The organism is Humibacter antri (assembly GCF_054777235.1).
Genome location: NZ_BAAHAW010000030.1, coordinates 1 through 169,623, shown reverse-complemented (window position 1 = coordinate 169,623; position 169,623 = coordinate 1). Strand labels below are relative to the sequence as shown.

Genomic DNA, 169,623 nt, shown 5'->3' with positions numbered 1-169,623 from the left:
ACGCGAGCTGCGCGACAGCATCTACCCCCCACCAGGAACGTGCGCCGCACCGGCGCACGGGGCCGCTCAGTCGCCTCTAGAATCGTCCTCGTGTCTTCCCCCGTTGCCGAGACCCGGTCCCGCACGCGTGGCGTCCCTGTCTGGACAGCCGTCGTGTTCGACATCGTTCTGGTTCTGGTTTTCGTGCTGATCGGTCGTGGAAGTCACGGTGAGAACGTCCTCGCCGGTGCTTTCGCGACATTCTGGCCGTTCCTCGTCGGTCTTCTCGTCGGCTGGATCGCCTGCCTCGCCTGGCGGCGACCCGCCGCACTCTGGCCGACCGGGGTGGTCGTGTGGGCGGCGACCCTCGCACTCGGCATGCTGCTGCGCGTCGTCAGCGGCCAGGGCGTCGCTGTGCCGTTCATCATCGTGGCCGGAGTCGTGCTCGCCCTCTTCCTGATCGGTTGGCGGGCGATCGCCCTGGGCCTCGTCGTCGCTCGTGCACGCCGCAGGGCCTGAGCCGAGCGGCCTGATCGGTGTCGCGTGCGATCCTGTCCAGCCTGACCGAACCGCTGCGCGCCCGCCTGCAGGAGACGCTGAGTGGGCAGAGGACCGGTGTGCCGGCTTGGGTGACCGAGTTCGAGTCGGGTGAGGATGCCGGGTTCTTCGGCCCGGACTCCGCGGTATGGGCCGTGCACGGTGGTATGCCGACGCTCGTCGCCGGCATCCGTGCGCTGCTCATGCAGGCGCTGCACCCCGGAGCTCTCGCCGGTGTCTATGACCGTTCGCGTTTCCGTGAAGACCCGCTCGGAAGGCTGAACGGGACCATCCGCTGGATCTTCACCGTCAGCTACGGCGATACCGCGCAGGCCGTCGCGGGCTCCGCGTGGGTGAAGCGGTTGCACGAGCACGTGGTCGGTGACTACGTCGACGGCCACGGGCGCGTGGCCCATTACTCCGCCAACGACCCGCACCTGTCCACGTGGGTGCACCTCGCGTTCACCGATGCGTTCCTCGCGGCGCACGAGTGCTGGGGCGGGGCGATCCCTGGTGGCTCGGATGCCTACGTCGACCAATGGGCGATGGCCGGCGAACTGATGGGTGTGCCCGACCCGCCGCACTCCAGGCACGAACTCGAGGCCGCTCTGCACGCATTCGCAGACGCGGGCGAGTTGCGGTGCGATGACCGCACACGCGAGGTGGTCGAATTCGTGCGTCGGGCCCCGGTGCGTCGGAGCCTGAGGCCGTCGTACGCCATGCTGTTCGCCGGAGCGGTCGCGTCGCTCGAGCCCCGCTTCCGTGACCTGCTGGGCTTGCGGATGCCGCTACTCGGCCCCCTGCCGTTGCCGGCGACATCCGCAACCCGGCTGGTACTCCGCGGTGCCGGTGCTCTGCTTGGTCCGCAGACAGCCGGCGAGCGCGCCGCACGCGTGCGCCTGGCACGTCTGGAGGGGCGCGGGCCAGGCGTCGGGTCAGGGCATGAGCCCGGCCACGAGGTTGACGGTCGTGGCGAGTATCACCGTGCCGAAGACGTATGACAGCAGGGTGTGCCGAAGGATCACGGCGCGCAGCTGCGTCGAGCGGATGCTCGTGTCCGACACCTGGAACGTCATTCCCAGATCGAAAGCCAGGTAGGCGAAGTCGACGTAGCGCGGGTCCTCGTCGTCGTTGAAGTCGATGCCGCCGACGGGTTCCTGGTAGTAGATGCGCGCGTATCTCAACGCGTACAGCGTGTGCAGGAGCGTCCACGACAGTGCGACGCTGACGACGGCCATCAACGCTCCGACGACCTGAGCGCCACCGTGAGCTTTGCTCGTGTGCAAGAGCAGTATGGCCACGGCCCCGAGGCTCGCCACGGTGACGCAGACCACCAGCAGATCGCTGGCGGCCCGTCCAGGGTCTTCTCTGGTGGCATGCGTCCAGGTCGTGGCGCCGTCGAACCGTCCCACGACGAGCCAGACCCAGAGGATGTACACCGCACACGCCGCAGCCCAGCCGCCGACCGCTGCGTACCACCACGACGCGGTCAGGCCGATCGTCACCGCAACGAGCACGCCGACGACGAGCATCGAGATCAGGCGGAGGCGCGATCGGTTCCGGCCGTCAGGATCGAGGGTGAATGTCACGGCATGATGCTGACACGCACTGGCCTTCGCGTCCGGCGGGCGCGCCGCAGCACGGCCGGCGCCGAAGGCATCGCTCGCGTCGAGCGTTTCACGCCTCGCCGGAATCGTCGTCTCGGACCCGCGTCGTCAACAGATCCACGACCTGCCTGCGCAGCACCTTGCCGACGATCGACCTGGGCAGCTCGTCCACCTCGAACACGCGGCGCGGAACCTTGTACGGTGTCATCGTCGACCTCGCGAATGCACGGATGGCTTCCTCATCGAACGGCGTGCCGGGTTTCATGATCACGGCCGCCACTACGTCCTCGCCGCCTCGGGAGTGCGGCAGTCCGACGACCGAGACATCGGCGATGCCCTCGTACGCGCGCAGCTCCTCCTCCACCTCGGTAGGCGACACGTTGAATCCGCCGGTGATGATGAGCTCCTTGATGCGGTCGACGATGCTCACGAAGCCTTGCTCGTCCATGGTGACGACGTCTCCGGTGCGGAGCCAGCCGTCGGCATCCAGCACCTTCGCCGTCTCCTCGGGCTTATGCCAGTAGCCGCCGAACACCTGTGGACCGCGAGCCTGCAGCTCACCGGGCTCGCCGTACCCGAGAACGCGGTCCGGATCGTCGGGATCGACGACGCGCAGCTGTGTGCTGGGAAGCGGGAGCCCGACGGTTCCGGCCTTACGGGTGCTGCCCACCGGGTTGGCGATGAGCACGGGGGATGCCTCGCTCAGCCCGTACCCCTCCACGAGGTATCCGCCGGTCTCGTTCTCCCACAGGTCGACGATCGTCGACGGCAGGCTCATCGCACCCGAGATCGCGATCTGGATGCCCGCCAGAGACACGCCCCTGGCTTCCGCGGCCGTCACGAGGCGTTCGTAGATCGGCGGAACAGCAGGCAGGAACGTCGCTGGGCGCTTCTTCACGACCTGCAGCACCATGTCGGCGTCGAACGAAGGGAAGAGCACGAGCCTGGCCCCCATGCTCATTGCGAACGTGAGACACAGTGTGAGCCCGTACGCGTGAAACAGCGGGAGCACCGCATAGACGACGGATGTACCGCGCGGCACGGTCGGCACCCACGCCCTCGCCTGCGCCGCGTTCGCCGCCAGGTTGGCGTGGCTGAGCATCACACCCTTCGGCGCCCCCGTCGTGCCGCTCGTGTACTGGATGAGCGCGAGGTCGCCGACCTCGGGCCGCGGAACGGATGCGTCGAGCGGTTCCGCCTTCATCAGTGAGCCCCAGCCGACCGCACCGGTGACGCGTGAACGCAGCCTCTCTCTGGACTCCCGCGCCTTCTTCACCGGCAGCCCCAGGGCGAAGCGCATGCGCGCGGGCATGGCATCCACGATGTCGACGGCCACGATGGTCTTCAGTCCGATATCGGCCGGCATGTCCTGCAACGTCGCGACGACCTTGGTCCATGCGATGGCGATCGTGGCACCGTGATCCTCGAACTGGTGTCGCATCTCCCGCGGCGTGTAGAGCGGATTGTGCTCGACGACCACGGCGCCCAGACGCAGGGCGGCATAGAACGCGATCACGTGCTGCGGACAGTTGGGCAGCACGATCGCCACCCGGTCGCCGGCGCCCACGCCGAGCGCCGCGAGCCCGCCCGCGACGCGCTGGATGGCATCGCCGAGCTGCCGGTACGTTGTGGTGGCACCGAAGAACTCGAGCGCGACGTGTTCCCCATAGGCAGAGACGGAGTCCTCGATGAGGCGCGGCAGCGATCCGGCCGGCGGCTCTATGTCGGCGGGAACGCCGTCCGCGTAACTCGACAACCAGGGGCGCTCGACGGATTCGGTCATGTGCCCAGCGTAGGGCGGGAGCCGAGGACTCAGGCGGCGATGCGGTCGTCCCGGCCGGTCAGGGCGAGCAGACGGGACTGCAGCGAGGCGTCCTGGGCGATCGGCACCGGCGAGGCGAACAGGCCGCTTGCCTCCAATGTGTCCTTCTGCGGCTCGAACACGGTCCAGGCGGCCGCCACGAGCGCCTCGTCGAGGTTCTCGTCGGCGCCGACGGCACGGGACAGGTCCCAGGTGTGCACGATCACATCAGAGGCCTGCTCGCGCAGATAGGCGCTCGCCGGCACGGTGTCGTACGAGAGGTTCACCATGGCATCAGGGTCGACGGATGCCCACGCCAGCGTCGCCTCCGCCGAGTACCGCTCCCACTCCAGCGCGAGATCGTCGCCCAGCGGCTCCAGCCGCGACCGCGCCTCGCCGACAGTGCGCCCGGCAAGCAGCAGCGGAACCCACTGCTGCTCCTCGATCACGTGGCGCACCAGCGCACTCACGTCCCAGCCATCGTCGGGCGTCGGTGCGCTCCAGTCGGTGACCAGTGTGAGGCGTTCGCCGAAGTCGAGGTGCGCCCGCTGCTGCACGTGGAGCCAGTCGGCGAATGACATGTGGTGGCCCTTCTCGATGGCGGTCGTCGCTGCATCGCCGTCGCGCAGAGCGTCGTCGTGCGTGTTCCAGAACCGGGGAACGCGTTGGTTCATTCCTTCATTCGCTCACATTCGCGTCGTTCGCGTTTCGCCGCCCGCTTGTGCCGAGCGGATCAGTCGCCCGCGGCGACCCTCGCGATCGCCTCGTCGATCGGAGTCGACCCGGAGACGAGCTCGAACTGGGTTCTCACGGTACCGGGATTCCGCAGCGTCGCGGTGATCGCGCGCGCGACGTCCTCACGAGGAATCGAGCCGCGTTCCACCCGAGGCGCCGCCTCGACGAGGCCCGTACCCTCATCCAGTGTGAGCGAGCCCGGGCGCACGATCGTCCAGTCGAGCGAGCTCCCCCTCAGCTCGGCATCCGCATCGCGTTTGGCGGCGACGTACGCGCGCCACGACTCGTCGGCATCGTCCGAGACGGCGTCGTCGGCGCCCCACGCTGAGACCTGGACGAACCGGCGGATGCCCGCCAGCTCGGCCGCGCGCTGCGACTTCACCGAACCGCCGAAGTCGACGGTGGCCTTGCGCTCAGGACCGGAGCCCGGTCCCGCACCGGCGGCGAACACGATCGCGTCGGCTCCTTCGACGGCATGGGCGAGCGCCTCAGCGTCCGCGAGCTCGATATCGAGCAGCACGCCCTCGCCCCCGAATCGATAGATGTCGTCGGCGTGATCCTCGTTCCGCACGATCCCTATGAAGTCATCGCCCTCGTCGTACAGCACCCGCATGAGCTGCTGCGCGACCTTGCCGTGTGCACCGATGATCGCCACGCGTGTCATGCCTCCATCATGCTCGCCCGAGCGACTCCCTGCAGGTGGGCCGTGTCGTCGCCGACCGACTCGGCGGTTGACCCGGCGCGGGCTCCACGGCGCAGATGGGACAATGACACTCGTGTGGAGACGACGCGAACCACGTGAGCGGGTGAGAACCGAGGACTCGTTCGGCGTCGGAGTTCAGGTGCACGTGATCGACGACGAGCGGCAGGGCCCCAAGGGATGGGTGGGCGATCCCACAGGGGTCATCGTGGCCAGTGCGTCGCGGGTCGCGGGAGGCGCGTTCCAGGTGGAACGCCTCTCCGGCCGGGTCTGGGTCGTGGCCTTCGACGAACCGCAGTTCAGGGCTGACGGCGCGGGCCCGTACGAGCGGGCCGAGGTGCCGGAGTACCTCTTGCTGACGGCCCCGGGTGTCGACGGCACGGCCCCCGACGCCCCGGATGCCGACGCGAACCGGGGCACCGAATCGTGAACCATCTCCTGTTCTCCTACGGCACCCTGCAGTTCGCGTCGGTGCAGGCGGCCACCTTCGGCAGACCGATGCCCATGCGTGCCGCCGCGCTCTCCGGCTACGTGCTCGACACCGTCGCAATCTCCGACCAGCACGTCGTCGAACTGAGCGGGAGCGCCGAGCATCCGTTCGCGCGTGCGACGGGCGATCCCGCCGACATTGTGGAGGGCGTCGTGCTCGAACTGACCGACGACGATCTGGCGGCCGCAGACGACTACGAAGTGGACGATTACACGCGCGTCGCGGTCACTCTCTCCACAGGAGAGACCGCGTGGCTGTACGTCGATGCCGAAACCTCAGGACGTGACGTCAGCCCTCTGGGGTGATCTGATGACAATCCGGTGCCGGTGTCGGCGCGGGATTCTATTCTGAGATCATGCTCGTGGAGGGCACGCTGCGGTGGCGGGTGACGGAGGACTGCCCGCTCGACCTGCTGATCGGACTCTGTCTTCGCGACCTCGCAGGGCTTGCGAGCGTCGGCGATCCCGTGCTGCCTGCTGTCGTGCCGGCCGTGCAGCGTCGTCCGGTTCCGGATCGCGTCCTCGCGGCTGCTGCGCCGACTTCGTCGCTCGCCTCCAGAGCGGACCCGTACGCACAGCTCGGCGACGAGTGGATGCACTGGTGGCGGCGAGCGGTGCTGCGCGCGAACGCGATCGGATCGTGGAGCACCGTGTTTCTGCCGCCGCATTTCGCCGCATTCGATCGCGAACTGGCGCTGCAGGATCTCGTCATCGAGCGCTTTCAAGATGCCGTCGCGTGGGCACGAGATCGACGCGTGGAGTATGTCGCTGACGACGTGGCCCACCATCCGCAGTATTCGGCCGATATCGTCGACATCGTGCGAGAGCGTGAACACGAGCTGCGCAGGCAAGCCGGTTCGTTTCGGCTCGACATCGAGGCGCTGCCTCTGGCGGAGCCCGGCGCCTGGGTCGTCGGGCCCGACACGATCGTCGTCAGCTGGAGCCTGCGCGACGACCATGCTGCATTCCGCCGTTGGTTCGAGCCGCTCGTCGCCGCGCTGGTGTGAGCGAGCGTCTGTGCGCACCTGCCACTCGTCGAGCGCACCTACCGCTGGTTGAGCGCGTCGAAACCGTGCCAGAGCCGCGATTTCGACGCGCTCGACCAGCGAGGTTCAGACGACGCGCGACTCCGGCGACTTCGTGTGCGATGGGTCCGTCACCGCGACGGGAAGGATCGCCTCGTCGATGCGTGCGAGCAGCGCTTCGTCGAGCTCGACGCCCGCCGCCTCGGCGTTCGACTCCACCTGCTCCGGACGGGACGCACCCACGATGGCACCGGCCACGTTCGGGTTCTGCAGCACCCAGGCGACGGCGAGCTGGGCGAGGGTCAGCCCCGCCTCGTCCGCGATCGGCTGAAGCTTCTGCACCGCCGTGAGCACTTCATCGGTCAGGAATCGCTTGATCGCGCTCGCACCGCCTTTGTCGTCGGTTGCGCGGCTGCCCTCTGGCCACTCTGCTCCCGGCTTGTACTTGCCCGTCAGCACGCCCTGTGCGACCGGCGACCACACGATCTGCGAGATTCCCAGCTCTTCCGAGGCAGGAACGACCTTCTCCTCGATCACGCGCCACAGCATGGAGTACTGCGGCTGGTTGGAGATGAGTTGGAATCCGAGGTCCTTCGCCAGAGAATGGCCTGCGCGCAACTGCTCGGCCGTCCACTCGCTGACGCCGACGTAGAGCACCTTGCCAGCGTGCACCAGGTCGGCGAACGCCTGCATGGTCTCCTCGAGCGGGGTCTCGTAGTCGTACCGGTGCGCCTGGTAGAGGTCGACGTAGTCGGTGCCGAGGCGCTCGAGCGAGCCGTGCAGGGACTCCATGATGTGCTTGCGGCTCAGACCGGTGTCGTTGTGCCCTCCGGGTCCGGTCGGCCAGTACACCTTGGTGAAGATTTCGAGCGACTGTCGGCGCTGGCCCTTCAGTGCGTCGCCGAGTACCTTCTCCGCCGCGGTGTTCGCATACGCATCCGCCGTGTCGAAGGTGGTGATACCGGCGTCGAGCGCGGCGTGCACTGACGCCGTCGCCGTGTCGTTCTCCACTTGAGAACCGTGAGTGAGCCAATTGCCGTAGATGATCTCGGAGATCTTGAGTCCGCTGTTTCCCAGGTATCTGAAATGCATGAGATAACGCTATCCGGCATGTGCCGGGTGCGGGTGGATGCCTTGGTCGCGTGTGATCACGACTGTGACCCTGTTCGCGACTTCGCTGCTCGACAGGCACTGTGACGCACCGAGGCGTTCACGACTTTCGCCTCAATCGCGTGTGTGTTCCCGGCTTCGCCGCTCAACAGGCTCGATCGCTGTGGCGGAGAATGCTGGCATTCTCCGCCACAGCTCGATCGCCTGTCAGACGCCGGTGCGAAACTGAAACGCGTGGGACGCGGCGACGGGCGAGACAGGCAGGTGACTGTCGGGCCCGTCGATGATGTGGGTGCGACGAAGCTGCACGTCGACATGGATGCCTTCTACGCCTCCGTCGAGTTGCTGGACCGTCCGGAACTGCGCGGGCGTCCGGCGATCGTGGGGCACGCATCCGGTCGATCGGTCGTCTCAAGCGCCACCTACGAAGCGCGACGGGCCGGCGTGCGCAGCGCGATGCCGGTTGCGCAGGCGCTTCGGCTGTGCCCAGACGCGGTCGTGCTGGAGCCGCATTTCGACAAGTACGCCCACTACTCGGCGCAGGTGGTGGCCATCCTGGGCGACGTGACGCCGTTGGTGGAACAGGTCAGCATCGACGAGGCCTTCCTCGATGTCGCGGGCGCTGCACGGCTGCTGGGAGCGCCTTCCAGTATCGGCGCGAGCATCCGTCGCCGCGTTCTCGCCGAAACGGGCTTGACGTGTTCGGTCGGCGTCGCCGGCACGAAGTTCATGGCGAAGCTGGCCTCGACCAGGGCGAAGCCCGACGGGATGCTCGTCATCCCGGTGGCCGAGACGCTCGCATTCCTGCATCCACTGCCGATCGGCGCGCTGTGGGGCGTCGGTCCGTCGACGCAAGAGACCCTGCATCGCTACGGTCTCCGCACTGTCGGCGACGTCGCGGCGACGCCGCCCGGCGTACTACGCCGGTGGGTGGGTGACGCCTCGGGAATGCGGCTGCACGAACTCGCGAACGGCGTCGATCCGCGCGGCGTAGAACCCGAGTCCCGGGAGAAGAGCATCGGACACGAGCAAACGTTCGAGCATGACGTGATTGATGCCTCGGTGCTGCGGCGTGAGCTGCTCCGGCTTTCCGGACAGGTTGCCGCGCGTTTGCGCGCACACCGTCTCACGGCGAGAACTGTGGCGCTCAAACTGCGCTACGGGGACTTCCGCACCATCTCCCGCTCGCGCACGTTGGCCGAGCCTACAAACGTCGGACGTCGCCTCTACGAGGAGGCGGCATCCCTGCTGGATGCCGTACTGCAGGCGGGCGACGCCGTCCGGCTCCTCGGCGTACGAGCCGAGCAGCTCGTGCCGGACGGATCGAATGCGCCCCTGCTCTGGGATCCCGATGAGGACTGGCGAGACGCCGAACACGCCATCGACCGCGTCGCGGCGCGCTTCGGGGCAGGAACGGTCACGTCGGCCGCCTTGGTCGGAACGCAGCCGCGCCGTGTCGGCGACACTGCGAACGCGAAGGTGCTGCGCGAGCGGGAAACGCCCGGGTAGCGTGAACCCATGGCTGACTTCGTGCTCAAGCTCGCCGACTCCGTCAAGTCCACTGCTGGTGTTCGCACCGCATACGGCGAACCGGTGAAACTCGACGACGTGACCGTCATACCGGTGGCGCTCGCCTGGTTCGGGTTCGGCGGAGGGGAGGGAACGCAGGATCCGGCGTCGGGCTCGGGTGGTGGAGGCGGAGGTGCCAGTGTTCCGATCGGCGCCTACATCAAAGACAAGACCGGCGTGCGGTTCGAGCCGAACCCGATCGCGCTGCTCGCTGTCGCGATCCCGTTCGCCTGGGTCGCCACCCGTGGTGTCGCGTTGATCTTCCGCGCCCTGCGTCGTCGACGTCGCTGAGTCGCTCGGCCGATTCGCGGCCGATTCGCTCGGCCCTGCGCCGTCCGGGGGTGCGCCGTCCCGGGATGCGAACGCGTCCCCGGGAACCCCGGCCACGCCTCACCTCACTCCGTGCTCGCCCGTCCCTCGGCCTCTTCCAATTCGCGCGCGCGGCGGGCTGCGGCGTCCCGGGCCGCACGAGCGGCGGCGAGCCGTACCGCTTCCGCCCTGCGCTCGGCGACGATGCGTTCGAACTTGCGCATCCGCATGACGTAGATGCGCAGCAGAATGACGAATGCCAGTGCTACGACGAGGAGCACCCACATGATGACCATGGCTGCCTCCTCGTGAAGACCCGCGAACGGGCGCGGGCCTGCGCTCCAGACTACGCGCTCGTCTCCTGGGGCTTCGCCGGGGAATCGGCCGACACCTGTGAGCCGTCCTCAGAACTGTGACGCTGACTATAATCGGCACTCGAACACGGGAGTCCGGTGAGCCGGGCTGAGAGGAAGGTACTCCAACCTTCGACCGTCGAACCTGATCTGGGTCATGCCAGCGCAGGGAGGCCGTCTCTGGGGCGCTCCGCACGTGCGGGGCATCCACCCGTGCCCACGTTTGATCGAACGAAAGGGCACGAATCGTGCACACAACCATCGCAGCCGCCCCCGGGCGGACCCGCAGAGTTCTCCGCTGGCGCGTCGTTGACATCGTCGTCGCCGCCGTCCTCGCCGTCGTCGCCGGGCTGGTCTTCTGGGTCTGGGATCAGGCATCCAACCCGGTCGGCGCCCCGATCACCGCAGCGCTTCCCGGGCTCCAGGGCATCATCAACGGACCGTGGCTCTTCGCTGGTGTGCTCGGCGGGCTCGTCGTGCGCAAGCCGGGTGCCGCGCTGTTCACCGAGCTGGTGGCGGCGACCGTCTCGGCGCTCATCGGTACGCAGTGGGGTCCGCTCACGCTGCTCTCCGGGCTCGTGCAGGGCGCAGGTGCCGAGCTCGTGTTCCTGATCGTGCTGTATGCACGGTGGAACTGGTTCGTGGCCCTGCTCGCCGGCGCAGGTGCAGGGGTCGGAGAGTCGGTGCTCGACCTGCTGGTCTGGTACCCGGGAGCCAAGGCATCGTTCGCCGTCGTGTATGCGGCGGGCACGATCCTCTCCGGCGCGGTCATCGGCGGTCTCGGCTCCTGGGCGATCGTGAAGGGGCTCGCCAAGACCGGAGCCCTGAGCAGGTTCGGCTCGGGTCGTGAGGTGACGGAGCGAGTATGAGCCGCTCTCAGGTCTCGATGCTGGACCCGCACCCGGCCGCGATCCATGCGGCCGGGTGGGGCTGGCGGCATGCCGGCCGTGCTGCCTGGGCCCTACGTGATCTCGACCTCGTCGTGGAGCCGGGGGAGCGCATCCTGCTCCTCGGCGGGTCCGGGTCGGGCAAGAGCACCTTGCTGGCCGGCATCGCGGGGGTTCTCGGCGGCGACGACGACGGAGAGGCCGAGGGACGGCTGCTCGTCGACCGTTCGGACCCTGCGAGCGTACGCGGCAGAGCCGGACTGCTGTTGCAGGACCCGGAATCGCAGGCCGTGCTGGCACGGGTGGGCGACGACGTGGCGTTCGCGTGCGAGAACATCGGTGTGCCCCGCAACGAGATCTGGCCGCGGGTGCACGCCGCCCTTCATGCCGTCGGCCTCGACGTCGACGCAAGGCATTCGACGTCGGCGCTCAGCGGGGGACAGAAGCAGAGGCTCGCACTTGCCGGATTGCTCGCGATGCGGCCGGGCGCGCTGCTGCTGGACGAGCCGACCGCGAACCTCGATCCGGACGGCGTCGTCGAGGTTCGTGACGCCGTCCGCGCGGCGCTCGACGTCACGGGTGCGACGCTGATCGTCGTGGAACACCGGGTCGACGTGTGGCTCGATCTCGTGGACCGGGTGGTCGTACTCGACGGCGGTGGGGGTCTCCTCGCGGACGGCCATCCGAGAGCGGTGTTCGAGAGAAGGCGCGCGGAGCTGACCGAGGCGGGCGTCTGGCTGCCTCGGGAGCAGAGGCCGCCGGCCGAGAATGGTCTCCGACCGGCTGGTGCGCCCGGGGGCGTGATCCTCTCCGGAAACGACCTCACAGTAGGCAGATCGCGGGGTCCGCGAATCCCGGTCGGTGACCTAGCGGTACGTGCCGGGTCCGCGCTGGCGCTGACGGGGCCGAACGGTGCGGGAAAGAGCACCATCGCGCTGACGCTCGGTGGGCTCCTGCCGCCGATCTCCGGGAGTGTCACTGCGGGAGACGATGTGCGGAGTGGGCTCGCGGCATCGCCGTTCCGCTGGAAGCCGGCAGCCCTGGTCACGAGAATCGGGTCGGTTTTCCAGAACCCCGAGCACCAGTTCGTCGCAGCCACGGTACGGGAGGAGCTCGCGATCGGCCCGCGAGCCGCGGGCATCCATGGCCAGGAGGCGGACACCGTGATCGACGACGTGATGGTGAGGCTGCGACTGGATGCGTTCGCCCGTGCCAACCCGTTCACGCTCTCCGGCGGTCAGAAACGTCGGCTCTCGGTGGCGACCGCGATCGTGACAGCACCCCGGATGCTCGTGCTCGACGAACCGACATTCGGCCAGGATGCCGTCACCTGGAGCGAACTCGTCGCTCTCCTCGCAGAGGTGCGTGACGCGGGAAGTGCTTTGGTGCTCGCCACTCACGACCTTGAACTGGTCGGCGCGCTCGGCGCGAATCGCCGTGAGTTGGCGGTCGTCGGCGGGCTGGTGGAGGCGTCGTGACGTTCACGGAGCCTCTGCGTGCGACCCGCCTCGCTTCGGTGAACCCGGTGGCGAAGCTCGGCGCGTCCTTCGCGATAGCGCTGGCGCTCCTTGCCAGCATCGACTGGGTGTCGGCAGCGGTGGCCCTGGTAGCAGAGTGCGCGCTGCTGGCGTGCCTGCGATTCCCGGTCCGCGCGGCGCTGCTGCGATTGAGCCCGATCGTGGTGGCCGCGGCATTGGCTGGAGCGACCACCCTGCTCTACGGGCGGTCATCGGGTCGAATACTCCTGCACTGGTGGCTGATCGAGATCAGCGACGGGTCCATCGGCCTCGCGATCGCCACGGCGCTGCGCATCCTCGCAGTCGGCGTGCCCGCCGTGCTGCTCTTCATCACGGTCGACCCGACCGACCTTGCGGACAGCCTCGCCCAGGTGCTGCACCTGCCGTCGCGGTTCGTGCTCGGCGCTCTTGCCGCATTCCGGCTACTGGGCCTCTTCGCCGACGATTGGCGCGCGCTGGGCTTGGCCAGACGAGCGCGGGGGATCGCCGGGCGCGGCGTGGTGAAGCGCGCGCTCGGTCAGGCGTTCACGCTGTTCGTGCTCTCGATCCGGCGCGCCAGTTCACTGGCCACGGCGATGGAGGCGCGCGGTTTCGGCAGCTCGGCCGTCCGCACCTGGGCGCGTCCTTCGCGGTTCGGTGCGCGTGACTGGATCGTGGTCGGTGTCGGCGTGGTCGTCGCGGCACTCGCGGTCACGGTGTCTGTGATCACCGGAAGCTGGCGTTTTGTCATCGGCTGAGGCGACTGGATCGGTGCGCGCCGCCGAGTCGGTAGAGGTGCGAGACGTGGTCGGGCGTGCGTTGGCTCGAGCCGAGCATCCGATCGTACTCATCGACGGCCCCAGCGGTGCGGGCAAATCGACGTTCGCGGATGCGGTCGTGGCCGCATGGCCCGTGTCCCCGCCACGGCTCGTTCGTATGGACGACCTCTATCCCGGGTGGGATGGCCTCGACGCGGCATCCGTGCAGGTGACCGACGAACTGTTGGGGCCGCTTCGAACGACGGGCACCGGTCGGTGGCGGCGATGGGACTGGGCGGCGTCGGAGCCTGCCGAGTGGAACCGCGTGACTACTGACCATGCGCTCATCGTCGAGGGTTGTGGATGCCTCACCCGCCGCGCTGCATCGCTCGCCGACCTGCGTGTCTGGCTCACGGCCGCCGACGACGTGCGCAAGCGCAGGGCGTTGGCCCGCGACGCGGGCGGCTTCGACACGCACTGGGACAGCTGGCAGCAACAGTGGGAGCGCTTCGTCGAGCGTGAGGAGCCGGTGTCGATGGCCGATGCGGCCATCGATACGACCGAGTGATCCCGGCGGGCCGCGACCGGCGCACGTCCTCGCGGTACCGTGGTGTCATGAGCGACACGGCAATCGAGTACATCGTCGAATACGTTGATGGGCCGCTCGCCGGCACGGCCGACCGCCGCTACCTCATCGGCGGCAAGTATGACGAGAAGGTGAGTGCGTACGCTGCCATCGATGGCATCGAGTCGCAGTTCGAGTACACGGCGCTCGACGGTCGTGAGGTGCATGGTCAACTGCACGTGCGGTACTCGTTCAACGCGCCTGACAGCGATCCCTACGAGAGCGACCCCGAGGACAACCCGGCGCGCTGAACGGCGCCGCGGTCCGCCCCAGTGCGCCGCGGGTTGGGTTCGTCGAATCCTCCCGAGGGATGGTGCTACGCCCAGCCGAGCTCGTGCAAATGGTCGTCGTCGATCCCATAGAAGTGCGCGATCTCGTGCACCAGCGTGATGTGCACCTCGTCTCGTAATTGCTGCTCGTCGGAACTGATCGCGAGCAGCGGCTCGCGGTAGAGCACGATGCGATCGGGAACCTCGCCGAACCCGTACCTGTCACGCTCGGTGATGGCGATGCCGTCGTACTCGCCGAGCAGGTCCAGCGAACCGTCGGACGGGCGGTCCTCCACAAGGAAGACGACATTCTCGAGCCCGTCGACCATCTCGTCGGGGAGCGCATCCAGCTCATCGACGACGAGACGCTCGAAGACCTCCGCATCCATGTTCATCACACCACACAGCGTGCCATGAACGACCGTGGGCCCCGGCGCGTGCCGACCCGACGTCATCTCATGCAATCTCCGACGAGGACGGGCGGTGCAGAGGGTACACTCGTTCGACCGGTGGCCCCCGCCAGACCGTCTCCGAAAGCATTTCGGACCAGCCCCCCGAGGACCCGATGACCGACCCTCAGTCCATTCCGCGCTTCGGCGGCGCCGCGGCGACCGATCCCGCCAGTGCGCGAACCGGCGGTGCTCACTCAGGTGACGGCTTCATGGCGACGATCACCGACCCGGCAACCGACGGTGGCCTCCAGTCGGTGCCTGGCGAGACGGGCGGGCGGCCACCCTCCAGGTACACGATCATCGGCACCCTCGGCGAAGGCGGGATGTCGGTCGTCTACTCGGCGATCGACGAGCATCTCGGTCGCGAGGTCGCCGTGAAGGTTTTCAAGCACGCGATCTCCGGGGAGGACTCCACGCGGCAAGAGGCGGAGATCGACGTGCTCGCCGGCCTCAGCCATCACGCGATCGTCAGCCTCATCGATGCCGGAATCGCCCCCGACCCGCAGGGCGTTCCGCACCGCTATCTCGTGCTCGAACGTGTCGATGGCCTCGATCTGCGCAGACATCTCGAACGTACGCAGCTTTCCTTGCGTCACATCGCCGAAATCGGATGCGATCTCGCCGAAGCGCTGGAGTATGTGCACGCGCGCGGCGTGATCCACCGCGACCTGACACCGGGGAACGTGCTGGTCGTCTCGGACGAGAACGGACGCACCCGGGCGCGCCTCACCGACTTCGGCATCGCTCTGGCCACTGGCGCCGAGCGCGCAACCATGGAAGGCATCACCACGGGCACGGCGGCGTACCTCAGCCCCGAGCAGGCGCGTGGCGACGAGCTCACGGGCGCCAGCGACGTGTACGCACTCGGCCTCGTTCTACTCGAATGCCATACCCGCACGCTGACTTTCCCCGGCACTCCGGTGCAGTCTGCGCTTGCCCGTCTCACGTCAGATCCGGTGATCCCCGACGGTCTGCCGGACGCATGGCGGATGCTGTTGGTCGCGATGACGAGTCGTGATCCCGGTGATCGTCCAGTCGGCCGCGAGCTCGTGCAGGCGCTGCGTGCGCTGGAGCTTGCCGAGAGCAGCAGGCACCGTGCGACGCCCGGGGATACCCTGCCCGCGCCGTCGCTCGCCCACGCGTTCGATCGCATCACAGGCATTGCGGCGCGCACGTTCGGTGTTCCGGTCGCTGTGCTGAGCATGGTCCGCGGCGGCTCCGTGCGGTTCCTCTCGCACCGCGGTGTGAGTGCCGAGCGGGCGAGCGAGTGGGAGGGGGTGTGCACCAGCGAGGCATATCTCGGCGAGACCCTCCTGATCGAAGACACTGCCCTCGACTCAAGGGTGCACGATCACCTCCTGGTCACCGGAGAAGCACGGCTGCGGTTCTACGCCGCGGTGCCCATTCACTCACCGGACGGCGATCCGGTCGGCACGTTGTGCGTGGCCGACTCTGCGGCGCACCCGATAGAGCCGACCCACGTAGACACTCTGCGCGATCTGGCAGCCCTCGCCGCGTTCGTCCTCGGCTGGGACGCCGGTGCCCGGCAGGCTCCTGCCGCAGTCTGACCGGCCCCGGCATTCGACTGTGGAGGTCCGAGCAAACTCGCATCGCTCTCGGCTCTCCTTGGGGTGATCGGCGCTGACGCGCCTCAACCCCTGCGTCGGCCTCGGCAATCCGAGCAAACTCGCATTGCTCTCGGCTCTCCTTGGGGTGAGTGACGGGGCTTGAACCCGCGACCTCCTGGACCACAACCAGGCGCTCTACCAACTGAGCTACACCCACCATGCCGCCCGCGCGCAGGCAACCACACGATTGTATTACATGCGGGGGGTCCAGATTTTCACCACATCCGCGGCGATCTTCTGGCATTGATCCGAGTTGAGCCCGGGCTCGGGGGTGAAGACCGCACGCCGGTAGTAGTCGAGCTCTCGGATCGACTCACGGATATCGGCCAGGGCCCGGTGCCCGCCGTTCTTCTCCGGTGCGCTGAAGTACACGCGCGGGAACCAGCGCCTGGCGAGCTCCTTGATGGACGAGACATCCACATTGCGGTAGTGCAGGTGCGCATCGAGACGCGGCATGAACTTGGCGAGGAACATCCGGTCGGTCCCGATCGAATTGCCGGCCAGGGGCGCCTTCTGCTCTCCGGGCACGTACTTGAGGATGTACTCCATCACCTCGTACTCGGCCTCGGCCAGGCTCTTGCCGCTCGGAATCTCCTCGATCAGTCCACTCGTCGTGTGCATCTTGCGCACGAAGTCGCCCATGTTCTCCAGCGCGCTCTGGTCGGGCTTGATCACGATGTCGATGCCGGGATCGAGAGGCACCAGGTCGAAATCAGTGATCACTACCGCGATCTCGACGAGCTCATCCTTCTCCAGGTCGAGCCCGGTCATTTCGCAGTCGATCCAGACGAGGGCGTCATTCGCAGCCGGCATGCGGTGAAGTCTATCGGCGCCCGCCGACTCTCCAGCTGTGACCGGTGCGGGCACGCTGCCTTCTCGGCGCACGATGGAAGTGCCATACGACTTACAATCGCGATCGTGGAGTTGCACCTGTACACGTCGGCGTTCTGCGAGCCGTGCCTGCAGACGAGGGGCGTTCTCGCGGAGGCCGAGCGGCTGGTACCGGATGCCCGGGTGACGGTCTTCGACGTCGTGGTTCACGAGGAGCGTGCGCAGGCAGCCGGCATCCGCGCCACACCCACCGTGATCGTGCTGAACGCTGAGGGAGCCGAGGTGTTCAGGGCAGAAGGTGTGCCCAATCTCGCACAGGTGCTCGTGGCGGCTGCCAAAGCGGTCTGAGTGCCGCCCTGCGGTAGCCTGATTGTCGCATTGAGCCCCCGTAGCTCAGCGGATAGAGCAGGAGCCTTCTAATCTCTTGGTCGCAGGTTCGATTCCTGCCGGGGGCACCAACCGCATCCCATCCCGAGTAGCCGAGGTAGCTACCAACCTCTCTGGATGGGACATGCGGCAACCGCGCTGGGGCGATACCAACCCCGCCTGCCGCAAAGTGAAGCGACCGACCGTCTACGCGACAATAGGGATCCGACGGTTCCTAGGAGGCCGCAGTGTCCACACCGCTAGATGGCACAGGTGCGTGGCGATCGCGTCCCCACGGCAGAGGCCTTGCTGGAAATGATCGAGACCAACGTCGGGGACCAGCCCGTATGACCCAGCTTGAGCATCACCACATCGAACGGTTTCGAGGTACTCGCCCCATCGACCTGAATCTCGGAGCCAAGTCGTTCCCAGGCAGAGCGCTTTGCGGCAACAAAGTCGGACAGTGTGGCGGCGCGACTGGCGCTCTAAGGTGCGAGGTAGGCCATGGCTAAGTCTGATCACGCGGAGGAGCCAGCATCCGCTGGTGATGCAATGAGCCCCTACGCCACGGGCGGTGGAGGCGTCACATTCGAACGCAAGGTTGCGGTTCGCTATCTCGTGCAGTTGCTGACGGGCCTTGGGTCGAGCGACCTCGGCGACGGGCGATCGGTCGTGAGCGTCGCCTTCCAACAGTCCCCGGAGCACACCGCCGACGACCTAATCGTCCGCGCCAAGCGGCCGACTGAAGCCGCGCCGTCCCTTGTGTTGGCGCTCGCGGTTCGCCGTGCGCCATCGATCGTTAAGGGGGATGAGAAGACTCGCAAGCTGATCGGATCGCTCCTGGGTGAGCTTGCGAAAGACGTAGGTCCAGACGTCGAGCATGAGATTGGGCTCGTGGTTGCCGGCCACCGGGCTCATGCGTCGCAACTGGCAGAACTTGCCGGGCTCGCTCGTGGGCAGTCCGACGCCGCATCATTCGTTGCCTTGGTCCAAAAGCCGAACCGCTTCGAGCGAGTGATCCGTGAACGTCTTGACCATCTCCAAGGCTTGGTGAAACTGGCGCTCGAAGATGCAACCGGTGCGGCTCCAACCGACGAACTGGTCACGCAGCGCACCTGGCTGCTGCTGTCGCGCCTTCAGGTCATGATGCCCCGGTTGGAATCGCCGGACGAGTCGGACTGGGCCGACATCGCGAACGACCTGATCACGGTCTCTCGAAACCATGACGTCGCTGGTGGGGCGCTAGTCCGCGATCGTCTCGATGTGCTCGCCTCGGAGTATGCGCCCAAGGCGGCCGTCGTCGACTTGAACCTCCTCCGACGGGACTCCCACCACGTCATCGCGCCGACGGCACTTCGACACCACGAAGCCTGGCAGCTATTGGAGGGCCTCCACCAGCGGGCAGTTGCCGCTGTCGGGAACCAGGTCACCTCGGCTGACGGCAGCCACCAGGCGCATATCGATCGCAGCGCAGCGGTCACCGAACTGCGCGCGCTGGCCACATCCAACGCTGCGGTGGTGGTTCACGGCGAGTCCGGCGTGGGGAAGAGCGCAGCCCTTGTCGAGGTGGCAACTGCTGCCAACGAGGATGACGACGAATGTCAGGCGCTCGTCGTCAATCTGCGTCACCTCCCGGCGACGGCGATCGAGCTTGAACAGGCGCTTGGCGCTCCCCTCTCGACCGTCCTGGGTGAGCTGAGCGCTCCCGAACGGCTGCTGGTCATCGACGGCGCGGACGCTATGGCAGAAGGCAAAGCAGAGCAGCTCCAACATCTAGTGGACGCCGCCTTCCGAAGCGACGTTCGCGTATTGGCAGTGACATCGAACGACGTGCGAAAGGTGGTCTACGACGCTATCGCTGACCTTCACCATGACCGCGTTGCTACGTTCGAAATCCAGGCACTCACGGACGAGCAGGTCGACCAACTCGTTGTGACATTCCCCGAAGTCTCGGTGCTGGCCGCTAATGCTCACGCTCGAGAATTGCTCCGTCGGCTGGTGGTTGTAGACCTCCTGGTCCGTGGTGGCCTATCCGGTGTGCCGCTGACAGACGCCGATGCGATGCAACAAGTGTGGTCTGGCCTTGTCCGGCGCCACGAGCAAGTCGATCGCGGCATGCCCGACGCCCGTGACGCGGTGATGCTGCGTCTGGCGGAACTCGCGATCACCGGCGGAGATCCACTTCCCGTCGTCACGACTCTCGACGGTCCGGCGCTCGATGGACTTCGGCGCGATGGCGTCCTGCGAACCACAACTGATGAGCCATTCAAGATTGGCCCGGAGTTCGCTCACGACGAGGTGCGGCGCTATGCCGTGGCCCGGCTACTCCTCGGCTCAGGCGACCTCACGGCCAGACTGTTGGCAGCGGGAATGCCGCGCTGGTCACTCGGGGCATCACGTCTCGCATGTCAGCTGTATCTCGCCGCACCTGATAGCTCCGCGAACCCTGTTGCCGGGAGATTCGCGCGGTTGCAGCATGCGTTCGACGCGGTCGTTACGGCCGGCCACGGAGAGCGATGGGCCGATGTGCCTAGCGAAGCGCTCCTCACGCTGGCTGAGCAGGTGCCACTCTTGGTCGATGCGTGGGCCGAACTGTGCGCGAACAACAAGACGGGTCTTCATCGTCTCTGCCGGCTGATCGATCAGCGCTTTCGGGACTCCTCACACCTGGTCCGCGTCACCGCCGTTGAGCCGTTGATCAAGCAGCTGCTCGGAAGCGCCACGGCGTGGCGTGGCGATGAAAAGCTCGAGGATTTGATTCGTGACTGGCTTCGATCCCTCATCGTGGCCGACCTTCCGGCGGGCGATGCACTGCGAGAGCAGCTCCGTGCGCAACTGGTTTCCTGGTGTGTAGCAGCGGACCAGCGTCAGCAAGAGGCCAGAGCGGCAGCTGAAGCGGCACGCGCGGCGCGGACTCCTGAAGAGATCGAACGCGACGAACGCTTTGCCGCGCAGAGTGCGATGTTCCACGAGATCGGCTACCCACGAAGCCGACGCCGCCGAAGTCGGGATGTGCCGCGTGAGATCACCGACAAGGTAACGGTTGAATTGCTGGCGCTCCTTGGTCCAGATCTGGGCGATGAGGGTGAAGCCATCCTGCGCCGGATTGCGAGCGACGCACCGTGGGATCTCGGTCCTGCGGTCGAAGGGGCCTTGGCTGACCGTGCTCTGGCCCATCGCTCGCGGGGCTTCTTGGCCGAGATGACGGAGTCGTACTACCTGGATGAGGACGAAGACGGGTCTGGGTTTCACGAGGACGGCATCCGTGATCATGACTTCCTTGGGCTCGGGGTACCGCATGCGGCGTGGTACCGCGGCCCGTTTATGCCCTTGCTTCAGACCGACTTTCGCGGTGGGGTCGGGGTGATCAATCGGATGCTGAACCATGCTGCGCGTGCCCGAGTGCGCACGCTGGCCAGTATTGGGCACTACGGCGCTGTCTCCGATGAGGAGTTGGAGAGCTACCGCACGGAGTTGCAGGTCACCGGAGCCGTTCGCAGCTACGTTGGGGACTCGAATGTCTGGATCTGGTACCGAGGCACTGGAGTCGGTCCCTATCCGTGTATGAGTGCGCTGCAGGCTCTGGAGCGGGTCTGCGACCAGCTGATCGAGCTGGACATACCTCTCACCAACATCGTGTCCGTGCTGCTCGACGGGTGCGAGAGCCTAGCGATGGTCGGATTCGTTGTCGGGCTGTTGGTTCGTCACATCGAGAAGAGCGACGGACTCCTTGACTCGTATCTGTCGGAGCCGATGATCTGGCACTTGGAGTTCGGCCGAGTTGTAAACGAGGCGAGTGGGTTGGCCGCGTCCTCGGACGGCGTTGTTGGCGGGGATCGTCGAGGCTGGTCGCTACGTGAGGTGGCGATGATGCTTGTCCTACGCGCCGACGAGAGCCGAGCCGAGGACCTGCGTCAAGTGGCCCAGCTGCTTGTCGAGCGAGCCGAGCAAGAGATCCGATCTGCCGTGCCGCGCATTGATGACGCTGAGGTTGAGCGGCAGCTCGTGAGTGTTCGCGGTTGGGCGAGCGGAATGGACCGTGACACCTACAGCGCCGAGGCAACCGAGGACGGACAAGTCATGATTCAGAGCACTCCGCCCGAGCCGCTTCTGAATGCGCTCCAGAGTGGAAGCGTTGATATCCAGCGCGGACAGGAAGCGACGCGGCTCTTCGTGGACTACCACATCAATCCGCAGAAGGGCCTTGCTGAGCCACGGTCTGCTGAGACGCTCATCGCGGACTTGAAGAGCGCCGAGCAACTCCTCGCAGAGCCACCGGCTTTTGGCGCTGGGGGTATGTGGGATGCGCCGTCCGCAGTTGCTGCCGCTGCGCTCGGAGCGTACCTGGTCGAGGGGATGGACCTGCCGGACGAGTCGCTTCGATTCGCTTCCGAGACCGTCATTGCCGCTGCGGGAGTCGCTGGCCAGGAGCGCCAGTTCGAGTCCGAGGAGTCGTATTTCGAGCAAGGCGCGGATCGGGTGGCTGCCCGAGTCTTGCCGCTTCTCTTGTCGCCGGCCGCAAGCGACGTGCGTACTGTCCTTGATGGTGGCGACGGGTCGGAGACCTACACGCGGGTCATTGCAGCGGCGACCGGCCTGGCTTCGGCGCTGCCGAATGAAGTCCGTGTTCACCTTGCTCGCGGCCTCGACCACTTGTGGCAAGTGCCCTGCGCGAATTGTGGGCGATGCCACCATGAGGATGCACTTGACCTCATGATCGAGACGATGCGTGACTGCGCTCTTGGAGGCTGGGATGCGGAGGCGGGCCAACGAGCCACTGTCTTCCTAGACGATCCGATCGCCGAGTCGCTGCAGCAAGTAACCGACGACGCTCTCTACGTCCATCGGCTTGATGCTGCCCTTCGGGCGCTCGCGTCCGCCGTGGTGGCCGATGTTTGCGTCTCGGAGCGTGCCAAGGAATTGTTCACGGTTGTGCTTGCTGCGCAACGTCGGGCGCTCGTGGCCCACGAGCGTGATATGGATGACCGGGGCACGCACGCTCTCATTTCGGCACGCGCTCTGCTGACTCTCATCGAGAACGGGGACGACGAGCTGCTGTTTGAGCACCTCGATGCGTTCGCTGACCGGTCGGACCTGCTCGGTGCGTTCGTCCGCGCGCTCTCGGCCACGGCGGAAGAGTCATCACGCCGAGCGGCTACGACCGCGCGGCTCTGGCCGGAACTCGTAAGCCGAGTCCTCAGCTACCAGAAGGACCACCAGCCGTTCGACGGACGGCACTACGGCGAATACGCCCGTGCGTCGCTGATGCCGAATCTGGCTGGTGAGGTCACCTACCTTTATCGCGAACTTGCTGGCCCGTCGATTGTTTGGTGGGACCCCCGCGCCCTGGTGTCAACGGTCGAGGAGTGGCTACCCGGCGCTAGGGGCGATGCGACGTGCGTCGATCATCTGATCAGCTTCGTACGGGCGCTCGATGCTGCGGACCAGGTTCGTCTTGGTTTGCCGTGGGTCGCGGATCTCGTGCTCGCCAAGCCGGACCAGGTAGCCCGGCGGAGCTACCTGCTCTCGACGTGGCTGATCGAAGTTCGGCCGGCGGTGACCGACGCGGCACTACTCGCCACCTGGCAGCGGGTTGTCGACGCTCTGGTCGTCGCAGGCGACTCGCAGCTGGCGCCCTACTCGGAGTAGCCCGGCACGCTCCGCCGCGCGGTACGGCAGCCACATCGCCATCCTTCACATGCGGGGATAGTGGAAGTTCCCGGCTGCCGATCTGCTCTGCGCGATTCCCTCGATCTCTCTGACGCGTGCCGGAACGCTACGCGAGTGGTGCCTGACGTACACCCGTCTTGGCTCGTTGGGTTTGGAGGAGCCGAACAGCGCCTGCCCAGTGTTCACGATCAGCTCGATGACGACCCTCTCGGTGCCCTCGACCGGCAAGACCTCGAACGAAAAGGTGGGTGTCGGCTCCACCCACGCATCCACGAGGTCTGACAGCGTGTCCTGGTGCTTGCTTGCCTTTGCAGCAGGCAATCCGATGACCTCGTAGTCGTCCGTAATGCCGAACAGCAGAGACCCGCCGCTCCCGTTCGCGAACGCGCAGACGGTCTTCATGACCTTCGCCTTCGTAGTCTCTGCCTCCGGAATCTCCTGTTTGAACTCCACGGTGTCGCTTTCACGGGCTGCGAGGAATGCTTCGATCTTGGTCTTGGCAGGTACTTCGACGGTGACGCCGACTTCTTGTCCGCGTGCCCAGGGCCATGCCAGGAACCGGCGATCGAACCACTCTGACCCGGCCCTGACGACAACCCATGCGCCGGGCGGAAGCCCCTTGGGCAGAGGGAAGGTGACAGTGACGATGGCCTCGCTGGACTTGAGCGTTTCGGCGGTGCCGGGTGCGTCGCCGGCAAGCTCGACGGTCAGACCGTCAAGAGCGGTTCCCTCGACCTCAACCAGCAACTCATCCTCGGAGATCTCCACCCGGTTGATCCGCGCTCGGGTGTCGACGCGCCGGAACACCGCGAACGACGGGGCAGCTCCACCAAGCTGGCTTGGTCCCAGACCGAAGAAGGCTGCGACGGCGTTGTAGAAGCTGGCGAAGCTCGGCGCACCACTGTCCGATAGGAGCGGTCTCTGCGGCTCATTTGCCTGGAGGCGACCGAGCTGAACCTCGTAGGAGGGCCACGCAAACACCTCGTAGCCGCTCTGCGCATAGCTCTCGCGGCGCTCCCAGTTGAGCGGATCGGTCGGCTGGGAGAGAGCAGATTCCCAGCCGTCGTCGCTGGTCACTTTGCCTTCGCGGAGCCAGCTGCCGACACGTTCTCCAGGTAGCTCCTGGGCACGGAGGGAGACACCGGCGTACTCCCACTCACCGTCGAGATCGCCCACCGGCAGGGGGCCGTCGATGATCTCCAGCAAGCGGAGGCGCCAAGTGGAGCCTGCCTCGCGACACCACGCCGAGCGAACCCAGAGACCACCGGCAGCGGTGAGGTCGTCGCCGAGTTCGGCGACGACCGTCGGGAGCGCCTCTGAGAACGTCATGGGACCTATCCTGGCGCGCGGCTCTGACACTTCACGACGCGTGACCCCAACCGACCGCCTCATCACATCACATCTCAACGGCAGGCGATCGCGATAGCTCAGCGGATCGAACGGCGCGCTTGCGGCCGGAGCTTCACCTCCGCGTCTTGCAAGCACCTCCAGATCGTGCTCGCCGACGACTTCACCGTCATGGTCGTCTCCGGTCCAGCAGAGCTTTTGCGCGCCTCAAGCACTCAACCGGTGGTCTGAGGGCGGCGGCCGCGGGGGCGAATCTCCACGCCTTCCGCGGCCACCGCTCTTCTTACTGCCTGCTGGCTGACGCCGAACCGCAGCCCGACTTCGATGAGCGTCCGCCCGCTCTCGTACAGACGCACGGCTTCGGGTGTGTCCACCGCTGCGAGCCCGCGCTGACGAAGCCGCACCGAGCGACGAACCAGGTGCCCAGCCGTCCTGGTGTAGATGCCGAACTTCCGGCTGACCTCGGCAATGCTCAGTCCCTCCCCGTACAGGGCAACGAGCTTGTCCACCTGGGGGCAGCGCTCAGAAAAGTTTGAGTCTTCCCAACTGAACGGATCAGCCGGCCCCGGTCATCCGTGATCGAGGGCTCTGAGGGCCGCTCGTTCCGCTTGTACGCGCCGCGAGACAGGCGGGAAACCACGGTCTTCAGCGCCGGGGAAAAGTTCTCAAACTCTCTACGAAGGTGCACCAACTCAAGGATCTCGGACGTTTTGGGTGCCCAACCCCGGACATTGAATCCAGTGCCGTGGCGGCCTTTGCGGACTGCGTCGTGCGACGCATGCAGACGTCCTGCGTCATCGATGGGCGCTTGTGTCCGGCACGACGACCAGGCGCGCGGCGCCGTCGTGATCCCGCGGGCACGGATGGGGACCGGCTTGCGGGCGTCTGCGCGGAGCGCGTTACAACTGTCGATGAGTTGCACCTCACGTATGCGGGATGCAAGAGGGATCCGAATCCTCATCTGCGAAGAGCGCTTGGTGGCGCGGTCAGGTGTCGAGCGACAGCGCGCGCACTGTCGCCTCTGCGAGCCCGTGCCAGTGCGTTCCGGGGAGAGTGCTTGATGCATGATCAAGCAGCGCCGCGGTGCTCGTTGTCGACGGGAAGCTCATCTTGAGGAGCGCGAAGCAGGCGAGGCTGGTGTCGCAGTACAACCCCCAGAACACTACGAACGCGTCGAAGCGGTAGACGGGGCCGTTGCTCCGCCAGATGTCGCCGTTAGTGGATCCCGGGTGGGCATGGGAGAAGCCCGATAACGAGGCGTAGAGGTCGCGCATCACACCATCGGGGTTGACCCCGAAGAGGCCTGCGCCCCCGAGTCGTGTGTCGATCCGCCTTCCCTCGGGCGTCTGCCCGAGTATGTCGATGCAATTGCCGAACCGTGGGGGAGCGCCGATTCTCCCGCGCCAGGCCCTATAGCCAGGTTCCTCGAGGCGCACGGCGAACCGTGCTGCGCGGGCCATGATTTCCAGAGCGTTGCGAAGGCCCGCGCCGGCCTGCCGGTAGAAGCCGTGAGCGGCTATGAATGGTGCCGCTTGAAACTCGTCGAGGACGTCCGTGTACGCGTCATGGAAGAACGGCCAGACCCTTTCGTCGAGTGGCACAGCGTCGAGCCAGGCGGCCCACTGGTTGTGCATGTCATCGATCATCAGACCGTTGCTGTCAGTCGTGCGAAGTAGTACGTCGGTCGGCGGATCAATGACACTGCGCCACACCTCCGCGTCGATGAGATCGTGGGCATCGTCGTTGGCTGGTCCGTCCCGTAGAAGGACATCGTCGCTGAGGTACGCGCGCGCTTGGCGAAAGAGACCTTCGGTCAGCTCTCGACGATTTCGATCCTCGTCCATACCTTGATTGTTGCCCGGGGCCCTGCACGTCCGGAGGAGCATCCGGCGATCTCGAGTGTGGCGGGGCTCGCTGAAGGGTCCCATTGCATTCGCGTTAACGCTATAATTCTGTACATGACCACGCTTTCGGTTGCTAATGCTCGCGCGAATCTCTCGAAGCTCATCGAGTCTGCTGTGACGACGCACGAGCGGTTCGAGGTCACCCGCAACGGTTCCAGGGCGGCAGTGCTCCTCAGCGCCGATGACTATGACTCCCTGCTGGAGACCGTCGACATCCTGAGTCATCCGGACGAGGTCGAAGCGATTCGCGAAGGCCTCGCCGATCTGGCACTCGGGCAGGTATCGACCGCCGATGAGGTACGTGCCGCGATGGCAGCCCGCGGCAGGCTCACGGCGTGAGCGCACCATACGAGGTCGTTTTCACCCGCACTGCTCGCCGCGCACTCGAACGTGACCTGCCCGAGAAGGTTGCCGCTGCAGCGTTCGAGTTCATCACGGGTACCCTGCGCGAAAATCCCCGCCGGCTCGGCAAGCCGTTACGTGAGCCCCTGGCGCCTCTGTACTCGGCCCGCCGAGGCGAGTACCGCATCCTTTATCGCATCATCGACGAGCGGCTCGTCATCGAAGTCGTCTCGATCACCCACCGCCGCGACCCGTACCACCGCTGACAAGGCCACGCCCTGGCGTCGGTGTCTCCTTGCCGTGAACGAGAAGCTGGACTGTCTGAGTAGTGCGGGTACGATATGTCGTGCAAAACATATTTGTGGAGGCTGTCGTGGTTGCAGTTGCATCGACTCTGGTTCGCGCTGCCCGTAAAAGCCGACGGCTCACCCAGGAGCAACTGGCCGATCGCGTGCGCATCGACCAAGCCACGGTTTCGCGTTCGGAGCGTGGCCGCGAGGCCCAGTTCGCCACAGTCGATCGTTTGCTTGCCGGCGCAGGTCATCGTCTCTACTCGGCACCGACTCGTCGGGATGACGCGGCGACGGTTGCGGCAGAGATCCGCCATCGGCTCCGCGCCGGGGACAAGGATCGGGCCCTGCGCTCGCTCATCCAGTTGAACGATGATCTGCTTGCCGAGCGGGGGCTGGTCCGCGGTGTGCTTGGCCTCGCCGAGCCGGAGACGACCACGGATCCCGTATGGGATGCAGCGCTTGCAGCTCTGGTGGCGTGGCGATTGGGCGAAGAGAAGCTACCTTCGCCTGATTGGGTCAACGCACCGGACCGGTTCGTGCGGAAGCCCCGTGGCCTCGAGATCGATCCTGCCGATCCTGTTCCGTCCGCTTCCGAGGTGCCCTCAGAGTTCGTCAAGCGTGGCGTTCTCCTGTGGCGTGACACGTTCGCGAGTATCTGAATATGGCGACCTCGCTAGACAGAGATGACATCATCGCGGGCCTTCGTGATCTCATCGCCGAACTTCGCAGCGCCGAGGAGGTAACTGGCATCCGGCTCGTCGGCGGCGCGGCGCTGGCCTTGCGGTCCTTCGATCGTGGCACCACCAAGGACCTCGACACGTTGCACATCCGGCCCGGAAGCGACGCCGCGGTCGCGGCCGCCGCCAGGGTCGAGCAGCAACACGATCGGGCTCGGAGGTGGCTGAGCTTCGAGGTAGCCAGCGCTGCGCCGTGCCGTCCCTCGGACGAGCTGTCGAATGGTAATCCATCTACGACCACGACGGCATCGTCATCGAGGTTGCGTCCCAAGAAGCGCTCCTCGCGATGCAGCTGCGCGCCAACCATCCGGGGCATGGCACCAGGGACATCCGTCTGCTCATGGGCATTTGCCGAATCGGCACTCGCCCGGAGGCGTAGGCGCTTTATGAAGAGTTCTATCCGGGTGATGCTCTGAGCGATAGAGCGATAGAGCGATTCAGATGGTAGATGGGATCCTCAGCGGCGGGACACCGCCTGCGCCGGATGCGCTGCCGCCTCTCGTGCTCTGAACCGAGTGAGACGCCACCCAATTCTCTCGAACCCCGAACTTGCCCCGAACGTTCACGGCCGTTTCGTGTGATTCTGCAAGAACGACTGAAACTTGAAAAGACCTGATCAGGAGCACTGCTCAGATCCATCGTGATTGAGCAATATCGGCGGACTTCTAGTCTGAAAGCGGACGTTTCGCGTTCCGCGTGGAGTCGAGGCGTCTGATGCGTGCCGGCGCGGTGGGGTTGGGCATCGGGTCGTCGCCGAAGAGGACTCCGACTTTCACACCGAAGTGGTCTGCGAGGATGCGAACTTCGTGGGCTTGCCACGGGTTGATGCCGTTGAGTTTTAGGCTGGCGGCGGATTCGCCGACGCCGATGAGTGCACCGACTTGTTTCAACGTCATTTTGTTGCGGCGGCGTAGGGTTGCCACGTTGTCGCCGATGGCGTAGTTGGTCTGGTCGGCCACTTCGCGCGTTGCTTCTGACTTCGCCATACCGTCACGATACGTCACGACACGCCAGTTTGGAAGTGATGCGTGATATGCCGTTGCGGTGCTTGATGAGTGGTCAAGACGTGGTGCTATGGTCTCTACGACTCGTAAAGAAGCGCCACCGTTGACGAAGATCGAGACATCCATCCGGCTCTGACTCTCGCTCCACACCGTTGACCGGCTCATGAGGTTCGGCACCCTTCCGTACTCGAAGATCGGCCGTTCCGTTTCACCGGTGCCGAAGAGTCGGCTAGGAAATCTCTTGGTCGCAGGTTCGATTCCTGCCGGGGCACCAACCAGCCGATGTCGGTATCCGGGCGCATCATCGTATCGACGAAAGGGTGCGCATGCCGGAACGCAATCGGGTGACACCGCTGGGAGACATCGTGGCTGCCCCGCTGCGGGGTGCGTGGACGGGCAACCGCGGCAAGATCCATGAAGGTCACCGGATCGTGCGTTTCCACTCCGGGGATCTGTGGCTGATCTGCGAGCTGGAGTTCCGCGGAATCAAGCAACCGCAGTGGGGGCCGCATCACTACACGTTCCTGTTCTTCCACGACGAGGCGGTCGCCTTCGCCGCCGGGCACCGTCCGTGTGCAGAATGCCGTCGTAGCTCCTATCTCGCCTATGTCGACGCGTGGACGGATGCCCTCGGCGGCCCGCGACCGACAGCAGGTGCCGTGAACGCGCAACTCCATACCGAGCGGCTGTATCCCCGCACGCATCGCCGACGGCTGCACGAGTCGCCGTACCGTGGGTTGCCCGACGGTGCGTTCGTGCTCGAGCAGGGCACGCCGCGGTTGATGCTCGGCGATGCACTTGTGGAGTGGTCGCCGAACGGATACGGCAGTTCGATCGTCCGTCCCCGCTCGGGGTCCGCAACTGTGATCACTCCTCCGTCGACACTGGCCGTGCTCAAGGGCGGATACCCGCTGCAGATCGACGCATCGGCATGTCGCTGAGCGCTCCGGCTCGCGTTGCGCGCGCGAAACATGGGGGCCCTAAAGTGCAACGTATGCGCGAACTTCAGGCGGAGATCATCCGCGAGCTCAACGTGAGACCGACGATCGATCCGGCCGCCGAGGTGGAGGCGCGCGTCGCCTTCCTGATCGACTATGCACGGGCCTCACGCGCTCGCGGCTACGTGCTCGGCATCAGTGGAGGGCAGGACTCGACACTCGCCGGCAAGCTCTGTCAGCTCGCGGCGCAGCGCCTGCAGGCGTCAGGGGTCGACGCCGAGTTCGTCGCGGTGCGGCTGCCGTACGCGGTGCAGGCCGACGAGGCGGATGCCCGGCTCGCGCTCGACTTCATCGCGCCTCAGCGCGTCGTCACGTTCAATGTGCAGCCAGGCGTCGACGGCGTCGCCGACGAATTCTGCGACGCGCTGCAGGAGCCGATCCTCGACTTCACAAAAGGGAACGTCAAGGCACGGATGCGGATGGTCGCTCAATACGCGATCGCCGGCCAGCGCGAGCTGCTCGTTGTCGGCACAGACCACGCCGCCGAAGCCGTGACCGGCTTCTTCACGAAGTACGGCGACGGGGGAGTGGACCTCACTCCGCTCACCGGGCTCACGAAGAGCCAGGGGCGACTGCTCCTGGAGCACTTGGGTGCGCCCGCAAGGCTCTCCGAGAAGTCACCGACCGCTGACCTGCTCGATGACTCTCCCGGCCAGACCGACGAGGACAACCTCGGTATCAGCTATCGCGACATCGACGCGTACCTGCAGGGCCAGGATGTTCCGGATGAGGTCGCCCAGGCGATCGGGACCAGGTATCTCGCCACCGAGCACAAGCGACACCTCCCGGCCTCCCCGTTCGACATGTGGTGGCGCACGCCGGCCTTCCAGGCATAGTTCGGCACTTCTCGGCCTCGCCTGCCGGCTGCGACGATGCGCGTGCGCTGCCGAACGCGGTGAGGGGCCGCCACTTCGTGTGGCGACCCCTCACTCCTCGATCGCGGTCGGGCGATCAGTCTTCGACGGTTCAGTCCTCCGGAAGGCCGGTCGGCTTCCGCGACGCGTAGGCGCCGACCGGAGTTGTGACGGTGTCGTACTCGTCGAGCGCCGCCGTGTCGTCGGGGGAGGCACCCGTCGTAGTGTCCGACGTGCCACGTGCCGCCGACGGCGCCGTCATCGTCACGCTGTCGGAACGTGGCGTGTTCCGTTCGTGATGCTCGCGCGCTACCCAGGCATCCTGTTCTGCGTATGCTGTGTCCTCAGTTGTGGTGCGCTCGAACCGCCAGCGCTCCAGGTCTTCGAGAAACAGCCTGCGGGAGCGTCGTGGCCTGTTCTGCCACTCGACGAGCCGGTCGCGGAATTCGATGATCGCCGGCTCCAGGTTGTAGCCGTACGTGGCCGAGTTGCGCTTCAGCTCACCGAGCTGATGAGTTGCCCAGTCCGCCGCTGCTGCCGCGCCTTTGACCGGAAGGAGTCGAACGAGGATATCCGCCTGTCCGACGGAGCGATCGGAGAGCACCTGCTCGCCCGGGGTCAGCGAATTCCAGACGGATGCCTCCACTGCTGCATCCACGAGGGCTGCGACGGCTGCGGCCTTCTGCTCGCGTTCAGCACGCGAGAGCACACCACGGATCGCTCCGCGAGCGATCCACGCCGATAACAACCCGGCAACGACGATGGACACGAGGAGCACGACTGCGGTGAAGATCACCGGCTGCGCGTCCTGCGACGTGAGCCACCCCCAGAAGTCATTCCACCACTGCATGATCCGGAGACTACCTGTGCTCGAATCGAACGCGCGGAAGGCGTGCCGGGTATCGGCGACGGCGCGGGATGTCCGATCTATCGGCGACCCGTGCCGTCGACGGCGAACGGCTCGATGGCGGCGATCTCGTCCGGCGTCAGCGGTGCCGCGTGCACGGCGGCCACGTTCTGCTCCAATTGGGCGACGCTCGACGCGCCGATCAACGCGCTCGTGACCTGCGGATGCCGCAGCACCCACGTCAGCGCCAGTTGCGCCAGCGACTGCCCGCGTCCGGCGGCGATCTCGTTCAAGGCTCTGGCGCGTGCGAGGTAGTCGACAGTGATGCTCTCGGGGTGCAGGAAGACGCTGGTGGCCGCACGCGAGTCATCCGGAACCTCACCTGCCAGGTAGCGGTCGGTGAGCAGTCCCTGCTGCAGCGGCGAGAACACGATCGAGCCGATCTCCAGCTCGCTCAGAACGTCGAGAAGACCGTTCTCGACATGACGATTGAACATCGAGTAGCTGGGCTGGTGAATCAACAAGCGGACGCCCTCTGACTTGAGCGCGGCCGCGGCCGTTCTGGTCTGTTCAGCGCTGTAGTTCGACACGCCGACATAGAGTGCTTTGCCCTGCCGCACGGCCGTGGCGAGCGCACCCATGGTCTCCTCGATCGGCGTGTCGGGGTCAGGGCGGTGGGAGTAATAGATGTCGACGTAGTCGAGTCCTAGCCGCTGCAGCGAGGCATCCAGCGAGGAGAGCATGTATTTGCGGGAGCCCCATTCGCCATATGGCCCGCCGTGCATGTGGTACCCGGCCTTGGTGGAGACGACGATCTCGTCACGGTACGCAGCGAAGTCCTCGGCGAGGATGCGTCCCACGTTCCGTTCAGCGGAACCGGCGGGAGGCCCGTAGTTGTTGGCCAGGTCGAAGTGCGTGATCCCTAGGTCGAAGGCGCGTCGAACGATGGCGCGCTGGGTGTCGATCGGCCGCGTGTCGCCGAAATTGTGCCAGAAGCCGAGTGAGACGGCCGGAAGGTCGAGGCCGCTTCTACCGGTGCGGCGGTAGGTCATGGAGTCGTAGCGATGATCGGCGGCAACGTAGGGCATCCCTGAATGCTATTCAGTTCGCCGCGCTCGCTTCGGCGCTCTCCGTCCACAGGCACTCGACCGGACTGCCTTCCCACCGTTCGGTCGGCTGGACCCCGGTGCCGGGATCGGCACGCGCAGTGTGGAGATGCGGTCCCGTGCATCGGGACCGCATCCACTGAAGAGGAAATCGAAATGAGGAGGCACGGGCATGCCTGACACCATCACTGCGATCGGACACGTGGGAACGGAGCCGTTGCTCAACATCGTGAGCAACGGATTGGCGATGCTGACGTTCCGGCTCGGCTCGACCCAGCGCAAGTACAACCGCGGGGCCGGCAACTGGGAGAACGGAGAGACGAATTGGTACACGATCGTGGCGTTCCGTCGGCTGGCAGAGAATTCGGCGAAGTCGCTCGTCAAGGGCGATCGCGTCGTCGTCACTGGACGCCTGCGGGTGAGCCACTGGGAGAAGGAGGAGAAGCACGGCACCACGGTGGAGATCGTGGCCGAAGGCATCGGGCATGACCTGGCGTTCGGAACCAGTTCGTTCGCGAAGACGACCGTAGGCTCTTCGAACCAGGAAGCCGGTGCCGTGTCAACCCCTGGCGGTGAGGCCGCTTCGGCCGATCCGCTGACTGTCGACGCGGACGGCTGGGCATTGCCAGGAGGTGCGCCCGGTTCAGCAGAAGCTTCCACGAGTGGAGCGGAGGCCGCGACACACGCTCCTTCCGGAGGTCCCGGCAGCGCGGCCGAGCCCGTGCAGGCGGAACTCGAGTTCGCGGGCGCGGAACCGCCGTTCTGATCTGCGCACCCTAGACTTCTCGGGCGCTTGCGCTTCGAAACGATGCAGGTGCGAGAGGGGAGTCGGATCGGTGGCTGGTCGCACGATGCTTCAGCGGGCACCGCGCGCGTTCGCTGCAGTCTCCGCCGCGCTCGCGCTAGGAGCGGCGATGGCACTCGCGGGATGTACCGCTACCCCGGTCGCGCCGACGCACGCGCCGACGGCATCCGCTTCGGCGTCGCCGACACCGACCCCCAGCGCTCTCCCCGCTCTTGACCCGAAGGGCAGCGCGAAGCAGAACCTCGCGTTCTTCGACTACGTGAACAACCGCACGATCGCGGTCGCCAAGAACCCGACGGCGCAGCAGTTCGTCGACGGGCTGGCGGCCGCTGGATTCGCGAAGCCCGACATGCAGATGACGGCGGACAAGACGACGGTGAACCTCACGCCCGGGTCCGTGCAGTTCTCGGTCCTGGTCAACGGCGGCTGCCTGATCGGGCAGTTCGGCAACGATATCGGCGGCTACCACAGCACTGTCGCTCCCGTGCTCGGAACGGGCAAATGTCTGATCGGCGACACGGTTCCCATCCAGTGAGGTGAGGGGTTCCGAGTCACCGCTCGACGGGTATGCGGCCGACCGAAACACGGCGCACCCGCCCATAGACTGGAGCGCATGGCCGAATATATCTACTCGATGGTCCGCGCCCGAAAGGCGGTGGGCGACAAGCTCATCCTCGACGACGTCACCATGGCATTCCTGCCCGGTGCGAAGATCGGCGTGGTCGGCCCGAACGGTGCTGGCAAGTCCACGATCCTGAAGATCATGGCGGGGCTGGACATCCCCTCGAACGGCGAGGCCAAGCTGACGCCGGGTTACAGCGTGGGCATCCTGATGCAGGAGCCCGAACTCGATGAATCCAAGACTGTGCTCGAGAACGTGCAGGAGGGTGTCGGCGAGGTCAAGGGCAAGGTCGACAGATTCAACGAGATCTCCGCAGCCATGGCCGATCCTGACGCCGATTTCGATGCTCTGCTGGCCGAGATGGGCATCCTTCAGGAGCAGATCGACGCGGCGGATGCCTGGGACCTCGACTCCCAGCTCGAACAGGCGATGGACGCGCTGCGTTGCCCTCCATCGGACACGCCGGTCTCCGTGCTCTCCGGTGGCGAGAAGCGCCGAGTGGCGCTGTGCAAGCTTCTGCTCCAGAAGCCCGATCTCCTGCTGCTCGACGAGCCCACCAACCACCTCGACGCGGAGAGCGTGCTGTGGCTGGAGCAGCACTTGAAGCAGTATCACGGAGCCGTGCTCGCCGTCACTCACGATCGGTACTTCCTCGACCACGTCGCCGAGTGGATCGCCGAGGTCGACCGTGGTCACCTCTACCCGTACGAGGGCAACTACTCGACCTATCTCGAAAAGAAGCGCGAGCGGCTCCAGGTGCAGGGCAAGAAGGATGCCAAGCTCGCCAAGCGCCTTGGCGAGGAACTGGATTGGGTACGCAGCAACTCGAAGGGACGGCAGGCCAAGTCGAAGGCACGTCTGGCCAGATATGAGGAGATGGCGGCCGAGGCGGAGCGCACGCGCAAGCTCGACTTCGAGGAGATCCAGATCCCGCCGGGGCCGCGTCTCGGCCAGGTCGTCATCGACGCGAAGAACCTGCAGAAGGCATTCGGAGAGCGTCAACTCATCGACGGTCTCAGCTTCACGCTCCCGCGCAACGGCATCGTCGGCGTGATCGGCCCGAACTGCGTCGGCAAGACGACACTGTTCAAGACCATCGTCGGACTCGAGCCGCTGGATGGCGGCGACCTCAAGATCGGTGAGACCGTGGAGATCTCCTACGTCGACCAGTCCCGCGGCGGCATCGACCCCGACAAGTCGCTGTGGGAGGTCGTCTCCGATGGTCTCGACTACATTCAGGTCGGAAAGATGGAGGTGCCTAGCCGCGCCTACGTCTCCACCTTCGGATTCAAGGGACCCGATCAGCAGAAGAGGGCCGGGGTGCTCTCCGGCGGCGAGCGCAACCGCCTCAACCTCGCGCTCACCCTCAAGCAGGGCGGTAATCTCCTACTGCTGGACGAGCCGACGAACGACCTCGACGTCGAGACCCTGTCCAGCCTGGAGAACGCTTTGCTGGAGTTCCCCGGATGCGCGGTCGTCATCACCCACGACCGGTGGTTCCTCGACCGCATCGCCACGCACATCCTGGCTTATGAGGGCACCGACGAGAGCCCGGCCGACTGGTACTGGTTCGAGGGCAACTTCGAGGCGTACGAGCAGAACAAGATCGAGCGCCTTGGTCCTGACGCGGCGAAGCCGCATCGTTCGGCCTACCGCAAGCTGACGCGAGGCTGATCGTGCGGCTGAACGTGCCGATCCGGCTGCGCTGGAGTGATCTTGACGCCTACGGTCATGTGAACAACGCCGAGATGCTGCGCCTGCTCGAAGAGGCGCGCATCGTCGCGTTCTGGGCCCCGGATGAGCCGCACGCCGGGATGGATGCCGGCGAGGCGTTCGGTGCATCCACCGCGGTGCTCGACAGTAGGCCGGGCGCCGACACGCTGAGTCTGCTGGCGCGGCAGGAGATCGAATACCTGGTACCCATTCCGTACCAGCGGCAGCCGTTGAACGTGCAGTTGTGGGTGGCGAGGCTCGGCGGAGCCAGCATGGAACTCTGTTACGAGGTCTGGTCGCCGGACGGGGTCCAACCGTCGGCGCTGTATGCGCGAGCGGCCACGACCCTCGTGCTCGTCGACCGGGAGTCCGGCCGCCCTCGCCGCATCAACGACCGGGAGCGGGCGGTCTGGTCTCCGTACGAGGAGTCGCCGATCAGCTTCCATCGCCGCTGAAGCCGGCGTGCAGTCCGACCGGCCGCAAGATCGCAGTCCTCAGTCACGCGATGCTGACCTTGCCGCCGGAGACCGTCGCATCGAGCTTCGGCAGCGGCCGGGTGGCGGGCCCCCTGATGACGTCGCCGGTGCTCGCGCTGAACTCGGATCCGTGACAAGGGCAGTCGAACTGCTTGCCCGACGGCGCTACGACGCAGCCCATGTGGGTGCAGATCGCGGAGAACGCCACCGCCGTTCCGGCCTCCGGTTGAGCGACCACGATGGGGCCGCCCTTGTACGTGGCGGAGATCGCCCCACCGACGGGAATGTCACTGAGCGCTATCCCGTCGGCAGCGTTGGGACTGGACGTGCTGCTCGTGCCGGATCCACCCGTGCCGGGGCCGTTGCCTGAGCCGCCGGACCCCGAGCCGGATGCGGTGCACGCGGCGAGCACGCAGACTCCGGCGGCGCCGACGGCCGTGCCGAGTGCGGCTCGGCGTGTGATCACGGCGGGGGAGGAGTCGTGCGGGATTCCGGACATCCGAAGTCTCCTTGTCGAAAGTGTCAGTCGGGCGTGACTTCCACCATGCCCCGTGTTCCTCTGACTCACCCGGACGATCGCTATGAGCGGTGACCCGACCCTATGTCTGGGGCACCCGCAGCATGCCTTCCTGTGTGACGTTGGCCACGAGCATCCCCTCGCGGTTGTAGACGCGGCCGAGCGCGAGCCCACGACCGCCGGTCGCGCTCGGCGACTCCTGCACGTAGAGCAGCCACTCGTCGACCCTGCTGAACCGATGCCACCACATCGCGTGATCGAGGCTCGCGATCTTCAGCCCGGGTGTTCCCCAGGCCACGCCGTGACGTCGCATGATGGGCTCGAGTATCGAATAGTCGCTGGCGTAGGCGAGCGCCGCTCGGTGCAGGTTCGGGTCGTCGGGAAGCGTGCCGAACGTCTTGAACCACACGGCCTGGTGTGCGACGTGCTCGCCCTCGACGGCGAAGTACACAGGGGAAGGGATGTGCCGCATATCGAACGGGCGTTCCTCGCGCCAGTAGCGTCCCACCGGATGCTCGAAGCCGGCGAGCAATTCCGTGTCGCTCTTGAGCTCCTCCGGGCCTGGGATATCGGTCGGCATCTCCACTTGGTGATCGAGGCCGCCGCCCGGCGCTTGGAACGAGGCGATCATCGAGAGGATGGGAAGGCCGTTCTGGTAGGCCTGTGTACGGCGAGTGGAGAATGAGCGGCCGTCGTGGATGCGATCGACCGAGAACGTGATCTGCTGGTTCACGTCGCCGGGACGCAGGAAGTAGCCGTGCATCGAGTGCACGGCTCGCTCGTCGGGCGTTGTGCGCATGGCGGCCATGATGGACTGCGCGAGCACCTGGCCGCCGAACACCCTGCCGTGCGGCATCCACTGGCTGGTGGCCGTGAAGATGTCCTCGTCCGTGCGCGCGCCGGTATCGGACAGATCGAGGGCGGCGAGCAGGCCGTCGAGGGGTTTCGTCATGGTGCCTCTCGTCATCGGGCCGGATGCGCGTCTCGCGTGCGGCGCGCCTGTGCCGGCGGTCGTAGTCGTACGTCGCGCGGCCAGTGGACGAACGCAATGTGCCCTAGTTTAGACAGCACATGAGTGAGTTCTTCTCCCTGGTCGACCCCCTCGCGGTCTCCGACCTCCAGGTGTACTTGTCGCGCGCCGGACGCGTCGAAGACGGCTCGGTCCGGCTGGTCGCCGGGTCGGGCGTCCTTGCCGCGTACACGGCGATCCTGTACCCGCGTAGCCTGCTCGATCACATCCCGACGGTGCTCGGCCTGCGCACGTTCGCCACCGACAAGGAGGCCACGTTCGACGCGGTCGTCCCGACCCGGTCTCTGCTGGACAGGCTGGCCAGGGCTGCGGATGCCCCGCAGCAGCCCGACGGGGACCGCACGCCGATCGGCATCCGGCTTCCGTTGCAGGTGAGCACTGTCACGTGGGCGGGCATCACGCCGCCGCGCGGCGGGTGGCGCCGGGTCGGAGCGACGTCTGCCGGTGTGCTGCAGCGTGCCGCAGTGGACGGCGTTGCCGAGGTGGCGGAGGCGATCCCGCACGAGGCGGGTGAGCAGCTGGTGCAGCGGGTTCGAGGCGAAGTCTGGGGCAGGCCCATGCCGGAACTGGAATATGTCGCGGCGGGAGCGGGTTTCGCCGCTCATTCTCTCGGCTTCATCGTGGAGCAGGACGAATCCGTGACCGTGCACGAGACGGGTCCGTGGACGAGGCTGACGCTGCGGCGCGGGCATGTGCTCGTGAAGCGTCCGGCCTGGTCGCTGCGCGGCTGAGTCGGCTCAGCCGCGATCGACGAGAACGCCGCGGGCTGCCTGCCTGCCGGAGAACAGGCAACCGCCGAGAAAGGTGCCCTCCAGCGACCGGTAACCGTGCACGCCGCCGCCGCCGAAGCCGCTGACCTCGCCGGCCGCGTACAACCCGGGCACCGCTCGGCCGTCTTCATCTTGTGCCCGCCCCTCCAGATCCGTCTCGATCCCGCCCAGCGTCTTACGGGTGAGGATGTGCAGTTTGACGGCGATCAGCGGACCCGACCGGGGGTCCAGGAACTTGTGCGGAGACGCCACGCGAATGAGCTTGTCGCCGCGATAGCGCCGGGCGGCCGTGATCGCGGTGAGCTGCGCATCCTTCGAGAAGGTGTTGTCGAGTTCTCGGTCGTGCTCCAGCACGGTGCGCTCGATTGCGCTCTCGTCGAAGGGCACGTCCGCCATCGCGCGCATGCCGGCGAAGAGCTCGGGCAGGGTCGACGCCACCACGAAGTCGGCACCATGTTGCTTGAACGCCTCGACCGGCCCAGGTGCTCCCGGCCTGACACGTTGGAGCAGGAGCCGCACGTCCTTGCCGGTCAGATCGGGGTTCTGCTCGCTTCCGGAGAGCGTGAACTCCTTCTCCAGGATCTTCTGAGTCAGAACGAACCAGGTGTAATCGTGGCCGGTCCGCTGAATGTGTTCCAGCGTGCCGAGTGTGTCGAATCCGGGGAAGAGCGGGGCGGGCAGCCGATTCCCCTCCGCGTCGAACCACAGCGATGACGGCCCGGGAAGGATGCGGATGCCGTGGTTCTTCCAGACCGGGCTCCAGTTCTGGATGCCCTCCGTGTAGTGCCACATGCGGTCGCCGTTGATGACGCGCGCGCCGGCATCCTGTGCGATCGGGATCATGCGCCCGTCCACGTGCGCGGGCACACCGGCCAGCATGTGCGCCGGGGGAGTGCCGAGCCGCTCCGGCCAGTTCTGCCGCACGAGTTCGTGGTTGCCGCCGATGCCGCCGGATGTGATCACGACCGCGGGCGCGTGCAACTCGAAGTCGCCGACGGCCTCGCGGTTGCTGGCGATGCCACGTTCGACGTCGTCCGTGGCCAGAAGGGTGCCGCGCACTCCGACCACGGCGCCGCCTTCGACGATGAGCCCGTCGACGCGGTGCCGGTGCGCCAGAACGGCGTCGCCCTCTTCTACACCCTTTCGCACGCGTTCGACGAACGGGCGCAACAGTCCTGGGCCGGTGCCCCACGTGATGTGGAAGCGCGGCACCGAGTTGCCGTGTCCGCCGGCGGTGCCGCTGCCGCGTTCGGCCCAGCCGACGACGGGGAAGAGCTTCACGCCCTTCGAGCGCAGCCACGACCGTTTCTCGCCTGCCGCGAACTGGAGGTAGGCCTCTGCCCACCTGCGCGGCCAGGCATCCTCTTCGCGATCGAATCCGGCGGTGCCGTACCAGTCCTGTCGAGCCAGCTCGAGAGAGTCGTGGATGCCCATGCGCCGCTGCTCGGGGGAGTCTACGAGGAACAGCCCGCCGAACGACCAGTACGCCTGACCTCCGAGCGATTGCGGTGGCTCCTGTTCGAGGATGACCACGCGCTTGCCGTGATCCAGCAGTTCGGAAGCGGTCACGAGGCCCGCCAAGCCGGCGCCGACGACGATGGCATCGAGATCGCCAGGTCGGGCAGAGGTGGGTTCGGGCATCCGGGTCTCCTTCGATCCGATCGCGAGGTCACTCCTCGAACGTGTTCACCATCGCGTGAGCGGCGCGCTCGAGGTAGGCCCAGAGGGTGGCATCCTGCAGCGGGGGAAGCGCGAGCTCGTCGAGCGCCGCCCGCATGTGCGAGAGCCACCGATCGCGTGCGTCGGGATTCACCTTGAACGGCACATGGCGTTGACGCAGCCGTGGGTGACCGCGCTGCTGACTGTACGTCGTCGGGCCGCCCCAGTACTGCTCCAGGAACATGCGGAGCCGGTCGGATGCCGGCCCGAGATCCTGTTCCGGGTACATTGGTCGCAGCACGGGGTCGTCTGCGATACCTCGGTAGAACGTGTCGACGAGCCGGCGGAACGTCTCGTGGCCGCCCACCTGCTGGTAGAAGTTGTCCGCTACGGTCTCGCTCACAGGTGTCCCTCGTCGTGGTGGTCGCTCTGCAGCCCGTGCTCACCTGGCGACGGATGGCGGGGAGCGGGAGTGCCGTCACGCGGTGGTGCCGGTTGCGGCTTCGTGATGGCCTGCGGATGCCTCGCGGTCGCAGGTGCACCGGTCGCCCCGGCCCGTGCACTGCGAGGAGCCGCGTTCGAACCGGCCGCCGCAGCTGCGGCCTCGTCCGCGGCGCCGCGCCTGCCACGACGCTTCTTCAGCTTGGGGTCCTGGGTCGTCACCACCGGGTTCGGACGCGTGCGGGGCGGGTGTGCACCGGTGATGCTGGCGGCGCCGTCGAAACCGGTCAGCACGACACTGGAGAGCGACGGCAGGGTCACGTCCATCGCGTCGAGGGCAGCCTTGAGCCGCTTGCGCAACTCCCGTGCGACGTCGTCCTTCGCGGTGGTGCGTGTCTTGATGACGACGCGAAGCACGATGGCATCGGTCGACACCGATTCGATGCCCCACAGCTCGGGCTTCTCGACGATGCGTGAGCGCCAGCGCGGCGCCGTGGCAAGCTCGGTGGCGACCTGCAGCATTCGCTCCTCGATCGCGTCGACATCCGCGTCGTATGGCACGGCGAGGTCGGTGATCACGCGGGCCCAGCCCTGCGACATGTTGCCGACCCGGAGTATTTCGCCGTTGCGCACGAACCACAGCGTGCCGTTGACATCGCGAATCTGGGTGACCCGAATGCCCACCACCTCGACGATCCCGGTCGCGGGACCGAGATCGACGATGTCGCCGACCCCGAGCTGGTCCTCGATGACCATGAAGAGACCGTTCAACACGTCTTTGACGATGTTCTGAGCGCCGAAGCCCAGCCCCGCGCCGACAGCGGCGGTGAGGAGTGCGAACGAGCTCAGAATGTCTTTGTTGATCGTGAAGACGATCCAGATGATCGCGATGATCACGATCACGACGTTGACGATGTTGCTGAGCACGGTGCCGAGAGTGCGCGTGCGCTGCACGAGCCGTACCGCGGCTATCGGTGATGCGGTCAGTGCTTGGGTGTCTTCGACGTTCTGCTTCTTCTTGACCCCGGTGACGATGCGACGCACGATCTTGCGGATGATCACCCGCAGGATCCACGACACGACGATCGCGATCACGATGATGATCGCGACCCTCGCCAGGGTCCAGCCGATGTCGATGAGCGTCGACAGCACGGAGGCCCAGAAGCTCGGGTCGGTGATGTCGTTCGCGAGGGGGAGAGCGGCGGTGAGGATCATCGCGACCGAGTCTAATGAGACGACCTGGCGCATCCTGGGCGGCGCCTCGGTGAACGGCGGATGCCCGCGAGCAGTGCGAAGATCGCTGCTCGCGGGCATCCGCGTGCCGGGGTGGTGTCGCACCCGGCTGCCCCCGGTTGGTGCTCAACTCCGAATGAAGCCGTGCACGCTTTGGATGGCGTCCCGGCGAAGGACGCCGGCCGAATGGAGCGCCGTGCTACACGTCGCGTTTCTTGGTGAGGATGGCGCCGACCACGGCGGCGACCGCGACCCATGCCAGCAGCACGAGCCCGCCCTGCCAAGCGTTGAGCGAGACCACGCCGTTCGCGACGACTGTGTGAGCGTTCGGTGGAACAAAGGTGTAGAGGTGCCGTCCCGCCTCGGATGGCAGGAACGACGCTGCGTTCCCCACCCACTTCGCCTGAGTGAGCTGAGCGAGGAGCGATGCCACCACGGGCAGAACGAGCAGCGCACCGAGGATGGTCGCGATGCCGCCGGCGGAGCTCCGCAAGATCGAGCCGAGCGCGAAGGCGAGCAGCGCGATCAGAGCGAGGTACGCCGCACCGCCCATGAGCGGAAGCAGCACGCTCGACGAGAGCAGGTCGGGGTGCAGGCCGCGTCCCTGGAAGATCAACGTGCCGACGATCGCCGAGACGCCGACCGAGATGACGCCGACCACGAACACCACGACGGCGAGCACGATGAACTTGGCGAAGTAGGCGCCGAGCCGTCGCGGATCGGCCGTGTAGGTCGAGCGGATCATGCCGGTCGCATATTCCCCGCTGATGACGAGCACGCCCAGCACCGCTACCGCCAGCTGCGTGAACGACAGTCCGATGGTGGCAGCAGAGACCACGAATCCGTTCGCCACGTCCTTCGGTAACGCGGAGACGTTCTCCAGGTGGTACAGCCCGGCGGATGCGGCGGCCACACCGACGGCGAGCACGATGACGATGCCGAGGCACCACACAGTGGAGCGCAGGCTGCGCAGCTTGATCCATTCCGAGCGCAGTAGTCCGCTGAAGCTCAAGTGGATACCATCCAGCGGACTCGCCGCCGGAGCCGGCCGGTTCAGGGTGTCGGTCGCCGCGGTCATCGGGTCACCTCCGAGTGGTATTCGACCTCGTCCTGCGTGAGTTCGAGGTAGGCCTCTTCCAATGACGCGTCGATCGGGGTCAGTTCGTGCAGCGCGACCCCGCGTGCCGCTGCGGCATCGCCGATCTGTGCCGCGTTCAGGCCGGCGACCTCGAGCGCACCGTCGTCGAACGACGTGACGGTCACATCCGGACCGGCCAGCGCCGCGGTGAGGGAACGAACATCGGGAGTGCGCACGCGCACGACTCGCCGGGTGGCGCCGGCGATCACATCTGCGATCGGGGCGTCGGCCAGTACCCGCCCGCGGCCCAGCACGATCAGATGGTCGGCGGTCTGCGCCATCTCGCTCATCAGATGCGAGGAGATGAAGACGGTGCGGCCTTCGGAAGCGAGGTGGCGCGAGAACTCTCGAACCCAGCGCACGCCCTCGGGGTCGAGGCCGTTTACCGGCTCGTCCAGAATGAGCGTGTGCGGGTCGCCGAGCAGGGCAGCGGCGATGCCGAGGCGCTGCCCCATGCCGAGAGAGAACCCGCCGACACGCTTGCCGGCCACGGACTCGAGGCCGGTCAGATGGATGACCTCGTGCACCCGCTTCTTCGGGATGCCGTGGGTCGCCGCCAGAGCGAGCAGATGGTTGAACGCGGTGCGGCCGGTGTGCACCGCCTTGGCCTCCAGCAGCGCTCCCACCTCGTGAAGCGGTGACGGATGCTGTGCGTACGGCTTTCCGGAGACGAGCGCGTGTCCCGCGGTCGGTTTGTCCAATCCCATGATCATGCGCATGGTGGTGGACTTGCCTGCGCCGTTGGGGCCGAGGAATCCGGTGACGATGCCGGGACGCACCGTGAAGCTGACGTGGTCGACCGCCAACTTGGGGCCATACCTCTTGGTGAGGCCATCGATTTCGATCATGGCCTCAACGCTACGGACGATCGTCCCACGTGTCGTCCACCCACAGGATGATCGGGGTGCAACCGGCGGTCGATTCCACGACCGTCGGTCGAGTTGCGCGCGCCGCGGCGCGCTGCTCAACCGACGGCCGGCGTCAGCTACTGGGCATCGAGCTCCTGGGCTCGTAGCGCGCGCTCCACCGACGCCAGGTTCTCGGATACGAGGCGACGCAGGGCAGCCGGCTCCTGATTCGCCTCGAGCCAGGAACGTGTGGCATCTGCGAGATGCTGGTCGGCGAGAGGGAACGGATACATGCCCGCGACGAGGTACTCCGCGATCTTGTACGTGCGGGACGCCCACACCGACTGCAACGTCTCGAAGTACTTCGCAACGTACGGTTCGAGCACCGCTGTGTCGTGCACGCGCTGGAAGCCGAGCCCGGTCATCCGCACGATGGTGTTCGGCAGCTCGTCGGAGTCGAACACGCTGGCCCAGGCCGCCGCCTTGCCCGCTGTGGTGGGAATGGCCGCACGAGCTTGCGCGGCCGCCTGGGCTCCGGTGGCTGTGTTGTCGGCGGCGAGCGCCTCATCGATCTCCGTGGCACCCGCCTGCCCGCCGGCGACCAGAGAGGTGAGAAGCTCCCAGGACAGGTCGGTGTCGATGGTGAGGCCGTCCAGCACGATGGAGCCATCCCGCAGGCCGGCGACGTCGGCCGCCTGGCCCGGTGTCGAGGCGAGCGCCGCGAAGAACTTGACGAACTGGAACTGCGCGTCACTGCCGGGCAGGGCGCTCGAGGCGAGTTGCCACAGGGCGTCGGCCGCCTCCCGTGCCATGGTCTCGCGACGTCGAGGCGCCACGTACGAGTGCACGCTCAGCACGAGCTGGTTCAGTGTCGTGCGCAATGTCGTCGACTCGGTCTCGGTCCCGATGTTGCCCAGCACGAGGCGCACGTAGTCGCTCGCCGGGGTCTCGGCATCGCGCGTTGCATCCCATGCGGAACCCCAGACCAGCGATCGCGCCAGCGGCGACTCGATCTCCGAGAGGTGTTCGATCGCGAACTTCAGCGACTGCTCGTCGAGGCGGACCTTGGCGTAGGCGAGGTCGTCGTCGTTGATCAGAATGAGATCGGGGCGCTTCTTGCCGACCAGCTCGGGCACGTCGGTGCTTGCACCGTCGACATCCAGCTCCAACCGTCCATCGCGCACGAGCTTGCCCTCGCGCAGGTTGTACAGGCCGATCGCGAGGCGGTGCGGGCGCAGCGTCGGGTAGTCGGCATGAGCGGACTGCAGCACGGCGAACTCCGTGACGGTTCCGTGGGCATCCGTCTCGATCCCCGGGCGCAGCGTGTTCACGCCTGCGGTCTCCAGCCACAGCTTCGACCACGACGTGAGATCGCGACCGCTGGTGGCCTCCAGCTCCACGAGCAGGTCGCGCAGCTCCGTGTTCGAGTGGGCGTGCTTCTTGAAGTAGTTCGAGACGCCGGCGAGGAAGTCGTCCTGACCCACCCACGCGACGAGCTGCTTGAGCACCGATGCACCTTTGGCGTACGTGATGCCGTCGAAGTTGACCTGCACGTCTTCCAGGTCGTTGATGGTGGCGACGATCGGATGCGTCGACGGCAGCTGGTCCTGCCGGTACGCCCAGCTCTTCTCCATCGCTGCGAACGTCGTCCAGGCCTCGCGCCACTCGGTCGCCTCGGCAGTGGCCAAGGTCGACGCGTACTCGGCGAACGATTCGTTGAGCCAGAGGTCGTTCCACCACTTCATCGTGACCAGATCGCCGAACCACATATGAGCCAGCTCGTGCAGGATCGTGACGACTCGACGCTCCCTGATGGCATCCGTCACCTTCGAGCGGAACACGTAGGTCTCGGTGAATGTGATGGCGCCGGCGTTCTCCATGGCGCCCGCGTTGAACTCCGGCACGAACAGCTGGTCGTACTTCGCGAAGGGGTACGGAACGTCGAACCGCTCCTCGTAGAACGCGAAGCCCTCACGGGTCTTGTCGAAGATGTAGTCGGCGTCCATGTACTCCGCCAGGGACGCGCGCGCGTAGACGCCGAGCGGAATGATGCGACCGTCGCTGCTGGTGAGTTCCGAGTGCCAGCTCGAGTAGGGGCCGGCGATGAGCGCCGTGATGTATGAGGAGATCACGGGTGTCGGCTCGAAGACCGTGGTCTTGTTCTCACCGGAGGGTTCGACGGATGCCACCGGCGAATTGCTCACGACGACCCACTTCTCGGGTGCGGTCACGGTGAACGTGAATACCGCCTTCAGGTCGGGCTGCTCGAACACCGCGAACATGCGGCGGGAGTCCGGTACCTCGAACTGGGTATACAGGTACACCTCGCCGTCGACCGGGTCGACGAATCGGTGCAGGCCCTCTCCGGTGTTCGTGTATCGCGGGTGCGAGACGACGGTCAGCTCGTTCTCGGCCTTGAGATCCGCCAGTTGGATGCGCACCCCGTCGCTCGTGCTCGCCACGTCCAGCGGCTCACCGTTGAGCACTATCGAGTCGACCGACGCCGTGATCGCGTCGATGAAGGTGGATTCGCCATCCTTCGCGGCGAACTTCACCGTGGTGGTGCTGAGGAAGGTCTCGTCCGCCGAGGTCAGGTCGAGCGCGACGTCATAGCTGTGGGTGTCGACGATGGCGCGGCGCTCGGCCGCCTCGATGCGCGTGAGGTTCTCTCCTGGCATGGTTCTCCTTCTTCTTCTGGCGAAAGGTGTCTGACGCAAGCGCGGGTGCTGAGCGCATCGTGTGCGCGTCCCGACTGTCAAGCCTATGCGGCGGGGCATCTGGCGCACGAGCCCGAAGGCCTCTGCGCCCGCACGGTGTCGGGGCGCGGCCGCTTAGATGGTGCTCATGACCGACGTTGACTTCTGGTTCGATCCGTCATGCCCGTGGGCGTGGATGACCTCACGCTGGGTCGACGAGGTCGCCCCGCACCGCGAACTGAACGTGAGGTGGCACATCATGAGCCTCTACGTGCTCAACGAGGACAAGGACGTGTCCGACTCCTACCGCGCGAAGCTCCCGCGCACGCTCCGATATGCCCGACTCGTCACGGCCGTGGGGGAGTTGCGCGGGCAACAGGCGGTGAAGCGGCTGTACGACGCGCTGGGCGCGCGCATCCACCCGGGACACCGCAAGGATGCCGACGCCGTCATCGCCGAGGCGCTCGCCGAAGTCGGGCTTCCTCTGGAGTACGCCAAGTACGCCGACTCCGAGGAGTACGACGCCCAGCTACGGGCCAGTCATGCCGACGGGATCGACCGAGTCGGTCAGGATGTCGGCACGCCGGTGATCGCCGTGAACGGCACCGCGTTCTTCGGCCCCGTCATCTCGCCGACGCCGCGCGGGCAGGAGGCGCTCACACTGTGGGACGGAATCGTGGCGGCCGCCTCGTACGACGGATTCTTCGAGCTCAAGCGCAGCAGAACCCGCGATCCGATCTTCGACTGAAACCCGTCCCTAGACTGGTGCCCATGCGCATCCACATCGGCACCGACCATGCCGGACTCGAGTTCTCGCAGACCCTGCAAAAGCACTTGCGCGACGCCGCACACGAGGTCATCGACCACGGGCCGCAGGAGTTCGATCCGCTCGATGACTATCCTGCGTTCTGCATCAATGCTGCCAAAGGCGTCATCGCGGATCAACAGGCAGGCGTGCAGGCACTCGGTGTGGTGTTCGGCGGTTCGGGCAACGGCGAGCAGATCGCGGCGAACAAGGTGCTGGGCGTCCGTGCCGCTCTGGTCTGGAACGACAGCACAGCGCTGCTGGCACGCCAGCACAACGATGCCAACGTGATCGCGATCGGCGCCAGGCAGCACACGGTCGAGGAGGCGATCTCGTTCATCGACACGTTCATCGCCGAGCCGTTCTCGTTCGAGGAACGCCACGTGCGCCGCATCGCACAGCTGGCGGAGTTCGAGGCGACCGGCGACATCGCCGGCAAGAACGTCGATAAGTAGCGCGGATGCCAGAAGGTCATTCCGTTCACCGCATCGCCCTGCAGTTCAAGCGCAACTTCGTCGGCAAGCCGTTGGCCGTCAGCTCGCCGCAGGGCCGATTCAGTGCCGATGCTGCGCTTATAGACGGGCAGACGATGGTGGATGCCCGTGCCATCGGCAAGCAGCTCTTCCTCGAGTTCGAGAACGGACTGTGGCTGCGGGTGCATCTGGGCATCTACGGCGCGTGGGATTTCGCCGGTGAGATCACCGTGGACGACACGATCCGATCGGCCCGGGGCCGCATCGGTCAGACGAACCAACGCGGGACGGTGCCGGCCGAAGCCGTGTCGGATGCGGTGATGGACACACCAGTGCTGGATTCACGGGGAGAGGACTCGATCGCCAGCATGGGCGCGCCGCGCCGAGCTCGCCTCCGCATGTCCGAGTCCGAAAAGGAGGACGACGCCGTGTTCGCCTTCCCGCCCGAGCCCGTTGGTGCCGTTCGGGCTCGGTTGCTCAGCGGCACCGCTGTGGCCGACCTGCGTGGACCCACCGCGTGCGAGGTGATCGACGAGCAGGCCGTGGCCAGAGTGGTCGCCGGGCTCGGCCCCGATCCTCTCGTGGACGACGGTCCCGAGGTCGAGGAACGCGTGGCCCAGGCGATCACGTCGAAACAGACGCCGGTAGGACGGCTGCTGATGGATCAGTCCGTAATGAGCGGTGTCGGCAACGTCTATCGGGCCGAAATGCTGTTCCGGGCTCGGCTGAACCCGCACACGCCTGGCAAGAGGGTTCCCAAGGCCGCGGCCCGCGCGCTCTGGCGGGATTGGGCCCACTTGCTCGATACCGGCGTGCGCACCGGTCAGATGATGACCATGGACGGCCTCGGTCCGGAGGGTTGGGCGAAGGCGATGGCGAGCCGGGAGGATCGGCATTGGGTGTACCGGCGGGAGGGGCTTCCGTGCCGGGTGTGCGGAACGAACATCGTCATGGAACTGATGGCGGCGCGCAAGCTCTATTGGTGCCCGGTCTGCCAGGCATAGCAAAGAGGGCCGCAGTCTCACGACCGCGACCCTCTTACCGTGGATCCCGCTACTTCGCGATGTGCGCGAACAGCAGCCAGCGGTCCTTGTCGAGGCCGCGTGCGATCTCGATCGCGACGTCCTGGCTCGTCTGGTCCAGTTCGTCGAGCTCGTGCACTGCCGTGTTGACGGCGTCGAGTGCGACGTCGATCTGACCGATCACCTCGGCGATCGACTTGTCTGACTGCACGAATCCGTCGCTCAGCGGTGCCGCTTTCGTGTTCGCGGCGACCGTAGCGATGCGAGCATCGATCGGAAGACCCAGCGCGACGATGCGCTCGGCGGCGAGGTCCGCCCATTCCTGTGCGTCGGCGACGAGCGTGTCGAGCAGTTCGTGCACGCCGATGAAGTTCGCCCCGCGCAGGTTCCAGTGCGCCTGCTTGCCGTTGACCACGAGCGCTTCGAGTTCGATGACCACCGGTGTCAGGAACTGTGCCGTGCCCGCCGCGACGTCGGGGTTGGTGGTGGCTTTGGGGGTGGTCTCGGTGGTGCTCATGGATGCGTCGTCCCTTCGCTTGTTGTCGGAATCAACGGTACGCGGCTGCCCGTATTCCGCAAGGAAGCAGAGGCTGGGCTAACTTCGCGGGCGCTGACTTCGGCAGGGCCGACTTCAACCCTTCGCGGTGTTGAGCCCGTTCACGAACAGCAGGATGTTGCCGATCAGCGCCAGCACACCGAGCACCAGCGCGAACCAGGCGACGACTCGCGTTCCGGTGTACATCCCGCTGCCGTAACCGCGTACCCGCACCATCGACCAGATCGCCAGGCCCATGCCGAACAGTGAGATCGGCTCGAGCAGCCACCACACCCACGCGGTCAGTGAGAGAACGAGCCCGATCACTGCGATCACGAATGATCGCTGCTTGCGGATCTGCTCCTCTTCTGCCGTGCGCACCTTGCCCTTCGCGGGAGTGTCATCCGGCCACACCGGGGCCTCGGTGCGTTCGCCATACTCCGGTGCGCCGCCCGCGGATTCCTTTCCGGAGGCGCGCTGAGCAACTGCAGCGCGCTGCTGCGTGCCCTGCATCTTCTGCCGATGTGTCATCAGCGTGACCCGGGCCTCGCCGAGCATTTGCACCTCGGCCTTCTCTGCCGCGACGTCGCCGGAGTGCGCGCCACCTGCCGCCTGCGCTTTTGTCGAGTACGCGGCGAGGATGTCGGATGCCGAGGCATCCTTCGCGACCTCGAGGATGGCGGCTGCTTCGTCTGGTGTCATGTTCGGGCCTTTACGTGGGCGGTAGTGGTGCACGGCGGAGACCTCGACATTCTCCCAAAGACCGGCGTCGTTCGTTGGCGTCTCGCCCGATGCCTCGCTACTCGACCGTCAACGTGTCGTCCTGGCCGATCACGCGATAGTCGCTGGGCTTGAGGTGCGTCTTCACTGCATTGTGATCGCCCTGCACCATGACCGAACCGAGCGCCGGCACGATGATGGAGTTGCTCTGTCCGGTGATTTGAACCGATCCGATGGAGTCCGCCGTGAGCGAGATGCCGTTGCCCTTGATCAATGCCGAGCCGATGCGCTCCTCGACGGTGATCGACGCCGACTGACCATCCACCTCGAGCGATGCCGCGCGTTGGAGCCGAACCGTGATGCCGTTGCCGTGCACGGTGACCACGCCGCAGCTGCCCGAGATGACGAAGGAACGGGACTGGCCGTCGAGTTGCACGGATGATCCTCGCGCGCAGGAGTGCCACCCTCCTTCGGACAGATGGGTCGCGTTGTCGGACGGAGGCACGACGGCGGTGCAGCCGGTCACTCCGGCGGAAAGGATGCCCGCGCCCGCCACGAGCATCGCGAGAAGTACTGCAGGCTTGCGCGTCGGCATCCGCCCATCCTGGCAGATCGACTAGACGCTCGTCGATCCTCCAAAGGCATGGTGCGGGGCCCTCGAGCGTTCGATCCGCTGCTCTCACGAAAGGCGCTGTCGCCTCCAGACGGCGGCGTCAGAGCCTTTGGAGGGGATGACGGGAATCGTCCCCACCGCCCCTCCACCCGCCGCTTCGCGGCGCGCGGAGCCTCCGGCGGCGTGGGCCCACCCGAGGGTTCGATTCACTGCTCACACGAAAGGCTCTGCCACCGCCAGAAGGCGGCGTCAGAGCCTTTGGAGGGGATGACGGGAATCGAACCCGCACCATCAGTTTGGAAGACTGAGGCTCTGCCATTGAGCTACATCCCCGGGCGGTCGGAACCGCGCTGTGCAAGTGTAGTGCATGCCCGCTGAGGGTCACGGAACCGGCCGGAACGGGGATCCGTCATTCTTCGGTAGACTGTGCGAGGTCATTTCGGCTTGCTGAACGCCCAGGCGCGTGCCCGGCCGGTCATCTAGCGGGTCACCACGATCCGGGGCGTAGCTCAGCTTGGCTAGAGCGCCCGCTTTGGGAGCGGGAGGTCGCAGGTTCGAATCCTGTCGCCCCGACAACGTCGAGAATGACCGAACCACTTTCGAACACAGGAGATCTCCCACGTGAAGACCACGGTCGAGAAGCTGAGCCCGACACGCGCGAAGCTCACCATCGCAGTGACGCCGGAAGAGCTGCAGCCCAGCATCAAGCACGCTTATGAGCACATCGCCGGGGAGGTGAGCATCCCCGGCTTCCGCAAGGGCAAGGTTCCGCCGCCCATCATCGATCAGCGCGTGGGCAAGGCCGCCGTTCTCGAGCACGCCGTCAACGAGGGGCTCGAAGGCTTCTACCGCAACGCGGTCGACGAGAACGACGTCAAGCCGGTCGGCCGTCCCGAGGCCGACATCACCGAATGGCCCAGCGACAAGGACTACTCGGGCGACCTCGTCGTCGCCATCGAGGTCGACGTGCGTCCCGAGATCACCCTTCCGGAGTACGACGGCGTCGAGCTGACGGTTGACGCAGCGGAGGTCACCGACGACGACGTCGAGGCCGAGCTCGAGCGACTCCGCAGCCGCTTCGGCACGCTCGTCACCGTCGACCGCCCCACCAAGACCGGGGACTTCGCCCAGCTCGACCTGGTGGCGACGATCGGCGAGGAGCAGGTCGACACAGCGAGCAACGTCTCGTACGAGGTGGGATCAGGGGAACTCGTCGAGGGCATCGACGAGGCACTCGACGCACTGTCCGCCGGTGAGACCACGACCTTCACGTCAAAGCTGCTCGGCGGCGACCACGAGGGCGAAGACGCCGAGATCACAGTCACGCTGAACGCCGTCAAGGAGCGCGAGCTCCCGGATGCCGACGACGACTTCGCGCAGATCTCCAGCGAGTTCGACACCATCGACGAGCTTCGCGAGAGCCTTCGCGGTGAAGCTGCACGTGGCAAGGCTTTCGAGCAAGGCAACGCGGCGCGCACCCTGCTCGTCGACCACCTGCTCGAACTCACCGAGATCCCAGTCCCTGAGGGCCTCGTCGAAGACGAGGTGCACCGCCACCTCGAGTCCGAGAACCGGCTCGAAGACGACGAGCACCGCGCCGAAGTGAAGGACGCCAGCGAGAAAGCCTTCCGCACGCAGGTGCTGCTCGACGAGATCGCACAGAAGGAGAACATCCAGGTCGGCCAGGACGAGCTGAGCAGCTACCTCGTTCAGGCCGCCGCGCAATACGGCATGGACCCGAACGAGTTCGTGCAGTTGCTCGGCGAGAACGGCCAGCTCCCACAGATGTTCGGCGAAGTGGCCCGCAACAAGACGGTTGCCGTGTTGCTCGGCCGCGCAGTCGTGAAGGACACCAACGGCCAGCAGGTCGACCTTTCCGAGTTCGCCGCGGTCAACGCGCCGGCCGAAGATGCGCAGGCGTCCGACGAGTCTCAGGTCGTCGACGACGAAGCGGATGCTGCCGAGGAAGCGCCCGAGGCCGAGGGGAAGCCGTAATGGAGCCCGCCAAAGCACTGGAGGCTTAACAGCCGATAGGGTTTGTGCAACGGGGGTGGATGCGTCGCATCCACCCCCGTTTCACGTTCGCCCCTTCTTCAACGCGGAGGAATGCAATGACCGACTGGGACAAGCAGTTCGATGCGGTGTGGGCGGATGAGGAGCTGAGCGATCTCGAACGCATCGAACGCATCGACCGGTTGGCCGCCGTCTGGGGCGACAACGCGGTCGCACTCTTCCACCGCGCAGGTGCCAGGGACTCCGCCGGACGCGAGGAAGAGGCCGAGCCGCTCTACCGCCGCGCATTGCAGTTGGGGCTGGACGACGATCACCGGGTGCGTGCCGTGATCCAGTTGGCGAGCACCCTGCGCAATCTTGGGCGCGTGCACGAGGCGGTGTGGATGCTCGGCGACGAACACGCGAATCACCGCACGTCCCCCTACCGTGACGCCGTCGCTGCGTTCTATGCGCTCGCCCTCGCGAGCAGCGGAGAGGCGCGCCGCGCAGCATCCATCGCGCTCAGCGCACTCGCACCGCACCTGCCGCTCTACACCAGATCCGTCACCGCTTATGCGAAGGAGATCGCCTTCTGACGTGAACCGGCCTCCCTGGGGTCGGCCCTGCCGACGGGGAGCTGCGCTTGCGATGAGCTCTACCTATTGGTTCGCGCCGGCTCTGCCGACGGCACGCTGCGCTCGCGGCGACCTCCACCTATTGGTTCACCGCCGGCTCTGCCGACGGCGAACAGGGCCGTGCCCTCGCGACCGCTTCGATAGATTCGAGAGCACGTACGAAAGAGGGAGCACGTTCATGGCCGAACCGACACTGCAACCCAGTGTTTTTGACCGACTGCTGAAGGACCGCATCATCTGGCTCGGCTCGGAGGTGCGCGACGACAATGCCAACGAGATCGCAGCGAAGCTGTTGCTGCTCGCTGCCGAGGACCCCAAGCGCGACATCTACCTGTACATCAACTCGCCCGGTGGCTCGATCACCGCGGGCATGGCCATCTACGACACCATGCAGTTCGTTCCCAACGACATTGTGACGGTCGGTATCGGCATGGCCGCGTCCATGGGGCAACTGCTGCTCACCGCCGGCACGAAGGGCAAGCGCTACATCACGCCGAACGCGCGCGTGCTGCTGCACCAGCCGCACGGCGGATTCGGCGGAACGGCCAGTGACATCCAGACGCAGGCGCAACTCATTCTCGACATGAAGAAGCGCCTGGCGGAGATCACGGCCGCGCAGACCGGCAAGACCGTCGAGCAGATCAACTCCGACGGCGATCGTGACCGTTGGTTCACGGCTCAGGAGGCGCTCGACTACGGCTTCGTCGACCACATCCGCGAGTCGGCGACCGATGTCATCGGCGGCGGCGGAACCCAGGAGTAGGCGAGAGAGAACAAGGAAACGACACATGGAAACCCCGAATTTCTCAGGTCTGGCAGGCGCCCCGCGCGTCGCCATGCCTTCTTCCCGCTACATCCTGCCCAGCTTCGAAGAGCGCACGGCCTACGGCTACAAGCGGCAGGATCCGTACGCGAAACTCTTCGAGGACCGCATCATCTTCCTCGGCGTACAGGTCGACGACGCTTCGGCCGATGACATCATGGCGCAGTTGCTGGTACTGGAGAGCCAGGACCCGGATCGAGACATCGTGATGTACATCAACTCGCCCGGTGGCTCGTTCACCGCCATGACGGCGATCTACGACACGATGCAGTACATCCGCCCCCAGATCCAGACCGTGGTGCTCGGCCAGGCGGCGTCGGCCGCCGCGGTGCTCACCGCAGCAGGCACACCTGGCAAACGCCTCGCCTTGCCGAATGCGCGCATCCTGATCCATCAGCCCGCCGTCGGCGAGGCCGGCCAGGGGCAGGCGTCCGACATCGAGATCCAGGCGAACGAGATCATGCGCATGCGCACGTGGCTCGAGGAGACGCTCTCGCAGCACACCGGCAAAGATGTCGCGCAGGTGAACAAGGACATCGACCGCGACAAGATCCTCTCTGCCGAAGAGGCCCGCGAATACGGACTGATCGACCAGGTGCTGAGCAGTCGCAAGAGCCTGCCGGCACTGACTGCGAAATAGTCGCGCGAACACGAGGGAGCGGCGGAGGAACGTGCCAGTCCTCCGCCGCTTTTCGCACCCGGCACGAGATTGCCACACCCGACAGACGCCTACCGGTCATTGTCTGCACCACAGGTTAGGCTCGTACGAAGCGGCCCCAATCGGGAGGTTCCATGGCTCGCATCGGAGAAAGCGCCGATCTGCTCAAGTGCTCGTTCTGCGGAAAGAGCCAGAAGCAGGTCCAGCAGCTCATCGCGGGCCCCGGCGTGTACATCTGCGACGAGTGCGTCGAGTTGTGCAACGAGATCATCGAAGAACGCATGGCGGAGTCCGGTGAGGAGAACGCCGGACAGTTCGACCTTCCGAAGCCCAAGGAGATCTTCGCCTTCCTCGAGGAGTACGTCATCGGCCAGGAACCGGCGAAGAAGGCGCTCTCCGTGGCGGTGTACAACCACTACAAACGGGTGCGCGCCCGCACGACGCTCGGACCGGCCGAATCGGTCGGTGACGACATCGAGATCTCGAAGTCGAACATCCTGCTCATCGGACCGACAGGGTGCGGCAAGACCTACCTCGCACAGACCCTCGCCAAGCGATTGAACGTGCCGTTCGCGTTCGCCGACGCAACAGCGCTGACCGAGGCGGGTTACGTCGGCGAAGACGTCGAGAACATCCTGCTCAAGCTGATCCAGGCAGCCGATTACGACGTCAAGCGTGCCGAGACCGGCATCATCTACATCGACGAGGTCGACAAGATCGCGCGCAAGGCCGAGAATCCGTCGATCACGCGCGATGTGTCGGGGGAGGGCGTGCAGCAGGCTCTGCTGAAGATCCTGGAGGGCACGGTCGCCTCCGTTCCTCCGCAGGGTGGACGCAAGCATCCGCACCAGGAGTTCATCCAGATCGACACCACCAACGTGCTGTTCATCGTCGCCGGCGCCTTTGCCGGGCTGGAAGACATCATCTCGTCGCGCGCCGGCAAGAAGGGCATCGGCTTCGGTGCCCCGCTGCACAGCAAGGGCGACGACATCAACCTGTTCAGCGAAGTGCTGCCGGAAGACCTGCACAAGTTCGGTCTGATCCCGGAGTTCATCGGCCGGCTGCCGGTGGTGAGCACGGTGACGCAACTCGACCGCGAAGCCCTCATCCAGATCCTCACCGTGCCGAAGAACGCCCTGGTCAAGCAGTACCAGCGCATGTTCGAACTCGACGGCGTGGAGCTCGACTTCGACTCGGCGGCGCTCGACGCCATCGCTGACCTCGCTGTGCTGCGCCAGACCGGTGCCCGCGGACTGCGGGCGATCATGGAAGAGGTGCTCGGGCCGATCATGTTCGAGGTGCCCTCCAGCGACGAGGTCGCACGCGTCGTGGTGACGCGGGAGGCGGTGCTCGACAACGCGGCGCCCACGATCGTTCCGCATCGTCGAACACGTCGCGAAGAGAAGTCCGCCTGAGCGCCAGGAAGCCGTAGCAGTCCGTCCCCACCGCGCGTAGCATCGCAACCGTCACGATCACCTAACGGGGGCTCCGATGGACACGAAGATGACGGCCGAGATGATGCAGAGCATGTCGATGGATGCGATAGGCATGCCGGCCATGGACGCGATGACGATGCAAGAGTGCATGGAGGCGTGTTCGGCGTGCGAGCAGGCCTGCACAATGTGCGCCGACAACGCCATGGCAGACGGCATGATCAAGTGCGCGTCGATGTGCATGGACTGCGCGGATGTCTGCAACACGATGATGCGCATGATGATGCGTCCGAGCGGCTTCGACATGGTTGCGATGCAGTCGATGCTGCAGGCGTGCATGGCGATGTGCTCAGTATGTTCCGACGAGTGCGGCAATCACGCCGAGATGAGCGAGACCTGCCGCATGTGCGCGCTGGCGTGCGACGCGTGCATGAAGTGCTGCCAGGCCATGCTCGACATGGTGCGTCAGGCAGAAGCGGTCTGAAACACCGGTGGTTGAGCTCGAACACCGGTGGTTGAGCTCGAACACCGGTGGTTGAGTTCGTCGAAACCACGCACGGCGACCCGGTTTCGACAAGCTCAACCGGCTGATACGCCTCAGTTGCCGTCGTGCACGAGTACGTTGAAGCGCCGTGGGCCGGCCGAGAGCACGTTGTAGACGGCGTGCAGTGCGACGGGCTCGCCCGCGGTGACCGTGTCGGCCAGATCGCCATGGTTCCAGAGCGCGACGCGGGCCCCGTCGAGTGTTACGGCGTCCACCCAACGATCGTCGCGAATCTCCACGACCACCGCGTCCTGCCACTGCGATGGTGTCGCGGCGGCCAGGCGAAGCTGCACAGCGTGCAACCCGTGACCAGGCCGGTTGTCCGCGCACATGCCGTCCCGCTCCCACGCGCATGGAGCGGTGGTGTGCTGGTCGGCTCGGACGGACATGATTCGCTCCCGGTGTCGAAGGCTGGCAGATCTCGCGATCGGTCCGTTCAGGGTATGCAGCGCGCAGCGACGGGCGCATCCGCAGCCGTCACACGACGAAATACGGCCGGGTCGAGGCCGCGTCGGTAGGGTCGAGACATGAGCAATGGACTGGGCCCGGGCTCGATGGGCCCGGTGACGATGAAGAGCGGCGGCGGCGGCGTCCCTGGCCTCCCGCCGGCACCCGAGCGAGTCGGCGGAAGGCTGCGGTGGTTCTGCATCGGCCTGACGACGGGCGTCGTCGCCACCCTCGTAGCGGTCGTCACCATCGTCTCGCTGACGCGCTGACCGCGCCGGCGTCATTCGCGCTGACGCGGCGCGACACTCACCTCGCCGCGTTGAGACCGCGACGTTGCAGCAGCGGCTCGATGACGGCATCCCGGCCTCGGAAATCGCGATACGCCTCCAATGGGTCCTTCGAGCCGCCCACGCCGAGAAGCCGACGGCGGAATCGTTCGCCCGCCTCGCGACAGAGCCCCCCGTTCTCCTTGAACCACTCGACGGTATCGGCGTCGAGCACTTCGCTCCAGATGTAGGAGTAGTAGCCGGCGTCGTAGCCGCCCGAGAAGGTGTGCGCGAAATACGTGCTCGCGTACCGCGGCGGTACTGCCACGTCATCGAGGGCCGCCTCAGCGAGCGCCGCGGCCTCGAACTCCTCGACGGAGTTGACCCGCGCGCCTGCATCGATGCGGTGCCAGGCCTGGTCGAGCATCGCTGCCGCCAGGTACTCGCTGGTAGCGAAACCCTGGTTGAACGCTTCGGACTCGCGGATGCGTTGCACGAGCTCCGCAGGCATCCGCTCGCCTGTCTCGTAATGGCGCGCGTAATTCTCGAGCACGTCCGGCCACAGCAGCCACATCTCGTTGACCTGGCTGGGGAACTCCACGAAATCGCGGAAGACGCTCGTGCCCGCGAACTTCGGATACGTCGTCACGGCGAACAATCCGTGCAGCGCGTGGCCGAACTCGTGGAACAACGTGCCGACCTCGTCGTAGGTAAGGAGGGTCGGCTCGCCCTTTGCCGGCTTCGGAATGTTGAGGTTGTTGACCACGATGGTGGATCCGCCCAGCAGGTGGGTGCGCTCGCCCAGCTCGTTCATCCATGCGCCGCCGCGCTTGGAGTCTCGGGTGTAGAGGTCGTTGATGTACAGGCCGATGGCTGTGCCGTCTTCGTCGAAGACCTCGAAAACACGGGCGTCCGGGTGGTAGGCGGTCAGATCTGGACGCTCTTCGAACCGGATGCCGTACAGCCGGTTCGCTGCGAAGAACACGCCGTCGCGCAGCACCCGCTCCGCCTCGAAGTACGGGCGCATTGCAGCGGTGTCTACGTCGTACTTGGCGGCGCGCACCCTCTCGGAGAAATACGCCCAGTCCCACGGCTCGATGTCGAATCCGGCGGATGCCCGCAGGTCGGCCTTCTCGGCAGCGGCATTCCGGGCTGCGGCGGGCGCGAGTCGGCCGAGCATGTCTGCGACTGCTTCGGGTGTGCGCGCCGTCTGCGAAGCCGTGACGTAAGCCGCATGGTTCTCGAACCCGAGCAGGCGGGCGCGCTCGGCGCGCAGCGCGGTGATGCGCAGCACGAGGTCGCGCGTGTCATGGTCGCCGCCGTGGATGCCGCGGGAGCGGGATGCCCGCATCACCCACTCGCGCACGGTGCGGTCGGTAAGCCGCGCGAGGTACGGGTGTCCGGTGGGCAGCACCAGCGTGATCAGGAACCCGTCGAGTCCGCGCTCGTGGGCGGCCTGCTCCGCAGCGGAGATCTCGGTGGGGGAGAGGCCGTCGAGTTGCGCAGCATCGTGCACGTGCACCGCGAGGGCGTTGGTATCGGCGAGGAGGCTCTTCTCGAATCGGGTGGAGAGCGTGGACAACTCTCCGTTCAGTTGCTTGAGGCGTTCCTTGTCGGCTTGCCCGAGCGCGGCGCCGGCCAGCGTGAACTCCTCGTGGTAACGCTCCACGAGGTAGCGGGACTCCGGGTCGAGGTCGAGTTCGTCCAGACGAGCGCGCACGGCGTTGATGCGGTCGTAGAGGGCGGAATCGAGCCGGATTGCGTCGTCGTGCGCGGCGAGCTCGGGCGCGAGCTTCTCCTCGATGGTGCTGATGTCGTCGTTCGAGTCGGCCGAGCTCTTGTTGTAGAAGACCTCGGAGACACGGCGTAGCAGCCGGCCGGCGCGCTCGAGGGGGATGAACGTGTTCTCGAAGGTGGGCTCCGCGGGGTCGGCGACGACCGCAGCGACCTCGTCTCGATGGTCGGCCATGGCCCGCTCGAACGCGGGGAGGTAGTGCTCGTCGTGGATCTCGGCGAACGGGGGAAGACCGTGGGGAAGCGTGCTGTCGCTGAGGAGCGGGTTCGTCATGCGCCCAGCTTAGGGACCGAGGCGATCGCGTACAAAGAAAACCTTGCAAACAAGTAGCTGCAAACAGTCGGCTGCAAAGATATGCTTGCAAAGCTTGCGTTGCACACGTACGCTGATGGAATGGACGACGAACGGCCGACCGAGGAACCGACTGAAGTGCGCAGGGGTGCGACCGATGGACGAGGCGAGCCTCCGCTGCGTGCCACGGACCGGCACATCGACCTCGCCGCGCTGAAGGTGATGGCCCACCCGTTGCGGGTGCGCATCCTCGATGAACTTTCGAAGTTCGGGCCGTTGACGGCAAGCGGTCTGGGGGAGCGTCTCGGCGAGTCCAGCGGCGCGACCAGCTACCACCTGAGGCAGTTGGCGAAGCACGACTTCGTTCTCGAGGTCGAGGGGAAGGGAAGCGGGAGAGAGCGCTGGTGGCGGCGTGCTCCGGTCGGGCTCTCCATGGATCCGACCGAACTCGGGGGCACGACTGCCGGCCGCGAGGCGTACGACCTGGTCAACCGTGAGTTCCGGCGCAACCAGGAGAACGCCCTCAACGACTTCATGGTTCGGGCCGCCGACGTCTTTCCCGATGCCTGGCTGAAGGCCAGCACCATCTCGACGTCGAACCTGAGGATGACCGTTGAAGAACTCGCCGAACTCTCGGCGAAGATCTATGTCGCGCTCGACGAGGCGGTCGTCGCTTTCCGAGACCGCGAAGCACCGCCCGGCGCGAGGCCTGTGCAGGTGCAGTTCAACGCATTCCCGATCATCGGCGGAGTGGAGCAGACATCATGAGTGCCATCGGAGCGGTTCCCACTCGCGGTTTCGTCCGGGAGCGCGCGGCGATCAGTATCGGCAGGGCGCTGGTCTCATGGGGCGAGCGGCGCCAACGGCTCGAGACGGAGCGACAGGCGCTCTACCGCCGCCAGTACGCCGCAGACCAGCAGACCGCTGTTCGCGCAGGGGCAGTACGGGGCCAGCTGCTTCCGTGAGGATCCTCGCCACCGCCGGGTCAGTCCGGTACAACGGTTTGCGTCCAGCGCCGCGGGCTGAGTCCCGTACCGCGGATCGAACTCCCGTACCGCGGGCTCAGTCCCGTACCGCGGGTTGAGCTCCCGTTACCGTGGGTTGAGCTTGTCGAAACCCGGAGCCGGTTCTTCGGTCGGCTCAGCCGGCGCTATCGGCCTCGTCGTCCGGCTGGGAGACCGTCGCCGTGTCCTCACCGGCGTGGTAGTGGATGACGGTCCCGTCGTCGAGCTCCACCACGGGCCTGCCCTCGAGCCAGGTCAACGTCCACCGCCATGTCGAGGCGTCGACGTCGAGCGCCTCGAGCTCGTCCTCCACAGCACCCACCGCGGAGACGACGACAGAGGGCAGACGGTCCGGCGCCGTTCCGCCGACTGGCCAGCGTGTGCCGAGTTGCACGATCAAGACTCCTGCGGACGCAGACGGTAGACGACCACCTCGGAGGCGTCGGCGATCTCGTCGTAGAAGCCACGGGCATCCGAGTCCTCGGGCTTGGCGAGCCACTGCACGACCTGAGTGCCCGAACCCGCGCCCAGCGCAGCGACGGCTTCGATGAGCGTGCGTCCGAAGCCCTGCTCCCTGTGCTCCTCGAGCACGAACAGGTCGTCGATGTGCGTCGCGTGGTCACCCTCGAGCGGGCGCGGCACGTCATGGAAGTGCACGAGACCGACGAGGGCGCCTTCGTCATCGACCCCGACCAGCCCGCGCTCGCTGAGCGCGGCATCCGTGAGCCAACTCCATACCAGGAGAGCACCCTGATCGGTGAGCTGACGCCCGTAGAACGCGGCGTATTCCTCATAAAGGGCGAGCCAGGAGAAGAAGTCTCCCTCTGCCGGCTCGCGGATCGTGATTCCCATTCAGTCCCCCTCTGGGCACGCCCTCGCGGTACGCGGTGACATGTCTACAACCTATTGTCAGGCGGAACGCCGCGCCTAGAGGCAATTGGGGCGAGAGCCGGGCGAGTTCACTCGCGGGGCCAAGCCGATCGAGCCTCTGAGGGAGCCGTCGGATAGACGACTTCTACGCGGCAGACGCGTCCGCGAGTTCCACGGCAACCGTCAGTTCGTCGCCAGGAACGAATTCCAGTTCGGCGATGCGGCCGACCGCGCGGATGTCCGCACCCGCCTGCTCGATGGCGCTCAGCTCCTCGTCCGGAGCCGTGATGACCGCGCGGGCGACAAGCGCCTTCTGCGAGGCCTTCGCAGTCGTCTTCGCTCCGCGGATTCCAGTCAGCACACCTGAGGTGGCCTCGAGCACCTGCGATGTCGCCTCGCCTGCGACTGTTCGCACCTCGTCGGCGGACGGCCATTCCGCTGCGTGCACAGAGCTGGTCTGGAACCACGACCAGGCTTCCTCCGTGGCGAACGGGATGACGGGGGCGAACAGTCGGAGCATGGTGGAGAGCGCGAGGCGCAGGGCCGCCACCGCCGAACCCGCACCCGGTCCATCGCCGTACGCGCGCTCCTTCACCAGTTCCAGATAGTCGTCGCAGAACGTCCAGAAGAAGGACTCGGTCACCTCCAGCGCTCGAGCGTGCTCGTAGGAGTCCAGAGCTCTGGTGGCCTCGGCGACGACATCAGCGAGACCTGCGAGCATGCTGCGGTCCAACGGCTCGGTGACGGCCGAATCGCCCTCAGGGAAGCCGAGGATGAACTTGGCGGCGTTCAGCACCTTGATGGCCAGGCGCCTGCCGATCTTCATCTGCGTCGGGTTCTGCGGGTCGAAGGCCGAGTCGGTGCCGAGCCGGCTCGACGCAGCCCAATAGCGCACGGCGTCGGAGCCGTGCTGCTCGAGGATGTCGGCGGGAGTGATGACGTTGCCCTTCGACTTCGACATCTTCTTGCGGTCCGGATCGACGATGAAGCCGGAGAGTGCGGCGTGCTTCCACGGCGCGACGCCCTCCTCGAGTTGCGCGCGCAAGAGTGTGGAGAACAGCCAGGTGCGGATGATGTCCTGCCCCTGCGGTCGAAGGTCGTACGGAAATACGGACTCGAACAGTTCAGGGTCGCGTTCCCAGCCGCCCACGAGCTGGGGCGTGAGCGACGACGTCGCCCACGTGTCGAGAATGTCCGCCTCGCCGACGAACCCGCCAGGCACGCCACGCTGTGACTCGTCGAATCCTGGCGCGGTGTCGATCGTCGGATCGACCGGCAGCTGGTGGCGAGCAGGCACGATCGGGTGGTCGAAGTCGGTCTCGCCCTCTGCATCGACCGGGTACCAGACGGGGATCGGCACGCCGAAGAACCGCTGACGCGACACGAGCCAGTCTCCGGAGAGCCCGCCGATCCAGTTCTCGTAGCGCACGCGCATGAAGTCGGGGTGCCACTCGATCTCTCGTCCGAGTTCGATCAGCCGCTCGGAGAGCTTCGCGTCGCGGGCGCCGTTGGTGAGGTACCACTGGCGGGTAGAGACGATCTCGAGCGGCCGATCGCCCTTCTCGTAGAACTTCACCGGGTGCGTGATCGGCCTCGGATCCTCCAGCAGGTCGCCGGATGCCTTCAGCAGCTCGACCATCACCTGCTTCGCCGAGAAGACGGTCTTGCCCGAAAGCTGCGCGTAGGCATCCTTCGCCTCCTGGGTTGCGATCGCCTCGGGCGGGTCGGCGAGCACCCGGCCGTCGAAGCCGATGATCGGACGCGTGGGCAGGTCGAGCTCGCGCCACCAGGTGACGTCGGTGATGTCACCGAACGTGCAGACCATCGCGACGCCGGTTCCTTTGTCAGGCTCTGCAAGATGGTGCGCGAGCACCGGGACCTCGACGCCGAAGACAGGCGTGCGCACGGTCTTTCCGAAGAGCGGCTTGTAGCGCTCATCGCTCGGATGCGCGACCAGGGCGACGCACGCCGCGATGAGCTCGGGACGCGTCGTCGCGATGACCACCGGGCCGTCATCGCCGTGGAAGGAGACGCTGTGGAACGCTCCCGGCTGGTCGCGGTCTTCCAGTTCGGCCTGTGCGACGGCGCTGCGGAAGGTGACGTCCCAGAGCGTGGGGGCCATCGCCTGGTACGCCTCGCCGCGCTCGACGTTGCGCAGAAAAGCGAGCTGCGAGACGAACATCGATTCGTCGCTGATCGTGCGATAGGTCTGGTTCCAGTCGACGGAAAGCCCCAGATTGCGCCAGACCGCCTCGAACTGCTTCTCGTCTTCCACCGTGAGCTTCGCGCACAGCTCGATGAAGTTGCGGCGCGAGATCGGCTTCTGGTCGGCCGCCCGTGAACTCTTGTTGTCGCCGCCCTCGTAAGGCGGCACGAAGTCGCTGTCGTACGGCAGCGACGGATCGCACCGCACGCCGTAGTAGTTCTGCACGCGGCGCTCGGTGGGCAGCCCGTTGTCGTCCCACCCCATCGGGTAGAACACCTGCTTGCCGCGCATGCGCTGGTAGCGAGCGGCGATATCGGTGTGCGTATAGCTGAAGACGTGGCCGATGTGCAGCGATCCGGACGCGGTGGGAGGCGGCGTGTCGATGGAGTAGATCGCGGACCGGTCGGCGCCCAGGGCGGCATCTCGGTCGAAGTGGTAGGTGCGCCCGGCGCGCCACCGTTCGTCCCACACCTGCTCGAGCCCCTCGAGCGCCGGCTTGTCGGGGATCCTGTTGTTGCGGTTCTGACCGAAAGCGGTCGTGGCGGATGCGTCGTGGTTCGCGGCGTCGGTCATGGCGGGTCTTTCGTCGTCAGTATGTACGGCACCGCGTCAACTGGTGCCTGAGTGTGGGAATCCCGCCATTCTACCGTGCGGGGTATCGAGCGCCTCGCGGACGATACGGGCCACACCTACCGCGAGACCGCACGCACGCCCCGAGACTGCGGTTGTTTCCCGCTCTCTCGGCGTGGGCATGCAGTCTCGCGGCGCGCTACTGTGCTGCCGGCACCGCCTCCGTCGTCTGCTCGAACTCGAGCACGTCGTCGGCATCCGCGAGGCCTTCCCGGCGACGCCGCGCGATGGATACCGCTGCCAGCGCCGCGACCAGCGTGATGGCCGACAGGGCGGCGAGCACGATGCCGGGATGCCACCAGGCGTTGTGCGTCGCGGCACCGAGCACCTCGGTCAGAATCGGGATCAGTCCGGAGAGTGCCGCCGCCACGGCGTACGCGATGGACAACGCGCTGTAGCGGATGGACTGACCGAAGATGTCGGCCATCAGTCCGCCGAGCCCCGCCCAGCTCAGGGTCGGGAAGATGCCGCCGATGATCATCGTGCCGACGAGGATCGGGAAGGTCGCGAACTGCAGCAGGAAGTACATCGGGAACGCGATGAGCAGCGTGGTGAGAGCGCCGATCCACACCACTCGTGCGGAGCCGATGCGGGTGGCGAGAACCCCGAAGAGCGGGATCGTCACGAGCTGCAGCAGGCTTCCTATCGTGGTCGCGATGAACAACTGGGTGTAATCGAAGTGCAGCGCGGAGACGCCGTAGCTGATGGTGTAGGTGTTCATCAGTGCGTACGAGCCGATGCCGAGCAGGGCCGCACCGATCGCGACCACGAGAGCGACAGGCTGGCGTCGGAACACATCGAGCACGGGCATCCTGGTGCGTCGCTTCTGCTGCACAAGGTGCGAGAACACCGGGGTCTCGTCGATGGAGAGCCTCAGGTACAGCGAGACCGCCAGCAGCGGAAGTGCGAGGAGGAAGGGGATGCGCCAGCCCCAGGCCCCGAGTGCTTCAGGCGACATATTGAAGCTCAGCACCAGGAACAGCACTGCCGTGACGATGGTGCCGATCGGCGAACCGAGCTGGGGGAGTGCAGCGTAGAAGCCGCGACGTCGTTCGGTGGAGTGCTCGACACCCACGAGGATGGAGCCGCCCCACTCACCACCGAGTGAGATGCCTTGGATGATGCGCAACAGGACGAGCAGGATCGGTGCCGCGATCCCGATGGTGGCGTACCCGGGCAGCACGCCGATCAGCGCGGTGGAGACACCCATGATGCCGATCGTCCAGATCAGCGTCGCTCGGCGACCGAGACGATCGCCGAGATGGCCGAAGACGATAGCCCCGATGGGGCGAACGAAGTACGAGGTCGCGAGCACCAGGAAGGAGAGCAGGGTTCCCGCCACCTTGTCCTGGGCGGGGAAGAATACCGTGGCGCTGAACAGGGCGCTGAAGTAGCTGAAGACGTAGAAGTCGTAGCTCTCGAGCGAGGTGCCAACGAGAGAGGCGAGGGTCACCCGCCAGGCGTTGCGGTCGGCGTTTCGTGCGGCGATGGCTGTGGAATCGGTCACGGCCTTCAAGTGTGGTGCTTTCGGCGCCGTTCGGGGCGAATGTTTCCTCCAGCGTTACGCGGAGCGGATTGTGTGCTCATTCCAATGAGTGCAGCAGCATCGGCTCGGTTCGGCATCCCGGTCAGCTCGCTGCCTCGAGCCAGGTCAGAACGGCGAGCACCCTGCGGTGGTCGGCGCCCGAGTCCTCTAGCCCGAGTTTGGCGAAGATGGATGACACGTTCTTCTCCACTGCGCCCACGCCGACATGAAGCCGTGCGGCAACCGCTGCGTTGGTGCGACCCTCCGCCATCAACTCGAGGGTCTCGCGTTCGCGCGGGGTGAGGGCGGAGAGGGGATCCGAGCGTCGGCCGACCAGCTGCGCCACCACCTCCGGGTCGAGAACGGTGCCACCGCCGGCGACGCGGGTGACGGCATCCGCCAGGTCGTCCAGCGACGCGACTCGGTCCTTCAGCAGATAGCCCATGCCGCCCGCACCGGCACCGAGCAGTTCGCGGGCATACGTCGTCTCGACGTACTGGCTCAGCAGCAGCACGCCGCACGAGGGATGCCTGCGATGCAATTGCAGTGCCGCACGCACGCCCTCGTCACGAAACGTCGGGGGCATCCGCACGTCCAGAACCGCGACATCGAAAGGCACCGACTCCGCAGCCTCGAGCAGACTGCCCGCGTCGCCGAACGCTCCCACCGTGAGGAAGCCGGCCTCATCCAGCACGCGGGCGAGCCCTTCGCGCAGCAACACGGAATCGTCCGCGATGAGCACGCGAAGGGCATCGGTCATCCGTTCACGATAACGGCACCGCGACCGAGACTGTCGTGCCCGCCGGACCGGACGCGATGCTCGTCGTGCCGCGCATCGCGGTCATGCGTTCCCGGATGCCTGCCAGCCCGTGCCCGGGCGCCTCACCTGCGCCGCCGCTCCCGTCGTCGGACACGGTGAGCACGAGCGCCCCGCCGTTCAGGGCGAGATCGAGGGTTGCGTGCACCGCGCCGGAGTGCTTCGCCACGTTCGTCAGCAGCTCAGCGGCGACGAAGTACACATTGCGCTCCACCTCGGGCGGGAGCGCGACGGCGGCGGGCACGGCATTCCTGATCGTCACGGGAACCATACTGCGCGAGCCGAGCGACTCCAACGCGGCGGCCAGTCCCCGGTCTTGAAGGATCGGCGGGGCGAATCCGCGGGAGAGGGCCCTCAACTCGTCGAGGGCGTCCTGTGCGCGGAGGCCGGCCTCGTCGATGAGGCGCGCGGAGGCATCCGGGTCGTCGGTCATGCGTCTTCCAGCGGCCGCGAGGTCCATGCGCAACCGGATGAGCTGCTGCTGCGGGCCGTCGTGGATGTCGCGCTCGAGTTGCCGGAGCGTGCGATCCTCCGCGGCGACGGCCGCGGCCCGTGACGTGGACAGATCGCTCACCTCACGCCTCAGCTCGTCAGTGGGCAGCGCGCCGAGTAGCGCCTTGGCGACGCTCCAGTGCACGGCGATGAGACCGCGCATGACCCAGGGAAGGGTGAACAGGAAGATCACGCCCGCGACGCCGAAGAGCAGCATGTCTCCGCGCAGCGGATCGAACGTCGCCGCCGTGCCCGTCGCCCACTCCCATACGACCTGGGACACCCACACGCTCTTGCCGCCGGTCGGGATGAAGCCGCCCCACAGCCAATATGTGGCCCCGCCGATCGAGGTGGAGACCCACGCGATCATGATCCCCCAGGTCACCGTCGACACCGCGATCTGCACGAGCATCGCATCTAGCAGGTACAGCCAGTAATGGGGGTCGGCGAGGGGAAAGAACACCCTGCCGATGAAGCCGGTTCCCACCCGGCCCCGCCATCGCGGGCGCGGGATGCGCGGCATTCCCGTGATCTCGAGCAGCGTCAGCGTCAACGCGCCGTAGCCGCGTGCGATGAAGAGCGCGGCGAGCACGAGGAAGAACCCGACGATCAGGATCGCCATGCCGACGCCCGTGAAGAACAGCGGCGACAGCAGGCTGATGCCGATGACCGCGAGCGGAAACGAGACGAACAGCACAGCCACCGTCGTGGGCGTTCGTTTCCAGAGCTCGCCGTAGTGCGCCCAGAATCCGGGGCGACTCCCGCTTGCGACGGTGGCTGTGCTGTGCGTCGTCATCGTGTCGCTCTGCGTGCTCATGATGGTCAGGTCTCCTCCTGGTCGTGGGTCGAGCCGGGTCGTCCGGATCGGCGTGTCCAGTCTGCCGGGGCGACGAAGCAGGACCCATCCGGTGCATCCCCGATCGCCTGCGGGGGTTATCCCCACCAATTGCCCGAGACACGCCCTGCCCGCCCTACCCCGGCACCAGCCGTCTCTTTCGCGAGCCGCCAGCTCGGGCCGCGCGCCTGTAGACTTCTCTGCAACGACTGCGATCCGGTTATCACCGGGGAGTCTCCGGAAGAACAGCAGATCGGCCGCACCCGCAAGGGTCCGCCGGCCGCTCAGTAGAGCCGGACGGGCGGGCCCGTCACAGCCCGTAACGAGTGGTCGTGCTCCGCCGACGGATGTCGGAGCACGGCAAACGGGGTGGTACCGCGTTTCCGGCCCGGTGCATTCTGCACCGGCGGCAGCGTCCTCGCGCAGTTGTCCTCGACCTGCCCAGGAGAAGCATGCCGTACCCGAAGCCCGACGACTCTTCTCGTCCCGATGCGCAGTCCGACTCCTTCACTGACTCCATCACGCCCTCTCCGCGGTTTCCGCAGATCGAGGAGGACGTGCTCGCATTCTGGAAGCGCGACGACACCTTCCGGGCATCCGTCGACCAGCGGGAGGGCGCACCGGAGTGGGTGTTCTACGACGGCCCCCCGTTCGCGAACGGGCTTCCGCACTACGGCCACCTGCTCACCGGGTATGCGAAGGACGTCTTCCCGCGGTTCCAGACGATGCGCGGCAAGCAGGTGCACCGCCGATTCGGCTGGGACACGCACGGCCTGCCGGCCGAGCTAGAAGCCGAACGTCAGCTCGGCATCACCGACAAGAGCCAGATCGAAGAGATGGGCATTGCGGCGTTCAATGCTGCGGCGCGGGCATCCGTTCTGAAGTACACCCGGGAGTGGCGTGAATACGTCACCCGCCAAGCGCGCTGGGTGGACTTCGACAACGACTACAAGACGCTCGACATCACGTTCATGGAGTCGGTGCTCTGGGCCTTCAAGCAGCTGCATGAGAAGGAACTGGCCTACGAGGGCTATCGCGTGCTGCCGTACTGCTGGCGCGACCAGACGCCGCTGTCGAACCACGAACTGCGCATGGACGACGACGTCTACAAGATGCGTCAGGACCAGACCGTCACCGTCACATTCCCGCTGGTGGGGGAGAAGGCGGAGGCTCTGGGCCTGACCGCGGTCCGTGCACTGGCCTGGACGACGACGCCGTGGACGCTTCCCACGAACGAGGCGCTGGCGGTCGGCCCGCAGATCGAGTATGCGGTCGTTCCTGCCGGCCCGAACGGCACGCCTGATGCGGAGGTGGAGCGGGAGGGCACAGCGCCCGGTCTTGGCGACGTCACCGTGCTCGGGGCGGAGTACCTGCTGGCTTTCGACCTGATCGGCTCCTACGCGAAAGACCTCGGCTACGAGACGGCAGAGGATGCCCGTGCCGCCGTCACGCGTACTGTCACCGGCTCCGAGCTGGCCGGCGTGCAGTACGACCGGTTGTGGGACTACTACGCGGATGCCGAGAAGTACGGCACGCAGAACGCCTGGCAGTTCCTGGTGGACGACTACGTCAGCACCGATGAGGGAACCGGCGTCGTGCATCAGGCGCCGGCATACGGCGAGGATGACCAGCGCGTCTGCGCCACTGCGGATATCCCCGTCGTCGTCTCCGTCGACGAGGGCGGCCGATTCCTGCCGGAGGTGACCGAGGTCGCGGGACTGCAGGTCTTCGACGCGAACAAGCCGTTGACCCACGCGCTGAAGGCGATGGGACGGCTGCTGCGGCAGGCGTCCTACGAGCACAGCTACCCACACTGCTGGCGCTGCCGAAACCCGCTGATCTACAAGGCTGTGTCGAGTTGGTTCGTGCGGGTTCCAGCGTTCCGGGACCGCATGCTGCAGCTCAACCAGCAGATCGAGTGGGTGCCGGAGAACGTCAAAGACGGCCAGTTCGGCAAATGGCTCTCCGGCGCACGCGATTGGTCGGTGAGCCGCAACCGGTACTTCGGGTCGCCCATCCCGGTGTGGAAGAGCGACGACCCCGCGTACCCGCGGATCGACGTCTACGGGTCGCTGGCCGACCTGGAACGCGACTTCGGCCGACTGCCGTTGAACGCACACGGCGAGCCGGACCTGCACCGCCCGTACATCGACGAGCTGACGCGGCCGAACCCGGACGATCCGACCGGTCGATCGACGATGCGGCGCATCCCGGACGTGTTCGATGTGTGGTTCGACTCCGGCTCGATGCCCTACGCGCAGGTGCACTATCCGTTCGAGAACCAGGACTGGTTCCAAGCGCACAGCCCAGCGGACTTCATCGTCGAGTACATCGGGCAGACCCGTGGCTGGTTCTACCTCATGCACGTGCTGAGCACGGCCCTTTTCGATCGGCCGGCGTTCAAGCGGGTCGTCAGCCACGGGATCGTGCTGGGCAGCGACGGACAGAAGATGTCGAAGTCGCTCCGCAACTACCCCGACGTCGCCGAGGTGTTCGACCGTGATGGCTCGGATGCGATGCGCTGGTTCCTGATGTCGTCGTCCGTGTTGCGCGGCGGCAACCTGGTCGTCACGGAGGAGGGCATCCGGCAGGGAGTGCGCGAGGCGCTGCTCCCGCTGTGGAGCACCTGGTACTTCTTCTCGCTCTATGCCAACGCTTCGACACCGCTCAGCGGGACCGCTTCGACATCGCTCAGCGGGACCGCTTCGACACCGCTCAGCGGGACCGCCAAAGGCTATGAGGCGAGCCGGCGCACGGACTCGCCCGACGTTCTCGACCGTTACCTGCTCGCCAAGACGCGGGAGCTGGTGGATGCCGTCACGCGCGACCTCGAGAACTTCGACTCGACGCTCGCTGCGGCCAAGATCCGCGACTTCGCCGACGTGCTGACGAACTGGTACGTGCGGCGCTCGCGGGACAGGTTCTGGGAGGGTGTCACTCCCGATGGTGGCAACGCTGAGGCGTTCGACACGCTGTACACCGTGCTCGAGACGCTGACCCGGGTCGCCGCCCCGTTGCTTCCCCTCGTCACGGAGCGCATCTGGAAGGGGCTCACCGGCGGACGAAGCGTGCATCTCGCCGACTGGCCGGATGCCGCGGAGTTCCCTGCCGATCAGGCGCTCGTGACCGCTATGGACCGGGTACGGCAGGTGAGCTCGGTCGCGTTGTCGCTGCGGAAGGCCGCCGGACTCCGCGTGCGATTGCCGCTGGCCGACCTGACGGTCGTGACCGACGCCGCCGGTTCGCTCGAGCCGTTCGAGGGAATCCTGCGGGACGAGCTCAACGTGAAACGCGTGCGACTCGTCGAGTTGACGGAGCAGAGCCCCGCGGAGTATGGCGTGAGCAAGCGCCTCACTGTGAACGCGCGGGCGGCGGGGCCGCGGCTCGGCAAGAACGTGCAGGCGGCGATCCGCGCGGCCCGTGAGGGCGACTGGACCGAAGCCGATGGCGTCGTGACAGTGGGCGGCATTGGGTTGCAGGACGGCGAGTACGAGCTCGTGCTCGAGACTTCGGACGCCGTCGAGGCGGGGCGCGCGCTCGCGCTGCTTCCCGGCGCGGGGTTCGTGCTGCTCGACACGACGACCGACGAGGCGCTCGAGGTCGAGGGGCTGGCCAGGGATGCCGTACGCGCCGTGCAGGAGAGCCGCAAGCAGGCAGGGCTCGAGGTGAGCGATCGTATCCGGCTGCGGCTCGTGCTCGACACGGCGGGCGCGGCCGCGGTGCGTACGCACGCGGAGTTCGTGAGCGCGGAGACGCTCGCCGTCGAACTCGATGTCGACGTGGACGACGCAGTGGCAGAGACGCCGGAGGCCACCCCCGTCGGCGCAGGGTCAGCGCTATTGGTGAGCTTGGAGAAGGTTCAGTGACAGATCTGACGGATGACGAGTACCGTGAGGCCGCCGACGCGGTCTACGAAACGCTGCTCACCCGGCTGGGCGAGGGAAGCCCGCGCCCGAGGCTGAGGCCGACCAGGCGTACCGTCGAGCTGCTGGGAGACCCTCAGCGCGCATATCCGATCATTCACGTGACCGGTACGAACGGCAAGACGTCGACGAGTCGCATCATCGAGAGCATTCTGCGGGCATACGGGTTGCGGGTCGGACTCTTCACCAGTCCGCACCTGCTGCGGTTCAATGAGCGGTTCATGATCGACGGGGAACCCATCACCGACGAGGCGCTGGCACGCAACTGGGACGACGTAGCACCGTACGTGCAGATGGCCGATGCGGAGTTGGCAGAACAGGGCGAGCAGCGCCTCACGTTCTTCGAGGTCATCACCGTGCTCGCGTTCGCCTGCTTCGCCGACGCGCCGGTCGACGTCGCCGTGATCGAGGTCGGCATGGGCGGGGAATGGGACTCCACGAACGTGGGCGACGGCCAGGTGGCAGTCTTCACACCGATCTCGTTGGACCACACGGACCGGCTGGGCTCGACCGTATCGGAGATCGCCCGCACCAAGAGCGGCATCATCAAGCCGTCGGCCGCGGTCGTGAGCGCCGCACAGGTGGAGGATGCCACGCGAGAGCTGATGCGTGCGGCGGAGCTTCGCGAAGCCTCGATCGCCTTCCAGCCGGTCGACTTCGACGTGCAGAGCGATGCCGTAGCCGTAGGTGGCCAGCTGGTCACGATCCGGGGCCGCGCCGAGACCTACTCCGACCTGTTCCTGCCGCTGTACGGCGCGCACCAGGCCCAGAACGCGGCGGTCGCCGTCGCTGCGGTGGAGACATTCCTCGGCGACGCGGACGAGCCGTTGCGCGGTCCGCTGCTCGCAGAGGCGTTCGCCTCGGTCACCTCGCCCGGCAGGCTCCAGCTCATCGGGACGGACCCGACGGTGCTGGTGGATGCCGCCCACAATCCCGCCGGCGCACTCACTTTGGCCAGAGCGCTGCCGGAGTTCTTCGACTTCGACGAGATCGGGTTCGTGCTGGGCATCCTTCGCGACAAGGATGCGCACGGCATCGTCGAGGCGCTCGCCCCGCTCGCCGCGCGCACTTTCGTGACACAGTCGCATTCGGAGCGCTCAACCTCGTCGTCCGAGCTCGCCGACCACGTCGAGGAGTGGACGCACGAGCACGCGGAAGCGCACCACGATCTCGCCGATGCGATCGAGGCGGCCAGGCAATGGGCGGCATCCGATCCGCGCCGTGCCGTCGTGGTCACCGGATCGATCGCGCTGATCGGCGAGGCGCTGGCGCTTGCTGCCGAACGCGACTGGAAGGCTTCGGCCGAATGAGCGCGGCCGAGATCCGCCTGAGGAAGTGGAGCGGACGATGACCGGCAGCACCTCTGCGCGCCCGCACCGCCCACGCCGGGAGCGTTCCGCCCAGGAGAGCCTCGGCTCGATCGTGCTCGGCTTCGAGCTGGTCGTCGTCTTCCTCGGTGCGCTCGTCGTCTTCGGCCTGCACACCGTGCCTTCTGCGCAGGCGCTCGGCGGCGGCGCGGTGTTCATCGTGCTCATGATCGTGGCGATCCTGCTGCTGAGGTTCCGCGTCGGCTACTGGCTGGGCTGGCTCATCCAGTTCGGCGTTATCGCCTCCGGATTCCTCGTCGGCATGCTCTTCATCGTCGGCGTGATCTTCACCGCCATCTGGGCGTACGCGATGATCGCGGGCGCGCGGCTCGACCGACGCAACGCAGCGTTCCGCGCAGCCCGGTCCGAACAGTCCGAATCCACTGAACAGGAGAACGAATGACCACCATCGAAGAGACCCTCGTGCTCGTGAAGCCCGACGGTGTCGCCCGCGGACTGACCGGGGAGATTCTGAGAAGGATCGAAGCGAAAGGTTACGCGCTCGTGGACATCAAGCTGGTGGAAGCGCATCGCGAGCTGCTGACGCAGCACTACGAGGAGCACCAGGGCAAGCCGTTCTTTCAGCCGCTCGTCGAGTTCATGGAGTCGGGCCCGATCGTGGCCATTCGCGTTGCGGGGAACCGGGTCATCGAGGGATTCCGAATGCTCGCCGGCGCAACCGACCCTACAGGCGCCGCTCCCGGGACCATCCGAGGCGATCTCGCCCGTGATTGGGGACTGCCTGTCCAGCAGAATCTCGTGCACGGCTCAGACTCCCCGGAATCAGCGAGTCGGGAACTCGCCCTCTGGTTCTGACTTTCAAGGGACTGGATGGTGTCGCGTGACACTAGCCAGCCATCTGGTGTAGGCGACACGCCAGCCGATGCGGAGGCGCGTACGCCGCATCGATCCCCGCCGCGTGGTCGGCTGACTGCGGCGCGCCGGGCGGGGATCGGCGCGCAAGACAACTCAGCGGAAGGCGTTGGGGATCCACTGCACCTGGATCTGCGCGAAGACCGCGACGATCACGTAGCTGACGAGCGTGATGAGCGGGATCCAGGTGTACGCGGAGGCGAAGAAGGCGCGCACCCTCGCGCTGGTCGGGATATTCCCCTCTTTGAGGTTGTAGAACGTCACGGCCCAGAACGTCGGAATGGTCACGGTCCACGTGATCATGCAGTAGGGGCAGAGCACGTAGAGGTCGTAAAGGCTCGAGTAGATCAGGAAGATCACGAGCACGATCGCGCCGAGCACACCGAGGTTGAAGAGCATCCAGAACCAGCGTCGGAACCGCGCGCCGGCGAGGATGGCGACCCCTACCGCTATCGGTGCCGCCCAGCATGCCACCCCGATGATCGGGTTCGGAAAACCGAGCACAGAACCCTGCCATGAGTCGAGGTTCTTGCCACATCCGACGAGAGGGTTGATGTTGCAGGTCAGCTGAGCGCTCGGATGCTGCAGGAGCGTGAACTTGTCGAGCGTGAGTGCGAAGGCGGCGAACCACCCGATCACGCCGGCGACGATGAGAAAGATCGCAAGCCCGATGGGCCGCTTGGTTTCGGTGGGGGAGTCGAGCGACACCATCGCATTATGGCAGAGCGACACGCGAGCTCTTCCCGGCCGTGAACGGCCCTCCACGGTGGGCGTGCGATAATGGCAGGCAGCCGTGCGGACACCGTCCGCGCGGAGATGAACAAGCTTTTTCGGGCACCGCTGAAAGGTCGGATGCCCGGAAGTCCGGTCGCGCGCGACCGGACGAGAAGACAGTGCAGACCACGTGAGAGACAGGGACGGGCGAACGAAGACGAGTGCAGCGGACAGCGCGCCACGAAGCGCAGCGTCCATCGCGCACCCCTTCGCACGCAGAGCCGAGGATTGGCGGACGAGCGCTTCAGGCGCCGCCCGCACGAGTACAGCCGTATCGGGCGCGCGCGTGCGCCATGCGGTCGAGGAGCGCACCAGCGATGGTGGAGAACGATCAGAATGCATGGGATGAATCGGGAGCACGAAACGCGGAGGGCGGCCAGCAGCGCAAGCGCAGTCGCTTCTTCGGCGGTCGTCGTGTAGGCCGCAAGGCCGAGGTGCAGCAACCCGCCGCGGCGGATACGGCCGCACCGGTGTCGACCGACGGGACAGGAACAATACCTGCGGCCGATCAGCAGGAGCCGCAGCCCGGCGCAGAGCCCGCACCGGCGACCACCGGTCAGTTCGTCGTCGAGAGCGACGAGCGGTTGCGTGCGGAGGCATCCGCTCCTTACCCCGCGGTACAGGATGCCCGTGCATCCGGGACCACGGCGCACATGGCCCAAGCGCCAGGTCTGCCGAGCACTGCGCTGCTGTTCCAGGCGCCGCCGGTGCTTCCACCGCTGCCCGTCGCTGAGAGTGTCGATGTGCAGGAGCGCGAGGAGGTCTCGACCTCACGCCGGCGCACCCGCCGGCGCGGAGCATCCGGTGACGGTGTCGACGATGGTGCCAAGCGCCAGCGCGAACCCGAACTCATCACCGAGCCGCAGAAGGTCAAGGGCTCGACTCGACTCGAAGCCAAGAAGCAGCGCCGCCGCGATGGGCGCGATGCCGGTCGTCGGCGTCCGGTCATCACGGAGGCGGAGTTCCTTGCACGCCGTGAGGCCGTCGACCGCCAGATGGTCGTGCGCTCCAAGGCCGGGCGCATTCAGATCGGCGTGCTCGAAGACGGGGTGCTCGTCGAGCACTATGTCGCACGCTCGCAGGAAGCGTCGTTGATCGGCAACGTCTACCTGGGTCGCGTGCAGAATGTGCTGCCCAGCATGGAGGCCGCGTTCGTCGATATCGGACGCGGGCGCAACGCTGTGCTGTACTCCGGCGAGGTGGACTGGGACGCCGCGGAGACCGGCAACCAGCCGCGGCGGATCGAGCTCGCGCTCAAGCCCGGCGACAAGGTGCTGGTGCAGGTGACCAAGGATCCGGTCGGACATAAGGGTGCACGGCTGACGAGCCAGATCAGCCTGCCCGGCCGCTACTTGGTGTACGTGCCGAACGGCTCGATGAACGGCATCAGCCGCAAGCTCCCCGACACCGAGCGGGCCAGGCTCAAGAAGATCCTCAAGGAGGTGCTCCCCGAGAACACCGGTGTCATCGTGCGTACGGCCGCGGAGGGTGCCACGCAGGAGCAGCTCACGGTCGACGTCAATCGACTCACGTCGCAGTGGGCGGACATCTTGAAGCAGACCGAGGCCGTGCAGGCGCCGGCGCTGCTGCACAGTGAACCCGACCTCCTGATCAAGATCGTGCGGGATGTCTTCAACGAGGACTTCCAGAAGCTGATCATCGCGGGCGACGACGCGCGTCAGACGATCGAGAACTACCTTCGCCAGGTGGCTCCGGACCTGCTCGACCGCGTTCAGCCCTACGACGGATCGCGCGACGCGTTCGACGAGTTCCGCATCACGGAGCAGATCGAGAAGGCTCTGGATCGCAAGGTGTGGCTGCCCTCCGGGGGCTCACTCGTCATCGACCGCACCGAGGCGATGACCGTGATCGACGTCAACACGGGCAAGTTCGTGGGCTCGGGGGGAAACCTCGAGGAGACCGTCACGAAGAACAACCTCGAGGCGGCGGAGGAGATCGTGCGGCAGCTGCGGCTGCGTGACATCGGCGGCATCATCGTCGTCGATTTCATCGACATGGTCCTCGAGTCCAACCGCGACCTCGTGCTGCGCCGGCTCATCGAGTGCCTCAGCAGGGACCGCACCAAGCACCAGGTGGCCGAGGTGACATCGCTCGGGCTCGTACAGATGACCCGCAAGAAGCTCGGTCTCGGCCTTCTCGAGACGTTCAGCGAGCCGTGCGAGGTCTGCGCCGGTCGGGGAGTCATCGTGCACCACGATCCGGTCACCCGACACCGCGTCCCGCAGCCTCCTGAACGTCGCCGCGGGGGAAAGAACGGCGGCTCGTCGGCGGCGGCACCGTTGAACGGGAACGGCGGACCGAGCACGCACGCGGGTACGCACGCCATCACCGACGACGCGAAGAACGCGCTCGCTCAGATCGCGGCCAGCACCCTGCACACGCATCAGGACGGGTCGACGGATGCCCCGGGCACCGTCGCAGAGTCCGACGCGCTCGCTGCGGCCCAGGCCGGCGTTGTCGAGAGCAGCCCGGCGCAGGGAGAGTGGGAGGCGGGGTCCGCGGGACCGAAGCACGCGGCCGAGTCGCAGGCGCCGACGTCAGGTACCGCCGACGTCGCGCAGGGGGAGAAGCAGGATGCCCCGCGCGGGCGCCGAGGCAACCGCGGTCGTGGTACGCGTCGGGCGGCCGACGAGGCGACACCCGACGCATCCGCGGGTGCGCGGACCGAGGTGCCCGTTGCGACCGAAGGGGACACGGCGCTGTCGATCCTGGACATTCCCGTCGCCGCACACGCCGAGCAGAAGGCGCGAGTGGATCGCGTGCAAGCGCAGGAGATCCTGGGTTCTGTGCTCGATGCACTTCCGGAGCCGAAACAGCCCGGCCAAGGGCGTTCGCGCCGGCGCGTGACGACCACCGGTCTGACCGGCGGTACTGTCGCGCCTCGGAACGACGATTCCCAGGCCGGCTGATCGGGCGGGAGCCGCTCGGCAGGCACGGCGTGCTGAGTGCGTCAGCGCCGGTTGCGGCCTGCTTCCGCGGTCCCGCGGCGCTCAGCCTGGGTGACGCGAAGACCGCTGGCCCTCAGCCGCACCACGAGTTCTCGGTTCGACACGGGCAACGCGCCCGTTCGCACGAGTTCGGCGTGGCGCTCAGCGGGAACGTCATAGTGATCCAGGTCGAATGACCGTTCCGGCACGCCGTTCGCCTGCGCGAACACGTGCAGTTCATCCAACGAGGCGTCGCTGACCAGATGAGACCAGAGCGTCCCGTGATTCGGCCACATCGGGGTGTCGATCAGGATCGCCATGGGGGCGAGTCTACGGCGGCGACCGGCGGCCGCCCCTGACTGCGGCCGTCCCTCGGAGCCCATCGGATCCCGGCGCTCGGTTTGAGCGGCTTTCCTCGGTCTGGTAGGCTCGACCGTTGGTGCGTGTCGACTTATCGCGGCCAGCACTCTTTCGTTTTCTGGCTCGAACCCTTCTCCCGCTTGGGGGCGTGACCAGCGAAAATCAACGTCAGTCTGGGGCTTTTCCGCCCCTCATCAGATAGGTACGAGTAGTGGTTTACGCAGTTGTGCGCGCCGGCGGTCGGCAGGAGAAGGTCGAGGTCGGCACCATCGTCACGATGGACCGCGTCAAGGCCGGCGAGAACGGCACCATCGAGTTGCCCGCAGTGCTCCTCGTCGACGGTGACACGATCACCAGCGACGCGGAGTCACTGGCCAAGGTCAAAGTCACCGCCGAGGTGCTCGGAGACCTCCGCGGCCCCAAGATCGTGATCCAGAAGTTCAAGAACAAGACCGGGTACAAGAAGCGCCAGGGCCATCGCCAGGAGCTCACGCGCGTCAAGGTCACCGGCATCAAGTAAGCAGCGCGAGGAGAGACACTCATGGCACACAAAAAGGGAGCAAGCTCCACTCGCAATGGTCGCGACTCGAACGCGCAGCGTCTCGGCGTCAAGCGCTTCGGCGGCCAGGTCGTGAATGCGGGCGAGATCATCGTCCGGCAGCGCGGCACGCACTTCCACCCGGGAGCGAACGTCGGTCGGGGTGGCGATGACACGCTCTTCGCGCTCGAACCGGGCGCGGTCGAGTTCGGAACCAAGGGCGGCCGCAAGGTCGTCAACGTGGTGGCGGCCGGCTGACGACTCAGGCGAGAGCAGAGCACGCACACGCGGCTCTGCCCCGCCGGTGGAGTCGGTCGGAGCGCGAAGCGCGAATACTGATTCTTCCTGTGACGAACACAGCCGATGGGCGGGCCTCGTGCCCGCCCATCCGTGTTTGTACAGCGTGCCCGTTCCCCATCGAACGGGCATCCACCCGGTGAAGGCCCGTAAAAGGGCGAGAGGAGCATCATGGCGACGTTCGTCGACACCGTGACGTTGCACTTGCGGGCCGGTCACGGCGGCAACGGCTGCGTCTCGGTGCGTCGGGAGAAGTTCAAACCCCTGGCCGGCCCCGACGGAGGCAACGGCGGCCACGGCGGCGACATCGCGCTCGTCACCGACGCGGGTGCCACAACGCTGCTCGCATACCACAGGCACCCGCACCGCTCGTCCGAAAACGGCGGCTTCGGCATGGGCGACAACCGCAGCGGCGCCTCCGGTAGCGATCTCGAACTGGCTGTACCGGTCGGGACCGTTGTCAAGGATGCCGCAGGCGCATTGCTCGTCGATCTCGACCAACCCGGAATGCGTTTCGTCGTGGCCCCCGGCGGCCTTGGCGGCTCGGGCAACGCTGCTCTCGCTTCGCTCAAGCGCAAGGCACCGGGTTTCGCGCTGCTCGGCACGCCAGGGTGGGAGGGCGACATCGTCCTCGAGCTGAAGACGGTCGCCGACGTGGCGCTCGTCGGGTTCCCATCGGCGGGCAAGTCCAGCCTGGTCGCCGCGCTGTCCGCGGCCAAACCGAAGATCGCGGACTACCCCTTCACCACGCTCCACCCGAACCTCGGTGTCGTGCAGGCAGGAGAGGTGCGGTACACGATCGCCGACGTGCCCGGGCTCATCGAGGGTGCGAGCGAGGGCAAGGGCCTCGGGCTGGAGTTCCTTCGGCATGTCGAGCGCTGCAGCGCGCTGCTGCACGTGCTCGACTGCGCCACTCTGGAGCCCGGCCGCGACCCGATCAGCGACCTCGAGGTCATCCTCGCCGAACTCGCCGCCTACCCGGTGCCGCAGGGGCAGATCCCGCTGCTCGAGCGGCCGCAGCTCATCGCGCTGAACAAGATCGACGTGCCGGACGCCGCCGAGCTCGCCGACTTCGTCCATCGTGATCTCGAGGCGCGCGGCTACCGCGTGTTCGAGATCTCCACCGTGAGTCATCAGGGATTGCGGGCGCTCTCGTTCGCGCTCGCTGAAGTGGTCGAGGACGCACGGAAGCGCGCCGCCGCAAGCGCCGAGGTGAAGCCGCGCATTGTCATCCGTCCGCGGGCGGTCGATGAGGCGGGATACACGGTGCGAGTCGAAGGCGGGTCGGACGGGCTGGTGTACCGCATTCTCGGCGTCAAGCCGGAGCGTTGGGTGGCTCAGACCGACTTCTCGAACGATGAGGCCGTCGGATTCCTCGCGGACCGGCTGGCGAAGCTCGGCGTCGAGGACCAACTCGTCAAGGTTGGAGCCGTCGCCGGATCCACCGTCGTGATCGGCGGCAACGATGGTGTGGTCTTCGACTGGGAGCCGACGCTCACCTCGACCGCCGAGCTGGTGAACTCCCCGCGTGGAACGGATGCCCGTCTCGACCCCAATCACCGGCCCACCCGCGGCCAGCGCCGCGAGGAGTACCACGAGCGCATGGATGCGAAGGCTGAGGCGCGCGCTGAGCTCGTGCGAGAGCGCGAGGCCGGTCTCTGGCGCGACGACGAGGAGAACGCGTAACCCGATGGTGATCACGGACCGCTCGCTGGTGCCCGCGGCACGGCGCATCGTGGTGAAAGTGGGCTCCTCGTCGATCAGCGGCGAGAACGCGCACCAGATCGGTCCGCTCGTCGATGCCCTCGCCGCCGCGCACGGCCGCGGCGTGCAGCTCGTGCTGGTGTCGTCGGGAGCCATCGCCACAGGCATCCCGTACCTGGCCCTGGACGGGCGCCCGAACGACCTCGCCACACAGCAGGCCGCCGCCGCCGTCGGACAGAATGTGCTGATCTACCGCTACCAGGACAGCCTCGATCGGTATGACATCGTCGCCGGGCAGGTGCTTCTCACCGCCGGTGACCTGGAGAATCCGACGCACCGCTCCAACGCACGCCGCGCGATGGAGCGACTGCTCGATCTGCGCATCCTTCCCATCGTGAACGAGAACGACACGGTGGCGACGCACGAGATCCGGTTCGGTGACAACGACCGCCTCGCGGCGCTCGTGGCGACACTGATCGGCGCGGATCTCCTCGTCTTGCTCTCGGACGTCGACGCCCTCTACACGAGGCCGCCGCACGAGCCAGGGGCCGAGCCTATCGGCCACGTCGCGGCCGGAGACGAACTGGAGGGCGTAGAGATCGGAGCGTCCGGGCTTGCCGGTGTCGGCACCGGGGGAGCGATCACGAAGGTCTCTGCTGCCCGCCACGCCGCCGAGGCGGGAAGCGCAGTGCTGCTCACGTCGACGAGGCTGGTGTCGGCCGCCCTGTCTGGTGAGATGGTGGGCACCTGGTTCGCTCCGCATGAACACGCCGAACGGATGCCCGCGGCCGACGCGATCCCGGACTGACGGACGCCGTCGGCTCGGAGCGCACTCGCCGCATGAACATGTGCCCCCGAGCGCGCTCGAGTTCGTTCCCGTGTCAACGGATGCGCCCTCCTTCACGCGAAGGCTCGAGGAGGCGAGGCGGTGGTGCCGTCACTGCGCGAGGTATCGCACGACGGCGAGCACCCGCCTGTGGTCGTCGGAGTCCACAGGGAGGCCCAGCGTGTCGTAGATGTTCGACACGTGCTGCACGACCGACTTCTCGGTGAGGGTGAGCCGGGTGGCGATGCCGGCGTTGCTTCGTCCCTCGGCCATGAGCGCGAGCACGGCGCGCTGCCGCGGTGTGAGGCTGCGCACACCGTCGTCGCCCACCTGGGCGCGGGCGACCATGACCGCGATCACCTCGGGGTCGAAGGCGACGCCGCCCGCAGCGACCCGGCGCAGCGCCCGGCAGAACGCGTCGACATCGCCGATGCGCTGTTTGAGCAGGTAGCCCACCTTGCCTCCTGCAGCTTCCATCAGCTGCCGCACGTGGAGACGTTGCACGTACTGCGACAGCACGATGACCGCCACGTCGGGGAACTGCTTCTTGATGCGCAAGGCTGCGACCAGGCCCTCGTCGGTGTGGGTGGGCGGCATCCGGATGTCGGTCACGACGAGGTCGGGACGCAGTTGCGCCACTTCGTTCAGGAGGCCGACCGCGTCGCCCATCGCGGATTCGATGGTGAAGCCCTCGCTTTCCAGCACGAGACGCAAGCCGCGACGCAGCAGCGTTTCGTCCTCGGCGATCACGAGCCGCATGGCAACTCCGCCCTGAGCAGGGTGCCCGTCCCCGGTTGGCTCTCGACGTGGATCGTGCCCCCGAGCGTGTCGACACGATCGGCGAGACCACGCAGTCCGGTGCCATTGGACAGGGATGCGCCACCGACCCCGTCATCCGCCACCTCGACGACGAGCCGATCGTCACTGCGCGTCAGGCGGACTCCGCACGCGGATGCCGCGGCGTGTTTGAGCGCGTTCGCCAGGCCTTCGGCGATGACGAAATACGCGGTGCTTTCGATCGGCTTAGGCAGGGCGAGATCGTCGATCGTGATCTCAAGACTGGTCGGCAGCGGCATGCGGTCCACGAGGTCCTCGGTCGCCGCAGGCAGACCCTGTCCGATCAGGGGGGCAGGCATGACAGAGTGCACGAACCTTCGGAGGCTCTCCGCAGCCCCGTCGATGTCCTGTCGCAGTGCTTCCGCCTGCCGAGCGAGGCCCTCCGCCACGGAATGCGACCGCGCCAACTGACCCGCCTTCACGGCCAGGAGCACGAGCTGCACCTGCAGGCCGTCGTGCAGGTCCAGGGCGAGTCGGCGGCGCCCCTCGTCCTCGGCCTCCACGATGCGGAACCGGGATCGGTACAGTGCGTCGCGGCTGGCCCGCAGCTCTATCATGAGCCGGTCGCGGTCCACGGCGATGGCGACGACACGGGCGGCCATCTTCGCAAGCTGAGGGTCGTCGACGAGCGTGGAGTCGTAGTCGAGCGCGCCAACGGGTCTGCCATGCAGCACGATCTCGGCCCGGCCCCGCGACGGTGCCGGTTCGAGGGCGGCCGGCCGGCCATCGGCATCGGCGAACGCGCCGTGCTCGTCGATCCAGAAGAGCACTCTCAAGCTCGAGTCGCCGAGCACGCGGGCCACGGCCTGGGTGATGGCCGGACGCGTGGTGTCCGCAGAACCAAGCCAGCCGCCCAGTTCCTCGAGTTCGCTGGTCTGGGCGAACCCTCCGCGCAGCACGCTGAGGGCGAAGGCGATGGGAACGCCGGCCAGCACAGCCATCTGGACGACCCCGCGAAGCTCGGGCATCTGAGGCATCAGCAGATCCCACAGCGTTCCGGACAACGACTCGAACAGCACCGTGAAGATCGCGTAGCTGTACAGCGGGATCATCACCTGTTGCTGCTGTCGGTTGCCTCGCCGCAGATGTCCGACGAGGATCACCACGGTCGCGAGCGTCACGGCGAGACCGCCCGCGCGCTGCACCCACTCGCCGATCGCCACCCAGTCGGGCCGGTCGGCGAGTACCCAGGCCCCAGGGAATCGGGTGGGGCTGAACAGGTAGAGCGGCGCCTGCAACACCAGTGAGACCACGTAGCCTGCCGCGACCGTCAGCTTGGATGCCTGGCCGACGAGGCGGCCGGTGGGGAACGCCAGCAGAAGGTGGAAGGTCACCGCGAACACGCTGGTCGCGGTCACCGCACCCACGGCGACCAGCACCGGAACCTGCAGATCGCCCAGGGATCCCAACAGCGTGGCGAAGCCGCCCGCAACGAGCAGTGGCCCCATGCCGTTTCGCGGCCGTCGGTACCACGCGAGCAACCCGCAGGCGGAGAACATCCAGAACACGACCACGGGGAGGGTGTACATCCACAGGGTGCCCGGGTCCGGGTGCACGAGAGCCAGAAAGAACACTCCGAGAAGGATGCCTGCGACGGTGATGACCGCGAACGAGCGATGCAGCGAGCGCACCAGTGGCGACTCCGGCATCCTCTCCAGCGCCATGCGGCTCAGCATAGGGCTCGATCGGCGCCATCCGCCCGGTGAAGCGGTGATCACGTGGCGAAGACAGGACGTAGGTCGGTGGTCGGACGGGATCGTCTCCGGCAGTGTGGGAGCAGCGTAGGGCACGCAGGGTGCCCAACCGGTGCGCGAAGGAGAACACGATGTCAGACCAGTACGACCGGAACACGGTCTTCGCCCAGGTCATCGCCCACAGCTGGGGTGACCCCGACTACCGCGCAAAGCTGCTCGCCGACCCGACGGGGACCTTGGCCGACGACGCCGGATTCCAGGTTCCCGAGGGCAAACGGGTCGTCATCGTGGAAGACACCGACGACGTGATCCACCTTGTGCTGCCCGCGCGCCCTACCGAGCTCTCCGACGAGGATCTGGACACGGTCTCCGGCGGCATGTGCACCACCATGTGCTGCGGAACCAAGGAGGGCGGATTCTCGCTGTAGGGACTGGGACTCGGAGTGCCTGCCGTGATGGCGGCCACCCCGTTCCGGGCGAACGCTCTCGCAGGCCTCTCCAGCCCGGAGCAGCTCGACACAGCGGTTCGAGTCACGCGACCGCGCGCTTGGGTGTCGCTCGCGGCGATCGGGCTGCTCCTCGTCGCTTTCATCGCATGGGCGTTGTTCGGGACCTTTCAATCGACGTTCCCCGCTGCGGGGATACTGCTCACGTCATTCGGCACGTCGAACACGGTCGCGATTCACGCGGGGCATATCACGAGACTGCTGGTGACGCAGGGGGATGCGGTCACAGCAGGCGCGCCCGTCGCCGAGTTACGAACGGCGACGGGCGCAACGGAGACGGTGCGGGCGACGCAGGACGGGCATGTGACCGAGATCCTCGCGTACCCGGGCGACCAGGTCGCAGTCGGGGCCCCGATCGTGACGCTGCAACCATCCGGGGAACCCATGGACGCGTATCTGTTCGTGCCCGTCGCTTCCAGCCAGCCGATCAAGCCCGGCATGCCGGTGCAGCTCTCCGTGACGACCGTTCCGTCCGAGCAGTACGGCCTGCTCCTCGGGACTGTGGCGAAGGTGGGCTCGTATCCGGTGACGCGTGCGGGGGTGAATGCGCTGCTCAACAATCCTGACCTCACGTCCCAAGTCATCGGCGGAAACCCCGTCATACAGATCGAAGTGGCTCTGACTCGCTCCTCCTCCTCGCCCTCGGGATACGCGTGGACATCCGGCGACGGCCCCCCCACCCAGATCACCGCAGGATCGTTGGTGAACGCCACGATCATCCTGGCGACGCGCCATCCGGTCTCGATGCTCTTCCCCTCGGAGAGGCGCTGAGCATGACAGGAAGCACTGGGGCGGGTGCCGACGGTCGGCTGACGACCGTGCCGCGTCGACGTCGGGTGCGCACGCCGACGGTGCTGCAGATGGAGGTGGCCGAGTGCGGTGCGGCCTCTTTGCGGATGCTTCTGGCTCACTTCGGTAGATGGGTGCCGCTGGACGAGTTGCGCGACGCCAGCGGCGTCTCACGCGACGGCGTCAAGGCCAGCAACATCGCCAAGGCCGCACGCGGTTACGGCCTGGTCGCCAAGGGATTCCGGCAGGATCTGGACCAGTTGCGCGTCGGCGCCCTGCCGGCGATCGCGTACTGGAACTTCAATCACTTCCTCGTCGTGGAGGGCTACGCACCCGGGCGATGGTTCCTCAACGACCCCGCCCACGGTCCGCGCACCGTCACCGAAGACGAGTTCGACCGCTCGTTCACGGGTGTGGTCATTCGAGCCGAGCCCGGACCCGACTTCGAACAAGGGGGTGAGCCGCCCGCCGTGCTGTCCGCGCTGGCACGGCGGCTTCGGCACTCTCTGGGGGGCCTGACGTTCGCCGTCCTGGCCGGGCTCGGTCTCGTCGTCCCCGGGCTGGTCGCAGCCGTGATGACGAAGGCGTTCGTCGATCAGGTGCTGATCGCGGAACGCCCTGGAGCCGTCTGGCCGTTGCTCGGTTTCCTGGCCGCGGCGGCGGTCGTGATCGTCGTGCTCACCGCGCTGCGGCAGCACTATCTGATGCGTCTGGAGACCAAGCTGTCGTTGTATTCCTCCGGCGTCTTCGTCTGGCACATCCTGAGACTCCCGGTGGCGTTCTACGCCCAGCGCTCCAGCGGTGAGGTGTCGGCACGGGTGCCGCGCAACGACCGGGTCGCGATGCTGCTCTCGAGCGAGGTGGCGGCATCCCTGATCGACTCGGGTGTGGTGATCTTCTACTTCATCGTGCTCGTCGGCTACGACCTGCAACTGGCCTTGATCGGGCTGGCCGCGGCCGCTGTCAACGTCGCCGTGCTGCAACTGGTCGCCCGACGTCGTCGTGACGGAAGCCTGCGCGTGTTGCAGGACCGTGGCAATCTCATGGGCGGAGCCATGGACGCTTTGAACACCATCGAGTCCATCAAGGCCGCTGGACGCGCGTCCGACGTGCTCGAGCGGATTACAGGGCTGCACGCGAAAGCCGTGTCGGGGGAGCAGCGTCTCGGCGTCGCGTCCCTCCCGCTGTCGGTGGTTCCCGCTCTTCTCGCGGCGTTGACTACGGCGGCGATCCTCGGGCTCGGCGGGATGAACGTCGTCGCCGGCACCATGAGCATCGGCACTCTGGTCGCTTTCCAGTTGCTCATGACTCGGTTCTCGGAGCCCATAGGCCGGTTCGTCCAGCTCGGAGGCACTCTGCAGGAGATCAGCGGTGACCTCGTGCGTCTCGACGATGTGCTGGCGAATCCGGTCGACCCGATGCTCGGCGGATTCGAGCTCGAGGATCCGCAGCGACTGATCGGGCAGCTCGAGCTCCATGACGTCACCTTCGGCTACAGCCCGCTCGAGCCGCCGCTGCTGAACGGCATCAGTCTGGTGGTGCGCCCCGGCCACCGTGTCGCCATCGTCGGCGGATCGGGGAGCGGCAAGTCGACGATCGCCCGCCTCGTCGCGGGTCTCTACCATCCGTGGTCCGGAGAGATCCTGTTCGACGGTCGGCCGCGACAGGACTGGACCCCCGACACGCTCACGACCTCGCTCGCGCTGGTGGACCAGACCACCACGCTGTTCCGGGGAACCGTTCGAGACAACCTCACCATGTGGGATGCCTCGGTCCCGGAAGCCAACATCGTGCGGGCCGCTAGGGATGCCGGCATTCACGAGCAGATCGCGGTGCGGCCCGGCGGCTATTCCTCCGACGTCCGCGAAGGAGGCAGGAACTTCAGCGGCGGGGAGTGCCAGAGGCTCGAGATCGCACGCGCCCTCACCACGGAACCGAGGATCTTGGTGCTCGACGAGGCGACGAGCGCGCTCGATCCGTCGACCGAGGAGCGCATCGACCGGAACCTCCGTCGACGTGGCTGCACGACGCTGATCATCGCCCACCGGCTGAGCACCATCCGCGACTGCGACGAGATCATCGTCATGGACCACGGGACGATCGCCGAACGCGGCACCCACGAGCAGCTGATGGATCGGTCGGGCCTCTACAGCGCTCTGTTCTCCGCCCAGGGCACGGTGTCCGCATGACCGGCGATGCCGGACCCGCCGGGGAACTGGGAACTCGGTCGCTGCTCGGAGCCAACGAGCCATTGTGGCTGGTCGGGACGGAGCGGGCCTGGCGCGTCGTGCGGGGTGACATCGAGTTGTTCGCCGTCGAAGGCATGTCCGAGCCGGCGATGCCGCGTGTGCACCTCGCCTCGGTGGGGCCGGGAGACGTGTTGTTCGGCATCGACGACTCCCACATCGCGTACCGATTGATGGCGGTAGGCACCGCCGACAGCGTCGTCGTCGAGGAGCCAGGCACAGCCGGCGCGGCGGCGGAAGACCGAGCACGCTGGCTGCACGGGCTGGCAGAGGACCTGAACGCCACTCACGGCACGTCCGGGCCCAGCGGGGGGCCGCCGCTTCCCTCCGATCCCGACCACGTGTTGTCGATGGCGATCGCGGCATCGCGTGAGCGAACGCGCCGGCGCGACAGAGAGCGAGTCAGCACGCGAGCGGAGGGCCGCGGCTCGGCACTCGCCGGTGGGCTGCGCGCCCTCCAGGAGCTGCTCGCCCCCGTGGGCGTCCCCACTCGGGCGCACGTCGGGGAGAGCAACGTCGCCGCGGCGTTCCATGCCGTGGCGGTGGCGCAGGGCATCCGGATGCCTGCATCACGTACACCCGCGGATGCCGGTGACGATATCGCGCTTCTGGCCCGCAGCTGCGGAGTGACGAGCCGTCGGGTGGCGTTGGATCGCGAATGGTGGCGATCCGATTGCGGCGCCCTCGTCGCGTTCCGATCCGAGGGGCACCACGCTGTCGCCCTTCTGCCGGTCGGCGTGCAACGCTACCGTCTCGTCGATCCCTCCGATGGCACGCACCGCATGGTTGACGAGCGGGTCGCAGCGACGTTGGAGCCACACGCCTTCGCCCTGCACCGGCCGTTCCCGAACCGGCCGCTCCGCCTCAGCGACGTCATCTCGCTGAGCTTCGCGGAGACGCGCGTCGACGTCGTCAGACTGGTCCTGTTCAGCGCCGCCGCGTCCCTGCTGGCTCTCGCCGTCCCCGTGGTCACCGGGCAGATCATGGCGGTGGTCATTCCGCAATCGAATCGCCCGCTCCTCCTCCAGCTGACGATCGCGCTCGTCGTCGCGGCGACAGCGGCAGCCTTGTTCCAGCTGGCGACGGGGATCGCTTTGCTGCGCATCCGAGGACGGTTGGATCGATTTCTCGGCCCGGCGATCTGGAGCCGGGTCCTGGCCATGCCGACGGCGTTCTTCACGAAGTACTCGGCAGGGGATCTCGCATTCCGGGTGCTGTCGGTCGACGTGGGATTGCAGTTGATCAGCGGAGGCACCGCGGCTTCCCTGCTCGGCGGCGTGTTCTCGGTGTTCAGCTTCGCCCTGATCTGGTTCTACAGCGTGGAGCTCGGCATCGTCGCGACCGTGCTGATGGTCGCCCTGGCCGCGACACTGGCCGTGATCGGTCGCATGCAGGTGCGTCGGCAGCGCGAAGTCGAAGCGGCCGGCGGCACCGTGAGCGGCCTGACGCGCGAGCTCGTGAGCGGCGTCGGCAAGCTGAAGACCTCGGGCGCACAAGAACGTGCATTCGGTGTGTGGGCTGCGGCGTTCACGAACAAGCGAACGCTGCGCGACTCGGTGCGCTGGCTGGAGAACCTGCTGGTCGTCATCGGCGGCGTGTTCCCGGTGGTGTCCTCGATGGCGCTGTTCGCGGCCGTGGGATTCCGCGAGCCGCCGACGGTGTCACCGGCAGCGTTCCTGGCGGCGAACGCCGCGTACGGACAGGTTGCGCTCGCGATGCTTGCCATGTCGCGGTCCGCATCGCTCGTGCTGGGAGCCGTACCGGCCGTGCAGAGAATCGCGCCGTTGTTCGCACAGCCCACCGAGGACGACGCGGGCGGCACGGACCCGGGGCGGTTGCGCGGCGACGTCGAGTTCAGCGGGGTCTCGTTCCGCTACCGTGCCGACGGCCCGTTCGTGCTCGACGACGTGTCGATCCGGATCCCCGCGGGCAGCTCGGTCGCGGTGGTCGGCCCATCCGGTTCAGGCAAGTCGACGTTGGGTCGCCTGCTGCTGGGCTTCGAGAGACCCGAGGACGGGGCCGTCTTCTTCGACGACCAGGATCTGAACGGCCTGGACATCCGCGCGATCCGCCGACAGCTGGGTGTCGTGCTGCAGTCCGCCGATGTGCTGCCCGGCACCATGTTGTCGAACATCGCCGGGTCCTCGGTCGGAGTGTCGGTGGACGATGCGTGGCGGGCCGCCGAGAGCGCCGGACTGGCGGAGGACATCCGCGCCATGCCCATGGGAATGTACACCACGATCACGGAGGGCGGATCGACCATCTCCGGGGGGCAGCGGCAGCGCTTGCTGATCGCGCGAGCCCTGGCGGGCGACCCCCGGGTGCTGCTGTTCGACGAGGCGACCAGCGCGTTGGACAACACCACTCAAGCAGCGGTCGCGGACAGTCTCGCGCGAGTCGAGGCGACGCGGATCATCATCGCGCATCGCCTCAGCACGGTGGTGGCCGCCGACTGCATCTACTACCTGGAGCACGGACGCGTCGTGGAGGCGGGCACCTACGACGAACTCATGGCGTACGGAGGCGCCTTCGCGGCGCAGGCACGGAGGCAGCTGACCTGATCCGGCGGGCGAATGCGAACGGGAGATGAGGAAGGGAACATATGGCTGAGACGGCGGTGGCGCCGCGAGGTGCCGGCACTCACGGAACCGGCGGGATGAGCGACAGCCGGACGAAGTGGAGCATCGACCCCCGCGTCGTGCTGCGAGTCGTCCCCGGCGACGGGGTGTACGCGCTCCGCGGCGATGAGGTCACTCTTCTGGGTGGCAGTGTCTACGAGGCCGTGGCTCCCTTGATCGACGGCACGCGCGACTCGAACGACCTCGTCGACGAGCTGACGGGGCGGTCGTCCGCGGCCGAAGTCTATTTCGCCATCCAGTCCCTTCATCGCCGGGGCATGCTCGTGCCGAGCGCACCCCCGACCCGACTCGCGGAGGCGGCGTGGTGGGATGACATGGGGGCTTCCGCCGAAGCACCCGCCGCGGTGGAACGGCGACGGGTGGGCATCTACGCAACCTCGGACGTGCCCGAATCGACGGTCGCGGCCGCCGAGGCCGGGCTGAAATCGGCCGATGCCACCGTGGTCGACGCAGGCAGAGGCGACTTCACGGGACTCGAGGCGGACCTCCTCCTCGTGCTGGCCGGAGACGGAACAACGCCGGAGCTGGCCGATGTGAACCGGTACGCGCTGGCCGCGGGCATGCCGTGGCTTCTCGTGCAGCCGGCCGGACGCCGCGTCCTGCTCGGACCTCTGTTCCGGCCAGGTGCCTCGCCGTGCTGGGAGTGCATGATGGTGCGTCGACGGTCGCTGCGCCGTGTTCACGCCTATCTGAGTTCGCTACCGGACGCCGTCCCCGTCACCATGCCGGTCGTGACTCGGCCCGATGCGTCAGAGTTGGCCGGTCGTGTCGCGGCCATGGAGGTCGTGAAGATCCTGGGCGGGGTGCGGCAGCCCAGGGTCGAGGACGCCCCAACCGATTCCGCGACCCTGACCGAGCTCGACATCACAGATTGGAGCGCCGCACGCCATGTCGTCGTGCGGCGGCCGCAGTGCCTCGTGTGCGGTGACCCCGCGCCAGCCCCATTGGTGCCCGTTCGACCTGTGCCCGAACGCGCGAACGCACAGGACGACGGCGGGTCGCGCACGGTCTCGCCGATGTCCACCTATCGCAGGTATCGTCATCACGTCAGCTCGATCACGGGTGCGGTCAGCCGGCTCCAGCCCGGGCCGATGCCTGACCCGGAGATGCACCTGTGGTACTCGGGCACCAACGTGGGCCTTCCGCCCAACAGCCTGTTCCAGCTGAGACGGACGCTGCGCGCGGGAGCCGCGGGAAAAGGCACCACGGCGGAGCAGGCCAGGGCGGGTGCGCTCGCCGAAGCACTCGAACGCTACTCGGGTATGGCGACCGGGGAGGAGCGGCGGGTCCGCGCGTCGCTGCGCGATCTCGGCGATGCCGGAATCGACCCCAACCACTGCATGCTCTACAGCGAGGCCCAGTTCGTCGGTGCCGACGCGATCAATGCGCTCGGGTCGTGGTTCAACTCCGTGCCGCGACGCTTCGACCCCGACGCAGCGATCGACTGGACCTCGCTCTGGTCGCTCACCGAAGATCGCGAGGTCTTCCTGCCGACGACGTACTGCTACTACGGCGGCTGGCGCGCACCGGGCGACAACGTGTTCGCAGACTCCAACGGGTGCGCCGCCGGCAATACCTTGACCGAGGCCATCCTGCAGGGCGCGCTGGAGCTCATCGAGCGCGACGCCGTCGCGCTGTGGTGGTACAACCGCCTGCGCCGCCCGGCAGTAGACCTGCACGGGATCGGCGACCCGTGGGTCGACCGCCTCGTGGACACCTATCATGAACGCGGGCGCGACGTCTGGGCGCTCGACATCACCACCGACCTGGGAATCCCGGTGATCGCGGCGCTCTCCCGTCGCACCGACGCCCCCACAGAGCGCATCACGATGGGATTCGGCGCTCACCTCGACGGGAAGATCGCAGTGCTCCGGGCGCTGGCGGAGCTGAACCAGCTCGCGCCCATCGGGGACGGCCCGGAGGTACGCGACGCCGGCGTCGACCGGGAGGTGGAGAGTTGGATGCGAAACGCGACAGTGGCCAATCAGCCGTATCTGCTGCCCGATGCGGCCGCACCGCTCTGGCGCCTGGCCGATCACCCCAGCCTCGCGGGAGCGGATCTCGCTGCCGATGTGACGCTGTGCCGGCAACGCGTCGAGGCCGCGGGAATGGCGATGCACGTGCTCGATCAGACGCGCCCGGACATCGGTCTGCCGGTCGCTCGCGTCGTTGTTCCCGGCATCCGGCCCTTCTGGTCGCGATTCGCGCCTGGGCGCCTGTACGACGTCCCGGTCAGACTCGGCTGGCTCGACTCGCCGACGCCGGAAGCCGATCTCAATCCGATCGGGATCTTCTGGTGAGTTCCGGATACCGCCTGGCTCTGCGGTGCGAGGAACGCGAGACCAGCGCCGGAGAGCACCTCCTCGTCGGGCCGGGCCCGGCCATGAGGATGCCGGAGCCCGGCACCCCGGAGTCCGCGATCGTGCGGCGGCTGCTGGAAGGGCCCGCATCCGAGACCGAGCTCGACCGCCTGCTCGAACACGCAGGGACGGCCGGGCGGGCCAGATGGTTGTGGTGGATGGGACGCGCGCATCGACGATGCCTGTTCGGATACCGCCTGCACGATGATCGGGGGGAGCTGCTCGCCGAACTCATCCCGACCCAGCCGACGGCCCCCGAGATCCTGCAGGAGAGCCGAGCCGTCCTCCGCAAAGATGCGGATGTGCGCGTGCAGCTGTCGCGGTTCGCGTTCCTGCACCGTGACAGGGAACGCCTGGTGCTCGAATCCCCGCTCGCGAGCATGAGAGCCGAGGTCGGCACGGCAGCGGCCGCCGCCGTGGCGTCGTGCGCCGCCCCGATGTCCGTCGGCCTCCTGCTCGATTCGCCGTCCGGCGGCGATGCGATCGGGATGCTCGTGGCCGCGCTGCTGGAGGCCGGACTGCTCGGGCACGTGGACGGCGATGGTGTGCTCGACGAAGACCGCGACGGACCTCTCGTCCAGTGGGAGCTTCACGATCTTCTCCTGCACACCCGTTCCCGCGCCGACAGGGCCGGCGCGCTTCGCGGTGCCACCTTCAGGTTCGCCGGAGCCAGCGCGGCGCCGCCGGCCCTGAGAGAGAGCCGATCCGGCACGCGAATCCAGCTGCCGCGTCCGGATCTGGCAGCCCTGCGGGCGGGCGACGTGCCTTTGACGCGCGCCATGGAAGACCGCACTTCGCGTCGCACACTGGAGGCCCCCACTGTCGCCCAGTTGGGGGAGCTGATGTTCCGCACGATGAGAGTGCGCGGGAGCCGCCCGGCTTCGACGGATCCGCGAGACTACGAGACCACATCCAGGCCGTACCCGTCCGCCGGCGGCATGTACGAACTCACCGCCTACCTGGCGGTGCGCGCGTGCGAAGGAATCGAACGCGGCCTTTACCGGTACGATCCGGTCGCGCACGAGCTGACCGCCGTCGCATGCGACGCGAAGGACCTCGACCGGCTGCTCGTAGACGCCGGGAAGGCGGCCGTGCTGCAGTCCGAGCCCCCGGTGGCTGTCGTCCTCGCCGCCGATTTCCGACGTTTGTCGTGGAAGTACGAGGGAATCGCCTATTCGCTCCTCTTGAAGAACGTCGGCGTCGTGCTCGGATCCATGCAGCTGGTCGCCACCTCCATGGGGATGGGATGCTGCCCGCTGGGCGGCGGCGACGCCGAGCTCCTGGCGCACGCCATCGGGTCGAACCCGCTCGAGGAAGCGTCGGTGGGTGAGCTCATCCTCGGTGCCTGAATCTCGCACGAGGTGTCGGTGCACGCGTGGGGCAGATGCGTCGTGCGGATCGCTGCCCGGACTGCGTCGATTCCGCCGGATTAGACTTCTGGGATGGCCTTCAGCACGATCACGACCGAGTCCTCACCGGTCGATGCCGACGTCTTCGATCGTAAGCTCGACGCGGCCAAGGCTGCATCGGTTCCGCTGGCGACCGCAACCACCGTGCAGAAGAATGCGGCGCTGGAAGCCATCGCGACGGCCCTCGTCGACGAGTGTGCGCGCATCCTCACGGCGAATGCCGATGATCTCGAACGTGGTCGCAAGAACGGCCTCTCGACAGGACTCATCGACCGCCTGATGCTCGATGAGCGGCGGATCGAAGGCCTTGCGACCGCCGTGCGCGAGATCGTGGCACTGGCTGATCCGGTCGGCGTGTCGGTGCGGGGCAGTCGCCTGCCGAACGGCGTGTCCATCCAGCAGGTGCGAGTGCCGTTCGGCGTCGTCGGAGCGATCTACGAGGCCCGCCCCAACGTGACCGTCGACATCGCCGCGTTGGCGTTGAAGAGCGGCAACGCTGTCGTGCTGCGCGGCGGGCGCGCCGCCGAATCGAGCAACCGTGTGCTCGTCGACGTGATCAGGCGCGCGATCTCTCGTGTCGGGATCCCCGCGGATGCCGTGCAGACGGTCGACGAGTTCGGCCGCGACGGCGGCACCCGGCTCATGCAGGCCCGCGGACGCGTCGACGTGCTCATCCCGCGGGGGAGCGCTGACCTGATCCGCACGGTGGTGGAGTCGTCCAAGGTCCCGGTGATCGAGACGGGTGCGGGCGTCGTGCACATCGTGCTCGACGAGAGCGCCAACGAGCAGTGGGCGGTCGACATAGTGCGCAACGCCAAGGTGCAGAGGCCGAGCGTGTGCAACGCAGTCGAGACCGTTCTCGTGCACAGCGCGGCAGCATCCCGCCTGCTTCCGCCCGTGCTGCGTGCGCTGCGCGAGGGGGGTGTGACGGTGCACGCGGATGCCCGCGCCCGGGCGATCTTCCCCGATTCCGTTCCCGTCACGGACGAGGACTGGGCCACGGAGCACATGAGTCTCGACGTCTCGGTGGGTGTCGTGGACTCGCTCGATGAGGCGATCGCACACATCCGGCGTTACTCCACCCAGCACACCGAGTCGATCGTCACCGACGACCTGCTGAACGCCGAGCGCTTCCTCGCCGAGGTCGACTCCGCGGTCGTGATGGTGAATGCCTCGACCCGGTTCACCGACGGCAGCGAGTTCGGCTTCGGCGCCGAGGTCGGGATCTCCACCCAGAAGCTGCACGCCCGAGGACCCATGGGCCTGCCCGAGCTGACCAGCACGAAGTGGGTCTTGCGCGGCACCGGCCAGATTCGCGCGTAGGCACAAGTGCGCGAGCATGCGCAGGTGCGCGAGTGAACACGGGTGCGCGAGTAGACTTGAATTCCGGCATTCGCCGCGAGAGGAAATGAGTCGCATGTCGTTCGTAGCAGCAGTCGTAGCCGAGGCCAGCAAGCCGCCCGTATTCGGGGTCGAGCCGTGGGTGCTCGGCGTCGTGGTGCTGTGCGTGTTCGCTGCTCTGGCCTTCGTGACCTGGACCTACCGCGACGTCGCCAACCGGCACAGCCACAGGCCGGAGCCGGATGCCGCGCAGCATGCGGGCGCACCCGGTGCGTATCACCACGGTGCTGGTCACCCGTCGTCGCAGGACCACTGACCCGGGCTCTCTATGCGGCCGTCAGCGACCACAGCGCCGTCGGGGCGACATCGCCGGCGGGTCGGGGTCATGGGCGGCACGTTCGACCCGATCCACCACGGTCATCTGGTCGCCGCCAGCGAGGTAGCGCAGTCGTTCGACCTCGACGAGGTCGTCTTCGTCCCTACCGGTGAGCCGTGGCAGAAGGGCCACGTCACCGAGGCTGAGCACCGGTATTTGATGACCGTGGTCGCCACGGCGGCCAATCCGCGGTTCACGGTGAGCCGCGTAGACATCGATCGGCGCGGTCCGACCTACACGATCGACACGCTGCGCGACCTGCAGGAGTCGCGTCCTGACACGGACCTCTACTTCATCACCGGGGCCGACGCGATCGCACAGATTCTCAGTTGGCGCGATGTCGACGAACTGTGGAACCTCGCCCATTTCGTCGCTGTGAGTCGTCCGGGACATCAGCTCGAAGTGACGGGTTTACCCAACCGCAACGTAAGCTTGTTGGAGGTTCCGGCATTGGCGATCTCGTCGACCGACTGTAGGGACCGTGTCAGCAGGGGGTTCCCTGTCTGGTACCTCGTACCCGATGGAGTTGTCCAGTACATCTCCAAGCATCACCTTTACCGGAGTGTGGAATGACGTCGTGGCCAGACCAACCGCCACAGACGCGGCGACAGGCTAGAGAGAGTCAGCGCGCAGCGGAGCGCGAAGTCGACTCCACGGCGGCAGTGCAGCAACCGGTTCCCGTCTCACGTCGCGCCGTCACCGTCGCACCGACGACTGCGGGCGAGGTCCCCGATGTGGCCACGCCATACTCGTTCGCCTCGGCACAGCGCGACACGTCGTCACAGCAGAATGCCGTCCCGACGGATGCCCCGCCGCTTCGACCGCGCGCCCCGCGTTACGATGACCTCTCCTTCGACAGCCTCCTCGCCGCCTCCCATGCCGGTGGACCAACAGGTACCGCACCCGCGGAGGAACGCGCTCCTGTGACGGTAGCGTTCGCGACCGATCCCGCACGCTCCTCGAATCAGGCGCCGCGCCCTGCCGATTCGTTTCCCGCACAGGCGCCGTCGCACGTCCCATCGCCCCCAGCATCCTCCGGCGGCCTGTCGGATGGGCGGGAATCGACCGCCCACCAGCCGGTGCCGGCAGTGTCGCCGATAGACGGTCATCCGCTTACTCGTCGCGAATTGCGTGCAATGATGCAGGCTCAGTCCGCGAATCAGGCGGTGCAGCCCGAGTCGGCCGCACAGTCGGTGCCCGCACGACCCGATTCAATCCCGGAGCCCGCTCGACCGACGCATTCGGCTCCCGCAGCAGGTTCCGCAGAGGAGACGCATCGGGTGGTTCCGCCGGCGATGCCGTTGCGGATCGATGAGCCCGACCCTCGTACGCCGGTCAGCGCCGTGTCCACTCCTGCAGCGGCCCGTGGCGCTTCGCCGGTGTCCCCGATCGTGTTTCCGAACGCCTTCGGAGGACAGCAGCCATCGTCGACTCCGAGCGGTGCTGCACCGGCCGAAGCAGCGCCCGTTCCGGCGGACCGAGCGGCGCAGACGAGCGGCCCAGCCACCGACCCGCAACTACGTGCTCGCGGGGCGGGCCATTGGTCGACGATGGACGACGAGAACGCTACGGATGGCACCCCGCGCTCCGTCGTGTCGACCGGTAGCGTTACCACGGCGAACGCTTTGATCCTTCCGTCGATCCCGTCGGTCGGCCTCGCGGCCTCGCCATTGACGAGCACCGGCGAGGTGATCGTGACCGGCTCGATCGACCTCCCCAAGTCCCTGGGCGCGACCGGGCAGCACCCGGATCACTTCGACTCGTCCGACATCGACCGGCTGTTCGAAGAGTCGGATGCCGCACCGGCGACATCCGGTGTCGCTCCGGTGCGTGCGAGCAAGGCGGTGGCCACGCACACATCGACGCGCGGGATGATCGCGCCGCCGAAAGCTCGCGGGAACAAGCTCCCGGTCGTGCTGGCTGTGACGGCTGCCTTCCTCGCCATCGGCGTCGCAGCTTTGCTCGTCGCCGGCTTCGTCTTCCATGCCTTCTGATCTGTACTCGCTGAATTCACGCAGGCCCTTCCAGCCGAGTCTGTACAGTTCTCTGGAGGTCGCTTCATCGGCGATCGCTTCTTCTTCCGACTCCACGAGGTGATATCCGAATGACCGCGTCCGCGCTCTCGCGCGAACTGCTCCAGCTCGCGGCGGAGGCTGCTGACTCCAAGGCGGCGAGCGATCTGGTCGCGCTCGACGTGTCGGGGCCGTTGCCGCTCGCCGACGTGTTCCTGCTCGCATCGGGCAACTCCGAACGCAACGTGATGGCGATCGCCGCAGAGGTCGAGGACCGTCTGAACGAGGCGGGAACGAAGACGCTACGGCGCGAGGGCCGGTCAGGTGGGCGATGGATCCTCCTCGACTTCGGTGACCTCGTGGTTCATGTGTTCCACCAGGAAGACCGGGTCTTCTACTCCCTGGAACGGCTGTGGAAGGACTGCCCGACGGTGCCGTTCGAGTTGTCTGTCGCGCGGGAGGCGTGACCGTCATCCGATTCGTCCCGGTCGGGTGCGATGTAGTACTCTGATGAGGTTGTTCCGCACGTCGGACCGACGATCCAAGGGTCTGTGGCGCAGCTGGTAGCGCACCTGCATGGCATGCAGGGGGTCAGGGGTTCGAGTCCCCTCAGATCCACAATTTGAGACGTGGTCGAACCCCTGACATGGGTGTTCTCGCCTGTTGTGACGGCGAAGGGTTCCGCGAGGCGGAGGGTTGCTTGTTCGTCTTCGTTGATGTCGATGCCGGTGGTGAAGGTTTGGTTCGCGAGACGTTTCCCGTGGGCGTCTGTGCTCTTGTAGAGGTGCTGGCAGTCGATCAGCAGGCGTAGGGCTTTCGCGATCTGGCGGCGCGGGCCTTGGTCTTGGTCTTGGTCGTGTTCGTTCTCGATGCGTCGATCGATGTCAGCGAGCCCCGCGCGGCTGCGGTCTTGATGACGTTTCAGCGTGTTGAGGTCGATGGCGTCGGCGAAGTGCGCGGCGAGGAGCTTGTCGGACTCGTCTTCGAGCCGTCGACGATTCGCGGCGAGTTCCGCCAGCTCGTCGGAGCGTGCCGCGAACCTTTCGTCGAATGCTTGCTCGACCTTCTTGGCGAGACCGACGTACTGGGCTTCGTTGATGCTGATGCGGGCGTAGCAGTCGGCGACGAGTTGCTCAGCGATCGCAACGGGGATTGCGCGAGGCGTGCACTTGGTTTTGCGGGTGCGACGGCCGCGGCAGCGATCGGATCATGCATCCACGCACCCGGCCCCTGCTCATCGAGCCGACACAGGATGCACCGCAGGCACTCACTAAGACGGATATCTACTGGCTCGTCGAACGATGTTGCGGTTACGGTCATGATGTTGGCGCCTCCTGGACACTAGATGAGTGAGTCCTTTCGGTTTCAGTGGTCGTAGGCGATGAGTGAGCGTTTGACCGGCGCGTTGATGAGCCAGTTGTGCCAGATGCCGGCGGCGAGGGCGAGGAGTCGGGCGGCGACGTGGGAGTAGACGCCGGCGACGGTGCGTCCGCCGTGGTCTTCGAGGGTGAGCTGACCCTTGAGTGTGTCGAAGACGGACTCGACCCATTGCCGGATGCCGCCGAGTTTCCCGAACCGGGGGGTTTCGTCTTTGCGGTCGGGGCGGATCAGGTGTGCGCCGAGGTCGTCGGTGACGAAGGCCTCGAACTCGCGTCCTGCGAGACCCTTGTCACCGACGATGACCTGTCCTGGGGCGATGAGGTGCCGGTCGTGGCGCAGTAACGCTTCGGTGACTTCTCGTTCCCCGAGTTTCGGGTTCGCCAGCCCCCAGATCACGGGCATCCCTTCCGGAGTGCAGATCAGGTAAAGCCGGAAGCCCCAGAAGAACCGGGAGTGCGACGCGCAGTAGCCGTAGCCGGCATGCCCGGACAGGTCGGAGCGTTTCACCGTTTCCCGTGACTTCCCGCAGGGCAGCGGGGTCGAGTCGACCAGTCGAGTGAGTTCCCCGAATGTCGGAGTGTCGCGGGCGAGTTCGGTGATCACCGCGGACAGCAGAGCGGTGGACTGGCGGACGCGTTTGCCCCATCCGGACTGCTTCGGGATGTTCGGGAACATGTCTCTCAAGTGAGCGCGGGCATGCCGGATCCACTTGCGGTCCGACGCGATCCCGAGCAGGTGCTGAGCGACCAGCAGGCACAGCAGCTCGACATCGTTGAGCCCCGGCTTCCGGCCCGGCGTATGCGCTCGCGAGAAGCCGATCGCCGGGAGAATCCGGTCATCGAGGTGGACATAGAGTGGGACAAGGAGGGTGTTGAGGTCGGTTTTCACACACAGGGCTTAACACCCTCCGTCCGCGATTAACAGCCTCCACGCCGCCCCAGCCAATCGGACTCACTCATCTAGGTGCGCGCTCCGTCCCGTTCGTCGTGGTGAGCGGGAGGTCGGCGTCGATGATCGCCGGCATCTATCAGCTGTGCTCGGCGTCACGCGTGACGGCTGACTGTGATGCGTCGAGGTGATGAGGATCGGCAGCCGTGACCAGCCTCTGCTCTTGTGCTGTCGCCGATCCCGGTGAGTCGGTGAGGAAGTGGGAGATCGCGGTCGTCAGTTGCGAATCGGTGAGAGCGGTCCAGTGGTTGCCAGGCACCCTCGTGAACTGGGCGTTGGCCAAGGTTTTCGCGAGAGCATGTGCGCTGATGTGCTCGTAGTCGCGGTCGCCCACCACGACGAGCGCGGGAGTGCGGAGCGATCGCAGGACCTCCAGAGGTGTCGCGACCAACGAATCAAGGACGTTCAAGAGGGCCCGCGGTTCTGCACCGAAGTGGGTGATCCACTGCGCGGCAGCGGCCTCGGGAGAGCCGGCGTCGACCGGCTGGTCGTTGGCGAGTGCCGTTAGCGCGTTTCGCGTGCTGCCGCCGGTGGAGGTGCGGGTGACGGCGGCAAGCCCTTGGCCAGCGACGATCGCGCGAGTCGGGCGAGCGCCCCGGTCGAGCATGCGGAGTGCGATGCGCGCGCCGAGCGAGTAGCCGCCCAATGCGTAATCCTCGAGGTCGAGGTGCTCGACGAGAGCAAGTCCGTCGTCGGTCAGGACGTCGGGAGGGTAGCTGCGCGGGTCATGCGAGGGCACACTGTCGCCGTGGCCGCGTAGCTCGGGCAGGATGACGCGGTATCCCTGTTCCGCGAGCGTCCCGGCGTGTCCGTAATCGAGCCATTGCCGCCCTGTGGCCAGGAACCCGTGAAAAAGGACAACGGCGGGACCAGCGCCGATCTCTCGGTAGGCGAGGCGAGTGCCGTCCTGGCCCGTGAATCGACGTACGGGTGCCTCGATCGGATCGGTTGCGCTGTGGTCGTTCATGTCCTCCTTACCTCTGCCGTTCACGTCCGTTGGTAGGTGCCGTGAAGACGGCTGCGCGCCAGAACCTCGCCCGCCTCACTGATGGCATCCGTCAGCTGCATGGTTCGGGGCTTGCGCCCCTGCTCGAAGCGGATCGGCGTAGCCAGTGCGAACAGCTGGAACATGTAGCGGTGCGGCCCGCGCGTCTTTGGTGGGGCGGCGCCGAAGTAGCCATCGCCGGCCGCTGAGCGCGCCATCTGCACTCCGTTACTCACGGGCGGGTTGAGGGCACCGTGATCGAGCGCGCCGAGCGATGCGTCGAGCAGCGCGAGGCAGTGAAGGTAGGGCGTGGATGTGGGCGCGTCAGGGTCCTCGACGATCAAGAGCAACTGGGCGGTACCTGGTGGGACAGCGGTCCAGGCGAGCGCCGGCGAGAGGTTCTCGCCTCCCGCCCGGACAGCGGCGTGAACGGGCGGGATTGGCTCCCCATTCGAGAAGGCCGGGCTGGTCAGGTCGAGTGTCTCCGGCCCGGCGAGAGCGGGGAGATCCCAGGCGAGCGTGTGGGGTGGGCGTGCGGGCATCGTCAGTCCTGGGGGATGGGACGTGGAGTGGGGGTGAACGCGGCCGCATGGCGCATGGCCCAGTCGAGGTAGCTGTACGGCGCTCGCTCCAGCAGTTCGGACGAAGCTGGCCGGGTGCTGGCCTTTCGAGGTGCCGCAGCGAGCACCCCGAGGATGAGGTCGACGGCCTCGGGCGGCAAGTAGCCGCCCATTTGCTGTCGGGCTGCATCGGGGGTCAACTCGAGGAGCCGGATCGCTCGTTGGGTGGCCTGCGCGAGCAATTCGATACGTCGTCGCTGTGAGAGAGACTCCGGGCCGGTGATCTCGATGGCAGTGCTGACAGCGTTCGGGGTGAGCAATGCGCGGACGGCGACAGCGGCGACATCGCGCTCGTCGACCGGCGCGGTGGCCGCATCCGGATAGGCGGTGCTGATCGTTCCGCTGGCGATGACTTCGGGGGCCCAGGTCAGATCGTTGCCCATGAATGCCGTGGGTCGCAGGAACGTGTGCGGCAGTCCGCTGTCGAGCACAGTCCGCTCTGCCTCCTGGTGATGCGCGCTGCTGTAGTCCGAACGACCGTGAGAGACCGAGGCCGATGACAGAAGCGCGACGTAGTCGACACCTGCGGCCGTCGCTGCTGCGCACACCCCCGTCAAGTTGCCTGCAGGGAACAGATAGAGGCGATCGACGCCGGACAATGCCGACGCAATGCTCTCCGGCTCGCCGAGGTCACCGGCTCGCACGTCGACGTCGGACGGCAGCATCGATCGTGCGGGGTCGCGAGTCACCGCACGGACGCGTCGACCGGCTCGAAGCAGACCCTGCACTACGTGCCGACCGACCTGCCCCGTCGCCCCGGTGACAAGGACGGTGTGAGAAGACATGCGTGTCCGTTCCTATTAGGCGGTCCAAGTAGTTATATCATGCAGTAACTGCATGGTGCAGCAAACTGGGAGAACTCATGAACGACGAGCAGCATCAAGGCATCCAGGCCACCGGCAGCACCTCGGAATTGATCGAACAACTGCTCGCTGCTCTGCCCGACTGGTTCGCGGTCACCGGGCGACTGTCCGAGTTGGTCGCCGAGGACCTCGGCATAGGAGCGACCGACGTGCAGTGCCTGCACTTCCTCAATGAGCACGGTCCCGCAAGCGCAGGGGAACTCGCCCGACGGGTGGGCCGGAGCACCGGCGCCGTCACGCGGATGATCGACCGCCTTGAAAGCGCGGGCTTCGTGGCGCGGCAACCGTCCGATACCGACCGGCGAGGAGTCGTTGTTCACGCGACTACAGCCGGCATCGCCCGCATCGGCGGCTACTTCGACGAGATGGCCGCACAGACTCGTGCGGACCTCGCTCACCACACGATCCAAGAGCTGCGAGTCCTGCTCCAGTTCATCCATACGAGCACCGAGAGTGCGACAGCACAGATGCACAAGATCGCCGGCAACTGAACGGTTGCGAGCCGGCGGGTGCAGTGTTCGGTGGCGATCGGTCAAGCGGGGCCTGCTTGTCACGGATACGCCGCCATCCTCGGTCGAGCCGCAGGAGAAGCCTGCCGACAGGCAGCCAGAGAGCCCCGAGCAGTGACCGAGGAGCAATCGCCGTCGGCTCCACTCGCGCCCCTGTCCCGCCGAAAACAAGCGCTGGACGCGACCGCTTGATCGGTCGCGCCAAAGCACCTTGCTTGAGCGGCCACGCCTCTTGCAGATCGAGGTTGAGCGGAGTGCATCGGCGTCGAGTCGGCGTTCCGGTGATGCCCGGCACGGTAGCTTGGGGGAAGCGTCGCGTGCTGGTGGCAGGCAGTGTCAGGCATGGAGGCGTGGGATCTGAAGGAGCACGACGATGATGACGTCGTTCCCTTCGCCCTCTCGTGACTGAGGGCGAGAAAACCAGGCTGATCGCCTGGAGCAATGAACTGAGAGCCGTTCACCAGCGTTTGCGCGATGCATTGCGAGTGACGCGAGCTGCGGCCGAGGAAGGCGAGGGCGGACCAGCAAGCCGCGACCTTCTGCTGTTCTGTCACGGCTTCTGTGCGGCGTTGACCGGCCACCATCAGGGCGAGGACCGCGAGCTGTTCCCGGTGATCGCCGCACAGCACCCGGAGCTGCGTGAGACGTTGCGGAAGCTGGGGCAGGATCACGCGCTGATCGCAGGACTGGTGGATGGTCTGCAGGCTGCCACCGTAGGGACCGAGTCTCCGGATCGACTCGGATCCCATTTGGAGGGGATCGCGGCCATCATGGAGTCCCACTTCCAGTACGAGGAACGGAAACTGCTCACCGTCCTCGATGTGCTCGCGCTGGACGCCGATCCGCGCGAGGTGTTCGGGCCGCTCTGACTCGGGCCGACCGTCCCGGACTCGACGCGCGCTCCCGCGCCGGTCGGCCGTGGAAGAGTTGGCGCATGGCCTCTCCGCAGACGCTCAGCGAGGCGGATCGTCGTCTCGTCGCACTGTGAGCAGCCGACTGCGCAGAGCGGGTGCTTCCTCAGTTTGAGGCAGAAGCGCCGGACGATGGCCGGGCGCGGGACGGGATCGCTCGCGCCCGCGCGTTCGGCCGAGGTGAGCTCGATGCTGCGGGGGAGAGTCGCCGCCGCTTCGAGGCGGGTCGGACTGCGCAGTCGGTAAAGGCTCCCGCTGCGGTGGCGGCGGCTCGGGCCGCCGTGCAGGCGTCGAGTGTCGCGCATATGGGCGCGCACGCGTTGGGTGCGGCTGCGTACGCGGCGAAAGCTGCGGCGCTTACCGCCTCCGATCTGGAAGGGGCTCGTCACACGGAGGTTCAGTTGCGGTTGGATCACCTGACGCTCGGCGCCCGGCAGGCTCTGTCGCGTCTGCCGCTGCTGGGCGAGGACCCCTCCGGCCCGCTGGGGCGCGGACTGCTCGTCACCGGCGTGCTCGCTGTGACGGTCCGTGAGATCCAGGCCGCGCTCTTGGGGCACAGGCCGGACTGACGTCGCCACTCGACCTCGAACTGCAAGACGCGTGGACTTCTCCTCGCGTAGTTGACTTGCCGCTTGGGTGGCGTCGTCGGTTAGTGCCGTGCCACGCGCGTTGGCAGTGGCGAGCAGCTCGAGGACGATCGTCTGATCTAGTGCGGAAGGCACTCCTCTTCTGGTACCGGACCCCACTGCTGTCCCCGCTCGAACGGCGGGCGCCACGCCACGGCATACCCGTACCACCCGACGGCGGTATGAACACGGCGGCAGCGGCGGGCACCGGGGACAGCCATGGCAGCCGACGTCACGGCGGAGGGGACTACGGGGCGGCGGACGGGGCTGCTGCGCCGATGCCCTTGACGCTGCCGAGCGTGTCGCCGGCGGGGGAGAAGGCGACGCACACCGCCTGAGTGCGACCGGAGCTCCAATCGGCCTGGTCGGGCGTGTAGGCGCTGACGTCGATGGCCGTCGTGTCGTAGATGCTCACACCGACATAGGCAGCGAACACCGAGTCGCAGACGTCATCGGCTTGACCAGCGACGGCGTCGTCGCCGGGGTATGCCCCGCTGCCGAGGGACGGCAGCCCGATCACCTCCGAGCTGTGCGGCAGGGCGCACGACACGACCAGGAACTGGATGTCCTCCGCTTGGTCGGATCCCGCCTGGTTCGTCAGGCAGTCGCCGACCGCCAGCGCAGTGACAGGCAGGTTGGCGGTCGGCGACGGGCTCGGGATCGGTGCCGGAGTCGCACTGGCGGATGCCGTCGACGTGGTTCGCGGGGTGACGGAGGCGACGGGCGTATCGCGGTTTGCGGAGCATCCTGTCATCGACCCGACCGACAGCGCCGCGACGACGAACGCCAGTCCGACTGTGCGCAGGGAGCTGAGGCGGCGCTGCTGTCGTGGCACGAGCCCAGACTAGACGGGCAGCGGGAGCGTCTGGCGTCGACCGGACCGGCTCCGTGTGAGACCTGCTTCAGGTGACGCGGGACTCTGACGCGGCAGGTCTCAGGCAACGCGCACGGGCTGGATGAGATCTGTCACCCATTCCGACTGTGGACGGTCGCCGGGCGTCCAGTAGACCTCGCGGCAGATGCCGTCCAGTTCGTAGCCGTGTTCGCGCGCCCACCCGATGAGCGCGTTCCACGACTCGCCGATCCCGGCGACTTCGCCTCGATGCACTGTCACCGCGGCCTGCGCGATGCCGGGGAGCATGACCACGTCAAGCCCGTCGATCGACATGGTTTCTTCGGGCACTACGAAGCCGGCGGTCACGAGCGCGCCGGTTCCGTCACCGGACTCGTCGGCTTCGTAGAGAGCGACCGCGGGTCCGAACGCATCGATTCCGGCGGCCTGAATGCGCTCGGCGGACTCCGGAAACATCGGGCCGATGACAGGCGAGACGTTGACAGGGCCGAAACCCGGCGCCTTGCGGGTGAGGGTGGCGACCCGCTGGGCTTCGATGGACCGCACCTCGGCGGTGATCGTCTGAGAACTGGGCATGACTGACTCTCCTCGTATTCGTTTGAGGCTCGCGTCGAGGCGCCGCAAGCGCGCTTCGGCATCCGCGATCGTGAACCGCAGTTCAGTTCGAGCGGATTCCAGCATCCGTTCGACCTCGCTGTCGTCCACGTCGCCCCAGATGACGCGCGAGACCTGCTCGAGCGTGAGCCCGAGACCCTTGAGCTCCACGACGCGGCTGAGCAGAGTCAGCTGCGTCGGGGCGTAGGTGCGGTATCCCGTGGCCACGTCGACCCGTGCAGGACGCAGCAGGCCGATCTGGTCGTAATGGCGGAGCATCCGAATGGATACCCTGCCGATCGACGCGAACTCTCCGATGGACAACATGACGCCTCCAACGTTGGAGTCTGACACTGTGTGAGAGTCAACGACAGCGCCGAAGATTCTCAGAATGGTGAGGAACCGGGCAACAAGAGGGCCGGGTGAGAGACGAGCCCACGCCCGAGCGCGGGAATATCGTCACGACCAGAAAGGTTGCACGTGCAATGGGTTCGGCAAGTGCCAACGTTCTCGCGGCGCTCGCGCGCGTTTACGTCGATGACCTGGATTCCGCAGTCCCGCTCTACCAGGCGATCGTCGGCCTCGACGAATCCCACCGATTCGAGTTTCGAGGCATGCGGCTGGCGAAGGTCGGATCGTTCCTCCTCGTCGAAGGAGCCGACGCAGAGGCACGTTCGCACGTCGCGACCATCGCCGTGCGCGACATCGACATGACCGCGCAGGCCATCGAAGACGCCGATGGCGAGCTGCTCGACGGGCCGGCGCCTGGACCGAACGGCCTGCGACTCGTGGCCCGCCACCCCGACGGTAGCGTCATCGAGTACGTCCAACTCGGCTAGTACGTCCAACTCGGCTCCTGACCCCGCCGTCAAGGAAGAGGATTCCTGCGATCAGCCCAGGGCCGGCTTGATATCGCGCACGATCGACTCGAGCACCCGGGCATTGAACTCGACGCCCAGCTGATTGGGCACGGTCACGAGGATCGTGTCGGCTTCCCGCACAGCGGCATCCTGCGCCAGTTCCTCAGCGATGGCATCGGGCTCGCCGATGTAACTGCGACCGAATCGGGCGAGCTCGTCGCCGATGTAGCCGACCTGGTCGTGCGCATCCGCTTGGGCGCGCAGGCCGAAGTAGCGCTGGGTCTCGTCGTCGATGATCGGCAGGATGCTCCGCGACACCGATACCCTCGGCTCCCGCGCGTGGCCGGCCTGCTTCCACGTGTCGCGGAAGAGCCGTACCTGCTCGGCCTGCAACTCCGACAGGGGAACGCCGGTGTCTTCGGTGAGCAGCGTCGAACTCATGAGGTTCATGCCCTGCTCGGCGGCCCATACGGCGGTGGCGCGGCTGCCCGCTCCCCACCAGATGCGTTCGGGCAGCGTCTCGGAGCGTGGCTCGATCGCGAGCGGAATCCGCTGGCCGGTCATCTCCGGGTTCGAGTACGCCAGGCCGGCTCCGGCTATGGCCGCGCGGAAGAGTTCGGTGTGAGCGCGGGCCATGTCGGCATCCGACGCCTCGTCGCCGGGAACGAAGCCGAACGACTCGTAGCCCTTGTCGGCGGTCTCGGGCGAGCCGCGGCTGATGCCGAGCTGCAACCGGCCACCGGAGACGAGGTCGGCCGCTGCAGCGGACTCCGCCGCGTACAGCGGGTTCTCGTATCGCATGTCGATCACGGCGGTTCCCAGCTCGATGCGCGACGTGCGTGCTCCCATCGCCGCGAGCAGCGGAAACGGAGACGCCAGCTGCGGCGCGAAGTGGTGCACCCGCACGAACGCGCCGTCTGCTCCGACCTCCTCGGCGGCCACGGCCAGCTCGATGGTCTGAAGCAGGGCGTCGGATGCGCTGCGCACCACGGAACCGTGCGCAGGAGACCAGCGTCCGAAGGAGAGAAAGCCTATGCGTTTCACTGCATCTTCAGCCTGCCCTGTGGCCCCGCTATTCCCTCGGGATCAATACCAGTGCGGATTCTGCGCCAACTCGTGATCGTAGGCCCTACAGGGAGTGGTGTAGCGGTCCGAGATATACGAGAGCCCCCACCGGATCTGCGTGTCTCCGTTCGTCATCCAGTCGCTCCCGGCGGAAGAGTACTTTTCTCTCGCCGGAAGCGCCTGCGCTATCCCGTATGCCCCGCTGGAAGAGTTGTAGGCGTTCCATCGCCAACCCGATTCCATGTTCCACAGGCTGATGAGGCAGGACATCTGGTCGCCCCCCCAGCCATAGCTTCCAAGAATGCTGCTCGCATATGCCTGCGCAGCCCCGGGCGAGCACCCTCCGGTGCAGGAGGCCGATAGATCGATGTTGCTGTCGCTTCCACCGCCGGTGGAAGCGCTCTGGTTTTGCGAATCGCGGGCGATTCCCACCTGTCGCTGCTGCGCGAGCGTCGCGGCCTGGGCGTTCAGGCTGGCGGCCTGCGCCTGCAGAACCGCACCCTGCTGCTCCTGCGTGGCCAGCACCGCATCAGCCGCTGCCTTCGCGGCCTGGGCCGCCTGATACTTCGTGTTGGCATCCTGCTCGAGGCTCGTGCGGACGTCTTCCGCCTGCTTCGCCTGCCCCTGTAGGGACGTCACTACGTTCTGCTTCTCCTTGGCGTAGTTCTGCAGCTGGGACATGTGGTCCGTGAGCTGGCTCATCGCTCCGAGCTGGTCGAGCAGGTTGTGGTCCCCGCCGGCCGGTTTGCCGATGCCATTGCCGAGCAACAGCTTGGCGGTGAGACTTCCCCCGCCGGAGATATACAGCTGAGACGCGAGCTTGCCGTACTGCGTCTTCGCCTGGAGGGCATCCTTCTGAGCCGTGGTGACCTGCTCATCGATCGACTGAAGCTTGGTGGTCTGGGCGTCGAGCGCATTCTTCGCCAGGGTGTACTCGAACGCCTTCTTGAGTTCGTCCGCCGCTGCGGCCTGGGCCTGCTGCTGAAGCTGCACGATCAGGCCCGCGATCTTGGTGTACTCCGCCTGTGCTGCGGCGGCGCTGGCCTGGGCGGCCTGCACTTCCCCCCAGCTCGGGTAGTCCTCAGCATGGGCGGGCAGCGCTGTCACGAGTGGGATCGCCACGGCAACGGCGGCACCGAGCGCAGCCAGGCGCACTCGCGCCCCGACACGACGTCGGTCGTTCGTCTTCCGGATCGCACGCACAGCCACGGCTTCCACCATAGGCAGGCGTCGTCAGCGATCCGTCGCCATCCCGCGGCATGCCGCGAGCCCGCGCGTGCAGCATTCTCGCTGGTCCGGGCGTGCAGCATTCTCGCTGGTCCGGGCGTTGCAGTGCAGGCCCCGACCGGGAATCCGCCCAGACCGACAGCACGCATGACGGGGGTGAGTGCTTGACTGACCCGGATGAGCTCCTTGCAACGTGCGGTGCTGACCGTGGCGATCCTGGCATCCCTCGTCGCGTTCCTCGACGGATCGGTCGTGAACGTCGCCCTGCCCGCAATCGAACGCGAGTTGGGCGGGGGGCTCGTGCTGCAGCAGTGGGTGGTTGATGCCTACCTCATCACCCTCGGCGCGCTCATCCTCCTCGCAGGCTCGCTCTCCGATGCCTTCGGGCGCAAACGCATCCTGATGATCGGACTGTTCGGCTTCGGCGTCGCCTCCATCGCCTGTGCGCTTGCGCCGGACGGCGTGTCGCTCGTCGTGTTCCGCGCACTGCAAGGAACAGCGGGCGCGCTCCTCGTGCCCAGTTCGCTGGCTCTGATCATCCAGGTGTTCAGCACGGACGACCAGCCGAAAGCGATCGGACGCTGGACCGCCTGGACCTCGGCCGCCATGCTGGCAGGTCCATTGCTCGGCGGGGTCTTCGTCGACACGCTCTCATGGCGGCTCGTGTTCTGGATCAATCCGGTGCCCATCGCCGCGACGGTGATCATCCTGTGGCGTGTGCAATTGGACCACGAGCACGCGCACGGCCACATCGACTACCTCGGGGCCGCACTCGGGGCGCTGGGGCTCGGTGGTGTCGTCTTCGCGCTGATCGAACAAGGGCAGGCCGGCTGGTCGAGCCCTCTGGTCTGGGGGATCGGCGCGATCGGATGCCTGTCACTCGCCGCGTTCGCGATCGTCGAGTTGCGCTCCCGGCAGCCGATGCTCCCGTTCGCTCTCTTCCGCATCCGCAACTTCGGCGTCGGCAACCTCGCAACGCTCGTCGTCTACGCCGCCTTGTCCCTGGGCACGCTGATGATCGGCATCTACCTGCAGGAGGTAGCCGGTTACAAGGCCACGCTCGCCGGGCTGGCGCTCATCCCGTCCACCGTCGTGATGCTCCTGCTCTCTGGCCGCTTCGGAGCATTGTCAGGCAAGGTCGGACCCCGGCTGTTCATGGCGGTCGGTCCGGTCGTCGCCGCGGGGGGCTACGCGCTCATGCTCTCCATGGGAACGCGCGTCGATTACTGGTACGAACTGCTTCCGGGAATACTCGTGTTCGGCCTCGGGCTGTCCATCACCGTCGCGCCGCTCACGGCCGCCATCCTCGGCGCCGTGCCGCCCGAGCATGCAGGGATCGGATCGGCGATCAACAACGCGGTAGCGCGCATAGCAGGTCTGATCGCCATCGCGTGCGCCGGATTCATCGTTGCGGGCCCTCTCGCACAGTCCGGGCTTCAGCGCGTTCTGCTCGTGTGCATCGGTCTGTTGCTGGCCGGTGGTGTGGTGTCAGGTATCGGCATTCAGAACAGGCATCGTTCGGCGGGCGCCGCTTCAGACCCCGGGAACACGCCGCCTGCCACCGGTCTCACCGCGCCCGGCGCGCCACCAAAAGCTCGACCGGGCGCATCCGCGGTGCCGATCACCCCGACAGCACCGGACCAGCAGCCACCAGTGCGATGACATCGATGACCGCAGCGGCCATGATGAGGCGCATCAGCCAGCGCGAGCGCTCGCCGTGCAGTGTCAGCAGCACGCCGGCCGCGGCGATCAGCACGGTGATCGCGCTGCCGATGAGAACCAGCACCGCCGCACCGCCGTGCAGTCCACCGATCCCGACAGCGCCGACCGCGATGACGATGCCGACCACCGCGAGAACGCCGAAGGCGAGCAGCCCGCCCGCGCGAGCGCCGAGCACGTGTGCGAATCCGCGAACGCCGGTGACGCGGTCCTGCTCGAGATCGGGGAGCACGTTCGTGACGTGCGCCGCGACGCCGAGCAGGCATCCAGCCGTCACGACCCACCACGCCGGAATCGCCGGCTCGATCGACCCGAGGGTGACGATGGCAGGCAGCAGGCCGAAGCTCACGGTGTAGGGAATCACCGAGAATACGGTGCGCTTCAGCCACGCGTTGTAGCTCCACGCGCTGCCGACGGCGATCGCGTGGGTCACGAGCGCGGGCGCGCCAAGCGGCACAGTGAGTGCGAGAGCGGCGGTCAGAGCGATCCACGCGGCAACGCCGACGATTGGGCGAGAGACCAGCCCGACAGCGATGGGCTTGTCGGCGCGACCCACCGAGCGATCACGATCCGCATCGATCCAGTCGTTCGACCAGCCGACGGAGAGCTGATCGGCGAACATCGCCGCGGCGAGGAGCACCACTCTCGCCAGGGGATAGCCGACGGATGCACCGAGCACGCCTGCGACCAACGTGACCACGAGTGCAGGCCCGGGATGACAGGCGAGCACGAGACCGCGCGCGGCTTTCGGCATGGGGACATGCTATGGGCCGCAGCAGAACTGCGGAGAAGGCGTCTCAGTCGCCGATGCAGTCGCTCAGCGGGCCCTTCGTCGCTCGGCGCGCGTGCGGCGACCCGGCTCCTTTTTGGCCGCACGGCGCTCGACCACGTCGACGACATTGTTCAGCAGGAAGAGCAGGAACGCGTACGAGCCGATCCAGATCGACGCGACGGCGACGACCGCGGACATGATCGCGGCGACCAGGGTATTGCGGCGGGAGATGCGCCGGTACCGGTCGGAGAGGTGCGGGGCGAGGTCCCGCACAGGCGAGGAGATGTACCACCACTGCCACAGGCCGACGGTGACGACGTAGAAGAAGTTGAGTGGCAGGAGGAAGCGGCCGGGGACGGTTCCACTGAAGTTGTCCGAAAGCGTCGTCGTGAACGGCACGAGCACGACCCCGAGCAATCGGAACGTGTTGAGGGTGAGCACCACCTGGTCGACGCGTTTCACGAACTCGAACTGCCGAACGTGGATTCCCCACAACACGCCGAGGATCAGAAAGCTGATCACGAAACTGACGAAGGTGCCGCCGTAGTCCCACAGAGCCGTCCACACGGCATCCGACGAGTCACTTTCATGGAGGTGGAAAGCAGAGACGCTGAGATCGAGCACCAGAAGTGTCGCCGCGATCGCGAAGACCCCGTCGGAGTACGCCTCGAGACGGCGTGGAGAATATGTCTCAGGCATGGCGTCGTCTGTGGGCACCGGAGCATCCGTCACGTCGGCCATACGCCCGAACCTATCGCGACCCTTCGCCTATCGCGGCTTCGGTTTTCGAGCATGCTCGAGGCCGAGGAACCGGGCGAGCCGCTCCGCCGATGCCGCGAAGCCACGCCGCTCCACGGCCGTCAGCCGCGTGAACGGCTGTGCCTCCGCGACGAGGTGCGATCCTTGGAGACTCTGTCGCCACGTGCCTACGACGCGCCCGGCCGAGACGATTGCCGGGAGGAAGACCCCGTTGCCGGTCGCGGAGACGCGGCGCGCGAACTCGGGTGCGAGCACCGGGCTGCGGTCTCCATAGCCGAGCACGTATTCATCCCAACCCGGGACCGCGTGCACCCCCTCGGGCGCAGAAGCCGCCGCTGCGGCCTCCGTCATTCGGCCGGAGGCGACCAGCCATTCCTCATCACCCACTGTCTCGATCGCCGAACCTGCCGCGTCGCGCGCACGGCGAGCCTCGGAGAGCGTGAGACCCGACCACCAGGCGAAATCACGCACGGTCGCGGGTGCGTGTCCCGCGACGTATCGCTCCAGGTACCTCGCCAGCGAGTCGTCGCGGTCGTGATCACCGCCGGTTCGCACGAGAACGAGCTGCGGCTGCTTTCCGCGCATCGGTCCCCACGCCACGCGTCCGCGCAGTGCAGCGTCTCTGATGAAGCGGTATCCGCGCTCGTCGCCGACGGCGATGCCCGAGCGCTCCAACGTGCTCAGCGTTTCCGCTCTCGTGCGGGGGCCGTTCTGGGTCACGTCCTGGGCGATCAGATCGGACGCCCGCTCGAGCTCTGATTCGTCCATGCCGCGAAGACGAGCCTCGCGTGCGACGGCGGCGCGTTGCCTGGCCGACGTGAGTGCGAGCATCCAGCCGAGGTCCTCAGCTGCAACGATGTGCAGCGTGCCGCGCATCGTCCACGAACGCACCAGGTCGCCGGATTCGAAGAGCCGCTCGATGTCGGCCTGCACGCATCCGGGCGAGCGCACGCCGATCGCCCATCTGGCTGCCGTGCCGTTCTGCGCCTGAACGGCAGCCAGCGCTCGGACGACTTCGAGTGGAGTGGCTGCACGGCCGTTCAGATACTGCGAACGAAGGCGTTCCGCGCGCAACCATGCCTGCTCGCGCTGGGCGGTCATCCGCTCATCATGACAGCAGCCTGCGACAGAGTTCGTCGCGATCGCCGGATCGATCGGATCTAGGCCGGCATCTAGGCCTGGATCCCGAGCTCGTTCAACTGGGCCAGCAGATCGGCACCGTCAGCTCCGTACACCCACGGGACACCACTGGTCTGCGCATCGCCGATTTGGGCGTGCTTGTCCGCAGCCGACCGGCCGCCCGCGAGCACCGACTCGGCATTGGAAAGCCGCCTGATCGCCACGGCGGCCACGTTGCCCGGGTGTTCCTTCGCGAACTGCGCGTAGATCGCCTCATCGTGCTGACCGTCGTCGCCGACCAGCAGCCATTTGACGCTCGGGAACTCTCGCGCCAGACGCTGCAGGCTCTGCACCTTGTGCTCACGGCCGCTGCGGAACCACCGATCGTGCGTGGGTCCCCAGTCGGTCAGCAACAGGGCCCCCGGTGGGAAGAGATTGCGGGAGAGAAAGCGGGTCACCGCCGGCGCCACGTTCCACGCACCTGTCGAGAGGTAGAGCACCGGAGCGTTCGGATGCGTCGCGGCAAGGCGTTCCAGCAGCACCGCCATGCCCGGCGTAGGCACCCGCGCGTGTTCGTCGAGCACGAACGTGTTCCACGCCGCCAGCAGCGGCCGGGGGAGCGCTGTCACCATGACGGTGTCGTCCACGTCGGAGATCAAGCCGAAGGATGCCTCGTCAGCAGCCACAAGCACCGGCGAGGCCGCGGCGTGGTCGCTGGTGCCCGCACGCAGTGTCACCGTGTGGGTGCCGGGTTCGAGTCGCACGGGGATCACCTCGTCGATGACGCCGCCGCGGTCGGGTCGCACCGCGTGGCTCGTGCCGTCGACCTCGACGACGACGTCGACCTCGCTGTACGGCACGCTGATGAAGCTGCGCCACCCTCGCACGCTCTCCTCGCGCTTGCGATTCTTGCGCTCGGCGCGCGACCCAGGGCGCGGATCCTTCGCCAGCACGACGCGGCCGAGCACCCGGATCCATTCGGTCGTTCCGTAGCCCGTGTACGACAGAACAGTCGGCAGGTAGCCGCGCTTCAGCGCCCGTCGCGCGCGGAATCCGTGGAAGGCGTCCTCGATGCGCGCGGCACGGTGCATCCTCGTCACGGAGCGGGGACGTCGGGCCATCGGTACAGTCTTTCACGGGCCGCGACCTCGGCGAGAAGTGGACTTCTCAATCGCCTCTATCGCGGCTGCACGGCGCACAGGACTCAATCGGGCCGGCCACGCGAGCAAGCTCGCACGGCCGACCCTCAATCGCCTCTATCGCGGCTGCACCGCTCACAGGACTCAATCGGGCCGGCCACGCGAGCAAGCTCGCACGGCCGACCCTCAATCGCCTATAGGAACATGAAGAACAGTCGGGTACCGTCGCATCCGACGGATTCGTCGAGCGGGCGCTGCATCGCGCACGGAGAGTAGGAGTTGGCCGGAAGATGATCGAGGAGATCCTCGTCGGTACGCACGAGTCGGTGAACGCGGGTGCACTTCGTGTCGAACCGGCTCAGGAGCGGAGTCTGGCGCGGATCGACGCCCTTCTCGACGCGGCGGCATCCGTGGTCGACGAGGTCGGCTTCGATCGCCTCACGACGGCTCAGGTGGCCGAACTCAGCCGCGCGTCGATCGGCACGGTCTATCGCTATTTCCCGGATCGCATCGCCCTGCTCGCCGCATTGCGCGATCGCGCGGTGAGGCGATATCGCCAGGCGGCCTCCGACGAGCTTGAACGCAATCAGCCCGCGACCTGGCAAGATGCCATCGCCGTGCTCGTCGACCGATTCGCCGGCATGTTCCGCACCGAGCCCGGCTTCCGCATCATGCGGTTCGAGGAGGTGCGTGGGGTCGACGAGGGTGTGGCGACCGTGGATCACGTGCACGAGTTCGCCGAACGCCTCGCCGGGATTCTCGTCGCCAGTTACGGCTTCGCCTACAGCGACGAGCTCGTGTTCCGGCTCGACATCGCCTGCCAGATGGCGGAGTCACTGATCGAGCGCGCCTATCTGCGCGAGTCGAGGGGCGACGATCTCGTGCTCGCCGAGGCGGGCGTCGTCGCGATCGCCTACTTGGAGAAGTACTACCTTTAGGTCGCGTCCGGCTCCTTCACCCGGGTCGGGCGTCGGGCACGACTGCCACCCGTTACGGCGTATTTCCTGAGCATCGCCGCGAATGTCGGTGGGGTACGACATAGTGGTCCGGTGATCGAATTCCGATCGGTGACCAAGCAATTCGCTGACGGCACCGTCGCGGTGCGGGACTTCAGTCTCGTCATCCCCTCGCGCAAGACCACCGTTCTCGTCGGCTCGTCCGGGAGCGGTAAGACCACGATCCTGCGCATGATCAACAGGATGATCGACCCGACGATCGGCACGATCGAGATCGACGGCGACGACCTCGCCACGCTGGAACCGGTCGGACTACGGCGCAGCATCGGCTACGTCATGCAGAACTCCGGTCTTCTTCCGCATCGCAAGGTAGCCGACAACATCGCCACCGTGCCGCTCCTGAAGGGAGTGAACCGGAGACAGGCCCGGGCGCGGGCGCTCGAACTCATGGACACTGTCGGTCTTGACCGTTCGCTCGCAGACAGGTACCCGAGCCAGCTCTCCGGCGGCCAGCAGCAGCGCGTCGGAGTGGCAAGAGGGCTGGCCGTCGACCCGAACATCCTGCTGATGGACGAGCCGTTCGGGGCCGTCGATCCGCTGGTACGCGCCGAGTTGCAGCATGAACTCGTGCGATTGCAGCGAGAACTCGACAAAACCGTCGTTTTCGTCACGCACGACATCGACGAGGCGCTCCTGCTGGGTGACCAGATCGTCATTTTCAAGCCGGGTGGCATCGTGGCTCAGGTCGGAACGCCCGAGCAGATCCTGGCCGATCCCGCCGACGAGTTCGTCGCCCGATTCGTGGGTGCGGATCGCGGCAAGCGCGTTTTGCACCTGAAGTCGGAGTCCGGCCGCGATGTCGTCGTGGACGGCGACGGCCGTCTGGCCGGCGTTCTCGTTCGCGATCCCGCATCCGGCGGTGGGGCCGGAGACGATGATGAGGCCGGAGCGGCCGCCACCGCTTCGGGTGCTTCGGCGCAGGGTGATCGGCAGCCGTGAACTGGCTGATCGAGAACGCGGGTCAGGTCTGGCAGCTGACCCTGGTTCATGCGGGCCTGTCCGCGGTGCCGATCGTGGTCGGATTCATCCTCGCCATCCCGGTCGGGTGGCTCACCAACCGCTACCAGGCCGGCCGCGGCACGGTTCTCGCCATCGTGGGCCTGCTCTATGCGATACCGTCGCTGCCACTCTTCATCGTGCTGCCAGGAATCCTGGGCACGCGCATCCTCGACCCGCTGAACATCGTGGTCGCACTGAGCATGTATGCGCTCGCGATCATGGTGCGTACGGCATCGGATGCCTTCGCCTCCGTCGACATCGACGTCAAGTTGTCGGCCACAGCAGTGGGATTCTCCACGTGGCGGCGGTTCTGGTCGGTGGAGCTTCCACTGGCGGGGCCGGTGCTGCTCTCCGGCATCCGAGTGGTCTCGGTCAGCACGATCAGCCTGCTGAGCGTCGGCTCAGTCATCGGTGTCACTAGCCTCGGGTATCTGTTCCTCGACGGATTCCAGCGCGATTTCCCGCTGGAGATCATCGTCGGCATCGTCGGAACCATCGTGATCGCCGTGGTCTTCGACCTGATGCTCGCCCTGATCGGCCGGCTGCTTCTGCCTTGGAAGCGCCGCAACCGACGCGCTCGAAGCGCAGTGGTCACCCCCGAGCCCAAGATGGCGGGCGCGGCATGAATCTGTGGAGCTCGACGCTCTCATGGCTCATCGACCCCGCCAACTGGGCCGGGTCAGGCGGCATCCCGAACCGCGTCGGTGAGCACGTGGTGTACACACTGATCACGCTCGTGATCGCCACGGCCATCGCCGTGCCGGTCGGTGTCGCGGTGGGGCACACCGGCAAAGGCCGAGCGGTTGCCGTGCAGCTCTCCGGCGCTCTGCGCGCCCTGCCGACTCTCGGCGTGCTCCTGCTGATCGCGCTCTGGCTGGGGCTTGGCCTCGGTCCACCGCTCATCGTCATGGTGGTGCTCGCACTGCCGCCGCTGCTGGCCGGCGCCTACGCGGGCGTGGATGCCGTGGACAGGGCGACGATCGATGCAGCCAAGTCGATCGGCATGACGGGCCGGCAGGTGCTCGTCAAGGTCGAGCTGCCGCTGGCCATGCCGATCATCATCGGCGGCGTGCGCTCGGCGTGTCTGCAGGTCATCGCGACCTGGACCGTTGCGGCCTACCTGCCGCTCGGCGGGCTGGGCCGATTCATCTACGACGGATACGCCGTGCAGAACTACGCCGAGATGCTCGGCGCGTCTGTGCTCGTCATCCTGCTCGCGCTGATCGCCGATGGCATCTTCGTCGTCTTTCAGCGTCTCGTCGTTCCGCGCGGGGTCGTCGTCGGGCGTGCGTCCGACGTTCGCGTGCGGTCATCCAAGAGGGTCGCCACGACCTCGCAATCCACCACAGCAGGCTGAACCGCGAACGCGGTCCGGCCCCACAGAAGAAAGCGAAAGCACCATGTCACTGAGAACACGCGCTATCGCCCTCGTAGCCGTCGCGGCGGTGAGCGCCCTCGCTCTTGCCGGCTGCTCGTCGGGCAACCCCCTCAGCTCCTCGTCGACCCCTGCGTCGAAGTCAGGCGGCGCCATCGTGGTCGGTTCGGCCAACTTCCCCGAGTCCGAGATCATTGCGCAGATCTACACCCAGGCACTGAAAGACAATGGGGTCGATGCGAGCATCAAGCCCAACATCGGCGCCCGCGAGGTGTACCTGAAGGCGCTTCAGGACGGCTCGATCGATCTGGTGCCCGAGTACTCCGGGAGTCTTCTGCAGTACTACAACGCCAAGAGCACGGCGCAGTCCAGCGACGACGTCTACGCGGCCCTGAGCGACGCGCTCCCGAAGGGCTTCGAGGTGCTTGCCCAGTCGAAGGCGCAAGACAAGGACTCGTACAACGTCACGAAGGCGTTCTCAGAGAAGTACGGGGTGACGAGCCTCTCCGATCTCAAGAAGGTCACGGTTCCGCTCACCGTGGGCGCGAACCCGGAGTTCGCAGACCGGCCGTACGGAATCAAGGGGCTGAAGTCCGCGTACGGGGTGACAGCGACGCTCGACCCGATCAGCGACAGCGGTGGGCCGCTCACTGTGAAGGCTCTCCTGGACGGAACTGTGCAGCTCGCCGACATCTACACGACGAGCTCCGCGATCAAGGACAACGGCCTCGTCACGCTGAAAGACCCGAAGAACATCATCATCGCCGAGAATGTGGTGCCGATCATCAACCAGAGCAAGGTCACCGAAACGGTGCAGAACGTGCTCAACAAGATTTCCGGCGCGTTGACCACGGACGATCTGGTGACGATGAACGACAAGAGTTCCGGCTCCGCGAAGGAGTCCGCCGCCCAGATCGCGAAGGAGTGGCTGGCCTCGAAGAATCTCTTCAAGTAGGCCGGAACCAGGTGGACAGAAGCCCGGCCGGACCTGCAGCACGTGACGTCCGACCTCCGCGCTGAACTCCAGGGCGATGACGGGGAGCCGTTCTCGGTGCAGGGCACGGCGGTGCCCATGCGCCGAGAACGGCTTCCCGTTCTTCTCAACGCCGAGCGGGTGTTCGAGACCGTGTTCTCGGGGGAACGCCTCGCATTCTGGTTGGATGCAGGCGTCCGCGCGACGACCGGTTTCAGCTACCTCGGTGCAGCCTCAGCCGTACGGCCGAGTTGGCTGCTGGCGGGTGAGACGCTGGTACGTCTCTTAGGAGACGAGCGGGTACCCGTGGCTGGCACGTTCGAGGCTGCCTTGCGCTCCTGGCTACACGAGCGGCAGGTGGCGATCGACCGATCGGACGTCGTGACCGGCGCCTGCCCGTTGGGCTGGATCGGCTGGCTCGGTTACGAGTACGGTGCGCGAAGGCTCGGGGTCGCCACCGAATCGTCACGATATCCGGATGCCGCGATGCTGGCCGCTGATCGTGTCGTCGAGATCGACCACGCAACGGGCAGGGCCGGACTGTGGTTCCTCGACGACGCCGACGGGCGCGCCTGGGCAGTCGCGATGGGCGAGAGGCTCCGCGCGATATCCGAGGCGACCGAGGCGGATGACGACGCTTGCCCGAGCGCATCGCCGCACGAGGATCCGCTGCTCGCGGAGCGTCCGGAGGCTCTGCGACCATCGGAACCGTCGTGGCGGCACACCGACCACGACTACCTGCACATGATCGAGGAGTGCCAGGCGTCCATTCGCGCAGGCGACGCATACCAGCTGTGTCTCACGAACGAGGTGCAGGTATCCACCCCTGTCGACCCGGTCGACGTCTATAAGCGCATGCGGCGCATCTCCCACGCCGTGCACGGCGCGTTCGTCCGCATCGACGACGTGTGCGTGTTGAGCGCGTCTCCCGAGCTGTTCCTTCAAGTGCACGACGGGGTCGCGGTGACGCGGCCGGTCAAGGGAACGAGACGCCGTGGCGCGTCCCAGCACGAGGATGCCGTCTTGAAGCAGGAGCTTGGCGAAGACCCCAAGGAGCGCGCCGAGAACCTGATGATCGTCGATCTCATGCGCAATGACCTCGGTCGGGTGGCGCGCGTCGGCGGTGTGTGCGTTCCCGAGCTCCTCGCGGTGGAGACGCACACCCACGTGCACCAACTCGTCAGCACGGTGCGAGCGGAGCTGGCGCTGCACGTCGACGCGCTCGATGTGCTGCATGCCTGCTTTCCCGCCGGGTCGATGACCGGTGCACCCAAGCTCAGCGCTATGGACATCCTTCACGAGCTCGAAGGGGGACCACGTGGCGTGTACAGCGGATGCCTGGGTCGCCTTGGGCTGGACGGGTCCGCCGAGTTCGCCATGGTCATCCGCACCATCGTGATGACGAGGGGAGTGGCCACGATCGGAACGGGCGGCGGCATCACCGCGCTCTCGGTGCCCGAGAACGAGCTCGCCGAGACGCGGCTGAAGGCGGCGGCTCTGCTCGCAGCGCTAGGCCTTCACTGAACGGGTAATCTTTTCCACGCCCCCTTTTTCCGTGCGGACGCCGGGGTCCGCACACCTTTCCCGCACAGAGATTGAGAGCGACGTGTCACAACACGACGAGCGAGTGGCCCCCGACGCCCGGTACGACTTCGCCACCATCCAGGCGAAGTGGTTGCCGGTGTGGGAGGAGCTGCGTCCGTTCCGCACGGACGTTCCCGGTGACAACCGTCCGCGCAAGTACGTGCTCGACATGTTCCCGTACCCCTCGGGTGACCTGCACATGGGTCATGCCGAAGCGTTCGCGTTCGGCGACATCGTCGCTCGCTACTGGCGGCAGCAGGGCTTCAACGTGCTGCACCCGATCGGCTGGGACTCCTTCGGGCTGCCCGCCGAGAACGCCGCGATCAAACGCGGCATCGACCCCCGCGGCTGGACCTACGACAACATCGCGCAGCAGAAGCGCAGCTTCCGCCTCTATGCGCCCTCATTCGACTGGAGTCGCGTGCTGCACACGAGCGACCCCGAGTACTACAAGTGGAACCAGTGGCTCTTCCTCAAGCTGTATGAAGAGGGACTGGCGTACCGCAAGGACGGCTCCGTCAACTGGTGCCCGAACGATCAGACCGTCCTTGCCAACGAACAGGTGATCGACGGACACTGCGAGCGCTGCGGGTTCCTGGTCGAGAAGAAGAAGCTCACCCAGTGGTACTTCCGGGTGACGGACTACGCGGATCGGCTGCTCGACGACCTCAATCAGCTGGAAGGAGCATGGCCGCCTCGTGTGCTGACCATGCAACGCAACTGGATCGGCCGGTCGATCGGTGCCGATGTGCACTTCAAGATCGAAGGTCGCGACGAGCCGGTCACCGTGTACACGACGCGGCCCGACACGCTTTACGGCGTGACGTTCATGGTCGTGGCGCCCGAGTCCGACCTTGCGACCGAGCTCGTGCAGGATGCCGCCTCCGAGGTGCGCGAGCGATTCGACGAGTACCTGCGCGAGACGCAGTCGATCACCGACATCGACCGGTTGAGCACGGACCGCGCGAAGACTGGCGTATTCCTCCAGCGGTATGCGATCAACCCGCTGAGCGGCGAGCGTCTGCCGATCTGGGCCGCGGACTACGTGCTGGCCGAATACGGCCACGGCGCGATCATGGCCGTACCGGCGCACGACCAGCGCGACCTGGACTTCGCGCGCGAGTTCGGTCTGCCGGTGCGAGTCGTCGTCGACACGAACGCGCCCGTGACCGGCGCAATACCGGTGATCCCGACCGATCCCGAGACCGGAGAGGCGCTCCTGCCCGAAGACCTGCCGCCGCTGGATCCCGCGTCGACAGGCGTGGCGCTGACGGGGGACGGGCGCCTGATCAATTCGGGCCCGTTCAACGGCCTGAGCAAGAACAACGCGATCCATCGCATCATCGAGGCGTTGGATGCTGCGTCGATCGGGCACGCATCGCGCAACTTCCGGCTGCGCGACTGGCTCATCTCGCGCCAGCGCTACTGGGGTACGCCGATTCCGATCATCCATTGCCCGGAGTGCGGCGAGGTACCAGTGCCCGAGGACCAGCTGCCGGTGCTGCTGCCCGACGCCGAGGGTCTGGACCTGAAGCCGAAGGGCACGAGCCCGCTCGGCGCTGCGACCGAGTGGTCGAACGTGGAGTGCCCGAAGTGCGGCGGCCCCGCGACGCGGGACAGCGACACCATGGACACGTTCGTCGACAGCTCGTGGTACTACCTGCGCTACCTGTCGGCGAACGACAGCGGCCGAGCGTTCGATCCCGCCGAGGTGGAGAAATGGGCACCCGTAGACCAGTACGTGGGCGGCGTGGAGCACGCGATCCTCCACCTGCTGTACTCGCGCTTCGTCACGAAGGTGCTGTTCGACCTCGGCTACCTATCGTTCACGGAGCCATTCACCTCTCTCCTGAACCAGGGGCAGGTCATCCTCGACGGTGCGGCGATGAGCAAATCGAAGGGCAATCTCGTCGAGTTCGCCGACGAGTTGCGACAGCACGGTGCGGACGCGCTACGCGTCACGCTGGCATTCGCGGGGCCGCCCGAGGACGACATCGACTGGGCGGATGTCTCGGCAGCCGGCAGCGCCAAGTTCCTGGCGCGCGCCTGGCGCCTTGCGCGTGATGTCGAAAGCGACCCGGAGGTCGACTGGCGCGCTGGCGACGTTACGCTGCGGCGCATCACGCACCGGTTCCTGTCCGACGCACCGACCCTGATCGAGTCCATCAAGTTCAACGTGGTGATCGCCAGGCTCATGGAACTGGTGAACGCGACGCGCAAGTCGATCGACTCCGGGCCCGGGCCGAAGGATGCCGCGGTGCGCGAAGCGGCGGAGACCGTCGCGCTCACGCTCAACTTGTTCGCGCCGTACACCGCTGAGGATATGTGGCAGGCGCTCGGGTACGAGGCGCCCGTGGCCGCGCAGACCTGGCGCAAGGCGGACCCCAGCCTGCTCGTGGAGGAGTCGGTCACCGCAGTCGTTCAGGTGGACGGCAAGGTACGGGACCGCCTCGAGGTGTCACCACGTATCGGTGCCGAGGAATTGGAGGCGCTGGCTCGGGTATCCGAAGCTGTTCAACGTGCACTCGGCGACCGAGAGGTGGCGGCGGTCATCGCGCGTCCGCCTCGCGTGGTGAACATCGCGACGAAGAAGTGAGCGCTTAGCGCCTGATTGCGCGGCTCCTCCTCCACAGGGCGACTGCCGCCGCCGTTGCCCCCGTTTCCGCTGATCGCGCCGTCCAGTCCTCTCGTGTCGCCCTAGCGTCGCGGGAGTGGATGCCGACGACCCCTTCGACCAGCTCGCTCCGCGTTCGCGTGCGGTACCTCGTTCCGTCAAAGTGCGGATGGGAGTCGGCGCAGCGGCCGTGCTGCTGATCGCAGCGTTCGCCACGGCAGTGCTGGTGGGGATGCTCTCGCCGCGCGGCGACACCGGGCACGTTCCCGCGGTCAGCATGACGGCAGGCGACTCAGGCACGAGCACGCCGTTGTCGACACCGGCGGCGGTGCTGTACGTGCACGTGCTCGGGGCCGTCTCGCGACCCGGGCTGTACACGCTTCCGGCCGGGACCCGGGTGGTCGACGCGGTCGGGGCCGCGGGCGGTATGACCTCGGATGCCGAGCAGTCCGGCGTGAACCTCGCTCGGCCTCTCACCGACGGAGAACAACTCGTCGTGCCGCACGTCGGTGATCCGGTGCAGCCTGATCCGGGCGGTGCCGCAGGGGCCGGTGCGGCGCAGGGCACTGTGGCCGGCGGCAAAGTGAACCTGAATACGGCGACCAAGGAGCAACTCGAGACGCTGCCGAGGGTGGGGCCTGCAATGGCCGCGAAGATCCTGACCTGGCGTACGCAGAACGGGCGTTTCACGTCGATCGACGACCTGATGAACGTCAGCGGAATCGGCCAGCGGACGTTCGATGGGCTCAAAGATCTGGTGAGCGTCTGATGCGCGGGTTCGACTTGATGCGCGGTGCCGTCCGATGATCGACCTGAGGCTCGCCATTCCGGCGGTCGCGGCGTGGCTGGGCAGCGCCGTCGCGATCGCGCTGCCGAACGGCTGGTGGCTGGCGCTCGGACTCTGGGTGCTCGCGGTGGCGGCCGCCGCAGCGGGCGTGGCGCTCCGGATGTCGGCTACGTCGAGTCACGGCGACGCGCACGGCCGGGCATCCGCCATCGCCGCTGCCGTGTGCGTCTGTGCGGCCACCGCGGCACTGGTCGCGAGCGCAGCAGCCGCGGCGATGCCTGCCAGGCATCCGGACGCGGCCTCCCGGCTGACGAACCACACCGTCGCCTTCCGCCTCGAGGTCGCCTCCGTCGCGCAGGAGTCGCCGAGCGGCGGCGCGGCGCGTGCGCCCGGTGCGTCGGGCATACGGTTCTCCGCGACGGCAGTCGGCATGACGGCCGGAACCGTTTCGTACGCAGCGCGAATGCCGGTACTCGTGTTCGCGCCCGCCGGCACCAGCGTGCGCATCGGCGAAACGGTCACCGTGAACGGAACGATGAATGTACTGCCGACGTCGTCCGAAACGGCGGCGCTCGTCTACGCCACCGCTCGGCCACGGGCGCAGGCGCCCCCACCCGCGATGCTCGCTGCCGCCGACTCCGTACGTTCCGCCTTCTCCGAGCAGGCACGCGACCTGCCGGGCGACGGAGGTGCCCTCCTGCCGGGACTCGCCATCGGCGACGTGCACGAACTCCCGTCCTCCCTGTCGGACGACATGAAACAGGCGAGCCTAACCCATCTCACCGCGGTGTCCGGCGCAAACTGCGCAGTGGTCGTGTCGCTGGTCGGCGCGGCAGCGGCCGCGATCGGCTTCGGCAGGGGCGCCAGGGCGGTTGCCGCTCTCACGGCGTTGGCAGGCTTCGTCGTGCTCGTCACCCCGCAGCCCAGCGTGCTCCGTTCGGCGGTGATGGCGGCCGTGATCGTGTTCGGCGGTTGGGCCGGCAGGCCGGGACGCGCTGTTCCCGCGCTATCACTCGCCGTCGTCGGATTGCTCGTCATCGATCCGTGGCTCGCGGTCAGCTACGGCTTCGCGCTCTCGGTTCTGGCCACCGGCGCACTGCTGCTTTTGGCACCACCGCTGTCGGAGCGGCTGGTCCGATGGATGCCGTCCCGCCTGGCGACGATGCTCGCCGTGCCGATCGCGGCGCAGGTCGCGTGCCAGCCGGTGCTGCTCATGCTCAACCCGACGGTGCCGCTCTACGGCGTCCTCGCGAATCTCGTCGCGGAACCGGCCGCGCCGGTAGCGACCGTGCTGGGGCTGGCATCCTGCATCGCCATTCCCCTCTGGGCACCCGTCGGCGCACTGCTGGCCCACTTGGCATGGGTGCCGTCCGCCTGGATCGCTGCCGTGGCCAGAGTCAGCTCGGCCCTGCCGTCGAGCGGGATCGGCTGGGCCGGCGGCGCGTTGGGCGTCGTGCTCATGGCGGTGCTCGCCGTGGCGATCGCGCTGATCGTCGCGCGCCCGGTACACCGGGTCGCTCGCGCTGCACGCATCGCCGCGTTGTCAGCTGCAGTCGCCATCTCGGTCTGCTCACTCGCCGGGATTGCCGGTTCGCAGCTCGCCGAGACCATCGATAGGCCGGGCGCATGGTCGATCGCGGCCTGTGACATCGGTCAGGGCGACGCAGTGCTCCTGAGTAGCAGGGGTGCTCATGCCCTTGTCGACACCGGCCCCGATCCAGCACGGTTGTCCGCCTGCCTGAACGATCTCGGTGTCGAACGGATCGACCTGCTCGTGCTGACCCACTACGACCTGGACCATGTCGGCGGCACGCAGGCCGTCGTCGGCAAGGTCGGCGTCGCCATGATCGGCCCGACCTCCGACGCGCGGGGTCACAGCATGGAGCAGGAACTGAAGCAGGCCGGCGCCACGGTGCACGTGGCGCGTACCGGCGACTCCGGTCGGCTCGGCGACCTGGCGTGGCGAGTGCTGTGGCCCGACGTCGATACCCACGGCATGGAGCCGGGCAACGAACAAAGCGTAACGGTGCTGTTCAGTGGCGACGGCATCCGATCGCTGTTTCTCGGCGACCTCGACGAACGGGCACAGGATGCCCTGCTGAAGACCGGCCGGGTCCCTCGCGTCGACGTCGTCAAGGTCGCGCACCACGGGTCACGCGATCAGGCGGAGTCGCTGTATCGGCACCTGCAAGCGGCGGTCGCGCTCATCTCGTGTGGGGCAGGGAACGACTACGGCCATCCCACTGCGACGGCGTTGGGCATCCTGCACCGTTCGGGCAGCGAAATGATGCGCACCGACGTCGAAGGCATGCTCATGGTCTCCGCCGACGGCGCAGGCGGCCTGCACACCTGGACGCGACGGCACGCGACTCCCGCCGAACTCGCCAGGCCCGGATGACGGCGTACGAGCACGCAGATGGCTCGGCGCGATGCAGGATGCCATCGGACGCTGGAGTATTCGATGGGCGGCCACGCCGCGTCGGTCGCGCCGAATAGGCTTGACCGGAAGCACGAATACGGGCGAACGGAGTCGGAGCAGTGGCGGCGAGAACAGGCGGAGCGGGCTCCCGATCGACGGGTTCGCGTACATCGACGCCCCGGTCGCCCTCAGCACGCGGGAGTTCGGCGCGGGGATCCTCTTCACGCTCCACGAGCGTGAAGACGGTGATTCCGCAGCTGGCGTGGCATCAGGTGCGGCAGGCGCCCATCGTGCTCATCAGTGGCACCGAGACGGTGCTGGCCGAGCGAGCCATCCGCATTCTGCGGGATTCGCTGCGCCGGGCCGATCCGAGCCTCGAGGTCACCGACATCGTCGCCGCGGATTATGCGGCCGGTGAGTTGGCATCCGTGGCGAGTCCATCGCTGTTCGGTGAACCGCGACTCATCAGGGTGGCCGGCGCCGAGCGCGCGAACGACGCGTTCGTCGACGACCTCGTGGCATACGTGCAGGCACCCGCTGACGACACCACCGTTCTCATCCGGCACGGTGGTGGCCAGCGCGGCAAGCGGTTCCTCGACGCCATCCGTTCGGGCGCGGGCGGCGGAGTCGAAGTCGTCTGCGCGGAATTGAAACGGGATGCCGACAAGTACGACTTCGCACAGGCCGAGTTCCGTATGGCGGGCAAGCGGATCACTCCGGGCGCTCTTCGGGCCGTGACGAGCGCGTTCTCCGACGATCTCGCCGAGCTGGCGGCCGCCTGCCAGCAGCTCATCTCGGATGCCGGCGCCGAAGTCACCGAGTCCACCGTCGACCGCTACTATGGCGGCCGCGTGGAGACCAATGCCTTCCGAGTGGCGGATGCCGCCCTCGCCGGCCGCTACGGTGAGGCGCTGATAACGCTGCGGCACGCGTTGGCCTCCGGCGCAGACCCGGTGCCGATGGTGGCCGCCTTCGCCAGCAAGCTGCGAACCATGGCGAAGTTGTACGGCGCGCGTGGCAGTTCCGCTCAGCTCGCTTCGCAATTCGGTCTGGCTCCGTGGCAGGTGGATCGCGCGCGTCGCGACCTGCAGGGGTGGACCGAGGACGGACTCGCACGCGGCATCGAGGCCGTGGCCGACACCGACGCCAACGTGAAGGGCGCCGGACGCGACCCCGAGTACGCGCTCGAACGCATGATCGGTGTGCTCAGTGCTCGTGGCAATTCATAGGCTTGTGGCAATTCGTAGGCTTGTGGCAACTCGTGGGCTCGAGGCAGCGGGCGCGCTCGAGGCAACAGGCGTGCTTGCATGAAATGCCGGGAACCCCGTCCGAAGACGGGGTTCCCGTGAGTTCTCTGCGCCGGCCGCGAGCGGCACGTCTCGCCAGCGGCTCGAGGCTAACGGCTCGCTGTCAACGATTCGCCGTTGACCGGTTCGCTCTTAACGGTTCAGAGCGAAGCGACCTGCTTGGCGATCGCCGACTTGCGGTTGGCGGCCTGGTTCTTGTGGATCACGCCCTTGCTGACGGCCTTGTCCAGCTTCTTGCTTGCCTGCGCCAGCGCGGCGGCGGCCCTGTCCTTGTCACCGGCGGCGACAGCCTCGCGGGTGGAGCGCACCGCGGTCTTGAGCTCGCTCTTGACGGCCTTGTTGCGCTCGCGAGCCTTCTCGTTGGTCTTGATGCGCTTCAGCTGCGACTTGATGTTTGCCACGAGTGGATACGTCTTTCGTTCGAGATGCGGAGATGGGATGTGTCGCGAGACGAGAGAGGGCGTCAGGCGACATTTCGTGCGGTCAGGAACCACACGCAAGCCAGCAGACAACGATACCAGACGCCGTCTCGCTCACACGAATCGCTGATGCCCTCTCACGGCCCGGCGCGAGGCCGGCTTTCGCGGTGCTGTCGCGCACGAGCTCGAACAGCTCGTGCGACGAGAGCGGGCTCCGGTCGGCCGAGCCCCGACCGCTCATAGGGTGGAGGGATGAGCGCACACGCAGCATCCATCGCCATCGTAGGAGCCCGCATCGTCCCTGTCGCCTCCGCCCCCATCGAGAACGGCACCGTCGTGGTCGAGCACGGCATCATCACCGCTGTCGGATCGGATATCGCTCCTCCCGAGGGCGTTCGGGTCGTGGATGCCGAAGGCCGCTGGCTGCTGCCCGGCTTCATCGAGTCCCACGGGCACGTCGGCATCCATGAGGAGGCCAACGGCAGCGCGGGCAACGACACCAACGAGATGACCGACCCGAACACCGCGGGCGTGCGCGCCATCGATGCCATCGACATCGATGACGAGGGCTTCCGCGACGCACTGAGCGGCGGCATCACCTCCGTCGTGGTGAAACCGGGAAGCGGCAACGTCATCGGCGGCCAGACCGTGGCCATCAAGACCTGGGGCGGACGCACCATCGACGAGCAGGTCATCAAAGAGGCCGTGAGCGTGAAGTCCGCTCTCGGTGAGAACCCGAAGCGCGTGTACGGCGAGAAGAAGCAGACGCCGAGCACACGACTCGGGGTCGCTTACGTGCTGCGGCAGGCGTTCGTGGATGCGCAGAACTATGCGGCGGCGCGAGACGCCGCTGCGGCGAAGGGCGAACCGTTCGCTCGGGACCTCGCCAAGGAGACGCTCACCCGGGTGCTCGATGGCGAGCTCGCCTGGGATCAGCACGTGCACCGCCACGACGACATCGCCACAGCGCTGCGCCTGGCCGACGAATTCGGGTACCGCCTGGTCATCAACCACGGAACGGAGGGCGCGAAGCTCGCCGACGTGCTGGCCGAGCGAGACGTGCCGGTCATCTACGGACCCATGTTCACCTCACGCTCGAAGGTGGAACTGCGCGACCGTGCGATCGCCAACCTCGGCAAGCTGGCCGCCGCCGGGGTGCGGGTCGCGATCACCACGGATCATCCCGTCGTGCCGATCAATTTCCTGGTCCATCAGGCCTCGCTGGCGGTGAAGGAGGGCCTCGACCCGGTGATCGCACTCGAAGCGCTCACCGTGAATCCCGCGTCCTTCCTGGGCCTGGACGACCGGATCGGCGCCATCCGTACCGGACTCGACGGCGACCTGGTGCTGTGGTCCGGGGACCCGCTCGAGGTGATGAGCCGGGCCGAACAGGTGTTCATCTCGGGTGCAGAGGTGTACGCCTGGCGTGACGGACACGGCGTCGTCGTGGAACGCTCGGAGCGCTTCGTCTCGTAGTTCGGCGCTCGCGGCGCTCGGACAACTGGCGCGGGCGGCACCCGCCCTGAGCACAGTCGGGTTCATGGGAGAATTGCCGAACGATGTCCCCACGTGCCTTCAAGGCTCTCGAGCCTGCCGCGACCGAGCCGGCGCGCATCCGCAATTTCTGCATCATCGCGCACATCGACCACGGCAAGTCCACGCTCGCCGACCGCATGCTGCAACTGACCGGTGTGGTCGAGGAGCGGGCGATGCGCGCTCAATATCTCGATCGCATGGACATCGAGCGCGAGCGCGGCATCACGATCAAAAGCCAGGCGGTGCGCATGCCGTGGCAATACCAGGGCGACACCTATGCGCTCAACATGATCGACACCCCCGGACACGTCGATTTCACCTATGAGGTCTCGCGGTCGCTCGCCGCCTGCGAGGGCGCGATTCTGCTGGTGGATGCCGCGCAGGGAATCGAGGCGCAGACGCTTGCGAACCTGTACCTCGCGCTTGAGAACGATCTGACGATCATCCCGGTGCTGAACAAGATCGACCTGCCCGCCGCGGAGCCCGACAAGTACGCCAGGGAGCTCGCCGATCTGATCGGCGGCAGCTCAGACGATGTGCTGCGGGTCAGCGGCAAGACGGGCGTGGGCGTCGACACCCTGCTCGACCGGGTGACGGAGCTCGTACCGGCGCCGGTGGGGCGGAAGGATGCGCCTGCGCGCGCCATGATCTTCGACTCCGTCTACGACAGCTACCGGGGCGTCGTGACCTACGTGCGTATGGTTGACGGCCAGTTGACGCCGCGGGAGCGCATCCAGATGATGTCGACCCGTGCGACGCACGAGCTGCTCGAGATCGGTGTCAGCTCGCCGGAGCCGGTGCCGACGAAGGGGCTCGGCGTCGGCGAGGTCGGATACCTCATCACCGGCGTGAAAGACGTGCGCCAGTCGCGGGTCGGCGACACCGTGACGAACGCCGCGAAGCCGGCGACCGAAGCGCTCGCCGGTTACACCGACCCGAAGCCCATGGTGTTCTCCGGGCTGTACCCGATCGACGGCAGCGACTATCCCGAACTGCGGGACGCGCTCGACAAGCTCAAGCTCTCCGATGCCGCGCTCGTCTACGAACCGGAGACCTCCGTCGCACTCGGTTTCGGCTTCCGTTGCGGCTTCCTCGGCCTGCTGCACCTCGAGATCGTCACGGAACGGCTGGAGCGAGAGTTCGGTCTCGACCTCATCACCACGGCTCCGAGTGTGATCTACGACGTCGAGACGGAGGACGGCAAGCAGGTCACGGTCACGAACCCCAGCGAATACCCGACCGGCAAGGTGCGCACGGTGAGCGAGCCGATGGTGAAGGCCGCGATCCTCACGCCGAAGGACTACGTCGGCACGGTGATGGAACTGTGCCAGTCCCGACGCGGCACGATGCTCGGCATGGACTACCTCGGCGAAGACCGGGTCGAGATTCGCTACTCGATTCCGCTCGGCGAGATCGTGTTCGACTTCTTCGACCAGCTGAAGAGCCGCACGCAGGGATACGCGAGCCTGGACTACGAACCCTCCGGTGAGCAGGAGGCCGACCTGGTGAAGGTCGACATCCTGTTGCAGGGCGAGCAGGTGGACGCCTTCAGCGCCATCGTGCATCGCGACAAGGCGTACGCGTATGGCGTGATGATGACCGAGCGGTTGAAGAAGCTGATCCCTCGTCAGCAGTTCGAGGTGCCGGTGCAGGCCGCGATCGGCGCGCGGATCATCGCCCGCGAGTCGATCCGCGCCATGCGCAAGGATGTGCTCGCCAAATGCTACGGCGGCGATATCACCCGCAAGCGCAAGCTTCTCGAGAAACAGAAGGAGGGAAAGAAGCGCATGAAGATGGTCGGTCGCGTCGAAGTCCCCCAGGAGGCCTTCATCGCCGCGCTCTCCGGCGACGTCGAGGGCAAAGACAAGTCGAAGTAGCTCCGGCGCATTCGCCGGCGTCCTGAAGCGCATTCGATGGCGTCCTGAAGCGCATGTCATCGGCGCTCAGGATGCCCGTGGGCACGTCGGATAGACTTCCCGGGCGAAAAGGGGGGCCATGCGACGCAGTACCTTCACCGACCAGCCGGTGACCTACGCCGCAGTCGGGGCGACCCTCGCACACGATCTCACGCAGCATCCGCCGAAGGGCTACCGCCCGCGCTCGCGTTCGATTCGTCTCGGCAGCGGTGACGAGCGATTCACCACGTCGGCCCGCGCTCTCATGACCTGGGGCGTGCAGCGCGGAAGCGGCGTCGAGGTCACTCACCTGGATCCAGGAACCGGTGAGGAGTACGCCGGCGTGCGCTATGCGGCCGATGGCACTCCGGAGCGACTGGAGCCGCACCACGGCACGGAGGCGGTCTTCGACGAAGACGGGCATCCGTACATCGCCAATGGCATGACAGCGGTGCTGCGCCTGCCGTTCGGCCCCTTCCACGTGAACGCTCCCGTGCGTGTCGTGTACGTGATCGAGGAGGAGCACCGCGTCGGCTTCGGTTATGGCACGATGCACGGGCATCCGCTCTCCGGCGAGGAGTCGTTCGTGCTCGAACAGCGCGAAGACGACTCCGTGTGGCTGACGATGCGGTCGTTCTCCCGTGCGGCCGGTGGGGTTCGCAAGATGATCGCCCCCGCCGTGCTCGTCTCGCAGACTCAGCTCGCAAAGCGCTATCTGCGCGCGCTGCACCCGGTCACAGGCAATCCGGCGGTCGGGCAGGCCACCGAGGCCGAAGGCGACGCGTCGGACCAGGCCGCTGCGGAGTCGCCGAGCCGGAGCGCCTCGGAGCAGAGCGTGCCGGCGGAGCTCACGGCAACAGATGTCGCGGTGCACGATGAACCGCAGCCGACGAGTGCAGCCGATGCGCCGGCCGCTGAAACGGGTGATGACTCCGACGGGGTCGAGGGTGCCGAGCACACTTCCGATCGCTGATCCCGCGCCTGTCGACGGGTTGCTGCCACCCAGCGCAGCCGAGGGCGCGGACGAGCGCGACCTCGGGGTGTACCTGCACGTACCGTTCTGCCGGGTGCGGTGCGGCTACTGCGACTTCAACACGTACACCGCGACCGAACTGCGTGGCGTACGCCAGGCGGACTACGCCGAGCAGGCGGCCCTCGAGGTACGTTTCGCGGCCGACATTCTGGAGCGTTCCCGCGTTCCGGCCCGGCCCGCTGCCACGGTCTTCTTCGGCGGCGGCACACCGACCCTCCTGCCATCCGGTCATCTGAACTCGATGCTGGGCGCCGTGCGAGAGTCGATCGGTCTCGCGCCTGGGGCCGAGGTGACGACTGAGGCGAATCCCGACAGCGTGGATGCCCGTTACCTCGACGATCTCGCCGCGGCCGGCTTCACCCGAGTCTCGTTCGGTATGCAGTCGGCCGTTCCGCACGTGTTGCGCACGCTCGAGCGCACACATGATCCGCGGCGCGTGCCGCAGGTCGTCGGCTGGGCGAAGGATGCCGGTCTCCAGGTGAGTCTCGACCTCATCTACGGCACACCGGGAGAATCCCTCGACGACTGGGCGACCTCCGTCGACGCCGCCCTGGCGTGCCGACCCGATCATCTCTCGGCCTACGCGCTCATCGTCGAAGACGGCACGAAACTGGCCCGGCAGATCCGCCGGGGAGAGGTGCCGGAGCCGGACGACGACCTGCAGGCGGACATGTACGAGCTTGCCGACGACCGTCTGGAGTCCTCGGGCTTCGAGTGGTACGAGGTGAGCAACTGGGCAACGGATGCGACGCACCGCTCCCGTCACAACCTCGGCTACTGGCTCGGTCATGACTGGTGGGGCGTGGGCCCGGGTGCGCATAGCCACATCGGGGGCGTGCGCTGGTGGAACGTCAAGCATCCCGCCGCCTATGCGCAGCGGGTGCTCTCCGGCACGTCGCCCGCGGCAGGACGCGAGACCCTGGATGCCGCCACGCGCGCCTTCGAAGACGTGCTGCTGCGGGTGCGCATCAGGGACGGCTTGCCCAAGGGTGCGCTCGACGCCGCGGGCCGTGCCGCGGTGGCGGGCCTCATCGCGGACGGCCTCGTGGACGCAAAAGCCGCCCTGCGCGGATCGGTGGAACTGACTCGTGCAGGGCGGCTTTTGGCCGACGCCGTCGTGCGCCGGCTGACTGCTACTTGATGAACTGAATCGTCATCGGATACCGGTAGTACTCTCCGCGGTTGGCCTTGACAGCCGCGATGATGCTGAACACGATGTTGACGATCCAGACGGCGAGGAGGATCAGGAATCCGATCAGGATGAACGCCGTGATCCAGCCGATGATGACGCCGATCAGCATCGTCAGCTGGAAGTTGAGCGCGTTCTTCGTGTTCTCACGAACGAAGGGGCCACGGTCCTTCAACACGAGGAACCCGATCAGCGCGGGCAGGAAGGCGAGGCTCGCGTAGCTGAGGAACGAGATGATCGCGCCACCCAGGTGGATGAGCATCGACCACAGCTTCTCGTCGGCTGGCTGCATTTGCCGCGCCTGGCTCTGCGGGTAGGGATTCTGCGGGGGAGGGGGTGGCACGTTGCTCATGTCGAACTCCTTCGAAAACGTTTGGTCGGTGGCATTACGGCCCTCAACCTTAGAACATCCTGATAGCGGCGAATGCGGCCGGCACGGCGCGCCGCGCCGGCCGTCCTCGTCATCCGATCACTTGATGAAGCGGAAGTTCCAGGGGTAGCGATAGCTTCCGCCGGCATTCACGCGCACGCCGCCCATGATCGAGAAGACCACGTTGAGGATCCAGAGAACCCACGGAAGAAGCGAGAGGATGCCGGGGAGAAACCAGAGGCCGGCGGCGAAGAAGATGCCGTTGAGGATCCCGACGACGATCCAGAGTGCGACGTAGAGGATCGTGAAGGTGATCTGCCAGTTGAGCGCCTCCTTCGCCTCGACGTTGGTGCGCGGGCCACGATCCTTCAGCACCAGCCAGATGATCAACGACGGAAGGAACCCGACGATGCCGCCGATGTGGGACCACATCGCGGCGGACTTGTCGGACTCCGGTGCCAGTGGCTGCGCAGGTGCAGTTGCGTATTGCGGTTGTCCGTACTGAGGAGGCTGCTGGCCGTACTGGGGCTGCTGCTGGCCGTACTGAGGGGGAGGTGGTGGCTGCTGGCCGTACTGAGGGGGAGGTGGTGGCTGCTGGTCGTACGGGGGCGGAGTCTGCTGCGGGTTCTGTCCGGTCGGCTGTTGAGGGACGTTCGGATCACTCATGGCGTGCGCCTTTCGACGGGCATGCAGGATGCGTGTCTCGCCGTTTGCGAGATAGCGCTAAAAGTACTGCCCGCCATGCCTGACTGCAACGGTTCAGCGACGCGATCCGCGGACTCCTCCCATAGCACCCGCACCCGAAGGAGTGCGGCTCAGCGAAAGGTAGCGATCCTGGTCGGCCTGAGAATCCTCTCATGTCGGTGTACTGCGGTTCGTCACAGCGCCGCTCATCGCGCGCACGGTGCATCGCGATATGATTGGCACTCGACCGCCGGGAGTGCCAATAGCATGCCGGTCGGGGTGGATGACCGGAAGGGAGCTGGCGCCATGGTGACAGAACGCAGCCTCGAGATCCTCCGGGTGATCGTGCAGGACTACGTGGCATCCCGAGAGCCCGTCGGCTCGAAGAGCATCGTGGAGCGGCACGGATTCGACGTTTCGGCGGCGACCATCCGCAATGACATGGCGGCGCTCGAGGAGGAGGATCTGATCGCCGCTCCTCACACCTCCTCCGGCCGCGTGCCGACCGACAAGGGATACCGGCTGTTCGTCGACCGGATGTCTGAGCTGCGGCCGCTCTCCAGTGCCCAGCGGCAGGCGATCGAGGTGTTCCTGGGGCAGTCCGTCGACGTGGACGACGTGCTGGCACGTACCGTTCGCCTTCTTGCACAGCTCACGCACCAGGTCGCACTGGTGCAGTACCCGTCGGTATCGCGCGCCCGCGTGCGACACATCGAGTTCGTGCCGCTCGCCCCGCGCCGTGTGTTGTGCGTGCTCATCGCCGACTCGGGCGTAGTGGAGCAAGGCGTGGCAGAACCGGAGGGCGACCTTGGTGAGGACGCCCTGGCCGAAGTGCGCGCGCAGGTGAACGCCCAGAGCGCGGGGATGCGATTGGCGGATGCGGCGGCTGTGCTGCGTCGCCTTCCGTCCACCCTTCCCGCCGAACGGTGGAGCCCGCAGGCGCGGGAGACAGCCGCCTCGTTGTGTCAGGTGATCGTCGATCAGATCGAAGCCACCCGTCAGGAACGCCTCATCATGGCGGGGGCAGCGAACCTCGTGCGAACCGAGCACGACTTCACAGGCAGTGTGACGCCGGTTCTGGAGGCGATCGAGGAGCAGGTGGAGCTGCTGAAGCTGTTCGGTGAGATGGCCCACGAGATGAACAGAGAGCAGTACGGCGTATCGGTGCGGATCGGACGCGAGAACGCGGTCTCCCCATTCTCCGAGGCATCCGTCGTGGCCACCGGTTACGCAGGTTCGGGGATCGACGCCGCCAGGCTCGGCGTGCTCGGACCGACCCGTATGGACTATTCCAACAACATGGCCGCCGTGCGCGCGGTTGCCCGCTATCTTTCCCGGCTGCTCGGCGATTGACTCTGCCGTGGCGGCGATAAACGTTCAGTACACGATCAGTTAAGGAAACCCCCCTTCCGTGGCCGACCACTACGAAGTACTCGGCGTCGCTCGCGACGCGAGCCTCGACGAGATCAAGAAGGCGTACCGCCGACTCGCCCGCGAACTGCACCCCGACGTGAACCCGAGCCCCGAAGCCGCCGAACGGTTCAAGCTCGTCACGCACGCCTACGACGTGCTCAGCGACCCTCAGCAGAGACAGCAGTACGACATCGGCCCGCAGCCGGGATTCGACGGCGGCGGGTTCGGCTTCGGCGACATCTTCGAGACGTTCTTCGGCGGGTCGACCGGCGGCACTCAACGCGGCCCGCGTTCGCGTAGGGAACGCGGACAGGATGCCCTGCTGCGCGTGGAGGTGGACCTCGACGAGGTGATCTTCGGCGCTCACCGCGACCTCGAGGTCGACACCGCGGTGGTGTGCGAGACGTGCGGAGGCTCCTGCTGCCAGCCGGGCACCGCTCCGGTCACATGCGACATCTGCCACGGAACGGGAAGCATCCAGCGCACTGTGCGCTCCTTGCTCGGCAACGTGATGACCTCGTCGCCGTGCGGCACGTGCCGCGGCTACGGGACCGTCATCGCCACGCCATGCGTGACCTGTCAAGGCCAGGGGCGGGTGCGGGCCAGAAGAACGGTGCCGGTCGACATCCCCGCTGGAGTCGACACCGGCCTTCGGCTGCAGATGCCCGGCAGCGGGGAGGCCGGCCCGGCGGGCGGTTCGAATGGCGATCTGTACCTGGAGATCAAGGTGCGGCACCACGACGTGTTCAGCCGCGACGGCGACGACCTGCTGTGCACGCTGACGGTGTCGATGGCTGATGCCGTGCTCGGCGCCCACACGAAGGTGAAGGCGCTCGACGGCGACATCGACCTCGAGTTGAAGCCGGGTGTGCAGAGCGCCGATGTCGTCACGGTGAAGGGCAGAGGGATCACCCACCTGCGCGGTACAGGACGGGGTGACCTGCGTGTCGGAGTGCAGGTCGTCACGCCGACGAAACTGGACCGCAAGGAGCGAGAGCTCATCGAGCAGTTCGCTCAGCATCACAAGCCGGAAGAGCCCACGCTCGCGCGGTTCCAGCAGGGGCTGTTCGCCAAGCTGCGCGACAGGTTCCTGTAGCCGAGCATGGCTAACCTCTATCTGCGCGAGGACCTCGACCACGCAGTCACCGGCGGCGAGGTGCTCCTCGAGGGTGCCGAGGCGAAGCACGTCGTCAGCGTGAGCCGCACGAGGGTAGGTGACGCGCTGAAGGTGACGAACGGGCAGGGACTCCTCGTCCACGGTGTTGTGCAGAGCGCAGGGCCCACATTGGTCGTCGCGCGAGTGGATGCCGTCGCACATATCGAGCGCGCGCAGCCACGGATCGTGCTGGTGCAGGCGCTGGCGAAGGGTGACCGGGACGAGCTGGCCGTTCAAGCGGCGGTCGAACTCGGCGTCGACACGGTGGTGCCGTGGCAAGCCTCCCGTTCCGTATCGCGCTGGCAGGGCGACAGGGCGCACAAGGGCGTTCAGCGCTGGCGCACGATCGTACGCGAGGCCACGAAGCAGTCCATGCGCGCATGGCTGCCCGCTGTCGCCGATCCGGTGACGACCGCTCAATTGGCCGAGCGCGCGACCACCAGCCGGATGCTCGTGCTCGAGCCGGGTGCGACGCTGCCGCTCACGGGCATCCGGTTCGTCGCCGACGACCATCGCGACGTCGTGGTGGTGGTCGGGCCCGAGGGCGGAGTCGCTTCCGAGGAATCGGCGCGCTTGACGGCAGCAGGGGCCACGTCGGTTCGCCTCGGCGAATCGGTGCTGCGCACCTCCACCGCCGGGCCGGCCGCGATCGCTGTCCTCAACGCCGCCATCGGCCGCTGGTGATACCGACACAGGACCGACCCGCTCGATCGCTGTACGAGAAGGCGTGATTCGAGTCGTCGATGCCTGCCTGCGCGGGCCGTTCTTCGTAGAATGAAAGGTATGACTCAGACGGAGCCGAGCATCTTTACGCGCATCATCGATCGGGAGATCCCGGCCGATGTGGTGTATGAAGACGACTCGGTGATCGCGTTCAACGACATCGCGCCGCAGGCGCCTTTGCACGTCGTCGTGGTGCCGAAGGCGACCGATTTTCGCAACGTGGTGGAACTGGCCGCCGCTGATCCGGCACTTCTGGCGCACGTCGTCGAGGTGGCGAAGAAGGTGGCCGATGAGCGCGCCGATGGCGAGTTCCGTCTGATCTTCAACAACGGCGAATCGGCCGGCCAAACGATCTTCCACGTGCACGCGCATGTGCTCGGTGGAGGCCTGAAGGAAGGAACACTTGGCTCGAAGTGATGAGACGTCGGCTTCGGCCGACGTCGCCCGCGACAACGCGGAAGCCCGGTTGCACGTCGACGGCATCGCCATGGTGCGGCTGCTCGGAGCGCAGGATCGCCTGCTGACCATGATCGAGAAGCAGTACCCGTTGGTCAGCGTGCACGTTCGAGGCAACGACATCTCGATCACCGGCGATCCGACCCAGGTCGAGGCCGCCCGCACGCTGGTGGCGGAGCTGCTCGTCATGGTGCGCGAAGGTCAGGACCTCTCCCCTGTGGAGGTGACGAGTTCGGCAAGGATCATCGAGAACGGGTCCAGCCCTGCAGACGTGTTCGGCCAAGCGATCCTGACTTCGCGTGGCAAAACCATCCGGCCCAAGACACTCGGCCAGAAGGAGTATGTCGACGCGATCGACCGCAACACGATCGTGTTCGGCATCGGGCCGGCCGGTACCGGCAAGACCTACCTGGCGATGGCGAAGGCGGTCCAGGCGCTGCAGCGCAAGGAGGTCGACCGCATCATCCTCTCCCGCCCGGCGATCGAGGCGGGGGAGCGGCTCGGCTATCTGCCCGGCACGCTGACCGACAAGATCGACCCGTACCTGCGGCCGCTGTACGACGCCCTGAACGAGATGATGGACCCCGAGCTCGTGCCGAAGCTCCTCGCCAGCGGCACTATCGAGATCGCGCCGCTGGCTTACATGCGCGGACGAACCTTGAGCAACTCCTTCATCGTGCTCGACGAGGCGCAGAACACGACGCCCGAACAGATGAAGATGTTCCTCACGCGCCTCGGATTCGGCTCGAAGATGGTCGTCACCGGCGACATCACGCAGATCGACTTGCCGACTTCCGCGAGCGGTCTGCGGATCGTGACACGCGTGCTCGACGGTATTGAGGACATCCACTTCTCCCGGCTGACGAGCGACGACGTCGTGCGTCACACCCTCGTGGGGCGGATCGTGGATGCTTACACCGAATACGACGCCCGCCGGCAGGCCGAGCACTACGAGCGCGAGCAGGCGAGGGAGTTCGCGAATCGCGCGGATCGCCGCGGGTCGATTCCGCGCGATCACCTCCCGCCCAAGCGACGTTGACGTACGGCGAGTGAACGAGCACAGCCCGACACGAGACGCGAAGAGGACACCGTGAGCATCGAAGTCAACAACGAATCGGCCGTCGAGGCCGACGAGGCGGCCTTGCAGCGCCTGGCCGCCTACGCGCTCGACATGATGCACGTGTCGACCGAGGCGGAGCTCGCGATCCTGCTCGTCGACGAGGCCGCCATGGAGCAGTTGCACGTGCAATGGATGGACGAACCGGGCCCCACGGATGTCTTGAGCTTTCCCATGGACGAACTGCGGCCGGGCACCGAAGACGAGCCGACGCCCGCCGGGCTGCTCGGTGACGTCGTCCTCTGCCCGCAGGTGGCGGGGGCTCAGGCCGAAGCCGCTGGACATGGGCTGATGGACGAGTTGAAGCTGCTCACCGCGCACGGCATCCTCCACCTGCTCGGATTCGACCACGCGGAGCCGGATGAGGAGCGCGAGATGTTCGCCATCCAGCGAGACGTGCTGGTGGGATTCGCGGTCGCCGAACGACGACGATAGGCGTTCCCGTGATCGCTCTGTTCTTCGTCATCGCGCTGCTGCTGGTGGCGTTCGGCGGTCTCATGGCGGCCGTCGACGCGGCCATCTCGGTTCAGTCGCGGGCTGACGTCGCGGAGTTGGCGCAGTCATCACGTTTCCGTCGGTCGTTGGAGGCGATCTCCGCCGATCCAGGTGCGCACCTGAACGCGGTGAGCTTTTCCCGCATCATTGCCGAGACGACGGCCGCGGTGCTGGTCACCCTCGCATTCGCGAGCGTGTTCTCGCAGTGGTGGCTGACGCTCATCCTCTCTGCAGCACTGATGACGGCAGCGTCGTTCGTACTTGTCGGAACCAGTCCGCGCAGCGTCGGCAGAGCGCATGCGAAGGGGCTGCTGACGGCGACGGCTCCACTCGTGCACGGCATCCGGGTGCTGATCGGTCCGATCGCCCGCGGCCTGGTCGAGTTCGGAAACCGGGTGACACCGTCTCGGGCGAGGTCGGCAGCGGTTGCGAACGAAGAGCAGTTGCTCAGCATCGTCGACGAGGCTGCCGAGCTCGACGTGCTCGAGGAGGACGACCGTGAGCTCATCCACTCCATCTTCGAGTTCAACGAGACGTTCGTGCGCGAGGTGATGATCCCGCGCACCGACATGGTCACGGTGGATGCCGACGCCACGGTCTCGGCCGCGATGGGCCTGTTCCTTGCGAAAGGAGTCTCACGCATGCCGGTAGTGGGCGGCGACGTCGACGAGGTGTCAGGCATCTTGTATCTGCGTGATCTGGCGCAGCAGGCCTATGAGCGCCCGCTCGATGTAGACGTCGCAACGATCGAACCGCTGATCCGACCAGCCCTGTTCGTGCCGGAGTCGAAGAAGGTGGATGCTCTGCTGAGGCAGATGCAGCTGGAGTCGAACCACCTTGCGATGGTCGTGGACGAGTACGGCGGGATTGCCGGTCTCGTGACCTTGGAAGACCTGATCGAAGAGCTCGTCGGCGACATCTCCGACGAGTACGACCACGACGTGCCGCTGGTGGAACCGCTCGGCGACGACAGATTCCGGGTGAGTGCACGGTTGCCGGTGGACGAGCTGGGCGACCTGTTCGGCATCGAGCTCGACGACGACGACGTGGACTCGGTCGGTGGGTTGCTCGCGAAGGTGCTGGGGCGCTTGCCCGTGGAGGGATCGGTGGCCACGATCGGCGGGCTGCGGCTCACGGCCGACCGCGCCGAGGGTCGGAGACGACGGATCAGCACGGTGCTCGCCGAACGTGACGCCGCCCTGTTCGGCATCGCCGAGGCATCCGGTCGGCCGGTTGAGCCGACACCCCCGGGAAAACGCTCGCACGACGGGCGTGAACGAACCGGTCCGATCCCGGCCCGAGCGGCAGGGCAGGCGAGAGGAAACGACGAATGAGCCGCACGAAGCGCACCCAGCACCTCGAGGGGGAGGCGGCCGCGAACGACCCGGCGTACCGCGCCGGGTTCGTCTCGTTCGTCGGCCGCCCGAACGTCGGCAAGTCGACCCTGATGAACGCGCTCGTGGGCGAGAAGGTGGCCGTCACGAGCTCCAAGCCGCAGACGACACGTCGGGCGATCCGCGGCATCGTGAGCCGCCCGGACGGCCAGCTGATCGTCGTCGACACGCCAGGTGTCCATCGTCCCCGCACGCTTCTGGGGGAACGGCTCAACTCGCTCGTGCAGTCGACGCTCGGTGACGTCGACGTGATCGGCTTCTGCGTACCGGCCGACGAGAAGGTCGGGCCAGGCGACCGGTTCATCAACGAGCGGCTCGACGAGTTCCCGCGCGCCAAGAAGGTGGCGATCGTCACCAAGACGGATGCCGCATCGAAGGCCGCAGTCGCCGACCAACTGCTTGCCGTGTCGGACCTGCGCGAGTGGGACACGATCATTCCGCTGTCGGCGGTGCGCCATGAGCAGCTCGACCTGCTGGTGCACGAGTTGATCGGGCTGCTGCCGGACTCACCACAGTTGTATCCCGACGACACGATCACCGATGAACAGCTGGAAGACCGGATAGCCGAGTACATCCGCGAGGCGGTGCTCGAGGGCGTGCACGACGAGCTTCCCCATTCGCTCGCTGTGACGATCGACGACATCGTCGAGCGCGACGACAAACCGATCACCGAGATCTACGCGAACCTGTTCGTGGAACGCGACAGCCAGAAGGCGATCGTGATCGGCAAGGGCGGCTCGCGGCTTCGAACCATCGGTGAGACCGCACGGGCGCAGATCGAACCCCTTGTGGGCGGCAAGGTCTTCCTCTCCTTGCGGGTGAAGGTGGCGAAGGAATGGCAGCGCGATCCGAAGCAGCTCGGCCGTCTCGGCTTCTGAGCCGGCCGCCGGTCGAGCTCGTCGAAATCGAGCGGATGCTCATTCGATCGGATGCACGCGCATCCGCCTGCAGGATGATTCCGGCCCGGATCGGCATCGGGCGTGCGGCCCTCGCCAGTACCGTTGACGGGTGATCCGATCCATCAGCCGCACACAGCTCGTCGTCGACATCGTCGTCGCGAGCGTGCTGCTGCTGCTCGTGATCTGGAGCGCCACAGGCGCTGCGCCCATCGCCGGACCCGTCGTGGTGCTGCTGCTCTGCGGTGCCCTCGCGGTGCGGCGCTTCAGTCCGGCACTGGCACTGATCGGAGCCTGGGCCGGTGCGCTGCTGCAGATCTCGGTGCTCATGGCCGTCACCCCGGCGGATGCCGCCGTGCTCGGCGTCGCCTACGCGTCGGCATCGTACGGTTCTCGCACCGTACGTCTCATCGGGCTCGGATCTTCGATCGCGGGCGGTGCGATCGCCGCGGTCTATCTGACCTTGTCGTCACGCGACGCGTACTTCAACCCCGTCGGATCCCCGACGCACACCGTCGTCACGCTCCTCGCCCTCGGCATCGGCATGGTCACTCTGTTCGTCCTGAGCTGGACGCTCGGGCTGCTGGCGAGAACCGTCCGCCAGTCACGGGAGGCAAAGCTGCAGGCGGCTGTTGAGGCTCAGCGGGCGGCGTACGAGTCGGCGATCGAGCAGGAGCGTACGCGCATCGCCAGGGACATGCACGACGTCGTCGCGCACTCCTTGGCCGTGGTGATCGCTCAGGCCGACGGCGCACGGTACGCGGGTGCGACGAGCCCGGAGGTGCAGTCGGATGCGCTGGGCACGATCTCAGCAACCGCCCGGTCTGCGCTCACCGAGGTGCGTCTGCTGCTCACCCGATTGCGGAGGGAGGTGCCGGACGGCCCGCAGCCCTCGCTCGACGATCTGCCCGCGCTGATCGCCGGCATGCGCGGCGCAGGACTGCGGATCGCCGAGTCGACCAGCGGCACTCCGCTTCCGTTGCTGCAGGGAACGGGGCTTGCTGCGTATCGCATCCTCCAGGAGGCGCTGACGAACGCGCTGCGGCACGGCGATCCAGCGCGAGCGGTCAGCGTAGAACTGCTCTGGGAGCCGCGCGCCCTGCGCCTGAAGGTGCGCAATTCCGTGGTGAGTACACCCCCAGGCACCGAACCGGTGGAGGTCGTGCGATCGACCGGGCACGGCCTTCCCGGCATGCGGGAGCGAGCGGCGCTCGCGGGCGGAACCCTGACGGCGGGACCTTCGGCTGACACGCCAGGGGAATACGAGGTGTTCGCGGTGCTGCCGACCACGGTCGCCCCGCGAGGAGAGGCTGCACAATGACCGATCGCATCCGCACGGGCACAGACCGGATCAGGGTGGCGCTCGTGGACGACCAGGCGTTGTTCCGCGCCGGCGTTCGCATGCTCATCCAGTCGCAGGCCGACCTCGAGTTCGCCGGAGAGGCCGCGAACGGGCGAGAGGCGGTCGAACTCGCGACGCGCCAGAGTCCCGACGTCATCTTGATGGACGTGCGGATGCCCGAGCTCGACGGCGTCGCTGCCACCGCGCAGATCGTCTCCCGTAACACGGGTGCGACGCCGCGCGTGCTCGTGCTCACGACCTTCGACGTCGATGAGAGCGCGGCGAGGGCGATCCGCGCCGGCGCGAGCGGGTTCGTACTGAAGGATGCCGACCCCGAGTTCCTGTTGGCGGCCATCCGCACCGTACATGCAGGCAACGCCGTGATCGCGGCATCCGCCACACGGAGGCTGCTGGAGCAGTTCACAGCACGTCAGGAGAAGCGCACCCCGGCCGAGTTGCAAACGCTCACCGCCCGGGAACGGCAGATCTTCGACCTGGCAGCTCGCGCCCTGAGCAACGGCGAGATCGCCGAGCGCGAGTACCTCTCCGAGGCGACCGTGAAGACGCACATCTCACGCGTGCTGACCAAGCTCGCCCTGCGGGATCGCGTGCAACTGGTCGCCTACGCCTATGAGAACGGCCTCGTGGACGCCAGCGCGGGTTGAGCCCGTCTTCCCAAGCGCCTTCCGCGCGCCGCCGCACGGCGCGAGCCCTCGGCGACGGGTCTCGACCCCGACCAGTGTCAACAGGATCATCCTGAGGTCGCATCGGGATGGCCCGCTCGGCCGACGAGGGCGAAGCCGGGTGGTCCCTAGCGTCGAAGTCATGCAGATCACTCCTTCGGACCTCGGGCTGGCGGCGCGTGTCGCCGGCCTCACGAAGACCTATGGCAGCGGACCGAATGCGGTCACCGCGCTCGACGATGTCTCGGTCGGTCTTCGAACCGGTCAGTTCACGGCGATCATCGGGGCGAGCGGGTCCGGCAAGTCGACGCTGATGCACATGATGGCCGGCTTGGACTCGCCGACGGCCGGTCGAGTCTGGCTCGGCGACGCCGAGCTCACCGGGCTGAGCGACCGCCAACTGACGCGGGCACGGCGGCGCTCGGCGGGATTCGTGTTCCAGTCGTTCAATCTCGTGCCGGTGCTCGACGTGTCGGCGAATATCCGTCTGCCGTTCGAACTGGACGGGCGACGTCCGAGCGCGGAAGCGGAGGCGTGGCTCGCACAGCTGGTGGACACGCTCGGGCTGACCGATCGGCTCGACCATAGACCGCACGAGCTCTCGGGCGGTCAACAACAGCGCGTCGCCATCGCTCGAGCCATGGCGACGAGGCCGAGTGTGATCTTCGCGGATGAGCCCACCGGGAACCTCGATTCCCGTACCGGACGCGAGGTTCTCGCCCTGATCGCCGAAGCATCGAGTGTGCACGGCCAGAGCGTCGCGATGGTGACGCATGATCCGCTCGCCGCGAGTTTCGCGGATCGCATTCTGGTGCTGGCGGACGGCCGGATCGTCGAGGACATCGGTCGGTCGACTGCGGAAACCGTGTCCGACATCATGCTCGGGGCGGAATCGGCCGGATCGGGGTCGATGGGGGCGCGGGCATGAGCCAGGCCGCAACGGTCGGTGCCGCATCGGCACGAGGCGCACGTCGCGGAACCTCATTGCGCACCGGACGCAAACGAGATCATGCGTCGACGATCGTCGTCGCAGCGATGACCGCGCTCTTCGGCACCGTGCTGGTCGAGGCGGTCGTCGTCGTGACGGGGGTGGTCTCCGCCACGGGTGCGGGCGCCGCGTCCGACAAGATCGGCATCGGCCTGAGCGTTGTCGCAGCCGTGTTCCTCGCGGTCGCCGTGTACGTCGGATGCGTCGTGACGACGAATGCGTTCGGCGCGGTCGTCGCTGGGCGGAGGCGATCCATCGCCCTGCTGAGACTCGTCGGTGCCGAGGGCGGCGCCCTTCGCAAAGCCGTCGCGTTCGAAGGCCTCGTGGTCGGGGTGATCGGGGCGGCCGCGGGCGCGCTCGTCGGCGTCGTGATCGCTCTAGCGGTCGTGTCTGCTGGCCGCGCGGGTGGGTGGCTGCCCGCCACCGCGTATGACCTGGCCACGCCGCTCGCCGTGCTGCCGGCGGTGGTCGTCGTGCTCACGACCTGGTGGGCGGCCTGGGTCGGATGCCGTGCCGTCACGACGGTCAGCCCATTGGAGGCGACCGCGGTCGCCGCGTCGCAGGATGCTCCGCGAAAAGGGGTGGGACTCGCGTTCGCTGGAACCGTGACACTGATCGTGACCGGCGCTGTCATGCTCGCTCTGGGAGTACTCGCCGGGCTGGTCACACCGGCAGCCCTGATCATCGCCTTCGCGGGCGGCGTGCTCTCGTTCACGGGCATCCTGTCGGGTGCCGGCCGGATAATGCCGCCTCTGCTCCACCTTGTCGGTCGTGTCTGGCGTGGTGGCGCGGCCGGCCGGATCGCCGTGGCCGGCGTGCGCAGGTATCCGGAGCGGAGCGCTCGAACCGGCATAGCGCTCGTCATCGGGGTCGCACTTGTCACGACGTTCGCCGTCGCCTTGACCGGTTTTCGGGACGCCGCCACGCAACGGCTGGCGACGTCGGCAAGCGAGACCGCTCTGCTCGATCAATCCGTCACTGTGGCGCTCTGGGTGCTGACCGGGCTCATCGGCTTCTCCGCACTCATAGCCGGGGTCGGGCTCGTCAACACCATGCTCATGGGTGTTCTGCAGCGAACGCGGGAGTTCGGTCTGCTGCGCTCGCTCGGTTTCAGCCGCGGCCAGTTGCGCGGCATGATCGCGATCGAAAGCGCGCACGTGACTGTCACGGCGCTGATGTTCGGAATCCTCCTCGGCTGTGCATACGGATGGGCGGCCGCGCAGTCGCTGATGGGCAGCGCCGTGCACGGTCTGATCCCGCTCGACGTGCCGTGGGCGACTGTCGCCGTCGTCGCAGCGGGTGGACTCGTGCTCGCGTCGGTGGCATCCGCCGTCGCAGCACGTCGTGCCGTCACCGTTTCGCCCGTCGAGGCCATGGCCACGGAGTGACAAGGGAAGTGGCGCTTCACGGCCTCGGTGTACAACCGCCCCCTGAGCGACGGACACTGCGGACGCCTACGCTGGATGAATGCCTCGCCGTCCCGATCTGCCCGTGAACCGCTATCGGGGGCGAGACGGTGCCTCTCTCGCGTATCGCGAACTCGGCGAAGGCCGCCCGGTGGTCCTGATCCACGGGTTCTTCTCCTCCGCGTACGTGAACTGGATCCGCTACGGGCACGCGAAGCTGTTGGCCGACTCGGGCTTGCGGGTGATCATGCCCGATCTGCGCGCGCACGGCGATAGCGACAGCGATCACGACCCGGCACGGTATCCGCGCGATGTGCTGGCCGACGATGCGTTCGGGCTGATCGAGCAGCTGGGACTGACCGATTACGACCTGGGCGGGTACTCGCTCGGTGCGCGCACGACGGTGCGGATGCTCGTGCGCGGCGCCGAGCCAGGACGCGCCGTCGTCGCGGGCATGGGTCTCGGCGGCGTCACCGAGGTCGAGAAGCGCAACAAGTTCTTCGCGCGCGTCTTCGACGGACTCGGAACGCATGCACGAGGTACCGAGGAGTGGCGTTCCGAGGCGTTCATGCGCACCATGAAGGGCGACCCGGTGCCATTGCGCCTCGTGTTGGAGACGTCGGTGGGAGCCACCGTCGAAGAGCTCGCCGCCATCGCCACGCCGACCCTCGTCGTCATGGGAGAGGATGATCGGGGCCACGGTTCCGGCGCTGAACTGGCCGACGCGATGCCGCTCGCGAGGTTCGTCGAGATTCCGGGCAACCACATGAGTGCCGTCACCGACCCTGCGCTCGGCATGGCCATGCGCGACTTCCTGGTGCCGCGATAGAGTACAGCTTGCCGCCGATTGGTCGGATGTTTACTCCGACCCGGTCGCAGATTTTCACTCCGTCTTTCCACCGAAAGCAGGCAGCCGTGCGCATCGCCAACCTCTCCGGACGACTCGTGCTTCTCTCTGATGAGCGCGCTCTTGACGTGGAACGGGCCAGCGATGGCCGGTTCTCGTCCGATCCCCAGTCGGTCTACGTGCGCTGGAGTGAGTTCTCGCAGTGGGCAACCGTGCAGAACGTCGCGGCCGGCGCCCATTACGATCAGCGCGACCTCGGACCCGCCGTGCCGCGGCCGTCGCAGGTGTTCGCCATCGGGCTGAACTATGCGAGCCATGCGGGTGAGTCTGGGCTGAACATCCCGGAGAACCCGATGGTCTTCACCAAGTTCGTCTCGAGCTTCACCGGCGCCGACGTGGAGGTAGAGCTCACCGGAGACACTGTCGACTGGGAGGTCGAGCTGGTCGCGGTGATCGGTGAGGGCGGCCGCGACATCCGCGAGGAGGATGCCTGGACGCACGTAGCAGGGCTGACCATCGGTCAGGACATCAGCGACCGCACCGTGCAGTTCTGGGGCGAGCCCGCGCAGTTCTCGATCGGCAAGTCGTTGAAGGGATTCGCCCCGATCGGTCCCGCCGTTGTCACGCTCGACGAACTGCAGAAGACCGCCGACCGGTCCGACCTTTCGATCGGATGCACCATCACCCGCGCCGACGGCAGCACCGAGGTGCTGCAGAACGGCCGCACGAGCGACATGATCTTCACCGTTCCCGTGCTCATCGCCCGACTCTCCGCCCTCGTCGAGCTCCTGCCAGGAGACGTGATCTTCACCGGCACCCCCGAGGGAGTCGGTCTCGGCCGCACGCCGCGGGTGTATCTGGAGCCGGGGCAGAGCGTGACGAGCGAGATCGAGGGACTGGGCAGCATCCGTCAGCGGTTCGTGGCTCCGAGCGCCCCGCAGAGCTGACGGCCCGTTCTGAAGGCGGGGCGACGGGACGCCGGGGCGGCGGGTGTACCCTGAAACCGTGCGCTTCGGCATGCTCCTTCTTAGCTGCCGCGACGAGGCCTAGTCTCTCGGCCTCCCTCGTCGCGGAGTTCGTCGTCGGCTGAACAACTTTCGCGAGAAGAAGAGAACACCATGCAGAACACCCAACAGCCGTCTGCGATGCCGATTCACAAGTACCGGCCGTTTCACGAGCAGATCCGTGTAGAGCTGCCCGACCGCACCTGGCCGGACGCCCGCATCACGAAGGCACCGCGGTGGTGCGCCGTCGACCTGCGCGATGGCAACCAGGCGCTCATCGATCCGATGAGCCCTGAGCGCAAGCGCATCATGTTCGACCTACTGGTGCGCATGGGCTACAAGGAGATCGAGGTCGGGTTTCCGAGCGCCAGCCAGACCGACTTCGACTTCGTCCGCAGCCTGATCGAGACCGGCGCGATTCCCGACGATGTGGCGATCCAGGTACTGACACAGGCCCGCGACCACCTGATCGAGCGCACGTACGAGGCTATCCGTGGCGCCAAACAGGCCATCGTGCATCTGTACAATTCCACAAGCGTTCTGCAGCGGGCCGTCGTGTTCCGCACCGACCAGCGAGGCATCATCGATATCGCACTGCGTGGTGCCCGCAAGTGCAAAGAGCTCGAATCGACCGTTCCCGGCACGACCGTCTATTACGAGTACTCGCCCGAGAGCTACACCGGCACGGAACTCGAGTTCGCAGCAGACATCTGCAACCAGGTGCTGGAGGTGTTCGAGCCCACGCCCGAACGCAACGTGATCATCAACCTGCCTGCGACGGTGGAGATGGCGACGCCGAACGTGTACGCGGACTCGATCGAGTGGATGTCCCGGCATCTGAATCACCGCGAGCACGTCATCCTCTCGCTGCACCCGCACAACGACCGCGGAACCGCTATCGCGGCGGCCGAGCTCGGTTACCTTGCCGGTGCCGACCGCATCGAAGGATGCCTGTTCGGCAACGGCGAGCGCACCGGCAACGTCGACATCGTGGCGCTGGGCGTCAACCTGTTCACGCAGGGCATCGACCCGCAGATCGATTTCGGCGACATCGACGGCATCAAGCACACGGTCGAGTACTGCAACCAGTTGCCCGTGAACGAGCGGCACCCCTGGGTGGGAGACCTCGTCTTCACCGCGTTCAGCGGTTCGCACCAGGACGCGATCAAGAAGGGTTTCGAGGCGATGGCCGCGAACGCCGACGAGCAGGGAGTCGACGTCGACGAGCTCGTGTGGGCAGTGCCTTACCTGCCGGTAGACCCCAAGGATCTGGGTCGCAGCTACGAGGCGGTCATCCGGGTCAACTCGCAGTCCGGCAAGGGCGGCGTGGCCTACCTGCTGAAGAACGATCACGCACTCGATCTGCCGCGCAAGCTGCAGATCGAGTTCTCCGGCGTGGTGCAGGCCAAGACCGATGCCGAGGGCGGCGAGGTCACGAGCGACCACCTGTGGAGCATCTTCAGCGACGAGTATCTGCCGAGCGCCCACGAGACAGAGAAATGGGGACGTCTCGAGGTGCAGTCCACCGCAACGACGAAGGATGAGTCCGGCACATTGTCGTTGCGTGTGAAGCTGCGCGACGGGAACGACGTGGAATGGACCGAGGCGAGCGGCAACGGCCCCATCGACGCGTTCCTGACGCTGCTGGCCGCACGCGGCATCCAGGTGTCCCTCTACGACTACGTCGAGCACACCATGTCGGAGGGGGGCGACGCCCAGGCGGCCTCCTACGTCGAGCTGCAGGTCGGCGAACGACGGCTGTGGGGCGTCGGCATCGACTCCGACACCGTCTCGGCGTCACTGAAGGCGATCGTGTCGGCCGTCAACCGTGCGGTGCGTGTCGGTGACGGTGTGACCGAGCGCCAGTTGGCATCCGCCTGATCGCGCCACGTCCTGCTCAGTGGTGAGTCTCCCTCTTCCCGGCACGGCCGAGCCCGACAGCGGCGTTCCCGCCGTGTCGCACGGCGCGCGTTCCCTTGCGGGCGAACCGGATGCGTCGTTCGCCGTTCCCGAGCCGCTCAGAAGGCGGCTCGGGAACGGCATCGAGTCCATCGTGTGGGTCAACGAGGCCGGCGGTGTCACGGTGCGTGGCCGGCTGGGCGACGAGCGCGTGTTCGCGAAGTGGGCGCCGCCGAACAGCGAGCTCGACCTCGCAGCCGACGCGGAGCGATTGGAGTGGACGGGCCGCTTCATACGTGTTCCCGTCGTACTTGACTACACGTCGGGCGATGACGGAGAGGTCCTTGTAACGCGTGCGCTGCCCGGCACGAACGCGGTGACGAAACGGTGGCGCGCCGAACCCGAGACGTCCGTCCGCGCGCTCGGTGAAGGGTTGCGGCACCTGCATGACGCATTGCCCGTGGCCGGATGCCCATTCGACTGGTCGGTCGCCGAGCGGATCGAACGCAGCCGGGCGCAGCGCATCCCGGAGCGTGTTGCGGCGCTCGATCGGCTGGGCGAGGTGCCCGCCGTCGACACTCTCGTGGTCTGCCATGGCGATGCGTGCGCTCCCAATACTCTGCTGGCCGACGACGGCGTCGTCGTCGGGTACGTGGATCTGGGCCGGATGGGCGTCGCAGACCGCTGGGCCGACATCGCCATCGGTGCGTGGAGCACGGAGTGGAACTACGGCGCGGGCTACGACGCCCTCTACTACGAGGCATACGGAGTCGAGCCCGACGAGGAACGCATCGCGTACTATCGCGCGCTGTGGGACGCGACTTGAGCGGCTTCGCCGCTGGCTGACCTTGTCGAGACCAGGCCGAGGTTTCGACAATCTCAACCAGCGGTGGTGCTGCCATCATCCCGCTTGATGATGGGGATCGCGGAGGTCTCCGCCGCAACCTTGCGGCGATACAGCATCCGCTGCTCCGGTAGCGAGAGATCGAACACGACGGCGAGAATACGGATCACTGCGGTGAGCCCGAACCCCGCGGTGCCCGAGACGAACAGGTCGACGCCGAAGCCGTGCAGAACGACGAGGAGCACGCATCCTGCCGCTGCGGCGACGGCGTACAGCGATCCCACGTGCATGATCGCCACCGGCAGACCCATGATCACGTCGCGCAACACGCTGCCGCCGACCGCGGCGAAGACGCCGACGAACACGGCGGGCACGACCGGAACGCCGAGCCCGAGCGCTTTCGCGGTGCCGAATGCTCCGAACATGCCGATCACGAGGGCGTCCAGCACGACGATGATGAAGTTCAGTCTTCGCAGTGGCCCCGCCAACAGCATGCCGGCCAGGGATGCGGCGATCACCGTGATCAGATACCAGTTGTTGGAGAGCATGGCTGGACGCACCACGAGGAGCAGGTCTCTGGTCAGTCCGCCGCCGAGCCCGACGACGGTTCCGGTGATCGCGACACCCAGCAGGTCGAGCCGCCGTTGGCCGCGAAACCCGGAGGCGAACAGCGCACCCTGGATGCCTCCCAGTGCGACAGCGGTCAGGTCCGCCCAGAGCGGGATGATGAAGGCAGGCTCGGTCACCGCTCCATTGTGGAGCCGCGGCATCCGAGCGGCCTACCTGGCGCCGGGGTCGACACGGCGATAATGGACCGGTGCCCACCTACCGTGATGAAGCCGTCGTGCTGCGCACCCACAAGCTGGGCGAGGCCGATCGCATCGTCACCATGCTGACCAGGGGTCACGGCAAGGTGCGCGCGGTGGCCAAAGGCGTTCGTCGAACGGCCTCGAAGTTCGGTGCGCGCCTCGAACCGTTCATGGTCGCCGACGTGCAGCTCTACGAGGGTCGCAGCCTCGACATCGTCAACCAGGCAGAGTCGCTCGGCGCGTACGGTGCCGAGATCGCTGCCGACTACTCGAGCTTCACGGCTGCCAACGCCATGGTCGAGACGGCCGACCGTCTGACCGAGTCGGAGGGATCGAGGCAGCAGTACCTGCTGCTCGTCGGTGCGCTGCGGTCACTGTCGCGGCACGAGCACGACGCGTCGCTCACGCTCGACTCCTACCTACTGCGCGCGCTCTCGCTTGCCGGGTGGGCACCGAGTTTCGACGCGTGCGCGCGCTGCGGCCGGCCGGGGCAGCATGCGAGCATCGTCGTGCAATTGGGCGGGGTGGTGTGCGACGACTGCGCACCCCCGGGCGCGCCGAGGGTGGGCCGAGAGGTCATCGACCTGCTGATCGCGCTCGTGGAGGGCGACTGGCCGACTGCCGAATCCACGGCTGCCGCCACGCGCGCAAAAGCGAGCGGCATCGTCTCCGCGTACGTCCAATGGCACCTCGAGCGAGGCCTCCGGTCTCTTCCCTACGTCTCCAGGGCAACCACCGGAGAGACGGCATGACTCCGAAGCCCTACACGCACAAGGACGCCGTCGCCTTCCGCCCCGTGGACTGGACGGGCGAGTATCCGCCGCCGTTGCCGACATCCGTGGTGCCCGGCCACATCGCCCTGGTTATGGACGGCAACGGCCGCTGGGCGAATCGTCGCGGGCTCACGCGCATCGAGGGCCACAAGGCGGGGGAGGCCTCCCTGCTCGACGTCGTCGCCGGCGCCATCCAGGTCGGCGTGAAGCAGCTGAGCGTGTATGCGTTCTCCACCGAGAACTGGCGGCGCTCTCCCGACGAGGTGCGATTCCTGATGGGCTTCAACCGCGACGTGCTGCACCGCAGGCGCGATCAGCTGAACGAATGGGGCGTTCGCGTGCGGTGGGCAGGCAGGAAGCCGCGGCTGTGGACATCCGTCATCAAGGAGTTGCAGTTCGCCGAGCGGCTCACGGCGGGCAACGACGTGCTCACGCTGACGATGTGTGTGAACTACGGCGGCCGTACGGAGATCGCGGATGCCGTGCGCAGCATCGCCGACGAGGTCGCAGCAGGAAGAATGCGTGCTTCCGCCATCACAGAGAAGACGATCCAGCGTCACCTGTATGCGCCCGATCTGCCCGACGTCGACCTGTTCGTGCGCAGTTCGGGGGAGCAGCGCACGAGCAACTTCATGCTGTGGCAGAGTGCGTTCGCGGAGATGGTGTTCCTCGACACGTTGTGGCCGGACTTCTCACGCAAGGATCTGTGGCGCGCCGTCGAGTTGTACGCGGCGCGCAGCCGCCGCTTCGGCGGCGCCGTCGATGCTCCGGCCGCAGCGGAATAGCGGCCGGCCATTCACCGTTGCACCTCGATGTGAGCGATCCCATCAAGGTTGACATCTGGTCCGATGTGGCGTGCCCGTGGTGCTACATCGGAAAGCGCAAGTTCGAGGCGGGATCCGGCCTGTTCGCCGGCTCCGGCGATGGTCGAGGCGTGGAGGTCGAGTACCACTCGTTCGAGCTCTCGCCCGACACTCCCGTCGACTTCGAGGGGAATGAGGCCGATTATCTCGCCCAGCACAAGGGGATCAGCTCCGATGAGGCAGCGCAGATGCTGGAGCGCGTGCGTGGAATCGCGGGCCAGGTCGGGCTCGACTACGACTTCGCCGCCATGCAGCACACGAACACGGTCAAGGCGCACGAGCTGATCCACTACGCGAAAGCGCACGGCAAGCAGGCCGAGATGAAGGAACGCCTGCTGAAGGCCTACTTCGTCGAGGGTGGTCACGTCGGTCGCGTCGACGACCTTGCACGCTACGCGTCGGAGATCGGGCTCGACGCCGAGGATGCACGAACCGCGCTCGAGCGCGGCGACTACCTTTCGGCGGTTCGCGAAGACCAGGCCACGGCTCAGGAGTACGGCATCTCCGGCGTGCCGTTCTTCGTGATCGACGGCAAGTACGGGGTCTCCGGAGCGCAGGAGGCGACGACGTTCACGCAGGTGCTGGAGCAGGTGTGGGTGGAGCGCGATGGCGCGTCGGAGGAAGCGTCCGCATGACCGGGCTGAAGCCGCTTGGCGACCCGAACGCGGTCGTCTGCGACGGCGACATCTGTGTGATTCCGACGCCGACGAACGACGAGTCGGCGGCGATCCCGCAGCGCGACTAGCCGTATGGGATGAGACCTGGCGCTGTGCACCTAGCCTCATCCCATACGGCTAGTCTCGCGGAGCGGGTGGCCGCCGGCGGGTGGCCGCTGCTCCGCGGTCGGTGGGACTACCCAACGAGCGGGGACGCTACTCGGAGTCGGTGATGTCGGCGACCGTGGCGCCGAACGCGCGGATCAGCGCGTCCCCATCGACGAACGCGCTGTAGCCGTGCTCGCCTGCACCCATCGCGACGGTGCGACCGGCGACACCGGTATCGGCCACGACGGGCCAGGCGGTCGTCGAACCGAACGGCGTGATGGTTCCGCGCTCGTAACCGGTCGCGGCGAGGGCGAGCGAGGCATCCGGCAGAGAAAGCTTGTTCACGCCCAGCAGCCCGCGCAGCTTCGCCCAGGAGATCTTGCGGCCACCGGGAACCAGCGCGAACAGGTAGTCGCCGTCGTGCCTCTTCACCACGAGCGACTTGACGATCTCCGACGGCTCGATGCCAAGCAGCGCAGCGGCCTCATGCAGGGAGCGAGCCGGGGGTCGCTCGACGATCCGTACGTCGACGCCCCGCGCCGCGGCATCCTCGACGACTCGTTCGCGTCCGGGCGGCATGCGCACCCCGTTCATTCGGTCGACACCTGTTCCGTAGAGCGCCATCTGGTCTTTCAGGCGCCATCTGGGAGAATCGTCAGCGATGTCTCCCTCCGCAACACTAAGCCCCTCGCAGCTCGCGATCGGTCCGCTACGTCTCGACGCTCCCGTCGTGCTCGCGCCGATGGCGGGCATCACCAACACCGCTTTCCGCCGTCTGTGCCGGGAGTTCGGTGCCGGCCTCTACGTGAGCGAGATGATCACCTCCCGTGCGCTGGTCGAGCGCACCCCCGAGTCGATGCGGTTGATCCGTCACCACTCCAGCGAGACGCCGCGGTCGATCCAGCTCTACGGCGTCGACCCGACGACAGTGCGCGAGGCGGTCACCATGCTGGTGGCCGAGGATCGCGCCGACCACATCGACTTGAACTTCGGATGCCCTGTGCCCAAGGTCACGCGCAAGGGCGGGGGAGCCGCGCTGCCGTGGAAGCTCGACCTGTTCCGCGACATCGTGACCGCCGCGGTGCAGGCATCCGGCGACCGGCCGCTCACGATCAAGATGCGCAAGGGCATCGACGCCGACCACCTCACCTATCTGGAGGCCGGTCGCATCGCCGAAGGCGCCGGGGTCGCCTCGATCGCGCTGCATGCGCGAACAGCGTCCCAGTTCTACTCCGGCCACTCCGACTGGTCGGCCATCGCGAAGCTCAAGGAGACCGTGACGAGCGTTCCGGTGCTCGGCAACGGCGACATCTGGACGGGAGAGGATGCCATCCGCATGGTCGAGCAGACCGGCTGCGACGGCGTCGTCGTCGGTCGTGGCTGCCTGGGACGTCCGTGGCTGTTCGGCGACCTCGCCGCAGCGTTCAAAGCCCGCGCGGGTGAGATCAGCGCCGAGCAGGCGCAAGCCGCGACTGCGCGCCCGGGCCTCGGCGAGGTGATGGCCGCGTTCCGGCGGCACGCCGAGCTGCTCGTGGAGTTCTTCGAGAGCGAGGAACGCGGATGCCGCGACATCCGCAAGCACGTCGCCTGGTACTTCAAGGGTTACCCGGTCGGTGGCGACCTCCGGGCGCGGCTGGCCACCGTCGAGTCCCTGCAGCAGCTGGACGATCTGCTGGGCACGCTCGACCCCACGCAGCCGTACCCCGGTGAGGGCGCAGAGGGACCGCGCGGGCGCGCCGGGACGCCGAAGAATCCCGCGCTGCCCGACCGCTGGCTGGAATCGCGCTCCATCGCGGCCGGCGAACACGAGCAGCTGGCCGAAGCAGAGGTGAACACGAGTGGCGGTTGACCCCGGCACCACCACCGATGCCGGGCGCTCCGGCGCCCGCCGGGAACTCGGGCGCCCGGATGCTGCCGGCGCACGCACCGGCTACACCGCTTTCGACCGTGAGCGCTGGCTGCCCGAGCAGCACTCGACCCGGCGCAGCGACTTCGCGCGCGACCGCGCCCGGCTGCTGCACTCCAGTGCGCTGCGCAGGCTCGCCGCCAAGACTCAGGTGCTCAGCCCGTCGGCCGGGCTGGACTTCGCGCGCAACCGGCTGACGCACTCCCTCGAAGTGGCGCAGGTGGGGCGCGAGCTCGCCTCGAGCCTCGGCCTGGATCCGGATGTGGTCGACACGGCATGCCTCGCACACGACATCGGGCATCCGCCGTTCGGGCACAACGGCGAACGGGCGCTGGCCGAATGGTCGAGCGATGTCGGTGGGTTCGAGGGCAACGCGCAGACCCTGCGGCTGCTCACACGACTGGAGCCGAAGGTGTTCGGTGTCGACGGTCATCCGTACGGACTCAATCTGACGCGGGCCAGTCTCGATGCCAGCTGCAAATACCCGTGGCCCGCTTCGTCGTCGGTGGCCGACCCCAGCGGGCGCGCGAAGTTCGGCTTCTACGCAGACGATGAGCCGGCGTTCCACTGGCTGCGCGAGGGAGCACCGGATCGCGTGAGATGCGTCGAGGCTCAGGTGATGGATCTTTCCGACGACATCGCGTACTCGGTTCATGACTTCGAAGACGCGGTGGTCAACGGATACATCGATGTCGCTGCGCTCGGTCGACGGGTCGACCACGACGCGCTCGTGAGCTCCATGTACGAGTGGATCGGCGGCGAGATCGGGCACGACCAGCTCATCGACGCCTTCGATCGGCTGGACAGCCTGGATGTCTGGCTCGACGACTGGGACGGCTCGCGTCGCGCCCAGGCCAGGCTGAAGAACCTGACGAGCCAGCTCATCGGTCGTTTCGCCGTCTCCGCAGCAGGTGCCACGCGGGAGGCGTTCCCGCAGTCGAGCCTCAGTCGCTTCGGCGCCGATGTCGTGGTACCGCCGGGGATCCAGGCGGAGATCGCCGTTCTGAAGGGCATCGTGGCCACGTTCGTGATGTCTCGCAACACCCGTCAGCCGATCTACGCCAGGCAGCGCACGATGCTCACCGAGCTCGCCGATGTGCTGCTGAACACAGGCGAGGCGAACCTCGACCCCGGATCCGCAGAGGACTGGCGGCAGGCAGCTGATGACGCGGCCCGCAAACGCGTCGTCGTCGATCAGGTCGCAAGCCTGACGGACCAGTCGGCGATCTCCTGGTACGAGCGCCTCGCACACCAGTAGGACCACTGACCCATCACGACTCGTGGCGGCTCTGCTGGGCCCGCTTTCCAGCCCACCCGGCGAACAGGACACCCACGACGACTGCGGCCAGGTAACACGCGAGCCAGACCGCGAAACCACCGGGCAGCCACCCGAGCACTCCGGCGTCCGCGTGATTCACCATCAGCCGAATGGCGCTCTGTGCGCCGAGCACGAGCAGTGCCATTCCGACGATCAATACGATGATGTACTTCATCTTGCGGTCTCCCTCTTGTCACGAAGCGCCCTTCGGGCGGCACTCCTCACTGGTATGGTCCGATCGCACCATAACACGTTTTGGTACACTCGAACCATAACGGACTCGAGAGGAATCGGATGCCGAAGCAGGTGGACCACGACCAGCGCAGGCGCCAGATCGCCGAGGCGGTGTGGCGCAAAGCGACCGATGGCGGGCTCGAGAACGTCACTCTGCGGCAGGTCGCCACCGAAGCCCAGGTGTCAGCCAGGCTTCTGCAGTACTACTTCGGCACGAGGGCCGACATGTTGCTCGGTGCGTTGAAGATCCTCAACGAAGACGCGGAGCTCCAGGCACGCGGCCGCCTTGAACTCCTCGGTGACGCGCCCAGCATGCGCACGGTCGTGAGGGGAGTTCTCCTCGAACTTCTTCCCGTCGACGAGGAGCGGCGCACCAGACAGTTGGTCTATTCGGCGTACTTCATGCGGTTCCTGAACGATCCTGAGCTGGCCGACGCCACCCGTGAAGCGCCGCATGCCCTCGAGCATCTCGTAGCGAGTCTCATCCACCAGGGACAGCAGGCGGGCGAAACGTTCCCACAGGTGGATGCCCCGACCGAGGCCGCCATTCTGGTGGCACTCGCGGAAGGCCTGCAGCCGAGCGTTCTGCTGAAACAGCGAGAACCGGACGAGGCAATCGCTCTGATCGATCATCAGCTGGCCCGGGTTTTCGTCGTAGTGGGCGTTCCCGACCACAGGTCCTGAATCGCAGCGAGCCCCGCACGCTCGAGACGCCCTCCACAACCAGCGTTGCCCATGGCGCACGCGCCATAGAATCAACCTCATGGCGGGCCGTATTCGACAGAGCGATGTCGATGAGGTCAAGGCCAGAACGAACCTCGCCGACATCGTCGGCGACTATGTCACTCTCAAGTCCGCCGGGGTGGGATCGCTGAAGGGTCTCTGCCCCTTCCACGACGAGCGCAGCCCGAGCTTCCAGGTGCGTCCTCAGGTCGGTCTCTACCACTGTTTCGGCTGTGGCGAGGGCGGCGACGTGTACGAGTTCCTCATGAAGATGGACCACGTCACCTTCGCCGAGGCGGTGGAGCGGCTCGCCGCCCGCATCGGGTACGGCCTGCACTGCGAGGACGGCGGCCCGGCGGCGGCAGAGTCCGGCAACCGTGCACGCCTCATAGCGGCGAACGCGGCAGCCGAGGAGTTCTTCAGGGAGCGACTCGGTGCGCCCGATGCGGATGCCGCCCGACGATTCCTCGGCGAGCGGGGCTTCGATCCGATCGCCGCAGAGCGCTTCGGTGTGGGTTTCGCCCCGAACGCGTGGGATTCTCTCGGCGCCCACCTGCGCGGCCGCGGGTTCACGGCCGACGAACTGGCGGCATCCGGGCTCGTCTCCACCGGCGAGCGCGGCAGCGCGTACGACAGGTTCCGCGGCCGGGCCATCTGGCCGATCCGCGATGTCACAGGTCAGACCGTCGGGTTCGGCGCGCGCCGGCTTCTCGACGACGACAAGGGGCCGAAGTATCTCAACACGCCCGAGACGGCGATCTATCACAAGGCTCAGGTGCTCTACGGGCTCGATCTCGCCAAACGTGAGATCTCGCGTTCGCACCGCGTCGTCGTCGTAGAGGGCTACACGGACGTGATGGCCTGCCACCTCGCCGGGGTCGACACCGCTGTGGCCACGTGCGGCACGGCGTTCGGCGTCGACCACATCAAAGTGCTGCGTCGCGTGCTCGGCGACGACAGCGGGCTCGGCGAGGTCGTGTTCACGTTCGATCCCGACGAGGCCGGGCAGAAGGCCGCCCTGCGCGCCTTCGGCGAGGAGCAGCGGTTCGCAGCGCAGACCTATGTCGCCGTCGGACCTGCGGGACTCGATCCGTGCGATCTCCGCCTGAAACAGGGCGACACTGCCGTGCGCCATATGGTGGATGCGAAGCGTCCGATGTTCGAGTTCGTCATCAGGCAGGCCCTGAGCAAGTACGACCTTGAAACCGTCGAGGGCCGCGTCGCCGCCCTGCGCGAGTGCGCGCCGATCGTGGCAGGCATCCGCGACACGGCGCTGCGGCCCGGATACACCCGTCAGCTGGCACGGATGCTCGGCGTCGAGCTCGGTGAAGTGCAGCTGGCCGTGCGCACGGCCGGGCAGGGTTCGCTGCGGCGGGTGGCCGCAGGTCAGAGTACACGCGACGCAGGCCGCGGCGAGCCCGGCACGGGCCACGACACCGGTGATCGAGGCGATGAGCGCGACGGGCACGATGGCCGGGTCGGGCACGGGCAGGGTTCGAGCGAGTCGGATGTGACGCTGAAGAGCGTCGGGTCCGATCCCGCGACCAGGCTGGAGCGCGAGGCGTTGATGGCGGTTCTGCAATACCCGCAGCATGTGGGCGCACAACGCGCCACGGCGGTGGCGCACTCCGGCTTCTCGAACGCGTCGCTGGCGGTCGTGCGCGACGCGATCGCGACGAACGTGGAGGCGTATGGCGCTCAGGGCTGGGTGGAACGTGTCGCGGGCGACGTTCCGGCGCCGTTCGCCGGTCTGGTCAGGCAGCTCAGCGTCGCGCCGATCCCGGCGCGCGACGAAGCCGGTGCGGCGGCGTTCGCCACGTCGGTGACGGCGTCCCTGCTCGACCGCGACCTGCTGCGACGCAAAGCGGATGCCCTCGGCCGGCTGCAACGCACCGACCCCGTCGATCGCGAGACGGTGACGGGCATCCAGCGCGAGCTCGTGCAGATCGATGCGGACCGCGCTCGGCTCCGCGGCGAGTGACGTGTTCGAGGCACGCGTGCCGCCAATAGGCTGAATATCATGCCCGCCGGAGCCACCGAATGACAGCACAGACGTACCGCGACCCGATCGTGCTCGACGACCTCTCGGCGGAGTACCCGCCGCATGGCGCCTCAGCCGGATGCGTCGCCTTGCGCGGCATCAGCCTGCACGTGCGACCCGACGAGGTGCTGGGCATCCTAGGCGAGAGCGGCTCCGGGAAGAGCACGCTGGCACGCCTCGTCTCCGGCAGGGCGGGCGCCGACGGGGGAGCGGCACCCAGGATCACCGGTGGCGACGCGGCCGTCATGGGTCACTCGATCAGGCGACTGCGCTCCCGGGATCGCAGGATGCTGACATTCCACGTCGGCTACCTGCAACAGGACGCCGGTGCCCGCCTCGACCGGGCGATGACGGTCTCCGACCTTGTCTCCGCACCCATCTACGAGCGGGACAAGCACTTCAGCAGGCGGGATGCGGGGGCGCGTGCGGCCTCGCTCCTCGACTCGGTGCAGTTGCCGCTCGGTGTGCTCGACAAGTACCCGTATGAGCTCAGCAGCGGCCAGCGGCAGCGAGTCGCCATCGCGCAGGCACTAGTGCTCGGGCCGAGTGTGCTCGTCGCCGACGAGCCGACTGCGGGCATCGACGTGACGGTGCGCGACTCCGTCGTCGACCTGTTGGCGCGACTGCACGGCGAACACGATTTCGCCGCCGTCATCGTCAGCCACGATGCCCGCGTACTGCGGAACGCCACGGCGACGGTCGCGGTGCTGCAGTCCGGATCGCTGGTCGGCTACGGCACCATGGAAGACGTCTTCACTGCGCCGACGCACCCCTACGTGGCTCAGCTCGCTGAGGCGCTCCGGCTCAGCGAATAGCGGCCCCTTCGGCGCCGCGCCCGCCGGTGTCGGCCGATTTGTCCAGGGGCCGCGCTTTGGTAAAGTAGGGGAGCCCCACGGGGCATTCCTCCATAGCTCAATTGGCAGAGCAGCCGGCTGTTAACCGGCAGGTTCTTGGTTCGAGTCCAAGTGGGGGAGCGTCAAGGGCTCGCCGCAGTTGCGGCGGCGGGCATACGGTCGAAGCGTCATGAACAACGCGATCGACGTCTTCCAGGGTCAGGGCTGGCTGCAGCTCGGTGAGTTGGCACTCGCGTTCGTTCTCAGTGCCTTCGTCGGTCTGGAGCGACAGCTGCGCGGCAAGAGCGCAGGGCTTCGCACGCAGGCGATCGTCGGAACATCTGCGGCTCTCTTCCTTCTGGTGAGCAAGTACGGGTTCACGGATGTTCTCGGCCCGCACGTCACCCTCGACCCTTCGCGAGTTGCGGCGCAGGTCGTGACCGGCATCGGCTTTCTCGGGGCCGGGCTCATCCTCACCCGCCGCGGCGCTGTGCACGGCCTGACGACGGCGGCATCCGTGTGGGAGACCGCCGCGATCGGAATGGCAGCGGGAGCCGGCCTCTGGGTGCTCGCGCTGGCCGTGACCGCGTTGCATTTCGTGATCGCGTACGGACTCACGGCGGTCACTCGGCTGCTTCCTCGGGGTCGCAACGCGCAGGTGCAGATCGAGGTCGTCTACCGCGACGGCCGTGGACTTCTCCGGGACGTACTGACGGCGATCACCGGCGGAGGGTGGGTGGTCAGCCGCGCCGACCATCATCCCGCGGGTGACGGGCTGGCGGCGGTGCTGCTGGAGCTGCGTGGCCCGGATGACACTTCACGATTGATCGACGCGCTGAGCGGCATCGATGGCGTGAGCAGCGTGCAACTGGTCGCCGAGGACGAACTCGAGTAGCGCGCGGGCCCACATTCGCGTGAGTAGCGTTGACGTCATGTCCGAACGTTCCGACCTGCTCATCACCGCCGACGACCTCGCAGCTGCGTTGGAGAACGCGGCATCGGGCGGGCGTCGCGTGCGGATCCTCGACGTGCGGTGGCGGCTGGACGTGCCGGACGGCCGCCCGGCGTACCTCGCCGGGCACCTTCCCGACGCCGTGTATGTGGACCTCGACACACAGCTGGCCCAGAAGGGGGACCCTCGCCAGGGCAGGCATCCGTTGCCGCCGATCGAGCAGTTCGAAAAGGATGCCCGCGCCTGGGGGATCGACGAAGACGACCTCGTGGTCGTCTACGACGATCTCGGAAACATGTCAGCCGCCAGGGCGTGGTGGCTGCTTCGGCACGGCGGCTTCGAGAACGTACGGATGCTCGACGGCGGTGTGCGTGCCTGGCTCGCCACCGGTCGCGCGGTCGAGTCCGGCGGCGTGCGGCCGACGCCCGGAAACGTGTCGCTGAGCTACGGCCACCTCCCGGTCGTCTCGATGGACGAAGCACTGCACCTGCCACGCCACGGCGTTCTTCTGGATGCACGTGCCCCTGAGCGGTACCGCGGCGAGACCGAGCCGATCGACCCTCGGGCCGGACACATCCCGGGGGCGCGCAACTCGCCGACGAACGCCAACATCGATGAGTCGGGGCGGTTCCTCGGCGCCCGAGAGCTGAGGGAGCGGTTCGAGGCGGCCGGTGTCTCCGACGACCTTCCGGTGGCGACGTACTGCGGCTCGGGTGTGACGGCGGCGCACAACGCCGCCGCGCTGATGCTTGCAGGGTTCCGGCCCGCCATATATCCGGGGTCGTGGAGCGAGTGGTCGCAGCATGCCGACGCTCCGATCGCGACGGGCGACGAGCAGGCCGTACTCCGCGGGGAGTAGTCATGACCGGCCCGAGGGCCGATGGTGCGGTGACGCCCGCTGGCTAGCATGAGGAGATGCCGTACCCGCCCTGGCTGCGCACCGGGCCCGACTCGGCGCCCGAGGCACACACACGCCGGCCCTGGCGTGCACGGATCTTCGCCACCGCGCTGAGCGTCTTCGTGCAGCTGCCTGGGCTCGCCTTCGCGTTCGCAGGCGCCTGGCACCATGTCAGCGGACCGATCGATCTCGTCGCAGCCGGATCTGTGATGCTGGGGATCGCAGCTGCCGCGCTTCTGCTGCTTCCCTCGCGCAGGGCAGGCGTGATCGCCGTCGCGGCGCTCGCGGTGCCTGCCATCGCACTGGCGCCCGGTCCACCCGCCGCCGCGCTTGCGGTGGCGATCGCCGTGGTGCGCGTAGTGCTCGCCGGCGAATCGATCTGGGCATGGTGCACGCTGGCCGGCATCGGCCTGGCCGGCATCGGCTGGGTTCTGGCTCAGGGCGGAGGCGCGGCGGGCATCCGGATACTCGCAGTCACCATTGCGCTCTGCGTGGTCGCGGGCGCCGCCAGCGGGGCGCGCGGCAGGCGGGAGAGGTTCCGCATCGCGGCCCGCGAGGAGGCATCCCGCCGCCGCTCGGCTGCCGAGGAGGAACGGCTGCGCATCGCTCGCGAGCTGCACGACGTTCTCGCGCACTCGCTCTCGCAGATCAGTGTGCAGGCCGGCGTCGGGCTGCACCTGTTCGACGACGACCCGGAGAGTGCGCGGCAGAGCCTGCGTTCCATTCGCGAGACGAGTGCATCCGCGCTGGATGAGGTGCGCGGTGTGCTCGGGATGCTCCGGCATCCCGACGATTCGGCAGAGGAGTCCGCGCCGCGGCGCCCCGAGCCGAATCTTCAGGCTCTGCCGGCGTTGCTGGAGGAGTCCCGACGTCTCGGACTCGGCGTCGAAGCACGCGGCGACGTCGCGACCGGCGCATGGAACGGTCATCCGCCGGTCTCGGCGGCCGCCCAGACCGCTGCGTATCGCATCGCGCAGGAGTCGTTGACGAATGTGCGACGCCACGCCGCCACGGCCTCCGTGGTGGTGGATGTCGCGGCTCACTCGGATGTCGTCGTCCGTGTCGAGAACGGTCCGTCTGCTGATCCCGTCCCCGACGCCCCGCATCGGGGGACCGGACGCGGCATCCTGGGCATGCGCGAACGCGCAACGGCACTCGGAGGAACACTCGTCGCCGAGGCGACCCCGAACGGTGGATTCCGGGTGATCGCGAGACTGCCGGCGGGCAGCGTCCGCGCCGGACGAAGAGAGGGGGGCGCGTGATTCGCGTCGTTCTGGCAGACGATCAGCAGCTTGTGCGCGCCGGATTCCGCGCGCTGCTCGACCACGAACCAGACATCGAGGTGACGGGCGAGGCAGCATCGGGTCGCGAGGCCCTGGCGGTGGTGCGGCGCGAGCGACCGGATGTCGTGCTCATGGACATCCGGATGCCTGACGGCGATGGTCTGTGGGCGACCTCGGAGATCGTGGGCGACGAGTCGTTGCAGGGCGTGCACGTCGTCATCGTGACCACGTTCGAACTCGACGAGTACGTGTCCGAAGCGATCAGGGCGGGAGCCAGCGGGTTCCTGGTGAAAGACACCGAACCGGTAGAGCTCATCCGCTCGGTTCGCGTCGCTGCGGCCGGCGATGCGCTGCTGTCGCCAGGAGTCACGCGTCGCCTGCTGTCGCGCCTGTCCGGATCCGTGCGACCCGAGGTGACCGCCGCGGCGCTCGAGCCGCTCACAGGGCGGGAGCGCGAGGTGCTCGTACTCGTCGCGGAGGGTCTGAGCAACGCGGAGATCGGCGTGCGGCTCTTCATGAGCCCGCTCACGGCGAAGACGCACGTGTCGCGCATCCTCACGAAGCTCGGTGCACGCGACCGCGTGCACCTCGTGGTCATCGCCTACGAGTCAGGGCTCGTGGCACCTGGACGGTTCTGACCCACCCGGTCCTGCGCCGGCATCGTGCTGCTCGTGCTCCCAGGGGAGCAGAAGGATGCCTCCCGCGGGCGGACGCGCTCGCTTCGACTCTCGCAGGATCCTGGAATCGGCTCGAACGAGCCCGTTCATCGTCAGAAAGGTTCTCGCATCATGGTCAGCGCACTCTTGTCCACGGCGAGCGCGGCACCCGCCGCGGTCGCGGCGCACTGGGGCGGACCGTGGGCAGGCGGGTTCTTCCCGTTCTTCCCGCTGTTCTTCTTCATTCCGATCTTCTGGATCCTCGTGATCGTCCTGATCGTCTTCCTCGTCACCAGGCGCCGCAGAGCGTACTGGCGCGAGCACGGCCCTTCCGGCCGGTTCGGTCCGTACGGGGGCTGGTCGGCGAGCAGCAATGCCGAGTCGACACTCGCCGAGCGCTTCGCGCAGGGCGACATCGACGAGGTGGAGTACCGCAAACGCCTCGAAGTGCTGCGGGCGAACCGGCAGGGACCGTCGCCCCGTTGAGGGCTGCTCGACCGCCGGCCGGAGAACGGCCGGCGGTCGAGCAGCGGCCGGCGCTCAGACCCGGGGTCGAGCGCCGGCGGTTCAGTCCTCGAGGTGGTCGACCCCTGGCAGCCAGCTCTGGCCAGGAACACCCCAGCCCCGCTTGCGCTCCACTTTCGCCGCGGTGCGGGCGTGACCGTCGGTGAGTCGGTCCACATAGAGGAGGCCGTCGAGGTGGTCGTACTCGTGCTGGAAGATGCGCGCCAGCCAGCCGTCTGTCCGCACTTCGAACGGCTTGCCCTCCACGTCGACCGCCTGCAGGATCACCCGGGCGGAACGCAGTAGCGGGAATCTCTCACCCGGGAAAGACAGGCATCCTTCTGATTCCGTGTCGGGGTCCGCGTCACCGGCCGGCACCGGTGCGATCCACAGCGTCGGGTTGATCGCGACGCCGCGATGCTGCTCGTCGGAGTCATCGGTCCAGTCGTAGACGAAGAGTCGCTTCGCCACACCCACCTGCGGGCCGGCCAGTCCGACGCCCGGTGCTGCCTTCATCGTGTCGTACATGTCCTGCACCAGTTCGTGAAGGCTGGAGTCGAACTCCATCACGTCGGTGGCGGGGGCGTGCAGCACGGGATCACCGCAGATGCGGATCGGAAGAACGGCCATTCGACCAGGGTATCGGCGCGCATTGCCGTTAGTGTCGTGACGTGATCTTCGACCTGGCGGCGGCGTCCAGCGACCTCACCGCGCTGCAGCCACGTCAGTTCATCGGCATCCCGATCGCGCTCGTCGGCGCGGTATTCCTCTCGCTCGGCGCGCAACTGCAGCACCGCGGCGTGACCAAGGTCGAGCGACGTACCGACCACGACGGCCGCGGCGGACTTCAACTGAAGCAGCTGACCCTGCTGCTGGCCCGTCCATCGTGGGTGTTCGGCACGATGACGCTGGGCCTTGCCATTGTGCTCCAGCTGACCAGCCTGGCCTTCTCACCCCTGATCGTCGTGCAGCCACTGGGTGCGGTGTCGCTCGTCATCACCGCGATCATCAATGCCAGAATCAGCGGCAACCCGTTGAACAAGCGCACGATCCTGGCGATCTCTCTGTGCGTCGGCGGTGTTGGCGCATTCGTGGTGGTCGCCGCGTTCGCCGCGCGGGAGGTGCCGGTCACCGAAGGCGACCTGATCGAAATCCTCATCGTGCTCGGCGTCGTATTGGTGCTGTTCGGTGTGGCTTTCGCCATCTTTCGGGCGAGGCTGCCTGCCATCGGCTACGTGGTCGGCGCCGGCGTGCTCTACGGATTCGTCGCCACCCTGGCGAAGTCGGTGATCTCGCGTATCGAGCAGCAGGAATTCGACGTGCTCACGCTGTGGTGTGTGCTCGCGCTGCTGGCTGCGGTGGGCCTTGGCGCCTACTTCGTGCAGAACGCTTACGCCTCGGGTCCGCCCGACCTGGTCATCGCAGGCCTGACGGTGATCGACCCGCTCGTCGCCGTGACGATCGGCATAACCATCCTCAACGAGGCTGCCGGAGCGCAGCTGTGGCAGATGCTGGCGTTCGTGCTCTGCGGTGCCGTGGCGATCGTCGGAGTGTTCCTGCTTGCTCGAGTGCACCCGGGCGTGCACTCGTATGACGACGCTGCAGGCCCGGAGAACCCGAGCGGCTGAGGCTCTGCATAGACTGGTGCCTGCGAATTCCCGCCCGGCCTCGACTCCCGGTGCGTTCGATCGTGTCGGCCACAGCTGCTGCACGAAATGAATGAAGAGAAGGACGACTCCTTGACGGACTCACGCGACGCGGTTGCGGAACCCTCGCCTCCCGCGACCTCGCAGCGCAAGCCACTGAAGGTTCTGATCGGTGTCGACACGTTCGCGCCAGACGTCAACGGCGCCGCCCGATTCGCGGAGCGTCTGGCGGCGGGACTTGTCGAGCACGGCCACGAGGTGCACGTGATGGGGCCGTCTGCAGGTCGCAGACATGGCACCTGGATCGAGGAGCACGAGGGCCAGCGCATGGTGATGCACAGGCTGTACAGCTGGCGCTGGCATCCGCATCCGTGGCTGCGGTTTGCGATGCCGTGGACCATCCGGCGCAACAGCGCACACGTACTCGACGAGGTGCGCCCCGACGTGGTGCACTTCCAGTCCCCGGTCATCGTGGGCCGAGGGCTGTCGATCGAGGCGCAGAAGCGCGGCATCCGGCTCATCGGCACGAACCACCTCATGCCCGAGAACATGGTCGAGTTCTCCCTCATCCCGAAGTGGCTGCAGGATTGGTCGGTGCACATCGCCTGGAAGGGCGCCGGCCGCACGTTCCAGCGCGCCGAGGCGGTCACCACCCCAACGCACAAGGCTGCCCAGTTCCTCGAAGCACATACCGGGCTGCGCGGGGTGTATGCGGTCTCCTGCGGAGTGGATGCCCACAAATACACGCCGAACTTCGAGCCGCGCACCGAAAATCGCATCGTCTTCGTGGGGCGCGTGACCGGTGAGAAGCAGATCGATGTGCTTCTGCGTGCGGTGCGGATGCTTCCCGATGATCTCGACGTAGGGCTGGAGATCGTCGGCGACGGCGATCAGCGTAGGCATCTGGAGCAGCTCGCCGAGCAGCTCGGCATCGCTGACAGGGTGACATTCACCGGCTATGTGTCCGACGACGAGCTCCGCGAGGCCTACACTCGCGCGACCGTGCTGGCGATGCCGTCGATCGCGGAGCTGCAGTCCATCGTGACGATGGAGGCGATGGCATCCGCACTGCCTGTGGTGGCCGCAGATGCGATGGCCCTTCCGCACTTGGTGCACGATGGCCAGAACGGGTACCTGTTCCGGCCGGGCGATGCCGCCGATCTCGCGGAGAAGCTCGAGCACGTGCTGCGGATGCCGCACGACGAGCTCACCGCGATGAAGAAGGAGTCCCTGCGGCTCATCGCGGCCCACGACATCCAGCGCACGCTGAACACATTCGAGTGCCTGTATCGTGGGGAAACGGTGCCCGACCTCGTCGCCGACGATGTCGCACCGGCCGACGCCGAATAACGGCGTCGCACCTCGAGGGGCGGTAGCTCAGCTGGTTAGAGCATCGGACTCATAATCCGCCGGTCACGGGTTCAAGTCCCGTCCGCCCTACTTCCCTTGAAAACATTGGGAACGGCAGTCATTGAACGGCTGCCGTTCTTTTTGCTTCAGGATCGTTTTGCCCGTTACGTTGTTCGTGCTCCTTGGGGCAGGCTCTGAGGGGTAGTGGCCTGTCGCGTCCGGCATGACGTATTTGCCCTGTCGGTGGATGATCCTTTGTGTGTTGTCACCGGGCGCGGCGTGGTCGTGAGTGATCGCTGATAAGGACCCGGCCGGGCTGATGCTGGAGGCCATCCGTAACGTGGCTGCCGGGAGTGTCCGAGATTCGGTGTAACCGGCGTTTTGTGTACTACAGGTTTTCGGCGGCCGGCATACGGTCGGCGAACGTGACGG

The 169,623-nt window shown here is 66.9% G+C and carries 165 protein-coding genes, 7 tRNA genes and 1 riboswitch; of the genes, 113 read left to right on the top strand and 59 right to left on the bottom strand.

Annotated elements, in window-relative coordinates; translation table 11 throughout:
• Positions 1-90: 90 nt before the first annotated feature.
• Both ACYVDK_RS14005 and ACYVDK_RS14000 read left to right on the top strand, forming a co-directional pair.
• Positions 91-498, top strand: coding sequence for a DUF3054 domain-containing protein (locus tag ACYVDK_RS14005; RefSeq protein WP_460522760.1), 408 nt, complete (start codon positions 91-93; stop codon positions 496-498).
• A 17-nt stretch (positions 499-515) separates the two neighbouring features.
• Positions 516-1,517: an oxygenase MpaB family protein gene (locus ACYVDK_RS14000; protein ID WP_460522758.1), complete on the top strand. Its 1,002-nt coding sequence runs from the start codon at positions 516-518 to the stop codon at positions 1,515-1,517.
• Here the strand turns inward: ACYVDK_RS14000 and ACYVDK_RS13995 are convergent.
• The 4 genes from ACYVDK_RS13995 to ACYVDK_RS13980 form a co-directional block, all read right to left on the bottom strand.
• Positions 1,452-2,105, bottom strand: coding sequence for a DUF1345 domain-containing protein (locus ACYVDK_RS13995; RefSeq protein WP_460522756.1), 654 nt, complete (start codon positions 2,103-2,105; stop codon positions 1,452-1,454). The two genes, ACYVDK_RS14000 and ACYVDK_RS13995, sit on opposite strands and share 66 nt — an antisense overlap.
• Before the next feature lie 88 nt (positions 2,106-2,193).
• A complete protein-coding gene (locus ACYVDK_RS13990; RefSeq protein ID WP_460522754.1) occupies positions 2,194-3,906 on the bottom strand; it encodes an acyl-CoA synthetase family protein in 1,713 nt (570 codons plus the stop codon).
• 29 nt (positions 3,907-3,935) lie between these two features.
• Complete coding sequence (locus tag ACYVDK_RS13985) at positions 3,936-4,598, bottom strand: DinB family protein (RefSeq protein WP_460522752.1); 663 nt, start codon at positions 4,596-4,598, stop codon at positions 3,936-3,938.
• 59 nt (positions 4,599-4,657) lie between these two features.
• Positions 4,658-5,323, bottom strand: a complete 666-nt coding sequence (locus ACYVDK_RS13980; RefSeq protein ID WP_460522750.1) for an SDR family oxidoreductase — start codon at positions 5,321-5,323, stop codon at positions 4,658-4,660.
• Positions 5,324-5,465: 142 nt separating this feature from the next.
• On the opposite strand from ACYVDK_RS13980, the gene ACYVDK_RS13975 reads away from it, so the two are divergent.
• From ACYVDK_RS13975 to ACYVDK_RS13965, 3 genes are read left to right on the top strand one after another with little or no spacing between them, the layout of a single operon-like run.
• Entirely contained in the window at positions 5,466-5,789 is a 324-nt protein-coding gene (locus ACYVDK_RS13975) for a hypothetical protein (protein ID WP_460522748.1), read from the top strand.
• Positions 5,786-6,154 (top strand): gamma-glutamylcyclotransferase family protein, encoded by a 369-nt coding sequence (locus ACYVDK_RS13970; protein ID WP_460522746.1) that lies wholly within the window; start codon positions 5,786-5,788, stop codon positions 6,152-6,154. Before ACYVDK_RS13975 ends, ACYVDK_RS13970 begins: the two co-directional genes overlap by 4 nt.
• A 50-nt stretch (positions 6,155-6,204) precedes the next feature.
• On the top strand, positions 6,205-6,855 hold the full coding sequence (locus ACYVDK_RS13965; RefSeq protein ID WP_460522744.1) for a hypothetical protein: 651 nt from the start codon (positions 6,205-6,207) through the stop codon (positions 6,853-6,855).
• A 105-nt stretch (positions 6,856-6,960) separates the two neighbouring features.
• Here ACYVDK_RS13965 and ACYVDK_RS13960 read toward each other — a convergent pair whose 3' ends face one another.
• A complete protein-coding gene (locus tag ACYVDK_RS13960; RefSeq protein ID WP_460522742.1) occupies positions 6,961-7,965 on the bottom strand; it encodes an aldo/keto reductase family protein in 1,005 nt (334 codons plus the stop codon).
• Positions 7,966-8,217: 252 nt separating this feature from the next.
• On the opposite strand from ACYVDK_RS13960, the gene ACYVDK_RS13955 reads away from it, so the two are divergent.
• Positions 8,218-9,492: a Y-family DNA polymerase gene (locus ACYVDK_RS13955; protein ID WP_460522740.1), complete on the top strand. Its 1,275-nt coding sequence runs from the start codon at positions 8,218-8,220 to the stop codon at positions 9,490-9,492.
• Between the two features lie 9 nt (positions 9,493-9,501).
• Positions 9,502-9,843: a hypothetical protein gene (locus ACYVDK_RS13950; RefSeq protein ID WP_460522738.1), complete on the top strand. Its 342-nt coding sequence runs from the start codon at positions 9,502-9,504 to the stop codon at positions 9,841-9,843.
• A 104-nt stretch (positions 9,844-9,947) separates the two neighbouring features.
• Here ACYVDK_RS13950 and ACYVDK_RS13945 read toward each other — a convergent pair whose 3' ends face one another.
• Positions 9,948-10,157, bottom strand: a complete 210-nt coding sequence (locus ACYVDK_RS13945; protein WP_460522736.1) for a hypothetical protein — start codon at positions 10,155-10,157, stop codon at positions 9,948-9,950.
• Between the two features lie 135 nt (positions 10,158-10,292).
• Positions 10,293-10,403, top strand: a riboswitch (TPP riboswitch).
• Positions 10,404-10,462: 59 nt separating this feature from the next.
• Between ACYVDK_RS13945 and ACYVDK_RS13940 the strand changes: the two genes are divergently transcribed.
• The 5 genes from ACYVDK_RS13940 to ACYVDK_RS13920 are packed head-to-tail and all read left to right on the top strand — an operon-like array spanning position 10,463 to position 14,231.
• Positions 10,463-11,083, top strand: coding sequence for an ECF transporter S component (locus ACYVDK_RS13940; RefSeq protein ID WP_460522734.1), 621 nt, complete (start codon positions 10,463-10,465; stop codon positions 11,081-11,083).
• Positions 11,080-12,579 (top strand): ABC transporter ATP-binding protein, encoded by a 1,500-nt coding sequence (locus ACYVDK_RS13935; RefSeq protein ID WP_460522732.1) that lies wholly within the window; start codon positions 11,080-11,082, stop codon positions 12,577-12,579. The genes ACYVDK_RS13940 and ACYVDK_RS13935 overlap by 4 nt, the downstream gene beginning before the upstream one ends.
• The gene (locus ACYVDK_RS13930) at positions 12,576-13,355 is read left to right on the top strand and encodes an energy-coupling factor transporter transmembrane component T family protein (protein WP_460522730.1); all 780 of its coding nucleotides are present in this window, start codon (positions 12,576-12,578) and stop codon (positions 13,353-13,355) included. The genes ACYVDK_RS13935 and ACYVDK_RS13930 overlap by 4 nt, the downstream gene beginning before the upstream one ends.
• Positions 13,356-13,368: 13 nt before the next feature.
• Positions 13,369-13,923: a nucleoside/nucleotide kinase family protein gene (locus ACYVDK_RS13925; RefSeq protein WP_460522728.1), complete on the top strand. Its 555-nt coding sequence runs from the start codon at positions 13,369-13,371 to the stop codon at positions 13,921-13,923.
• A gap of 47 nt (positions 13,924-13,970) precedes the next feature.
• On the top strand, positions 13,971-14,231 hold the full coding sequence (locus tag ACYVDK_RS13920; RefSeq protein ID WP_460522726.1) for a hypothetical protein: 261 nt from the start codon (positions 13,971-13,973) through the stop codon (positions 14,229-14,231).
• Between the two features lie 65 nt (positions 14,232-14,296).
• On the opposite strand, the gene ACYVDK_RS13915 is transcribed toward ACYVDK_RS13920, so the two are convergent.
• Entirely contained in the window at positions 14,297-14,644 is a 348-nt protein-coding gene (locus ACYVDK_RS13915) for a metallopeptidase family protein (RefSeq protein WP_460522770.1), read from the bottom strand.
• A 170-nt stretch (positions 14,645-14,814) separates the two neighbouring features.
• On the opposite strand from ACYVDK_RS13915, the gene ACYVDK_RS13910 reads away from it, so the two are divergent.
• Positions 14,815-16,269 carry a protein kinase domain-containing protein gene (locus ACYVDK_RS13910; RefSeq protein WP_460522724.1) on the top strand — a complete coding sequence of 485 codons (1,455 nt, stop codon included), beginning with the start codon at positions 14,815-14,817 and terminating at the stop codon, positions 16,267-16,269.
• Between the two features lie 141 nt (positions 16,270-16,410).
• Here the strand turns inward: ACYVDK_RS13910 and ACYVDK_RS13905 are convergent.
• Positions 16,411-16,486: transfer RNA gene (locus ACYVDK_RS13905), tRNA-His, on the bottom strand.
• Between the two features lie 35 nt (positions 16,487-16,521).
• Complete coding sequence (gene orn, locus ACYVDK_RS13900) at positions 16,522-17,142, bottom strand: oligoribonuclease (RefSeq protein ID WP_460522722.1); 621 nt, start codon at positions 17,140-17,142, stop codon at positions 16,522-16,524.
• Between the two features lie 105 nt (positions 17,143-17,247).
• On the opposite strand from orn, the gene ACYVDK_RS13895 reads away from it, so the two are divergent.
• The 3 genes from ACYVDK_RS13895 to ACYVDK_RS13885 all read left to right on the top strand — a co-directional run bounded on the left by ACYVDK_RS13895 (position 17,248) and on the right by ACYVDK_RS13885 (position 23,175).
• Positions 17,248-17,508, top strand: coding sequence for a YbbN family protein (locus ACYVDK_RS13895; protein ID WP_460522720.1), 261 nt, complete (start codon positions 17,248-17,250; stop codon positions 17,506-17,508).
• 34 nt (positions 17,509-17,542) lie between these two features.
• Positions 17,543-17,618, top strand: a tRNA-Arg gene (locus ACYVDK_RS13890).
• 412 nt (positions 17,619-18,030) lie between these two features.
• Positions 18,031-23,175, top strand: coding sequence for a TniB family NTP-binding protein (locus ACYVDK_RS13885; protein ID WP_460522718.1), 5,145 nt, complete (start codon positions 18,031-18,033; stop codon positions 23,173-23,175).
• A 45-nt stretch (positions 23,176-23,220) separates the two neighbouring features.
• On the opposite strand, the gene ACYVDK_RS13880 is transcribed toward ACYVDK_RS13885, so the two are convergent.
• From ACYVDK_RS13880 to ACYVDK_RS13870, 3 genes are all read right to left on the bottom strand, one after another.
• Positions 23,221-24,525: an AlbA family DNA-binding domain-containing protein gene (locus ACYVDK_RS13880; protein WP_460522716.1), complete on the bottom strand. Its 1,305-nt coding sequence runs from the start codon at positions 24,523-24,525 to the stop codon at positions 23,221-23,223.
• Between the two features lie 233 nt (positions 24,526-24,758).
• Positions 24,759-25,052, bottom strand: a complete 294-nt coding sequence (locus ACYVDK_RS13875; RefSeq protein ID WP_460522714.1) for a hypothetical protein — start codon at positions 25,050-25,052, stop codon at positions 24,759-24,761.
• A gap of 477 nt (positions 25,053-25,529) precedes the next feature.
• Positions 25,530-26,387, bottom strand: a complete 858-nt coding sequence (locus ACYVDK_RS13870; protein ID WP_460522712.1) for a hypothetical protein — start codon at positions 26,385-26,387, stop codon at positions 25,530-25,532.
• A gap of 114 nt (positions 26,388-26,501) precedes the next feature.
• Here ACYVDK_RS13870 and ACYVDK_RS13865 point away from each other — a divergent pair, with 114 nt between their 5' ends.
• The 3 genes from ACYVDK_RS13865 to ACYVDK_RS13855 all read left to right on the top strand — a co-directional run bounded on the left by ACYVDK_RS13865 (position 26,502) and on the right by ACYVDK_RS13855 (position 27,741).
• The gene (locus ACYVDK_RS13865; RefSeq protein ID WP_460522710.1) at positions 26,502-26,786 is read left to right on the top strand and encodes a type II toxin-antitoxin system Phd/YefM family antitoxin; all 285 of its coding nucleotides are present in this window, start codon (positions 26,502-26,504) and stop codon (positions 26,784-26,786) included.
• Positions 26,783-27,055: a type II toxin-antitoxin system RelE family toxin gene (locus ACYVDK_RS13860; RefSeq protein WP_460522708.1), complete on the top strand. Its 273-nt coding sequence runs from the start codon at positions 26,783-26,785 to the stop codon at positions 27,053-27,055. The genes ACYVDK_RS13865 and ACYVDK_RS13860 overlap by 4 nt, the downstream gene beginning before the upstream one ends.
• A gap of 107 nt (positions 27,056-27,162) precedes the next feature.
• A complete protein-coding gene (locus tag ACYVDK_RS13855) occupies positions 27,163-27,741 on the top strand; it encodes a helix-turn-helix transcriptional regulator (protein ID WP_460522706.1) in 579 nt (192 codons plus the stop codon).
• Between the two features lie 14 nt (positions 27,742-27,755).
• On the opposite strand, the gene ACYVDK_RS13850 is transcribed toward ACYVDK_RS13855, so the two are convergent.
• Together ACYVDK_RS13850 and ACYVDK_RS13845 are read right to left on the bottom strand one after the other, a co-directional pair.
• The gene (locus ACYVDK_RS13850; RefSeq protein WP_460522704.1) at positions 27,756-27,965 is read right to left on the bottom strand and encodes a hypothetical protein; all 210 of its coding nucleotides are present in this window, start codon (positions 27,963-27,965) and stop codon (positions 27,756-27,758) included.
• Between the two features lie 519 nt (positions 27,966-28,484).
• Positions 28,485-28,805 carry a helix-turn-helix domain-containing protein gene (locus tag ACYVDK_RS13845; protein WP_460522702.1) on the bottom strand — a complete coding sequence of 107 codons (321 nt, stop codon included), beginning with the start codon at positions 28,803-28,805 and terminating at the stop codon, positions 28,485-28,487.
• Positions 28,806-29,149: 344 nt separating this feature from the next.
• Here ACYVDK_RS13845 and ACYVDK_RS13840 point away from each other — a divergent pair, with 344 nt between their 5' ends.
• Positions 29,150-29,764, top strand: coding sequence for a hypothetical protein (locus tag ACYVDK_RS13840; protein ID WP_460522700.1), 615 nt, complete (start codon positions 29,150-29,152; stop codon positions 29,762-29,764).
• Between the two features lie 53 nt (positions 29,765-29,817).
• A complete protein-coding gene (gene nadE, locus ACYVDK_RS13835; RefSeq protein WP_460522697.1) occupies positions 29,818-30,657 on the top strand; it encodes an ammonia-dependent NAD(+) synthetase in 840 nt (279 codons plus the stop codon).
• 130 nt (positions 30,658-30,787) lie between these two features.
• On the opposite strand, the gene ACYVDK_RS13830 is transcribed toward nadE, so the two are convergent.
• Positions 30,788-31,525, bottom strand: coding sequence for a hypothetical protein (locus ACYVDK_RS13830; protein WP_460522695.1), 738 nt, complete (start codon positions 31,523-31,525; stop codon positions 30,788-30,790).
• Between the two features lie 77 nt (positions 31,526-31,602).
• Entirely contained in the window at positions 31,603-32,610 is a 1,008-nt protein-coding gene (locus ACYVDK_RS13825) for an aldo-keto reductase family protein (protein ID WP_460522693.1), read from the bottom strand.
• Positions 32,611-32,800: 190 nt separating this feature from the next.
• On the opposite strand from ACYVDK_RS13825, the gene ACYVDK_RS13820 reads away from it, so the two are divergent.
• From ACYVDK_RS13820 to ACYVDK_RS13805, 4 genes are all read left to right on the top strand, one after another.
• Complete coding sequence (locus tag ACYVDK_RS13820) at positions 32,801-33,394, top strand: single-stranded DNA-binding protein (protein WP_460522691.1); 594 nt, start codon at positions 32,801-32,803, stop codon at positions 33,392-33,394.
• 148 nt (positions 33,395-33,542) lie between these two features.
• Positions 33,543-33,968 carry a DUF6993 domain-containing protein gene (locus tag ACYVDK_RS13815; RefSeq protein WP_460522689.1) on the top strand — a complete coding sequence of 142 codons (426 nt, stop codon included), beginning with the start codon at positions 33,543-33,545 and terminating at the stop codon, positions 33,966-33,968.
• 78 nt (positions 33,969-34,046) lie between these two features.
• A complete protein-coding gene (ettA, locus tag ACYVDK_RS13810) occupies positions 34,047-35,729 on the top strand; it encodes an ABC transporter ATP-binding protein (RefSeq protein ID WP_460522687.1) in 1,683 nt (560 codons plus the stop codon).
• Positions 35,730-35,731: 2 nt separating this feature from the next.
• Positions 35,732-36,223 (top strand): acyl-CoA thioesterase, encoded by a 492-nt coding sequence (locus ACYVDK_RS13805; RefSeq protein WP_460522685.1) that lies wholly within the window; start codon positions 35,732-35,734, stop codon positions 36,221-36,223.
• Between the two features lie 43 nt (positions 36,224-36,266).
• On the opposite strand, the gene ACYVDK_RS13800 is transcribed toward ACYVDK_RS13805, so the two are convergent.
• Positions 36,267-36,743 carry a QcrA and Rieske domain-containing protein gene (locus ACYVDK_RS13800; protein ID WP_460522684.1) on the bottom strand — a complete coding sequence of 159 codons (477 nt, stop codon included), beginning with the start codon at positions 36,741-36,743 and terminating at the stop codon, positions 36,267-36,269.
• A 100-nt stretch (positions 36,744-36,843) separates the two neighbouring features.
• Positions 36,844-37,713 carry an acyl-CoA thioesterase gene (locus ACYVDK_RS13795; protein ID WP_460522682.1) on the bottom strand — a complete coding sequence of 290 codons (870 nt, stop codon included), beginning with the start codon at positions 37,711-37,713 and terminating at the stop codon, positions 36,844-36,846.
• 119 nt (positions 37,714-37,832) lie between these two features.
• Here ACYVDK_RS13795 and ACYVDK_RS13790 point away from each other — a divergent pair, with 119 nt between their 5' ends.
• The gene (locus tag ACYVDK_RS13790; RefSeq protein ID WP_460522680.1) at positions 37,833-38,522 is read left to right on the top strand and encodes a hypothetical protein; all 690 of its coding nucleotides are present in this window, start codon (positions 37,833-37,835) and stop codon (positions 38,520-38,522) included.
• A gap of 6 nt (positions 38,523-38,528) precedes the next feature.
• Here ACYVDK_RS13790 and ACYVDK_RS13785 read toward each other — a convergent pair whose 3' ends face one another.
• The 6 genes from ACYVDK_RS13785 to pepN all read right to left on the bottom strand — a co-directional run bounded on the left by ACYVDK_RS13785 (position 38,529) and on the right by pepN (position 46,558).
• Positions 38,529-40,202 carry an FAD-binding dehydrogenase gene (locus tag ACYVDK_RS13785; RefSeq protein ID WP_460522678.1) on the bottom strand — a complete coding sequence of 558 codons (1,674 nt, stop codon included), beginning with the start codon at positions 40,200-40,202 and terminating at the stop codon, positions 38,529-38,531.
• Between the two features lie 28 nt (positions 40,203-40,230).
• A complete protein-coding gene (locus tag ACYVDK_RS13780) occupies positions 40,231-40,623 on the bottom strand; it encodes a globin (RefSeq protein ID WP_460522676.1) in 393 nt (130 codons plus the stop codon).
• Complete coding sequence (locus ACYVDK_RS13775; protein WP_460522674.1) at positions 40,620-41,876, bottom strand: mechanosensitive ion channel family protein; 1,257 nt, start codon at positions 41,874-41,876, stop codon at positions 40,620-40,622. Before ACYVDK_RS13775 ends, ACYVDK_RS13780 begins: the two co-directional genes overlap by 4 nt.
• Before the next feature lie 217 nt (positions 41,877-42,093).
• Positions 42,094-42,972 (bottom strand): ABC transporter permease, encoded by an 879-nt coding sequence (locus ACYVDK_RS13770; protein WP_460522672.1) that lies wholly within the window; start codon positions 42,970-42,972, stop codon positions 42,094-42,096.
• Complete coding sequence (locus ACYVDK_RS13765; RefSeq protein ID WP_460522670.1) at positions 42,969-43,880, bottom strand: ABC transporter ATP-binding protein; 912 nt, start codon at positions 43,878-43,880, stop codon at positions 42,969-42,971. Before ACYVDK_RS13765 ends, ACYVDK_RS13770 begins: the two co-directional genes overlap by 4 nt.
• A gap of 137 nt (positions 43,881-44,017) precedes the next feature.
• Complete coding sequence (gene pepN, locus ACYVDK_RS13760) at positions 44,018-46,558, bottom strand: M1 family aminopeptidase (RefSeq protein ID WP_460522668.1); 2,541 nt, start codon at positions 46,556-46,558, stop codon at positions 44,018-44,020.
• Positions 46,559-46,724: 166 nt separating this feature from the next.
• Between pepN and ACYVDK_RS13755 the strand changes: the two genes are divergently transcribed.
• From ACYVDK_RS13755 to ACYVDK_RS13745, 3 genes are read left to right on the top strand one after another with little or no spacing between them, the layout of a single operon-like run.
• Positions 46,725-47,324 (top strand): mycothiol-dependent nitroreductase Rv2466c family protein, encoded by a 600-nt coding sequence (locus tag ACYVDK_RS13755; RefSeq protein WP_460522666.1) that lies wholly within the window; start codon positions 46,725-46,727, stop codon positions 47,322-47,324.
• 23 nt (positions 47,325-47,347) lie between these two features.
• On the top strand, positions 47,348-47,836 hold the full coding sequence (locus ACYVDK_RS13750; RefSeq protein WP_460522664.1) for an RpiB/LacA/LacB family sugar-phosphate isomerase: 489 nt from the start codon (positions 47,348-47,350) through the stop codon (positions 47,834-47,836).
• A 5-nt stretch (positions 47,837-47,841) separates the two neighbouring features.
• Positions 47,842-48,858, top strand: coding sequence for an Fpg/Nei family DNA glycosylase (locus ACYVDK_RS13745; RefSeq protein WP_460522662.1), 1,017 nt, complete (start codon positions 47,842-47,844; stop codon positions 48,856-48,858).
• A gap of 49 nt (positions 48,859-48,907) precedes the next feature.
• Here ACYVDK_RS13745 and ACYVDK_RS13740 read toward each other — a convergent pair whose 3' ends face one another.
• From ACYVDK_RS13740 to ACYVDK_RS13725, 4 genes are all read right to left on the bottom strand, one after another.
• On the bottom strand, positions 48,908-49,393 hold the full coding sequence (locus tag ACYVDK_RS13740; RefSeq protein WP_460522660.1) for a Dps family protein: 486 nt from the start codon (positions 49,391-49,393) through the stop codon (positions 48,908-48,910).
• 114 nt (positions 49,394-49,507) lie between these two features.
• Entirely contained in the window at positions 49,508-50,113 is a 606-nt protein-coding gene (locus tag ACYVDK_RS13735) for a hypothetical protein (RefSeq protein WP_460522658.1), read from the bottom strand.
• Positions 50,114-50,210: 97 nt separating this feature from the next.
• Complete coding sequence (locus tag ACYVDK_RS13730) at positions 50,211-50,726, bottom strand: hypothetical protein (protein WP_460522656.1); 516 nt, start codon at positions 50,724-50,726, stop codon at positions 50,211-50,213.
• Positions 50,727-51,003: 277 nt separating this feature from the next.
• Positions 51,004-51,077, bottom strand: a tRNA-Gly gene (locus ACYVDK_RS13725).
• A 165-nt stretch (positions 51,078-51,242) separates the two neighbouring features.
• Between ACYVDK_RS13725 and ACYVDK_RS13720 the strand changes: the two genes are divergently transcribed.
• From ACYVDK_RS13720 to ACYVDK_RS13690, 7 genes are all read left to right on the top strand, one after another.
• Positions 51,243-51,317 (top strand) — tRNA-Pro (locus ACYVDK_RS13720).
• A 48-nt stretch (positions 51,318-51,365) separates the two neighbouring features.
• Positions 51,366-52,739 (top strand): trigger factor, encoded by a 1,374-nt coding sequence (gene tig, locus ACYVDK_RS13715; RefSeq protein WP_460522654.1) that lies wholly within the window; start codon positions 51,366-51,368, stop codon positions 52,737-52,739.
• A gap of 116 nt (positions 52,740-52,855) precedes the next feature.
• Complete coding sequence (locus ACYVDK_RS13710; RefSeq protein ID WP_460522652.1) at positions 52,856-53,332, top strand: tetratricopeptide repeat protein; 477 nt, start codon at positions 52,856-52,858, stop codon at positions 53,330-53,332.
• Positions 53,333-53,549: 217 nt separating this feature from the next.
• Entirely contained in the window at positions 53,550-54,134 is a 585-nt protein-coding gene (locus tag ACYVDK_RS13705) for an ATP-dependent Clp protease proteolytic subunit (RefSeq protein ID WP_460522650.1), read from the top strand.
• A gap of 25 nt (positions 54,135-54,159) precedes the next feature.
• Positions 54,160-54,834, top strand: coding sequence for an ATP-dependent Clp protease proteolytic subunit (locus tag ACYVDK_RS13700; RefSeq protein ID WP_460522648.1), 675 nt, complete (start codon positions 54,160-54,162; stop codon positions 54,832-54,834).
• 152 nt (positions 54,835-54,986) lie between these two features.
• The gene (gene clpX / locus ACYVDK_RS13695) at positions 54,987-56,267 is read left to right on the top strand and encodes an ATP-dependent Clp protease ATP-binding subunit ClpX (RefSeq protein WP_460522646.1); all 1,281 of its coding nucleotides are present in this window, start codon (positions 54,987-54,989) and stop codon (positions 56,265-56,267) included.
• A gap of 88 nt (positions 56,268-56,355) precedes the next feature.
• Positions 56,356-56,769: a four-helix bundle copper-binding protein gene (locus tag ACYVDK_RS13690; RefSeq protein ID WP_460522644.1), complete on the top strand. Its 414-nt coding sequence runs from the start codon at positions 56,356-56,358 to the stop codon at positions 56,767-56,769.
• A 113-nt stretch (positions 56,770-56,882) separates the two neighbouring features.
• Here the strand turns inward: ACYVDK_RS13690 and ACYVDK_RS13685 are convergent, their stop codons facing one another.
• Complete coding sequence (locus ACYVDK_RS13685; RefSeq protein WP_460522643.1) at positions 56,883-57,218, bottom strand: hypothetical protein; 336 nt, start codon at positions 57,216-57,218, stop codon at positions 56,883-56,885.
• Between the two features lie 138 nt (positions 57,219-57,356).
• On the opposite strand from ACYVDK_RS13685, the gene ACYVDK_RS13680 reads away from it, so the two are divergent.
• Positions 57,357-57,545: a hypothetical protein gene (locus ACYVDK_RS13680; protein ID WP_460522641.1), complete on the top strand. Its 189-nt coding sequence runs from the start codon at positions 57,357-57,359 to the stop codon at positions 57,543-57,545.
• A gap of 37 nt (positions 57,546-57,582) precedes the next feature.
• Here the strand turns inward: ACYVDK_RS13680 and ACYVDK_RS13675 are convergent, their stop codons facing one another.
• Positions 57,583-59,610: a M3 family metallopeptidase gene (locus ACYVDK_RS13675; RefSeq protein WP_460522639.1), complete on the bottom strand. Its 2,028-nt coding sequence runs from the start codon at positions 59,608-59,610 to the stop codon at positions 57,583-57,585.
• Between the two features lie 120 nt (positions 59,611-59,730).
• Between ACYVDK_RS13675 and ACYVDK_RS13670 the strand changes: the two genes are divergently transcribed.
• Together ACYVDK_RS13670 and ACYVDK_RS13665 are read left to right on the top strand one after the other, a co-directional pair.
• Positions 59,731-60,396 carry an ArsR/SmtB family transcription factor gene (locus ACYVDK_RS13670; RefSeq protein ID WP_460522637.1) on the top strand — a complete coding sequence of 222 codons (666 nt, stop codon included), beginning with the start codon at positions 59,731-59,733 and terminating at the stop codon, positions 60,394-60,396.
• Positions 60,393-60,593 (top strand): hypothetical protein, encoded by a 201-nt coding sequence (locus tag ACYVDK_RS13665; protein WP_460522635.1) that lies wholly within the window; start codon positions 60,393-60,395, stop codon positions 60,591-60,593. Before ACYVDK_RS13670 ends, ACYVDK_RS13665 begins: the two co-directional genes overlap by 4 nt.
• 175 nt (positions 60,594-60,768) lie before the next feature.
• Here ACYVDK_RS13665 and ACYVDK_RS13660 read toward each other — a convergent pair whose 3' ends face one another.
• From ACYVDK_RS13660 to ACYVDK_RS13635, 6 genes are all read right to left on the bottom strand, one after another.
• Positions 60,769-61,026, bottom strand: coding sequence for a hypothetical protein (locus ACYVDK_RS13660; protein ID WP_460522633.1), 258 nt, complete (start codon positions 61,024-61,026; stop codon positions 60,769-60,771).
• 2 nt (positions 61,027-61,028) lie between these two features.
• On the bottom strand, positions 61,029-61,484 hold the full coding sequence (locus ACYVDK_RS13655; RefSeq protein ID WP_460522631.1) for a GNAT family N-acetyltransferase: 456 nt from the start codon (positions 61,482-61,484) through the stop codon (positions 61,029-61,031).
• Between the two features lie 163 nt (positions 61,485-61,647).
• Positions 61,648-64,281 carry a valine--tRNA ligase gene (gene valS / locus ACYVDK_RS13650; RefSeq protein ID WP_460522629.1) on the bottom strand — a complete coding sequence of 878 codons (2,634 nt, stop codon included), beginning with the start codon at positions 64,279-64,281 and terminating at the stop codon, positions 61,648-61,650.
• A 196-nt stretch (positions 64,282-64,477) separates the two neighbouring features.
• Positions 64,478-65,845 (bottom strand): MFS transporter, encoded by a 1,368-nt coding sequence (locus ACYVDK_RS13645; protein WP_460522627.1) that lies wholly within the window; start codon positions 65,843-65,845, stop codon positions 64,478-64,480.
• Positions 65,846-65,966: 121 nt separating this feature from the next.
• On the bottom strand, positions 65,967-66,623 hold the full coding sequence (locus ACYVDK_RS13640) for a response regulator transcription factor (protein ID WP_460522625.1): 657 nt from the start codon (positions 66,621-66,623) through the stop codon (positions 65,967-65,969).
• A 4-nt stretch (positions 66,624-66,627) separates the two neighbouring features.
• The gene (locus tag ACYVDK_RS13635; RefSeq protein ID WP_460522623.1) at positions 66,628-67,989 is read right to left on the bottom strand and encodes a sensor histidine kinase; all 1,362 of its coding nucleotides are present in this window, start codon (positions 67,987-67,989) and stop codon (positions 66,628-66,630) included.
• Between the two features lie 470 nt (positions 67,990-68,459).
• On the opposite strand from ACYVDK_RS13635, the gene ileS reads away from it, so the two are divergent.
• The 4 genes from ileS to ndk are packed head-to-tail and all read left to right on the top strand — an operon-like array spanning position 68,460 to position 74,113.
• A complete protein-coding gene (gene ileS, locus ACYVDK_RS13630; protein WP_460522621.1) occupies positions 68,460-71,873 on the top strand; it encodes an isoleucine--tRNA ligase in 3,414 nt (1,137 codons plus the stop codon).
• A gap of 5 nt (positions 71,874-71,878) precedes the next feature.
• On the top strand, positions 71,879-73,240 hold the full coding sequence (locus tag ACYVDK_RS13625; protein ID WP_460522768.1) for a bifunctional folylpolyglutamate synthase/dihydrofolate synthase: 1,362 nt from the start codon (positions 71,879-71,881) through the stop codon (positions 73,238-73,240).
• A 37-nt stretch (positions 73,241-73,277) separates the two neighbouring features.
• Positions 73,278-73,700, top strand: a complete 423-nt coding sequence (locus ACYVDK_RS13620; protein WP_460522619.1) for a DUF4233 domain-containing protein — start codon at positions 73,278-73,280, stop codon at positions 73,698-73,700.
• Positions 73,697-74,113, top strand: a complete 417-nt coding sequence (ndk, locus tag ACYVDK_RS13615) for a nucleoside-diphosphate kinase (RefSeq protein WP_460522617.1) — start codon at positions 73,697-73,699, stop codon at positions 74,111-74,113. Before ACYVDK_RS13620 ends, ndk begins: the two co-directional genes overlap by 4 nt.
• A gap of 153 nt (positions 74,114-74,266) precedes the next feature.
• Here ndk and ACYVDK_RS13610 read toward each other — a convergent pair whose 3' ends face one another.
• Positions 74,267-74,878 carry a vitamin K epoxide reductase family protein gene (locus ACYVDK_RS13610; protein ID WP_460522615.1) on the bottom strand — a complete coding sequence of 204 codons (612 nt, stop codon included), beginning with the start codon at positions 74,876-74,878 and terminating at the stop codon, positions 74,267-74,269.
• A 383-nt stretch (positions 74,879-75,261) separates the two neighbouring features.
• Here ACYVDK_RS13610 and ACYVDK_RS13605 point away from each other — a divergent pair, with 383 nt between their 5' ends.
• A complete protein-coding gene (locus ACYVDK_RS13605) occupies positions 75,262-77,874 on the top strand; it encodes an Rne/Rng family ribonuclease (protein WP_460522613.1) in 2,613 nt (870 codons plus the stop codon).
• A gap of 41 nt (positions 77,875-77,915) precedes the next feature.
• Here the strand turns inward: ACYVDK_RS13605 and ACYVDK_RS13600 are convergent, their stop codons facing one another.
• A complete protein-coding gene (locus ACYVDK_RS13600) occupies positions 77,916-78,212 on the bottom strand; it encodes a DUF4031 domain-containing protein (RefSeq protein ID WP_460522611.1) in 297 nt (98 codons plus the stop codon).
• Positions 78,213-78,463: 251 nt separating this feature from the next.
• Here ACYVDK_RS13600 and rplU point away from each other — a divergent pair, with 251 nt between their 5' ends.
• The 4 genes from rplU (at position 78,464) to proB (ending at position 81,599) form a co-directional block, all read left to right on the top strand.
• Positions 78,464-78,772, top strand: a complete 309-nt coding sequence (gene rplU, locus ACYVDK_RS13595; protein ID WP_440294783.1) for a 50S ribosomal protein L21 — start codon at positions 78,464-78,466, stop codon at positions 78,770-78,772.
• A 21-nt stretch (positions 78,773-78,793) separates the two neighbouring features.
• The gene (gene rpmA, locus ACYVDK_RS13590) at positions 78,794-79,048 is read left to right on the top strand and encodes a bL27 family ribosomal protein (protein ID WP_460522608.1); all 255 of its coding nucleotides are present in this window, start codon (positions 78,794-78,796) and stop codon (positions 79,046-79,048) included.
• A 210-nt stretch (positions 79,049-79,258) separates the two neighbouring features.
• On the top strand, positions 79,259-80,773 hold the full coding sequence (gene obgE, locus ACYVDK_RS13585) for a GTPase Obg (RefSeq protein WP_460522606.1): 1,515 nt from the start codon (positions 79,259-79,261) through the stop codon (positions 80,771-80,773).
• A 4-nt stretch (positions 80,774-80,777) separates the two neighbouring features.
• On the top strand, positions 80,778-81,599 hold the full coding sequence (gene proB / locus ACYVDK_RS13580; protein WP_460522605.1) for a glutamate 5-kinase: 822 nt from the start codon (positions 80,778-80,780) through the stop codon (positions 81,597-81,599).
• Positions 81,600-81,728: 129 nt separating this feature from the next.
• Here the strand turns inward: proB and ACYVDK_RS13575 are convergent, their stop codons facing one another.
• Positions 81,729-82,376, bottom strand: a complete 648-nt coding sequence (locus ACYVDK_RS13575; protein ID WP_460522603.1) for a response regulator — start codon at positions 82,374-82,376, stop codon at positions 81,729-81,731.
• A complete protein-coding gene (locus ACYVDK_RS13570; protein ID WP_460522601.1) occupies positions 82,364-84,118 on the bottom strand; it encodes a sensor histidine kinase in 1,755 nt (584 codons plus the stop codon). Before ACYVDK_RS13570 ends, ACYVDK_RS13575 begins: the two co-directional genes overlap by 13 nt.
• A gap of 161 nt (positions 84,119-84,279) precedes the next feature.
• On the opposite strand from ACYVDK_RS13570, the gene ACYVDK_RS13565 reads away from it, so the two are divergent.
• The 13 genes from ACYVDK_RS13565 (at position 84,280) to ACYVDK_RS13505 (ending at position 99,171) form a co-directional block, all read left to right on the top strand.
• Positions 84,280-84,576: an NHLP leader peptide family RiPP precursor gene (locus ACYVDK_RS13565; RefSeq protein WP_460522599.1), complete on the top strand. Its 297-nt coding sequence runs from the start codon at positions 84,280-84,282 to the stop codon at positions 84,574-84,576.
• A 15-nt stretch (positions 84,577-84,591) separates the two neighbouring features.
• Positions 84,592-85,425 (top strand): HlyD family efflux transporter periplasmic adaptor subunit, encoded by an 834-nt coding sequence (locus ACYVDK_RS13560; protein ID WP_460522597.1) that lies wholly within the window; start codon positions 84,592-84,594, stop codon positions 85,423-85,425.
• Positions 85,426-85,427: 2 nt separating this feature from the next.
• Entirely contained in the window at positions 85,428-87,632 is a 2,205-nt protein-coding gene (locus tag ACYVDK_RS13555) for an NHLP family bacteriocin export ABC transporter peptidase/permease/ATPase subunit (RefSeq protein ID WP_460522596.1), read from the top strand.
• Positions 87,629-90,250 (top strand): NHLP family bacteriocin export ABC transporter permease/ATPase subunit, encoded by a 2,622-nt coding sequence (locus ACYVDK_RS13550; protein WP_460522594.1) that lies wholly within the window; start codon positions 87,629-87,631, stop codon positions 90,248-90,250. The genes ACYVDK_RS13555 and ACYVDK_RS13550 overlap by 4 nt, the downstream gene beginning before the upstream one ends.
• Positions 90,251-90,345: 95 nt before the next feature.
• On the top strand, positions 90,346-92,628 hold the full coding sequence (locus tag ACYVDK_RS13545; protein WP_460522592.1) for a TOMM precursor leader peptide-binding protein: 2,283 nt from the start codon (positions 90,346-90,348) through the stop codon (positions 92,626-92,628).
• Positions 92,625-94,037: a SagB family peptide dehydrogenase gene (locus ACYVDK_RS13540; RefSeq protein ID WP_460522590.1), complete on the top strand. Its 1,413-nt coding sequence runs from the start codon at positions 92,625-92,627 to the stop codon at positions 94,035-94,037. Before ACYVDK_RS13545 ends, ACYVDK_RS13540 begins: the two co-directional genes overlap by 4 nt.
• A 93-nt stretch (positions 94,038-94,130) precedes the next feature.
• A complete protein-coding gene (locus ACYVDK_RS13535; protein ID WP_460522588.1) occupies positions 94,131-95,420 on the top strand; it encodes a gamma-glutamyl-phosphate reductase in 1,290 nt (429 codons plus the stop codon).
• 94 nt (positions 95,421-95,514) lie between these two features.
• Positions 95,515-95,754, top strand: a complete 240-nt coding sequence (locus ACYVDK_RS13530) for a hypothetical protein (RefSeq protein WP_460522586.1) — start codon at positions 95,515-95,517, stop codon at positions 95,752-95,754.
• 12 nt (positions 95,755-95,766) lie between these two features.
• Positions 95,767-96,387, top strand: a complete 621-nt coding sequence (gene nadD / locus ACYVDK_RS13525) for a nicotinate-nucleotide adenylyltransferase (protein ID WP_460522584.1) — start codon at positions 95,767-95,769, stop codon at positions 96,385-96,387.
• A gap of 806 nt (positions 96,388-97,193) precedes the next feature.
• Positions 97,194-97,808 carry a hypothetical protein gene (locus ACYVDK_RS13520; RefSeq protein WP_460522582.1) on the top strand — a complete coding sequence of 205 codons (615 nt, stop codon included), beginning with the start codon at positions 97,194-97,196 and terminating at the stop codon, positions 97,806-97,808.
• Between the two features lie 110 nt (positions 97,809-97,918).
• Complete coding sequence (gene rsfS / locus ACYVDK_RS13515) at positions 97,919-98,293, top strand: RsfS/YbeB/iojap family protein (protein WP_460522580.1); 375 nt, start codon at positions 97,919-97,921, stop codon at positions 98,291-98,293.
• 78 nt (positions 98,294-98,371) lie between these two features.
• Positions 98,372-98,444: transfer RNA gene (locus ACYVDK_RS13510), tRNA-Ala, on the top strand.
• Positions 98,445-98,682: 238 nt separating this feature from the next.
• The gene (locus ACYVDK_RS13505) at positions 98,683-99,171 is read left to right on the top strand and encodes a hypothetical protein (RefSeq protein ID WP_460522578.1); all 489 of its coding nucleotides are present in this window, start codon (positions 98,683-98,685) and stop codon (positions 99,169-99,171) included.
• Between the two features lie 20 nt (positions 99,172-99,191).
• Here ACYVDK_RS13505 and ACYVDK_RS13500 read toward each other — a convergent pair whose 3' ends face one another.
• The 4 genes from ACYVDK_RS13500 to ACYVDK_RS13485 all read right to left on the bottom strand — a co-directional run bounded on the left by ACYVDK_RS13500 (position 99,192) and on the right by ACYVDK_RS13485 (position 102,544).
• On the bottom strand, positions 99,192-100,094 hold the full coding sequence (locus ACYVDK_RS13500) for an IS982 family transposase (protein ID WP_460522576.1): 903 nt from the start codon (positions 100,092-100,094) through the stop codon (positions 99,192-99,194).
• 139 nt (positions 100,095-100,233) lie between these two features.
• Complete coding sequence (locus tag ACYVDK_RS13495; RefSeq protein ID WP_460522574.1) at positions 100,234-101,121, bottom strand: alpha/beta fold hydrolase; 888 nt, start codon at positions 101,119-101,121, stop codon at positions 100,234-100,236.
• Between the two features lie 20 nt (positions 101,122-101,141).
• Positions 101,142-101,681 carry a YbhB/YbcL family Raf kinase inhibitor-like protein gene (locus ACYVDK_RS13490; RefSeq protein ID WP_460522572.1) on the bottom strand — a complete coding sequence of 180 codons (540 nt, stop codon included), beginning with the start codon at positions 101,679-101,681 and terminating at the stop codon, positions 101,142-101,144.
• A gap of 2 nt (positions 101,682-101,683) precedes the next feature.
• Positions 101,684-102,544, bottom strand: a complete 861-nt coding sequence (locus ACYVDK_RS13485; protein WP_460522570.1) for an SDR family oxidoreductase — start codon at positions 102,542-102,544, stop codon at positions 101,684-101,686.
• 77 nt (positions 102,545-102,621) lie between these two features.
• On the opposite strand from ACYVDK_RS13485, the gene ACYVDK_RS13480 reads away from it, so the two are divergent.
• From ACYVDK_RS13480 to ACYVDK_RS13470, 3 genes are all read left to right on the top strand, one after another.
• Positions 102,622-103,113, top strand: coding sequence for a MarR family transcriptional regulator (locus ACYVDK_RS13480; protein ID WP_460522568.1), 492 nt, complete (start codon positions 102,622-102,624; stop codon positions 103,111-103,113).
• Between the two features lie 419 nt (positions 103,114-103,532).
• Entirely contained in the window at positions 103,533-104,000 is a 468-nt protein-coding gene (locus ACYVDK_RS13475; RefSeq protein WP_460522566.1) for a hemerythrin domain-containing protein, read from the top strand.
• Positions 104,001-104,140: 140 nt separating this feature from the next.
• Entirely contained in the window at positions 104,141-104,611 is a 471-nt protein-coding gene (locus ACYVDK_RS13470) for a putative immunity protein (protein WP_460522564.1), read from the top strand.
• 304 nt (positions 104,612-104,915) lie between these two features.
• Here the strand turns inward: ACYVDK_RS13470 and ACYVDK_RS13465 are convergent, their stop codons facing one another.
• Together ACYVDK_RS13465 and ACYVDK_RS13460 are read right to left on the bottom strand one after the other, a co-directional pair.
• Entirely contained in the window at positions 104,916-105,503 is a 588-nt protein-coding gene (locus ACYVDK_RS13465; RefSeq protein ID WP_460522562.1) for a septum formation family protein, read from the bottom strand.
• Positions 105,504-105,602: 99 nt separating this feature from the next.
• Positions 105,603-106,442: a MerR family transcriptional regulator gene (locus ACYVDK_RS13460; protein ID WP_460522560.1), complete on the bottom strand. Its 840-nt coding sequence runs from the start codon at positions 106,440-106,442 to the stop codon at positions 105,603-105,605.
• Between the two features lie 158 nt (positions 106,443-106,600).
• On the opposite strand from ACYVDK_RS13460, the gene ACYVDK_RS13455 reads away from it, so the two are divergent.
• On the top strand, positions 106,601-106,954 hold the full coding sequence (locus ACYVDK_RS13455) for a VOC family protein (RefSeq protein ID WP_460522558.1): 354 nt from the start codon (positions 106,601-106,603) through the stop codon (positions 106,952-106,954).
• Between the two features lie 51 nt (positions 106,955-107,005).
• On the opposite strand, the gene ACYVDK_RS13450 is transcribed toward ACYVDK_RS13455, so the two are convergent.
• Positions 107,006-108,019 carry an LLM class flavin-dependent oxidoreductase gene (locus ACYVDK_RS13450; protein WP_460522556.1) on the bottom strand — a complete coding sequence of 338 codons (1,014 nt, stop codon included), beginning with the start codon at positions 108,017-108,019 and terminating at the stop codon, positions 107,006-107,008.
• A gap of 42 nt (positions 108,020-108,061) precedes the next feature.
• Positions 108,062-109,249 carry a coiled-coil domain-containing protein gene (locus ACYVDK_RS13445; RefSeq protein WP_460522554.1) on the bottom strand — a complete coding sequence of 396 codons (1,188 nt, stop codon included), beginning with the start codon at positions 109,247-109,249 and terminating at the stop codon, positions 108,062-108,064.
• 195 nt (positions 109,250-109,444) lie between these two features.
• Between ACYVDK_RS13445 and ACYVDK_RS13440 the strand changes: the two genes are divergently transcribed.
• A complete protein-coding gene (locus ACYVDK_RS13440) occupies positions 109,445-110,929 on the top strand; it encodes an MFS transporter (RefSeq protein ID WP_460522552.1) in 1,485 nt (494 codons plus the stop codon).
• On the opposite strand, the gene ACYVDK_RS13435 is transcribed toward ACYVDK_RS13440, so the two are convergent.
• The 4 genes from ACYVDK_RS13435 to ACYVDK_RS13420 all read right to left on the bottom strand — a co-directional run bounded on the left by ACYVDK_RS13435 (position 110,889) and on the right by ACYVDK_RS13420 (position 114,757).
• Complete coding sequence (locus tag ACYVDK_RS13435) at positions 110,889-111,740, bottom strand: UbiA family prenyltransferase (protein ID WP_460522550.1); 852 nt, start codon at positions 111,738-111,740, stop codon at positions 110,889-110,891. The two genes, ACYVDK_RS13440 and ACYVDK_RS13435, sit on opposite strands and share 41 nt — an antisense overlap.
• A 63-nt stretch (positions 111,741-111,803) precedes the next feature.
• Complete coding sequence (locus ACYVDK_RS13430) at positions 111,804-112,499, bottom strand: TMEM175 family protein (RefSeq protein ID WP_460522548.1); 696 nt, start codon at positions 112,497-112,499, stop codon at positions 111,804-111,806.
• A 27-nt stretch (positions 112,500-112,526) separates the two neighbouring features.
• Positions 112,527-113,618, bottom strand: coding sequence for a winged helix DNA-binding domain-containing protein (locus ACYVDK_RS13425; RefSeq protein WP_460522546.1), 1,092 nt, complete (start codon positions 113,616-113,618; stop codon positions 112,527-112,529).
• A 71-nt stretch (positions 113,619-113,689) separates the two neighbouring features.
• Positions 113,690-114,757: an App1 family protein gene (locus ACYVDK_RS13420; RefSeq protein WP_460522544.1), complete on the bottom strand. Its 1,068-nt coding sequence runs from the start codon at positions 114,755-114,757 to the stop codon at positions 113,690-113,692.
• 308 nt (positions 114,758-115,065) lie between these two features.
• On the opposite strand from ACYVDK_RS13420, the gene ACYVDK_RS13415 reads away from it, so the two are divergent.
• The 10 genes from ACYVDK_RS13415 (at position 115,066) to holA (ending at position 127,771) form a co-directional block, all read left to right on the top strand.
• Positions 115,066-115,713 carry a TetR family transcriptional regulator gene (locus ACYVDK_RS13415; RefSeq protein ID WP_460522542.1) on the top strand — a complete coding sequence of 216 codons (648 nt, stop codon included), beginning with the start codon at positions 115,066-115,068 and terminating at the stop codon, positions 115,711-115,713.
• Between the two features lie 111 nt (positions 115,714-115,824).
• On the top strand, positions 115,825-116,730 hold the full coding sequence (locus ACYVDK_RS13410; protein ID WP_460522540.1) for an ABC transporter ATP-binding protein: 906 nt from the start codon (positions 115,825-115,827) through the stop codon (positions 116,728-116,730).
• On the top strand, positions 116,727-117,416 hold the full coding sequence (locus tag ACYVDK_RS13405; RefSeq protein WP_460522538.1) for an ABC transporter permease: 690 nt from the start codon (positions 116,727-116,729) through the stop codon (positions 117,414-117,416). The genes ACYVDK_RS13410 and ACYVDK_RS13405 overlap by 4 nt, the downstream gene beginning before the upstream one ends.
• Positions 117,413-118,147: an ABC transporter permease gene (locus ACYVDK_RS13400; protein WP_460522536.1), complete on the top strand. Its 735-nt coding sequence runs from the start codon at positions 117,413-117,415 to the stop codon at positions 118,145-118,147. The genes ACYVDK_RS13405 and ACYVDK_RS13400 overlap by 4 nt, the downstream gene beginning before the upstream one ends.
• A gap of 43 nt (positions 118,148-118,190) precedes the next feature.
• Entirely contained in the window at positions 118,191-119,120 is a 930-nt protein-coding gene (locus tag ACYVDK_RS13395; protein ID WP_460522534.1) for an ABC transporter substrate-binding protein, read from the top strand.
• A gap of 42 nt (positions 119,121-119,162) precedes the next feature.
• Complete coding sequence (gene pabB, locus ACYVDK_RS13390) at positions 119,163-120,662, top strand: anthranilate synthase component I family protein (protein WP_460522532.1); 1,500 nt, start codon at positions 119,163-119,165, stop codon at positions 120,660-120,662.
• A gap of 82 nt (positions 120,663-120,744) precedes the next feature.
• Entirely contained in the window at positions 120,745-123,318 is a 2,574-nt protein-coding gene (leuS, locus tag ACYVDK_RS13385) for a leucine--tRNA ligase (protein ID WP_460522530.1), read from the top strand.
• A gap of 115 nt (positions 123,319-123,433) precedes the next feature.
• On the top strand, positions 123,434-124,105 hold the full coding sequence (locus tag ACYVDK_RS13380; RefSeq protein ID WP_460522528.1) for a helix-hairpin-helix domain-containing protein: 672 nt from the start codon (positions 123,434-123,436) through the stop codon (positions 124,103-124,105).
• A 34-nt stretch (positions 124,106-124,139) separates the two neighbouring features.
• Positions 124,140-126,521 carry a ComEC/Rec2 family competence protein gene (locus ACYVDK_RS13375; protein ID WP_460522526.1) on the top strand — a complete coding sequence of 794 codons (2,382 nt, stop codon included), beginning with the start codon at positions 124,140-124,142 and terminating at the stop codon, positions 126,519-126,521.
• 257 nt (positions 126,522-126,778) lie between these two features.
• Positions 126,779-127,771, top strand: coding sequence for a DNA polymerase III subunit delta (gene holA, locus ACYVDK_RS13370; protein ID WP_460522524.1), 993 nt, complete (start codon positions 126,779-126,781; stop codon positions 127,769-127,771).
• A 218-nt stretch (positions 127,772-127,989) separates the two neighbouring features.
• Here the strand turns inward: holA and rpsT are convergent, their stop codons facing one another.
• A complete protein-coding gene (rpsT, locus tag ACYVDK_RS13365) occupies positions 127,990-128,250 on the bottom strand; it encodes a 30S ribosomal protein S20 (protein ID WP_460522522.1) in 261 nt (86 codons plus the stop codon).
• 270 nt (positions 128,251-128,520) lie between these two features.
• Between rpsT and ACYVDK_RS13360 the strand changes: the two genes are divergently transcribed.
• The 4 genes from ACYVDK_RS13360 to hemW all read left to right on the top strand — a co-directional run bounded on the left by ACYVDK_RS13360 (position 128,521) and on the right by hemW (position 133,873).
• Positions 128,521-129,744, top strand: coding sequence for an amidohydrolase (locus tag ACYVDK_RS13360; protein ID WP_460522520.1), 1,224 nt, complete (start codon positions 128,521-128,523; stop codon positions 129,742-129,744).
• Between the two features lie 83 nt (positions 129,745-129,827).
• Positions 129,828-131,681 (top strand): elongation factor 4, encoded by a 1,854-nt coding sequence (gene lepA / locus ACYVDK_RS13355; RefSeq protein WP_460522518.1) that lies wholly within the window; start codon positions 129,828-129,830, stop codon positions 131,679-131,681.
• Positions 131,682-131,799: 118 nt separating this feature from the next.
• Positions 131,800-132,672, top strand: a complete 873-nt coding sequence (locus ACYVDK_RS13350) for a DUF1990 family protein (protein WP_460522516.1) — start codon at positions 131,800-131,802, stop codon at positions 132,670-132,672.
• Positions 132,647-133,873, top strand: a complete 1,227-nt coding sequence (gene hemW / locus ACYVDK_RS13345) for a coproporphyrinogen-III oxidase family protein (protein ID WP_460522514.1) — start codon at positions 132,647-132,649, stop codon at positions 133,871-133,873. Before ACYVDK_RS13350 ends, hemW begins: the two co-directional genes overlap by 26 nt.
• Here the strand turns inward: hemW and ACYVDK_RS13340 are convergent.
• Together ACYVDK_RS13340 and ACYVDK_RS13335 are read right to left on the bottom strand one after the other, a co-directional pair.
• A complete protein-coding gene (locus ACYVDK_RS13340) occupies positions 133,866-134,273 on the bottom strand; it encodes a DUF4870 domain-containing protein (protein ID WP_460522512.1) in 408 nt (135 codons plus the stop codon). The genes hemW and ACYVDK_RS13340 overlap by 8 nt on opposite strands.
• A gap of 117 nt (positions 134,274-134,390) precedes the next feature.
• Positions 134,391-134,957: a DUF4870 domain-containing protein gene (locus tag ACYVDK_RS13335; protein ID WP_460522510.1), complete on the bottom strand. Its 567-nt coding sequence runs from the start codon at positions 134,955-134,957 to the stop codon at positions 134,391-134,393.
• Positions 134,958-135,281: 324 nt separating this feature from the next.
• Here ACYVDK_RS13335 and hrcA point away from each other — a divergent pair, with 324 nt between their 5' ends.
• The 16 genes from hrcA to ACYVDK_RS13255 all read left to right on the top strand — a co-directional run bounded on the left by hrcA (position 135,282) and on the right by ACYVDK_RS13255 (position 151,620).
• Positions 135,282-136,328 (top strand): HrcA family transcriptional regulator, encoded by a 1,047-nt coding sequence (gene hrcA / locus ACYVDK_RS13330; protein ID WP_460522508.1) that lies wholly within the window; start codon positions 135,282-135,284, stop codon positions 136,326-136,328.
• A 58-nt stretch (positions 136,329-136,386) separates the two neighbouring features.
• Positions 136,387-137,484: a molecular chaperone DnaJ gene (gene dnaJ, locus ACYVDK_RS13325; RefSeq protein ID WP_460522506.1), complete on the top strand. Its 1,098-nt coding sequence runs from the start codon at positions 136,387-136,389 to the stop codon at positions 137,482-137,484.
• A 6-nt stretch (positions 137,485-137,490) separates the two neighbouring features.
• Entirely contained in the window at positions 137,491-138,228 is a 738-nt protein-coding gene (locus ACYVDK_RS13320) for an RsmE family RNA methyltransferase (RefSeq protein ID WP_460522504.1), read from the top strand.
• A 99-nt stretch (positions 138,229-138,327) separates the two neighbouring features.
• Entirely contained in the window at positions 138,328-138,684 is a 357-nt protein-coding gene (locus ACYVDK_RS13315; protein WP_460522502.1) for an HIT family protein, read from the top strand.
• 70 nt (positions 138,685-138,754) lie between these two features.
• Entirely contained in the window at positions 138,755-139,762 is a 1,008-nt protein-coding gene (locus ACYVDK_RS13310; protein ID WP_460522766.1) for a PhoH family protein, read from the top strand.
• A gap of 51 nt (positions 139,763-139,813) precedes the next feature.
• On the top strand, positions 139,814-140,275 hold the full coding sequence (gene ybeY / locus ACYVDK_RS13305; protein ID WP_460522500.1) for an rRNA maturation RNAse YbeY: 462 nt from the start codon (positions 139,814-139,816) through the stop codon (positions 140,273-140,275).
• Positions 140,276-140,286: 11 nt separating this feature from the next.
• The gene (locus tag ACYVDK_RS13300) at positions 140,287-141,669 is read left to right on the top strand and encodes a hemolysin family protein (RefSeq protein ID WP_460522764.1); all 1,383 of its coding nucleotides are present in this window, start codon (positions 140,287-140,289) and stop codon (positions 141,667-141,669) included.
• On the top strand, positions 141,666-142,607 hold the full coding sequence (era, locus tag ACYVDK_RS13295) for a GTPase Era (protein WP_460522498.1): 942 nt from the start codon (positions 141,666-141,668) through the stop codon (positions 142,605-142,607). Before ACYVDK_RS13300 ends, era begins: the two co-directional genes overlap by 4 nt.
• A gap of 130 nt (positions 142,608-142,737) precedes the next feature.
• A complete protein-coding gene (locus ACYVDK_RS13290) occupies positions 142,738-143,946 on the top strand; it encodes a sensor histidine kinase (RefSeq protein WP_460522496.1) in 1,209 nt (402 codons plus the stop codon).
• Positions 143,943-144,632, top strand: coding sequence for a transcriptional regulator (locus ACYVDK_RS13285; protein ID WP_460522494.1), 690 nt, complete (start codon positions 143,943-143,945; stop codon positions 144,630-144,632). The genes ACYVDK_RS13290 and ACYVDK_RS13285 overlap by 4 nt, the downstream gene beginning before the upstream one ends.
• Before the next feature lie 160 nt (positions 144,633-144,792).
• Complete coding sequence (locus ACYVDK_RS13280; protein ID WP_460522492.1) at positions 144,793-145,578, top strand: ABC transporter ATP-binding protein; 786 nt, start codon at positions 144,793-144,795, stop codon at positions 145,576-145,578.
• Complete coding sequence (locus ACYVDK_RS13275; RefSeq protein ID WP_460522490.1) at positions 145,575-147,026, top strand: ABC transporter permease; 1,452 nt, start codon at positions 145,575-145,577, stop codon at positions 147,024-147,026. Before ACYVDK_RS13280 ends, ACYVDK_RS13275 begins: the two co-directional genes overlap by 4 nt.
• Before the next feature lie 79 nt (positions 147,027-147,105).
• The gene (locus tag ACYVDK_RS13270; RefSeq protein WP_460522488.1) at positions 147,106-147,873 is read left to right on the top strand and encodes an alpha/beta fold hydrolase; all 768 of its coding nucleotides are present in this window, start codon (positions 147,106-147,108) and stop codon (positions 147,871-147,873) included.
• An 86-nt stretch (positions 147,874-147,959) separates the two neighbouring features.
• The gene (locus ACYVDK_RS13265) at positions 147,960-148,838 is read left to right on the top strand and encodes a fumarylacetoacetate hydrolase family protein (RefSeq protein ID WP_460522486.1); all 879 of its coding nucleotides are present in this window, start codon (positions 147,960-147,962) and stop codon (positions 148,836-148,838) included.
• 171 nt (positions 148,839-149,009) lie between these two features.
• Positions 149,010-150,776 (top strand): 2-isopropylmalate synthase, encoded by a 1,767-nt coding sequence (gene leuA, locus ACYVDK_RS13260; RefSeq protein WP_460522484.1) that lies wholly within the window; start codon positions 149,010-149,012, stop codon positions 150,774-150,776.
• Between the two features lie 22 nt (positions 150,777-150,798).
• On the top strand, positions 150,799-151,620 hold the full coding sequence (locus ACYVDK_RS13255) for a phosphotransferase (RefSeq protein WP_460522482.1): 822 nt from the start codon (positions 150,799-150,801) through the stop codon (positions 151,618-151,620).
• 53 nt (positions 151,621-151,673) lie between these two features.
• On the opposite strand, the gene ACYVDK_RS13250 is transcribed toward ACYVDK_RS13255, so the two are convergent.
• The gene (locus ACYVDK_RS13250; protein WP_460522480.1) at positions 151,674-152,384 is read right to left on the bottom strand and encodes a trimeric intracellular cation channel family protein; all 711 of its coding nucleotides are present in this window, start codon (positions 152,382-152,384) and stop codon (positions 151,674-151,676) included.
• A 71-nt stretch (positions 152,385-152,455) separates the two neighbouring features.
• Here ACYVDK_RS13250 and recO point away from each other — a divergent pair, with 71 nt between their 5' ends.
• The 3 genes from recO to ACYVDK_RS13235 are packed head-to-tail and all read left to right on the top strand — an operon-like array spanning position 152,456 to position 154,718.
• Positions 152,456-153,199 (top strand): DNA repair protein RecO, encoded by a 744-nt coding sequence (gene recO / locus ACYVDK_RS13245; RefSeq protein WP_460522478.1) that lies wholly within the window; start codon positions 152,456-152,458, stop codon positions 153,197-153,199.
• Positions 153,196-154,005 carry an undecaprenyl diphosphate synthase family protein gene (locus ACYVDK_RS13240; RefSeq protein ID WP_460522476.1) on the top strand — a complete coding sequence of 270 codons (810 nt, stop codon included), beginning with the start codon at positions 153,196-153,198 and terminating at the stop codon, positions 154,003-154,005. Before recO ends, ACYVDK_RS13240 begins: the two co-directional genes overlap by 4 nt.
• Before the next feature lie 29 nt (positions 154,006-154,034).
• Positions 154,035-154,718, top strand: coding sequence for a DsbA family oxidoreductase (locus ACYVDK_RS13235; protein WP_460522474.1), 684 nt, complete (start codon positions 154,035-154,037; stop codon positions 154,716-154,718).
• A 237-nt stretch (positions 154,719-154,955) separates the two neighbouring features.
• On the opposite strand, the gene ACYVDK_RS13230 is transcribed toward ACYVDK_RS13235, so the two are convergent.
• Complete coding sequence (locus ACYVDK_RS13230; RefSeq protein WP_460522762.1) at positions 154,956-155,426, bottom strand: aminoacyl-tRNA deacylase; 471 nt, start codon at positions 155,424-155,426, stop codon at positions 154,956-154,958.
• A gap of 82 nt (positions 155,427-155,508) precedes the next feature.
• Between ACYVDK_RS13230 and dusB the strand changes: the two genes are divergently transcribed.
• On the top strand, positions 155,509-156,696 hold the full coding sequence (dusB, locus tag ACYVDK_RS13225) for a tRNA dihydrouridine synthase (RefSeq protein WP_460522472.1): 1,188 nt from the start codon (positions 155,509-155,511) through the stop codon (positions 156,694-156,696).
• Entirely contained in the window at positions 156,686-158,011 is a 1,326-nt protein-coding gene (locus tag ACYVDK_RS13220) for a deoxyguanosinetriphosphate triphosphohydrolase family protein (protein ID WP_460522470.1), read from the top strand. Before dusB ends, ACYVDK_RS13220 begins: the two co-directional genes overlap by 11 nt.
• Positions 158,012-158,024: 13 nt before the next feature.
• Here the strand turns inward: ACYVDK_RS13220 and ACYVDK_RS13215 are convergent, their stop codons facing one another.
• Positions 158,025-158,246, bottom strand: coding sequence for a hypothetical protein (locus ACYVDK_RS13215; protein WP_460522468.1), 222 nt, complete (start codon positions 158,244-158,246; stop codon positions 158,025-158,027).
• Between the two features lie 119 nt (positions 158,247-158,365).
• Here ACYVDK_RS13215 and ACYVDK_RS13210 point away from each other — a divergent pair, with 119 nt between their 5' ends.
• The 9 genes from ACYVDK_RS13210 (at position 158,366) to ACYVDK_RS13170 (ending at position 166,177) form a co-directional block, all read left to right on the top strand.
• Complete coding sequence (locus tag ACYVDK_RS13210; protein WP_460522466.1) at positions 158,366-158,989, top strand: TetR/AcrR family transcriptional regulator; 624 nt, start codon at positions 158,366-158,368, stop codon at positions 158,987-158,989.
• Between the two features lie 79 nt (positions 158,990-159,068).
• Positions 159,069-161,009 (top strand): DNA primase, encoded by a 1,941-nt coding sequence (gene dnaG / locus ACYVDK_RS13205; RefSeq protein ID WP_460522464.1) that lies wholly within the window; start codon positions 159,069-159,071, stop codon positions 161,007-161,009.
• 59 nt (positions 161,010-161,068) lie between these two features.
• Entirely contained in the window at positions 161,069-161,884 is an 816-nt protein-coding gene (locus tag ACYVDK_RS13200) for an ABC transporter ATP-binding protein (RefSeq protein WP_460522462.1), read from the top strand.
• Between the two features lie 86 nt (positions 161,885-161,970).
• A tRNA-Asn gene (locus ACYVDK_RS13195) sits at positions 161,971-162,043 on the top strand.
• Between the two features lie 49 nt (positions 162,044-162,092).
• On the top strand, positions 162,093-162,797 hold the full coding sequence (locus ACYVDK_RS13190) for an MgtC/SapB family protein (RefSeq protein ID WP_460522460.1): 705 nt from the start codon (positions 162,093-162,095) through the stop codon (positions 162,795-162,797).
• A gap of 37 nt (positions 162,798-162,834) precedes the next feature.
• On the top strand, positions 162,835-163,713 hold the full coding sequence (locus tag ACYVDK_RS13185) for a sulfurtransferase (protein ID WP_460522458.1): 879 nt from the start codon (positions 162,835-162,837) through the stop codon (positions 163,711-163,713).
• A 56-nt stretch (positions 163,714-163,769) separates the two neighbouring features.
• Positions 163,770-165,014, top strand: a complete 1,245-nt coding sequence (locus ACYVDK_RS13180; protein WP_460522456.1) for a sensor histidine kinase — start codon at positions 163,770-163,772, stop codon at positions 165,012-165,014.
• Positions 165,011-165,673, top strand: a complete 663-nt coding sequence (locus tag ACYVDK_RS13175; RefSeq protein WP_460522454.1) for a transcriptional regulator — start codon at positions 165,011-165,013, stop codon at positions 165,671-165,673. The genes ACYVDK_RS13180 and ACYVDK_RS13175 overlap by 4 nt, the downstream gene beginning before the upstream one ends.
• A gap of 150 nt (positions 165,674-165,823) precedes the next feature.
• Positions 165,824-166,177, top strand: coding sequence for an SHOCT domain-containing protein (locus ACYVDK_RS13170; RefSeq protein WP_460522452.1), 354 nt, complete (start codon positions 165,824-165,826; stop codon positions 166,175-166,177).
• A gap of 81 nt (positions 166,178-166,258) precedes the next feature.
• On the opposite strand, the gene def is transcribed toward ACYVDK_RS13170, so the two are convergent.
• Complete coding sequence (def, locus tag ACYVDK_RS13165) at positions 166,259-166,825, bottom strand: peptide deformylase (RefSeq protein WP_460522450.1); 567 nt, start codon at positions 166,823-166,825, stop codon at positions 166,259-166,261.
• A gap of 41 nt (positions 166,826-166,866) precedes the next feature.
• Here def and ACYVDK_RS13160 point away from each other — a divergent pair, with 41 nt between their 5' ends.
• The 3 genes from ACYVDK_RS13160 to ACYVDK_RS13150 all read left to right on the top strand — a co-directional run bounded on the left by ACYVDK_RS13160 (position 166,867) and on the right by ACYVDK_RS13150 (position 169,281).
• Complete coding sequence (locus ACYVDK_RS13160) at positions 166,867-167,823, top strand: DMT family transporter (RefSeq protein ID WP_460522448.1); 957 nt, start codon at positions 166,867-166,869, stop codon at positions 167,821-167,823.
• A gap of 87 nt (positions 167,824-167,910) precedes the next feature.
• The gene (locus tag ACYVDK_RS13155) at positions 167,911-169,191 is read left to right on the top strand and encodes a glycosyltransferase (protein WP_460522446.1); all 1,281 of its coding nucleotides are present in this window, start codon (positions 167,911-167,913) and stop codon (positions 169,189-169,191) included.
• Between the two features lie 16 nt (positions 169,192-169,207).
• Positions 169,208-169,281: transfer RNA gene (locus tag ACYVDK_RS13150), tRNA-Ile, on the top strand.
• Positions 169,282-169,623: the final 342 nt, after the last annotated feature.

Bases quoted from the DNA above. Each gene is read 5' to 3' on its own strand.
- ACYVDK_RS13990 (WP_460522754.1), bottom strand. From the start codon at position 3,906: ATGACCGAATCCGTCGAGCGCCCCTGGTTGTCGAGTTACGCGGACGGC.
- ACYVDK_RS13985 (WP_460522752.1), bottom strand. From the start codon at position 4,598: ATGAACCAACGCGTTCCCCGGTTCTGGAACACGCACGACGACGCTCTG.
- ACYVDK_RS13980 (WP_460522750.1), bottom strand. From the start codon at position 5,323: ATGACACGCGTGGCGATCATCGGTGCACACGGCAAGGTCGCGCAGCAG.
- ACYVDK_RS13965 (WP_460522744.1), top strand. From the start codon at position 6,205: ATGCTCGTGGAGGGCACGCTGCGGTGGCGGGTGACGGAGGACTGCCCG.
- ACYVDK_RS13960 (WP_460522742.1), bottom strand. From the start codon at position 7,965: ATGCATTTCAGATACCTGGGAAACAGCGGACTCAAGATCTCCGAGATC.
- ACYVDK_RS13950 (WP_460522738.1), top strand. From the start codon at position 9,502: ATGGCTGACTTCGTGCTCAAGCTCGCCGACTCCGTCAAGTCCACTGCT.
- ACYVDK_RS13945 (WP_460522736.1), bottom strand. From the start codon at position 10,157: ATGGTCATCATGTGGGTGCTCCTCGTCGTAGCACTGGCATTCGTCATT.
- ACYVDK_RS13935 (WP_460522732.1), top strand. From the start codon at position 11,080: ATGAGCCGCTCTCAGGTCTCGATGCTGGACCCGCACCCGGCCGCGATC.
- ACYVDK_RS13920 (WP_460522726.1), top strand. From the start codon at position 13,971: ATGAGCGACACGGCAATCGAGTACATCGTCGAATACGTTGATGGGCCG.
- ACYVDK_RS13915 (WP_460522770.1), bottom strand. From the start codon at position 14,644: ATGAACATGGATGCGGAGGTCTTCGAGCGTCTCGTCGTCGATGAGCTG.
- ACYVDK_RS13910 (WP_460522724.1), top strand. From the start codon at position 14,815: ATGACCGACCCTCAGTCCATTCCGCGCTTCGGCGGCGCCGCGGCGACC.
- orn (WP_460522722.1), bottom strand. From the start codon at position 17,142: ATGCCGGCTGCGAATGACGCCCTCGTCTGGATCGACTGCGAAATGACC.
- ACYVDK_RS13885 (WP_460522718.1), top strand. From the start codon at position 18,031: ATGGCTAAGTCTGATCACGCGGAGGAGCCAGCATCCGCTGGTGATGCA.
- ACYVDK_RS13880 (WP_460522716.1), bottom strand. From the start codon at position 24,525: ATGACGTTCTCAGAGGCGCTCCCGACGGTCGTCGCCGAACTCGGCGAC.
- ACYVDK_RS13870 (WP_460522712.1), bottom strand. From the start codon at position 26,387: ATGGACGAGGATCGAAATCGTCGAGAGCTGACCGAAGGTCTCTTTCGC.
- ACYVDK_RS13865 (WP_460522710.1), top strand. From the start codon at position 26,502: ATGACCACGCTTTCGGTTGCTAATGCTCGCGCGAATCTCTCGAAGCTC.
- ACYVDK_RS13845 (WP_460522702.1), bottom strand. From the start codon at position 28,805: ATGGCGAAGTCAGAAGCAACGCGCGAAGTGGCCGACCAGACCAACTAC.
- ACYVDK_RS13840 (WP_460522700.1), top strand. From the start codon at position 29,150: ATGCCGGAACGCAATCGGGTGACACCGCTGGGAGACATCGTGGCTGCC.
- nadE (WP_460522697.1), top strand. From the start codon at position 29,818: ATGCGCGAACTTCAGGCGGAGATCATCCGCGAGCTCAACGTGAGACCG.
- ACYVDK_RS13830 (WP_460522695.1), bottom strand. From the start codon at position 31,525: ATGCAGTGGTGGAATGACTTCTGGGGGTGGCTCACGTCGCAGGACGCG.
- ACYVDK_RS13825 (WP_460522693.1), bottom strand. From the start codon at position 32,610: ATGCCCTACGTTGCCGCCGATCATCGCTACGACTCCATGACCTACCGC.
- ACYVDK_RS13820 (WP_460522691.1), top strand. From the start codon at position 32,801: ATGCCTGACACCATCACTGCGATCGGACACGTGGGAACGGAGCCGTTG.
- ACYVDK_RS13815 (WP_460522689.1), top strand. From the start codon at position 33,543: ATGGCACTCGCGGGATGTACCGCTACCCCGGTCGCGCCGACGCACGCG.
- ettA (WP_460522687.1), top strand. From the start codon at position 34,047: ATGGCCGAATATATCTACTCGATGGTCCGCGCCCGAAAGGCGGTGGGC.
- ACYVDK_RS13800 (WP_460522684.1), bottom strand. From the start codon at position 36,743: ATGTCCGGAATCCCGCACGACTCCTCCCCCGCCGTGATCACACGCCGA.
- ACYVDK_RS13795 (WP_460522682.1), bottom strand. From the start codon at position 37,713: ATGACGAAACCCCTCGACGGCCTGCTCGCCGCCCTCGATCTGTCCGAT.
- ACYVDK_RS13790 (WP_460522680.1), top strand. From the start codon at position 37,833: ATGAGTGAGTTCTTCTCCCTGGTCGACCCCCTCGCGGTCTCCGACCTC.
- ACYVDK_RS13785 (WP_460522678.1), bottom strand. From the start codon at position 40,202: ATGCCCGAACCCACCTCTGCCCGACCTGGCGATCTCGATGCCATCGTC.
- ACYVDK_RS13775 (WP_460522674.1), bottom strand. From the start codon at position 41,876: ATGATCCTCACCGCCGCTCTCCCCCTCGCGAACGACATCACCGACCCG.
- ACYVDK_RS13770 (WP_460522672.1), bottom strand. From the start codon at position 42,972: ATGACCGCGGCGACCGACACCCTGAACCGGCCGGCTCCGGCGGCGAGT.
- ACYVDK_RS13765 (WP_460522670.1), bottom strand. From the start codon at position 43,880: ATGATCGAAATCGATGGCCTCACCAAGAGGTATGGCCCCAAGTTGGCG.
- pepN (WP_460522668.1), bottom strand. From the start codon at position 46,558: ATGCCAGGAGAGAACCTCACGCGCATCGAGGCGGCCGAGCGCCGCGCC.
- ACYVDK_RS13755 (WP_460522666.1), top strand. From the start codon at position 46,725: ATGACCGACGTTGACTTCTGGTTCGATCCGTCATGCCCGTGGGCGTGG.
- ACYVDK_RS13750 (WP_460522664.1), top strand. From the start codon at position 47,348: ATGCGCATCCACATCGGCACCGACCATGCCGGACTCGAGTTCTCGCAG.
- ACYVDK_RS13745 (WP_460522662.1), top strand. From the start codon at position 47,842: ATGCCAGAAGGTCATTCCGTTCACCGCATCGCCCTGCAGTTCAAGCGC.
- ACYVDK_RS13740 (WP_460522660.1), bottom strand. From the start codon at position 49,393: ATGAGCACCACCGAGACCACCCCCAAAGCCACCACCAACCCCGACGTC.
- ACYVDK_RS13735 (WP_460522658.1), bottom strand. From the start codon at position 50,113: ATGACACCAGACGAAGCAGCCGCCATCCTCGAGGTCGCGAAGGATGCC.
- ACYVDK_RS13730 (WP_460522656.1), bottom strand. From the start codon at position 50,726: ATGCCGACGCGCAAGCCTGCAGTACTTCTCGCGATGCTCGTGGCGGGC.
- ACYVDK_RS13710 (WP_460522652.1), top strand. From the start codon at position 52,856: ATGACCGACTGGGACAAGCAGTTCGATGCGGTGTGGGCGGATGAGGAG.
- ACYVDK_RS13705 (WP_460522650.1), top strand. From the start codon at position 53,550: ATGGCCGAACCGACACTGCAACCCAGTGTTTTTGACCGACTGCTGAAG.
- ACYVDK_RS13700 (WP_460522648.1), top strand. From the start codon at position 54,160: ATGGAAACCCCGAATTTCTCAGGTCTGGCAGGCGCCCCGCGCGTCGCC.
- clpX (WP_460522646.1), top strand. From the start codon at position 54,987: ATGGCTCGCATCGGAGAAAGCGCCGATCTGCTCAAGTGCTCGTTCTGC.
- ACYVDK_RS13690 (WP_460522644.1), top strand. From the start codon at position 56,356: ATGACGGCCGAGATGATGCAGAGCATGTCGATGGATGCGATAGGCATG.
- ACYVDK_RS13685 (WP_460522643.1), bottom strand. From the start codon at position 57,218: ATGTCCGTCCGAGCCGACCAGCACACCACCGCTCCATGCGCGTGGGAG.
- ACYVDK_RS13680 (WP_460522641.1), top strand. From the start codon at position 57,357: ATGAGCAATGGACTGGGCCCGGGCTCGATGGGCCCGGTGACGATGAAG.
- ACYVDK_RS13675 (WP_460522639.1), bottom strand. From the start codon at position 59,610: ATGACGAACCCGCTCCTCAGCGACAGCACGCTTCCCCACGGTCTTCCC.
- ACYVDK_RS13670 (WP_460522637.1), top strand. From the start codon at position 59,731: ATGGACGACGAACGGCCGACCGAGGAACCGACTGAAGTGCGCAGGGGT.
- ACYVDK_RS13665 (WP_460522635.1), top strand. From the start codon at position 60,393: ATGAGTGCCATCGGAGCGGTTCCCACTCGCGGTTTCGTCCGGGAGCGC.
- ACYVDK_RS13655 (WP_460522631.1), bottom strand. From the start codon at position 61,484: ATGGGAATCACGATCCGCGAGCCGGCAGAGGGAGACTTCTTCTCCTGG.
- valS (WP_460522629.1), bottom strand. From the start codon at position 64,281: ATGACCGACGCCGCGAACCACGACGCATCCGCCACGACCGCTTTCGGT.
- ACYVDK_RS13640 (WP_460522625.1), bottom strand. From the start codon at position 66,623: ATGACCGATGCCCTTCGCGTGCTCATCGCGGACGATTCCGTGTTGCTG.
- ACYVDK_RS13635 (WP_460522623.1), bottom strand. From the start codon at position 67,989: ATGAGCACGCAGAGCGACACGATGACGACGCACAGCACAGCCACCGTC.
- ileS (WP_460522621.1), top strand. From the start codon at position 68,460: ATGCCGTACCCGAAGCCCGACGACTCTTCTCGTCCCGATGCGCAGTCC.
- ACYVDK_RS13620 (WP_460522619.1), top strand. From the start codon at position 73,278: ATGACCGGCAGCACCTCTGCGCGCCCGCACCGCCCACGCCGGGAGCGT.
- ndk (WP_460522617.1), top strand. From the start codon at position 73,697: ATGACCACCATCGAAGAGACCCTCGTGCTCGTGAAGCCCGACGGTGTC.
- ACYVDK_RS13605 (WP_460522613.1), top strand. From the start codon at position 75,262: ATGGTGGAGAACGATCAGAATGCATGGGATGAATCGGGAGCACGAAAC.
- ACYVDK_RS13600 (WP_460522611.1), bottom strand. From the start codon at position 78,212: ATGGCGATCCTGATCGACACCCCGATGTGGCCGAATCACGGGACGCTC.
- rpmA (WP_460522608.1), top strand. From the start codon at position 78,794: ATGGCACACAAAAAGGGAGCAAGCTCCACTCGCAATGGTCGCGACTCG.
- obgE (WP_460522606.1), top strand. From the start codon at position 79,259: ATGGCGACGTTCGTCGACACCGTGACGTTGCACTTGCGGGCCGGTCAC.
- proB (WP_460522605.1), top strand. From the start codon at position 80,778: ATGGTGATCACGGACCGCTCGCTGGTGCCCGCGGCACGGCGCATCGTG.
- ACYVDK_RS13575 (WP_460522603.1), bottom strand. From the start codon at position 82,376: ATGCGGCTCGTGATCGCCGAGGACGAAACGCTGCTGCGTCGCGGCTTG.
- ACYVDK_RS13570 (WP_460522601.1), bottom strand. From the start codon at position 84,118: ATGGCGCTGGAGAGGATGCCGGAGTCGCCACTGGTGCGCTCGCTGCAT.
- ACYVDK_RS13565 (WP_460522599.1), top strand. From the start codon at position 84,280: ATGTCAGACCAGTACGACCGGAACACGGTCTTCGCCCAGGTCATCGCC.
- ACYVDK_RS13555 (WP_460522596.1), top strand. From the start codon at position 85,428: ATGACAGGAAGCACTGGGGCGGGTGCCGACGGTCGGCTGACGACCGTG.
- ACYVDK_RS13550 (WP_460522594.1), top strand. From the start codon at position 87,629: ATGACCGGCGATGCCGGACCCGCCGGGGAACTGGGAACTCGGTCGCTG.
- ACYVDK_RS13545 (WP_460522592.1), top strand. From the start codon at position 90,346: ATGAGCGACAGCCGGACGAAGTGGAGCATCGACCCCCGCGTCGTGCTG.
- ACYVDK_RS13535 (WP_460522588.1), top strand. From the start codon at position 94,131: ATGGCCTTCAGCACGATCACGACCGAGTCCTCACCGGTCGATGCCGAC.
- ACYVDK_RS13530 (WP_460522586.1), top strand. From the start codon at position 95,515: ATGTCGTTCGTAGCAGCAGTCGTAGCCGAGGCCAGCAAGCCGCCCGTA.
- nadD (WP_460522584.1), top strand. From the start codon at position 95,767: ATGCGGCCGTCAGCGACCACAGCGCCGTCGGGGCGACATCGCCGGCGG.
- rsfS (WP_460522580.1), top strand. From the start codon at position 97,919: ATGACCGCGTCCGCGCTCTCGCGCGAACTGCTCCAGCTCGCGGCGGAG.
- ACYVDK_RS13495 (WP_460522574.1), bottom strand. From the start codon at position 101,121: ATGAACGACCACAGCGCAACCGATCCGATCGAGGCACCCGTACGTCGA.
- ACYVDK_RS13490 (WP_460522572.1), bottom strand. From the start codon at position 101,681: ATGCCCGCACGCCCACCCCACACGCTCGCCTGGGATCTCCCCGCTCTC.
- ACYVDK_RS13485 (WP_460522570.1), bottom strand. From the start codon at position 102,544: ATGTCTTCTCACACCGTCCTTGTCACCGGGGCGACGGGGCAGGTCGGT.
- ACYVDK_RS13480 (WP_460522568.1), top strand. From the start codon at position 102,622: ATGAACGACGAGCAGCATCAAGGCATCCAGGCCACCGGCAGCACCTCG.
- ACYVDK_RS13460 (WP_460522560.1), bottom strand. From the start codon at position 106,442: ATGTTGTCCATCGGAGAGTTCGCGTCGATCGGCAGGGTATCCATTCGG.
- ACYVDK_RS13455 (WP_460522558.1), top strand. From the start codon at position 106,601: ATGGGTTCGGCAAGTGCCAACGTTCTCGCGGCGCTCGCGCGCGTTTAC.
- ACYVDK_RS13440 (WP_460522552.1), top strand. From the start codon at position 109,445: ATGAGCTCCTTGCAACGTGCGGTGCTGACCGTGGCGATCCTGGCATCC.
- ACYVDK_RS13435 (WP_460522550.1), bottom strand. From the start codon at position 111,740: ATGCCGAAAGCCGCGCGCGGTCTCGTGCTCGCCTGTCATCCCGGGCCT.
- ACYVDK_RS13430 (WP_460522548.1), bottom strand. From the start codon at position 112,499: ATGGCCGACGTGACGGATGCTCCGGTGCCCACAGACGACGCCATGCCT.
- ACYVDK_RS13425 (WP_460522546.1), bottom strand. From the start codon at position 113,618: ATGACCGCCCAGCGCGAGCAGGCATGGTTGCGCGCGGAACGCCTTCGT.
- ACYVDK_RS13420 (WP_460522544.1), bottom strand. From the start codon at position 114,757: ATGGCCCGACGTCCCCGCTCCGTGACGAGGATGCACCGTGCCGCGCGC.
- ACYVDK_RS13415 (WP_460522542.1), top strand. From the start codon at position 115,066: ATGATCGAGGAGATCCTCGTCGGTACGCACGAGTCGGTGAACGCGGGT.
- ACYVDK_RS13400 (WP_460522536.1), top strand. From the start codon at position 117,413: ATGAATCTGTGGAGCTCGACGCTCTCATGGCTCATCGACCCCGCCAAC.
- ACYVDK_RS13395 (WP_460522534.1), top strand. From the start codon at position 118,191: ATGTCACTGAGAACACGCGCTATCGCCCTCGTAGCCGTCGCGGCGGTG.
- ACYVDK_RS13375 (WP_460522526.1), top strand. From the start codon at position 124,140: ATGATCGACCTGAGGCTCGCCATTCCGGCGGTCGCGGCGTGGCTGGGC.
- ACYVDK_RS13360 (WP_460522520.1), top strand. From the start codon at position 128,521: ATGAGCGCACACGCAGCATCCATCGCCATCGTAGGAGCCCGCATCGTC.
- lepA (WP_460522518.1), top strand. From the start codon at position 129,828: ATGTCCCCACGTGCCTTCAAGGCTCTCGAGCCTGCCGCGACCGAGCCG.
- ACYVDK_RS13350 (WP_460522516.1), top strand. From the start codon at position 131,800: ATGCGACGCAGTACCTTCACCGACCAGCCGGTGACCTACGCCGCAGTC.
- ACYVDK_RS13340 (WP_460522512.1), bottom strand. From the start codon at position 134,273: ATGAGCAACGTGCCACCCCCTCCCCCGCAGAATCCCTACCCGCAGAGC.
- ACYVDK_RS13335 (WP_460522510.1), bottom strand. From the start codon at position 134,957: ATGAGTGATCCGAACGTCCCTCAACAGCCGACCGGACAGAACCCGCAG.
- hrcA (WP_460522508.1), top strand. From the start codon at position 135,282: ATGGTGACAGAACGCAGCCTCGAGATCCTCCGGGTGATCGTGCAGGAC.
- ACYVDK_RS13320 (WP_460522504.1), top strand. From the start codon at position 137,491: ATGGCTAACCTCTATCTGCGCGAGGACCTCGACCACGCAGTCACCGGC.
- ACYVDK_RS13315 (WP_460522502.1), top strand. From the start codon at position 138,328: ATGACTCAGACGGAGCCGAGCATCTTTACGCGCATCATCGATCGGGAG.
- ACYVDK_RS13310 (WP_460522766.1), top strand. From the start codon at position 138,755: ATGGTGCGGCTGCTCGGAGCGCAGGATCGCCTGCTGACCATGATCGAG.
- era (WP_460522498.1), top strand. From the start codon at position 141,666: ATGAGCCGCACGAAGCGCACCCAGCACCTCGAGGGGGAGGCGGCCGCG.
- ACYVDK_RS13285 (WP_460522494.1), top strand. From the start codon at position 143,943: ATGACCGATCGCATCCGCACGGGCACAGACCGGATCAGGGTGGCGCTC.
- ACYVDK_RS13280 (WP_460522492.1), top strand. From the start codon at position 144,793: ATGCAGATCACTCCTTCGGACCTCGGGCTGGCGGCGCGTGTCGCCGGC.
- ACYVDK_RS13275 (WP_460522490.1), top strand. From the start codon at position 145,575: ATGAGCCAGGCCGCAACGGTCGGTGCCGCATCGGCACGAGGCGCACGT.
- ACYVDK_RS13270 (WP_460522488.1), top strand. From the start codon at position 147,106: ATGCCTCGCCGTCCCGATCTGCCCGTGAACCGCTATCGGGGGCGAGAC.
- leuA (WP_460522484.1), top strand. From the start codon at position 149,010: ATGCAGAACACCCAACAGCCGTCTGCGATGCCGATTCACAAGTACCGG.
- ACYVDK_RS13240 (WP_460522476.1), top strand. From the start codon at position 153,196: ATGACTCCGAAGCCCTACACGCACAAGGACGCCGTCGCCTTCCGCCCC.
- ACYVDK_RS13230 (WP_460522762.1), bottom strand. From the start codon at position 155,426: ATGCCGCCCGGACGCGAACGAGTCGTCGAGGATGCCGCGGCGCGGGGC.
- dusB (WP_460522472.1), top strand. From the start codon at position 155,509: ATGTCTCCCTCCGCAACACTAAGCCCCTCGCAGCTCGCGATCGGTCCG.
- ACYVDK_RS13215 (WP_460522468.1), bottom strand. From the start codon at position 158,246: ATGAAGTACATCATCGTATTGATCGTCGGAATGGCACTGCTCGTGCTC.
- ACYVDK_RS13210 (WP_460522466.1), top strand. From the start codon at position 158,366: ATGCCGAAGCAGGTGGACCACGACCAGCGCAGGCGCCAGATCGCCGAG.
- dnaG (WP_460522464.1), top strand. From the start codon at position 159,069: ATGGCGGGCCGTATTCGACAGAGCGATGTCGATGAGGTCAAGGCCAGA.
- ACYVDK_RS13200 (WP_460522462.1), top strand. From the start codon at position 161,069: ATGACAGCACAGACGTACCGCGACCCGATCGTGCTCGACGACCTCTCG.
- ACYVDK_RS13190 (WP_460522460.1), top strand. From the start codon at position 162,093: ATGAACAACGCGATCGACGTCTTCCAGGGTCAGGGCTGGCTGCAGCTC.
- ACYVDK_RS13185 (WP_460522458.1), top strand. From the start codon at position 162,835: ATGTCCGAACGTTCCGACCTGCTCATCACCGCCGACGACCTCGCAGCT.
- ACYVDK_RS13180 (WP_460522456.1), top strand. From the start codon at position 163,770: ATGCCGTACCCGCCCTGGCTGCGCACCGGGCCCGACTCGGCGCCCGAG.
- ACYVDK_RS13170 (WP_460522452.1), top strand. From the start codon at position 165,824: ATGGTCAGCGCACTCTTGTCCACGGCGAGCGCGGCACCCGCCGCGGTC.
- def (WP_460522450.1), bottom strand. From the start codon at position 166,825: ATGGCCGTTCTTCCGATCCGCATCTGCGGTGATCCCGTGCTGCACGCC.
- ACYVDK_RS13155 (WP_460522446.1), top strand. From the start codon at position 167,911: ATGAATGAAGAGAAGGACGACTCCTTGACGGACTCACGCGACGCGGTT.